The 223167-nt window shown below is 63.3% G+C and carries 220 protein-coding genes, 2 tRNA genes and 1 other RNA gene (2 of these 223 running past the window's edge); 92 read left to right on the forward strand and 131 right to left on the reverse strand.

What is annotated here, in order from left to right:
- Both gspI and A9D15_RS06130 read right to left on the reverse strand, forming a co-directional pair.
- A protein-coding gene (gspI, locus tag A9D15_RS06125) for a type II secretion system minor pseudopilin GspI (RefSeq protein WP_066763082.1) crosses the window boundary here: on the reverse strand, positions 1-97 show its 5' end (the start). It extends 281 nt beyond the left edge of the window; the window shows 97 of its 378 coding nt (coding positions 1-97); the start codon lies at positions 95-97; the stop codon falls past the left edge of the window.
- Between the two features lie 2 nt (positions 98-99).
- Positions 100-591, reverse strand: coding sequence for a GspH/FimT family pseudopilin (locus tag A9D15_RS06130; protein ID WP_066763084.1), 492 nt, complete (start codon positions 589-591; stop codon positions 100-102).
- 78 nt (positions 592-669) lie between these two features.
- Between A9D15_RS06130 and A9D15_RS06135 the strand changes: the two genes are divergently transcribed.
- Both A9D15_RS06135 and A9D15_RS06140 read left to right on the forward strand, forming a co-directional pair.
- On the forward strand, positions 670-1302 hold the full coding sequence (locus tag A9D15_RS06135; protein ID WP_066763086.1) for a prolyl hydroxylase family protein: 633 nt from the start codon (positions 670-672) through the stop codon (positions 1300-1302).
- The gene (locus A9D15_RS06140; RefSeq protein ID WP_066763091.1) at positions 1299-1847 is read left to right on the forward strand and encodes a GNAT family N-acetyltransferase; all 549 of its coding nucleotides are present in this window, start codon (positions 1299-1301) and stop codon (positions 1845-1847) included. The genes A9D15_RS06135 and A9D15_RS06140 overlap by 4 nt, the downstream gene beginning before the upstream one ends.
- A 4-nt stretch (positions 1848-1851) precedes the next feature.
- Here the strand turns inward: A9D15_RS06140 and A9D15_RS06145 are convergent, their stop codons facing one another.
- Genes A9D15_RS06145 through A9D15_RS06165 form a run of 5 tightly spaced genes read right to left on the reverse strand, consistent with a single transcriptional unit; the run spans position 1852 to position 4232 of the window.
- Positions 1852-2148 (reverse strand): putative quinol monooxygenase, encoded by a 297-nt coding sequence (locus tag A9D15_RS06145; protein ID WP_066763093.1) that lies wholly within the window; start codon positions 2146-2148, stop codon positions 1852-1854.
- Between the two features lie 2 nt (positions 2149-2150).
- Positions 2151-2453, reverse strand: coding sequence for a putative quinol monooxygenase (locus A9D15_RS06150; RefSeq protein WP_066763094.1), 303 nt, complete (start codon positions 2451-2453; stop codon positions 2151-2153).
- Positions 2454-2467: 14 nt separating this feature from the next.
- A complete protein-coding gene (locus tag A9D15_RS06155; RefSeq protein ID WP_066763095.1) occupies positions 2468-3016 on the reverse strand; it encodes a nuclear transport factor 2 family protein in 549 nt (182 codons plus the stop codon).
- Positions 3013-3627, reverse strand: coding sequence for a nuclear transport factor 2 family protein (locus tag A9D15_RS06160; protein WP_066763096.1), 615 nt, complete (start codon positions 3625-3627; stop codon positions 3013-3015). Before A9D15_RS06160 ends, A9D15_RS06155 begins: the two co-directional genes overlap by 4 nt.
- The gene (locus A9D15_RS06165; RefSeq protein ID WP_082924323.1) at positions 3624-4232 is read right to left on the reverse strand and encodes a nuclear transport factor 2 family protein; all 609 of its coding nucleotides are present in this window, start codon (positions 4230-4232) and stop codon (positions 3624-3626) included. The genes A9D15_RS06160 and A9D15_RS06165 overlap by 4 nt, the downstream gene beginning before the upstream one ends.
- Positions 4233-4464: 232 nt before the next feature.
- On the opposite strand from A9D15_RS06165, the gene A9D15_RS06170 reads away from it, so the two are divergent.
- From A9D15_RS06170 to A9D15_RS06180, 3 genes are all read left to right on the forward strand, one after another.
- Positions 4465-6969: a TonB-dependent receptor gene (locus tag A9D15_RS06170; RefSeq protein WP_066763525.1), complete on the forward strand. Its 2505-nt coding sequence runs from the start codon at positions 4465-4467 to the stop codon at positions 6967-6969.
- A gap of 159 nt (positions 6970-7128) precedes the next feature.
- Positions 7129-8511, forward strand: coding sequence for an aromatic ring-hydroxylating oxygenase subunit alpha (locus A9D15_RS06175; RefSeq protein ID WP_066763099.1), 1383 nt, complete (start codon positions 7129-7131; stop codon positions 8509-8511).
- 29 nt (positions 8512-8540) lie between these two features.
- Positions 8541-10679, forward strand: coding sequence for a PQQ-dependent dehydrogenase, methanol/ethanol family (locus tag A9D15_RS06180; RefSeq protein ID WP_066763100.1), 2139 nt, complete (start codon positions 8541-8543; stop codon positions 10677-10679).
- A 64-nt stretch (positions 10680-10743) separates the two neighbouring features.
- On the opposite strand, the gene A9D15_RS06185 is transcribed toward A9D15_RS06180, so the two are convergent.
- Positions 10744-11205: a nuclear transport factor 2 family protein gene (locus A9D15_RS06185; protein ID WP_066763105.1), complete on the reverse strand. Its 462-nt coding sequence runs from the start codon at positions 11203-11205 to the stop codon at positions 10744-10746.
- Between the two features lie 64 nt (positions 11206-11269).
- Positions 11270-12010: a TetR/AcrR family transcriptional regulator gene (locus A9D15_RS06190; protein WP_229660305.1), complete on the reverse strand. Its 741-nt coding sequence runs from the start codon at positions 12008-12010 to the stop codon at positions 11270-11272.
- A 283-nt stretch (positions 12011-12293) separates the two neighbouring features.
- Here A9D15_RS06190 and A9D15_RS06195 point away from each other — a divergent pair, with 283 nt between their 5' ends.
- The gene (locus A9D15_RS06195; RefSeq protein WP_229660306.1) at positions 12294-14561 is read left to right on the forward strand and encodes a TonB-dependent receptor; all 2268 of its coding nucleotides are present in this window, start codon (positions 12294-12296) and stop codon (positions 14559-14561) included.
- Positions 14562-14651: 90 nt separating this feature from the next.
- Here the strand turns inward: A9D15_RS06195 and A9D15_RS06200 are convergent, their stop codons facing one another.
- Positions 14652-16166 carry a 2OG-Fe(II) oxygenase family protein gene (locus A9D15_RS06200; RefSeq protein WP_066763107.1) on the reverse strand — a complete coding sequence of 505 codons (1515 nt, stop codon included), beginning with the start codon at positions 16164-16166 and terminating at the stop codon, positions 14652-14654.
- Between the two features lie 17 nt (positions 16167-16183).
- Here A9D15_RS06200 and A9D15_RS06205 point away from each other — a divergent pair, with 17 nt between their 5' ends.
- The 8 genes from A9D15_RS06205 to A9D15_RS06240 are packed head-to-tail and all read left to right on the forward strand — an operon-like array spanning position 16184 to position 23742.
- Positions 16184-16501, forward strand: coding sequence for a putative quinol monooxygenase (locus tag A9D15_RS06205; RefSeq protein WP_066763109.1), 318 nt, complete (start codon positions 16184-16186; stop codon positions 16499-16501).
- Complete coding sequence (locus A9D15_RS06210; RefSeq protein ID WP_066763111.1) at positions 16498-17289, forward strand: SDR family NAD(P)-dependent oxidoreductase; 792 nt, start codon at positions 16498-16500, stop codon at positions 17287-17289. Before A9D15_RS06205 ends, A9D15_RS06210 begins: the two co-directional genes overlap by 4 nt.
- A 31-nt stretch (positions 17290-17320) precedes the next feature.
- Complete coding sequence (locus A9D15_RS06215; RefSeq protein ID WP_066763112.1) at positions 17321-17779, forward strand: cupin domain-containing protein; 459 nt, start codon at positions 17321-17323, stop codon at positions 17777-17779.
- A complete protein-coding gene (locus tag A9D15_RS06220; RefSeq protein ID WP_066763114.1) occupies positions 17776-19077 on the forward strand; it encodes a M24 family metallopeptidase in 1302 nt (433 codons plus the stop codon). The genes A9D15_RS06215 and A9D15_RS06220 overlap by 4 nt, the downstream gene beginning before the upstream one ends.
- 17 nt (positions 19078-19094) lie before the next feature.
- Positions 19095-20099 carry a thiamine pyrophosphate-dependent dehydrogenase E1 component subunit alpha gene (locus A9D15_RS06225; RefSeq protein ID WP_066763116.1) on the forward strand — a complete coding sequence of 335 codons (1005 nt, stop codon included), beginning with the start codon at positions 19095-19097 and terminating at the stop codon, positions 20097-20099.
- 13 nt (positions 20100-20112) lie between these two features.
- The gene (locus A9D15_RS06230; protein ID WP_066763118.1) at positions 20113-21102 is read left to right on the forward strand and encodes an alpha-ketoacid dehydrogenase subunit beta; all 990 of its coding nucleotides are present in this window, start codon (positions 20113-20115) and stop codon (positions 21100-21102) included.
- Between the two features lie 16 nt (positions 21103-21118).
- Positions 21119-21361: a biotin/lipoyl-containing protein gene (locus A9D15_RS06235; protein WP_066763122.1), complete on the forward strand. Its 243-nt coding sequence runs from the start codon at positions 21119-21121 to the stop codon at positions 21359-21361.
- Positions 21362-21366: 5 nt separating this feature from the next.
- Complete coding sequence (locus A9D15_RS06240) at positions 21367-23742, forward strand: membrane-bound PQQ-dependent dehydrogenase, glucose/quinate/shikimate family (protein ID WP_066763125.1); 2376 nt, start codon at positions 21367-21369, stop codon at positions 23740-23742.
- 13 nt (positions 23743-23755) lie between these two features.
- Here A9D15_RS06240 and A9D15_RS06245 read toward each other — a convergent pair whose 3' ends face one another.
- Positions 23756-24289, reverse strand: a complete 534-nt coding sequence (locus A9D15_RS06245; protein ID WP_066763127.1) for a VOC family protein — start codon at positions 24287-24289, stop codon at positions 23756-23758.
- A gap of 180 nt (positions 24290-24469) precedes the next feature.
- Between A9D15_RS06245 and A9D15_RS06250 the strand changes: the two genes are divergently transcribed.
- Together A9D15_RS06250 and A9D15_RS06255 are read left to right on the forward strand one after the other, a co-directional pair.
- On the forward strand, positions 24470-25822 hold the full coding sequence (locus tag A9D15_RS06250; protein ID WP_066763129.1) for an aromatic ring-hydroxylating oxygenase subunit alpha: 1353 nt from the start codon (positions 24470-24472) through the stop codon (positions 25820-25822).
- Positions 25819-27165, forward strand: coding sequence for an aromatic ring-hydroxylating oxygenase subunit alpha (locus tag A9D15_RS06255; protein ID WP_066763131.1), 1347 nt, complete (start codon positions 25819-25821; stop codon positions 27163-27165). The genes A9D15_RS06250 and A9D15_RS06255 overlap by 4 nt, the downstream gene beginning before the upstream one ends.
- A gap of 155 nt (positions 27166-27320) precedes the next feature.
- Here A9D15_RS06255 and A9D15_RS06260 read toward each other — a convergent pair whose 3' ends face one another.
- From A9D15_RS06260 to A9D15_RS06270, 3 genes are all read right to left on the reverse strand, one after another.
- Entirely contained in the window at positions 27321-28073 is a 753-nt protein-coding gene (locus A9D15_RS06260; protein ID WP_066763134.1) for an SDR family oxidoreductase, read from the reverse strand.
- Positions 28074-28133: 60 nt separating this feature from the next.
- The gene (locus tag A9D15_RS06265; RefSeq protein WP_066763135.1) at positions 28134-29051 is read right to left on the reverse strand and encodes an SDR family oxidoreductase; all 918 of its coding nucleotides are present in this window, start codon (positions 29049-29051) and stop codon (positions 28134-28136) included.
- Between the two features lie 139 nt (positions 29052-29190).
- Positions 29191-29841 (reverse strand): TetR/AcrR family transcriptional regulator, encoded by a 651-nt coding sequence (locus A9D15_RS06270; RefSeq protein ID WP_066763136.1) that lies wholly within the window; start codon positions 29839-29841, stop codon positions 29191-29193.
- A gap of 251 nt (positions 29842-30092) precedes the next feature.
- On the opposite strand from A9D15_RS06270, the gene A9D15_RS06275 reads away from it, so the two are divergent.
- The 4 genes from A9D15_RS06275 to A9D15_RS06290 all read left to right on the forward strand — a co-directional run bounded on the left by A9D15_RS06275 (position 30093) and on the right by A9D15_RS06290 (position 35180).
- Positions 30093-31730, forward strand: coding sequence for a class I adenylate-forming enzyme family protein (locus A9D15_RS06275; RefSeq protein ID WP_066763138.1), 1638 nt, complete (start codon positions 30093-30095; stop codon positions 31728-31730).
- Between the two features lie 134 nt (positions 31731-31864).
- A complete protein-coding gene (locus A9D15_RS06280; protein WP_066763140.1) occupies positions 31865-32626 on the forward strand; it encodes an SDR family NAD(P)-dependent oxidoreductase in 762 nt (253 codons plus the stop codon).
- Positions 32626-33993 carry an aromatic ring-hydroxylating oxygenase subunit alpha gene (locus A9D15_RS06285; protein ID WP_229660307.1) on the forward strand — a complete coding sequence of 456 codons (1368 nt, stop codon included), beginning with the start codon at positions 32626-32628 and terminating at the stop codon, positions 33991-33993. Before A9D15_RS06280 ends, A9D15_RS06285 begins: the two co-directional genes overlap by 1 nt.
- A 26-nt stretch (positions 33994-34019) precedes the next feature.
- Positions 34020-35180: an acyl-CoA dehydrogenase family protein gene (locus A9D15_RS06290; RefSeq protein ID WP_066763143.1), complete on the forward strand. Its 1161-nt coding sequence runs from the start codon at positions 34020-34022 to the stop codon at positions 35178-35180.
- Positions 35181-35192: 12 nt separating this feature from the next.
- On the opposite strand, the gene A9D15_RS06295 is transcribed toward A9D15_RS06290, so the two are convergent.
- The 5 genes from A9D15_RS06295 to A9D15_RS06315 are packed head-to-tail and all read right to left on the reverse strand — an operon-like array spanning position 35193 to position 39198.
- Positions 35193-35690, reverse strand: coding sequence for a MaoC/PaaZ C-terminal domain-containing protein (locus tag A9D15_RS06295; protein ID WP_229660308.1), 498 nt, complete (start codon positions 35688-35690; stop codon positions 35193-35195).
- The gene (locus A9D15_RS06300; RefSeq protein WP_229660309.1) at positions 35687-36640 is read right to left on the reverse strand and encodes an acyl-CoA thioesterase; all 954 of its coding nucleotides are present in this window, start codon (positions 36638-36640) and stop codon (positions 35687-35689) included. The genes A9D15_RS06295 and A9D15_RS06300 overlap by 4 nt, the downstream gene beginning before the upstream one ends.
- A gap of 17 nt (positions 36641-36657) precedes the next feature.
- Positions 36658-37125: a VOC family protein gene (locus tag A9D15_RS06305; RefSeq protein WP_066763147.1), complete on the reverse strand. Its 468-nt coding sequence runs from the start codon at positions 37123-37125 to the stop codon at positions 36658-36660.
- Positions 37122-37925, reverse strand: coding sequence for an SDR family oxidoreductase (locus tag A9D15_RS06310; RefSeq protein WP_066763149.1), 804 nt, complete (start codon positions 37923-37925; stop codon positions 37122-37124). The genes A9D15_RS06305 and A9D15_RS06310 overlap by 4 nt, the downstream gene beginning before the upstream one ends.
- A gap of 46 nt (positions 37926-37971) precedes the next feature.
- Complete coding sequence (locus tag A9D15_RS06315) at positions 37972-39198, reverse strand: aromatic ring-hydroxylating oxygenase subunit alpha (protein WP_066763151.1); 1227 nt, start codon at positions 39196-39198, stop codon at positions 37972-37974.
- Positions 39199-39412: 214 nt separating this feature from the next.
- Here A9D15_RS06315 and A9D15_RS06320 point away from each other — a divergent pair, with 214 nt between their 5' ends.
- Positions 39413-40042, forward strand: a complete 630-nt coding sequence (locus tag A9D15_RS06320; RefSeq protein WP_066763156.1) for a TetR/AcrR family transcriptional regulator — start codon at positions 39413-39415, stop codon at positions 40040-40042.
- An 11-nt stretch (positions 40043-40053) separates the two neighbouring features.
- On the opposite strand, the gene A9D15_RS06325 is transcribed toward A9D15_RS06320, so the two are convergent.
- Positions 40054-40824 carry an enoyl-CoA hydratase/isomerase family protein gene (locus tag A9D15_RS06325; protein WP_066763158.1) on the reverse strand — a complete coding sequence of 257 codons (771 nt, stop codon included), beginning with the start codon at positions 40822-40824 and terminating at the stop codon, positions 40054-40056.
- 17 nt (positions 40825-40841) lie between these two features.
- Between A9D15_RS06325 and A9D15_RS06330 the strand changes: the two genes are divergently transcribed.
- Positions 40842-41315 carry a VOC family protein gene (locus A9D15_RS06330; RefSeq protein ID WP_082924294.1) on the forward strand — a complete coding sequence of 158 codons (474 nt, stop codon included), beginning with the start codon at positions 40842-40844 and terminating at the stop codon, positions 41313-41315.
- 28 nt (positions 41316-41343) lie between these two features.
- Here the strand turns inward: A9D15_RS06330 and A9D15_RS06335 are convergent, their stop codons facing one another.
- The 3 genes from A9D15_RS06335 to A9D15_RS06345 are packed head-to-tail and all read right to left on the reverse strand — an operon-like array spanning position 41344 to position 44074.
- On the reverse strand, positions 41344-42495 hold the full coding sequence (locus A9D15_RS06335) for a thiolase (RefSeq protein WP_066763160.1): 1152 nt from the start codon (positions 42493-42495) through the stop codon (positions 41344-41346).
- Entirely contained in the window at positions 42492-42860 is a 369-nt protein-coding gene (locus A9D15_RS06340) for a Zn-ribbon domain-containing OB-fold protein (RefSeq protein ID WP_066763162.1), read from the reverse strand. Before A9D15_RS06340 ends, A9D15_RS06335 begins: the two co-directional genes overlap by 4 nt.
- Complete coding sequence (locus A9D15_RS06345) at positions 42857-44074, reverse strand: CaiB/BaiF CoA transferase family protein (RefSeq protein WP_066763164.1); 1218 nt, start codon at positions 44072-44074, stop codon at positions 42857-42859. Before A9D15_RS06345 ends, A9D15_RS06340 begins: the two co-directional genes overlap by 4 nt.
- 161 nt (positions 44075-44235) lie before the next feature.
- Here A9D15_RS06345 and A9D15_RS06350 point away from each other — a divergent pair, with 161 nt between their 5' ends.
- A complete protein-coding gene (locus tag A9D15_RS06350; RefSeq protein WP_066763165.1) occupies positions 44236-45039 on the forward strand; it encodes a sugar phosphate isomerase/epimerase family protein in 804 nt (267 codons plus the stop codon).
- On the opposite strand, the gene A9D15_RS06355 is transcribed toward A9D15_RS06350, so the two are convergent.
- The 15 genes from A9D15_RS06355 to A9D15_RS06425 all read right to left on the reverse strand — a co-directional run bounded on the left by A9D15_RS06355 (position 45036) and on the right by A9D15_RS06425 (position 57720).
- Positions 45036-45668 carry a TetR/AcrR family transcriptional regulator gene (locus A9D15_RS06355; RefSeq protein ID WP_066763167.1) on the reverse strand — a complete coding sequence of 211 codons (633 nt, stop codon included), beginning with the start codon at positions 45666-45668 and terminating at the stop codon, positions 45036-45038. The two genes, A9D15_RS06350 and A9D15_RS06355, sit on opposite strands and share 4 nt — an antisense overlap.
- Positions 45669-45813: 145 nt before the next feature.
- Positions 45814-46758: a DUF808 domain-containing protein gene (locus A9D15_RS06360; protein ID WP_066763168.1), complete on the reverse strand. Its 945-nt coding sequence runs from the start codon at positions 46756-46758 to the stop codon at positions 45814-45816.
- Between the two features lie 180 nt (positions 46759-46938).
- The gene (gene rpmE / locus A9D15_RS06365) at positions 46939-47163 is read right to left on the reverse strand and encodes a 50S ribosomal protein L31 (RefSeq protein WP_047824031.1); all 225 of its coding nucleotides are present in this window, start codon (positions 47161-47163) and stop codon (positions 46939-46941) included.
- Between the two features lie 127 nt (positions 47164-47290).
- Complete coding sequence (gene fabZ, locus A9D15_RS06370) at positions 47291-47734, reverse strand: 3-hydroxyacyl-ACP dehydratase FabZ (RefSeq protein WP_066763169.1); 444 nt, start codon at positions 47732-47734, stop codon at positions 47291-47293.
- A gap of 11 nt (positions 47735-47745) precedes the next feature.
- The gene (locus A9D15_RS06375; protein WP_066763170.1) at positions 47746-48402 is read right to left on the reverse strand and encodes an OmpH family outer membrane protein; all 657 of its coding nucleotides are present in this window, start codon (positions 48400-48402) and stop codon (positions 47746-47748) included.
- The gene (bamA, locus tag A9D15_RS06380; RefSeq protein ID WP_082924296.1) at positions 48402-51059 is read right to left on the reverse strand and encodes an outer membrane protein assembly factor BamA; all 2658 of its coding nucleotides are present in this window, start codon (positions 51057-51059) and stop codon (positions 48402-48404) included. Before bamA ends, A9D15_RS06375 begins: the two co-directional genes overlap by 1 nt.
- A gap of 216 nt (positions 51060-51275) precedes the next feature.
- Positions 51276-52385, reverse strand: a complete 1110-nt coding sequence (gene rseP, locus A9D15_RS06385) for an RIP metalloprotease RseP (RefSeq protein ID WP_066763172.1) — start codon at positions 52383-52385, stop codon at positions 51276-51278.
- 1 nt (position 52386) lies between these two features.
- Positions 52387-53541 (reverse strand): 1-deoxy-D-xylulose-5-phosphate reductoisomerase, encoded by a 1155-nt coding sequence (locus tag A9D15_RS06390; protein ID WP_066763173.1) that lies wholly within the window; start codon positions 53539-53541, stop codon positions 52387-52389.
- On the reverse strand, positions 53538-54323 hold the full coding sequence (locus A9D15_RS06395) for a phosphatidate cytidylyltransferase (RefSeq protein ID WP_066763175.1): 786 nt from the start codon (positions 54321-54323) through the stop codon (positions 53538-53540). Before A9D15_RS06395 ends, A9D15_RS06390 begins: the two co-directional genes overlap by 4 nt.
- Positions 54310-54954, reverse strand: a complete 645-nt coding sequence (gene uppS, locus A9D15_RS06400) for a polyprenyl diphosphate synthase (protein ID WP_066763542.1) — start codon at positions 54952-54954, stop codon at positions 54310-54312. The genes A9D15_RS06395 and uppS overlap by 14 nt, the downstream gene beginning before the upstream one ends.
- Positions 54955-55034: 80 nt before the next feature.
- Positions 55035-55592, reverse strand: a complete 558-nt coding sequence (gene frr, locus A9D15_RS06405; RefSeq protein WP_066763176.1) for a ribosome recycling factor — start codon at positions 55590-55592, stop codon at positions 55035-55037.
- A gap of 24 nt (positions 55593-55616) precedes the next feature.
- Positions 55617-56348 (reverse strand): UMP kinase, encoded by a 732-nt coding sequence (gene pyrH, locus A9D15_RS06410; protein ID WP_066763177.1) that lies wholly within the window; start codon positions 56346-56348, stop codon positions 55617-55619.
- Positions 56349-56464: 116 nt separating this feature from the next.
- On the reverse strand, positions 56465-56725 hold the full coding sequence (locus A9D15_RS06415; RefSeq protein ID WP_066763178.1) for a hypothetical protein: 261 nt from the start codon (positions 56723-56725) through the stop codon (positions 56465-56467).
- A gap of 49 nt (positions 56726-56774) precedes the next feature.
- Positions 56775-57314 carry a carboxymuconolactone decarboxylase family protein gene (locus A9D15_RS06420; protein ID WP_066763179.1) on the reverse strand — a complete coding sequence of 180 codons (540 nt, stop codon included), beginning with the start codon at positions 57312-57314 and terminating at the stop codon, positions 56775-56777.
- A gap of 142 nt (positions 57315-57456) precedes the next feature.
- Positions 57457-57720, reverse strand: a complete 264-nt coding sequence (locus tag A9D15_RS06425; protein ID WP_066763180.1) for a hypothetical protein — start codon at positions 57718-57720, stop codon at positions 57457-57459.
- A gap of 330 nt (positions 57721-58050) precedes the next feature.
- Here A9D15_RS06425 and A9D15_RS06430 point away from each other — a divergent pair, with 330 nt between their 5' ends.
- Positions 58051-59223 (forward strand): GtrA family protein, encoded by a 1173-nt coding sequence (locus A9D15_RS06430; RefSeq protein ID WP_066763182.1) that lies wholly within the window; start codon positions 58051-58053, stop codon positions 59221-59223.
- A 313-nt stretch (positions 59224-59536) separates the two neighbouring features.
- Here the strand turns inward: A9D15_RS06430 and tsf are convergent, their stop codons facing one another.
- Positions 59537-60460, reverse strand: a complete 924-nt coding sequence (gene tsf / locus A9D15_RS06435; RefSeq protein ID WP_066763184.1) for a translation elongation factor Ts — start codon at positions 60458-60460, stop codon at positions 59537-59539.
- 130 nt (positions 60461-60590) lie between these two features.
- Positions 60591-61343, reverse strand: a complete 753-nt coding sequence (gene rpsB / locus A9D15_RS06440) for a 30S ribosomal protein S2 (protein ID WP_066763186.1) — start codon at positions 61341-61343, stop codon at positions 60591-60593.
- Between the two features lie 348 nt (positions 61344-61691).
- Between rpsB and A9D15_RS06445 the strand changes: the two genes are divergently transcribed.
- Positions 61692-61946, forward strand: coding sequence for a hypothetical protein (locus A9D15_RS06445; protein WP_066763187.1), 255 nt, complete (start codon positions 61692-61694; stop codon positions 61944-61946).
- Here the strand turns inward: A9D15_RS06445 and A9D15_RS06450 are convergent.
- Together A9D15_RS06450 and A9D15_RS06455 are read right to left on the reverse strand one after the other, a co-directional pair.
- Positions 61918-62724, reverse strand: a complete 807-nt coding sequence (locus A9D15_RS06450; protein ID WP_066763547.1) for a CDP-alcohol phosphatidyltransferase family protein — start codon at positions 62722-62724, stop codon at positions 61918-61920. The genes A9D15_RS06445 and A9D15_RS06450 overlap by 29 nt on opposite strands.
- Positions 62725-62744: 20 nt before the next feature.
- Positions 62745-63494 (reverse strand): phosphatidylserine decarboxylase, encoded by a 750-nt coding sequence (locus A9D15_RS06455; protein ID WP_066763188.1) that lies wholly within the window; start codon positions 63492-63494, stop codon positions 62745-62747.
- Between the two features lie 171 nt (positions 63495-63665).
- Between A9D15_RS06455 and A9D15_RS06460 the strand changes: the two genes are divergently transcribed.
- Positions 63666-65894 carry a TonB-dependent receptor gene (locus A9D15_RS06460; protein ID WP_066763190.1) on the forward strand — a complete coding sequence of 743 codons (2229 nt, stop codon included), beginning with the start codon at positions 63666-63668 and terminating at the stop codon, positions 65892-65894.
- A 37-nt stretch (positions 65895-65931) separates the two neighbouring features.
- Here A9D15_RS06460 and A9D15_RS06465 read toward each other — a convergent pair whose 3' ends face one another.
- Positions 65932-66561, reverse strand: coding sequence for a TetR/AcrR family transcriptional regulator (locus A9D15_RS06465; protein ID WP_066763192.1), 630 nt, complete (start codon positions 66559-66561; stop codon positions 65932-65934).
- A 107-nt stretch (positions 66562-66668) separates the two neighbouring features.
- Here A9D15_RS06465 and A9D15_RS06470 point away from each other — a divergent pair, with 107 nt between their 5' ends.
- From A9D15_RS06470 to A9D15_RS06480, 3 genes are read left to right on the forward strand one after another with little or no spacing between them, the layout of a single operon-like run.
- The gene (locus A9D15_RS06470) at positions 66669-67091 is read left to right on the forward strand and encodes a hypothetical protein (protein WP_066763193.1); all 423 of its coding nucleotides are present in this window, start codon (positions 66669-66671) and stop codon (positions 67089-67091) included.
- The gene (locus tag A9D15_RS06475; RefSeq protein WP_066763195.1) at positions 67084-67458 is read left to right on the forward strand and encodes a MaoC family dehydratase; all 375 of its coding nucleotides are present in this window, start codon (positions 67084-67086) and stop codon (positions 67456-67458) included. Before A9D15_RS06470 ends, A9D15_RS06475 begins: the two co-directional genes overlap by 8 nt.
- Complete coding sequence (locus A9D15_RS06480) at positions 67455-68939, forward strand: class I adenylate-forming enzyme family protein (protein ID WP_066763197.1); 1485 nt, start codon at positions 67455-67457, stop codon at positions 68937-68939. Before A9D15_RS06475 ends, A9D15_RS06480 begins: the two co-directional genes overlap by 4 nt.
- On the opposite strand, the gene A9D15_RS06485 is transcribed toward A9D15_RS06480, so the two are convergent.
- Positions 68940-69545 (reverse strand): nuclear transport factor 2 family protein, encoded by a 606-nt coding sequence (locus A9D15_RS06485; protein ID WP_066763200.1) that lies wholly within the window; start codon positions 69543-69545, stop codon positions 68940-68942.
- A 94-nt stretch (positions 69546-69639) separates the two neighbouring features.
- Here A9D15_RS06485 and A9D15_RS06490 point away from each other — a divergent pair, with 94 nt between their 5' ends.
- Positions 69640-71145 (forward strand): aldehyde dehydrogenase family protein, encoded by a 1506-nt coding sequence (locus tag A9D15_RS06490; RefSeq protein WP_229660310.1) that lies wholly within the window; start codon positions 69640-69642, stop codon positions 71143-71145.
- A gap of 13 nt (positions 71146-71158) precedes the next feature.
- Here the strand turns inward: A9D15_RS06490 and A9D15_RS06495 are convergent, their stop codons facing one another.
- A complete protein-coding gene (locus A9D15_RS06495; RefSeq protein WP_066763202.1) occupies positions 71159-71860 on the reverse strand; it encodes a TetR/AcrR family transcriptional regulator in 702 nt (233 codons plus the stop codon).
- Between the two features lie 121 nt (positions 71861-71981).
- Between A9D15_RS06495 and A9D15_RS06500 the strand changes: the two genes are divergently transcribed.
- A complete protein-coding gene (locus A9D15_RS06500) occupies positions 71982-74072 on the forward strand; it encodes a PQQ-dependent dehydrogenase, methanol/ethanol family (protein WP_066763204.1) in 2091 nt (696 codons plus the stop codon).
- Positions 74073-74463: 391 nt separating this feature from the next.
- Here the strand turns inward: A9D15_RS06500 and A9D15_RS16475 are convergent, their stop codons facing one another.
- The 3 genes from A9D15_RS16475 to A9D15_RS06515 are packed head-to-tail and all read right to left on the reverse strand — an operon-like array spanning position 74464 to position 75628.
- Positions 74464-75138 (reverse strand): hypothetical protein, encoded by a 675-nt coding sequence (locus A9D15_RS16475; protein ID WP_156521673.1) that lies wholly within the window; start codon positions 75136-75138, stop codon positions 74464-74466.
- Positions 75139-75170: 32 nt separating this feature from the next.
- Entirely contained in the window at positions 75171-75425 is a 255-nt protein-coding gene (locus tag A9D15_RS06510) for a helix-turn-helix domain-containing protein (protein ID WP_082924303.1), read from the reverse strand.
- Positions 75422-75628 (reverse strand): helix-turn-helix transcriptional regulator, encoded by a 207-nt coding sequence (locus A9D15_RS06515; protein ID WP_066763209.1) that lies wholly within the window; start codon positions 75626-75628, stop codon positions 75422-75424. The genes A9D15_RS06510 and A9D15_RS06515 overlap by 4 nt, the downstream gene beginning before the upstream one ends.
- A gap of 387 nt (positions 75629-76015) precedes the next feature.
- Here A9D15_RS06515 and A9D15_RS06520 point away from each other — a divergent pair, with 387 nt between their 5' ends.
- From A9D15_RS06520 to A9D15_RS06530, 3 genes are read left to right on the forward strand one after another with little or no spacing between them, the layout of a single operon-like run.
- The gene (locus A9D15_RS06520) at positions 76016-78517 is read left to right on the forward strand and encodes a tellurite resistance TerB family protein (protein ID WP_229660311.1); all 2502 of its coding nucleotides are present in this window, start codon (positions 76016-76018) and stop codon (positions 78515-78517) included.
- Positions 78518-78520: 3 nt separating this feature from the next.
- On the forward strand, positions 78521-79825 hold the full coding sequence (locus A9D15_RS06525) for an ATP-binding protein (RefSeq protein ID WP_066763211.1): 1305 nt from the start codon (positions 78521-78523) through the stop codon (positions 79823-79825).
- Entirely contained in the window at positions 79822-81996 is a 2175-nt protein-coding gene (locus A9D15_RS06530) for a DEAD/DEAH box helicase (protein WP_066763212.1), read from the forward strand. The genes A9D15_RS06525 and A9D15_RS06530 overlap by 4 nt, the downstream gene beginning before the upstream one ends.
- 28 nt (positions 81997-82024) lie before the next feature.
- Here A9D15_RS06530 and A9D15_RS06535 read toward each other — a convergent pair whose 3' ends face one another.
- Both A9D15_RS06535 and A9D15_RS06540 read right to left on the reverse strand, forming a co-directional pair.
- Positions 82025-82303, reverse strand: a complete 279-nt coding sequence (locus A9D15_RS06535; protein ID WP_229660312.1) for a conjugal transfer protein TraD — start codon at positions 82301-82303, stop codon at positions 82025-82027.
- Positions 82281-82586, reverse strand: coding sequence for a conjugal transfer protein TraD (locus A9D15_RS06540; protein ID WP_066763214.1), 306 nt, complete (start codon positions 82584-82586; stop codon positions 82281-82283). The genes A9D15_RS06535 and A9D15_RS06540 overlap by 23 nt, the downstream gene beginning before the upstream one ends.
- Positions 82587-82759: 173 nt before the next feature.
- Here A9D15_RS06540 and traA point away from each other — a divergent pair, with 173 nt between their 5' ends.
- Positions 82760-85645 carry a Ti-type conjugative transfer relaxase TraA gene (gene traA / locus A9D15_RS06545; RefSeq protein WP_066763216.1) on the forward strand — a complete coding sequence of 962 codons (2886 nt, stop codon included), beginning with the start codon at positions 82760-82762 and terminating at the stop codon, positions 85643-85645.
- A gap of 10 nt (positions 85646-85655) precedes the next feature.
- Positions 85656-86414 carry a DUF6118 family protein gene (locus tag A9D15_RS06550; protein WP_066763218.1) on the forward strand — a complete coding sequence of 253 codons (759 nt, stop codon included), beginning with the start codon at positions 85656-85658 and terminating at the stop codon, positions 86412-86414.
- 90 nt (positions 86415-86504) lie between these two features.
- Here the strand turns inward: A9D15_RS06550 and A9D15_RS06555 are convergent, their stop codons facing one another.
- The 4 genes from A9D15_RS06555 to A9D15_RS06570 form a co-directional block, all read right to left on the reverse strand.
- Complete coding sequence (locus A9D15_RS06555; protein WP_156521674.1) at positions 86505-86975, reverse strand: hypothetical protein; 471 nt, start codon at positions 86973-86975, stop codon at positions 86505-86507.
- Between the two features lie 62 nt (positions 86976-87037).
- Complete coding sequence (locus tag A9D15_RS06560; RefSeq protein ID WP_156521675.1) at positions 87038-87790, reverse strand: hypothetical protein; 753 nt, start codon at positions 87788-87790, stop codon at positions 87038-87040.
- Between the two features lie 79 nt (positions 87791-87869).
- Entirely contained in the window at positions 87870-89093 is a 1224-nt protein-coding gene (locus tag A9D15_RS06565; protein WP_066763225.1) for a tyrosine-type recombinase/integrase, read from the reverse strand.
- Positions 89094-89289: 196 nt separating this feature from the next.
- Positions 89290-89375 (reverse strand) — tRNA-Tyr (locus tag A9D15_RS06570).
- 157 nt (positions 89376-89532) lie between these two features.
- On the opposite strand from A9D15_RS06570, the gene rlmB reads away from it, so the two are divergent.
- On the forward strand, positions 89533-90339 hold the full coding sequence (rlmB, locus tag A9D15_RS06575; protein WP_066763226.1) for a 23S rRNA (guanosine(2251)-2'-O)-methyltransferase RlmB: 807 nt from the start codon (positions 89533-89535) through the stop codon (positions 90337-90339).
- 26 nt (positions 90340-90365) lie between these two features.
- Complete coding sequence (locus A9D15_RS06580; RefSeq protein WP_066763227.1) at positions 90366-91193, forward strand: hypothetical protein; 828 nt, start codon at positions 90366-90368, stop codon at positions 91191-91193.
- Between the two features lie 100 nt (positions 91194-91293).
- On the opposite strand, the gene A9D15_RS06585 is transcribed toward A9D15_RS06580, so the two are convergent.
- The 5 genes from A9D15_RS06585 to ffs form a co-directional block, all read right to left on the reverse strand.
- Entirely contained in the window at positions 91294-91566 is a 273-nt protein-coding gene (locus A9D15_RS06585; protein ID WP_066763228.1) for an HU family DNA-binding protein, read from the reverse strand.
- 282 nt (positions 91567-91848) lie between these two features.
- Positions 91849-94245 carry an endopeptidase La gene (gene lon / locus A9D15_RS06590; protein ID WP_373283479.1) on the reverse strand — a complete coding sequence of 799 codons (2397 nt, stop codon included), beginning with the start codon at positions 94243-94245 and terminating at the stop codon, positions 91849-91851.
- A 136-nt stretch (positions 94246-94381) separates the two neighbouring features.
- Positions 94382-94726 carry a YbaB/EbfC family nucleoid-associated protein gene (locus tag A9D15_RS06595; RefSeq protein WP_066763230.1) on the reverse strand — a complete coding sequence of 115 codons (345 nt, stop codon included), beginning with the start codon at positions 94724-94726 and terminating at the stop codon, positions 94382-94384.
- Between the two features lie 56 nt (positions 94727-94782).
- Positions 94783-96591, reverse strand: a complete 1809-nt coding sequence (locus tag A9D15_RS06600) for a DNA polymerase III subunit gamma/tau (protein ID WP_066763232.1) — start codon at positions 96589-96591, stop codon at positions 94783-94785.
- A 143-nt stretch (positions 96592-96734) separates the two neighbouring features.
- An RNA gene (gene ffs / locus A9D15_RS06605) (signal recognition particle sRNA small type) lies at positions 96735-96829 on the reverse strand.
- Between the two features lie 135 nt (positions 96830-96964).
- On the opposite strand from ffs, the gene A9D15_RS06610 reads away from it, so the two are divergent.
- Complete coding sequence (locus A9D15_RS06610; protein ID WP_156521676.1) at positions 96965-97498, forward strand: hypothetical protein; 534 nt, start codon at positions 96965-96967, stop codon at positions 97496-97498.
- A 15-nt stretch (positions 97499-97513) separates the two neighbouring features.
- On the opposite strand, the gene A9D15_RS06615 is transcribed toward A9D15_RS06610, so the two are convergent.
- From A9D15_RS06615 to A9D15_RS06625, 3 genes are all read right to left on the reverse strand, one after another.
- The gene (locus tag A9D15_RS06615; protein ID WP_066763236.1) at positions 97514-97792 is read right to left on the reverse strand and encodes an ETC complex I subunit; all 279 of its coding nucleotides are present in this window, start codon (positions 97790-97792) and stop codon (positions 97514-97516) included.
- Positions 97793-97902: 110 nt separating this feature from the next.
- On the reverse strand, positions 97903-100317 hold the full coding sequence (gene hrpB / locus A9D15_RS06620) for an ATP-dependent helicase HrpB (RefSeq protein ID WP_066763245.1): 2415 nt from the start codon (positions 100315-100317) through the stop codon (positions 97903-97905).
- A 13-nt stretch (positions 100318-100330) separates the two neighbouring features.
- Entirely contained in the window at positions 100331-101320 is a 990-nt protein-coding gene (locus A9D15_RS06625; protein ID WP_172807485.1) for a polyprenyl synthetase family protein, read from the reverse strand.
- Positions 101321-101481: 161 nt separating this feature from the next.
- On the opposite strand from A9D15_RS06625, the gene A9D15_RS06630 reads away from it, so the two are divergent.
- On the forward strand, positions 101482-101790 hold the full coding sequence (locus tag A9D15_RS06630) for a chorismate mutase (protein WP_066763248.1): 309 nt from the start codon (positions 101482-101484) through the stop codon (positions 101788-101790).
- Between the two features lie 30 nt (positions 101791-101820).
- Here A9D15_RS06630 and A9D15_RS06635 read toward each other — a convergent pair whose 3' ends face one another.
- From A9D15_RS06635 to A9D15_RS06655, 5 genes are all read right to left on the reverse strand, one after another.
- The gene (locus A9D15_RS06635; protein ID WP_172807477.1) at positions 101821-102258 is read right to left on the reverse strand and encodes a PilZ domain-containing protein; all 438 of its coding nucleotides are present in this window, start codon (positions 102256-102258) and stop codon (positions 101821-101823) included.
- A 100-nt stretch (positions 102259-102358) separates the two neighbouring features.
- A complete protein-coding gene (locus A9D15_RS06640; protein WP_066763251.1) occupies positions 102359-103690 on the reverse strand; it encodes a sensor histidine kinase in 1332 nt (443 codons plus the stop codon).
- A 160-nt stretch (positions 103691-103850) separates the two neighbouring features.
- Positions 103851-104528, reverse strand: a complete 678-nt coding sequence (locus A9D15_RS06645; RefSeq protein WP_066763252.1) for a response regulator transcription factor — start codon at positions 104526-104528, stop codon at positions 103851-103853.
- 136 nt (positions 104529-104664) lie between these two features.
- Positions 104665-104973 carry a PepSY domain-containing protein gene (locus tag A9D15_RS06650; protein WP_066763255.1) on the reverse strand — a complete coding sequence of 103 codons (309 nt, stop codon included), beginning with the start codon at positions 104971-104973 and terminating at the stop codon, positions 104665-104667.
- Positions 104974-105067: 94 nt separating this feature from the next.
- Positions 105068-105802, reverse strand: coding sequence for an SIMPL domain-containing protein (locus A9D15_RS06655; protein WP_082924304.1), 735 nt, complete (start codon positions 105800-105802; stop codon positions 105068-105070).
- Between the two features lie 171 nt (positions 105803-105973).
- On the opposite strand from A9D15_RS06655, the gene A9D15_RS06660 reads away from it, so the two are divergent.
- Together A9D15_RS06660 and A9D15_RS16480 are read left to right on the forward strand one after the other, a co-directional pair.
- Entirely contained in the window at positions 105974-107791 is a 1818-nt protein-coding gene (locus A9D15_RS06660) for an ABC-F family ATP-binding cassette domain-containing protein (RefSeq protein WP_066763258.1), read from the forward strand.
- A gap of 327 nt (positions 107792-108118) precedes the next feature.
- Positions 108119-109462 (forward strand): SGNH/GDSL hydrolase family protein, encoded by a 1344-nt coding sequence (locus A9D15_RS16480; RefSeq protein WP_156521677.1) that lies wholly within the window; start codon positions 108119-108121, stop codon positions 109460-109462.
- Positions 109463-109481: 19 nt separating this feature from the next.
- Here A9D15_RS16480 and A9D15_RS06670 read toward each other — a convergent pair whose 3' ends face one another.
- A complete protein-coding gene (locus A9D15_RS06670; RefSeq protein ID WP_066763262.1) occupies positions 109482-111293 on the reverse strand; it encodes a DUF885 domain-containing protein in 1812 nt (603 codons plus the stop codon).
- A gap of 145 nt (positions 111294-111438) precedes the next feature.
- Between A9D15_RS06670 and A9D15_RS06675 the strand changes: the two genes are divergently transcribed.
- From A9D15_RS06675 to A9D15_RS06695, 5 genes are all read left to right on the forward strand, one after another.
- Positions 111439-112071, forward strand: coding sequence for a TetR family transcriptional regulator C-terminal domain-containing protein (locus tag A9D15_RS06675; RefSeq protein ID WP_156521678.1), 633 nt, complete (start codon positions 111439-111441; stop codon positions 112069-112071).
- 266 nt (positions 112072-112337) lie between these two features.
- On the forward strand, positions 112338-114725 hold the full coding sequence (locus A9D15_RS06680) for a TonB-dependent receptor (protein ID WP_066763266.1): 2388 nt from the start codon (positions 112338-112340) through the stop codon (positions 114723-114725).
- Between the two features lie 88 nt (positions 114726-114813).
- Positions 114814-116319: an aldehyde dehydrogenase family protein gene (locus tag A9D15_RS06685; RefSeq protein WP_066763268.1), complete on the forward strand. Its 1506-nt coding sequence runs from the start codon at positions 114814-114816 to the stop codon at positions 116317-116319.
- Between the two features lie 3 nt (positions 116320-116322).
- Positions 116323-118470 carry a PQQ-dependent dehydrogenase, methanol/ethanol family gene (locus A9D15_RS06690; RefSeq protein ID WP_082924306.1) on the forward strand — a complete coding sequence of 716 codons (2148 nt, stop codon included), beginning with the start codon at positions 116323-116325 and terminating at the stop codon, positions 118468-118470.
- Entirely contained in the window at positions 118467-118997 is a 531-nt protein-coding gene (locus A9D15_RS06695; RefSeq protein WP_066763270.1) for a VOC family protein, read from the forward strand. Before A9D15_RS06690 ends, A9D15_RS06695 begins: the two co-directional genes overlap by 4 nt.
- 7 nt (positions 118998-119004) lie before the next feature.
- Here A9D15_RS06695 and A9D15_RS06700 read toward each other — a convergent pair whose 3' ends face one another.
- Positions 119005-119817, reverse strand: a complete 813-nt coding sequence (locus A9D15_RS06700) for an SDR family oxidoreductase (protein WP_066763272.1) — start codon at positions 119815-119817, stop codon at positions 119005-119007.
- Positions 119818-119898: 81 nt separating this feature from the next.
- Here A9D15_RS06700 and A9D15_RS06705 point away from each other — a divergent pair, with 81 nt between their 5' ends.
- A complete protein-coding gene (locus tag A9D15_RS06705; protein ID WP_066763557.1) occupies positions 119899-120801 on the forward strand; it encodes an acyl-CoA thioesterase in 903 nt (300 codons plus the stop codon).
- A gap of 17 nt (positions 120802-120818) precedes the next feature.
- On the opposite strand, the gene A9D15_RS06710 is transcribed toward A9D15_RS06705, so the two are convergent.
- A complete protein-coding gene (locus A9D15_RS06710) occupies positions 120819-121541 on the reverse strand; it encodes an SDR family oxidoreductase (protein WP_066763274.1) in 723 nt (240 codons plus the stop codon).
- 105 nt (positions 121542-121646) lie between these two features.
- On the opposite strand from A9D15_RS06710, the gene A9D15_RS06715 reads away from it, so the two are divergent.
- Positions 121647-122351 carry a TetR/AcrR family transcriptional regulator gene (locus tag A9D15_RS06715; protein WP_066763275.1) on the forward strand — a complete coding sequence of 235 codons (705 nt, stop codon included), beginning with the start codon at positions 121647-121649 and terminating at the stop codon, positions 122349-122351.
- Here the strand turns inward: A9D15_RS06715 and A9D15_RS06720 are convergent.
- Genes A9D15_RS06720 through A9D15_RS06730 form a run of 3 tightly spaced genes read right to left on the reverse strand, consistent with a single transcriptional unit; the run spans position 122342 to position 127867 of the window.
- The gene (locus tag A9D15_RS06720) at positions 122342-123706 is read right to left on the reverse strand and encodes a spinster family MFS transporter (protein WP_066763276.1); all 1365 of its coding nucleotides are present in this window, start codon (positions 123704-123706) and stop codon (positions 122342-122344) included. The genes A9D15_RS06715 and A9D15_RS06720 overlap by 10 nt on opposite strands.
- Entirely contained in the window at positions 123703-125379 is a 1677-nt protein-coding gene (locus tag A9D15_RS06725) for an AMP-binding protein (RefSeq protein ID WP_066763279.1), read from the reverse strand. The genes A9D15_RS06720 and A9D15_RS06725 overlap by 4 nt, the downstream gene beginning before the upstream one ends.
- 22 nt (positions 125380-125401) lie before the next feature.
- A complete protein-coding gene (locus A9D15_RS06730) occupies positions 125402-127867 on the reverse strand; it encodes a TonB-dependent receptor (RefSeq protein ID WP_229660313.1) in 2466 nt (821 codons plus the stop codon).
- Positions 127868-128122: 255 nt separating this feature from the next.
- Between A9D15_RS06730 and A9D15_RS06735 the strand changes: the two genes are divergently transcribed.
- Positions 128123-129379, forward strand: a complete 1257-nt coding sequence (locus tag A9D15_RS06735; RefSeq protein WP_066763283.1) for a cytochrome P450 — start codon at positions 128123-128125, stop codon at positions 129377-129379.
- Positions 129380-129384: 5 nt separating this feature from the next.
- Here the strand turns inward: A9D15_RS06735 and A9D15_RS06740 are convergent, their stop codons facing one another.
- From A9D15_RS06740 to A9D15_RS06750, 3 genes are all read right to left on the reverse strand, one after another.
- The gene (locus tag A9D15_RS06740; protein WP_082924307.1) at positions 129385-130164 is read right to left on the reverse strand and encodes a ThuA domain-containing protein; all 780 of its coding nucleotides are present in this window, start codon (positions 130162-130164) and stop codon (positions 129385-129387) included.
- Between the two features lie 77 nt (positions 130165-130241).
- Positions 130242-132044 carry a DUF885 domain-containing protein gene (locus A9D15_RS06745; protein ID WP_066763287.1) on the reverse strand — a complete coding sequence of 601 codons (1803 nt, stop codon included), beginning with the start codon at positions 132042-132044 and terminating at the stop codon, positions 130242-130244.
- A 92-nt stretch (positions 132045-132136) separates the two neighbouring features.
- Positions 132137-132640 (reverse strand): DUF6456 domain-containing protein, encoded by a 504-nt coding sequence (locus tag A9D15_RS06750; RefSeq protein WP_066763289.1) that lies wholly within the window; start codon positions 132638-132640, stop codon positions 132137-132139.
- Between the two features lie 105 nt (positions 132641-132745).
- Between A9D15_RS06750 and A9D15_RS06755 the strand changes: the two genes are divergently transcribed.
- The gene (locus A9D15_RS06755) at positions 132746-133318 is read left to right on the forward strand and encodes a helix-turn-helix domain-containing protein (protein WP_066763291.1); all 573 of its coding nucleotides are present in this window, start codon (positions 132746-132748) and stop codon (positions 133316-133318) included.
- On the opposite strand, the gene A9D15_RS16485 is transcribed toward A9D15_RS06755, so the two are convergent.
- The 5 genes from A9D15_RS16485 to A9D15_RS06775 form a co-directional block, all read right to left on the reverse strand.
- Positions 133315-133452 (reverse strand): hypothetical protein, encoded by a 138-nt coding sequence (locus A9D15_RS16485; RefSeq protein ID WP_156521679.1) that lies wholly within the window; start codon positions 133450-133452, stop codon positions 133315-133317. The genes A9D15_RS06755 and A9D15_RS16485 overlap by 4 nt on opposite strands.
- Before the next feature lie 92 nt (positions 133453-133544).
- The gene (gene secF, locus A9D15_RS06760) at positions 133545-134528 is read right to left on the reverse strand and encodes a protein translocase subunit SecF (RefSeq protein WP_066763293.1); all 984 of its coding nucleotides are present in this window, start codon (positions 134526-134528) and stop codon (positions 133545-133547) included.
- 10 nt (positions 134529-134538) lie between these two features.
- Positions 134539-136137, reverse strand: coding sequence for a protein translocase subunit SecD (secD, locus tag A9D15_RS06765; RefSeq protein ID WP_066763299.1), 1599 nt, complete (start codon positions 136135-136137; stop codon positions 134539-134541).
- A gap of 10 nt (positions 136138-136147) precedes the next feature.
- Positions 136148-136480 (reverse strand): preprotein translocase subunit YajC, encoded by a 333-nt coding sequence (gene yajC, locus A9D15_RS06770; RefSeq protein ID WP_066763300.1) that lies wholly within the window; start codon positions 136478-136480, stop codon positions 136148-136150.
- A 270-nt stretch (positions 136481-136750) separates the two neighbouring features.
- Positions 136751-136827 (reverse strand) — tRNA-Pro (locus A9D15_RS06775).
- 237 nt (positions 136828-137064) lie between these two features.
- Here A9D15_RS06775 and A9D15_RS06780 point away from each other — a divergent pair.
- Positions 137065-138582: a DUF4139 domain-containing protein gene (locus A9D15_RS06780; protein ID WP_373283481.1), complete on the forward strand. Its 1518-nt coding sequence runs from the start codon at positions 137065-137067 to the stop codon at positions 138580-138582.
- 11 nt (positions 138583-138593) lie between these two features.
- Positions 138594-140210 (forward strand): DUF4139 domain-containing protein, encoded by a 1617-nt coding sequence (locus A9D15_RS06785; protein ID WP_156521680.1) that lies wholly within the window; start codon positions 138594-138596, stop codon positions 140208-140210.
- Here A9D15_RS06785 and A9D15_RS06790 read toward each other — a convergent pair whose 3' ends face one another.
- A complete protein-coding gene (locus A9D15_RS06790; RefSeq protein WP_066763308.1) occupies positions 140211-140672 on the reverse strand; it encodes an Lrp/AsnC family transcriptional regulator in 462 nt (153 codons plus the stop codon). It abuts the gene before it with no gap.
- Positions 140673-140779: 107 nt separating this feature from the next.
- Between A9D15_RS06790 and phhA the strand changes: the two genes are divergently transcribed.
- The 4 genes from phhA to A9D15_RS06810 all read left to right on the forward strand — a co-directional run bounded on the left by phhA (position 140780) and on the right by A9D15_RS06810 (position 145002).
- Positions 140780-141649 (forward strand): phenylalanine 4-monooxygenase, encoded by an 870-nt coding sequence (phhA, locus tag A9D15_RS06795; protein WP_066763313.1) that lies wholly within the window; start codon positions 140780-140782, stop codon positions 141647-141649.
- On the forward strand, positions 141646-142755 hold the full coding sequence (gene hppD / locus A9D15_RS06800) for a 4-hydroxyphenylpyruvate dioxygenase (protein ID WP_066763315.1): 1110 nt from the start codon (positions 141646-141648) through the stop codon (positions 142753-142755). The genes phhA and hppD overlap by 4 nt, the downstream gene beginning before the upstream one ends.
- 150 nt (positions 142756-142905) lie before the next feature.
- Positions 142906-143781, forward strand: a complete 876-nt coding sequence (locus tag A9D15_RS06805; protein ID WP_308419911.1) for a mechanosensitive ion channel family protein — start codon at positions 142906-142908, stop codon at positions 143779-143781.
- A 63-nt stretch (positions 143782-143844) separates the two neighbouring features.
- Entirely contained in the window at positions 143845-145002 is a 1158-nt protein-coding gene (locus tag A9D15_RS06810) for an iron-containing alcohol dehydrogenase (RefSeq protein WP_066763317.1), read from the forward strand.
- Positions 145003-145011: 9 nt separating this feature from the next.
- On the opposite strand, the gene A9D15_RS16230 is transcribed toward A9D15_RS06810, so the two are convergent.
- The 9 genes from A9D15_RS16230 to A9D15_RS06850 form a co-directional block, all read right to left on the reverse strand.
- Positions 145012-145158, reverse strand: coding sequence for a DUF2474 domain-containing protein (locus A9D15_RS16230; protein ID WP_082924308.1), 147 nt, complete (start codon positions 145156-145158; stop codon positions 145012-145014).
- Positions 145145-146140, reverse strand: a complete 996-nt coding sequence (cydB, locus tag A9D15_RS06815; RefSeq protein WP_066763319.1) for a cytochrome d ubiquinol oxidase subunit II — start codon at positions 146138-146140, stop codon at positions 145145-145147. The genes A9D15_RS16230 and cydB overlap by 14 nt, the downstream gene beginning before the upstream one ends.
- Positions 146140-147636, reverse strand: a complete 1497-nt coding sequence (locus tag A9D15_RS06820; protein WP_066763321.1) for a cytochrome ubiquinol oxidase subunit I — start codon at positions 147634-147636, stop codon at positions 146140-146142. The genes cydB and A9D15_RS06820 overlap by 1 nt, the downstream gene beginning before the upstream one ends.
- A 98-nt stretch (positions 147637-147734) precedes the next feature.
- Positions 147735-148745, reverse strand: coding sequence for an ABC transporter ATP-binding protein (locus tag A9D15_RS06825; RefSeq protein ID WP_066763322.1), 1011 nt, complete (start codon positions 148743-148745; stop codon positions 147735-147737).
- 4 nt (positions 148746-148749) lie between these two features.
- The gene (locus A9D15_RS06830) at positions 148750-149583 is read right to left on the reverse strand and encodes a carbohydrate ABC transporter permease (RefSeq protein WP_082924309.1); all 834 of its coding nucleotides are present in this window, start codon (positions 149581-149583) and stop codon (positions 148750-148752) included.
- Positions 149580-150503, reverse strand: a complete 924-nt coding sequence (locus A9D15_RS06835; RefSeq protein ID WP_066763323.1) for a carbohydrate ABC transporter permease — start codon at positions 150501-150503, stop codon at positions 149580-149582. The genes A9D15_RS06830 and A9D15_RS06835 overlap by 4 nt, the downstream gene beginning before the upstream one ends.
- Complete coding sequence (locus A9D15_RS06840; protein ID WP_066763325.1) at positions 150500-151795, reverse strand: ABC transporter substrate-binding protein; 1296 nt, start codon at positions 151793-151795, stop codon at positions 150500-150502. Before A9D15_RS06840 ends, A9D15_RS06835 begins: the two co-directional genes overlap by 4 nt.
- 2 nt (positions 151796-151797) lie before the next feature.
- Positions 151798-153324 (reverse strand): glucosylglycerol-phosphate synthase, encoded by a 1527-nt coding sequence (gene ggpS, locus A9D15_RS06845; RefSeq protein WP_066763327.1) that lies wholly within the window; start codon positions 153322-153324, stop codon positions 151798-151800.
- A 22-nt stretch (positions 153325-153346) separates the two neighbouring features.
- Positions 153347-154117 (reverse strand): HAD-IIB family hydrolase, encoded by a 771-nt coding sequence (locus tag A9D15_RS06850; RefSeq protein ID WP_216634379.1) that lies wholly within the window; start codon positions 154115-154117, stop codon positions 153347-153349.
- A gap of 14 nt (positions 154118-154131) precedes the next feature.
- Here A9D15_RS06850 and A9D15_RS16490 point away from each other — a divergent pair, with 14 nt between their 5' ends.
- A complete protein-coding gene (locus tag A9D15_RS16490) occupies positions 154132-154482 on the forward strand; it encodes a hypothetical protein (RefSeq protein ID WP_156521681.1) in 351 nt (116 codons plus the stop codon).
- Positions 154483-154656: 174 nt separating this feature from the next.
- A complete protein-coding gene (locus tag A9D15_RS06855; protein WP_066763565.1) occupies positions 154657-156264 on the forward strand; it encodes an alpha-amylase family glycosyl hydrolase in 1608 nt (535 codons plus the stop codon).
- A 63-nt stretch (positions 156265-156327) separates the two neighbouring features.
- Here the strand turns inward: A9D15_RS06855 and A9D15_RS06860 are convergent, their stop codons facing one another.
- Both A9D15_RS06860 and A9D15_RS06865 read right to left on the reverse strand, forming a co-directional pair.
- Positions 156328-157182 (reverse strand): PRC-barrel domain-containing protein, encoded by an 855-nt coding sequence (locus A9D15_RS06860; protein ID WP_172807478.1) that lies wholly within the window; start codon positions 157180-157182, stop codon positions 156328-156330.
- Between the two features lie 126 nt (positions 157183-157308).
- Positions 157309-158571, reverse strand: coding sequence for a S8 family serine peptidase (locus A9D15_RS06865; protein WP_082924326.1), 1263 nt, complete (start codon positions 158569-158571; stop codon positions 157309-157311).
- 83 nt (positions 158572-158654) lie between these two features.
- Here A9D15_RS06865 and A9D15_RS06870 point away from each other — a divergent pair, with 83 nt between their 5' ends.
- Together A9D15_RS06870 and A9D15_RS06875 are read left to right on the forward strand one after the other, a co-directional pair.
- On the forward strand, positions 158655-159146 hold the full coding sequence (locus tag A9D15_RS06870; protein WP_066763339.1) for an RNA polymerase sigma factor: 492 nt from the start codon (positions 158655-158657) through the stop codon (positions 159144-159146).
- Positions 159143-159838, forward strand: a complete 696-nt coding sequence (locus tag A9D15_RS06875) for an anti-sigma factor family protein (protein WP_066763341.1) — start codon at positions 159143-159145, stop codon at positions 159836-159838. The genes A9D15_RS06870 and A9D15_RS06875 overlap by 4 nt, the downstream gene beginning before the upstream one ends.
- 22 nt (positions 159839-159860) lie before the next feature.
- Here the strand turns inward: A9D15_RS06875 and A9D15_RS06880 are convergent, their stop codons facing one another.
- Positions 159861-160103, reverse strand: coding sequence for a DUF2312 domain-containing protein (locus tag A9D15_RS06880; RefSeq protein WP_066763566.1), 243 nt, complete (start codon positions 160101-160103; stop codon positions 159861-159863).
- A 196-nt stretch (positions 160104-160299) separates the two neighbouring features.
- Entirely contained in the window at positions 160300-160611 is a 312-nt protein-coding gene (locus A9D15_RS06885; RefSeq protein ID WP_066763568.1) for a DUF1244 domain-containing protein, read from the reverse strand.
- Positions 160612-160736: 125 nt separating this feature from the next.
- Here A9D15_RS06885 and pyk point away from each other — a divergent pair, with 125 nt between their 5' ends.
- The 3 genes from pyk to A9D15_RS06900 all read left to right on the forward strand — a co-directional run bounded on the left by pyk (position 160737) and on the right by A9D15_RS06900 (position 164188).
- Positions 160737-162191 carry a pyruvate kinase gene (pyk, locus tag A9D15_RS06890; RefSeq protein ID WP_066763342.1) on the forward strand — a complete coding sequence of 485 codons (1455 nt, stop codon included), beginning with the start codon at positions 160737-160739 and terminating at the stop codon, positions 162189-162191.
- A gap of 72 nt (positions 162192-162263) precedes the next feature.
- Positions 162264-163265, forward strand: coding sequence for a threonine aldolase family protein (locus A9D15_RS06895; RefSeq protein ID WP_066763345.1), 1002 nt, complete (start codon positions 162264-162266; stop codon positions 163263-163265).
- Positions 163266-163273: 8 nt separating this feature from the next.
- Positions 163274-164188: a DMT family transporter gene (locus A9D15_RS06900; protein ID WP_244881973.1), complete on the forward strand. Its 915-nt coding sequence runs from the start codon at positions 163274-163276 to the stop codon at positions 164186-164188.
- On the opposite strand, the gene A9D15_RS06905 is transcribed toward A9D15_RS06900, so the two are convergent.
- Positions 164141-164947: a Rossmann-fold NAD(P)-binding domain-containing protein gene (locus A9D15_RS06905; RefSeq protein ID WP_066763346.1), complete on the reverse strand. Its 807-nt coding sequence runs from the start codon at positions 164945-164947 to the stop codon at positions 164141-164143. The genes A9D15_RS06900 and A9D15_RS06905 overlap by 48 nt on opposite strands.
- A 128-nt stretch (positions 164948-165075) precedes the next feature.
- Here A9D15_RS06905 and pepN point away from each other — a divergent pair, with 128 nt between their 5' ends.
- The 3 genes from pepN to A9D15_RS06920 are packed head-to-tail and all read left to right on the forward strand — an operon-like array spanning position 165076 to position 168924.
- Positions 165076-167727 carry an aminopeptidase N gene (gene pepN / locus A9D15_RS06910; protein ID WP_066763347.1) on the forward strand — a complete coding sequence of 884 codons (2652 nt, stop codon included), beginning with the start codon at positions 165076-165078 and terminating at the stop codon, positions 167725-167727.
- On the forward strand, positions 167720-168481 hold the full coding sequence (gene pgeF, locus A9D15_RS06915; RefSeq protein ID WP_066763352.1) for a peptidoglycan editing factor PgeF: 762 nt from the start codon (positions 167720-167722) through the stop codon (positions 168479-168481). Before pepN ends, pgeF begins: the two co-directional genes overlap by 8 nt.
- Positions 168478-168924, forward strand: coding sequence for a protein-tyrosine phosphatase family protein (locus A9D15_RS06920; RefSeq protein WP_066763353.1), 447 nt, complete (start codon positions 168478-168480; stop codon positions 168922-168924). Before pgeF ends, A9D15_RS06920 begins: the two co-directional genes overlap by 4 nt.
- Before the next feature lie 33 nt (positions 168925-168957).
- Here the strand turns inward: A9D15_RS06920 and A9D15_RS06925 are convergent, their stop codons facing one another.
- The 4 genes from A9D15_RS06925 to A9D15_RS06940 all read right to left on the reverse strand — a co-directional run bounded on the left by A9D15_RS06925 (position 168958) and on the right by A9D15_RS06940 (position 171829).
- Positions 168958-169848, reverse strand: coding sequence for a dienelactone hydrolase family protein (locus A9D15_RS06925; RefSeq protein ID WP_066763354.1), 891 nt, complete (start codon positions 169846-169848; stop codon positions 168958-168960).
- A gap of 84 nt (positions 169849-169932) precedes the next feature.
- Positions 169933-170334 (reverse strand): VOC family protein, encoded by a 402-nt coding sequence (locus tag A9D15_RS06930; RefSeq protein WP_066763355.1) that lies wholly within the window; start codon positions 170332-170334, stop codon positions 169933-169935.
- A gap of 45 nt (positions 170335-170379) precedes the next feature.
- Positions 170380-170715: a hypothetical protein gene (locus A9D15_RS06935; protein ID WP_066763356.1), complete on the reverse strand. Its 336-nt coding sequence runs from the start codon at positions 170713-170715 to the stop codon at positions 170380-170382.
- A 103-nt stretch (positions 170716-170818) separates the two neighbouring features.
- A complete protein-coding gene (locus A9D15_RS06940) occupies positions 170819-171829 on the reverse strand; it encodes an NAD(P)H-dependent flavin oxidoreductase (RefSeq protein WP_066763358.1) in 1011 nt (336 codons plus the stop codon).
- A gap of 233 nt (positions 171830-172062) precedes the next feature.
- On the opposite strand from A9D15_RS06940, the gene katG reads away from it, so the two are divergent.
- The 3 genes from katG to A9D15_RS06950 all read left to right on the forward strand — a co-directional run bounded on the left by katG (position 172063) and on the right by A9D15_RS06950 (position 176943).
- Positions 172063-174264 carry a catalase/peroxidase HPI gene (katG, locus tag A9D15_RS06945; RefSeq protein ID WP_066763359.1) on the forward strand — a complete coding sequence of 734 codons (2202 nt, stop codon included), beginning with the start codon at positions 172063-172065 and terminating at the stop codon, positions 174262-174264.
- A gap of 201 nt (positions 174265-174465) precedes the next feature.
- Positions 174466-174636 carry a hypothetical protein gene (locus A9D15_RS16495; RefSeq protein WP_156521682.1) on the forward strand — a complete coding sequence of 57 codons (171 nt, stop codon included), beginning with the start codon at positions 174466-174468 and terminating at the stop codon, positions 174634-174636.
- Positions 174637-174804: 168 nt separating this feature from the next.
- Positions 174805-176943 carry a TonB-dependent receptor gene (locus A9D15_RS06950; RefSeq protein WP_066763360.1) on the forward strand — a complete coding sequence of 713 codons (2139 nt, stop codon included), beginning with the start codon at positions 174805-174807 and terminating at the stop codon, positions 176941-176943.
- A 96-nt stretch (positions 176944-177039) separates the two neighbouring features.
- On the opposite strand, the gene A9D15_RS06955 is transcribed toward A9D15_RS06950, so the two are convergent.
- Complete coding sequence (locus A9D15_RS06955; protein ID WP_066763363.1) at positions 177040-178308, reverse strand: aspartate kinase; 1269 nt, start codon at positions 178306-178308, stop codon at positions 177040-177042.
- A 54-nt stretch (positions 178309-178362) separates the two neighbouring features.
- On the opposite strand from A9D15_RS06955, the gene ubiG reads away from it, so the two are divergent.
- The gene (ubiG, locus tag A9D15_RS06960; protein WP_066763365.1) at positions 178363-179112 is read left to right on the forward strand and encodes a bifunctional 2-polyprenyl-6-hydroxyphenol methylase/3-demethylubiquinol 3-O-methyltransferase UbiG; all 750 of its coding nucleotides are present in this window, start codon (positions 178363-178365) and stop codon (positions 179110-179112) included.
- A gap of 47 nt (positions 179113-179159) precedes the next feature.
- On the forward strand, positions 179160-179789 hold the full coding sequence (locus A9D15_RS06965) for a DUF4259 domain-containing protein (RefSeq protein ID WP_066763366.1): 630 nt from the start codon (positions 179160-179162) through the stop codon (positions 179787-179789).
- A gap of 176 nt (positions 179790-179965) precedes the next feature.
- On the opposite strand, the gene A9D15_RS06970 is transcribed toward A9D15_RS06965, so the two are convergent.
- From A9D15_RS06970 to A9D15_RS06980, 3 genes are all read right to left on the reverse strand, one after another.
- On the reverse strand, positions 179966-180649 hold the full coding sequence (locus tag A9D15_RS06970; RefSeq protein WP_066763572.1) for a DUF2059 domain-containing protein: 684 nt from the start codon (positions 180647-180649) through the stop codon (positions 179966-179968).
- 70 nt (positions 180650-180719) lie between these two features.
- On the reverse strand, positions 180720-181505 hold the full coding sequence (locus A9D15_RS06975) for a siderophore-interacting protein (protein WP_066763368.1): 786 nt from the start codon (positions 181503-181505) through the stop codon (positions 180720-180722).
- Between the two features lie 52 nt (positions 181506-181557).
- Positions 181558-181905, reverse strand: coding sequence for an ArsC family reductase (locus A9D15_RS06980; protein WP_066763369.1), 348 nt, complete (start codon positions 181903-181905; stop codon positions 181558-181560).
- Between the two features lie 104 nt (positions 181906-182009).
- Here A9D15_RS06980 and aroC point away from each other — a divergent pair, with 104 nt between their 5' ends.
- The 4 genes from aroC (at position 182010) to A9D15_RS07000 (ending at position 186288) form a co-directional block, all read left to right on the forward strand.
- Positions 182010-183080: a chorismate synthase gene (gene aroC, locus A9D15_RS06985; protein WP_066763371.1), complete on the forward strand. Its 1071-nt coding sequence runs from the start codon at positions 182010-182012 to the stop codon at positions 183078-183080.
- A gap of 200 nt (positions 183081-183280) precedes the next feature.
- Complete coding sequence (ahpC, locus tag A9D15_RS06990) at positions 183281-183847, forward strand: alkyl hydroperoxide reductase subunit C (RefSeq protein WP_066763372.1); 567 nt, start codon at positions 183281-183283, stop codon at positions 183845-183847.
- Positions 183848-183980: 133 nt separating this feature from the next.
- Positions 183981-185594, forward strand: coding sequence for an alkyl hydroperoxide reductase subunit F (gene ahpF / locus A9D15_RS06995; protein WP_066763373.1), 1614 nt, complete (start codon positions 183981-183983; stop codon positions 185592-185594).
- A 91-nt stretch (positions 185595-185685) separates the two neighbouring features.
- Positions 185686-186288 (forward strand): Pr6Pr family membrane protein, encoded by a 603-nt coding sequence (locus A9D15_RS07000; RefSeq protein ID WP_066763374.1) that lies wholly within the window; start codon positions 185686-185688, stop codon positions 186286-186288.
- Here A9D15_RS07000 and A9D15_RS07005 read toward each other — a convergent pair.
- Genes A9D15_RS07005 through A9D15_RS07015 form a run of 3 tightly spaced genes read right to left on the reverse strand, consistent with a single transcriptional unit; the run spans position 186285 to position 188696 of the window.
- The gene (locus A9D15_RS07005) at positions 186285-186869 is read right to left on the reverse strand and encodes a Smr/MutS family protein (RefSeq protein WP_066763376.1); all 585 of its coding nucleotides are present in this window, start codon (positions 186867-186869) and stop codon (positions 186285-186287) included. The genes A9D15_RS07000 and A9D15_RS07005 overlap by 4 nt on opposite strands.
- A complete protein-coding gene (gene mltA, locus A9D15_RS07010; protein ID WP_066763378.1) occupies positions 186866-188005 on the reverse strand; it encodes a murein transglycosylase A in 1140 nt (379 codons plus the stop codon). Before mltA ends, A9D15_RS07005 begins: the two co-directional genes overlap by 4 nt.
- 10 nt (positions 188006-188015) lie before the next feature.
- Positions 188016-188696: a Tim44/TimA family putative adaptor protein gene (locus tag A9D15_RS07015; protein ID WP_066763379.1), complete on the reverse strand. Its 681-nt coding sequence runs from the start codon at positions 188694-188696 to the stop codon at positions 188016-188018.
- A gap of 259 nt (positions 188697-188955) precedes the next feature.
- Between A9D15_RS07015 and secB the strand changes: the two genes are divergently transcribed.
- The 4 genes from secB (at position 188956) to A9D15_RS07035 (ending at position 193014) form a co-directional block, all read left to right on the forward strand.
- Positions 188956-189486 carry a protein-export chaperone SecB gene (gene secB / locus A9D15_RS07020; protein ID WP_066763574.1) on the forward strand — a complete coding sequence of 177 codons (531 nt, stop codon included), beginning with the start codon at positions 188956-188958 and terminating at the stop codon, positions 189484-189486.
- 31 nt (positions 189487-189517) lie between these two features.
- Positions 189518-191113, forward strand: a complete 1596-nt coding sequence (gene murJ, locus A9D15_RS07025; RefSeq protein WP_066763381.1) for a murein biosynthesis integral membrane protein MurJ — start codon at positions 189518-189520, stop codon at positions 191111-191113.
- Between the two features lie 12 nt (positions 191114-191125).
- Entirely contained in the window at positions 191126-192142 is a 1017-nt protein-coding gene (trpS, locus tag A9D15_RS07030) for a tryptophan--tRNA ligase (RefSeq protein WP_066763383.1), read from the forward strand.
- 188 nt (positions 192143-192330) lie between these two features.
- The gene (locus A9D15_RS07035) at positions 192331-193014 is read left to right on the forward strand and encodes a DUF4136 domain-containing protein (RefSeq protein WP_066763385.1); all 684 of its coding nucleotides are present in this window, start codon (positions 192331-192333) and stop codon (positions 193012-193014) included.
- Between the two features lie 83 nt (positions 193015-193097).
- On the opposite strand, the gene dut is transcribed toward A9D15_RS07035, so the two are convergent.
- The 9 genes from dut to rpsT form a co-directional block, all read right to left on the reverse strand.
- Entirely contained in the window at positions 193098-193583 is a 486-nt protein-coding gene (gene dut / locus A9D15_RS07040) for a dUTP diphosphatase (protein ID WP_066763387.1), read from the reverse strand.
- Positions 193570-194793: a bifunctional phosphopantothenoylcysteine decarboxylase/phosphopantothenate--cysteine ligase CoaBC gene (gene coaBC / locus A9D15_RS07045; RefSeq protein ID WP_373283482.1), complete on the reverse strand. Its 1224-nt coding sequence runs from the start codon at positions 194791-194793 to the stop codon at positions 193570-193572. The genes dut and coaBC overlap by 14 nt, the downstream gene beginning before the upstream one ends.
- On the reverse strand, positions 194793-195875 hold the full coding sequence (locus A9D15_RS07050) for a hypothetical protein (RefSeq protein ID WP_066763388.1): 1083 nt from the start codon (positions 195873-195875) through the stop codon (positions 194793-194795). Before A9D15_RS07050 ends, coaBC begins: the two co-directional genes overlap by 1 nt.
- Before the next feature lie 7 nt (positions 195876-195882).
- Complete coding sequence (gene ubiB / locus A9D15_RS07055) at positions 195883-197445, reverse strand: 2-polyprenylphenol 6-hydroxylase (RefSeq protein ID WP_066763389.1); 1563 nt, start codon at positions 197443-197445, stop codon at positions 195883-195885.
- A gap of 10 nt (positions 197446-197455) precedes the next feature.
- Positions 197456-198205, reverse strand: a complete 750-nt coding sequence (locus A9D15_RS07060) for a class I SAM-dependent methyltransferase (protein ID WP_066763391.1) — start codon at positions 198203-198205, stop codon at positions 197456-197458.
- A gap of 63 nt (positions 198206-198268) precedes the next feature.
- Positions 198269-199081: a bifunctional DNA-formamidopyrimidine glycosylase/DNA-(apurinic or apyrimidinic site) lyase gene (gene mutM / locus A9D15_RS07065; protein WP_066763393.1), complete on the reverse strand. Its 813-nt coding sequence runs from the start codon at positions 199079-199081 to the stop codon at positions 198269-198271.
- Positions 199082-199140: 59 nt separating this feature from the next.
- The gene (gene dnaA, locus A9D15_RS07070; RefSeq protein WP_066763578.1) at positions 199141-200526 is read right to left on the reverse strand and encodes a chromosomal replication initiator protein DnaA; all 1386 of its coding nucleotides are present in this window, start codon (positions 200524-200526) and stop codon (positions 199141-199143) included.
- A gap of 173 nt (positions 200527-200699) precedes the next feature.
- Positions 200700-200861, reverse strand: a complete 162-nt coding sequence (locus A9D15_RS16740) for a hypothetical protein (protein ID WP_172807480.1) — start codon at positions 200859-200861, stop codon at positions 200700-200702.
- 178 nt (positions 200862-201039) lie between these two features.
- Complete coding sequence (gene rpsT / locus A9D15_RS07075; RefSeq protein ID WP_066763394.1) at positions 201040-201303, reverse strand: 30S ribosomal protein S20; 264 nt, start codon at positions 201301-201303, stop codon at positions 201040-201042.
- Between the two features lie 295 nt (positions 201304-201598).
- On the opposite strand from rpsT, the gene A9D15_RS07080 reads away from it, so the two are divergent.
- The 5 genes from A9D15_RS07080 (at position 201599) to A9D15_RS07100 (ending at position 206607) form a co-directional block, all read left to right on the forward strand.
- Complete coding sequence (locus A9D15_RS07080) at positions 201599-202363, forward strand: HesA/MoeB/ThiF family protein (RefSeq protein ID WP_066763396.1); 765 nt, start codon at positions 201599-201601, stop codon at positions 202361-202363.
- A gap of 43 nt (positions 202364-202406) precedes the next feature.
- Positions 202407-203285 (forward strand): MBL fold metallo-hydrolase, encoded by an 879-nt coding sequence (locus A9D15_RS07085; protein ID WP_066763398.1) that lies wholly within the window; start codon positions 202407-202409, stop codon positions 203283-203285.
- 98 nt (positions 203286-203383) lie between these two features.
- Entirely contained in the window at positions 203384-204157 is a 774-nt protein-coding gene (locus A9D15_RS07090; protein WP_066763401.1) for a hypothetical protein, read from the forward strand.
- Positions 204158-204229: 72 nt separating this feature from the next.
- On the forward strand, positions 204230-205213 hold the full coding sequence (gene nadA, locus A9D15_RS07095) for a quinolinate synthase NadA (protein WP_066763403.1): 984 nt from the start codon (positions 204230-204232) through the stop codon (positions 205211-205213).
- Between the two features lie 56 nt (positions 205214-205269).
- Entirely contained in the window at positions 205270-206607 is a 1338-nt protein-coding gene (locus tag A9D15_RS07100; protein ID WP_066763405.1) for a DUF2254 domain-containing protein, read from the forward strand.
- On the opposite strand, the gene A9D15_RS07105 is transcribed toward A9D15_RS07100, so the two are convergent.
- The 3 genes from A9D15_RS07105 to lipB are packed head-to-tail and all read right to left on the reverse strand — an operon-like array spanning position 206604 to position 208523.
- Entirely contained in the window at positions 206604-207491 is an 888-nt protein-coding gene (locus tag A9D15_RS07105) for a DMT family transporter (protein ID WP_066763409.1), read from the reverse strand. The two genes, A9D15_RS07100 and A9D15_RS07105, sit on opposite strands and share 4 nt — an antisense overlap.
- A gap of 19 nt (positions 207492-207510) precedes the next feature.
- Positions 207511-207843, reverse strand: a complete 333-nt coding sequence (locus A9D15_RS07110; RefSeq protein WP_066763410.1) for a hypothetical protein — start codon at positions 207841-207843, stop codon at positions 207511-207513.
- The gene (lipB, locus tag A9D15_RS07115) at positions 207840-208523 is read right to left on the reverse strand and encodes a lipoyl(octanoyl) transferase LipB (protein ID WP_066763411.1); all 684 of its coding nucleotides are present in this window, start codon (positions 208521-208523) and stop codon (positions 207840-207842) included. Before lipB ends, A9D15_RS07110 begins: the two co-directional genes overlap by 4 nt.
- Before the next feature lie 42 nt (positions 208524-208565).
- On the opposite strand from lipB, the gene A9D15_RS07120 reads away from it, so the two are divergent.
- Positions 208566-209402: a hypothetical protein gene (locus A9D15_RS07120; RefSeq protein ID WP_066763412.1), complete on the forward strand. Its 837-nt coding sequence runs from the start codon at positions 208566-208568 to the stop codon at positions 209400-209402.
- Between the two features lie 17 nt (positions 209403-209419).
- Here A9D15_RS07120 and A9D15_RS07125 read toward each other — a convergent pair whose 3' ends face one another.
- The 6 genes from A9D15_RS07125 to galE all read right to left on the reverse strand — a co-directional run bounded on the left by A9D15_RS07125 (position 209420) and on the right by galE (position 213107).
- Positions 209420-210106 (reverse strand): class I SAM-dependent methyltransferase, encoded by a 687-nt coding sequence (locus A9D15_RS07125; RefSeq protein ID WP_066763414.1) that lies wholly within the window; start codon positions 210104-210106, stop codon positions 209420-209422.
- A 100-nt stretch (positions 210107-210206) separates the two neighbouring features.
- Entirely contained in the window at positions 210207-210551 is a 345-nt protein-coding gene (gene arsC / locus A9D15_RS07130) for an arsenate reductase (glutaredoxin) (RefSeq protein WP_066763416.1), read from the reverse strand.
- A complete protein-coding gene (locus A9D15_RS07135) occupies positions 210548-211108 on the reverse strand; it encodes a (2Fe-2S)-binding protein (protein ID WP_066763418.1) in 561 nt (186 codons plus the stop codon). The genes arsC and A9D15_RS07135 overlap by 4 nt, the downstream gene beginning before the upstream one ends.
- Before the next feature lie 40 nt (positions 211109-211148).
- A complete protein-coding gene (locus tag A9D15_RS07140; protein WP_066763419.1) occupies positions 211149-211757 on the reverse strand; it encodes an HAD family hydrolase in 609 nt (202 codons plus the stop codon).
- 107 nt (positions 211758-211864) lie between these two features.
- Positions 211865-211990: a type B 50S ribosomal protein L36 gene (gene ykgO, locus A9D15_RS07145; RefSeq protein ID WP_066763420.1), complete on the reverse strand. Its 126-nt coding sequence runs from the start codon at positions 211988-211990 to the stop codon at positions 211865-211867.
- Positions 211991-212102: 112 nt separating this feature from the next.
- Complete coding sequence (gene galE / locus A9D15_RS07150; RefSeq protein ID WP_066763422.1) at positions 212103-213107, reverse strand: UDP-glucose 4-epimerase GalE; 1005 nt, start codon at positions 213105-213107, stop codon at positions 212103-212105.
- Between the two features lie 163 nt (positions 213108-213270).
- Here galE and A9D15_RS07155 point away from each other — a divergent pair, with 163 nt between their 5' ends.
- A complete protein-coding gene (locus tag A9D15_RS07155) occupies positions 213271-214182 on the forward strand; it encodes a PilZ domain-containing protein (RefSeq protein ID WP_066763424.1) in 912 nt (303 codons plus the stop codon).
- 4 nt (positions 214183-214186) lie between these two features.
- On the opposite strand, the gene A9D15_RS07160 is transcribed toward A9D15_RS07155, so the two are convergent.
- A complete protein-coding gene (locus tag A9D15_RS07160; protein ID WP_066763426.1) occupies positions 214187-215407 on the reverse strand; it encodes a DUF418 domain-containing protein in 1221 nt (406 codons plus the stop codon).
- A gap of 144 nt (positions 215408-215551) precedes the next feature.
- Here A9D15_RS07160 and A9D15_RS07165 point away from each other — a divergent pair, with 144 nt between their 5' ends.
- The 5 genes from A9D15_RS07165 to A9D15_RS07180 all read left to right on the forward strand — a co-directional run bounded on the left by A9D15_RS07165 (position 215552) and on the right by A9D15_RS07180 (position 220077).
- The gene (locus A9D15_RS07165) at positions 215552-216160 is read left to right on the forward strand and encodes a hypothetical protein (RefSeq protein WP_066763427.1); all 609 of its coding nucleotides are present in this window, start codon (positions 215552-215554) and stop codon (positions 216158-216160) included.
- A 20-nt stretch (positions 216161-216180) separates the two neighbouring features.
- Positions 216181-217326, forward strand: a complete 1146-nt coding sequence (locus A9D15_RS07170; RefSeq protein ID WP_066763428.1) for a M14 family metallopeptidase — start codon at positions 216181-216183, stop codon at positions 217324-217326.
- A 70-nt stretch (positions 217327-217396) separates the two neighbouring features.
- Positions 217397-217534 (forward strand): hypothetical protein, encoded by a 138-nt coding sequence (locus tag A9D15_RS16500; protein ID WP_156521684.1) that lies wholly within the window; start codon positions 217397-217399, stop codon positions 217532-217534.
- Positions 217535-217606: 72 nt separating this feature from the next.
- On the forward strand, positions 217607-218734 hold the full coding sequence (gene dapE, locus A9D15_RS07175) for a succinyl-diaminopimelate desuccinylase (protein ID WP_066763431.1): 1128 nt from the start codon (positions 217607-217609) through the stop codon (positions 218732-218734).
- Positions 218735-218838: 104 nt separating this feature from the next.
- Positions 218839-220077, forward strand: coding sequence for a dicarboxylate/amino acid:cation symporter (locus A9D15_RS07180; RefSeq protein WP_066763433.1), 1239 nt, complete (start codon positions 218839-218841; stop codon positions 220075-220077).
- Positions 220078-220200: 123 nt separating this feature from the next.
- Here the strand turns inward: A9D15_RS07180 and A9D15_RS07185 are convergent, their stop codons facing one another.
- The 5 genes in view from A9D15_RS07185 to dapB are tightly spaced (at most 31 nt apart) and all read right to left on the reverse strand, a layout consistent with a single transcriptional unit that may run on beyond the window.
- A complete protein-coding gene (locus A9D15_RS07185; RefSeq protein ID WP_216634380.1) occupies positions 220201-220995 on the reverse strand; it encodes a crotonase/enoyl-CoA hydratase family protein in 795 nt (264 codons plus the stop codon).
- Positions 220996-221026: 31 nt separating this feature from the next.
- Positions 221027-221881, reverse strand: a complete 855-nt coding sequence (locus A9D15_RS07190) for an XdhC family protein (RefSeq protein ID WP_082924313.1) — start codon at positions 221879-221881, stop codon at positions 221027-221029.
- Entirely contained in the window at positions 221882-222535 is a 654-nt protein-coding gene (gene nth, locus A9D15_RS07195) for an endonuclease III (RefSeq protein ID WP_066763435.1), read from the reverse strand.
- A complete protein-coding gene (locus A9D15_RS07200) occupies positions 222532-222993 on the reverse strand; it encodes a hypothetical protein (protein WP_066763436.1) in 462 nt (153 codons plus the stop codon). Before A9D15_RS07200 ends, nth begins: the two co-directional genes overlap by 4 nt.
- On the reverse strand, positions 222990-223167 hold the end of the coding sequence (dapB, locus tag A9D15_RS07205) for a 4-hydroxy-tetrahydrodipicolinate reductase (RefSeq protein ID WP_066763437.1). Its footprint extends 554 nt past the window's final position; the window shows 178 of its 732 coding nt (coding positions 555-732); its start codon lies beyond the right edge, outside the window; its stop codon occupies positions 222990-222992. Before dapB ends, A9D15_RS07200 begins: the two co-directional genes overlap by 4 nt.

A 223167-nucleotide genomic window follows, 5' to 3' on the forward strand; every position in this document is an offset into this window, starting at 1 on the left:
CGCCTTCCATCCGCATCAGGGTCAGACCCGCAATCGCGAAGATCGCCAGCGCGACGAGCAGCTCGATCAGGGTGAAGCCGTTTGCGCGCCGTTTCATGCTCATGTTCCGGAAACGGCGACCTCGCCGTTTCGGCGCACGATTACGACCATCGCGTTGCCGTCATGTGACAGCGTGACGCGCAAGTCCTCGCTCGCAAGGCCGAGCGGGTCGAAGATCACGCGGCGATTGGCCGGCGCGTTGTCGCCCTGCCCCGCGATGGCGGCCCGCGTGTCCTTGTCCCAGTCGGTCGCGGTCAGCGACTTGCCGTCGAGCGGGGTCCAGCGCCCGTCGACGCGGCGTTCGAAATAATAGCCTGCCGGGCCGACGACGGCAGAAACCGATGCGGACGTCGAGATCGCCTCGTTACGCGCGGCAATGGTGCGGGCGGCGAACTTTTCCGCCTCGCGCCGCAAGTCGCCTGCGCCGCTGGGCATGGCGAGAACGGCGGCCCCTGCCATCAGCGCGATGACGAAAAGCACGACCATGAGCTCGACCAGCGAGAAACCGTTGGGTTTCGGGCGGCTTGCAGGAACGGTTTGGCGGCGCGTCATGACGGACCAAGCCTATGCGCCAGCCGCGATGCGCCTGCAAGCTTGGCGCGCGGGCGGCCATATTCTAGAGGCTGGGCCATGCAGGATTTCGGTCAACCGGTCACCGCCCACGTCAGCACCTGGCCCGGGATGCAACGCGTCCCATCTCCCAAAGTGGAGCTGTTCACCGTGCGCGACTTCGTGCCCGAGGACATGCGCGCCGAATTGATGGACCTGATCGATGCGAACCGCCGCCCCTCGACCATCGCGGACCCGAACGGCGACGACTATTTCCGGACCAGCGAGACATGCGACCTGCCGCCCGCAGCCGACGTCGTGCACCGCCTGCGCGACCTGTTCACGCAAGTTTCCGGCATCGACCTTGCCTATGCCGAACCCTCGCAGGGACAGCGCTACGCCGTGGGGCAGGAGTTCAAGAACCATACCGACTATTTCGAGCCGTCGGGTGCGGACTTTGAAAAGTACTGCGCGGTCGCCGGACAGCGTACCTGGACCTTCATGGTTTATCTTAACGAACCCGAAGCCGGCGGCGCGACGCGGTTCAAGGCAGTGAACAAGACGTTCCAGCCCGACGCCGGCCGACTGGTGTGCTGGAACAACATGCGACCCGACGGTCGCCCCAATCCAGCCACGCTCCATCACGGGATGAAGGTCCGCAAGGGAACCAAATACGTCATTACGCAGTGGTACCGTGAAAAGGAGTGGAAATGAGAAACCCGGGAAAACCGGTCCTTCACGGAGAGAGGATCACTTTAAGACCCGTCACAGCCGACGATGCGGACGTCATGTTCGCAGGGTTGGAGGACGAAGAATCGAATCGCCTGACCGGCACGCACGAGATTTTCACCGCCAAGCGCGTGGAAAAACATTGCGCGATGGTGGCCGCAGCCGAAGATCGCTGGGACTACGCCATCGAAATCAATGGAAAGATGGTCGGCGAAGTTGTCTTGAACGAGATCGACTGGGACAACCAGTCCGCCAGCATCCGCATCGTCATTTGGGAGCCTGCATCGCGCAATACAGGCCTTGGCACCGAAGCGATGCGCCTTTTGACGAAGTTCGGGATCGAGGAAGTCGGCCTGCACCGCATCGAGCTTGGCGTCTATGCCTTCAATCCGCGCGCGATCCGGTCCTACGAAAAGGTCGGCTACAAGCTGGAAGGCACCCGTCGCGATGCCCTTTACTGGGATGGCGAGTGGATCGATTCCTTTACGATGGCAGTGCTCGCCCCCGAGTGGGAGGCGAGCGCAGCCTGATCGGTTAGCCGAGCGAGCGGAAGAAGCTCAGCTGCATGTCTTCCGCCAGGCAGTCCAGAATCGGCGGAACCAGCCGGTCGTGGAAGTCGATGGCCATGTGCTTTTCGAAGGCGGCGTCGTCCTTGAACGTGGCGACGACATTGAATGTATCGGGGTCGTCGTCCGATTGCAGGAGCTCATAGACCTGCGCATCGGGCTCGTGCTGGAAGACGAGACCCTTCAGTTCGGCCTGAAGCGCGATCATCTCCTCGCGCTTTTCGGGCTTCGTCTTCAGGACGGCGATAAAGCTTTTTGCAGACATGCTCAGCCCTCCGGATGACGGCCCAGGTCGAACAGCAGTTCGCGTTCGTAACTGCCGTCCATGCATGCGATCATGCCGTCGATCAGGGGCTTGTTCTGCGGGTATTCCATGTGCGCCTTGTCCGCCGCTTCGTCGACGAAGCTTTCCAGCACCGCGAACATGCCCGGATCGCCCAGCCGGAAGAACTGGAAGTGCAGCGTGCCCGGTTCATCCGGTGCCTGCTTTTCCATCTTGCGGGCAAGGTCGATGAACTCGTCCTGCTTGTCGTCCCGCACCTTAAAGCGGGACAGGAAAGAATATGCCATTTACCAGGCTCTCCTCAGCCGTGTCTTCTGTTCTCGTGATAGGTCTGCCAGCTTTCCAGCTTTTCGGGAAAGTCGGCAGGTCCGGGCGTGTCATAAGCCATGTTGCGATCCTCGCGCAGAAGGATGTCGGGGTATTCGGACACCGGCACGTAATAGAGGAACTGGATCGTGCGTTCGGCAAACCTCCAGCCGTGGTCGGTCTTCCGGTACTTGTCGGCATAACGGATGGCGGTGACCATCATCATGCCCTTGCGTTTGAGTTCGGCATGGCCGGAAACGCGGCCCGTGGCCTCGGTCTCGCTGACGAAGTCGATCTGGACGTCGTGCATGAAGTGATGGCCGGGGCCCAGCACGTCGAAGCGGCCGTGATACTGGTCGATGATCGCATCGGGGCCCTGTGCGTGCATCACTCCGTCGGCGGACTGGATCACGCCGTCTTCGGTGAACAGGTCGCGCACCGCCTCGATGTTCCGGTCGTCGATGTCGAAACAGTAGTGCGCGATCAGCTGGCGAATTTCCGATTCCGCCTCCAACCGCGCGAGGCGTTTCTCGATATCGCTCATCCATGTGCTCCTTCAATATAGCGCGAGTTGGCATAGACCGGATCGCCCTTCCCCCATTCGCCGATGGGGCGAAGGGTCTGGTGCATGCCCTGTTCCAGGATCTGGTTCGACGGGTGGCTGGCGTTCCAGTCGCTGACGACCATGCGGCGCATGATGCGCCATTCGCCGTCGCGCTTCTCGAACCGGTCGAGATAACGGCCTGCCATCACGAACATTTCATGACCGGCATCAAGGCCGCTGCCCGCCAGTTGTCCGAAATAGCTGGAGCCGAGCATTTCCTCGGCCATCCCGTTACGAACCCGGCAGGCGGAATAGAGGTAGCTTTCGCTTGCCGCATGATCGCCGTCGATCTCGATATCGACGTTGAGCAAGCAATGCGTGCCCATCGTGAAATACTTGGTAATCTCGGAAATGATGAAAGGCACGAACTCGCTCGCCCGCCCCGAGTAGATGCCGTGGATGTCCTCTCCGTCCGGCCAATAGACGGTTTCCATCATGGCGAGGTCTGCACGGTCGAGCGCGCGGCAATATCGCGTCAGGACATCGCCGACATCACGCACCGCGACCAGTTCGGCCAAGCGGTCGCGTGGCGACAGGGTATTGGCAGTCATGGCCGGTTGCCCCAGACCGGATCTCCCGGCCCGCGCTCGCCCAGCGGGCGCAGCGTTGCGAACATGCCCTGGTCAAGGATTTCGTTGGACGGGCGGTTCTCGTTCCAGTCCATCACGACTTCACGGCGGAAGATGCGCCATTCGCCTTCCCGCCGCTCAAACTTGTCGAGATAGCGTCCGCCGAAAAAGAAGTGGTGGTGCGCAGGGTCCAACCCCTTGCCGGCAAAACGCTCCATGTAGCGCGAGCCGAAGATTTCCTCGGCCTTCTCCTCGCGCACCTTGTGATAGGCGAAAAGATAGGTCTCGGTCGCGGCTCGGTCGCCTTCCACCTCCATGTGCACGTTCATGATACCGTGCATCGTGACTTCGAACCATTCCTGGATCTCGCGCACGATGAATTCGGAAAACTCGACCGCATTGCCGTCGAACACCCCGTGCGAATCCGACCCGTCGGGCCAGTAGACGCTTTTCATCAATTCGACGTCTGCGCGGTCCAGCGCGCGGCAATAGCGGGTAAGCACCGAATAGATGTCCCTGCGGGCAAGCAGGTCCTCGATCTCGGCGTCGGATATTGCGGGCGCAGGTGCTGTGGCGCTTTCGGTCATCCTCTTCTCCATCACGGCGTCCCGTTCGTGCGGGATCATTACGAAGGACGATACCGGACCAAAATAAAAAAACAATCATGCATGTTCGTAACTGCGACGAGTTGCTCTTTGGCATCGCCTGAAAAAATTTCACAAGAAAAAAACATTCATGATTGATTGGAAGCTGGCAACGTGCTTCTATCCTCCCCGGCGTTACCCGCAAGATGGCGGGAACCAAGGAGAGGAGCAGGGGATGAAAGCGAGTAATCTCTATCGTACGACGTGCGCCATTGCATTGGCCGCAAGCGTCGCAATGCCGGCCTATGCGCAAGATGCGGACAATCTTGACGGGCCAGAAACAGTACCGGCTGGCCCTGTCGACGAAAGTCCTTCGTCAACTTCGAGCGGCCTTGGCGAAATCATCGTTACCGCAACCCGCCGCGCAACCGACTTGCAGACTACCCCGGTCGCGGTCTCGGCGGTCGATTCCAAGCTGATCCAGCAATCCAACCCGCGCGACGTGGGCGATCTGGCCGCTTTCGTCCCGAACTTCTCCGCAGCGACGATCGCTAACTTCAACGCGGCATCGTTCGCCATGCGCGGCGTCGGCCAGACGTCGATCATCATCTATTACGAACCGCCGGTTGCCGTCCTTGTCGACGACTTCGTGATGCCGTCGGTCCAGACCCAGCTTCTCGACACGTTCGACGTGGAACAGGTCGAAGTGCTGCGCGGACCGCAAGGCACCCTGTTCGGCAAGAACACCACCGGCGGCGCGGTCACCATCCGCACCAAGCGCCCGGAACTGGGGTATGTCGGCATCGACGGACAATTCGAAGTCGGCAGCTGGAACACGATCAACGCCAAGGGCGCGGCCAATGTGCCGATCGGCGACGTGGCGGCCCTGCGCCTTGTCGCGGGCTACGAATCGAACGACGGCTACTACAGGAACGGCGCCTGTTATGGCCCGGTGACCGGTTTCGTGGACAGCAAGTTTCAAGGCGTTTCCGGCTGCCTCGGCGGCGAGAAGCTTGGCGGGCAGAGCGTCATCTCGGCGCGTGCCAAGCTGCTCGTCGAGCCCAGCGACCAGTTCTCGGCGCTGGTGCAGTACGAATATTTCCGTGACGATTCGGACGTCGTCCCCTCGGTCAACGTCAATGACGAGTATACCGGTGATGTTCCGTTCCTCACCGATATCCTCGGCACGATCCGCCCGAACCCGAACAGCAGCGATCCGCTCGACAACGCGGCCTATACGGGCCGCAACGCAGGCGGCCTGAACCTCGGCAAGGGTCAGCGCATCTATGTCGACGGCATCTACGCGAACCTCGAATTCAGCCCCGATTTCGGCACGTTCACGTCCGTGTCGGGCTATCGCTTCCAGCGTTCGCGTATTCCCAACTCATACGCCGGCGCCACCGCGGTCGCGCCTGACGGCACGTACCTTTCGTTCTTCGACGCAAGCCGCGACGACGATCGCAAGACTTGGCAGCAGGAACTGCGCTTCGCCAGCGACCTTGGCGGTCCGTTCGACTTCGTGACCGGCGGTTTCTACCAGAAGGACAAGACCAGCTTCTGCGTCCCGCAGCTGCTCGGCTTCCTCGACCTGACCAGCGGTCCGCTGCCTTTCGGCAACTGGAACGACACGGTCTACACGCTCTGCAACGCGCAGAAGGCGGAATCGAAGGCGGTCTTCTTCGAAGGCACGCTGCAGGCGACCGATCGTCTCTCGATCACCCTCGGCGGTCGCTATACGTGGGAAGACAAGACCTGGTACGGCCGCCAGCAGGCTTTCTATGCTGCGCTGAACGGCGGTTTCGACCTGTCGATCGTCGACCAGATCCGCACCCCGCTCGACGCCAATGTCTTCGACTATCCGGCAAACGTCATTCGCGTGGACGGCAGCTGGAAGGAGCCGACCTGGCGCGGCAGCATCAGCTACGAGATCAACCCGGACGTCTACGTGTACGGTACGTATTCGCGCGGCTTCAAGGGCGGCGGCTTCAACGACCAGGCTGGTAACTTCAACGCCTTCGGCGACGATCTCGACGCCTTCGCCGAGGCCGCGGCACCGACCGATCCCGAAACCGCAGACAGCTTCGAAGCGGGCATCAAGTCCGAGTTCTTCGACAACCGCCTGCGCTTCAACCTCACCGGCTTCTACGTGAAGTACAAGGACCTGCAAAAGCAGCTCAACGTGCCGATCGTAGTCAACGGCCAGCCGAACCAGGTTACCCTGTTCGTCAACGCCGCAGCCGCCGAAGTGAAGGGTATCGAGCTTGAAACCTCGGCCAATCCGTTCGAAGGCTTTACCCTTCGCGGCGTGCTTGGCTACCAGGATGGCAAGTACAAGGAATACGACACGACAGGGGCCGGTTACGACCTCTCCACCGCCCCGCTCGACCGTGCGCCGAAGTGGCAGTGGACTGTCAACGGCACTTATGAAACCGCCGTGTCGTCGGACTTCAACCTCGCCCTCAACGGCTCGGTTGCCTATGTCAGCCGAAACCTGAACACGCAGGCGATCACCGACCCGCAGGGCAATACCTACCTCAATGCCCGGACGCTGGTGAACGGTTCGATCACGCTGAGCGAGGCGGACGACAAGTACTATGTCCGCCTGATCGGCCAGAACCTGACCGACAAGCGTTACAAGGTCGCGATCCAGAACGTGGGCGGCCTGTGGCAGAACGCCCAGTACGGCCCGCCGCGCTACTTCGGCGTGGAAGTCGGCTTCAGCTTCGGCGACCTCCTCTGAGGCGACAGGGCTGAAGGGGCGCCGCAGCCTGCAGCGGCTGCGGCGCCCCTTTAATGATCCAGGCGCTGCAACGATGCTTTCGCTTGCATCAGGACGCGTCGCCAGAAACACAGAACCGGGGTCACAGAACGGGGCAAAGGCATCTTGGAAAGGACAGCCATGACCGAATTGACACTCGACCAGTACCAGCGCGATTGCGTGATTGACCCTGCGCTGAAAGAGGGCGAGCACGGCGCGAAGGTCGACAACGTCGACAACGGCTGCGGCCCGATCTCTCCGGAACGCTATTATGCCGAGGAATGGGCTGAGCTGGAGCGGACGAGGCTCTGGAACCGGGTCTGGAACTGGGCCTGCCGCGAAGAAGACATTCCCGAGCCCGGCGACTATGTCACGTTCGAAATCGCCCGCGAAAGCTTTATTATTACGCGGGGCGACGACATGCGCATCCGCGCTTTCTACAACGTCTGTCCGCATCGCGGGAACCGCCTGGTCACCGACGAGGACGGCGCGCGCCCCGCGGGCTTTGCCTGCCGTTTCCACAACTGGCGCTTTGCCCTTTCGGGCGAAAATATCGAGATCAAGGACCGCGAAACTTTCCGCGAGGAAGCGTTGTGTCGCAACGCCGATTTGCGACAAGCGCGTTGCGAGACGTGGGAAGGTTTCGTCTTCATCAACATGGACAAGGGCGCACCTCCGCTGCGCGAACACCTCGGCCCGCTTGTCGAACATGCAAAACCCTATCGCCTTGCCGACATGCGGATCATGCGACGGGTGCAGGCAGTATGGGAATCGAACTGGAAGATCGGTGTCGACGGCTTCAACGAGGCCTATCATGTTCATTCGATCCATCCGCAGATCCTGCCAATCTTCAACGACTACCACGCACAGATCGACCTCTTCCCCAACGGAATGAGCCGGATGACGACGAAGTTCGCTTACCAGTCGCCCCGCACGCCATCGGGCGAGGATGCGCCTAGCCTCAACCCGGGGCTCAGGATGCTGATGGAGGAGGTCGGCCTCGATCCCGACAGTTTCAACGGCAGCATGGAGGAAGTGCGTCCGGCCATCCAGGCCGCGAAGCGCAAGCGCGCCGAGCGGCTGGGCATCGATTATTCCGGCTTCACCGACAACCAGCTGACCGATGACTGGAATTACGACATCTTTCCCAACATCCAGATGGGGATGCACCCCGAGGGGGTCTCGATGTTATATTTCCGGCCCCACAAGTCGGACCCACGCAAGTTCATCCTCGATGTGATCACCATGATGCACCCGCAGGAAAAGGGCGAGATCAAGCCGCCCGCCTACATGGGTCTTCCCGAAGGATGGGACGTATCGGGCAGACATCCGGCCGAAATCGAAAGGATCGACTGGAAAAAGGGCGGCCTTGGCGAACTTTTCGACCAAGACGCCTCCCTGTTCGCGGACGTACAACTCGGCATGGAAAGCGAAAGTTACGAAGGGGCGATCCTGTCCGAACAGGAACAGCGCATTGCCCACTTCCACGCCGAACTCGAACGCTACCTCGGAATGCGATCCTGAGAATAAAACCCACTGACGAGCGGACACCGATGAACCGACGTTTCCAATGCGCGATACTGGCCTCGGCCGGGCTTTTTCTTGTTTCCGCCTGTGGCGGCTCTGGGGGAGAGGATGCCTCATCCGCCAGTAGCGCGCCCCAGTGGCTGGCCCAGCTTTCCGACAACAGTGACGGCAAGGACTGGCCCGCGTTCGGCCGCACCTATGGCGAACAGCATTTCAGCCCGCTGAGCCAGATCAACGCGGACAATGTGGGCGAACTCGGGCTCGTCTGGGCGGTCGACCTGCCTGCGGGCAATCCCGCCACCGGCCCGATCGCCATCGATGGCACGGTCTATCTCGCCAGCGGCTATTCGGTGGTCCGCGCGATCGATGTCGAAACCGGCAAGGTCAAGTGGACCTACGATCCCGAAGCTCCGCAGGCGTCGGGCGTGAAGCTGCGTCAGGGCTGGGGCAGCCGCGGCATTGCCTATTGGAATCACAAGGTCATCACCGCGACGCAGGACGGGCGGCTGATCGCATTGGACGAAAATACCGGAGAACCCGTCTGGACCACGCAGACCTTCGGCAAGGACGAACTGCGTTTCATCTCCGGCCCGCCGCGCGTGTTCGACGGCAAGGTCATCATCGGCAGCGGCGGTTCGGATTCGGGCCCTGTGCGCGGCCTTGTGATGACATACGACGCAGATACCGGCGAGAAGCTGTGGGAATTCTACACCGTCCCGGGCAATCCCGCCGACGGGTTCGAGAACGAGGCCATGGAAATGGCCGCGAAGACATGGGCTGGCGAGTGGTGGAAGTACGGCGGCGGGGGCAGCGTGTGGAACGCGATGACCTATGATGCCGTGAACGACCAGATCCTGCTCGGCACCGGCAACGGCGCGCCATGGAACCACAAAATCCGCTCTGCCGGTGAAGGCGACAACCTGTTCCTGTGCTCGATCGTCGCGCTCGACGCGAAGACCGGCAAGTACAAGTGGCACTACCAGATCAACCCCGGCGAAAGCTGGGACTTCAACGCCTCGATGGACATGGAACTGGCCGACCTCGTCATCGACGGGGAGCCGCGCCAAGTGGTGATGACGGCCCCCAAAAACGGGTTCTACTACGTCATCGACCGCACCAACGGCAAACTGATCTCGGCAGAGCCATTCGTCGAAGTGACATGGGCCGAGGGCATCGATATCGAGACGGGCCGCCCGATCGAGGCGAAGGGCGTTCGCTACGAAGGCGGCACGACCACCTTCCGCCCTACCCCGCTTGGCGCGCATAGCTGGATGCCGATGGCCTACAGTCCGCAAACCGGCCTGACCTACATCCCCGCCATCGACCTTCAGGTCACGTTCGACGACACCGGCGTCACGGCAGAAAACTTCAAGTGGACGCCCAAAATGGGCCTGTCCCCGGGCGTCGGTTATGCGATCGGCGACGGCGGCAAGAAAGTGACCGGCTGGCTTATCGCGTGGGATCCGGTGAAGCAGGAACCGCGCTGGAAACTGCCGATGGACAAGCATCTTAATGGCGGCATCATGGCGACCGGCGGCAACCTGATCTTCCAGGGCCGTCCCGATGGCGGTTTCAGCGCCTATAACGCGGCGACCGGCGACAGGCTGTGGAACTTCGATGCCAAGGCGGGCGTCGTCGCGCCGCCGATTTCGTACAGCGTGAACGGCAGGCAATACGTCACCGTGATTGCCGGTATCGGCACCAGCGCCGGCCTGTTCGGTCCGATGTTCACCGAATACGGCATCGATTATCATACGCAGAAACGCCGCGTTCTGACTTTCGCACTCGGCGGCAAGATGACGCTGCCCGATAACGAGCCTTACAAGGCAGTCGCCTTCGACGATGCGGACTACAAGGAAAACGCAGCGCTCGCATCCAAGGGCGAAGGCACGTTCAACGCCCGCTGCGCGGTCTGCCACGGCACCGGCGCAATCGGCGGGGGCACGGCGCCCGATCTTCGCACTTCGGCAGCAGCAGCCGATGCCGAAACATTCAAGGCCGTCGTCCATGACGGGATCCTGGTGCCCAACGGAATGCCACAGTTCGAGGAACTGGACGACAAGAGCCTCAACGCACTGCGCCAGTACATCCGTTCGCGCGCAGCGGCCCTGCGCAGCGGGAAGAACGAAAACAACGTGGCTTCGACCATGAAGGCTACGGACTGAGCGTAGAAGCCTTTATCGGTAGAACGGCGCGCCCCTCTCCCTTTGGGCGCGCCGTTCGAAACCCTTATTCCGCGCGCATCGGCCAGGCCGTCATCAGGCGGATCGTCTTGAACTTCCACTTGCCGTCGACGCGGACATATTCGTCGTCATAGCGCCCTATCAGCAGCATCGGATTGTCATGCCCGCCGCGTGTCGCGATCGGTGATCCTTCCTCCTGCCGCGTGACGAAGTCGAGCAGCAGGCAGTGCCCCTTGGCGGTATCGGGGCCGGTCAGTTCGATCGAGTGATTGCCGATGAAATGCACCGTGTCGAGCGGGGCCTTGCAATTCGCCCATGTGGCCCGGAACAGTTCCAGCACCGCCTCGATCCCCGTGATCGCCCCGCCGAAAGCGACGGGGTAATGGCACACGATATCGTCGGCGAAATTGGCGCGCACGGCTGTCTCGTCGATCGTGTCGAAGGCGGTCGAATAATCGCAGCGCAACTGACGGATCTCTTCGCGCGCGATCAGGTCTTCAAGGGTCATCACTCTCTCCATTGTCGTGTTTTTGTGGGATTTCAGGCGCACGCTGTGCAGCATGCGGGGCCGGTCAGACCGACGCGATCCGGTTCAGTTTCTTCTGGATGCCGGCCAGCTTCGCAAGGTAGTCCTCGCGGTGTTCCTCGCGCAGCATGAGCATTGCGCTGCGCAGGAAACAGGCGTGCAGTTCCAGCTTGCATTCCTCACTGCTGGACTGCCCCAGCACCCAGCGGCGATAGACGAGGAATTCGTGCATCACGTGGTCGCGCGCAACGCGTTCGACGTCGAGTTCGTCGCGCACATGGCCGGCCTCGCGCTGAAGTTCGTACCAGCCCATGAAGCGGGAATAGGCAACGCTGGTCAGTTCGCGCACTTCCAGTTGCCGCTGCTCGGTCTCGAACACGAAACCGACGACGACGCGAGCGTAAAGCGTGTCGCGCTCCATCTCGCTGACCATCCAGTCGAGTTCTGAAAAGACCACCGGCAGCGTATAGGTCTGCCCGCGCCGCGCGATGTGTTCGCGCACTTCCTTCATGCGGTCGACGACGGTGGCGGAAATCACGCCGTCCTTGTCGCCGAACAATCGGTAGATCGTGCGCTGTGCGACCCCCGCCTCGTCAGACAACCTGCGGATGGTGAGCGCGGCGACTCCGCCCTCGCCCAGGATGCGGTGTGCGGTGTCGACGATGCGCGTACGGCGCTCCCGCATGGCCGGAGACGTGTAACGCCGGCGAGCGGGCTTCACTTTTTCGCCCTGAGTCTCCTGCACTGCAACATCGCCTGTCGGCACGATCGTCATTCCCCGTTTCACGACGTTTCTAATCCCATCGGGAGCAGTCAGGCAAATCGACATCACAACTCCCTTTCGCCATTGCGGCATAAACTAAACATACATGATTGTATTTTTTATCTTCACAAAAATGATCACATGCGTTCATTTATTGGACAGGCGAACAGCGCCGCACTGATTCGAGCCGCCAGCGACAGACATGGTGGCCGGAATGGGAGAGGGTTTGATGATCGGTAAGACACAGGCAAATTGCGCCCTGAAACTGTTGGCGACAGGGCTTCTGACCACGGCAAGCAGTCAGGTAATGGCCCAGACGGCCGCGACCCAGGACACTACGGACAACGAACAACCGCAGGTCCAGCAGGCGCCATCGCGCGATGCAGGGCTTGAGGAAATCATCGTCACCGCACGCCGCGTGACGGAATCACTGCAGGACACGCCAGTCGCGGTGACCGCGTTCACATCGGCGGCAATCGACGACAAGTTTGCGACCGACATTCGCGGCCTTGCAGGCGACGTGCCCAACGTCGTCATCACCAACGTGCCGGGCTTCAACGCGGCCTCGATCGGCATTCGCGGCCAGTCCACCGGCGACATCATTCTAACGTTCGAACCGGCGGTCGCCGTGGTCGTGGACGACTTCGTGCTCGCCCACGTGCAGACGCAGTTGTTCGATCTGTTCGACATCGACCGGATCGAAGTCCTGCGCGGTCCGCAGGGCACTCTGTTCGGCAAGAACACCGTCGGCGGTGTCGTGAACGTCATCACGAAAAAGCCCGAAGCCGGCTTTAGCGGCGAGGTTCGCCTTGGGTATTCGAGCTTCAACACCAAGGACGTGAAGCTCGCGCTCAACATCCCGCTGGCGGACAATCTCTATTTCCGTACGGCAGGTTCGTTCCAGGAAAGCGATGGGTACTACCGCCTGACCAAGAACAACGACGTCGACGGTATCCAGGGCGTGCCTGGCAACGGCCAGCGTTGGGGCGGATCGCGTTACTTCAGCAACCGCGCCAAGCTGCTCTGGGAACCGGGCCCAGCGAGCGAGCTCATGCTGACATACGAAATGCTGCGCGATCGCGGCGATTCGCCGCCGTCGGTGAACGAAACGCCCGAAGGCTTCCTGTTCGATGTGGTCGGCTTCCCCGGCATCCAGACGACAGGGGCCAGCCCTTTCGACACCGGCACCACGCTTTGCGAAGGGTCTGCCACCGATGCGACATGCCCCGGCACGCTCAGTGGCCACAGGGTCGATGTCGACGGCGTGTTCCTTCGCGGTGAGCATGGCATGGACGCAGGCACCGTTACCGTCGTCGGCGGCTGGCGGCGCGTGAAATCGCAGCTGCCTTCCGACTACACCGGCGAGAACGCCTACCTGTTCGTGTCCACCCGCGATGACGTGCGCGAACAGTACAGCGTGGAGGCGCGCTTCTCCTCCGACTTCTCGGACGTGTTCAAATTTACCGCCGGCGGCATGTACTGGGGCCAGACGCTGGACGCGAACGCGACCAGCTTCCTAGGCTTCCTCCGCTTCCTCGGCAGCCCCGGTTCGCTGACCGATCCGAACCTGTCCACCGCCGACTACAAGGTCGATTCCTACGCCGTCTTCGGCGAGGCGGAGTACCAGGTCGCCGACCCGCTCGCAGTGTTCTTCGGTGCCCGTTACACCAAGGAAGAAAAGACCTTCTCGGTCCGCCCGCAGGTGCCGCGCTCGGTCGTCGAAGGTGGGTTCTGGCCGGAATATGGCGACAGCGCCAAGTTCGACCGTCCGACCATTCGTGCCGGTTATCGGTGGGACATCGCGCCGGGCATCAACAACTACTTCACCTACAGCCAGGGCTACAAGTCGGGCGGCTACAACGAACAGGCGATGTCGGCGACATCTGCCCTGCCGTTTGCCGAGGAAACTGCAGACAGCTTCGAACTGGGCCTGAAAACCGAAACTGCCGACCGCCGCCTGCGCGTCAACGTTGCGGGCTTCTACGTGAAGTACAACGACCTGCAGCGCGACGCCGTCGTCCCCTTCATCGACCCGATCACCGGCCTTCCGGGGCAGGAGACGAAGACGACCAACGCCGGCAAGGCCGAGGTCTATGGCCTTGAGGTCGAGCTTTCGGCGAAACCGGTTGCAGGGCTTACGCTGGGCGCTGGCATGGGCTGGCAGAAGGCAAAGTACCTGGAGTTCTTCACCGACGTCGACGGCGACGGCATCAACGACGATGCGTCCTACCTTGGCCTGCGCAATGCGCCGGAACTGACGATGTCGGGCAATATCCGCTACGAATTCCCGCCGATGGACTGGGGCATCGTCGCGGTCACGGCCGACGTGAACTATCAGTCGGAATACGAATCCGTGACGCTCAACGCCGACTATACGCAAGGCGAGGCTCGCACGCTTGTCGGCAGCAGCCTGTCATGGACCGATCCGTCGGAGATGTACCGCATCGCGGTGTTCGGACGGAACCTGCTGGACGAACACTACCGCGTCAGCGCGAACTCGGTCGCGGGTCTGTTCAACTTCACCAACTATGCCCCGCCGCGTTCGTTCGGCATCGAGGGTTCGGCGAAGTTCTGATCGATGGCGCAGGGGCACTCTCCTTCCTCGCGCGCTACCGGTACTCTCCCGGAACGGTCCCGTCGGCCGTTCCGGGAGAGCTCGGCCGCGTCACGAAAGGCTGTGCGCCCGGCCCACGCCCTCTGGCACCAGATCGAAAGCAAAGCTGATCCGATCCTCCTCACCGCCGAAGGGCAGCGTCGCGTGCCACAGGTACGAGGGGAACAGGATCAAGCGTCCCGTTCGCGGGGTGAAAACCTGCAAGGGTTGGGCGTTTCCGCCCAGTTCTTCCGGCAGGACACCGATGCCGAATGCTCCCTCGCGCCCGTCATCGGGGTTGCCGGTGAAGTCGGGGTAGTAGACCCCCGACATCCAGTTCGGCGCGTGGATGTGCGCGCCCACCTCTCCGCCGGGGCGCAGGATCGTGCCCCAGAGCGTGAGAGACCAGTGTTCGGGCAGAGCGCGCAGGAAGGGGTGGTTACCACCCAAGCCGCGCAGCCTGCCTACTTCCGCCGCGAGCCGCTCTCTCGCCAGATCGCCCAGCGCGGCGAGCGCGGGGGTCTGCGCGGCGGCGAGATCGTCGCTCTGCCGGCCCTGCCGCGTGACGAGGCCTTCCGGCTCCTCGGTCAGCGAGGGATGATTGCGAAGCTCGGCGACCAGCGCGGCGTTGAAATCCGCAATCGTTGCGAAACCGGAAACGGCATCGATATCGTGAACGGTCACGAAATGCTCGATGCCCATGAGCTGGGCCTGCGCGCCATGTTCGCCCATCCGGCCCAGCGCAACCGTCGCCATGGCGAGCGGGGTGGTGACCGAAGGGGACGTCGCAAGCATCCGTTCGCACACGGCCAGCGCGTCACGCGGCCTGTCGGCGCGGATCAGGTTGCGGGCAAGGTTGATGCCCAGCGCATGGTTGGGGGCATCGGGATCGAAGCCGCTGCGCAGTGCGGCGGCGGCGGCGGCGAAGTCCCCCGCCTTTTCCTTGAGCAGGCCAAGCTGGTTGGCAGCACGCATATTCGAACCGGCGGCGAGCACTTCTTCCAGCACGCGCATCGCGCCTGCAGCATCGCCGGACTGCGCCAGCGCGTCGGCCATGTTGATCCGCGCCTCGGCCATTGCGGGCCGCGCGCAAATCGCACCGCGATAGGCCTCTACCGCCTCTTCGAAGCGCCCGGCACGGGCGAGCGCGATGCCGCGGTTGTTGCAGAAATCGGCATGGGCGGGATCGTCGACACCAGCCGGATCGAGACGCGCCAGCGCCTCATCATTCCGGCCAGCGGCCAGCAGGCACGAACCCATGTTGGCGATGGTCGCCCCGTGGCGAGGACGCAAGGCCAGCGCGGTCTCGAACGCGGCGAGAGCTTCATCGAACCGGCCCAGCCGCTTCAGCGCGACAGCCAGGTTCTGATGCCGCGAGGGATTGTCCGCATCGGCATCGCGCGCGACGGCAAAAAGGCGAACCGCCTCGTCCCCGCGCCCCGTCCGCTGCGCCACCAGCGCCGCGACAGTCAGCGCCTCGGGATCGTCCGGCGCTTCGCCCAGCAGACGCTCTACCAACGGCACCGCATCGCCCGGCCTGGGCCCTTGGGCGAGGCGTGCTGCCTCGGCCAGCAAGTTATCGTCCATTTCGAAAGGCCCCTCTCATGATCGCAGTCATCATGCATTTTCGCACGAAGCCGGACAAGACGGAGCGCTTCGTCGAACTGGCCACCCAGCTTCAGGCCGACGTCCGCGCAAACGAGCCGGACACGCTTCATTTCCAGATCCTGCGCTCGCCCGAAGACCCGAACGTCTTCGCCTTCTACGAAACGTTCCGCGATCGCGCGGCGCAGAAAGCCCACGCCCAAATGCCCTATCACGTCGCAATGTCCGACGAGGGCTGGTCCTGCATCGACGGCGACGTCGACATCCGCAGCTTCGACCTTCTGGGTGAACCACACGTAAAAGGAGTCCACGCATGATTTCATCGCTTGAAGGACGGGTCGCACTCGTCACCGGTTGCACTGGCGGTATCGGCCGTTCGATCTGTCAGGCCCTGGCCGAAGTGGGGGCCACCGTCGTCGGCGCGGATCTTCCCGCCGATGGCGGCGACTGGGCCGACGACATCGCCAAGTCGGACTACATCCAACTGAACGTCACGGACGAAGCTTCGTGGGAAGCGGCGATCAAGCATGTCGAAGAAAAGCACGGCCGTCTCGACACGCTGGTCCACGTGGCCGGCATCGTCGTGGTCGACAAGCTTGAGACGACATCGCTGGCCGACTGGCGCAAGCAGATGGCGGTCAACGTCGACGGGGTGTTCCTCGGTTCGAAGGCGGCGGTGCAGATCATGAACCGGACAGGGCAGGACTTGCCGCACGGCGCTTCGATGATCGTGATCTCGTCGGTCGCAGGCCTGATCGGATCGCCGCTCCACACCGGATACTGCGCATCGAAGGCTGCGGTGAACATGTTCGCCAAGGCCGCTGCGCTCGAATTTTCGGCGCTTGGCTACAAGGTCCGGTTCAACTCGATCCACCCCAGCGGCGTGAAGACCGGAATGGTCGATCACATCTTCCAGCGCTTCGTCGACTGCGGCTTTGCCGAAACGGTCGAACAGGTAGCCGAAGGCATGGCACCCGCACACCCCATCGGCCGGATGGCCGACCCCATCGACATCGCCAAGGCCGTCCGTTTCCTCGCGTCTGACGAGGCCGGTTACATGCACGGATCCTCGCTGGTCGTGGATGGCGGTTTTACGGCGCAATGACGCGACAAAACGACACCCGAGGAGAGCAGCAATGACCGAACACAATCCCGGCAAGCTTGGCGATCTGATCGTCAACATCAACGACTGCAAGGAAGTGGAACTGGGTACCGGCACCACGATCCGTCTCCTGCGCTACAGCGAGGAAACGGGAGACTGGGTGCTCTGGGTCAAGATGGAGCCCGGCGCGACGTTCGCCCCGCACTGGCATCTGGGCCACGGTCAGTATTTCGTCACCAAGGGCGAACTGATCTACGACGTCGGCTCCGCGCCCGAAGGTACCTATGGCTACGAACCAATCGGATCGCGCCACAGCGAAGCGCGCTGCGAACAGGTGACCGAATACCTCTTCATGGGCCACGGCGCGGTCGCCTTCCTCGATGACGATGGCGAGATCCGCTTCATCCTCAACCACGAATTCCTGCGCGATGTTGCGCGCGGCGAAGTCGTCTCGAACGTGGCGAACGAGGGCCTTGAGGAGGCAGCCGAATGACCGAGCCGAACAACCCTCGGGCGGAGCGGCTGCGGCGCATGATGGGTGAGGAGGGTTACGACGCAGTCGTGCTCTCCCACCCGCACGACGTGCGCTATGCGGTCGGCTACCACTCGATCCTCGAACGCTGGGGCCAGATGGAAGCAATGGCGGCCGCCATCGTCTATGCCGATCCGGCCAAGCCACTCACTCTCGTCATTCCCGAGGCGAACCTCGGCCTTGTCGCGGTGCTGAACCAGGACGGTCCGGCCTGCACCTTTGCTGAAATCCGCACGTTCGAGATGCTGAACTTCTGCGAGGTCAGCCGCTATCTCGACCCCGACCGCGATGCGGGACAACTGGGCGAAGACGCGATGGCAATGGCGGACCTAATCAAGGGATCGTGCCAGCCGGACATCGCCGCCGCCGTTGCCTCGGCGCTTGCCGACAACGGCATGGCCGGCAAACGCATCGGGTTCGACGAACACCGCATGTCGGCGCGCATTTCGAACCGCGTTCCGCACGAATATTCGGACGTTCTGGATTTCATGATGCGCGTGCGCGTGGTGAAGACGGCCGAAGAACTGGATCGCTATCGCAAGGTCGGCAAGCTGGCCGACCGGATCATCGAATTTGCCGGAGGCGTCCTTTACGAAGGCGCGGACTGGAACGACGTGCAGGCGAAGATCTGCGACTTCATGGTCCGCAACGAAGTCATCCCCGTCGACGAAGGTGCGATGCTGTTCGGCGGCGCGTACGAGCAGGACGAGTTCATCCCCGACCTGTTCCGCACGCGCGGTAACCGTTCGCTGCGCAAGGGCGACATCGTGATTCTGGAAACGCAGGGCATCCACGACGGCTTCTGGGTCGACATCAACCGCACCGCCGTGATCGGCCCGCCGAGCGAGGAATACCAGCACCAGCACGACGTGCTGCGCGATGCCTTCGTGAAGATGGTGGACCAGCTTCGCCCTGGCATGAGCACTGCCGACCTGCCCGCCATCGGGTACGAGCACCTGAAGGCCAATGGCGTCGCCACGCCGGAAAAGCTGTTGGTGGTCGCACATGGCATCGGGCTCATGCCGCTCGAAATTCCGCTGCCTTATCCGGCTGCCGGTCTTGCCGGTGTGAAGGAAGGCTTCGTACTTGAAGAAGGCATGCTGCTCTCGCTCGACAGCCTCTACTTCGGTGCGAAAGTCGGGCCCTGCCACATGGAAAACGTCTACGCGATCACCTCGGGCGCGCCCGAGCCGATGTACGACGCCCCGCTTGAACTGATCGTCGCGCCACTGGCCGCCGAGACAGAGCCCGCGGAATAAGAACAAGAGGACGAGAGATGACCACCACAGGCGAAAACGATCCGCGTCTCGAAAAATACCGGCGCATGCAGCGCATCCGCCAGTTCGAGGCAAAAGCGGAGAAGATCCATGCCGACGGGGAAATTCCCGGCGCGCTCCACACTTACGCGGGCATGGAAGCATCGGGCGTAGGCGCATGCATGGCCTTGCGTGACGACGATTACATGGTCGGCAACCATCGCAGCCACGGCCACCCTATCGCCAAGGGCGCAAAATTGCGCCCCTTGATGGCCGAACTGCTCGGCAAGAAGACCGGCGTGTGCAGCGGCAAGGGCGGTTCAATGCACTTGTCCGATTTCTCGATGGGCAGCCTTGGCGAAACCTCGATCGTCGGATCGGGAGGACCGGTTACGGCAGGCGCGGCGCTGGGCGCGAAGCTGCAGGGGCTGGACCGCGTGGCGCTCTGCTTCTTCGGTGACGGGGCCAGCAGCGAAGGCGCGATCCACGAAGGCATGAACCTTGCCGCCGTCTGGTCGCTGCCCGCGATCTTCGTGTGCGAGAACAACCGCTTCGGCATGTCAACGCCCACCAGCGACGCGGTAGCGGGCGAGAACGTCGCCGACCGTGCCCACGGCTATGGCATCCCCGGCGTGATCGTGGACGGTCAGGACGTCGACGCGGTCGAGGCCGCAGTACGCGAGGCAGTCGACCGCGCGCGGGCCGGAAAGGGTCCGACGCTGATCGAGACCAAGACCTACCGCTATGGCGACCACGCCGTGAACATGGGCCGCGAGCTTACCCCGCGCGGGCCGGAGCATGACGACTGGGTCAAGCGCGACCCGATCACGATCTATCGCCAGCGGCTGATCGAGGCGGGCGTCACCGAGGCCGATCTCGACGCCATCGACAAGACGATCGCCGACGAGGTCGCAGACGCACTCCAGTTCGCGCGCGACAGCGAATACCCCGTCTTCGAGGAAGCCTTCGACGACGTCTTCGTCGATCGCGTTCCCATCCCCGCCGAAGTCCAGGCCCACGCCTGAGGAGGACCAGACAATGGCAAGAATCACGTTTCTAGAAGCGATCATGCAGGCGCAGCAGGAAGAAATGCAGCGCGACGACAAGGTCTTCATCATGGGTGAGGACGTGCGCTGCAACGTCTTCGGCACCACCACCGGCTTCGTCGATGCCTTCGGCGCGGAACGCGTGCGCGACACGCCGATCTCCGAAAACGGCTTCATCGGCGCGGCAGGCGGCGCGGCGATGGTGGGGATGCGCCCCATCGTCGATGCGACGATCTCGTCTTTCCTGTTTCCGGCGATGGACCAGATCTGTTCGATTATCGCGAAATCACGTTATATCTACGGCGGTCAGGCGAAGCTGCCGCTCGTCATCCGGTCCTGCCTTTTCTACGGCAATTCGAACGCGGCGCAGCATTCGGACCGGCCCTATTCGATGTTCATGAATATGCCGGGCCTTAAGATCATCGCCCCCTCATGTGCCAGCGACATGAAGGGCCTGTTGAAGGCCGCCGTGCGCAGCGACGATCCCGTGCTCAGCTTCGAGGATTCGACCTGCTGGATGGCAAAGGACGAAGTGCCCGAGGGTGAACACATCATCCCGCTCGGCAAGGGCGACATCAAGCGCGAGGGCAGCGACGTCACTATCATCGGCGTGGCGGGCGGCGTGAACGTCGCGCTGAAGGCGGCCAAGGCGCTGGAGCAGGAAGGCATTTCCGCCGAAGTCATCGACCCGCGCACGCTGGTCCCGCTGGACCGCGAGCTGATCCTGCAATCGGTGCGCAAGACCGGCCGCGCGATCTGCGTCGACCCTGCCCACATGACCTGCAGCGCGGCCAGCGAAATCTCGGCCACGATCGTCGAGAACGCCTTCGATGCCCTGCGCGCACCGGTCCTGCGGGTCACCACTCCCGACACGCACCTGCCTTTCAGTCCGCATATCGAAAAGCCGCTCTACCCCTCGGTAGAACGCATCGTCGACGCGGCCCGCAAGGTCGTGGGCACCAAACAAACCCAACCCGCCTGAGCCGGAAAGGAACACCATGGCTGAATTCACGGTAGTCCTGCCCCAGTACGGAATGGGGATGCAGGATGGCGAAATCGTAAAGTGGCTCAAGGGCCCGGGGGACAGGGTCGCTGAAGGGGAAAACCTGGTCGAGGTCGAAGCGGCCAAGACCACGGTCGAAGTCCCTTCCCCCGTGTCCGGGACGGTGCTTCGCATCATCGCAGAAGAAGGCGAGACGGTGGACGTGCGCGCGCCGATCATGGTCATCGAGACCGAGTAGGACCAATGGCGAAAGCGGAAAGCGTGGGCGGGGCGCAGCGGCGCCCACCCCTGTGGTCGCGCCTTCTCGCGGCGGTGTTCCTCGGCCTTGTCGGTCTTGCCCTACTGGGCGGAGGGGCGTGGCTGATCTCGCTTGGCGGGTCGGCCTATTACGCCATTGCCGGCGCGGCCTGTCTCGCATCCGCTTTCCTCGTGTGGCGCGGCGACCATCGCGCCTTGCCGGTCTATGCCGCGCTGCTTGCAGGAACGCTCGTCTGGGCGGTCTGGGAAGTCGGGCTGACCTTCTGGCAACTCGTGCCGCGCCTGGCAGGGCCGGTGGTCATCGGGGTGGTCCTTGCCCTGCCCTTCGTCCAGCGCATGCTGGTGCGAAAGGGTCCGATAATGGCGCGCCTCCTGCCTGCCCTTGCGATAGGTGCGGCGGTTGCCGTCATGTCGGTCGCCTTCTTCCAGGTCCGCACTTACGACATGTCGCCGGGGGCCAGCCGCGTTGCCGCAGCCGTCTCCGACGATGGCCCCACCGACTGGACCGCATACGGCAGCAATGCGGCGGGCCTACGCCATTCGGGCGCTAACCAGATTACGCCCGCCAATGTCGCAAGCCTTGAACCTGCATGGTCGTTCGAGACCGGCGACACAAACGCCAAGCGCCCCGAGATCGGCCCCCCGATTTCATTCATGGCGACACCACTCATGGTGGACGACACCGTCTACTTCTGCTCGCCCACGGGGAAGGTCTTCGCGCTCGACGCCGATACGGGCAAGCCGGTCTGGACCCGCGATCCGCGCGCCGAAATCGGCAATGCGCAGATGCTGAATTGCCGCGGCGTGTCCTACCATGCCGATGCAAAAGAGGCGGGTCTTTGCTCCGCACGCATCCTTTCGATGACGGTCGATGGCCGTCTTCTTGCCAGCGATGCCAGGACTGGCAAGCCATGCCCCGATTTCGGCAAGAACGGCAGCATCGACCTGACTCAGGACCTTGGCTCGATCGACCCGCTGCGAAGCTATACCTCTTCGCCGCCCGCCATTATCGGCAATGTTGCAGTGCTCGGCTCTTACGTACGTGACAATTTCGACAAGGACGACCCGTCGGGCGTGGTTCGCGCGTTCGATGTTAAGAGCGGCAGGATGCTATGGGGTTGGGACAGCGGCAGGCCCGACGATGCGCCGCAGCCCGCAGCGGGAGAAGAATGGACCCGCGGTTCGCCCAACGCGTGGAGCGTGTTCAGCGCCGACCCTGACCTCGGCCTTGTCTACCTGCCCACCGGCAACGCCACGCCGGACCATGTCGGCACCCATCGCTCGCCCGATCTGGAACGCTATGCCAGTTCGATCGTCGCGCTCGACGTGGCGACCGGCAAAGTGCGCTGGAGCTTCCAGACCGTGCATCACGACATCTGGGACTACGACGTTCCGGCCCAACCGGTCCTGTTCGACCATCCATCGGCAAACGGCCCCGTCCCCGCTCTGGCCGCACCGACCAAGCAGGGCGAGATCTTCATCCTCGACCGCCGCACCGGCAAGCCGCTGGTGCCCGTCGAAGAACGAGCCGTCCCACAAGGCAAACTGCCGGGTGAACGCTATTCCCCGACGCAGCCGTTCAACAGGAACTTCGCATCCTTTGCGCCGCCAGAACTGACCGAGGCTTCGATGTGGGGCGCAACCCCGCTGGACCAGCTCTACTGTCGCATCCGGTTCCGCTCTCTCGATTACGAAGGGCTCTATACGCCCCCGTCGGAGCGCGGAACGATCCAGTATCCCGGAACCTTCGGCACGCTCAACTGGGGCAGTGTGAGCATTGACACCGCACGCGAATTGATGATCGTGAACTCGGCGGCGATTCCGCAGGAAGTCCTGCTTTTCCCGCGTGACAGCGATGCCGACACGCCAGAGGAAGCGACCAGTTCGCACGCCCCCGGCTACCTGCCGCAGATCGGTACGAATTACGGGGTAAGCCTGTGGCCGATGCTGTCCCCGCTGGGCATTCCGTGCACTGCCCCGCCATGGGGGCACTTGTCCGCCGTGGACCTGAAGACCGGCAAGCTGGCATGGAAACGCACCATCGGCACCAGCGAGGATGTCGCGCCGCTGGGCATCAAAATACCCGGCGCATTCAATCTTGGCGGATCGGTGACGACGGCGTCTGGCCTGACCTTTATCGGCGCGACCATCGACGATTACCTGCGCGCCTTCGATACCGAAACCGGCGAGGAGCTATGGAAGGGCCGCCTGCCCGCGGGGGGACAGGCGACGCCGATCACTTACCGTTCGAAAAAGACGGGGCGGCAGTACGTCGTGATCGCAGCCGGTGGTCACATGTACATGGGCACAACGCCCGGCGACCATGTCGTCGCCTTCGCGCTTCCGGAGGGCAACGACTGAGCGGGCGAACGGGTCAGAGCGCCTTGCGCTTCGTCTTGCCGTCCCAGTTGCGGACTTCGCCGCGGATCATTTCGAATGTCTCGAACATGGCGTCGTAAGGCTGGATGATCTCGACGATCGGGCTCAGCCCCGGCTTGGCTGTGTCGAGATAGGCAAAGCGCGAAAGCGGCAGCGTGCCTTCCAGCAGAACCGGAACGCCCCGCGCCCGCGCATCGGCCATCACCGCGTCGTAGTCTTCGACGAACGTGCCGAAATGGTGGATGCCGCTCTGCCCCGATTCGAGGAATTCGCGGTATGTGGAAGCGGCTGTTCCCGGCTGGATCAATTCGATCATCGTGTCGCCGCTGTAGGATACGCCTACGCCTGCGAAGACCGGGTGATCGTTTGGCACTTTCTCCTCGCGCACGGCCAGTTCCTCGAATGGCAGGGGAATCGGGAATTCGAAGAAAGGCCCCACGCCCATCTTCGTCGTCCAGTGCTCGATCGCGGCGCCCAAATCGGGCACGACATAGGCTACCTGGAACGTTGTGCCGTAGATTTTGCTCATCTTCGTCTCTCCCGTGCTGCGCCCTGTCGTGTGCATGACGCTTGTCACTTGCAAAACAATCATGACTGTTTTTTAATGACAGTCCAGCCCCCGCAGAGTCGGCCACCGAAAACAGGTCGCATGCGGGACCGGTCCCGGATCGGATTTCCGGAGAAGAATCCCATTGGAGAGGGATACCTGATGAAGCTCGATTTCGATGATTGGAACATCCACGTCGGCACGCCGCACCCGTTCAACGGCCGTGCGCCCAAGATCGACAACGGTACCGGTCGCCCCGACCCGCGCCGCTATTACGACCGCGAATTCATGCGCGAGGAGTGGGAGAAGGTCTTCTGCAAGTCTTGGCTGCTCGCCGGCCACATTTCCGATATTCCGGAGGCTGGCGACTTCTTCCGGTTCGACATCGGCCCGGAAAGCTTCATCATCGTTCGCGGCGAAGATGGTGGGGTAAAGGCGCACTACAACGTGTGCCCGCACCGCGGCAGCCAGCTGGTGACGACCGATTTCGGATCGGTGGACCAGTTCACCTGCCCCTTCCATTCCTGGAAATTCGACCTTGAAGGCAAGAACGTTGCCGTCACCGATGAAGAAACCTTCCGTCCCGAAGTGCTGTGCCACGGGCACGACCTGTCCTCTGTCCGCTGCGAAGTGGCATGCGGGCTGGTCTTCATCTCGATGGACGCCGATATCGAGCCGTTGAAGGAATGGCTCGCGCCGATCCTGCCACAGCTTGAACTCTACGACATGGACAAGATGTACGTCGTCCAGCATCGCCGTTCCGACTGGGGCGCGAACTGGAAGGGCGGCGTCGACGCCTTTGCAGAGATCTATCACCTGCACGCCGTGCATCCTCAGACCCAGTGCCTGATGGACGATCGCACCCAGATCGACCTGTGGCCCGGCGGCCTTTCGCGCCAGTTCGTGCCGTTTGCACAGCCTGCCGAACGCTATCACGATCAGGAAACGGTGAACCCCGGCATCCAGCTCATGCTGCGCGATGCAGGCATCGATCCCGAAACCTACCAAGGCACCGCCGCCGAAACGCGTGAGGCCGTGCAGAAGGCAAAGCGCAAGCGGTCCGACGAACTCGGGCTCGGCTATGAAAAGTTCAGCGACAGCCAGCTTTCGGATTCGGTTGTCTATTCGCTGTTCCCGAACGCTCAGATCGGCTGCCACCCCGAGGCGATCTTCCTGCACCGGTTCATCCCGCACGAAAGCGACCCGAACCAGTTCACCTACGACACCTGCATCCTTTACCGCCACGTCGACGCGCCCGGTTATCGCGCGCCTGCGTGGATGGGTTTGAGCGACGAAACCGACCTGTCGGGCAAGACGCGCCCGGAAATCGTGCACACTGGCCTTGGCGAACCGCCGGGCCTTGGCGAAGTGCTGGACCAGGATTCCGATCTCCTGCCCATCGTGCAGCAGGGTGCGAAGTCGCGCGGATTCCGCGGACCGTTGTGGAGCGAGCAGGAAGGACGCCTGCGCCACTTCCACGGCGAGCTCGACCGCCGCATGGAGAAGGGCTCGTGAACTACGATCCGCGCAGCTGGGCGGTCCACAAAGGGTCCGACCATCCCTTCGACCAGCCGGCCCCCGCCATCGACAACGGGGCCGAACGGCTAGACCCTTCCCGCTACACCTCGAAGGCTTTCTTTGAGGCGGAATGGGAGAAGGTCTTTACCAAGACCTGGCTGCTGGCCGCGCCTGCCAGCGATCTTCAGGAACCGGGCGACTGGGTGAAGGTCGACATCGGGCGTGAAAGCTTCATCGTCGTTCGCGGCGAGAATGGCGCGGTACATGCACACTACAACGTGTGCCCACATCGCGGCAGTCAGCTGGTCACGACCGACATGGGTAGCCAGGACAGCTTCACCTGTCCGTTTCATTCCTGGCGCTTCGGCATCGACGGCAAGAACGAGAAGATCACCGACGAGGAGACCTTCCGCCCCGAAGTGCTGTGCCACGGCACCGACCTCACCTCGGTCCGCGCCGAGGAAGCGGTGGGCCTCGTCTTCATCTCGATGAGCGACGACGTCCCGCCGCTCAAGGAATTCCTCGCCCCGATCCTCGACATGCTGGAGACTTATCGCATCGACCTGATGCACGTCGTGCAGCATCGCCGGTCGGACTGGGCGGCGAACTGGAAGGGCGGGATCGATGCTTTCTACGAAAGCTATCACCTCCACGCGATCCATCCGCAAACGATGGGCGTGATCGACGATCGCACGCACATCGATCTCTTTCCGAACGCCCTGTCGCGTCAGTTCGTGCCGATGGCGCAGCCCAATTCGCACTTCCCCGATCAGGAAGGCATCAATCCGGGCATCGCCATGCTGCTCGCCGATGCGGGCGTGGACCCGGATACGTTCGACGGAACCGCTATGGAAAGTCGTGCCGCCGTGGCCCAGGCCAAGCGGGAGCGGGCGGAAAGGATCGGTCTCGACTATTCGCACTTCTCGGACGCGCAGTTGACCGATGCGACGATCTTCGGAATTTTCCCGAACATCCAGATCGGCTGTCACCCCGAGGCGGTGTTCCTGCACCGCTTCAACCCGCACGAAAGCGACCCCGAGCAGTTCACCTACGAAACGACGATCATGTACCGCCACGTCGATGCGCCCGGATATGGCGCGCCGGGCTGGATGGGGCTTGGCGACGATGTCGACGTGACCGGCGCGACGCGGCCCGAAGTCGTGCACACCGGCCTTGGCGAACCGCCGGGCATGGGTGAAGTGCTGGATCAGGATTCCGACCTGCTGCCGATCGTACAGAAGGGCGCAAGGTCACGCGGGTTCAACGGCCCGCTGTGGTGCGAACAGGAAGCGCGTCTGCGCCACTTCCACACCGAACTGGATCGCTGGCTCGCCAAGTAGAGAGCCAGCCAAATAGCCACCTCCCTGGCCCTGCCTTCCCCGTCGGAAGGCAGGGCATTTTTTTGGCCTGGCCCTGCCTCCCCGTCGGAAGGCAGGGCATCTTTTTGGCCTAGCCCCGCCCCATCGGGAGGGAGGGCATTTTGGGAAGCTTGCGGTCAGAAAGGACGGATCGTCACGCCATTGTCGATGACGAGTTCGGCCCCGTTCACAAAGCGGGATTCGTCGCTGGCGAGATAGAGGACCAGAGCGGCGACATCCTTGGGGGCACCGGGCGTACCGGGCGGCAGAACCCCTTCCGCCACGGGCTGTGCATCGCGCCCTTCGGCGGTCTGAACCATCGGCGTCTCGATCGCGCCGGGGTGAACCGAATTGCAGCGGATCTTGTAACCCTTTTCCTGGCACATCACCGCGACCGACTTGGTCATGGAACGCACCGCACCCTTCGCCGCGGAATAGGCGAAGAAGATCGGATAGCCGAGCAGCGCGCCAGTCGAGCTCATGTTGATGATCGAGCCGCCATCGTTCTCGTTCATCAGGGGAATGGCGTACTTCATGCCGAGGAAAACCCCGTCGGTCATGATCGCGTTGACCCAGCGGAACTTTTCGAGGCTGGTATCCTCGACATCGGCATTCAGCACCACGCCTGCGTTGTTCACGAGGATGTCGAGACGACCGAACTTCGCCTTGATCTCGGCCATGACCGACTGCCACTGCTCTTCGCTCGATACGTCGAGCGCAAGAGCGATCGCACCGCCTCCGATGCGGTCGGCAACGGCTTGCGCGGTTTCCTGTTTTACATCGGTGACGACTACGATCGCCCCTTCGGCGGCGAGCGCCTCGCTGTCGGCAGCGCCGAGTCCCGAACCGCCACCCGTGACGAGCGCAACCTTGCCTTCTACGCGGCCCATAATCCTCTCCTCTTCATGATGATCCGCGCTGTCTCGCGGTTACTCGAAAGCGGGCAGGGCTCAGGCGGCCCCGTCCTCGCTGAAATAGTCGGGCATCCCGGCCGGCCAGACGACGCCCCACTGGGCCTGTCCGCCGTCTAGGATGATCAGATCGCCATTGATGAAGCGCGCCGCGGGCGATGCGAGATAGGCGATCATTTCCGCCACGTCCCACGCGTTGCCGCGTTCTTTCATCGGATTCGCCTTGTGGAAGCGGGCCAGTGCTTCTTCGGGATACATGCGGAATCCTTCGGTTTCGATCACGCCGGGGCCGATGCAGTTGACGCGGATGTTCCACTGCGCCCACTCGGTCGCCAGTGTCTTCGACAGGTAGATCACGCCCGCTCGCGCCGCACAGGTATGCGCGGCCTGCGGCATGCCGCGTTCGACGTTGGCGACGATATTGACGATGTTGCCGGGCTTGCCATCCTCGCGCCAGCGCCTGGCCGCTTCCTGCATCATCCACCAGGTCCCGTTGAGGTTGGTGTCGATGACGGCCAGCCAGCCCTTGCGCGAAAAGTCGATCGCGTCCTGGGGGAACTGCCCGCCCGCATTGTTGACCAGCGTGTCGAGCCCGCCGAAATGGTCGTGCACTTTGCCGATCATCGCCTCGACCGCCTCGGCATCGCGGATGTTGGTGCCGAGCGCGAGGATGTCGCTGCCGATTTCGTCCTTGACGAGCTTAACCGTGGTTTCCAGCTTCTCCTCGTTGCGGCCGCAGATGGCGACTTGCGCGCCCAGTTTTGCCGCGAGGTAGGCGGTCGCCTTCCCCATGCCGCTGCCGCCGCCGGAGATGAGCACGGTCTTTCCCGCAAGCATGTCATCACGGTAGATCGTCTGCTGCTGCTTGAGGTCTTCTTCGTCGAGGCCGCGCTTGGGCCTCTCGCTCGTGACGTCTTCGGGCCGGAAAATTTTCGGCTTGTACGATCCTGCGTTCAAGGCGTGTTCCTTGCTTGTTTTATCAGGTGCCTGAAGTCGTGGCATCCAACCTTCTCCGTCGGCAACGGTAACGCCGAACCACCAAAAAGACAAACAAGATTGTTTTATTATTGTGAGCCGCCGATGACGACATCAGCGCTCAGCCCATCGGCGGCATCAGTGCTCTGATCTGGTTTTCAAGATGGTTCAGCATGGGCGGCACCTGATCGGCCGACATGGCGCCGGTCTGAAGCTGGATCGCCATCCCTTCGAGTATCGTCTGCGACAGACGCATTGCAAGGTCGAACTTTTCCGGCGAACTGCGCCATTCGGGAAAGAGCGATTCGGCCTGCGTGTTGAACCGGTCGCGGAACTCTTCCTGCAGCGGCTCCATGATGCCGGCGAGATCCTTGTCCGTGCGCGCAGCGATTGCCAGTTCGTGAAAGGCGATGAAGCCCGGCTTCTGGACTTGCGTCCAGTAAGTCTCGACTAGGTTGTCGACGTCGTGTTCGGTCTCGCCCGCGGCGCGGCGGAAGGCGCGCAGACGCTTTTCGTGCAATTCGCGGATCGTCGCCTTGATCAACGCGGCACCGTTTTCGAAGTGGTGCATCATCGCCCCGCGCGATAGCCCCGCCTCTTCCGCGACGCGCGGCGTGGTGGTCCTGGCATAACCGTATTTGACGAGGCAGCGCACAGTCGCATCGATCAGGCGCTTGCGCGTCTGCGCGGCCTTGGCAGCCTGCAGCGTCCCGCCGCCTGCCTTGGCTGTCGACGTGCTGCTGTCGTTGGTGCGCGTGCGCGATGTGCTCATGCCGGTTCGATTCCAGTTTCTCGGTGCGGGTAGTCCCTCGAACTGATTTCACGAGAAGCTTTATGCCGCAATTGATCCTTAAGGGCAGCAGGGCGGAAAGCGCAAGCATCGGCCCGACGCCACGATCGCAGCGATCCGCCGCAAGAAACATTCATGCATGATTGTATTTTTCTTATTGGCTGATAAGCTTCGCGTCAAACAGCCACCGGTGCTGCGACGAACGGCACGGCGGGAAAGTTGGGAGAGACACGATGGGCGAAAACGGGCCTGTGCTTACCATGGGCGAGATGATCCAGACCTCGGCCGAACGATTCGGCGAACGGGACGCGATCATCTTTCCGGACCAGAGACTGACCTACACCGAACTCAACGAACAGGCTCGCGCATGGGCGCGTGCTTTGATTGCGCTTGGCGTAAAGCCGGGTGAGAATGTGGGCATCCTGCTGCCGACCTGCATCGACTTCATCACCGCGTTCTACGGGATCACCATGACCGGCGCGGTCGCAGTGCCGATCAACGCACGCTATCAGGCGAGCGAGCTTGGCTACGTCACGGCCAACGCCGATCTCGTCACGATCATCACCACCGGCAAAGTGGCCGAAAACCTCGACTTCGGAGAGCGTCTGGAGGCAGCCCTCCCCTCGCTCAAGTCGGCCAGCGATCCGCGCCATCTGTCGCTGGACGAAGCGCCGGTGCTGCGCAACGTGATATGCCTCGACGACGACTGCGCGCCTTACCTGCTGTCGGCAAAGGATGCGCTGGCGGGCGGCGATGTCGTGACCCCTAGCGAACTCGACAAGCGGATCGAGGATGTCGATCCGCAGGACACCTCGATGATCCTCTATACCTCGGGAACGACGGCGAACCCGAAGGGCGCGATGATCTCGCACCGCGCGCAAGTCGCCAACAGCCGCAACCTCGGCGTGCGGTACGAATGCGGCATCGAAGACAAGGTCTGGTCGCCGCTGCCGATCTTCCACATCGCGGGCATCCTGCCGATGACGATGATCCTCGACATCGGCGGCGCCTACATGACCATCCCGCGTTTCGATGCGGGCGTGGGCCTCGAAATGCTGGGCCGCGAAGGAGCGACGATCGCCTATCCCAGCTTCGTCACGATCATGCAGGACCTGATCACGCACCCGACGTTCAAGGACACGGACCTTTCGAAGCTTCGGGTCATGAACTCGAACTTCGCGGTGCAGCCCGAATGGATCAAGAACGCGGTGGCCGAAGCCATGCCCCACACCACGCAAGTCGGCACTTATGGCCTGACCGAGGCGGCGGGCACTGTTTCGACCAGCCGCCTGTCCGATAGCTACGAAGTGCGCACGGGCCGCTGCGGCACCCCGATCGAGGAATGGGACGTGCGTATCGTAAACCCGGAAACCGGCAACGATTGCGCCCCCGGTGAACACGGCGAGATCGTCCTCAACGGCCCCAACCGGCTGAAAGGGTACTATAACGATCCCGAAAAGACCGCCGAGGCGATCCGCGACGGCTGGTTCCACACCGGCGACATCGGATCGATCGATGCGGACGGCAACGTCATGTTCCATGGCCGCCTGAAAGACATGCTGAAGGTCGGCGGCGAGAATGTCGCCGCGGCAGAGATCGAGGCGATGCTGCAGACGCATCCGGCGGTGAAGCTGGCGCAAGTCGTCGGTCTGCCCGACGACCGCTATGTCGAAGTGCCCGCCGCCTTTGTCGAGCTGGCCGAGGGGCAGAGCGCGAGCGAGGCCGAACTGATCGAGCACTGCAAGGGCAAAATCAGCTCGTTCAAGATCCCGCGTCACATCCGGTTTGTCGAGGAATGGCCAATGTCGACCTCGAAGATACAGAAATTCCGCCTCCGCGATGAACTGGTGCAGGAGTTGCAGGCGGCGTGAGAAGACCTATATAAAAGTCAGTCATGACTGTTTTTATCTTGCGTCGGGAGCGCCGCCGCTTCTAAGGCAAACATTGAACGAGGGGCGAGATGCGGGGATACGCCGCACCGCCGGAGAAGCAAGGAACTGATAACATGGATCTTGGACTGCAGGGGAAGAAGGCCATTCTGGTCGGCGCGGCGCGCGGCATCGGTTACGCCGTTGCCGAAATTCTCGCCCGCGAAGGCTGCGACATCGCCCTTACCGCGCGCAGCGAGGACAGCGTCAAGGACGCGGTCGCGGAACTTGGCAAGTATGGCACCAAGGTTGTCGGCAAGCCTGCCAACGCGAAGAACGCCGACGAATACAAGGCATGGTTCGAATGGGCGATCGAGGAGCTCGAAGGCGTCGATATCATGATTCCCTTCACTTCCGCCGGCGGCGGGATGGGGTCCGAGAAGTATTGGCACAACGCTTTCGAGGTCGACCTCATGGGCGCCGTCCGCGCGGTCGAGGCCGTCGTCCCCACGATGACCGAACAGCAGCGCGGGTCGATCGTCCTCATCGGCACGACCTCTATCCTCGAGGCGATGGGCGGTCCGCAGGCCTATAACGCGCTAAAGGCCTCGATCGCCACTTACGGCAAGCAGCTTGCCCTGCATCACGGCAAGGACGGCATTCGCGTCAACGTCGTGTCCCCCGGCCCGATCGAATTCGAAGGCGGCAACTGGGACATGATCAAGGGCACAATGGAAAAGTTCTACAACGCCCAGGTCCGCCAGCAGCCGATGGGCCGCCTCGGCCGTCCCGAAGAGGTTGCCAAGGCGATCACGTTCCTCGCCAGCGATGCGGCGAGCTGGTGCAACGGCTCCCACCTCGTCGTCGACGGGGGCTACACGAACCGGACGCACTTCTGATGAAAAAGCACGTCATGGGATGGGATCCGGCGGCGATGGACGCGCTTCGCGTCGTCGATGTGCCGCGCGTCGATCCCGAGACGACGGGCAACGGCACGCCGGTCGAGAAAGCGCCGGACCCCGAGCTTGGCACCGACATCATTCCCGCCGCCCGTTACTACTCGCCCGAATTCATGGCGATGGAGTGGGAGAAAGTCTGGACCAAGACCTGGCTTCTGGGCGGGCGGTCGGACGACCTGAAAGAGGCCGGCGACTACATCTGCACCGAGATCGGCAAGGAATCCGTCCTGATCGTGCGGCAGGTGGACGGTTCGGTCCGCTGCTTCCCCAACGTATGCCTCCATCGCGGCAACCGCCTGCGCCCAGAAGGTCGCGGCAATGCCGAGAAGTTCCAGTGCATGTATCACCACTGGACGTACGGCCTCGACGGGAAGCTCGAACATATTCCCGACTTGTGCACTTTTCTGCAGGGCGGCCCTCCGGGAATGTCGGCCCAGCCGCTGCCGTGTGTCGAGTGGAACAGCTTCGTCTGGTTCTCGCTCAACCCCGACGTCGAGCCGTTCGACGACTTCATCGACCCGCTGAAGCAGCATCTTGAACCGTATCACCCCGAACGCATGGCGTGGAAACGCGACATCACGGTCGAGTGGGATTGCAACTGGAAGACGTCGGTCGACGCGTTCAACGAGACTTATCACGTGCAGGGCATCCACCCGCAGCTGAAGTGGTATCTCGACGACATCAACGTCCAGATCGACTGTTACGGCAAGCACAACCGCTACCTGATCCCGTTCGCCGCGATCAGCCCGCGCGTCCACATGCCGAGCCAGATCCCGCCCGCGATCTACGAGATCATGGTCAACGCCGGAATGGACCCCGCCGAATACGAAGGCCGCGTGTCCGACATCCGTGTCGACGTCCAGAAGTTCAAGCGCGAGCATGGCCCGGCACAGGGCAAGGACTATTCGGAGCTGAACGACGATCAGCTGACCGACGATTATCACTACATGATCTTCCCGAACGTGGCCGTGAACGTCCACAGCGACGATATCATGCTGTTCCGCCAGCGCCCGCACGCGACCGACCCGAACAAGATGTACTACGACATCTGGATGTTCGAGCTCGTCCCCGAAGGCGAGGAATGGCCCGAACGCGTGAAGCACAAGCGCTTCAAGCACGGCGACAAGTCGATCGGGCAGGTCCTCGACCAGGATGCCTTCAACCTGCCGACCGTGCAGACGGGAATGCAATCCGAATACTTCCCCGGCCTTTGGATCGGCGATCAGGAACAGCGCATCCGGCACTTCCACAAGGTGCTGGACGACTACATCTACGGCCCCGGACAGAAGACCGCGGACGACCTTTAAGACTTGCCCGACGCAGGACCCCAGACATGAATTTCTCGCTTACAGAAGACCAGCGGCAGCTGCAGGAAGCCGCACGCGATTTTGCCCAGGGCGAACTGCCTGCCATCGCCGCCGAACTGGAACGCGACAACAAGCCGCCCAGCCGCGAACTGGTGAAGCGTTTTGCCGAACTCGGCTTTCTCGGCATCAACGTGTCGAGCGATCTGGGTGGGCTTGGCCTCGGCAATATCGAGGCGCTGATCGTGCTGGAGGAATTCGGCAAGATTTCCTCTGCCATCGGCTTTCCGGTCTTCGAAAGCTCGGTCGGCCCCGTGCGCGCGATCGAACACTTCGCCTCCGACGAGCTGAAGCAGCGCGTCGTCCCGGCCGTCTGCGCGGGCGACATGGTCGTCGCGGTCTCGATGTCCGAACCCGATGCGGGTTCGGCGCTCACCGACCTCAAGACCAAGGGTGTCGTGAAGGGCGACAAGATCGTCATCAACGGTACCAAGCGCTGGTGTTCGGGCGGCGGCCATGCCGATGCCTATGTGGTCTATTGCCGCCTCTCCGACGATCCGGGTGCCAAGGGCATCGGCGCGGTGCTGGTCGAAAAGGACGCGCCGGGCCTGTCGTTCGGCCCGAACGAGCAGCTCATGGGCTTTCGCGGCGTGCCTTCGTCCGATCTCAACTTCGACGATTGCGAAGTGCCGGTCGGCAACGTCATCGTGCCCGCTGGCGGCTTCAAGAAACTGATGGAAGCCTTCGACCTCGAACGCTGCGGCAATGCGACGATGTCGCTGGCGCAGGCATCGGGCGCGCTGGAGGACGTTTGCGAATACGTCCAGGAACGCAAACAGTTCGGCAAGCCGATTGCCGAGTTTCAGGCCGTGCAGCTCAAGCTAGCCGAAATGCAGATGAAGTGCGAAGCCGCCCGCCTCCTCATCTGGCGCGCCGCTTCGCAGGCAGAAGACGGTCTGCCCTCGGTGCTCCACAGCTCGACCGGCAAGTGCTTTGCCAACACGATCTCGCGCGAGGTCACGGGAGATGCGATGCAGCTCATGGGCGCCTACGGCTATTCCAAGGAATTCCCGATGGAACGCCGCCTGCGCGATGCGTGGGGCTGGGGCATCGCCGGTGGTGCGATCGATATTCAGAAGGTCAACATCGCGTCTGCCATGCTGGGCCGCCGGTTCGACCAGCGGAAGTGATATCAGGCACCGCTAGCGCGCGGTGCCGACCATCCTTGCACGCCCTTCGCGGGTGTAGACGAGATTGATGCTGGTAAACGTAACGCACTCGGTCCCATCCTCCAGCATCACGGCATAGCGCGTCAGCGCCGTGCCGCGGTCGTCGCGGGTCTTCGAAGGTTCAAGGCTTATGATCTCGCTCGTCACGTGGATCGTGTCGCCTGCGCGGATCGCGCGTTTCAGGCGCAGTTCGTCCCAGCCCACGCCGCAGACGAAGTCGATGTCCCAGTTGATCTCGTGGTCCATCTGCCGCCACAGGGCGAGCACGTAGATGCCGCTGGCGACGACTTCGCCGAAAACCGAATCCTTTGCCGCGTCGGCATCGGCATGGAACCACTGCGGGTCGTACTTTCGGGCGAAATCGATCATCTCTTCCGCCGTCACGGTCCGGCTTTTCGATACGCGTTTTTCGCCGACGGCCAGGTCCTCGAACGTGCGATAGGGCTCGCGCGCTTCGTATGTGTCGATCACAGCTTTCCTTCTCGTTTTGAGTCCAGCATCCGGACCAGCCCCTGCTGGCTGACGCTGGCGACGCATGTCCCGTCGCGTCTGAAAATGTTGCCCCGCCCATACGACAAGGCATTGCCGGCGGCAGGCGACTCCAAGGTGTAAAGCAGCCAGTCGTCGACGCGGAACAGGTCATGAAACCACACCGCGTGGTCGAGGCTGGAGGTCTGAAGCCGGTCATTCGACCAGTCGATCCCCATGGGGCCGAGGCCGGTATGAATGATGTGCATGTCGGATGCATATGCGAGCCAGCGCTGGTGCACATAATGCGGCCCGTCGATGGTGCCCTTGAAGCGGAACCAGAACTGGCGGCAAGGAGCGAGCCTTCTGCTATTGCGGAAGGGGAACGGCTGAACCGGCCGCCAGTCGATCTGCTGCCTGCGAAGCCAGAACGGGCCGTGCCGTGCCGGCAGGTCCTTGGAAAGCCGCGCAAGGATATCGGCCAGCGGTTCAAGCGTTTCCGGATCGGGCACGTCGGGCATCGGGATCGAGTGGCCGGCGCTGTCCTCGTCCACCTTGAACGATGCCATCATCCGCATCAGCGGGGCATCGCCCTGCGTCATCCTCACCGCACGCGTGGCAAAGCTGCGCCCGTCGGTCTCGCGCGTCACCTCGATCTCGTTCACTGCGTCGGTCAGACCCGGCTTCATGTAATAGGCGTGAAAGCTGTGCGCGATCTTCTGATCGGGCACCGTGCGCCGCGCGGCATCGAGGCACTGTGAAAGGATCGCCCCACCGAACAGCCGCAGCAGGCCGCTGCGGACTGGAGCGACACTGAACCGGTCCGGCGCGGTCTCGACAAAGTCGAACAGACGCTCACGCTCGTCCAGCGGGTTATCGGGGTACGGGTTCTGATCGCTCACGACGTTCGCATAGGCCCCGCCCGCCCCGTCTGCCAAGCCGGGTCCATTCACCAAACCGGGACCCTCCATCAGGCAAACTGCTGTTTCTCGAACGCGAAGGCGCAGTCGGGATCGACGATCTGCAGAATCTCCACGACATTACCGTCGCAGTCGCGGCCATAAGTCGCGCGCGTCGCCGCGCTGCCGCCGGGCGGGCAGTTGAACTCCATGCCCAGCGCCTTCAGCCGCTCGTACTCCGCGAAGACATCGTCGCAATAGAGGCACAGGTGCGTGATGCCGCGATCGCACATGCGCGGGCGCACGTCCTGCGGATCGTTGCTGGCATATTCGAAGACCTCGATATGCAGGTTGCCCAACCGGATCATCGCGTATTTCGCCTGGCTGTCCTTCAGGCCCACCATCGTGTCGATACGCTCGTTCCCCGGGTCCCATCCGCCACCGCCCGCGCGCTCGAACCCGAACCAGCGTTCGTAATGATCGATGAAGCGTTCTAGGTCGGGGGTCGAGATCGCGAGATGGTGGACCCCGCGGATCATTCTGCCGGTTCCGCGGCGCGAGCGGCCTTCACCGCGGTCACGATCTCGCGGTTGGTGGGGTTGCGGCGCAGCGTCAGGCCGCCGTTCACCTGCAGGACCTGCCCGCTCATGAAACAGGCATCGCTCGCCAGCCAGGCCACGGCCTCCGCAATGTCCTCGCTCGTGCCCACGCGGCCCAGCGGGTATTCCCTGGCGAACGTGTCGACGATCGCCTCGTTCTTCGACGCCGCCTCGGTCATCGGCGTGACGGTGAAACCCGGCGCGACCGAATTCGCGCGGATACCGCGATGGCCGAATTCGTTGGCCACACAGCGGATGACGTGATCGGCCCCCGCCTTCGTGCCCATGTATGCAGCGTGATCTTCCAGCATGATCGACGCCGTGGCCGACGAAATCTGGATCAGCGAACCCCCGTCGTTCATCACGCGCAGCATCGCCTGGTAGAACAGGAACGCGCCCGTGAACTGGAGCGCGGCCATCTTTTCGACCTCTTCCTTGGTGTTCTTGAGGAATGGCTTCAATAGCCCCCACCCCGTCGCGTTCACCGCGATGTCGAGCCCCCCGAACCCTTCGACCGCCGAATTGGCAAGTCGGGCGAGGTCTTCCTCGCTGGTAAGGTCGCAATCGGCGACCGCAATCCCGCCGATTTCTTCGGCGAGCGCCTCCAGCGGCCCGGCATTGCGGCCAGCGACGACGACTTTCGCGCCGTCGCTCGCCAGCCTGCGCGCGATGACTTGCGCCATGTTGTCAGGGTTCGCCGCGCCCATGACGACGGCGACCTTTCCGTCCAGATTGGCCATGTAAGGCCTCCTCTCCAATTAATGTGCCGCCAGCCTTTTCGGCCGATCAGTCTTTCTGAACCCAGTCACTCAGCACCTGTTCGACCCGCGCGTGTTCAGGCACGCGGTTGAGGCCGATGCGGCGATCCAGTTCCTCGTGCCAGTGATAGATGCGGCGCTCCTGGTAATTGAGCGGCATGCCCTTGAAGCCGGGGCTTTCCAGCGATTCCTGAATCTGCGGCGCGTACTGCAGGTCCTCGTAAAGAATACGCTCCCAGTTGCTGAGGCGCGTGGGCCAGAGCGGGTGCGGATTCTCCGGATCGTGATCGGGCGCGAGCCAGCTTGAAACCACCCGCGACTTTCGCGGCCCGAGCGGCCAGAACTGCAGGATCGGAATACCCGTCGGTGCCGGCGGCATCACGAAGTTCGGGTAGATCTGGTAGCTGACGTTGTTCTTGGCCGGAAACTCGGTGATCGAGGGGATTTCCGGCATTCCCACCGTCCCCGGATCGACCCAGTCGGGACGGCGGTTCGGCGTCGCCATGCGGCTGTGCCCGTTGGGCCAGAGCGTGACGATCATCGCGCGGTGATCGAGGAAACGGTCCACCGTGTCGATGTGTATCGACTTCAGGTGGTAGACTTCAAGGAAGGCATCGAGCAGCACCTTGACGTTGCAGTCCACCTCGTACTCGCGGCTGTCGACGAGACGCAGCTTGTCGAGCTCGAACTGCTCCAGCTGCTTCGCCATCGGGCCGATGTGGTCCATCAGCGGCTCTGCATCGTCGTCCTTGTTCACGAAGATCATCGAACCGAGCATTTCGCAGCGCACCTGCACGAGACTGCGGCACGAGAAGTCGAGATCGACGAAGTCGCGCTTGTCGCGCACCGCCGTCAGCTTGCCGTCGAGCGTATAGCTCCACCCGTGATAACCGCACACGAAGCCGCGGTCCTTGCCGCTGTCCTCGGTGACCAGCGGCGCACCGCGGTGCTGGCAGGTGTTGTAGAACGCCTTATACTCATCCTGCAGCGTGCGCACGACGATGATCGGCACGCCCGAATTGCGCCACAGGAACCACGAGCCCTTTTCGGGAAGCTGGTCGACATGACCGGCATAGAGCCAGGCCTTGTCCCACATCATTTCCTTTTCGAGCCGCAGAAATTCGGCGTCGGTGTAACGGCTGCCGGGAATGTCCGGCAGATTCGGGAAACCTTCGGGCGGGCCCTTGCGGTCCCGTTCGTAATCCATACGCGCGAAGTCGTTTTCCGGTTTTTGGTTCGTAACCAGATCGAGCATCGATGTCTTCTCCCATGCATCGTGCGAGCGCCTTGGAGGCGGCGCTACGATAATCTATTAAAAACATACATGACTGTTTTTGATTCGTCACGCACGATGGTTGCGAAGGTACCTCTTCCAGGTGTAAAACGTCAACATTGGGTGCACCGGGTCCCAGATATACGGACAATTCTGCCAAACGCCGGTTTGGTGGAATCGTTTTTGGAGAGGTTCGTTGGACGCCAATAGCCTGGACAACATCTCTCATGCCGATCCGGCGCAGAGGAAAGATCGGGAGGACCGCTGGCAGCAGGTCGTTGCGGTTTCTGCCGCTCTCTTTGCCGAGAAGGGATACGAGGCGACTTCCCTGCGTGAAATTGCCGAGCGTGTCGGCATGCTCAAGGGCAGCCTCTATCACTACATCAACGGCAAGAGCGACCTACTGGTCCACGTCCTGCGCGAGGCACATTCACGCGGTGTGCTGGTTCTCACCGGTATAGCGGAACGCGAGGGTCGGGCCCTGGAACGGCTGGAAGACGTCATCACGGCCCATGCCAGGTACATCTTCACCGAACGCGTCTTTACCGCCGGTTTCATCGAGGCGCACCGCCATCTGACGCCCGATCGTGCGCGCGAGTTCGACCTTGCCGAGCGCAACTATCGCAAGGCGGTAGAACGGCTGATTGCGCGAGGTCAGGCCGAGGGCGAGTTGCGCCACGATATCGACCCGAAAGTCAGCGCGCTTTGTCTGCTGGGCTTTTTGAACTCGCTCCACGGCTGGGCAAAGCCTGCCAGCGGACTCACCACCCGGCGGCTTTGCGATCATGCGCTCGTCATGGGTCTCGGCGGGCTTCGGAAGGCCTGATGGTGCGCGGATCAGTCCTTCCCGAAGGAGGCTCCGCGCTTTTCGGCATAGGCGGTAACGCCCTCTCGGCTGTCGGCGCTGTCCAGCGTCGCCTTGCCCCATGCATTGCCCAGCGCCAGCGCCTGTTCGATCGAGACGCCGGTCGAGAGATCGTACAACTCGCGTCCGTTGCGGATCGCCTGCCAGCTGTTTTCCAGCATCCCGCCAGTCACCGCCAGCGTGCGCTCCATCAGCTCGTCCCCCGGCACGACTTCGGTCACGACGCCAAGGTCGTAAAGACGCCGCGCAGGGAACAATTCGCCGGTCATGATCATCGCCAGCGCAGTCGCGCGCGGAACCTGCTGCGCCAGCCGCTGAATGCCGCCGGCAAATGCGAACAGACCGCGCTTCACCTCGCTCACGCCCATCAGCGCATGTTCGGCGGCGAAGACCATGTCGCAGGCCATCATGATCTCGAACCCGCCCGCGACTGCCGTGCCATTGATCGCGGCGATCAGCGGCTTGTCGCGCTTGCGCTCGGTAATGCCGCCAAAGCCCCTGCCCGGGATCAACCCGTGACCCGCGCCGTGTTCGGCCGCTTCTTTCAGGTCCATGCCTGCACAGAACGCCCGGTCGCCCGTGCCGGTGATGACCATCGCGCCGATCGCGTCGTCGGCCTCCGCCTCGGTAACCGCCGCATCGAGCGCGGCAGATGTCGCGGCATCGAGCGAATTGCTTGCCTTCGGCCTGTCGATCCGCAGCACGCGGACCTTGCCGTGCGTTTCAGTGACGAGACCCGTCATGATCCTGTTCTCCTGGAGTGTGTTTCTTGAAAAGCTTTGCCAACCTGCATCACCATGGCCGTATCGTGACTGACATCGCGGCCTCCATCACGGCGCTCGAAAGCGATCTCGGCATGACTTTCGCGCCTGTGCGCAAGTTCGATCCGATCCGTGTCTGGCTTCCCGAAGACGGCTGGGGCGAGGCGCATATCGCGGTCACTTATTCGCGCGTCGGTCCGATCCACCTCGAACTGATCGAGATGCTGGCCCCCGGTCCTTACGAGGTGTTGAAGGCGGTCGCCACCGATCATGTCGGCGCGTGGGTGGCAAACGTGGGTGACGAGGTAGAGGCCCTGATGGCCGATGGCTGGGACCTCGTCATGGCAGGTGCCTCGCCCAAGCATCGCTATGGGCAGATGGCGTACCTTTCGAAGGACGGCGGGCCGGTGCTGGAACTGGTGGGGGAACCGATCCGCCCGATGATCGAGGAATGGATCGCCTCGACGGGCTGAAAGGCCCGCCACGATCACACCCGCAACCTCACAAAGTCGCCATGCTGCCGAGGACGACGGTGGCCTGACTGGACAGGGTGCCGCCGTTGCCGTGCGCGAGGGCAAGGTTCACATCTTCAAGCTGGTTCGCCGCCTCGCCGCGGATCTGGCGCGCGGCTTCGATGATCGCGAAGAGGCCGTACATGCCGGGATGGCAATAGGACAGGCCGCCGCCATTGGTGTTGACCGGCAGGCTTCCGCCCGGCGCGATCGCCCCCGATGCCACGAAAGGCCCACCCTCACCCTTGGCGCAGAAACCGAGGTCTTCGAGAAACAGGATCGTATTGATCGTGAAGGCGTCGTAAAGCTGCACGGTGTCGAAGTCCGCAGGCTTCACCCCGGCCATCTCCATCGCCCGCGCGCCCGATTCCCGCGCGCCCGTCATGGTGAGGTCTTCTGCCTGCGACACCGAATTCCACCAAGCCGCAGCAGCAGAGCCCAGCACCGGCACCGGCACCTTCGCACAGTCTTTTGCCCTGTCCATCCGCGTCATCACGATAGCGGCGGCGCCATCGGTCACAAGGCAGCAATCGGCTTTGGAAATCGGCGTGCTGATCATGCGGGCCGAAAGACAGTCCTCCATGGTCAGCGGGCCACGCGCAAAAGCCTCGGGATTGGTCTGCGCCCATGCCCGAGCCGCCAGTGCGACCGATGCCAATTCCTCGCGCGTCGTGCCGAAGACATGCATGTGGCGCGCCGCTGCCAGCGCATAGTGGCTCAGCGGGTAGAGCGGCTCGTAAGGCGCGTCCCACTGGTCGTTCGTGATCTTGATCTGCAGCTTCCCGCCGCTCGTCCGCTGGTTCGAACCGTAAGCGATCAGCGCGCAGTCGATGTACCCCGCCTCCAGCGCAAGCGCGGCGCTGGCGACGTGGCTCATGAAGGCCGACCCGCCGGTGCGATTGTTGTCCGTATAGCGCGGCCTGATCCCGAGATATTGGGCAAGGGACAGCCCCGCGAAGAAGTCTGTAGGCTGGCAGACATAAAGCGCATCGACATCGGCCAGCGTGAGCCCCGCATCGTCGAGCGCCATCAACCCGGCCTTCGCGGTCAGCTCCATCGAGGTATGGCCGGGAGCCTCGCCGACGCCATATGTCGCCAGGCCAGCAATCGCGGTTCCTCCGCGCGGGAATACGTCGCTCATGCTGCCTCCCCTGCGAGCCGGAACAGCAAGACCGGTTCCTCGCCGCTCCTGTCGACGAAGGCCTCAACCTCCTGCCCGATCCCGAGCGTATCGGGCGAGGCGTCCTCGACCCGGCTCATCAGCCGCGCACCTTCAGCGAGATCGACCAGAACGACATTGTAAGGTTCTTGCGGCGGCTTGCGCTGGATCCAGGTCAGCGAATAGATCGTGCCCCTGCCCGAACCCTCGAACCATTCGAGCCCGCCCTCGCCCGTGCCGGGGGTGGCCACGCGCGGCGGGAAGACGGCCTTGCCGTGGGCCGTGCGCTGCAACAGCAAGCGCCCCTCGGCCAGCGCCTCACGCCATTCCGCTTCGGGTCCCTTCACGCCGCGACACCTGCCTTTGCAACCGCGCCCTTGGCGACGAGATCCTCGATCTCGGCCTCACTGAAGCCTGCATCGCGCAGGATCGTCTCGCCGTCGCCGCCCAGTCCGGGGCCGGGATCGCCGATCGCGCCGGGAGTGTCGGAAAAGCTGGTCGGGATGCCCGGGAAACGGATCGTGCCCATATCGGTATGACGCTCGTCCCAGAAGCCGGTTTCTTCCAGATGCGGGTCGACCAGCAGATCCTCAAGGCTCGCGATCGCGGTCGCGGGGATATGCGCGCGGCGGAACAGTTCGACCCACTCCTCTGTCGTGCGCGTTTCCAGCACACGCGCAACCTGGGCCAGCACCTTGCCGATATTCTGCGTGCGCGTCCGCATCGAGGCGTAGATCGGGTCCTTCGACCATTCGGGATGGCCAAGCTCTGCAAAGAAGTTCTGCCAGTGCCGGTCGTTGTAGATCATGACCCCGATATAGCCGTTCGACGTGCGATAGGGACGCCGCGCCTCCGACGTGGCACGCGGATATTCGGGCGGACCCTGCGGCGGCACGAAGAGCGAGCCGCAAAGGTGTTCGACCATTGTGAAGGATACCAGCGTCTCGAACATCGGGACCTCGATCTCCTGCCCGCGCCCCGTCTTCTCGCGCGCATAGAGCGCGGCCATGACGGAATAGGCGCCGGTCAGTCCGGCAACCTTGTCCGCGATCACTGTCGCCGTATAGGTCGGCACGCCGTCCGACAGCTTGGCCTGAAGATCGACGATGCCGGATGCGGCCTGCACGATGTCGTCATACGCCGGGTAGTCGCGATAGGGGCCATTTCGCGAAAAGCCGTACATGTTGGCGTAAATGATACGATCGTTCGCCCCGCGCAGGGCCGCGTAATCGAGGCCAAGCCGCCCGATCGCGCTGGCCCGCATAGAATGGATGAAAACGTCCGTCTCACCCGCCAACCGCAGGAGCGTATTGCGCCCTTCAGGGTTCTTCAGGTCGAGCACGATCGAGCGCTTGCCGCGATTGACGTTCAGGAACATCGCACCGCGCGAATGGTCCGGCCCCGGCGGAATAAAGCGCGTTGTATCGCCTTGCGGGCTCTCCACCTTGATGACGTCGGCGCCAAGATCGGCGAAGATCTGGGTCGCGTAAGGCCCCATCAGCACGCTGGTCAGGTCCAGCACCTTCACGCCGGCCAATGGCCCCTTGCCGCGTCCGCTCACAAGTCTTCTCCACGCATCACGTTGTTCTCTTCCCCGCCCGTCTAGCGCAGAACCGTCCGCAAAAAAAGACATACATGACTGTCTTTTCGTGTTAGCCGAAAGGAAAGCTGCAAGCCCCCTTCGAAGGGGGCAAGAATGGCACTATCGAGAGGACCCGCCAAGTGAGCGACCGTTTCCCGCTTTCGCTGCACCACCTGACCGCGCTCGACGCAACGCCCGCGCAACTGGTCGAACTTGCCCAGGACAGCGGGTGCGCGCACGTCTGCCTGTTCACCTACGTGCCGGAGGCCGCTCGGGACGCGTTTGCGATGGTCATGCCGGACGACGTTCCGGCCCTGAAGGCGGTGATGGACAAGTGCGGGATAACTGCCTGCAACCTTGAGGTCTTCCCGCTCGACGGTACCGATGATGCAGCAGGCTTTGCCTCTGCGCTTCAAACCGGAGCCGCACTGGGCGCGACGCGGGCTACAGCGCATATTCACGAAGTTGCGGACGAAGCCGAAGCCATCGCACGATTTGCGGCGTTCTGCGACTTGGCCAAAGAACACGGCATCGTCGCCGGGCTAGAGTTCAATGCCTTCTCCGCCGTGAACGATATCGAGAGCGCGGCGCGCATCGTACACGGGGCCGGACGGGCGAACGGACAACTTGTATGCGATGCATTGCATCTGTTCCGCAACGGCGGGACGGTCGAGGCCGTTGCTGCGCAAGCCGACATCATCGGCTATGCCCAGTTCTGCGACGGGCCGATGGAGCGCGACCGATCCGAGTGGTGGCGTGAGGCAGTCGGCACCCGCGAACTGGCGGGCTGCGGGGAATTTCCGCTGAGCGAGCTTGCAGAAGTGCTTCGGGAGGGAACGGTCATCGAAGTCGAAATACCGCGAAAGGCCGAAATGAAAGCAGGCATACCCGCTGCCGACCGCGTCAGGGCAGCCGTCACGGCAGTAAGATCCGTGCTTCCTTAAGTAGCCTTTGGCCGCATATCGATGATCTTGGCCTCCAGCATCTTGAGCAGGTGCGGGACCATGCCCTTTTCCAACGCGCCGGTCGAAAGGCTGGTCGCCATCCCCTCCATAAGCGTCTGCGATAGCGCGATGGCCTTGGCAAAATCGTCGGGCGCGGAGTGCCATTCGGGATAGAGCGCGATCGCCTCGCTCATGAAGCGTTCGCGATATTCTGTCTGTAGCGGGCGCATGATCTCGGCAAGGACTTCGTCGGTGCGAGCCGCCATCGCCAGTTCCTGGAAGGCCAAGAAAGCCGGCTTCTGCACCTGCTTCCAATAGGCATAGACCATCGTCGCCGGTTCGTGGTCGCCGGCTTCCGACGACCTGCGGAACGCGCGCAAGCGACGCTCGTGCAGTTCCACGATCGTCGCGCGAATCAGCGTCGCGCTGTTTTCGAAATGATGCAGCATCGCGCCGCGCGACAGGCCCGCCTCGGATGCGACCAGCGGCGTCGTCGTGCGCGCATAGCCTACCTTGACGAGGCACTGGATCGTCGCCTCGATCAGCCGCCCACGTGTCTGCGCGCTCTTGATCGACTGGCGGGTCGGTGCTTGCTCTTCGCCTGCGGCTTTCTTTGTTCTTGTTGCCACTAGAGGCTCCCGAATTGTCGCCGGCCCCGCACTTGCAGGGCCGTTTTCTTTTCCGGCGCCTCTCCTACGCCAGTTAATCAGTCATGATTGTTTTTTTGCTCGCACTCGTCAATCCGTCGCGTGAATTTGCCCCCGATCGACACCGTCAGTGACCGTCGCCGCCGATCTTCACGACCTTGTGGAGCACGAAAACGATTATGACGCCAAGGACAAGGCCCAAAATAGCCGAAGACGCCGCATAGGCGATCCATCCCAGCACGTTGCCCAAAGCGCCAGTCGTCATCTCGACGTGATGTTCGATCCCGTCGACCACCTCGTAGAGCGTGTGGAAGCCCAGATCGTGCGTGCCGTGTAACACGATCCCGCCGCCAACCCAGAGCATCGCGATCGTGCCGACGAACGAAAGCGTCGTAAGCAGGCGAGGCATCGCGGCGAGCAGGAAATGGCCAAACTTCTGCGCGGCCTTTGAAGACTTCTTGGCCAGATGGAGGCCGATGTCGTCCATCTTCACAATGAGGCCCACGGCGCCGTAAACGACAACCGTGAACATCACGCCGATGATCGCGAGAACGATGGCCCGCTGCCACAAGGACACGTCCGCAATCTCGTTCAGGGTAATCGCCATGATCTCGGCAGAGAGGATGAGATCGGTGCGGATCGCGCCGGATGTCCGCTTTTTTTCAAACTCGGCCATGTTCTCGGGCTCGTCCTCAAGCGTCTCGCCATGCTTGGCGCCGCCGAGTTTCTCGACAACCTTTTCCGCGCCCTCGTAGCAGAGGAACAGTCCGCCCAGCATCAGGATCGGGGTGATCGCGACGGGCAGAAACTCGCTCAGCAACAGCGCTGCAGGAAGCAGGATCAGCAGCTTGTTGCGCAGCGACCCCTTGGTGATCTTCCAGATGATCGGAAGTTCGCGCGCAGGCGTGATGCCGGTGACGTAGCTTGGCGTCACCGCCGCATCGTCGATCACGACGCCTACCGCCTTTGAACCAGCCTTGGAGGCCGCGACGCTGACGTCGTCCATGCTGGAGGCTGCGGCGCGGGCAATAAGGGCAACGTCGTCGAGAAGCGCGACCAGACCTGAGGGCAACGGTAATCCTTTCGAACCAAGTTCTGCAGGGCAGACGGTTCGACCGGCCCCAAGTTCCCGTTGTTAACCGGTGCCCGTAAAAAGGCAAACGCCCTTGCCAAAACGAAAGGGGCGGCCCCGCAGGGCCGCCCCATCGTATCTTCTGCCCCGGCGGGGCACCTCTTCCCTCGCGGGAGGAGATTACTTCTTGAGCTTGAGGCCGCCGAAGCGCTGGTTGAAGCGGGCGACGCGACCGCCTTCGTTCACCACGCGGTTGCCGCCGGTCCATGCCGGGTGGCTCGTCGGGTCGATTTCGAGCGTCAGCGTGTCACCTTCGCTGCCCCAGGTGGAGCGCGTTTCGAACACGGTGCCGTCGGTCATCTGCACCTTGATCATGTGGTAGTCGGGGTGGGTATCGGCCTTCATCACTAATCTCCGTCGATGCGCCGGTTCCGACCGGCGGCACGGTGTGTCTTTCTGGAAAGCGGCGCGCTTAACCGCGAATCGATTCAAAAGCAAGCGAAGCGGCGAGTGGCGCCGCCTTCGCCTGTCCTTACTTCTCGATCATTGCGGTGAACTCGGCCTCACACGTGACGTTGCCGTCGATCGAGGCGGTGCCGGCGAACTTGCAGATGCGCGCGCGCTTGTGAACGAAGCTTACCTTGAGGTCGAGCAAGTGGCCGGGCGTGACCGGCGCACGAAACTTCGCGTTGTCGATCGCGAGGAAGTAGACCAGCTTGCCCGAACCTTCGAGGCCCAGAGCCTTGATCGCCAGCAGGCCGGCGGCCTGTGCCAGCGCCTCTACCTGAAGCACGCCCGGCATGATCGGACGGCCCGGGAAGTGGCCCTGAAAGAAATCCTCGTTGAACGAGACGGCCTTGACCGCGTGGATCTCCGATTCCGGGTCAAGCGATACGACCCGGTCGACCAGCAGCATCGGATACCGATGCGGCAGGAGTTCGAGAACCTTTTCGAGTTCGAAACCCGTCTCGCTCATCGATGTGCTCCTTAGCGGCCGCCGGGAGCGGCAGCGTTGCCCTGCTGCGCGGCAGCGGCCTGCTGTGCTTCGGCCTGACGCTGTGCAGCCGGCTTCCAGTCAGCGGGCGGGACCAGCTGTGCCTGCGGGAGCATGCGGTTAAGCTCGGTCAGGACGTCCTGGTTGAGGTTGTAGGCCTGATCAGCCGAAACGACGGCAGCCGGGTTCAGGACAAGCGTGATCTTGCGGCGCTTTTGCGCTGCGTCCATCGCGGCGGGCAGCTTGTCGCTGATCTGTTCGAGGACATAGGCGCGCGAGATGGCGACCGGCTGAAGCAGGCGGTTCAGTTCCGCTTCGCCCGACTGCTGGATGCGCTGGATCTGCTGGGCCTGCTGCTGCAGCGAAGCCTGATTCGGCGATGCGGCCTGGCTGTCGGTCTGGTACTTCTGGAGCAGCGGATCAAGCTGGGCCTGGATCTGGACGCGGCGCTGTTCGGCAGCGTCGATCTGGGCCTTGTAGGTCGTCGGACGCTGCTGTTCGGCAAGCTTGTAGGCGGCCGAGTTCACGACGATGGCATCGGGGTTGGCAACCGCGATGCCGGGGACCGTCTGCGCCGAGGCGGTGACCGGCAAGGCGACGGGCGCGGCAGCGGCAAGTGCTGCGGCGAGGATCTTGTGCGAGGTCTTCATCAGAATTGCGTTCCTACGTTGAAGCTGAATGTCTTCGGGTCGTCGCCTTCTTCCTTGAGGAGGACCCGCGAGAAGTCGAGGCGCAGCGGTCCGAAAGGCGAGTTCCAGCTGACACCGATACCGACAGAAACACGCGGCTTGGGCGTGTCGCCGAGGTACTCTTCTGTAAAAGGTGAGATGAACAGGGTATTATTGGTCTCACCATCAGGGGCGACCGGATCGTTGGTGTAAACCGGCGAGGAGAGCGGATCGCCGTTGGCGTCCACCGTCTGGATGTAAAGCGGGGACGAGATGGTGTTCACGTTCGGATCCTTGAGACCCCATACGGCGCCGATGTCGGCAAAGATCGAGGGACGCAGGCCCAGTTCGCGCGCGCCCGAGCCCAGCGGGATCTCAAGCTCTGCACGGCCCTTGTAGTACATCTTGCCGCCAAGCGCGTCGTCGACCCAGTTCTTGCGGTCTTCGTCGACGATCGTGAAATTGCCGTCATCGTCGGCCAGCAGGCGCTTGCGCACGACGCGCGGGCCGATGCCGCGGATATCGAAGCCGCGGAGGTCAGGCTCGCCCAGAAAGAAACGGTCGGTCAGGCGGACGTCGTCCGTCCCGTCGAGGTTCCGGTCTTTCAGCGCCTTTATGTAACCACCTTCGGCCGCGAGCGAGAACACGAAGTTGCCCAGCACCGAGAAGTACTTCGACCCGTTAAGGCGCAGGCGCGCATAGTTCACGTTGCCGCCGAGACCCGCATAGTCGGCGTTGGCGACGATGCGTTCGCCCTTGCTGGGACGGATGCGGTTGTTGAGCGTGTCGTAGATGAGGCTCGCACCGAGGATCGAGCTGGTGCGCTTGCCAAGGGCGTCGCAAAGGTAGCGGCCAGCAACCAGCGGATCGCACTCTGCTACGCCGTCGCCGTTCAGATCGCGGAAATAGCGCTGACCCAGCGTCACGTCTTCGAGGTTGAGCGTATAGCGCCCGATCAGCGTCATATATTCGCTGAGCGGCGTACCGGCCCGCAGCGAGAACCCGGTGGTCGAGTTCTCGTATGTGTTGTTACGGTCGGAATTGAAGTAGTTGAAGCTGTTGTAGTCGCGGCGATAGACGTCCGCACCGAACGAGATGTTCGAGTTGAACATGTAGGGTTCGGTAAAGCTGACCTGCGCCGATTTGGAATAGCGCGAATAGTTCAGCGACAGGCCGACCGTCTGGCCGCGTCCGCGGAAGTTGCGCTGCTGGATCGAGCCCTGGAGGATGAAGCTTTCGAGGCTGGAGAAACCGGCCGAGAGCTGAAGCTCGCCGGTCGGCTTTTCCTCGACGTTGGCGACCAGCTTGATGCGGTCCGGCTGGCTGCCCGGCTGCTGCTCGATCTCGAAGTTTTCCTGGAAATAGCCCAGCGAGTTGATGCGCGCGGTCGAACGACGGACCTGCAGCGAGTTGAAGGCATCGCCTTCGGTCAGACGGAATTCGCGCCGCACGACCTTGTCCTGCGTCAGCGTGTTGCCATTGACGTCGATCGATTCGACATAGACGCGCGGAGCGTTGCCGATGCGGAAGACGACGTCCATCGTCCGCTCGTCCTTGTTCCGGTTGTAGTCCGGCTCGACCTGGGCGAAGGCATAGCCGAACGCGCCGATCGTTTCCGACAGGCCCTCGATCGTGTCTTCGACGGTCTGCGCATTGTACCAGTCGCCCGCCTTCATCGGCAGGTTGCTGGTCAGGCGATCGGAATCGAAGTCGCGGATTTCGCTGTCGACCGTGACGTCGCCGAACTTGTAGCGCTCACCCTCTTCCACCACGTAAGTGATGATGAAGTCCTTCTTGTCGGGCGTAAGCTCGGCAACGGCGGACACGACGCGGAAATCGACGTAACCTTCGGTAAGGTAGAACTGGCGCAGCTTCTGCTGGTCGAAGGCCAGCTTGTCGGGGTCGTAGCTGGTGCCGCCCTTGATGAACGACAGGAAGCCGGTCTGCTTGGTCAGCATCTCGCCGCGCAGTTCACCGTCTGAGAACTCCTCGTTCCCGATGATGTTGATCTGGCGGACCTTCGACTTGGGGCCTTCCTTGATCTCGAAGACGATGTCGACGCGGTTCTGGTCCAGCGTGACGGCCTTCGGCTCGACCGTGGCGGCAAAGCGGCCCTGGCGCTTGTAAAGCTCGATGATGCGGTTGACGTCGGCGCGCACCTTGGAACGGGTATAGATCTGGCGCGGCGCGAGCTTGATCTCGGGCAGGATCTTGTCGTTCTTGAGGCGCTTGTTGCCCTCAAGGATGATGCGGTTGATGATCGGATTCTCGACCACCTGGATAACGACGTTGCCCGCTTCTTCGCGGATCTTCACGTCCGAGAACAGCTCGGTCGCGTAGAGGTCCTTCAGTGCCTCGTCAGCGGCAGCAGCGGTATAGACGTCGCCGGGGCGCATCTTGATGTAGGACAGGATCGTCTGCGGCTCGAGGCGCTGCGCACCTGCGACAGCGATCTGGCGAACGATCGTCTGGTCCGGAACGACGGGCGCAGCGGCTTCACCTTCGGGCTGGACGGCGACGGGCTGTGCTTCCTGTGCCAGCAGCGGGGTCGGCGCAAGGGCCGTTCCCGACAAAAGCACGGTGAACAAGCCGGCGCGGTATGCCGAGAAACGCGGCGATCCAACTGCCATTGCGGCCATCAAGAAACCTTCCGTCCAATATGGGTATGTCCGTCCCCGACGAACATCCCGGATACGTCCCCCGCCCAGCCGGTCACTAACCGTCCCGGCGCGTCGCAGCCCTGTGCCCGATGGAGGCGGCACTATCAAGCCGCAGCCGTGTCCTTTTCCGCGATTCACCGCCACGAGCACCAAAGGTTCGCGGCCCTTTCCCGACGAGCCGAGGGCCCTGCCGGGTCAGAATATGTCGAGTGAGGAAATATCGAGGATCGTCACGAACACCATGAGGCTCAGAACAAGAGCCAGCCCCGTGCGGAAAGCCAGTTCCTGGCCCCGCGGTGAAACCGGCCGGCGGCGGACGGCCTCGATCGCATAGAAAGCGAGGTGCCCACCGTCGAGGACGGGGATTGGCAGGAGGTTAATGAATGCCAAGTTAATTGAAATCATGGCGACGAAGCCGATGTAGGCATACCAGCCCTGGATCAGCTGTTCGCCCGAGTATTTCGCGATCTTCACCGGCCCGCCCAGTTCGTCGAGCGAGCGCCTGCCGGTGATGATCTGCCACAGGCCGACCGCCGACATCTTCATGATCGCGTAAGTCTGCGAAACGCCCTCGCCCACGGCCTCGACCGGGCCGACTTCGTCGATACGCATTTCGCGCGCACCGATGCCGAGGCGGCCCATGCGGAACTCGTTGCCGAAGCGATCGACCTCGACATGGGTGCCCAGCGTTATGTCGGCGCTCTTTTCCGCGCCGTCGTGGAGCCAGGTGACGCGAACCGTCTCACCCGGATAGGCCATAACGGACTGCTGGATGTCCTCGAAGCTGTCGATGCGGCTCCCGTCGAGCGTCAGGATGCGGTCGCCAAGGTCGATCCCGGCTGCGGCAGCAGGCGATTCTTCGAGAATCTCGCCAACGACCGGTTCGGCGACGACTTTGCCGAACGCCATCATGAACCCTGCGATGATGACGATCGCGACGATCAGGTTCGTGACCGGCCCCGCCGCGACGATCGCCGCGCGCGCGCCCAGCCCCTTGGACTGGAATGTCTGGTTCCGCTCTTCCTCGGGCAGTTCCAGCCACTCGTCGGTGGGCTGGCTGGCGGGGTTCATGTCGCCTGCAAACTGGACATAGCCGCCCAGCGGCAGGGCCGAGAGCTTCCAGCGCGTGCCGCGCTTGTCGGTAAATCCTGCGATTTCCTTGCCGAAGCCGACGGAAAACGCCTCGGCCTTCACGCCGAAGAAGCGGCCAACGAGATAGTGGCCCAGTTCGTGTACGACGACGAGCGGCGCCAGCACGACGATGAAGCCGATGATCGCGGTCAGAAGATTAGGACTGTCGAACATTTCAGACGCGTTCCAGCAATTCCCCGGCGCGGCGCCGTGCATCGGCATCGGCGGCGATGACTTCATCGAGTGTGTTCGGCGCTGGCGGAATGCCCAGGCCGAGGACCTGTTCGCACTGTGCCACAATCCGAGTGAACTTGATCTTACCGGCAAGAAAAGCAGCCACGGCCACTTCATTCGCGGCATTAAGGACCGCGGGCGCGGCCCCGCCCGCTTCTGCACATTCGCGTGCGACGCGCGTGGCGGGGAACATGTGCTCGTCCGGTGCGCGGAACGTCAGCGTGCCGATGGCAGCGAGGTCCAGCGGCGCGCAGGGCGTATCCATGCGCTGCGGCCATGCCAGCGCCGAGGCGATGGGCACGCGCATATCGGAAGGGCCAAGCTGTGCCAGCGTGGAGCCGTCGCGGTACTCGACCATCGAGTGCACGATCGACTGCGGATGGACGATGATGCGCAGACGCTCCAGCCCGACGGGGAACAGGTGGTAGGCCTCGATGAATTCGAGTCCCTTGTTCATCATCGTGGCAGAATCGACGCTGATCTTGGCGCCCATGTCCCAGTTAGGATGCGCCACGGCCTGTGCAGGCGTTGCCGCCTCGATCTGCTCACGCGTGGCATCGCGGAACGGACCGCCGCTGGCCGTCAGCGTAATCCAGCGCACGTTGGCCAGATCCTCGCCCTCAAGGCACTGGAAGATCGCATTGTGTTCGGAATCGACCGGCAGCAAGGTCGCGCCGTGTTTTGCGACGGCGGCTGTCATGACTTCGCCCGCGCTGACCAGCGCTTCCTTGTTGGCGAGCGCGATGGTCCCGCCCTGCTCGATCGCAGCCATCGTGGGGGCCAGCCCTGCGCAGCCGACGATCGCGGCAACTGTGATGTCGGCCCCGCGTGCAGCGGCTTCGTTCAGGGCATCGGGTCCGCCAGCCGCCTCGACCCCGCTTCCGGCAAGCGCCTCGCGCAAATCGGACAGGCAGCTTTCGTCACCGACGACCGCGACTTCGGCTTCGAACTCCCGTGCAAGCTTCGCCAGCTCCACCGCGCTGCAATTCGCTGTCAATGCGACGACGCGCCAGTTGCCACGGTTGCGGCGGACGAGATCCAGCGTGGAAGCGCCGACCGAACCTGTCGCGCCCAGAACCGTAATGCTGCGCGTCATGTGGCGACCTGTGCCAGCACGCCGATCAGGATCGCGACCGGAAGCATCCCGTCAACGCGGTCGAAGACGCCGCCGTGTCCGGGGATCAGGGTAGAGCTGTCCTTCACCTTGGCGCGGCGCTTCATCCAGCTTTCGAAGAAGTCGCCCGCCTGCGCCAGAACAGCCAGAACCGCCCCCGCCGCGATGGCCGAGGCGATCAGTTCAGGTCCGCCGAACATGACGAAGTAGGTCTCATGTGTCGCGCCGCTGCTGACCGTATCCCCCATGCCCGTCGCCCACATGTGCGAGCTAAACATAAAGAGCAGCAATGCCAGCGTGGCACCAACCACGCCGCCGCCCAGTCCCGCCCAGGTCTTGGACGGGCTGATGGCAGGGGCGATCTTCGGGCCACCGATGGTGCGCCCCGCAAAATAGGCGAAGGTGTCGACGAAGGCGGTGACAAGGATCGCAAAGACGACCAACATCGAGGGTATCGTGACCATCAGGTATGCGGCAACGCCCATGTAAGCCGCACCTGCCAGCATCCAGACCAGCGACTTCGCACCGGAGAACCCGAGTTCGGCCGACATGCGCCGCACGATGCGCTGCCATTCCCAGTAGGCTGCCCCCGCGACCAGAACGATCAGCGCGTCGAGCAGCAATCCGCCAACCCACAGGCAAATCGCGGCAACGGCGACCATGACAACTGCTGAAATCGCGCGTGCGCCCAGATCGGTATTGCGCGGACCTTCGGGGCGGACGTGGCCGAGCTCTACCGGCCCCGGCTGTTCAGCGTCCGCCATAGCGACGCTCCCGTCCTGCAAAGTGGTCGAGCGCCTCGCGAAAGTGCGCGGGGCTGAAATCGGGCCAGAGCACATCAGTAAAATAAAGCTCGGCATAGGCGGCCTGCCAAAGCAGGAAGTTCGACAGGCGCACTTCCCCGCTTGTGCGGATCAGCAGGTCGAGCGGCGGCATGTCCGCCGTGTCGAGATGGCGCGCGATGGCCTCTTCCGTAATTTCGCCCTCTTCCGCCGCAGCCCGCGCCGCGCGGACGATTTCGGCCTGCGCGCCATAGTTCAGCGCGATGGCCAGCGTAACCTTGTTGTTGCCTGCCGTACGCGCCAGCGCGCCGTCGATCAGTTTGACCGCCTCATCATCGAAAACCGAGTAGTCGCCCACGATCTTCAGTTTCACGCCGGCTTGCGCAATCTCATCCAGATCGTTGCGGATGAAGTGCTTCATCAGCGCGGTCAGATCCGCGATCTCGTCCGCCGGGCGGCCCCAGTTCTCGGTGCTGAAGGCATAGAGCGTCAGCGCCTCGACAGGGTTCTCGCGCAGCGAACGTACGAGGTTGCGAACCGCCTCGACGCCCTTCTTGTGGCCCATCGCGCGTGGCAGCAGACGCTTTTTCGCCCAGCGCCCATTGCCGTCCATGATGATCGCGACGTGGCGCGGACCGCCACGCGTCCCTGCGCCAGAACCTGACGCCGGCGCCTTCGAGGGCGCGGAACTGCTCACTGGGTGAGGATTTCCTTTTCCTTCGCCTCTGCGGCCTTGTCGGCCTCGGCGACGTACTTGTCGGTCAGCTTCTGGACCTCATCCTCGGAACGTTTGCGATCGTCCTCGGAGATTTCCTTCTTCTTCTCGTCTTCCTTCAGCGATTCCATGCCGTCGCGGCGCACGTTGCGGATCGCGATCTTGGCCTGTTCGGCATACTTGCCGGCCAGCTTGGCAAGGTCCTTGCGACGCTCTTCGGTAAGGTCCGGCATCGGCAGGCGCAGGGTCTGGCCGTCGATCATCGGGTTGAGGCCGAGGTTCGCGTGGGCAATGCCCTTTTCGACCGCAGTGACGTTCGACTTGTCCCACACCTGCACCGACAGCATCCGCGGTTCTGGCGCGGAGACGGTGGCCACCTGGTTCAGCGGCATCATCGCGCCGTAGACTTCGACCACGACGGGATCGAGCAGCGAGACGTTGGCGCGGCCCGTACGCAGGCCGGAAAGATCGCTTTTCAGCGATTCGACGGCGCCGTTCATGCGGCGTTCGATGTCGGCCTTGTCGTATTTGGCCATGATCGGTCCTCTCTAATTCAAGCTTCAGGCCCGGCGCAGTTCCGTCCGGACGATGGTCTGGGTACCTTCTCCTGCCAGCACGCGGGCAAGATTGCCCCGCTCGCGGATGGAGAAGACGACGATGGGGATGTCGTTGTCGCGGCACAAGGCCACGGCGCTTGCGTCCATGACTTTCAGGTTATCCGCAAGCACGGTGTCGTAATCGATATGGTCGAAGCGCGTGGCGGTCGGATCCTTCTTGGGATCGGCGTTGTAGACGCCGTCGACGCTGGTGCCCTTGAAAAGGGCGTCGCACTTCATTTCGGCGGCACGCAGTGCGGCGCCGGAATCGGTAGTGAAATAAGGTGCGCCCACGCCCGCTGCGAAGATCACGACGCGGCCCTTTTCAAGGTGCCGTTCGGCGCGGCGGCGGATCACCGGTTCGCAGACCTGGTCCATCTGGATCGCTGACTGGACGCGCGTTTCCACGCCCAGCTTTTCAAGCGCGGACTGCATGGCCAGCGCGTTCATTACGGTCGCCAGCATGCCCATGTAATCGGCCTGCGCGCGGTCCATCCCCTGCGCTGCGCCCGCCATACCGCGGAAGATGTTGCCACCACCGATGACAAGACAGATTTCGAGCCCCGTTTCCTTCGCCGCCTTCACTTCCTCGGCCAGCTTGGCGACGAAGTCGGTATCGATGCCGAACTGCTGATCGCCCATCAGCACCTCGCCCGAAAGTTTCAGGAGAATACGCTTGGTATCGGCAAGAAGCATGGCAGGGTCGGTTCTCGAATTGGTGAGGGGCCGCCATGCCTTAGTGTCGCGCGCCGCCAATGCCAAGCGCGCTTTGTCCGAAATTGCCCCATCGGCGCAGCACTGCGCCGCACACGCTACTGCGCGGCGCGGCGTCCCTTGACCCAGCGCCACAGCCCCCAGACAATCGCGATGTTGAGCAGCGGCGTCAGCACGAAGGGCATGACACCTTCCACGCCCATGCGGTCGGCCAGAATATTCCACGGCAGACCCAGCGGCAGAAGGAACACGGCCGACAGGGGATCCTGCTCCTGCCCGAACAGTCCGAACGTGCCGATGATCAACAGTGCAAGCGCCGCCAGATAGAGCGCGACATAGATACCCAAGAGCCACTTCATCGCAGCAAGTCCCCCGCCACCAAACATGATGGCGGGGGCATAGCAGATGTCAGGCCGCTTCGCTAAGGGGGCCGCCGATGCTGCAGGCCATGTCGACGCCAAGCACGTGGGCAACGCGGCCCATCGCCATCCATGCGGCGGTGGCATAAGTCAGCTCGACAATCTCGGCGTCGGAAAGGTGCTGCTTGATTTCGGTCCAGAAAGCCTCGTCACGGGCGAGGCCCTGCGGGTCCTGGCCCATGCGCTGCGAATAGCGCACTGCGATGCGCTCACGATCCGAAAGCGCCGAAAGGTCGCCGTTGAGCACGGCCTGATACATCGCCTCGTCGGGATGTTCGTCCTGCTCCAGAACGCCTGCATCGAGACCGATCGCCCGCAGGTCGCGTTCGGAGCGCCAGTTCTTGCACACGACGCAGCCGTTGATAACCGCGGTAGCAATGCGGCACGCCTCGAACATGCGCAGCGGCAGCGTGGAGAACCGGTAAGGCGCCATGGCAAAGCCGTCCGCCGCCTTGATGATCTCGGGCGAATACTGAGCCGCAAGGCTGGGAATCGGGGAATTCGGCTGGGGATCCAGGGCAACGCGCATGATGCTCTCTCCGGTAAGCGGGGGCCTCGTTGTCGTCTCTTGCGGACCGGCCCTCCCGTCGGGCGGCGCCTCGCCGCTCCGTTCTACGGGCAAGGCTACGCAGACCCCGCAAAGAGTCAATCATGTTTGTTTTTACCGGAAGCTAGTCCTCGCGGCTCTCGATCAGGTCGGCGGCCAGCCACAGAATGCCGACATTGATCGCCGGGACCAGCATGGCCGCGACCGATCCGGTCGTGGTCTTCGGATCGAAGAACATGGTCCACGGCAAGCCGATGTACTGCAGGAACTTGCCGGCAAGCGTTTCCTCGCCTGACCCAGTCGTGCCGATGTATCCCACCGTCGCAGCCAGATCGAGCCCGAGCGCGACGAGATAGACAGCGGTAAAAAGGCGAACCAGCCACTTCATGATCGTCCCCCCGAACGACCGCGACCCTGCGGCAAAGCATACCAGATCTGGCGAGCATCGGTAAGCGTAAGCCGAACAATTCGAACATCGGGCTGTCCGGCACGGCGAAAGGCTCTCTTTGGCAGAAAATGGATAACGGCCTCGACGCGGGACCCTGGGAATGTCAAATGACGCTCTTCAACACGCGTCGATCAGGGGATCGGCGTATCATCGGGGTGCGCACATACGTAGAGTGGCAGTTGGTAGCTTCGATCTTACGATCGCGCCGGACATGCCGAGTTCAGGGTTTGAGTGACTGATAACATTACAAAAAAGACGAATATTGTCCGATTGAACGGGCGCGAATTATACCAGTTCGTGCGCTATTACGCGGTCGCTGCTCTCAACACGGCTTTCGGGTACGGTATCTTCGCCGCGTTCATTGCACTGGGCGTCAACATCTTCGTCGCGCAGATTCTCGGCCGGATCATCGGCACGACTTTCAACTATTTCACGTATGGCAAGCTGGTTTTCCGGTCATACCACTTCAGCCTGCGCCGCTTCATCCTGGCCTATATCGGCAATTATCTCGTCGCGCTCGCCCTCCTGGCTGTCGCTGTGAAGGTAATCGCCAATCCCTACGTCGCCGGTTTCTCGGCAATGCTGACCGCTTCGCTAATCAACTTCGTGGTGCTTCGCCTGTGGGTGTCGCGCAAGAAGGACGGTGAGGACTACACCCCCTACCCGATCAACTGGGCGTTCCTGCCAGAATGGATGCTGCTGGTGAAGGATACCGTCCGTCACTTCATCTTCTGGGTGATCGAAGGCGCGATGTCGGTCGGCTGGGTTCGCTCGCTCTGGAAGATGCTGATCGGTCGCCGCATCGCCGATTCCATTCAGAAGGCAGACCGGCTTTTCATCCATATTCCCAAGAACGGCGGAACCTCGGTCGCCAAAATTCTCTACGGACGCAACCTGCCCCACTTTTCCAAGAGCTTCTACGACAGCATGCTCGGAGACGAGATCGAGGGCTGCGAAAGTTTTGCCGTCCTGCGCGACCCGGTGGACAGGTTTCTCTCGGCGTTCCGCTTCATGGCAAGCGGCGGGACCGACGTCATCCTGGTTTCGCGGTTCGAGCAGAAGCGGCTCAAATACCTGCACTCGCTTCCGCAGTTCGTCGACTTCCTGACCGAAGAGCCCGAGCGCATGGCGATCGCCCTGCCATTCATGCCGCAGACCTACTTCACGATGAAGGACGGCGAAGTCGCAGTGGACCGGCTTTTCGCGCAGGACCGTAATGGCCAGTTCCCGCAGGAGATGGTCGACTGGCTTGGGGTGGAGCAAGTACCCTACGTCAACAAGACGAAGGCCAAGGTGCCCCAGCTCGATCCGAAACTGCGCGAAAAGATTCGCGCGCTCTATGCCGACGACGTGAAGCTTTACGAAGCGGTACTGGCGCAAGGCCGCGCGATCGATTTCGAAAAGGACGACGTCCCGCGCGCGATCCTGAAACTCGCGGCCTGACGCCGCGCAAATCCGGATGAAGACGGGCCGGGGAACGCAGTGTTCTCCGGCCCTTTCCGTATGTCCGGCACTTTGGGTGGCACGAACCTTGCTGCGCCGCGTCACTCGCCGGCTTCGGGCGCGTCAATTATCTGGAGCGGCATGTATCGGTTCCGTTCGGAATAGAACGGCTTCACCTCGGTCGCGCGCCAGATCGGATGCGAAGAACTGAGCCGACTGCGCCCCGCCAAGTCGCAAGGCAAAGAAAAAGGGCCGGGAAACCCGCAGGTCTTCCGGCCCTTTTTAAATTCTCGCCTGCGGAAGGCGGAAAGAATCAGCCGCCGACGGCAGCTGCGACTTCTGCTGCGAAGTCGCTTTCTTCCTTCTCGATGCCTTCGCCGAGCTGGAAGCGGACATAGTCCTTCAGCACGATCTTCGCGCCTGCATCCTTACCAGCCTGATCGACGACCTGCTGGATCGGGGTCTTGTTGTCCATGACGAAGACCTGCGACAGCAGCGCGTTTTCCTTGGCGTACTTGGCGACGGCGCCTTCGACCATCTTTTCCTGCACGTTCTCGGGCTTACCGCTTTCGGCAGCCTTTTCGCGGGCGATCGAACGCTCGCGCTCAATCACTTCGGCGTCGAGGCCTTCAGCGGTCAGCGCCTGCGGGAAAGCGGCGGCGATGTGCATCGCAAGCTGCTTGCCCAGCGATTCCAGAACGTCGGCCGAAGCTTCCGATTCGAGAGCGACGAGAACGCCGATCTTACCGAGGTTCGGAGCAGCAGCGTTGTGCACGTAAGGAACGACGACGCCCTGATCGACCGTGACGGTCTTCATGCGGCGAACCTGCTGGTTCTCGCCGATGGTGGCGACGTTGTCGGTCAGCTTGTCCGAAACGGTGCCGCCGCCCGGATAGGCAGCAGCCTTGAGCGCTTCGACGTCGTCGCCGTCAACGCCCAGAGCAGCTTCGGTGGTCTTGCGCACGAAGTCCTGGAACTGGTCGTTCTTGGCAACGAAGTCCGTTTCCGAGTTCACTTCGACGGCAACGCCGCGGGTGCCTTCAACGGCGACGCCAACGAGGCCTTCTGCCGCGGTGCGGCTGGACTTCTTGGCAGCGGCAGCAAGGCCCTTGGCGCGCAGGAAGTCGACAGCGGCTTCCATGTCTCCGTCGGTCTCGGTCAGAGCCTTCTTGCAATCCATCATGCCCGCGCCGGTCTTCTCGCGCAGGGTCTTCACGTCAGCGGCGGTGTAAGCCATCGCGTCGTTCCTCTTTCATTTGAATGTGCAGCCGGGTGGCAGCAACTGCGACCCGGCGCACGAAACAGCAAAACATGACGGGGTCGTGACGCGTGAGGTGCGCCCGGCCCCGTCAGAAGGCATCAATGCCTCAGGCGGTTGCCTCTTCAGCAGCCGGCTCTTCCAAGGCGCCCATGTCGACACCCGAATCCGCAACACCCTTTTTGCCACCCTGGCGGGCCGCATCGGCGATGGCGTCGCAGTACAGACGTACCGCGCGGGCCGCGTCATCGTTGCCCGGAACCGGGAACGCGATGCCCGAGGGATCGACGTTGGTGTCGAGCACGGCGACAACCGGAATGCCAAGAGTGTTGGCTTCCTTGATGGCCAGCTCTTCCATGTTGGCGTCGATCACGAACATCACGTCCGGAATGCCGCCCATGTCACGGATGCCGCCAAGCGAAAGCTCGAGCTTGTCCCGCTTGCGGGTCATGTCGAGGATTTCCTTCTTGGTCAGGCCCGAAGTGTCACCCGACAGCTGTTCCTCGATCGTCTTCAGCTTCTTGATCGACTTCGAAACGGTCTGCCAGTTGGTGAGCATGCCGCCCAGCCAACGGTGATTCACGAAGTACTGACCGCACGAAAGAGCGGCTTCGCGGATCGGGTCCTGCGCCTGGCGCTTGGTGCCGACGAAGAGAACCTTGCCGCCTGCCTGCGTGGTAGCCGAAACGAAGTCGAGCGCACGCTGAAACAGCGGAACGGTCTGCGACAGGTCGATGATGTGCACGCCGTTGCGCGAGCCGAAGATGTACGGCTTCATGCGCGGGTTCCAGCGGTGGGTCTGGTGGCCGAAGTGTGCGCCGGCCTCGATCAATTGCTGCATCGTGACGCCAGTGGACGTCATAGTCATTTCCTTTCCGGTTGAGCCTCTGGAAGACGGATGACCGCGGCGGCGCTTGGGCCGACCGTGGCACCGGTATGTGTGCCTTCCATGTGGATTTCGCCTGAACGCCCGGGAATCGGAAAATTCCAATCCCCAAGAAACAGACGCGGGCGCCCTTAGCGCGGGCGACGGTAAAAGAAAACCCCTGATGGTCGGGGCGTCGGATCCGGCCTGAAAGCTGCTGGATCTTGACAGATAGGAACAAAAGGAGAACAAGGCGAATCGGAAAGACTAGCTATCCGAGTCGGTTTCCATTCGGCGCCTGCACCTTCTAGCGGAACAGGCATTGGAACAAAAGGGGGTCATACAATGTCGGACATCATTTCCGGTCTGGTCGCATTCTTCTTCGTCGCCGCTGCCATGGGTGGTTGCGTGCTCGTCGGTAGCCTGCTGTTCGACCTGCTCCCCGTTTTGCGTGACGGCGACGATCGCCTACGCCAGCCGCTGGTCTTTCCCGAAGTGAGCGAAAAGCCCGTCGTCCGCGCACCGGCGAACGTCTACCGCATTGCCCCCGCCGGCCGGGTAGCGCTTCCCGTTACGGCACCGCTGCGCGCTGCCGCCTGACCTTCGCGTAACGGAACACACCGACAGGCAACAGCAGCAAATAGATCGCAGAGACTACGACCAGCGTCCACCACGGTTCAAGGAACAGGAACGCACCCAGCAGGCCGACGAGGGCAATCAGTTCGAGCCGCACCGACCGGCTCGGCTTGATCGAGGTCCAGCTGAGCGTCGCCAGGTTCGAGATCATCAGGAACGCGGTCACGATCACCCACGGGAAGACCAACAGGGGATCGCGGAAGATGTCGAGCTCTGTCGCCTTCCAGAGATAGAGCGGCAGGAACGCAACGCCCGCACCGACAGGCGCGGGGATGCCCGTCAGGAAACCCGCCGACTTGTGCGGCTGTTCCTCCACATCGATCTGGGCGTTGAACCGCGCCAGACGCAACATACAGCATAGCGCGAGCGCCAGCGCAGCGAACCAGCCCAGGCGCGGCAGGTCCTGAAGCGACCAGGCAAACAGGATTAGCGCGGGCGCGACACCGAAGGAAAGCGAGTCGGCAAGACTGTCGAGCTCGGCCCCGAACCGGCTCTGCGCCTTCAGAAGACGGGCGATACGGCCATCGATACCGTCGAGCGTCCCTGCGACAAGAACGGCAAGAACCGCACGGTCCCAGTCGCCGGCCATTCCGAAGCGGATGCCGGTCAGCCCGATGCACAGCGCGGCTGCGGTAATGGCATTGGGCACGACTGCACGCATGGTAAGACCGCGCGAACGGCGGGCTGGCACGGCACGTTCGCCATGCGTGACGCGCGGACCGACATCGCCGGGTTCAGCCATCCGGTCGTCCTGTTCTTCCATCACAGGCGAACCCCTTCCAGCATCGGTATTGCGCCGACTTCGGCAAGCACGGTCTCACCCGCAACAGTCTTCTGACCCTTGAGCACTTTCGGTTCTGTCCCTGCTGGAAGATAGACGTCGACGCGGCTGCCGAAGCGGATCAGGCCGACCCGCTGTCCGGTGCCGACCATGTCGCCAGGCTTTACAAATGGAACGATGCGCCGTGCGATCAGGCCCGCGATCTGCGTAAAGGCAACCTGTACGCCATCCTGCCGTTCGACAAGGAAATGCTGGCGCTCATTGTCTTCACTCGCCTTGTCGAGATCGGCATTGAGGAACTTGCCGGGGATATAGACCACCCGGCGGACGGTGCCCGCAATGGGCGAGCGATTGATGTGAACGTCGAACACGCTCATGAAAATGGATACGCGCGTGACTGGTTCCGGCGACATGCCCCGGGACTCGCCGCCATCGTCCAGCTGCAATTCGGGCGGCGGGGGCACTTGCGTGATCAGAGTGACGAGCCCGTCGGCGGGCGCGACGATCGCATTTTCGGTTTGCGGCACGATGCGCTGCGGATCACGGAAGAAGGCGAGCACGCCCAGCGTCAGGAAGGCGAGCGGCCATGCCAGCGTCTCCCAGGCCATGATCGCGCAGCCGAAAGATGCCGCCGCAGTAATTAGGCCGAACTTGCGGCCCTCGGGGTGGATCGTCGGCCAGCTCCAGCCAGCCTCGCCGCGTCCGCGATTGTCGAGAATTTCTCCTGCCATCGCCGTTGTCTAGGCGGCTGGATTGCAAGCGGCAAGCCAAGTGACGCGATCTCCCATCACGAACCGCTTCCACAGCACGACCTTGCAGACACTCTCTCAAGATACGAGAATCCGTTTGCGTTTTTATTAAGTGATCCTTATTAGACTGGCAAAAGTGAGTGGGAGGATGCAATGAACCTGGAAAATTCGATGGGATCGGTACGCGCTGCGAAAGGGCTCTTGCTGGGCACGACGCTGCTCTGGACAATGCCGGCACTGGCTCAGGACACAGACCAACAGGCCGCCGGACCATTAGAGACGAATGCCATCGTCGTCACCGCGCAGCGTCGCGCCCAAAGGCTGGAGGAGGTCCCTCTCGCGATTACCGCACAGACCGGCGCGCAGTTGAGCGAAGCGGGCGTCGACGACATCCGCGATCTCGGCAATGTCGTGCCGGGCCTGACTTTCACCACGCAAGGCGCATTCGCCGCACCGACCATACGCGGCGTACAGTCCACCGTCGCCATCGCAGGCGCGGATTCGCCGGTCGCCATCTACGTCGACGGGGTCTATCAGCCCAACCAGCTCGCCAACGTGTTCGAGCTTGCCGACATCGAACGGCTCGAAGTGCTGAAAGGGCCGCAAGGCACGCTGTTCGGCCGCAACGCCACTGCCGGCGCCGTCGTCATCCACACGAAGAAGCCCAGTTTCACGACGACCGGATCGATCGAGGTGAGCGAAGGGCTGTACTTCGGCGGAAGTTCGAAGACCTCGACCGACACGACCGTGAAGGGTTTTGTGTCGACGCCGCTTATCCCCGACGTCGTCGCGGCGAGCCTTTCGGGCTTCTACGAATATATCGACGGATACCTGACCGACGACCGCACGGGAAATCGCACCGGACGTGTCGACAAGTGGAACCTGGGCCTCAAGTTCCTGATCCAGCCTGCCGACAATCTCGAATTCCTCGTCAGCGGATCGATGAGCGACAGGACCGACTTCGCCGCGATGGCGACCCAGCCGCTGGACGGTAATTCGAATTCTCAATTCTATCCCGACGCGGTTGTCCCGACAGAGCCCTGGCACGTCGCCACCGAACTCGAACGCGGCGGCAACCCGACCCGAACGAAGCACAAGGCGCTTTCACTGAAGGGTACACTCGACCTCGACGAGGTCGGCACGCTCACCTCGATCACCGCGTGGCAGGACATCAAGGCCCGCATCACGGTCGACATCGACGCGGCCTATTCGCCGCAGTGTACTGCCGTCTTCGCCTGCATCATCTACGACGAGGACTATCCCGAGGAGACCTTCCAACAGGAACTGTCCTTCGCCTCCGAACAGTTCGGGGCCTTCAGCTTCGTGGCCGGCGCGTTCTATTATCGCGACAGCCACTTCATGGGGAACGGCATCCAGCCGCTCCTGCGCGCCGACGGCAGCGTCGATCCAAGCGAGACTTATGCGGTCGAGTTCGATGCCACTATCAAGACGCGTGCGTGGGCCGCATTCGGCGAAGTGAACCTCGACGTCAGCGACAGACTGCACCTCATCGGCGGCCTTCGTTACAGCCGCGAAAAGCGGTTCGGCATCGGCGATGCGGTTCCCTACTTCCCGACGACCGGCGCAGTCATCTCGGATTCGTGGACGCCGCGGCTTTCGGTCCGGTACGACGTAGCGCCCGACTGGAACGTTTATGCGACTTATTCGAAGGGTTTCAAAAGCGCGGTGCTCGATACCACCGGCCAGTCGAACAACTTCGCCGCGCCCGAGACCATCACCAGCTACGAAGTCGGCGCAAAGGGCAATTTCGACGCCTTCTCCTTCTCGCTCGCCGCGTTCTATTACGACTACACAGACCTTCAGGTTCAGTTCTTCGACGGCAGCGCCACGATCCTTGCCAATGCCGCCGATGCGACGATCTATGGCCTCGACGGGGAATTCACGGTCCAGCTTAGCGACAGCTTCAGTCTGCGTGCGGTCGGTTCATGGCTGCCGGAGGCGAAGTACGACACGTTCGAAAACGGCGTCGCGTTTGCCCTGCCCAACACGCCGGGAGGCATGAGCCAGGTCGTGCTCGATGCCAGCGGCGAGCGCTTGTTGAAGGCGGCCAAGTTCGCCGGCTCGCTGGCGCTCAGCTACGAAGGAACGCTCGGCTCGGGCGAAATGGATGGCAACCTGACCGTCGCCCATTCCAGCGCCTATTCCTTCGACCTGCTGGGCCGCGTGAGGACCGGACCCTATACGACGGTGAACGCGCAGCTCGGCTATCGTCCCGGCGGCGGGCCGCTTCGCCTCGCCATCTATGGCAAGAACATCACGAACGAGGCTTATTTCACCAGCGCACTGCTGGGCAATCAGGCGGATGCGCCGGTCTATGCGCCGCCGCGCCAGCTGGGTGTCAGGCTGCAGTATGATTTCTGAGATCGTGGAGGCGCGCGCGCGGACCGCGCGCGCGCCCTCATTTCGTGGCGAGCCCGATCAGCAGCGTCTCCACGAAACTGCGCGCCTGTTGTTCGACATCGACCGGCCTGCCGGCAAACGAAGTACGCATGGCCACGTGTTCCAGCCCGCCGAAGAGCATGTCGCGCACCATCGGTGCATCGAGGTCGGCGCGAAGTTCGCCTGTCGCGATCCCGGCCTCGACCGCTTCGACCACCGTGTTCGCAAACCGGCGGTTGAGCTTGTGCAGCGGCGATCCGGCGTAGTCCTGCCAGCGCAGTTCCTGGTAGAACACGCGGTGAAGGCGCGGCGTGTCGTCCATGCCGCGCAAGTAGCTCGTGGCGATCAGAACAAGCCGCTGGCGCGCCGTCGTCGCACCGTCCAACTTTGCCATCAGGCTGGTGATGAACGGCTCTGCCCATTCGGTCAGGACCTGGTTGATCAGCGCCTGCTTGCTGTCGAAATAGCGATAGACCAAGGCCTCGGACACGTGAGCGCGGGCCGCGATGCGGGCCATCGACACGCCCGAAAGGCCCTTGGCTTCCAGCATCTCGCGCGCCGCCGCGATGATCTCGGTCGGGCGGTCGTTCTTTCGCCTGCGCCAGGCAGGGCCATCCTTGGCCGTATCGGACAACGGTTGCGTCGACATGCGTGGAAAGAGGGCTCCGAACGGGGACAGGTCAAAGCACCTTATTTCATTCGCGGCGCCAGATTGGCAAGTTCGCCAGCGAAACAATGCCGGAAGGGACGTGCTTGATGAGCGAATTTCCGATGGCGTTGGCATCGGGCACCTTCCGCCTCGATGCCGCGCTCGACGACAGGACGAGGCTCAGTTGCCGCTCCGAACCTCGTTCGGGCAGCGAGGCGCATCCGATCTTCGCCTTCGTCGCGGCCCTGCGCGGGGCCGGAACGTCGATCGAGACGCTGTGCTCGCTTTGCGGATGTTCGATCGCGGACGGGCCCGTCCTTGCTTCCTGTGACATCCAGTATCTCGCCCCCATGCCGGTAGAACAGACTTATCGCGTCGACGCGCGCATTGCAGAGCGTATCGAAAAGCCCAGCCGCCGTTTCGGGCAAGCCGTCCATGCCTTTGTCGAGTTTTCGATAGGACGCGGCGAGGACGAGTGCGCCAGAGTGCGTCTCCACATCATCATGCCAAGGAGTGCGGATCATGGGTGAAGACCCTTCGTGGAAACTCAATGATGTCTCCGCGTCGGAGATGGTGTTCTGGGCGGATCTGCTGGACGATCCGAACCCGATCCATTCGGATCCAGAGGCGGCTCGGCGGCTGGGGTTCGGCAACCGGACGGTGAATCCGGGGCCGGTGAACCTGGCCTATGTGTTGAACCTCGTCGCGCAGGAATTCGGCGGGACCACGCCATCGCGGATCACCGCTCGCTTTCTCGGCAACGTGATGGCAGGCGACGACGTCACAGCCACGCTTGTTGAGCACACAGATAGCGGTGGCTCGGCAGTCCTGTCACGCAACGGCGACGAAGTCGTGCTGCAGGCGGACTTCACCATGCCCGAGGACCCCGCATCATGATGGCGGGTGCGACGATCTTCGGGCTCATCGAAACCCGTGCTTCCGCCGACCCCGGTGCGATCGCGCTGGATGACGGGGCGGTAGAGCTTTCCTATGCCGATCTGGTCGATCGGGTCGGGCAGATCGCCGCCGGTCTGGCGGCGCTGGGCGTTGCGCGCGGTGACCGGGTGGCGATCCTGTCCGAGAACTCGATGCGCTACACGCTGCTGCAGCTGGCCTGCGCGCGCTTCGGGGCGATCGCCGCCTGTCAGAACTGGCGCCTGTCGGTGGAGGAGCTGAAGCACTGCGTCTCGCTGGTCGAGCCGAAGCTGCTGTTTTTTTCCGAACGCTATCGCGAAGTGGCCGGCCAGATCGAGCCCGAGTGCCCGGCGATGTCGATGGCCGATATCCCGCTGGCCGACCCGCTTCCCGCCACGGCACAGACCGACGACCCGTGGCTCATCATCTATACCAGCGGCACGACGGGCCTGCCCAAAGCCGCGGTCATATCGCAACGCGCCGAGATCGCGCGGATGTGCACGTTGCGGCTAGACCTCGGGCTGGAGAAGTCGGACGGCTTCATCGCCTGGGCCCCGATGTTCCACATGGGCGGGACCGAGCATACGATGGCAACGTTGATGGCAGGCGGGCGCGCTTTCATCATCGACGGTTACGACCCTCGGCGCATCGCGGACATCCTTGCGCAGCACGCCATCGGCTGGCTCCTGCTCGTGCCTTCGACGATCACGCCGCTGGTCGATGTGATCAGGGCGGGCGAGACCGCGCCGCGCTCGATCAAGGCCGTCGGCTGCATGGCCGACCTCTGCCCCGAGGTAGAAGTTGCTGCGGCCATCGAGACGTTTGGCGCGCCCTTCCTCAACAGCTTCGGCGCGACCGAGACCGGCCTCGGCCCGCTGTCGGGCAATCTGGTCCGGACCCGTTCGGACACGTCGGATCTCTCGAAAGATCTCAGCTCGCTTTACGAACTCCGCATAGCGGACGAGAGCGGCGCGCCTTGTGGTCATGGCATTGTCGGCGAAGCGCTTGTACGCGGGCCGTGTCTGTTTGACGGATACTGGAATGCGGACGCGGCCAATGCCGAGGCTTTCCGCGACGACTGGTTCCGCATGGGCGACCTGTTTTCGCAGCGGCCCGATGGGCGGTTCGAGTATGCGGGCCGGTCGAAGTACCTCATCAAGTCGGGAGGCGAGAACATCTATCCAGCCGAGATCGAGCGCGTCCTGCTGTCCGATCCCCGCGTCGAACAGGCCGTCGTCGTCAGGCAACCCGACGAGCGATGGGGCGAGGTGCCTGTCGCGATCCTCGTCGCATCGGGGATGACCGAGGACGAAGCCCACGCCATGCTCGAAGCGCGGCTTGCGCGCTACAAGCTGCCCCGCCGCTATATCTTCGTAAAGGAGCGGGACCTCGGCCTCAATGTCAGCGGCAAGGCCGACCGGACAGCCCTCGAGAACCGTCTCGAAGAACTGGCCGGCGCCTGATCAGGCGATAGGCAGGCTCGCGAAGTCGGGATGGTCGGTCCCCGTCGCGCCGATGGTGTTGAGCGCCGAGAGGTCGCCGGTGATCGCGGTGTCGGGCAGGTCGGTCCCGGCGACGAGGATGTGCTTGCGCCCGGCAATGGCCCAGCGCCCGTCACGCTTTTCCATCCGGTCGTTGTAAAACCCGAAGAAGCCGGTCAGCCGTGAATCCTCTGTGCTCGCCACACCGTCAGTAGCAAGCGACAGGTTGTATCCGGTGACCCGCGCGCTGTTGCCCTCTATCGCGGTGCGCAGCTGCGAAGTGAAGTGCCAGCGCCGCCCCATGCTGCGCTCGACCTCCATCAGGATCGGCTTGAAATCGGCCCCGCTGCCCTTGAAGAATCCGTAGTCGATTTCGGCATCGTCCCAGAACACGCGGTCGAGCGTCCCATCGTCGAGCCAGTCGAGCGCGAGCGAATAATCTGCAAGCACGCGGGCGATCGCCTGCTCGTCTTCCAGGGTGGCAATACGCGCTTCGAGCGCGGCCAGGCGGCCCTCTTCAGTCACATTCTTCTCCTGTTTTTCAGCATCGTACCCGAGCTTTTCCGGCCGCGCTACCAATTCGATCATGCGATACCATATTGATCGCTGCAACAAAATCATAATATATTATCGAATTGATTGACCCGCAAACCATGCGGGCTGCGAGCGGGAGCGCGATCAGATGAACATGGCCAGCGAGAAGTACCGGATAGACCCCAAGGCGACCGAGTGGGTCACACGCGGGCATGGCGTGTTCGTCGATGGCGAACTGTCGCACGGCAACGGTGAGGTACTGGCCGTGATCGACCCCGCAACCGGAGAGCAAATCGGCACGGTTGCTGCGGCATCAATCGCCGAAACCGATCGCGCTGTCGCAGCGGCGCGCAAGGCTTTCGACGATGGTCGCTGGCGACTGATGGACAGCGACCAGCGCAGCCAGGTCATGTGGCGGCTGGCTGAACTGATCGCTCGCGATGGCGAGGCGCTGGCCGCGACGGAGGTGCTGGACAACGGAATGCCGCTGCCCTTCGCGCAGTGGGAAGTGGACGCGATGGGCAAGTGGCTGCGCCATTTCGCGGGGATGACGCGCACAATCACCGGAAGCAACGCCAGCCAGGCCATGTCGTCTGAGGCTGCCGAGTTCCACGCCTATTCGCGCAAGGAACCGGTCGGTGTCGCGGCGCTGATCGTTCCGTGGAACGCGCCGGCGGGCAACCTCACGATCAAGCTGGCCCCTGCCCTTGCCGCGGGATGTTCGGTGGTCATCAAGCCTGCCGAGGATACCAGCGTCAGCGCGCTGCGGATCGCGGAGCTGGCGAAGGAAGCCGGCGTGCCGGACGGCGTCATCAACATCGTCACCGGACGCGGGCATGACATCGGCGCTCATCTTGTCTGGCATCCCGATGTCGACAAGATCAGCTTTACCGGATCGACCGACACCGGCCGCCGGATTGCGGCAAGCGCGGGCCATGATCTCAAGCGCATCACGCTGGAACTGGGCGGAAAATCACCGGTCATGGTCTTCGACGACTGCGACGTCGAAACCGCGATCCCGCAAGTGGCGATGGCGATTTTCGCAAACACCGGACAGGTTTGCTTCGCCGGATCGCGTCTCTTCGTGCAGTCCGGCGTCTATGACCGCATCATCGAGGGCGTAGCCGAGTTCGCGAAGGGTCTGACCGTGGGCTCGGGCTTCGAGGAGGGCGTCCTGCTCGGCCCGTTGATCTCGTCCAAACAGCTCGACCGCGTGACGGAATTCCTCGCATCGGGCAAGCAATGCGGGGCAAGCGTCGTCACAGGCGGTGAGGCGATTTCGGGTGGCGGTTACTTTGTCGAACCGACGGTCTTCGCCAATGTCGATGCCGACGCCCAGATCGCGCGCGAAGAAATCTTCGGGCCGGTCCTGGTCGCCAACCGCATCGATGACGAGTCCGAAATGCTGCGCCTTGCCAACGACACCCGCTATGGCCTCGGCGCGGGCATCTTTACGCGCGACGTCGGCAGGTTGCATCGGCTGGCGGCGCGGCTTCAGGCGGGGAACGTCTGGGCCAATTGCTATGGCAACGTCCACCCGACCCTGCCGTTCGGCGGATTCAAAGAATCAGGTATCGGGCGCGAGATGAGTAACGAAGGCCTCGACGCGTTTCTCGAGACCAAGTCGGTCTATGTCGACGTGACGGCTCGCTAGTCCGAACTTTCCGTCAGTCCGCCTCGGTCGCCGCGACGCGCTTCGCGGCGGCATCGGCCCGTTCGAGCGCCTCGGTCCGAGCAGGTTCGGCAAGGATGGGCGCGACCGCGAGGAAGAACGCGCTTTTCAACGCGTCGGCCACGCTCTCGTCCTTCAGCGAACGCTGCATCCAGTTTAGGAAGACCGAGTATTCGAGGTCGACCTGCCGCTCGCAGGCGATTGCCGGGTCGATACGCGGATCGAGCTGCCCTGCATCTTGCATCGCGCCAAGAAAATGTTCGACCCTGCCGATTGCGACCGATCGCATGGAAAGGCGCGCGCGGGCATCGATCGTCGGGCTGAAATAGAGCTGCATGATCGCGCGGGCATATTCGGGATCGCGGTGCAGTTCGGTGACGATCCAGTCGTACTCGGCCTCCACCGCGTCGAAGGTCGCGGGCCTGCCAACGCCATCGAGGTGGTCGGCGATCCCGTCCATGTGCTCGACAATGGACTGGTAGATCACGCCTTCCTTGCTTTCGAACCCACGGTATATCGTGCTGGGCGCGACTTCGGCCAGTTCGCTGAGTCGGTTGATCGTCATCGCCTCGACCCCGCCTTCGGCAAGGATCTGGTGCGCGAATTTCAGGATTCGCACACGCCGTTCCGCCATGCGGGGACTGTCGTATCGGGTGCGCGGACTGGTGCCCGTCTCTTCGGATGTGATCGCATTCATCGGCTCCGACCCTAGCATGAATGACGCGTTCCACCACCCAGATAACCCTTGCTTTTAAGCGCAGCCCACTTAAAACGATAACGAGATTGCGTTTTGACGCAGCACTGAGAGAGGTTGAGTGATGCTGAAGGCCTATTTGCGCCGTGCAGCCAGGGTCGTGCCCACGGGAATCTGCGCCGGTCTGGGTGCCCTTTTGCTGTCAGGATGTTCGACATCCGAAGCCGCGCCGGATGCCGATAACGGCTGGCCGACACATGGTGGAAACTACGCCGAGCAGCGTTACGGGACGAGCGATCAGATCTCTGCCGAAAATGTCGGCGGGTTGAAGCTGGCCTGGTATCACGACCTTTCGACGAGCCGAGGGCAGGAAGCGACGCCGCTGATCGTCGATGGCGTGCTTTATACCACGACGGCGTGGAGCATGGCCGTGGCCGTCGATGCCGCGACGGGGGAAGAACTGTGGAGCTACGACCCCGAAGTGCCGGGCGAGGTCGCCATCCGCGCCTGTTGCGACGTGGTAAACCGCGGCCCGGCCTTCGCTGCGGGCAAGCTGTTCATCTCCACCCTAGACGGCAGGCTCATCGCGCTCGACGCCAAGTCGGGTGAGCCGGTATGGACGACCATGACGGTCGATGCCGACAAGGACTACACCATCACCGGCGCTCCGCGTGCGGCGGCGGGGCTGGTCTATATCGGTAATGGTGGCGCCGAACTGGGCGTGCGCGGCTATGTCTCCGCATACGATCAGGAGACGGGCGAACTGGCATGGCGGTTCTACACCGTGCCGGGCGACCCCAACGTAAAGGACGGCGCGGCCTCTGACGAGATTATCGAGAAACTGGCCCGCAAGACGTGGTCGGGCGATGCCTATTACGAGTATGGCGGCGGCGGCACGGTGTGGGATTCGATCGTCTATGACGAGGATCTGGACCGCATCTACATCGGCACCGGCAACGGCAGCCCTTGGACCCACGCGACCCGGTCCGAAGGCAAAGGCGACAACCTGTTCTTGTCCTCGATCGTCGCGCTCGACGCCAAGACCGGCAAATATATCTGGCACTACCAGGAAGTGCCCGCCGAAAACTGGGACTTCACCGCAACCCAGCAGATCGTGCTCGACACGATCGAGTGGGAAGGAAAGCCGCGGCAGGTCATTCTCCACGCGCCGAAGAACGGGTTCTTCTACGTCATCGACCGGACGGACGGCACGCTTCTGAGCGCCGAGAAATTCGCCGATGCCAACTGGGCCGACCATATCGACATGAAAACCGGCAGGCCGGTCGAGGCCGAAGGCGCGCGCTATGAAGACGCCCCGTTCCTTGCGAGCATAGGGGGCAGCGGGGCGCACAACTGGCACCCGATGTCGTGGGACCCGGTGAACCACGTCATGTACATTCCGGCACAGCAGGTGCCGTTCCTTTACGTCAAGGATCGCAAGTTCAAGTACACGCCGGGCACGTGGAACCTGGGCGTCGACATGCTCTCCACCCCGTTACCCGAAACGCCGACCGACATCGCGGCGATGAAGGAAGCGCTTCAGGGATCTCTGCTGGCATGGGATCCAATCGCGCAGAAAGAAGTGTGGCGCGTGCCCCACGGCGCCCCATGGAACGGCGGCGCGCTGGCGACGGCAGGCGGGCTTGTGTTCCAGGGGCTCGCCGACGGCACCTTCCGCGCCTACAACAGCAAGGACGGGACAGAGCTCTGGAAGTTCGACGCGCAGTCGGCGATCCTTGGCGGGCCGGTCAGCTATACGCTCAACGGAAAGCAGTACATCGCCGTCATGGCAGGCAACGGCGGTGGCTTCCCGCTCACCCTGCCGCAGTTCGACGGGCCGAAGCCCGCGCTGAACGGTCGTATCCTCGCCTTCACGCTGGACGGCGCGGCCAAGCTTCCGGCCAAGCCGACCGAGCTTGCCCCGCTCAACCCAGACAGCGCGAAGTTCAGCGATCAACAGGTCGCAACGGGCAAGGCGAAGTTCGCCGCGAACTGCGCCTCGTGCCACGGCATGGGCACACTTTCGGCAGGCATCGTGCCCGATCTCAAGCGGTCGGCCGCGCTGTCCGATGCGGACCTGTGGCAGGAAATCGTGATCGGCGGTCTGCTGCAGCAACGCGGCATGGTCAGCTTCAAACAGCGGCTGTCCCCTGAAGAAGCCGAATCGATTCGCGCCTACGTCAGCCGCGAAGCGGCCAGGCGCAAAGCCCCCTGACGGCCCGATACCGACGCATCATCACGCCGCGCGACAGCAATCGTGCGGCATGATCCGTCGTATCTGCGCTATGTCTGAAGAGCGGCGGTGGTGGCAGGGCTTGAATCGAACCGGAAAAATAACGCTTTGATATCAATTCTGTTCTTGGAACGAACAGAGACCTTCCCCCACACTCTCCCCCACATTTTCGTTCATTTAACGAAGGTTCGGTTCAGCGTTTTGGCCGAAAAGCTGAATAAATGGGCGGTTCCCGAAGCGCCTGAATGCAGCATAATGGCACGCGCTGACACTGTCCAATTGCGAGTTGGCGGCCTGGTCGAAACGTTTCTTTCCCGAAGCCAAATTGGCGGGATCGGAATGCGATGTGAGCGATTGCCGCACAGCAGCATATTCAAACCACAATAATGCTATCCTCTTCGGTAAAGTCATGCTGTTCGCAGTGAGATTGGGGGCTTGCAACCTTGTTTTCAATCTCCCGCATGACCTCAATCACGTGCGGCTCGGCGCGGGCAAATATCTCCGGATCAATTGCGATACGCAGCCGTTCGGCTCGCTCCTCATCACGGGCGACTAGAAATAGCTCGTCGGTTCCAGCGGCTAGAGAAGCCAGGAGAGGCCAGTCAACACTGATATGGAAAGGGCCTCCAGATCGCTGGTAAGGGGAACTAAGATCAGCATTGCCGTATCGCCGTTCATTAGCATCCACACGGAATTCGAGAGATAGCTCATCATCTACATCGCGATTCCGGCCATCGATCTGCCATATGTGCCACATTACATTGGCATAGCCGTTATTGATCTCGAATTGCTGGCTCGAATCCATATACCACGCCGCAGTAATCCAAGGGTTTTGATAGCTGCCATCACCTGCATCCCATTTGACGTAGCCTTCGGGGCCTTCGCCATCACGTATCCGCATTGTGACCTCGACAAGCCCGAACGATCCTGCCTTTTGTGAAGAGCAAACAAAGCCAAGCTTTGAACGGACGTGCGCATTTTCATCCTGGCCGGAATGCGCGCACGAAGCGACAAGCAAGCCTGTCGCCACAACGATCCAGTGCTTCACGCCTACCTCCCCTAGAAGATGACCATGACTGGCTAGTTTGTAGCCGAAGTTTCCTCAACATTACTGAATTTCTGGCCGACCGCCTCTGGAACATAGTCTCGATTGCAATTCCTGTTGATCAATTGATGCAAGCTGGCAGTGGTGATGCGTGTTGCTTTGCCGATCTTCACCGTTTCGAGTTCACCGCTGGAGATCAACTCATAGAGCTTCGTGCGCCCAACGCCGATCATGCGGGCAGCGTCATTGACTCTAACGCAGATCGGCTCGACAGGTTGCTGAGCACTCATTCTGCCGGTTCCTCTTCACGATAGTGAGCGGGATCGGCGATCCAGCGATTAATAGCTGACTCGTGCCAGCCCGCCCCATGGACGCTGATCTTCACCTGTGACGGGAAAGTCCCCTCGGCGATCTTGCGATAGATGGTAGAGCGGGAAAGGCCGGTACGGTTGAGCACGGTCTTCAAACGGATGATGCGTTCAGTATTGGACATTGGGCTTTCTCATTCTGACACTGGCAGCCCCTCGGCGGAACATAATGAGAACTTTTTGATGGGACTCAAGGGCTAATTCCGAGCTAGATCGGCCCAAAGATCATGTCGGCAGCTACAGCGGGAACGCTACGGACATTGCGGGACCGATATGGAAGCAAGCCTTCTCAGAATCTGCCCGCAAAGATTTTTTCACGTCCATCGACCGCCAAGACTGTAGACGCGATACTTCGAGCAAGGATGCCAACTTTTGCGCTTGCTAAGCCCAATTCCGAGCACGAATCGTCACGCGGATTGGCCAACGAGATTTGCTAACAGAGGCCGCATCTCACCAATCGACACATTGCCTTTCAGTCTCAATACAATAGCGTATTCTTCGATGCGAAAGGGGTGCGGGCATTGAGATTCGTTCGTTGGGTAATCAAGTATTTCCTGTTCTTCTTTGCCTGTATGGTCGTGGTCGCGATTGCGATGACCAATGTGCCAGCCGGGATTCAAATGCTGTTCGCGTTTGTCACTCCTGGGCTTCTTGTATGGTGGCATGAAAAGCGCCGAGAGAAACGCCTCGCGGAGAAGAACGGCATTGAGGCCCCAAGTCGTGTAGCTCTGGCGGGCGAAAGCGAGCAGCTCAACCAACCCAAGCCCTACCAGCCAAGGCAAAACAATGCCGAGCTTATCCGGGCTGGGCAGCAAGCGAGAGCCGAACTTGAAGTAGCGGCGGAGCGAAGATCAGCGGAGAAACTGGCGCGGCAAAGCCAGTCGAACCAATTTCTAGATCAGCATTCGCAACCAAAAAAACCTAAGGAAAACCCATCAACTAGGTCGCAAGGCTGGGTGCCTAAGGGGCAATCGGTCACGATCGCAGGCCGCACAATCGATGGGATGGTGTACGTCGGCAAACCACCGCGCATTGGCTCATCCTATTATGGCGAGGTCTGTCGAGCCTACATTGATCCGTCGTTATCCGTTGCGCACGTCGGGACGGACAAGAATGGCGACAACATGTCATATTGGCCGGGCTATTCGAGCATCCCTGCCGTTTGCAGAGCCACCTATCTAGATTGGCTTGCGGGTGGGCGACAAGACCGGACAATCAACCCTGGCTACATGTTCCTGTTCTTCTATGGTTTGGAGCGGCGGTTTCTGGTCGATGAAGCGCCAGAAAGCGAAAAACGCGACATTCTTGTCGAGGTAGGGCGACTAAAGGAGTTGTTCAGTACAAATCACTCTGCGCAACGCTATCTTGGAGAATTTATCGATTTAGCGAGCATCATTGTAGACGACGCCGATTTCAAGAAGCCCATCTACAAAAATTGGGGCTGGGAACTGCCACTGTCCTTGAAGGTCGCATTAGGCGGAGCAATTGCTAACGACATGCCAATTGACGCAGATTGGCTTCTGAGCTGGTTCATGTGCCATAATGAAAAGCGCCTTCGCACACCGGCTACACGCTGTGAGAACGAGTTTATGTCATTGTTCAGACATAAATTTGCAATCCGCTTTCCTAGCGACCTGACGGTGTCGAAGCCAAGAAAGCACCTAGAATACAGTTACAGGGCCGCATCAGGTGAGTTTGGCGGAAACATTCCAATTTCCGCAAACGGGAAGCCTATCCTCGACATCTCCGGCTTACGCAAGCCAGTCGAGATAGCCCAAGAAATCGCAGATGAGGCGATGGATGAACTCGATAAGTTCAGCCGATATATTGGACGAAATCCAGATGGCCGTGGGACCATTGAAGCACAGGCGCTGCTACCTGCTGAGCTTTGGAGCCTGTTCCCGTCGAGCGAGTTGGAAGAACTCAAGGACTGGGCGCGCGAGCAAGTAGCGGCGGGCGGCCTGGTCCCGGCACTTGATGTGATTTCGCGCCTGGAAGGAGAAAAGCCGGAGAAGCTCGGCAAGCGGAACTTGACTGGCGCAGCGGATGCACTCGCCCGTATCGGATTCGGTATGGCTCCAGACCCAAGATTTTCGCTGCGTGGACCGAAGATCGACGAGCCCGTTGTGATCTTCGAACTCGGCGAGCCGATCGAACAGCTTGAAGACGTCTCCCCGGCCTATCGAACCGAATTGTTCGAACTAGCGCTGGCGACCTTCGTCGCACATGCCGACAGCAAAATTGTGGAAGCCGAACGCAGAGCACTCCGTGAAAAGATCGAAGCGGTTGGCGGCCTGACTGAGCTTGAGAGAAAGCGTCTCTACGCCAACCTCGAATGGTATCTCGATGTTCCGCCCGACATGTCATGGCTGCGGAGCAAGCTGAAAGACGCAGACGCTGAACATCACCTCGCCTTGCGCGCTGCGGTAGTCGCGATAGCCCACGCTGACAGCGTGATTCAGTCTGAAGAAGTGGCTTGCATCGAAAAGATCTACAAGGCTCTGGGGATCGATGCTGGCCTCGTTTACGCCGACCTCCATGCTGGCGACGTGCCAGACGGCCCTGTTCGCGTCAAAGCCGCCGAAGCTGAAGCACCAGGCGAACAAATACCGGACGAGCCGAAAGCCAAAGCCGCTTCGCTCGATGCAGCGCGTATTGCCGCTATTCGAAATGACACCGAGCGCGTCTCAAGCGTACTCGGCGAGATTTTTTCGACCGACGAAGACGTGAGCGACGAGGCCACCGCAGCAAATGCTCTTCCATCATCAATGGCTGGCCTCGCTCCCAAGCACGCGATGCTTGTGGAGCAGATAATCCAGCGCGAACACTGGACTGGCGAAGAGTTTGACGAGATCGCCGGTAAGCAAGGGCTCATGCCCTCTGGCGCGCTTGAGGTAGTCAATGAGTGGGCTTTCGATAAATTCGATGAACCATTGCTCGATGAATATGACGGATATGACGTATCACCGGACATAACCGCTACGTTGAGAGCCGAAATGGCGAAGGGGGATTAGTTCATGTCGAGACTGAAGCCGCGCGAACGCGACGCTATTGTTCAGGCGCTACGCGCGGGGGTTGTTCCCAAATTGGGACTTCGGCACATCCAGGTCGGACGAGCGCGTGAGATCGAAGAACTCGTCAAGGATATGGACCGGATCGCCGATGGCGGTTCAGCCATTCGTTTCATCATCGGCGAGTATGGCTCCGGCAAGACCTTCTTCATGAACCTGATCCGGCTTGTGGCGCTCGAAAAGGGACTGGTCGTCATGTTTGCAGACCTTGCCCCGGATCGACGCATCCACGCGACCGGCGGGCAAGCACGGGGCCTCTACGCAGAGATGGCGCGAAACCTTGCCACCCGTACCAAGCCGGATGGCGGTGCATTGCCAAGTGTTGTCGAGCGGTTTGTCAGCCAGGCCCAGCACGATGCCGAGGCTCAAGAACAATCGACAGATGACATCATTCGCCAGCGCCTTGCCCATTTCGAGGAGCTGACAGGAGGCTTCGACTTCGCGCAGGTGATCCGCCGGTATTGGGAGGGACATGAAACCGGCGATGAAGAACTGAAATCGGCAGCAATTCGATGGCTGCGCGGCGAATTTGCTACGAAAACCGATGCTCGCAAGGCTCTGGGTGTTCGCACAATCGTCAATGACGCCAGCGTCTACGATCACCTCAAACTGATGTCGGCATTTGTTTGTGAAGCGGGCTACAAGGGCCTGCTCGTTGGCCTTGACGAGATGGTCAACCTTTACAAGCTGACTTCATCGCAGGCCCGCAATGCCAACTATGAGCAAATCCTGCGCATCCTGAACGACGTTCTGCAAGGAAGCGCGGAGAACCTTGGGTTCCTCATGGGAGGAACGCCGGAATTCCTCATGAATACGCGGCGCGGCCTCTACAGCTATGAGGCTCTCCAGTCTCGCCTTGCAGAGAACACCTTTGCGCGTGACGGACTGGTCGATCTCTCCGGGCCGGTCATTCGACTGGCCAGCCTTACGCCTGAAGATTTGTTCGTGCTTCTGGCCAACATTCGCGCCGTTATGCAGGGCGATGAAGCAATCCTGCCAGACAACGCCTTGGAAGCGTTCATGGCGCACTGCTCGGACAGGATCGGGGAGGCCTATTTCAGAACCCCTCGAAACACAGTCACGGCATTCGTGAATCTTCTGGCGGTGCTCGAACAAAACCCCGGCGTCGAATGGTCGGACCTCATCGAAGAACTCGACGTGGTGGAGGATTCTGGTGATGACATGAGCGACGTGGATGAGAGCGTTGGCGCTGTTCCCGAGAGCGACGAGCTAGCCAGCTTCCGACTGTGAGCGCGGCGTTCGACAAGCTGGCTCGACCGATCCAGAAATGGATTCGTCAGCAAGGCTGGAAGGAATTGCGCGATATTCAGGCGCGCGCAACGCACGTGCTTATGGACGGCAATCGTGACCTGATTGTCGCCGCCAGCACCGCCGGAGGCAAGACTGAAGCCGCGTTTCTCCCGCTACTGTCCCAAGTGCTCGATGAACCCAGTGAGGACACCGGATTCGATGTTTTGTATGTCGCGCCGCTGAAGGCGCTCATCACCGATCAGGCGCGCCGACTTGTAGACATTTGTCGCGATACAGACTTGCCTATCACGCCGTGGCATGGCGACGTTTCGTCATCGGTGAAGGCTAAGGCTACCAAGCGACCGAGGGGCGTGCTGTTAATCACCCCGGAGTCCCTTGAAGCGCTATTCATTCGACGCGGATTGGAGATTCCGAGGCTGTTTGGATCAACGCGCGCAGTCATTCTCGATGAATTGCATTCGGTCCTCGACAGTGAGCGCGGCATCCAGATGCGTTCGCTTCTAACGCGCCTCGAAATTGCTCTAGGGAGACCTATTCGCCGGGTTGGTTTGTCGGCCACACTCGGAGATATGGAGTTGGCGAAGGCTTATCTTCGTCCTGACAGCCCAAGTGAAGTCGAACAGGTCATTGCCGAGGGCGGATCAGCCGAATTGCAGCTTCAGCTCCGTGGCTACGTTGCTGGTGACAAGGACGATGAAGGCCCTTCAGCGACGGATGCCATTGCGCAGCACCTATTCGAACACCTGAGAGGCAGCGACAATCTTGTCTTTGGCGGTGCGCGTCAGGCAGTTGAAATCTACTCAGATCGGTTGCGCGCGCTTTGCGAAAAGGAACACCTGCCGCAGGAGTTTTACCCTCACCACGCCAGCCTATCGCGCGAGCATCGAGACTTCGTCGAACGTCGCCTGAAAGATGGTACTGCGCCGACGACTGCCATCTGCACTTCCACGCTGGAACTGGGAATTGATATTGGCGATGTGACCTGTGTCGGCCAGATTGGCGCACCGTTCAGCGTCGCATCACTCAGGCAAAGGCTTGGCAGATCAGGGCGGCGACCGGGCAAGCCAGCCATCCTTCGACAATACGCAGTCGAGGCGAAGCTTACGTCGACGAGCAATTTCTCGGACCGTCTTCGCCTAGGCATGGTGCGGGCCATTGCGATGGTCGAATTGCTTTTGGAAGGCTGGTGCGAACCGCCGCAACGCGAGGCCCTGCACCTCTCGACCCTCGTTCACCAAATCCTCTCGGTGATCGCCGAGAGGGGCGGAATACGTGCGCAACAACTATACGGGATTCTCTGCCAAGTCGGACCATTCCGCCAGGTCGATACACAGTTGTTTCTGGATGTCCTGCGAGCGCTCGGGCAACCCGAGGTCGCGCTCATTGAGCAAGCCAGCGATGGCCTTCTATTGCTCGGTGCCAATGGCGAGAAGCTGGTTGAGCACTATAGCTTCTATGCCGTGTTCCAGACACCCGAGGAATACCGGCTGATTTCCGGCGGTAAGGAGCTTGGAACACTCCCCATCGACAACATGATTGCGCCCGGAATGCTTCTCATTTTTTCGGGCAGGCGCTGGCTGGTGCAGGAAGTTCTCGACCGGGATCGTGTCATCCTAGTTGCACCGGCGAAAGCCGGAGTGCCGCCCATCTTTGGGGGCGACCCTGGCAACATCCATGACCGGGTGATCCAGCGTATGTTCGATGTTCTGAAGGGAAATAAGCGCCCGATCTACCTTGATGCGACTGCGCTGGTGCTACTCGACGAGGCACGCAGCAATTACGGCCAACTACAATTTAACCCCGGAAGGATTGCGCAGCTAAGCGACAACGCTGCTGTCATAGCGACGAAGTCGGGTTCCGTTCGGACAACGACCCTAGCACTCGCCCTTCGCGCGAGCGGCTTTACCGTGCAGACACACGACGGGTTTCTCGAAGTGTTCGGAAAGGACGAAAGCCCGGATTTGATTGACGCACTTTCGGCCCTGGCAGATGGCAAAGAGGTGGACCTATTTGCGCATTCGCCGAACCTGTTGTTCGAGAAATTCCATCCTCACTTGACGGAGGAATTGCTGCAAAGAGATGCCTTGTCCGCTCACCTAGACGCTAGCGGAATGGCTGAGTTGACCCGCTCAATTTTAGGACGGGACTAGCATACCAATTGCCGTTCGGACTGCGCCCCTATCCATCATTCGATTGCTCAGCCTCGAACTCCCGCTTGCCCTTGCGCCGGAACAGCACCAGCGCCTGCGCTCCGTCTGGCCCGCGCAGCTTGGCAGCGACGGTGAGAAACGCGCCGTAGAGCGCGGCGCGGTCATCGTCGGTCAGCTCGACCAGATCGGCCTTGGCGACGAGGCCGCCCAGCTCGATCAGTTGCCGCGTCCGCTCGCGTCGTTTGACCTGCCATTCGCGCATGTCGGTTCGCGCCTTTGCCGCTTCAAGCCGATGCCGCGCCGCCATCGAGCGGGAGAGTGCCTTCCGGCTGCTGGCGAGGTCCGCTCGCAGTGTCGCGTGACTTGCCCTGAAAGAAGGCAGCGCCACGCTTGCGCCAGCCCTCCCCTGTTGCCTTGTCGGTATTGTCCGCAGCGTCGAGCAGCGCGCCTGCCAGCACATCGGCATCTAGCACGTCGGCTCCGGTTGCCGTGACCAGCGCACCGAGGTCGCGCACGCGGCGTTCCTTCAACTGCTTTGCCTTGTCGGCAAGGGCCTTGAGCTCCGAATCAAAATCGCGGGGTTTGCGCATTGGAAGTCTCCATCGTTGGTGTGATGGAGCCATGATAATCGTGCTTGTAATCCAATGCAGTAAGGTCGCCGGGACAGTGTGATACCGCCTAGTCCCGATCAGGATTTTATCATGAGAGGGCGCGCTTATACGTCGTGCCGACGTGGCGTTTGGAGTGTAACTGGATTGCCGACATGGCAATCTTTCACTTCAGCGCAAAGGTCATCGGAAGGTCGAGCGGACGCAGTGCCGTGGCGGCGGCGGCCTATCGTGCGGGCGAGCGGTTGCACGATGAGCGGATCGACCGCGATCACGATTTCACCAACAAGGCGGGCGTTCTTCATTCGGAAGTGATGCTGCCCAAGGGCACACCTGAGGCCTTCGCCGACCGCGCCACGCTGTGGAATGCGGTCGAAGCCGCCGAGAAGCGCAAGGATGCCCAGCTATCCCGCGAGGTCGAGTTCGCCCTTCCGCGCGAGTTGGCAAAGAAGGACAACATCAGGCTGGCGCGCGAGTTCGTCAAAGCCGAGTTCGTCGAGAAGGGCATGATCGCCGATCTCAATGTCCATCGGGACATCGGCGAAGACGGCAAAGCCATGCCCCATGCACATGTCATGCTGACCATGCGCGAAGTGAGCAAGGACGGCTTTGGTGCAAAGGTCCGCGACTGGAACAAGACCGCGCTGATCGAACAATGGCGGGAGCGCTGGGCCGATCACGTCAACCGCGCGCTGGCGGAACGCGACATCGATGCGCGGATCGACCACCGCAGCCTGGAAGCGCAGGGGATCGCTCTTGAACCGCAGGACAAGATCGGCCCCGCCGCTTCGCGCATTGGCGGGCGCGGGCTGGAAGCCGCCCGGATCGAAGAACACCGCGCCATCGCCCAGCGCAATGGCGAGCGGATCATTGCCAATCCCGCGCTGGCATTGGATGCGATCACGCACCAGCAAGCGACGTTCACCCGGCGTGACCTTGCTGCGTTTGTTCACCGGCACAGCGACTGCAAGGAGCAGTTCGATACGGCTTACAATGCCGTTCGCGCGTCGCCTGAGCTGATCGCGCTTGGCATGGATGGACGCGGGCAGGAACGCTTCAGTTCGCGGGCAATGATCGAGACCGAACAGCGCCTGCATCATGCTGCCGATGCAATGGCACAGTATACCGGCCACGCCGTCAATGATGTGCAGCGGAACGAGGCTTTCACCAGTGCTGCGAAGCGCGGCCTGGTCCTGTCAGGCGAGCAGAACACTGCCTTCGAGCATGTCACCAACAGCAAGGGTCTTGCCGTGGTCGTCGGCTATGCCGGAACCGGCAAAAGCGCCATGCTGGGCGTGGCGCGCGAGGCATGGGAAAGCGCAGGTCACAACGTGCGCGGCGCAGCCCTGTCCGGCATTGCTGCTGAGGGCCTGGAAAACGGCTCAGGCATCGCATCGCGCACCATCGCCAGCCTCGAGCATCAATGGGGCAAGGGACGCGAACAGCTCACTTCGCGCGACGTGCTCGTCATCGACGAAGCGGGCATGGTCGGCACGCGCCAGATGGAGCGCGTGCTGTCCCATGCCGCCAAGGTGGGTGCAAAGGTTATCCTGGTCGGCGACCAGCACCAGCTTCAGGCCATCGAGGCAGGCGCGGCCTTCCGGGCGATCCACGAACGCCACGGCGGCGTCGAGATTAGCGAGGTCCGCCGCCAGCTTTCCGCATGGCAGCAGGACGCGACCCGGCACCTCGCCACAGGCCGCACGGGCGAAGCGATCCGCAAGTATGAGGAGCGCGGCATGGTCCATGCCGCCGACACGCGCGAGGATGCACGGACGGCGCTGATCGAGCGCTGGGATCAGGAACGGCAGGGCAGCCCCGGCGACAGCCGGATCATCCTAACCCACACCAATGACGAGGTGCGCGAGCTGAACCAGATGGCGCGCGAAAAGATGCGCGTGGCTGGCGCACTGGGTGCCGATGCCACGATTAAGGCGGCAGGCGGCGAACGGCAGTTTGCATCGGGCGATCGGATAATCTTCCTGCGCAACGAGCGCGGGCTTGGAGTGAAGAACGGGACACTCGGCACGGTCGAAATGGCCAATCCCCAGAGCATGACCGTGCGCACCGATGATGGCCGCGAGGTTGCCTTCGACACCAAGTACTATGCCCATATCGATCATGGCTACGCGGCCACGATCCACAAGGCGCAGGGCATGACGGTGGATCGTGCACATGTCCTCGCCACGCCGGGGATGGACAGCCATTCTGCCTATGTCGCAATGTCGCGCCACCGCGAAGGGCTGGCTCTGCATTACGGGCGCGATGATTTTGCCGACCAGTCGAAATTGGTTCGCACGCTGAGCCGTGAGCGTGGGAAGGATATGGCTGGCGACTACAAGCCCGAGCTGGCGTTCGCCGAACTGCGCGGCATCACCTTCCGCCAGCGGATCGTGGAGATAGTTCGGCAGGTGCCGGAGAAGGCCAGATCTATCTTCGGAAACTTCCGTCCGCAGGCCCGCCAGCTTGAGCCGCTTCCGATGCCGTCGAATTCGCAAATCGAGCAGCGCCGTGCGGTCGAACGCTATGCCCGAGCGCTTGGCGATATCGGAACGATGCAGGCGCAGCGCTTGCCCGTGCTTCCGCATCAGAAGGACGCGCTGGAGAAGGCTGGAAAGGCTCTCGAAGCGATCCGGCCCCATGCCGCTGCCGATGTCGCCAGGGCGCTGGAGCGCCGTCCTGAGCTGATCGCCGAGACCGCTGGCGGGCACAGCCAGAAGGCCATGCGCGCCATGCAGCACGAGGCCGCCGTGCGCACCGATCCCGCACTGCGAACCGAGCGCTTTGTCAGCGATTGGCAGGGACTAAGCGCGACGCGCAAGCAGCTTGAGCAGCAAGGCGACCGAGCGGGTTCTGCTCGTGTGTCGGCAAAGCTGACCGAACTAGCGAAGGGACTTGAACGTGACCCGCAGGTCGAAGGCCTGCTGCGCGGAAAAACCCGCGAACTGGGTATCGATCCAAAGCCCGAACGCAGCATCGCCAATGAACTCACCGCAACCCTCGCCCGCGAGCGCACCCGCGCTTTCGACATGGGCATTTAGGAGATACGAAATGGAAGACGACCACATCGAAGAAGTGCAGCTGGACCTCGAAGTCGAGGAACCGCGAGCCCCGGCACCACAACCGGAGGCCGTGACAGAAACCGATCCGGCAACGGAAGCCTTCTCCCGTCTTGAAGGCGAGATGGCGATGGTGCGCCATACGGTCCAGAACATGGCCAGGGAGCGAGCCGAAATCGTGATCCCCGACTACACGACTACGCTCGGCCAGATGGCCAGTCAGTTGGATCAGATATCCGACAGGCTGGCAGCCATCGGCGGCAAGCCTGCCATCGAACTTACACCGGAAGACATAGCAGTTCAGATCAAGCGTGCCTCACTCGACATGCTGCGCGATGCCAGCGACCTGTTCCGGCACGGACGCAAAGACCTGGACCTTGCAACCGGTCGTCTCGCTGCAATTGTCGGGCGGGTCCGCACCGAGGACCAGCAGAAACGCCAGACCTGGCGCTTTGCAGGCTTAGGGCTGGCTGCCGGTATCCTGCTCTGGTCGATCCTGCCCGGCACCATCGCCCGCACTATGCCCGAATCTTGGCATTGGCCCGAACGGATGGCTCGCAAGGCGGTAGGTGAACCGACCATTTTGGAAGCGGGCATACGGTTGATCCGGTCGCAGAACCCCGAAGCTTGGGAAGAACTGGCGGCAGCGCAACGTATTCTGAGCGAGAACCGCGAAGCCTTGGCGCGCTGTAACGACAGGGCGAGGAAAGCTGAAAAGTCAGTTAACTGTGCAATCGACATTCAGCCCTGACGCTCTTACGTCGCCGTTCCCCATACAAAGCCTGACAACCAAGTTGATCCACATGCTAGGGCCGTAGAGGAAACCCCGTGCTGCGAACCGTCAATTGCGAGACTTCGTTGGCACAAAAGCGAACTCGGCGCTCAGTGACCCTTCGTACTCCCAACCTATCGGCACAGCAAACGACATACTCTTTCCCTCAAAGTGAAGGCCGTGCCCCTTGCGAGGCCCCTCGAACAGCCAACAAACCCCAACTTTCTCGCCGGTTTCCCCGAACGGTATTCTGCCGAACTCAAGCCAATCACACGGTACGGAAATGCCCCGCTGTTGATCAACCACTGCCACATCGGTGGCTCGCCCCTCTTCGAGAAAAACTAGACCTCGCGATTCAAGCAACTCGATGTAATCTTTAACCTCGCGCGGGCTTAGGAAGCCCGCGCGGGCAATTTTTTCATCGTGACAAAGGGTGGAATTTGGTACGTCGCCAAAAAATGCATCCCGTCCATTAGGATACTTTTCCGCGACCCTATCGAGACGCACAATGACTGAGATGCCTTCGACCAATACTGCCACTTGCTACCTCTTACCTCGATCAGTGCGCAGACCTTCGCGAGCAAACCATAACATGCGAGCTTTCACTTGAGACTTAGCCAGATATCGTGCCACTCGTACCTCGGTCGCTCTGAAAGCCAGTTTATCCATTCGCTCGGACCGCGAAGAAAGTTTTTCCGCCGTTCAAGAGGGAGGATCAACAGGGGTAGGCTGGCGATCAGGACTGCTGCAAACAAAAGGGCTTGCAAACACGGGCGAATGATCCTCCACGCACCTCGACGTATTTTTTCAAAGAGCGGCTGAATGGCGGAATTCAGATACATAGCATTCTGAATTTCTTCGAGAATTTCCTTCCTCTCGTTCGATGACCTTTTGAAGACTTCCATGAACGCCAATTGCTTTGCCATTGTCTTTTTGTCTGTCTCCGAAATCTCGTCGCCCTCAAAAAGAGGCATCGAAAGAAGCCCACTAACTTCCGCTTGCGAAAAGCTCGGCGTCCCGACACCAGGCTGAAAATTCGCTAATAGAAGCGCTCCTGCTGCAAAAACCTCAACCTCGCGCTTGCTCGGATTTGTGGCAATTTCGATGAGATAAGCGTGCAAGATGACATCTTTGTCATACGAGAGCTCAGAGACATCGAAGACTCCGGGACCGTGTTCCTCTAGGTGATCAGAGACCGAGAAAATCACCTTTCTTCGAAAATTGAAGTTTTTTCGGACGAGATCGATGTCTGTGTCAGGCATCATTGTAGAACCCTCCCCAAAAAATGCCGTACTCAACAGACCTCGGAATCCATTGTTATGGCTCGGGCGTCCTTCGTTGGGTGCTGCGAACATGGCATGTTAGATCAACGACCTTACTGAAATGAAAATTCCGAAATTTCATGGCATCAATTGCTCACGATATGCCCGAATATCATCCGTCGCCAACACCTTCCGGCTCACCTGAGCTGCCAGAAGCGTTTACACCAGCACAATACCTCCCCCAGGCCTCCATCAGTTTCACCCGCGCGCCTGGATTGTCCGGCGTGCCGAGATAGGTGGTGCGGCGATATGCAGCCTGGACCGCATCAGGCGTCTTGTGCGCCAGTGCCGCTTCGACAACCGCATTGGGGAAGCCTTCGTTCGCCGCCCAGTCGGTGAAGCTGGAGCGGAAACCGTGAACGTGGAAAGGCTCCTGCATGTCGCGCATGACCTTGAGCAGTGTCATGTTGGACATCGCCTTGCCGGTCATGCCGGGGAAAACCACTTCGGCTCCCTCCATCTGCATTGCTTCTGCCTTCGCAAGGACCGCCATCGCCGCTTCTGATAGCGGCACGATGTGCGCCCTGCTGCGTTTCATATGCTCGGCTGGGATTGTCCAGAGGCGCTGGTCCAGATCGAATTCGTCCCATCTCGCGAGTCGCACTTCCTGCGAGCGAACGCCGGTCAAAATGAGCAGGTCGAGCGCCAAACGCGAATAGGATGGCTTGCGACGCAGCGCGGTCAGGAATGGTGGAACGGCGACGTATGGCATTGCCTTGCGGTTTGCCGGTTTCTTGATCTGCCTAGGCAGCCCTCGCCCCGCCTTCAGACTGCTGTTGCCCGATGGAGCCTCCGTAGAGCGCCAGCCTTTGGCGTGGGAATAGTCGAGCACCGCGCAAATCCGGTTGCGGACCTGGCGCGCTGTTTCGGGGATTTCCTGCCAGATCGGCGTAAGGACAGAGATGATATCGGCAGCGGTGATCCCGCCAGTCGTCATGTCGCCCAGTTTCGGGAAGGCGTAGTTTTCCAGGCTGGCAAGCCATTGCCGACCATAGACATCGCTCTTCCAGCCAGCTTCGTTTTCTGAATGATATTGGGTCGCGGCTTCGCGGAAGGTGACCTTGGCAGCCTCCTCGTCCTTCCTCTCCGTTAGTACGTCGCGTTTCTCGACCTTCACCGCCTTGCGGAGTTCGGCGGCCTTCGCCCGCGCCTCGGCCAGTGTCACCAGCTTCGGACTACCCAGTCCTATATCCTGACGCTTGCCATCCCGCTGGATTCGCAGGAGCCAATATGCTCCCCCTCTTTTGTCGACTCTGAGGACCAGTCCGTCGCCATCCTGATAGGTGCCCGGATTCGCCAAAGCGGCCTTGACCGCAACCGCCGTGAGTTTGCCCATCGGTTACTCCCACATCTTTGCCGCCATTGTGGGAGAATCCAAGTGTGGGAGGAGGTCACTTTACTCCCACACCCCTCCCACACTACGCTTCGGCTGCAAGCAAACAGAAGCGGTCGAATGCGGACGATGTAGAGCATAATACCCTTGGTTTTCTGCGATTTCTAGGGCTTTTCGGGGATGTCTTGAGAAAGGACGGTGGTGGACAGGGCTGGATTCGAACCAACGTACGCTTGCGCGGGCAGATTTACAGTCTGCTGCCTTTAACCACTCGGCCACCTGTCCACACCGGTGCCGCAAATTGGGGTAAAAACCCCGCTTTGTTCGACAGAACCCGAAGGTCCCGTCCGGCCGAGAGGCGCCCATTTGGCGAAGCGGCGCTTGCCTGTCAATGGGGGTGATCGCTAGAGGCGCGCAAAGATTTAAAAAGGCGAACAATACGATGGCAAAGAAGGGCAAGGAACGCGCACTGCGCGGACGCGCGGGACGCATGCAGGGCGGACGCGGCAGCGGGCGCGCTACCAAGGGCGCCGTGCGGCTGTGGGGCAAGCACGCCGTAACGGCAGCGCTCAACAATCCCGACCGCGAGGTAAAGCGCATTTGGGCTGTTCGCGAGCTTCTGGAAGAGATGGTCGATGCTGGCGAGATCGAAATCCCTGAGGGCGTGCGGGTCGAATACGCCGATGCGCCCGACCTTGCGCGACTCGTATCGCGCGATGCGCCGCACCAGAACATCGTGATCGAATGCGATCCGCTGCCCGAACTCCTGCTTGCCGATCTCGGCGCCCCCCGCCCCGAAGCGCCGATCGTCGTGCTCGACCACGTGACCGATCCGCACAATGTCGGTGCGATCATGCGCTCTGCCGCGGCATTCGGCGCAGCCTGCATCGTGACGCAGGATCGCCATGCCCCGCCCGAATCGGGCGTCCTGGCAAAATCTGCGTCCGGCGCATTGGAAACCCTGCCCTGGATCCGTGTCGTGAACCTGTCGCGCGCGCTGGAGGAAATGGCAGAGGCCGGATACTGGCGCATCGGGCTTGATGGCGACGGCGAAGTCACTCTGGCAGAGGCGTTGCCCACCGGCCCCGTTGCTTTCGTGCTGGGCGCGGAAGGTGATGGGCTGCGATACCAGGTCGGCCAGCACTGCGACCAGATCGCCCGCCTTCCCATCGAAGCGGCGGTCGAAAGCCTCAACGTCTCGAACGCGGCGGCCATCGCCCTTTACGCCTGTGCAACCCGCAGCCAGTAAGGAGGCGGGATAGACAGGAGGGATACATGGGAAAACTGTTTACGCCGCGCACGCTTGCCGCGGCGGGCGTTGCGGCCTCGTCGCTGCTTCTTTCAGGCTGCCTTCTGACGCCGGGGGCCTTTACCTCGGAACTGACGCTGTCGAAGGGCGGGGCCTTCACGTTCACTTATGACGGCGAGATCGCCGCAATGGGGCTTTCCGACCTCGCCCGCATGGGTTCGAACAAGGAATTCGCGGCCGAGTGCTACGACGACGACTTCGAAGAAACCGAATGCACGGCTGCGGAAACCGCCGAGCAGAAGGCAGAGTGGGAGGCCGAGCAGGCCAAGGACAAGGCCGAGAAGGAACAGTTCGTCCAGATGATGGGCGGGCTCGACCCCGCCGATCCGGAAAGCGCGCAGAAGCTGGCGGATTCGCTGTCGAAGCAGGCCGGTTTCCGCAGCGTTTCGCACAAGGGCAACGGGGTCTATGACGTCGACTTCGCGGTCAGCGGGCAGATGACGCACGGCTTCGTCTTCCCGATGGTCGAGAAGATGCCCACGATGTCGCCTTTCGTTGTCGCGATCCCGCGCGGCGACGGCAGCATCCGGATCGAGGCACCGGGATTTGGCGGCAACGATTCGATGGTCGACCCGAGCCTGGCGATGATGATGGGCATGGCCTCGAAGCAGGCCGGCGGCGACGCGCCCAAGGCCGTCCTGCCCGACGGCACTTTCACCATCCGCACCGATGGCCGGATCCTTGCCAACAACACTGACGATGGCCCGGCAGAGGCCGGCGGCATGCAGGTGCTGCGCTGGGAAGTCACTTCTGGCAGCAAGATCGCACCTACGGCGCTCATCGCGCTCGACTGATTGCAGTCGGCATACCGGCAAAGAAAAAGCCGCGCGGGAGATGATCCCGCGCGGCTTTTTCTTTTTGCGACCCCGTTGTCAGGGGTTCGAAAGACGCGTCTTAGTTGACGGCGTCCTTCAGGCCCTTGCCGGCCTTAAACTTCGGCTGGGTGGAGGCCTTGATCGTCATCGGTTCGCCGGTGCGCGGGTTGCGACCGGTCGACGCCTTGCGCTTCGCGACCGAGAACGTGCCGAAGCCAACGAGGCGGACTTCGTCACCCTTTGCAAGGGCGGCGGTGATGGCATCGAACACACCTTCGACAGCCTTCGTCGCGTCGTTGCGCGAAAGGCCGCTGGTTTCCGCGACGGTCCCGATGAGTTCGTTCTTGTTCATTTGGTAAAGACCCCCTTTTGGTTCTTCGTTTTAAAATTCGTGGGAGGCGATTGCGGAGTGAATCTCCGCACGCCGATCGCGTTGAGCGAATGCGCGGGAATGGAGCGACTTTTTACATTCGTGTCAAAGCCAAATAGGCTCGGAAACGGGCAAATTCCGCCATTTTTTCGATGAAATGAGGTTAACGGCCCGTCATCCGACTGACATGCAGATCCATGGTGCACTGCAGCATGCTTTTTGTTGCACCTGCAACCGCATCGGCCGCAGGGTACAACAACAGAATCAATGTGCAGTCGGCGCGACCGGACCTCCGCCGTGGACAGGCGCAGGCTGGCTCGCGATGTCGTCCTCATCGCTCCACTCGATGGGGTGGAGCGGTTCGGAAAGAGCGCGAGCCAGAACCTCGTCGACGTGACTGACGGGTATTATCTCCAGACGCTCGACGATGTTGGCCGGAATTTCGACGAGATCCTTCTCGTTCTCTTCCGGAATCAGCACCGTCTTGATGCCGCCACGCAGCGCGGCGAGCAGCTTTTCCTTCAACCCGCCAATGGCGAGAATACGGCCGCGCAGCGTGACTTCGCCCGTCATCGCAGTGTCGGCGCGGACCGGAATGCCCGTCAGTGTCGAGACGATGGACGTCACCATGCCGATGCCCGCGCTGGGGCCGTCCTTCGGAACGGCTCCTTCGGGCAAGTGAATGTGAATGTCCTTGCGGTGGAAGATCGACGGCTTGATGCCGTAAGCAGGCGCACGCGCCTTCACGAAAGAGAACGCGGCCTGAATGCTCTCGTTCATGACCTCGCCCAGCTTGCCCGTCGTGCGGACCTGTCCCTTGCCCGGCACCGTCACGCTTTCGATCGTCAGCAGTTCGCCGCCCACTTCGGTCCAAGCCAGGCCCGTGACCGCGCCGACCTGGTTCTCGTCGTCGCTCATCCCGTGCTTGAACTTGCGCACGCCCGCAAAATCGCCAAGGTTCTCGGGCGTGATCGTGACGGTCTGCACTTCGCCTTCGAGGATTTTGCGCAAGGACTTGCGGGCCAGACGCGCAATCTCACGTTCCAGCGTGCGGACGCCGGCTTCGCGGGTATAGTAGCGAATGAGGTCGCGAAGCGCGGGTTCGGTCAGTTCAAACTCGCCCTTCTTCAGTCCGTGCAGTTCAACCTGCTTGTCGACGAGATGGCGCTGCGCGATCTCGACCTTTTCATCCTCGGTGTAACCTTCGAGTCGAATGATCTCCATACGGTCCAGCAACGGCTGCGGCAGGTTCAGCGAGTTCGCCGTGCAGACGAACATGATATCCGACAGATCGTAGTCGATCTCGAGGTAATGATCCTGGAACTTCGCGTTCTGTTCAGGGTCCAGCACTTCGAGCAGGGCCGAGGCCGGATCGCCGCGGAAGTCCTGACCGAGCTTGTCGATCTCGTCCAGAAGGAACAGCGGATTGTTCGTGCCCGCCTTCTTCAGGTTGGACACGATCTTGCCCGGCAGCGAACCGATGTAGGTGCGGCGGTGGCCACGGATCTCGGCCTCGTCACGCACGCCGCCCAGCGACTGGCGCACGAATTCGCGGCCCGTTGCCTTCGCGATCGACTGGCCGAGTGAAGTCTTGCCGACACCAGGAGGGCCGACGAGGCACAGGATCGGACCTTTCAGCTTCTTCGTGCGCGCCTGCACCGCCAGATATTCGACGATGCGGTCCTTGACCTTGTCGAGAGCATAGTGATCGGCGTCGAGCACTTCCTGCGCCGTGCCGATGTCCTTCTTCAGGCGGCTCTTCTTGCCCCAGGGCAGGCCGAGCAGCACATCGAGGTAGTTGCGGATGACGGTCGCTTCGGCCGACATCGGCTGCATCGACTTCAGCTTCTTCAGTTCTGCATCGGCCTTGGCGCGTGCTTCCTTCGAAAGCTTCGTGCCTTCGATCTTGGCAGCCAGTTCGGCGATTTCGTCGCCGCCTTCATCGCCGCCGCCCAGTTCCGACTGGATCGCCTTCAGCTGTTCGTTGAGGTAATATTCGCGCTGCGTCTTTTCCATCTGGCGCTTCACGCGCCCGCGGATGCGGCGTTCGACCTGCAGCACGCCCAGTTCGCCTTCCATGAAGGAAAGCGCCATTTCCAGCCGTTTCACCGGGTCCCGCTCGGTCAGCATCGCCTGCTTGTCGGAGACCTTCGCCGCGATGTTCGAGGCGACGGCATCGGCAAGGCGCGAGGCATCGTCGATCTCGCCAAGCTGTTCGCCCGCGTCCGCCGACAGCTTCTTGTTGAGCTTGGCGTAGTCGTTGAACTGTTCCAGCACCTGCCGCATCAGGGCCGAAACTTCGGTCCCGCTGGCGGTGATTTCATCCAGCAGCTCAACCTTGCCGGTCAGCAAGGCGGCATTGTCGTCCAGTTCGATGAGACGCGCACGCTGCTGCCCTTCGACCAGTACGCGCACGGTGCCGTCAGGAAGTTTCAGAAGTTGCAGGACACTGGCTACGACGCCGATGTCGTACATATCGTCCGCGCCCGGATCGTCACAGCCCGGATCGAGCTGCGAGACAAGCATTATGTCCTTGTCGCCGGCCATCGCCGCCTCGAGCGCGGCAACCGACTTGTCACGCCCCACGAAAAGCGGGACGACCATGCCCGGAAACACGACAATGTCGCGCAGGGGCAGCAGGGGAAATTCGTTCATCGACATAGAGTCCGTCCGAAAGATACGATCACATGCCATCCATCATAGGATGGTCTGCGCGAACCGGTTTCGCCCTTCTCGCGCCGTTTCCCCCGATATGGGGTTTTTCCGCCCGACGACAAGCAAACTGACACGTCTTCGATCAGAGGCCCAGCTTCGAAAGGTCGAAACCGGGGGGAAGTCCGGAATTCTGCTGAACCTTGGCCATTTCCTCGCCCGCCTTCTGGTCGGCCCGCTGGCGCGCATCGTTGAAAGCCGCGGTGATAAGGTCTTCCAGCATCTGTTTTTCAGACAGGACCATCAGGCTGTCGTCGATCGACACGCCGAGGATGCGGCCCTTGGCGGTGCAGCGAATCTTGACCATGCCGCCACCCGACTGGCCTTCGACCTCGATCGCGTCGAGAGTCGCCTGCGCATCGTTCATCTGTTTCTGGATCGTCTGGGCCGCCTGTTGTGCAGCCTGGATCATCTCTTCCATCGATTTCATCGGTCTTTGTCCTTTCCTAGCCGCCTTCGCCCCAACTCATGGGGCACCGGTCGACATCAGGCCCTACGCTGGTCCCGCTCATGCTCGAGCAGCTTGGCGTCGGGAAAATTTTCCATCGCGGCCTTCACCATCGGCGAATTACGGACAATTTCCGCTTCCGCCTCTGCCTCGGCCTTGCGGCGTTCGGTGATCGTGGGCGTGCCTTCCTGGTCAGGCGCGGCCCTGTCGACCTGCCAACGTTCGCCGGTTGCGCGGTAGAGCGCATCGCGAAGGTCGGCGGCCGGATCGTCGGTGAAACCGGGTGCCAGTTGGTAAGTCAGGCGCCCCGGCGCAAGATCCACGACGCGGATCCAGTCGGTCATGATCTGGCCGACCTGCAAGCGCCCCGCCGCCTCGACCTGCGCGATCAGGCGGTCCCAGTCGGGCGCAGGGCCGGACGGGACTTGCGCGACCGACGCGGCATCGCCCGAGGGCGCATCGCCGGCAGGGGCTGACGGCGCAGGCGGATTGGCGGCGAGTTCGTCCAGCTTGCGAAGCAGCGATCCGGGATCGGGCATGTCTGATGCGTGCAGCACGCGAAGCAGCGCCATCTGCGCGGCCACGATCGGTTCGGGCGCGCTACGCACTTCCTCGTGTCCCTTCAGCAACAATTGCCACATCCGGTGGACCTGCGCCGGACCCAACTTCTGCGCCCAGCCGGTCAGTTCCTCGCGCTCTTCGGCGCTCGGCCCGTCGGCTTGACCCTTGCCGAGTTGTGTCAGCGCAATACGATGAACGAGGTCCATTTGCCCGCGCATGACCGCGATGGGTTCCACGCCCAGCGAATACTGCCGGTCAAGAACGTCGAGCAACTCGGGGCCGTTACCCGTCAGGATTGCGGAAAGCAGGCGGCGCTGCACGCCCTTGTCGGCAAGGCCAAGCATGTCGCGGACCTGTTCGGCGGTGACGTGCGTGCCTTCGCCCTCACTCGCCATGTCGGCATGGGCAATGGCCTGGTCGAGGATGGAAAGGCCGTCGCGCACGGACCCTTCGGCGGCCGAGGCGACCATGGCCAGCGCCTCGTCCTCTGCCGTCACGCCTTCTGCGTCGCAGACCCTGGCGAAGTGTTCGCGCAGCATCGGCGCGGTGATGCGGCGAAGGTCGAACCGCTGACAGCGCGAGAGGACCGTGACCGGCAGCTTGTCCACCTCTGTCGTCGCGAAGAGGAACTTCACATGCGCGGGCGGCTCCTCAAGCGTCTTGAGCAGCGCGTTGAACGCGTTGCGCGACAGCATGTGGACTTCGTCGATGATGTAGATCTTGTAGCGGGCCGAGACCGCGGCATAGCGCACTGCCTCGATGATTTCGCGCACATCGTCGACGCCGGTGTGGCTTGCCGCGTCCATCTCGATCACGTCGATATGGCGGCCTTCGGCGATGGCGCGGCACGGTTCGCACACGCCGCAAGGATCGATCGTCGGGCCGCCCTGCCCGTCCGGGCCGATGCAGTTCAGCGCCTTGGCGATGAGGCGCGCGGTAGAGGTCTTGCCGACCCCGCGAACGCCGGTCATCAGGAAGGCATGGGCAAGCCGGTCGCGCTTGATCGCGTTGGCCAGCGTCTGGACCATCGCGTCCTGCCCGATCAGCTGATCGAAAGTCTGCGGACGATACTTGCGCGCCAGCACGCGATAGGGCTGCGCCGCAGGAGCGGGAGCCGCGACTGAGGGCGGTCTGACAGCCGCTGATTCGGGCGGTGCACCAGGCGTCACAGGGGCCGGATCGCCAAAAAGGTCGTTCTGACCAGCCGCCTCCAGCTCTGCCGCGCTGGGTTTCGGGTCTTCGCCTTCAGGCTCTTCGGAGCCGAAAATGTCGGGTGAATCGGACATTGGCAGTCAATCTAGGCACGCATGACGCCGGTGTCGAACCGTCAGGCGGGTTCAATCCGCCGAAAGTTGTGAAAGGTTTCGCCGCTGGCCGCAAACGCACAGCCCCGCAAAAGCGCGGGTCCGCAACAGAACGGTGATGTGATGAAAAAGGAGCCGGGCGACCCGCTGCCATCCGTTATGGCTGCTTCCTTCCGGACCTGACCAGGTTGGCGGACGCGAACGTCCACCCGACTCCCGGTGGGCGATATGGCGATCTTCCCACGCGAACGCAAGTCCAAGATCGGAACAGAAAGGCCGCGATATGGTTACCTTGATTGGGGCTGGTTTCGGTGCGTGGTAACACGTTGCCATGGACAGAAAGGTTAATTCGCCGATGCGTACCCGCCTCTTCACCGCACCGATCGCTGCCGCTGCAATTGCGGCGCTTGCTCTGCCCGCGCCCGTCATGGCGACCCCCGAATCGGAGCTTACCATGTCGATCGGCAGTTTCGAGGGTATCGATTTCGGCGACGACGCCGGCGAATTCGCCCGTGACGGAGAGTGCGACGACCTGCGTTTCGACGGCGAAGGCATGACACAAACGCCGCTTCTGGCCGAAGACCTCTATCACGACGCCAGCGACTGCCGCGCCGCGTTTAACGCCAACAAAATCACGCTCAGTCCGATGTTCATGCGCCTGTCGGGTGCGGCAGAGATCATCTGGGGCGACGATTCGGGCGATTTCTCGCGTGATGGCGAATGCGACGATATGCGCTTCGAGGGCCCGGGGATGACGTTCACACCACTGATCGCCGAAGATATAGGCCGCGATGCCAGCGATTGCCGCGCCGCCTTTCAGAAAGGCAAGATCACCTGGCGCGTAGGCCCGGTCGGCCGGCTCGACCAGGAACCGGCTTCTTTCAGCTAATCAGGTAATCCGCGCTTAGCGGAAGTTGTCGGCGTAGGCCTGGATCTTCAGCCGGCGCGGCGGCGTCGGAACGACGTGCGCCTCGATCCCGTACTTTTCCGCATAGGCGACAGCCGCGTCACAGTCGGGGAACTTGAGCTGTACCTGCTGCTGCGTGTCGCCCGAACCTGCCCAGCCCATCAACGGATCGGGCTTCTTCGCTTCTGCCGGAACGAAATCGAGCACCCATTCGCCCGTGCGCGCACGGCCGGACTGCATGGCATTCTTCGGACGCTGATAGATACGAGCGGGCATGACGTTCCTTTTTGGGTCGGCCTTCGTGGGTCGGCTGTCCGGCGACCGTTATGCGATTCGCCTGCGCGGCTCAAGCAGGGACATGAGCCAATTCAGCGGTTGCGCCCAAATCAGCGGTTGAAGGCATTCTTGGTTTTGAGGCTGGGCTTTTCCTCCCACGGCCGGTCGGGCCAGCGGTGCTTGGGATAGCGGCCCTTCATGTCCTTGGCGACATCGGCCCAGCTTCCGCGCCAGAAACCGGGCAAGTCGCGCGTCGCCTGTATCGGGCGGCCAGCAGGACTGGTGAGGTTGAGCAGCAGCGGCGTATTGCCGATCATCGGATGGCTATCCAGCCCGAACAGCGCCTGCACCCGCACTTCGACCGAAGGCGCATTCTCTCCGGCATAGTCGACGGCATGGCGCGTGCCTGCAGGGCTCTCGAATTCGCGCGGGGCCAGCGTGTCGAGCCTCTGACGCGTGTTCCAGCCGACCCGCGCCAGCAGCGCGTCGGTCAGCGGCCCCTTCGCCAGATCGAGATCGCGCCGCCCGTGCAGAAGCGGAAGCAACCATTCCTCCGCACTCTCGGCAAGCGTTTCGGGCGCAAGCTCTGCGATGCCGAGATGCGCGGCGCGGGCGATCAGCGTTTTCGGCAGAATAGCCTCGATCCGCTCGACCGCCTTTTCGAGCAGCACTCCCGCCACCGCGTCGGGATCGGGCTTCGGATCCGGCCCGCTCGCCAGCGTGATCGCGCCCAGTCGCCTTTGCAGCCGCGCCTCGACACGCCGTTCGGCAGCGTTCCAGTTCAGGACCGAGCGTCGTTCGATCCGGTCCGCGAAGGCGGCTTCGACTTCCGCCGTGGTCAGGGCCGCTGCCGCCGTGATGCGCGCGCCTTTCGCCTGACCTTGCGCATCGCCGATGGCGAGCCATTCCTCGCGCGCCAATGGCGACGCGGGATCGAGCGTGAAACCGCGCCCCGAAGCCGAAAGCCAGTTCTCGCCGCTGGCATCGCGGCGGCGCGCGACGTTTCCGGGGATCGCCTGGGCGAGGAACAGCGCAGGATTGCCGCCCGCCGCCTGGCCTGAAACCAGCTTCTCCGCGCGCTTCGCCCAGCCATCGGCAAGCCGCCGCGCCGCATCGGCCCGGCGCCCGCGTTCACCTTCGAGGCGCGAGAGGCGTTGCAACAAGTCCTCTCCCCGCCCGCCAAGGCCGCGTTCCTGCAGCAGCAGCGCCATGCGCGCGGCATCGCGGGCCTGCCCCGCCTCCGCCCCGAACAGGACCATCGCGGCATGGACCGGATCCATGGGCAGTTCCGAAAGCTTCCCGCCGAAATCGGTGATGTGGCCCGCATCGTCTAGGGCCCCCATCGCCATCAACCGTTCCCGAGCACCCGCCAGGGCCGGCGCGGGCGGAGGGTCCAGCCATGGCAGGCGTGTCGGATCGGCCTCGCCCCAACGGGCGAGCGAGAGTGTCAGCGGGGCGAGGTCGGCAGTCTCGATTTCAGGCGCGTCGAATTCGGGGCGCCCTGCGTGGGCCGCCTCTTCCCACAGGCGATAGGCAACGCCCGGCCCCTGCCGCGCGGCGCGGCCCGCTCGCTGGGCGGCGGCGGCGCGGCTGGCGCGGCGGGTGACGAGGTGGCTGGTGCCGGCGGCGATGTCGAACTCGGCGCTGCGCGAAAAGCCCGCATCGACGACGACCGACACGCCGTCCAGTGTCAGTGACGTTTCCGCGATTGCAGTGGCGAGCACGATGCGGCGGCGGCCATCGGGATTGCGCCGTATGGCCAGCCTCTGGGCAGCGGGTTCGACCTGTCCGTGAAGCGGCAGGATCGGCACATCGGGCAGGCGCTGTTCAAGCCGTTCGCGCACGCGCTCGATCTCGCCCACGCCGGGCAGGAAGGCGAGGATGTCGCCATCTTCCTCGCGCCATGCGGTCAGGACTGCGCTGGCCACTTCCTCGTCCACCCGTTTTTCCGCGCGCGCGCCGAGCCATTCGATCCGCAGCGGCCAGGCCTTTCCCTCGCTCTCGATTACCGGAGCATCGTCACCCAGAAGGCGCGAGAAACGCGCGCCGTCGATGGTCGCGCTCATGACGAGAATGCGCAGGTCTTCGCGCAGGACCGAACGGCTTTCGATGGCGAGCGCAAGGCCGAGATCGCTGTCGAGATGGCGTTCGTGCGCTTCGTCGAACAGAACTGCGCTCACGCCCGGAAGATCGGGATCGGCGACGATGCGGTTAACGAAGATGGCCTCCGTCATCACGACGATCCGCGTGTCCTTGCCGACGCGCGTGTCCATGCGGGTGGCATAGCCAATAGTCTCGCCCGCCTTTTCGCCCAGCGTTTCGGCCATGCGTTCGGCGGCGGCGCGGGCAGCGACGCGGCGGGGGCTGAGCAGGAGGACCTGCCCCTCGCACCAGTCCTCACCGATCAGCGCAGGCGCGACGGCAGTGGTCTTGCCCGCACCGGGCGGCGCGATCAGGACAGCGCCGGTGCCCTTGCCCAGCGCGGCGAGAAGGTCGGGAAGGACGGCTTCGACCGGAAGGGTCATGGACCCGGCCGGATCAGAAGCGGCGGGAAACCGCGAACTGCGCCGCTTCGATCATCGCGGCGCGAGCCTCGTTCGCCGGAAAGCCGGAGATCGAATCGATGGCGCGGTTGGCAAAGTGCTTCGCCCGTTCGCGCGTGTCTGCCACGGTGCCGTGCTTCGCGATCAGCGACGTGGCGTGGGCCAGATCCTCGTCCGAGGTGCGGCGCCCCTGCATCGCGTCCTGCCAGAACTGGCGTTCCTCGGCACTGCCGCGCGCATAGGCGAGGATGACAGGCAGCGTCATCTTGCCGTCGCGGAAGTCGTCGCCCTTGTCCTTGCCGCTTTCGGTAACTTCGGAATCATAGTCGATGGCATCGTCGACAAGCTGGAAGGCGATTCCGAGGTTGCGACCGTAATCGTCCAGTTTCTGTTCAATCGCCGGATCGCGCTCGGCGACGACCGCAGATATGCGGCAGGCGGCGGCGAACAGCGCGGCGGTCTTGGCGCCGATGATCGACAGGTACTGGTCCTCGCTCGTTTCGACGCGGCGCTGGGCCGTCAACTGATCGACCTCGCCCTCGGCGATAATCGCGCTGGCGCCCGACAGGATCTTCAGGACCTTAAGGCTGCCGTCCTCGACCATCAGCTCGAAAGAACGGCTGAACAGGAAGTCGCCGACCAGAACGGCCGCAGGATTGCCGAAAATGATGTTCGCGGCCTGCTTGCCGCGGCGCATGTCCGAACCGTCGACGACGTCGTCGTGCAGCAGCGTGGCCGTGTGGATGAACTCTACCGCAGCCGCGAGCTTGTGATGACGATTGCCTTCATATTCGAGCAGCGCCGCGCTGGCCAAGGTCAGCATCGGGCGCATCCGCTTGCCGCCGCCGGCGATCAGGTGTCCGGCAAGTGCCGGGATCAAAGGGATTTTCGACTGCATGCGATCGAGGATGATCTGGTTCACGCAGTTCATGCCGTCCGCCGTCAGGGCCAGGACAGGTGCCAGCGAAGGCTCGCTACGGGGCATCGTATGTACGGTCGCACTCACGGGCGTCCGTTTGGGCGCTGCAGCGCGGAATGGCAAGAGCTTTGGGCCAGATCCGTTGTGTGCCACAGCGTTTCGCCCGTTGTGCCTTGCACCGTTTTGTTTTGCCTCTGACCGCTACGCTTTGCTAGGGGCCTGCCCCCATGAGCGGATCGAACGAACAGCAAGGCGCGCCGGACAAGGTCCTGGCCGGTTTTCGCAAGAGCATCGACAATATCGATGCCGCGCTGGTCCACATCCTTGCCGAACGCTTCCGCATCACCAAGGCCGTGGGCGAATACAAGGCGCAGACCGAACTGCCGCCTGCCGATCCCGACCGCGAGAAGAACCAGATCGCCCGCCTGCGCAAGCTGGCAGAGGACGCCGATCTTGATCCGGAATTCTCGGAGAAGTTCCTGCGCTTCATCATCGATGAAGTCATCCGCCACCATGAAAAAGCACGCGGTCAGTAACTTCGGCAGGCTGGGCGAAAGCCGCCAAGATCAGCCGTTCAGGACGGCCTGAACGCTGTAGAAAATTACCACTACTAAGGCGAGAAACAGGCACAACGCGACGAGCGAGCGCGTGTCGTCGCGTTCGCTGCGCACTTCGCGAATCGGACGACGTTGCACTTCGACCGGACGGGTCTGCATCGACCGGGTCCGGCGCGCGGCATCGTCCACCACCGACACCGGGATCGGTGCGAAGAAGCGGCAACCGTATTCGTCGGCGTCATGCCACATGACTTCGGCTGACGTCGAACCGATCGTCGGCAGGTCCACCTGAACCGTATCGCCAACGCGCAACGCGCGCGGGCTGGAAAGCATCATTCCGGAAGTCGAGAGGTTGATGAGCGTAAGCGGGTAGTCCCCGACCGCATCATGCGTGACGAGGCGGACTGAAACGCGGTCAGCGCGACGTTGTTCGTCAAGCTTCGCCATTGCCATGCCCATCGGTTCAACCCCTGTATCTTAGCGGTTCGTCGCAGACATTTCTATCGTGGAAACAGTTAACGAGGTGTTGAGACCTCGCTTTCCCACCTCATTTGTCATTGATTAGAGCGCGCGGCAGGCGAAGTTCGACAAGAAGTCCGCCCAGATCCTCGCTTTCGCCCAGCGCGACGGTACCGCCGTATATCTCGACGACGTCGCGAACGATCGCAAGGCCGAGCCCCGTGCCTGGTTTTCCGGTATCGAGTCGCGCGCCGCGATCGAAGATGCGCTGGCGATCCGCCTCGGGGATGCCGCGGCCGTCATCCTCGATCCAGACGACGCAAGTGCGGGCATTGTCTGGTTCGGCGTCGACCGTCACGAAGACACTGCCGCCGCCGTACTTGGCCGCGTTTTCGATACAGTTGCCAAGGATCTCGTCGAGGTCCTGCCGTTCGATCGAGACGATCGTCTCCCCTTCCGCGCCGCCTGCTATATCGAAGCGGACGTGCTGGTAGAGGCGCGACACCGCACGCTCGACCGCTTCTGCCGCTTCGCGCACGTCGGCGCGGGCAAGACCCGTGGCGCGGCGGCCTACGGCCCGGGCGCGGGCAAGGTGGTGGTCGACCTGCCGCCGCATCGTTGCCGCCTCGCGCTGGACCAGTTCGTCGAGATCGGGCGCGTGCGCGGCGGCGGCATTATTGAGAACCGTGAGCGGCGTCTTCAATGCGTGCGCGAGATTGCCGGCATGGGCGCGGGCTTCCTCGGCCTGACGCTCCGAATGGGCGAGGAGCGCGTTCAGTTCTTCCACCATCGGCTGAACCTCCAGCGGCAAGGGTTCGGTCACGCGGCTTTCACCCGTCACGCGGATGCGCTGGATCGCGCGCCGCACACCGCGCAGCGGCGATAGGCCGAGCCACGTCTGGAGCCCTGCCATCATGATCAGGCCGCCCGCCAGCACGATGAAACTGTAGAACAGGATCGACCGGAATCGCGCGATCTGGGCGTTCAATTCCTCACGGCTGGCAGCGACGACGAACCACCATGTCGTATCGCTGCCGGGCAGCATGATCGGCCGCTGCATCACGCGCAGCGGTTCGCCGGTGAACTGGACGCTGTCGAAGACCATCGGTTCGAGGTGACCGCTGGGGCGCACTTCGAGCGTTCGGTCCCATAGCGAGCGCGAGGGGAAATCCTCGTGCCCCTCACCCGTGATCTGCCAATAAAGTCCCGAGTTCGGTTCGAGGAAACGCTGGTCGCCCAGCGGGCGCGAGAAGAAGACCTCGCCGTCCGGGCCGATTTCCGCCGAGGCGACCATCGCCGTAAGCATGTATTCGAGCTGTTCGTCGAAGTTGCGGGTGATGAGACCCGAGAGCGTTCGATCAAGCGCCACGCCGCCGATCAGGAGCAGGAACACGATCCAGCCGATCGCGATCAGCATCATGCGCCGTGACAGCGATCCGGTGTGCCCTGCATTCAGGATACGCTCCGGCCGTACCAGTCGCCGCGCGACCTTCAGGCGGTACTTGCCTACGGCAGAACCCGGGCCCGATTCCCCCGCTGCCGAAGACGGCGCACCAGCGCCGCCCTCGCCTGGCAGGCGATCAGCCGCGGGGCTGGTCGGCGGGATCGTCGAGGCTGTATCCGAGGCCACGTATCGTCGTAATCACGTCGGCACCCAACTTTTTGCGGATGCGGGTGACGAACACCTCGATGGTGTTCGAATCGCGATCGAAATCCTGGTCGTAGATGTGTTCGATCAATTCGGTCCGGCTGACCACCTTGCCCTTGTGGTGCATCAGGTAGCTCAGCAGCTTGTATTCCTGTGCCGTCAGCTTGACCGGCTCTCCCTTCAACGTGACGCGGCCCGAGCGCGTATCGAGCCGCACGTCGCCTGCGGTCAGCTCGCTACTGGCGTTGCCGGTCGCACGGCGGATCAGCGCGCGCAGGCGGGCGATCAGTTCCTCGGTCTGGAAAGGCTTTGCCAGATAGTCATCGGCCCCGGCATCGAGGCCCGCGACCTTGTCCGACCAGCTGTCACGCGCGGTCAGCACCAGCACCGGAAAATTACGCCCCTCGCGCCGCCACATGCCCAGTACGGTCAAACCGTCGATCTCGGGCAGGCCGAGGTCGAGCACCACGGCGTCATATTCTTCCGTCGAACCCATGAAGTGACCGTCCTCACCGTCGACGGACAGGTCGACGGCATAGCCGTTCTGCTCCAGCGTGGTCTTGAGCTGGTTGCCCAGGGTGGGCTCGTCTTCGACGATCAGGATACGCATGTGCTCTCCGCATCAACGGGCATAGTGCCCCGCTTGTTCATGTAGATGAACAGATGGGAGCAAGAAAAGGTCCGCGCAAGATGAACGGATTTGGATTCGAGCAGGCGAAAAGAAAGGGGCACGCCCAGGCGGCCCCTCACTTCATGACGTTGATGATGCGGCCCGTCCGTGCGTCCACGTCGACAAAAACGACGCGGCCGTCCTTGATGAACTTCAGGCGGTAGGTGTTAGCCACGAACTCGTCCATGCCGAGATAGTCCATGCCGCGCATCTGCGGCAGGACCCGGTTCTCGATCTGGCGAAGCGTCTGGACGTTGCCCGCACGCAGTTCGCGGCGCGCCTCACCCTGCCCGTCCCGGCGACCCTGCGCCGACGCCGGGACCACCATGGCAAGACATGAAAGCGAGGCCAGCGAGAGCCCGACAAGGCGTGTGAAACGGTTCATCGTGGGCACTGTGCCTATCCCCATGGCATTGAACAAGGCGTGAATGTGGTATTCGTGCTGCGGAAAGCAGGGAAGTGTTGCCGCTTGGCGACAGTCACTTCACCAGTTCGAACTTCATCGTCAGGCCCACGGTCGTCGCCACCTGTCCGGGCCGGGTCGGCGTCATCGGCGGGGGCGGCGGCGCGGACGCGGTCTGGATCGCCATCGCCCGCTCGTACATCGGCTGGGAGTAGCCCATCGATTCCTCGATCGCGAGCAGGCGGATGTCGCTGTAACCGGCCATACGCGCATATTCGCGGGCCTGCGCCATCGCGGTATCGAACGCGCCCTTGCGCGCCTCTGCCTTGCGCGATGTATCGTCGATAACGCCCCACGTAGGACCGTTGAGGTTGTTCGCGCCCGATGCAACGAGAGCGTCGAGCACCGGCCCCACCCGCTCCAGATCGCGCAGTTCGATGCTGACCGTATTTGTCGCATCGTAGCCAAGGAAGCGCGGCTGCTGCGAGGCGTTGTTGTACTGGTACTGCGGGTTCAGCGTGATGCCGCTGGTCTGGACCCGGCTGTCCGGCACGCCCAACGCCTTCAGCTTCTTCAGCACCGCGTCCATCTGGGCAGCATTCGCCTGCATCGCGGCAACCGCGGTCTGGGCGCGTGTCGTTACCCCTGCGCCAACCATCGCCTTGTCCGGATCGCCCACGACCTGCTGGCTCACCTGCAGTTCGACGACGGGGCCGGTCGCCTCGATATCGACTTCGGCGGCAAGTGCGGGGGTTGCTGCCATTGCCACAGCGGCAAGAGCGACGGATGGCATGGTGATAATATCGCGCATGGGGTTACTCCTCTAATCCCTTCCCATCTCAACCCGCCCCGAATGCCGCTTGTTCCCTGAACCATCGCTTGCGGCCTCGTTCACCCGCCGCGAACTTTCGATGCCGCGATTTCGCAAGGCGCCGGATGAAGGCTTTCATCCCGCTCGAAATCGCTTTAGTCGCCACGCAACATGGCACAACCTCCGATCCTTTCATGGGAAGGCCTAGGCCTGCAGCAGGGTGGCGGCTGGCTGTTCGGCGGCCCCGACAGCCCTACCGCGTCCGGTGGCCTCGACCTCCACATCGGTCCGCGCGACCGGCTGGCGCTCATCGGGCGCAACGGCGCAGGCAAAACGACACTCCTGAAGCTGATCGGCAACGAGATCGAGGCCGACCGCGGCAAACGTTCGATCCAGCCCGGCGTGAAGGTCGTCATGCTGGAACAGGAACCCGACGTCGCGAAATACGACACGCTGATGGACTACGCTCTGGCGGGCAAGGACGCGCCGGAGCAGTACGAGGTGGAAGCAATCGCCGGACAGCTCGGCATCGACATGACCCGCAACGCCAAAAGCGCCAGCGGCGGCGAACGTCGCCGCGCCGCGATTGCGCGGGCGCTGGCGATGGAGCCCGACCTGCTGCTGCTGGACGAGCCGACCAACCACCTCGACCTTGGTGCAATCGACTGGCTGGAATCGTGGCTCAACCGCTTCAACGGCGCATTCGTAGTCATCAGCCACGACCGTACTTTCCTCACCCGCCTGACCAATGCGACGCTCTGGCTCGATCGCGGAAACTTGCGCCGCCGGGAAATCGGCTTTGGCGGGTACGAGGCATGGGAAGAGCAGGTCTATGCCGAGGAAGCGCGGGCGGCGGAAAAGCTGGACGCAAGGTTGAAGCTGGAGAACCATTGGCTGCAACGCGGCGTCACCGCGCGGCGCAAACGCAACATGGGCCGGCTTGAAAAGCTCCACGAAATGCGCGCCCAGCGTGCCGCGATGTTGAGCCCGCAAGGCACGGCGAAGATGGCGGTCGTGGCCGACGACACCAAGACCAAGTCGGTCATCACGGCAGAGCATGTCACCAAGTCTTTTGGCGACCGCACGATCATCAAGGACTTCAACCTCCGCATCCAGCGGCAGGACCGCATCGGCATCGTCGGGGCCAATGGCGCGGGCAAGACCACGCTGCTGAAGATGCTGACGGGCGAGCTTGAGCCGGACAGCGGCACCGTCACGCTGGCCAAGACGCTGAACGGCGTGATGATCGACCAACAGCGCAGCCTGCTGAGCGATGAAAAGCGGATGCGCGACATCCTGGCAGAAGGCGGCGACTGGGTCGACGTGCGCGGGGTTCGCAAGCACGTTCAGGCTTACCTGAAAGACTTCCTGTTCGACCCTTCGCTGGTCGATGCGCGGGTCGGCACGCTGTCGGGCGGCGAACGCTCGCGGCTTCTGCTTGCCCGCGAATTCGCGCGCACCTCGAACCTCTTGGTGCTGGACGAGCCGACCAACGATCTCGACCTCGAAACGCTCGACATGCTGCAGGAAGTCATCGCCGACTATGACGGCACCGTCCTCATCGTCAGCCACGACCGCGACTTCCTCGACCGGACGGTGACGATCACGCTGGGCCTTGATGGCAGCGGCACGGTCGACGTCATCGCGGGCGGCTATGCCGATTGGGAAGCGAAGCGCAAGAAGCCGGCAGGCTCTGCGAAAGAAGCGAAGAAGGCAGCGGCCCCGACTCCCCCTCCCCCGCCGCAGAAAAAAACGAAGCTGTCGTACAAGGACCAGCGCGACTACGACCTGCTGCCCGGCAGGATCGAGGAACTGGAGGCCGCGATTATCGCCGACGAGGAAGCGCTGGCCGATCCCGATCTTTACGCCAGCGACCCTGCGAAGTTCGCGAAGCTGAGCAAAGCGCTGGAAGACAAGCGAACCGAAAAGGACGCCGCCGAAGAACGCTGGCTGGCGCTGGCCGAAGAGGTCGAGGCGCTGGACGGCTGACCTGCCGCCGACATTGCAGTGGGTGACAAAGGTGACACCCTGTCACCCACGGCAGAACGCCGGAAACCCGCAGAATTGCGCGCCTGACGGCCCATGCGGCCAGGGTGACAGGTTGTGCGCAGACATCACGATGGCAAAGAACGGCGCGCATGATGATGGGTGCAGCGCGTGTAGGAAAATGGTTTCGTGGGGCGCACAATATTCGATCTTCCAAAATACAGGACTGTATTTTGGGTGAGACCTTGAAGAAGCCCCCGAGTTGTCATTCATGTGGGCAAAACAAGAGTAAATCTTGCGGACAATTATTTCTGCTTTAATCCGCACCTCATGACTCTGAAATCGCTACAAATTGCAGGCTTTCTGATCCCAGCGGTAACATTGCTGTCTGGTTGCGGGGGAAGTGATGGGAACCCTAGTTCTTCGCCTGCCTCAGTCCCGGCACCAGCACCTACGCCATCGCCAACACCCACGCCAACGCCCACGCCGACAAGCGCGGGCTTTGCAAAGCTGCAGGCATCGCTGTCCGAAGGACGCGCACTGACCGTTGACGCAAGTGCCGGGGCCACCGTTACGACGCTAGCGGGCACTTCATCATTCACTTCTCCGGAAGTCATCGCTTTCGACGACCCGCGAATTCGCTGGCTTGGCGGAAAGTGGATCTCGGGGCCGAACTATCCGTACGATCGGGCGCGCGTTGGCCAATCGACCACGTATCGCGACCCTGCAGACCTGAATGGCGCCGGACTGCCACGTTACCGTGCAGGTGAGAACAACGGTGTCCAATTCGTTCTACCTGCCAACCAGAACGAGTTCGAGGCCGTGCTTCTCGACTCCGGCTCACCGCAGAACATCAATCTCATCGTCGATGGGTTCGCGACGAGTGCATCGGGCTACAGCGGTGAGCAGGTCTTCAACGGCAGCTTCAAGTACACCCGTTTCAGCTTGCCGCCGTCGGGACAGGCGCGGACCGTCACGGTGAATTTCGGCTTCCGTCCGTTTATGGGGCTGAGGCTCCCTTCCGGCGGGACAATCGATGCTGCGCCCACAGCAAACGCCAGCGTCGTTTTCATCGGCGACAGTATTACGGAAGGCGCGGTTTCGACCATGGCTGACATGGCATGGCCGATGCAGGCGGCCTATCGCCTCGGTATTCCCAATTCCATCGTATCCGGCGTTGGCGGTTCCGGTTATCTCAAGCGGTACCCGTCCGACACCGGCTACAACTTCCGCGACCGGATAGACGATGTGCTGACGGCTGTGGACGGCGGTCCGCCGGATGCGGTAATCATCGCAGGCGGCATCAACGACTGCTCAGTCGCCCCCGGCGGACCCTACTCCGCCGACGAGGTCGGTAGTGCCGCCCTGACCTATTTCCGGGAATTGCGTTCGGGTGCGCCCGATATGCCGATCTTCGTGCTTGGCCCGTTTACCGACTACAACCATCCCGATTACTCGCAGACGTTAACTACTTGCCGGGATGCAATTTTTCTGGCCGCAAGTCAGGTGTCCGAGACTCACACCATCGATGTGTCCGACTGGGTGACCAGCGCCAATCGGGATATCATCTTCGACGGAACCAATAATGGTCCCCACCCGATAAATGCCGGACATGCGATCTATGGCCAGCGCGCAGCAGAAGCGATGATCAGGATACTCAACGGCAGAATGTGATCGAGGGGCCGGCTTCCCCTCAAACCCCCAGCCGCGCCTTCTCCGCCGCGATCCACTGGTCGATGCGCTTGTCGAGCAGGGCCAGCGGCATGTCGCCGTCGAGCAGGAGGGTGTGGAAGCGCTTGATGTCGAAGCCTTCGCCCAGCGCCGCCCGCGCCCGTTCGCGGCCTGACAGCCAGGCGTTCTGGCCGATCTTGTAGCTGCACGCCTGCCCCGGCATCGTGATGTAGCGTTCGATCTCGTTGCGGGTCTGGTTGTCGGGATAGCCGACGGTCGATCCGAAATAGTCGATCGCCTTCTCGCGGCTCCACCGTTTGGAATGAAGCCCCGTATCGGTCACCAGCCGCGCCGCGCGGTAGAGCCATGACTGCAGCGCGCCTGCCCGTTCCAGCCCGTCGTACATGCCCAGTTCGTCGGCAAGGATCTCGCTGTAGAGTGCCCAGCCTTCGGAATAGGCCCCGATGTACTGGTTGCGCAGCAGGAGGTGCAGGTCGTCGTTTCCGGTCAGCAGGCCGGTCTGCAAATGGTGCCCCGGCAGCCCCTCGTGGAAGATGATCGCGGGCAGCGTGTAACGCGGCCAGTCGTTCATGTCGTAGAGGTTGAGGAAGAACGTGCCCGGACGCGTCCCGTCTGGCGAGGGCGACTGGTAATAGGCGGTCGACGCGCCGACCTCGATCGCCACCGGCACGCGCTGCACTTCCAGTGCCTGCGGCGGAAGCTGCGCGAAGGCGGGGCTGACCTGCTCCCAGCTCTTCTCGACCCGACCGGCGAGCCAATCGATGATTTCCTCGCGTCCCGCCGCGCTGTCCTCGAACAACTGGTCGGGCCGTTTGTTCAGCGCCATCAGCCGCTCACCCACCGTGCCGCCAGTCATGCCTGCGGCGGAAAGCTCGGTGTCGAGCTGGGCGAGCAGGTCGGCCACCTGCTCAAGCCCGATCTCGTGGATCTCGTCCGCGCCGAGGTTCGTCGTCGTGTAATGGGCCAGCGCATCGGCATAGAGCGCATCGCCATCGGGCACCCGCCATACCCCGTCGCCTGCGCGGGTGCGCGGCAGCAGGTTGTCGACCAGCGCCTTCTGACGCGAGAGCGCGGGATAGACCGCGCCTTCGAGGATTTGCGCCGCCCGCGCGGCCCAGTCGCCCGCGATGCCCTTGTCCGCCGCGCGCCTGGCCAGCGACTGCACCATCAGCGCATCGGCCGGCTTTGTCGCCAGCATCTCGCCCAGCGAGTTCGAGACGTGGGTCAGCGACCAGTCGGGCGCAGAAAACCCGCGCGCCGCCTCGCTGCGCTGAAGCTCGGTCTCGTTGTCGAGCGCGTAGGCAAAGCTGTCGAGGCGGGCGAGATAAGCCTCGGCATCATCGGCCGTCTCGACCGGATGCACGCTGTCGAGGAAGTCGGGCACCGACCCGTAAAGCCCGTCCTGCTGCGTCAGGACATAGGGGGTGCCGAGGTGCGACAAGCCATGTTTCCGGGCGTGCAATCTCGAATCGATGTCGAATGCGACGATGCCGGCATGGACTTGGATAAGGTCGGATAGGGAAGACGTATCGACCTTCGCCAGCTCGCTCTTCATCCGCTCGGCATGGCTCCACCCCGCGACGCGGCCCGCCATGCCCCCGCTCGCCAGTTGCGAGCGCGCCCAGCCATAGGCGCCCGTGTCGAGCCCCATGTAGGTAAGTACGGTCGGGTCCAGCCGGAAATCGCCCCATAGAACCTTGTCCATCACCGCGTCGAGCGACGCGGCAGCGCCGTCCTGCGCGCGAACGGATACGGGAACCGCGGACAGCACGGCACCTGCCGCTCCGTAACGGAGAAATTGCCTGCGCTTCATGGATGTTCTCGTGCCTTCCGGTTGCATCGGCAACCATTTGCAGAAAGGCACCTGTCGCTCAAGCGACCTTCTCTTTACGCCAGTTCCTTAAGGCACTTGCATCTCTTAGTCTGGCAGAGCGTCGACAAGAACGCGGAGAGGTATATTGAATGCAATCCATGAACTGGATGCCACGATTCCGGCCTTTATGGAGCGGTTTGGCGATCCGGGCGACGAAGATGCCGTCCTCCGCCGCGAGATAACCGAAGCCGGCATCGCGCTGATTTCACGATCAGGTGCCGAGGGGCTGACGTTTCGCCGCCTCGCATCGGCGCTGGATATAAGTACGTCAGTCATCACACGGCTTTTCGCCACGCGCGACGAATTGTGGATCGCGATCTACTATACCACGATCCTTCGCACGCAGGCCCGCATCCGCAAGGCCTATGCCGAGAGCAAGGGCAGCCCGCTGGCCCACCTGCTTGCCCAGATGCCGGTGACGCCCGAAGCGCGCGAGGACTGGCACGTCTATCTCGCCAACATGCAGGCGGCGACAGCGAACCCGTCTTTCAGCCGCGAGGAACGCGATCAGGTCCGCATTGCCTTGCGCGATCTGGCCGAACTGCTGGTGCGCGAACATTCCTTTACGCAGCAGGCCGCAAGAAAGGCCTCGCGCCAGTGTTTTACGTTCCTGATCGGCGTTTCTGTTCAAGCAATGTACGATCCCAGAAGCTGGTCACGCCACAAACAGACGCTGTTCATGCGCAGCCAGATGGAGATCAATGGCATCCCCGTCTAGTTACAACCTATAAAAAACAGGCGTTTTCCATCAAATATTGTAATTTATGTCTTTGTAAACCTATCCACATTCACGAGCCATCGTTTCTCGTTTCCGACTAATTACTTCCTCAATATTCGGATAATATCGAGGAACGGGATATTTTTGCAGACGCGAAAGAACTTCCGGTGAATCGGTTCTTGCAAGCTCTCCCGCCCCTTTACTAAGTCACGTGGTACAAAACTGGGCGAACCCAGGTCACGGTACGGTCCGAAAGGGAGAGGGACATGAAGACAATCTACAAGGCACTTGCGTCCACCGCAGCCATCGCCGCGGCCGGCATCGCCGCCCCGGCGCTGGCGCAGGATGCCGTTTCGGGCGAGGCGCAGGCATCGGAACAGGCCGGCCAGTACGATGCCATCATCGTCACCGCGCGTCGGCGCGAGGAAACGCTGCTCGACGTGCCGGTCGCCATTTCCGCCGTCGGGTCCGAACAGCTCGAACGCTATGCCGCGACCGATCTTCAGAAGATCGGCCAGCTGGTCCCGCAGGTCATCCTCGCCAAGACCGGCGGCGGCGGTGCGGGTGCATCGTTCACCATTCGTGGCCTCGGCTCCTCCGCGCTCGACGCGGGCATCGACCAGACCGTCTCGCTCAACATCGACGGCCTCCAGATCAGCCGCGGGCGCCTTGTCGCGCAGAGCTTCTTCGATGTCGAACAGGTCGAAGTCCTGAAGGGCCCGCAGGCGCTTTTCTTCGGTAAGAACAGTCCCGGCGGCGTGGTGTCCGTTCGCACCAAGGGTGCTAGTTCGAAGCTGGAAGGCTACGTCCGCGCAGGCTACGAATTCAAGGCGGACGAGCGCATCATCGAAGGCGCGATCTCGGGCCCGATCACCGATACGCTGGGCTTCCGCATCGCCGCGCGCGGCAGCAAGATGGACGGGTATATCCGCAACAATGCAGGCCCGATCACCCTGCCCAGCGACCCGACGCATCCCAGCATCGGCGCGGCGAACGGGCGCGATCCGGGCACCAGGGAAATCCTCGGCCGCATCACGCTGGAATGGAATCCGTCGAACGACTTCGACGCGACGCTAAAGGTCTTTGGCGACAAGCTGCGCGACCATGGCGAGACTTCGGGCACCGAACTGCTTTGCGACGGCGGATCGCGCACGCTGGACCTGTTGGGCGGTGTCTTCGTTGCCGACCCCTACAGCGACTGCGAGCTGAACGGCGAACGCACGCTTGGTGCCTTCAATCCGGAAATCGGCGCGGCCTATCCCGGCTCGAACGGCGGCGTGCCGGAAACGCGGTACGAATCGCTGCTCACCTCGCTCACCATGAACTACCGCGCAGGCGGTCTGAACTTCACCTCGGTCACGGGTTTCTGGACTTATACCAACGACGGGTTCGACAACTTCGCCTTCGATTCCACCCCGACGGTGGCCGGTGCGAACAAGGACCATTCCGAAGCGTTCACGCAGGAACTGCGCGTCAATTCGGATTTCTCGTCGATGCTGAATTTCGCAGCCGGCCTTTTCTTCGAGGACAGTTCGCGCAACACGCGGGGCAACGGCTTCATCGCCAACGTCGGCACCGATCCGCGCTATGATACCTACCACAACTGGCAACTGCTGACCGACAACAGCGGCAAGACCTATTCGGTCTTCGGGCAGCTGATCCTCGACCTTACCGACACCGTCGAACTGGCGGGCGGCGCGCGCTGGACTCGCGAGACGAAGCGCACATCGGTGGGCAACAGCTACGTGAACCAGAACTTCGCGCCCTTCGGCATCACTGCCGAGGAAGGCCTGTTCACCTCCGGCAAGTTCGCCGACGAACAGGTCTCGCCCGAAGCGACGATCAGCTGGCGCGCGACGCCGGAAACCACGCTCTATGCCGCGTACAAGACAGGCTACAAGTCGGGCGGATTCTCCAACCCCTCGATCCTGTCGGCAGGCCAGACGATAAACGACCTGGGCTTTGCGCCCGAAAAGGCGGACGGCGGCGAATTCGGCTTCAAGGGCGAATTGCTCGACCGGCGGCTGATGCTGAACGCAACCGTCTATCGCTATACGTTCAAGGGGCTCCAGCTCACCTCGTTCAACCCCTCGCCGCCATCGTTCACGATCCGCAATGCGGCATCGGCGCGCACGACGGGCGTGGAGATCGACGGCGCGTTCAACGTGACGCCGCAGTTCACGCTGCGCGGCGCGGCAGGCTACAACAAGGCAAAGTACCTCAGCTTCCCCGCAGCGCCCTGCTATGCCGGACAGACCGCCGACCAGGGCTGTAACGGCACGACGCAGGACCTTTCGGGCACTGCACTGGTGCGCGCGCCGAAGTGGAACCTGACCGGCGGCATCGCTTACGACGTCGACCTGTCGAATGACATCGGCCTCGGCCTGTCGGGCGATGCCAACTACACCAGCGGATACTGGCTGCTCGAAAACCAGAATCCTGTCGGCTGGCAAAACGGGTTTGCCCGCCTCAACGCCACGGCGCGTCTGTTCCAGCTCGACGATGCGTGGGAACTCGCGCTCATCGGGCGCAACCTGACCAACAAGTATTACGGCATCGCCGGGGCGGAAAAGCCCTTCGGTACGCCCGACGCCGTGTGGGTGAACATCGGCCGCCCGCGCGAAATCCTGCTTCAGGGCACGGTGCGCTTCTAGGCGCCCGCGCTCGTCCGTCCGCTTCCCGGTCACTCTCCTTTCCGGGAAGCGGACGGCAAACTTCTCCTACTGAACAATCGAGATCACCATGGCCCTTCACGACCCCAGCACCCCCGTCAGCGAGTTTATCGCGGGCAAGCACGGCATCTTTATCGACGGCGAGTGGCGTGACGGCGAAGGCGGCGAGACTTTCGACGTTCACGACCCCGCGACCGGCACGACGATCGCAAAGGTCGCGCGAGGTACGGCGGCTGACATAGACCGCGCGGTGGCGGCAGCGCGGCGGGCCTTCGAGGAACGGCGCTGGCACGGACTTCCCCCCGAAAAGCGCGCCGACGTGCTGTGGAACCTTGCCCGCATTTTCGAGCGCGAGGCCCGCACCCTGGCCGAGATCGACGTCGCCGACAACGGGATGCCGATCGCCTTTGCCGAATGGATGGTGGGATCGACCATCGCGCAGCTCAAATACTATGCCGGCATGATCACCAAGGTGACGGGCCGCAACGTCAGCCCCGCGCTTGCCAGCGATCAGCTCCGCATGCATGCCTATACCAGCGTCGAGCCGGTGGGCGTGGCGGGCATCATCATCCCGTGGAACGGCCCTATCGGCACGCTGATCATCAAGCTCGCCCCCGCGCTTGCCGCAGGGTGCAGCCTTGTCGTCAAGCCCGCCGAACTGACCCCGCTTTCCGCGCTTTACGCAGCCGACCTCATGAACGAGGCGGGCATTCCGCCGGGCGTCGTCAACATCGTGCCGGGCTTCGGCCACGATGCGGGACAGGCGCTGGTCGACCATCCCGATGTCGACAAAGTCAGCTTCACGGGGTCGACCGCGACGGGCAAGAAGATAGTCCAGTCGGCAGCAGGCAACCTGAAACGCGTGACGCTGGAACTGGGCGGGAAATCGCCGGTCGTCGTGTTCGACGATGCCGATCCCGAAATCGCCATTCCGGGCGCGGCGATGGGGATCTTCGCCAATACGGGGCAAGTCTGTTTCGCAGGCTCGCGCCTGTTCGTGCAGAAGAAATCCTATGACAAGGTGGTCGCAGGGATCAGCGACTTCGCCAAGGGACTGACGATAGGCAAGGGCATGGACCCTGCCACCCAGATCGGTCCGCTGATCAGCGCGGGTCAGCGTGACAAGGTGGCAGGTTATCTCGAAACCGGCGTCAGCGAAGGGGCGGAAATCGTCACCGGCGGCGCGGCGCATGGCAATCATGGATACTTCGTCCAGCCGACCGTCTTTGCCAATGTCGATGCCTCGATGCGGATCGTTCGCGAAGAGATCTTCGGCCCCGTCCTCGTTGCGACACCGGTGGAGGACATGGACGACATCGTCCGCATGGCGAACGACACGCGATACGGCCTTGGCGCAGGGATCTTCACGACCAGCGTCAACAAGGCGCATCTCGTGGCCGAACGGTTGCGTGCAGGCAACGTGTGGATCAACGGTTACGGCATGATGCATCCGGCCATGCCTTTCGGCGGATACGGCGAATCCGGCTGGGGCCGCGAGAACGGGACCGAGGGCATTTCCGCGTATCAGGAAACCAAGTCGGTCTTCGTCTATCTGAACGAGAACGACCGGACCTGATCCATGACCGCCAAGTCCCCCCGTCACAGGCCCCCGCGACGCAGGCCCCTGTTCTGGCCGGCCCTTGCCCTGTGTGCGGCGATTGCCGCCTGCTCCGCGTCCGATAGCGCATCCGTTGGAGGATACCCGTCGGACGACCGCATCGTCGGCGCCGACAGCGAGCCGCAGAACTGGCTGAGCCACGGCAGGACCTATTCGGAACAGCGGTTCTCGCCGCTGGACCAGATCGACGACGGCAATGTCGGCAATCTGAAGCTGGCCTGGTATCTCGATCTCGACACGTTTCGCGGACAGGAAGGCACGCCGCTCGTCGTCGACGGGGTGATGTACACCACCACCGCGTGGAGCAAGATCGTCGCCGTCGATGCCGCGACGGGCAATCAGTTGTGGCAGTTCGACCCCGAAGTACCCGGAAGCGCGGGCCGTGATGCGTGCTGCGACGTCGTCAACCGCGGCGCGGCCTATGCGGATGGGTTGTTGTTCTTCGGCACGATCGACGGCCGCCTGATCGCGGTCGATGCCAAGACGGGCGCGAAAGTCTGGTCGGTCCAGACCACCGATCCCGAAAAGGCGCAGGCCATTTCCGGTGCGCCGCGCGTTGCCAAGGGCAAGGTCTTTATCGGCAACGGCGGCGCCGATCAGGGCGTGCGCGGGTTCGTATCTGCCTACGACCAGAAGACCGGCAAGCTCGCATGGCGTTTCTATACCGTGCCCGGAAAGCCGGGCGTGAAGGACGGCGCAGCATCGGACGAAGTGCTCGAACGGCTCGCCCGCGATACGTGGTCAGGCGACAGATACTGGCAGATCGGCGGCGGCGGGACCGTGTGGGATTCCATCGTCTATGACGCCGAGATGGACCGGCTTTATGTCGGGGTCGGCAATGCCGGGCCGTGGAACCGCGGCATCCGGTCGAACGGCGAAGGCGACAACCTGTTCGTCGGTTCCGTCCTCGCGCTCGATCCCGATACGGGCGAGTACCTTTGGCATTACCAGGAAACGCCGGGCGAGCAGTGGGACTTCACCTCGACCCAGCAGATGGTGCTGGCCGATCTCACGATCGAGGGCCAGCCGCGCAAGGTCATCATGCATGCGCCCAAGAACGGGTTCTTCTACGTGATCGACCGCGCGACCGGAAGGCCGATCTCGGCCGAAAAGTTCGTGCCCGTAAACTGGGCCGAACGGGTCGATCTGAAGACCGGACGCCCCGTCATCAATCCCGCCGCCCGATACGACAAGGCAGGGCCCTTCCTTGCCACATCGGGCCCGTGGGGCGCGCACAACTGGCACCCGATGGCGTTCAGTCCGGCGACGGGGCTGGTCTATATTCCCGCGATGCAGATCCCGTCGGTCTATGAAGAGGACGGATCGTTCGAATATCGCCCCGGCCTGCTCAATCTCGGCATCGGTGCGGGGGGCAAGCTGCCGCAGGACGACGCGGCCATCGCGGCCATGCAGAAATCGATGGAAGGTCGCCTTATCGCGTGGGACCCGGTTGCCCAGCGCGAAGTCTGGCGGGCGGAACGGTCATCACCGTGGAACGGCGGCGTTCTGGCGACTGCGGGCAACCTGGTCTTCGAAGGGCTCGCCGACGGCACATTCCGCGCGCACGATGCGAAGACCGGCAAGGAGCTGTGGCGCTTTGACGCGCAGGCCGCGATCATGCCCGGGCCGGTCAGCTACTCGGTCGGCGGCGAACAATACATTGCGGTCATGGTCGGCAAGGGCGGCGCGTTCAATCTTGCTATGCCCGGCTTTGCCCGCCCCGACCCGCGTATCCCGGGGCGCATCATGGCCTTCAAGCTGAACGGCACGGCAAAGCTTCCTGCCAAGCCATCTGCAGATACGATGCCGTTCCAGCCTTCGGACGAGACATTCACTACGGCGCAGATCGAACGCGGCGCGGCATTGTTCGGATCGACATGTTCGGCCTGCCACGGGGCAGAGGCACAGTCGATCGGCGTGCTTCCTGACCTGCGCCGGTCGAACGTGCTCGCCAACAAGGAAGTGTGGCGGCAGATCTTGCTGGACGGGATCCTTGCCGGCAACGGCATGGCCAGCTTCTCCGAATACCTGAACGAAGCCGACGCCGAGGCAATCCGCGCATACGTCAACGACCGCGCGAAGGCGGCGAAAAGGAAGAGCAGCCAATGATCGGCACGAAGCTTGCCGGCGGCATGGTGCAGAACGGGCACCTCGTCGAAGACCTCGATGAGGCGATGCACCATTTCAGCACCACGCTGGGCGCAGGCCCGTTCTTCGTCCTGCCGCCCCGCCGTTTCGTGGAGCTTTTCCACGACGGCGAACCGGCCAGCGAATCCATGATCGCCGAAGTCGCGATGGGCCAACTGGGGCCGGTGCAGATCGAACTGATCGTGCCAGCAGCAGGCCCGTCGACCTATCGCCGGTTCCTCGACCACGGCGGGTACGGGCTGCACCACTTCGGCTATCTTACCGACGACTATGACGCGGTGCGCGCCGACGCGATCGCGCGCGGCCTGCGCCCCGCGACCGAGGGGCGCAGCCAGGCCACGCGCGTCTGCTATCTGGAAGATCCCGAACATCCCGATCAGCCGGTTCTAGAACTGATCGAGAATTGCCAGACCATCGCCGATACTTTCGCGATGGTGGCAGGGGCCCATGCCGGTTGGGACGGCACGGACCCCGTGCGCTACCTCTAGCGCGCGATCAAGCCACGCCGTCTGCGCCGAAATACTCGGCCTTCTTGCGGTAATACGACGCATCCAGCCGCAAGTCGGTCAAGCCGCTGTCGATGGTGATGACCTGTCCGGTGACGTTATGGCCATCGGGTCCGGCAAGCCACGCGAACGTGCCCGCCACTTCGTCCGCCGTGACGATCGTGCCGAGCGGATTGCGCGCCTTTGCCGATGCCTCCATCGCCGCCGCGTCGCCATAGGCCAGTTCGGTCATGCGGGTCGGCACGTTGCCCGGCGCGACGGCGTTGACGCGGATACCCTGCCCCGCAAGCTCCGACGCGGCCGAAAGCGTCAGTCCCACGACCCCGTGCTTGGCCGCGGTATAGGCATGGGGCCCCAATGCAACGCGCCCGGCCACGCTGGTGGTGTTGAGGATGCAGCCCCCGTTATTCATGACGCGCGCTGCGTGTTTCGTGCCAAGGAAAACGGACGTCAGCAGGATGGCGATCGTGCGGTCCCACGATTCCAGCGAGATGTCCGCGATCCCGCCCAGTGCGCCAAGCTGCCCCGCATTGTTGATCATGCAGTCGAGCGCGCCATGTTCCGCCACGCTTTTGTCGACGAGCGCGGCAATATCGCCCTCTTTCGTCACGTCGCAGGGCATGAAAACACATCCCAGTTCGGCGGCCAGCGCCGCGCCGCGATCGCGGTCGATGTCGCCCAGCACCAGCCGCGCGCCTTCGCGGGCAAAACGCCGCGCCGTCGCCGCGCCAAGCCCGCCGGCCGCACCGGTGATGACCGTCGCCTTGTCGGCCAGGGTTGCGCCTTGGCGGTAATCGTCCATTCCTCTCTCCATGCATTTGTCTTGCTGTCGCTTCGTGATTAAGGCAGTTGAACCAAATAAACAATGACGGAGAGCGCGCCGATGGCGGATAATCCCTTCCCCGATGACCCGATGGTCGAACGGCGACTGGCATTCGATTTCGAGGAATTAGAGGGCGACCGTTTCCGCACCCGCCCGATTCCCAGCGGGCTCTTGCGAACATATGGCGGGCTGGTCGTCGCACAGGCCTTGGCCGCGGCGCAGCGCACCGTTGATGGGGAGAAATACGCGCACAGCCTCCACGCCTATTTCCTGAAACCCGGCATTACCGGCGAACCGTTAGACATCGCGGTGGACCGCGTGACCGACGGGCGCAGCTTTGCCGTGCGGCGCATCGGCGTGTCGCAGCATGGGAGGCCGCTGCTCGACATGACGGCATCGTTCCACGTCGACGAGGCAGGGGCGATCTACGCCCCGCCTATGCCCGACGTTCCGCCGCCGGACGACCTCCTCCCGCTCACCGAAATTTTTGCCAAAAGCGGCGAGCTGCCCGAACGGCACCGCCCCTTCTGGCTGCGCCGCCAGCAGATCGACTGGCGCCCGGTCGCCCCCTTCCTTTTCGGCGCCCCTCCGCCAGAAGCGCAAAGGCCTGCGCGCAGTTTCTGGTTCCGGATGAAGGACAGGCTGGATGCATCGCGCGCCGAACATGCTTGCTGGCTGGCCTATGCGTCGGACTTTCACATCTTCCAGACGACCTTCATCCCGCTAGGCATCGCTTTTACCGACGACTATCTCCAGACCAGCAGCCTCGACCATGCGCTGTGGCTGCACGGGCGCGTCGATATGAACGAATGGATGCTCTATTCGCAGGACACGCTGGGCGCGTCGGGTGCTTTGGCGCTGGGGTCGGGTACGATCTTCCGCGCCGACGGATCGATCGTCGCCACCGTGGTGCAGCAGGGGTTGGTGCGGCAGCTGGACGAGGTGCGGACCGGCAAGATCTGATTGCCCAGCACTCCCGCTCAGGGCATGAAGAAACCGCCGTTGACGTCGATGATCGCGCCAGTGACGAAGCCCGCCTCTTCGGAAACGAGATAACGCGTCGCCGCCGCGATGTCGCCGGGCCGCCCCAGCCGCCCTACAGGGATCTGGCTGACGTAGTCGTCCAGCGCGAACTGGTCGCTCTGCTCTGTCTCGATCCGGCCCGGCGCGATGCAGTTTGCGGTGATACCGCTTTGCCCGCACTGTCCCGCGAGCACGCGGGTAAAGCCGAACAGACCCGCCTTGGACGCGGCATAGTGCGCGCCCGACAGCATCGAGCGCATCCGACCGCCCTGTGACGAGAAGTTCACGATCCGACCCCAGCCCGACCGTTTCATCGCGGGCAGTGCCGCGCGGCAGCAATGGAACACGCCGTCGAGATTGACCGACAGCACCCGCCGCCAGTCCGCGTCGGTCATCTCCTCGATCAGAACGGCCCGCCCGTTGGGCGCAGCGGGACTGATGCCGGCATTGTTGACGAGGATCTGGACCGGCCCGTATTCGCGCTCCACCTGTCCGAAAGCGTCGGCAACCGACGCGGGATCGGCGACGTCGCAGGCGATCTGGGGAATGTCGGCCCCGTCGCGCGGGCGAATGTCGAGCGAGATGACGGTGTGCCCTGCGCCCGCCAGGTTCTCGGCGACGGAACGGCCAATCCCGTCTGCCGCACCGGTTACGACGGCGATGCGTCCTGTGTGGTTCATGTCCGATCCTCTCGATTGTCTGCGCCGCCGCATAAGGCGTACGCCTTAAGCCTTGTCGTCTTTTTCGCTGTCATGTATCCCGCGGAAAGGGAATAACGGGGACCGATGGACAGCAACCCAACCAGAAAGCGCCGCCGGACAAGGGCGGCGGAGGCAACCCGCATCCGCATCATGGAAGCGGCGGAAATCCTGTTTGCAAACAGCGGTATCGACGGTGTCGCGCTGCGCGAGATCGCGGCGGCGGCCGGACAGGGCAACAACACCGCGGTCCAGTACCATTTCGGCAGCAAAGAACAGCTGGTCTACGACATTTTCGACTACCGGTCGCAGATGTTCGAGCCGATGCGTACCGACATGCTGGCCAAGGCCGAAGCGGCCGGACAGATCGCCAACCCGCGCACCCTGCTGCAGGTGCTTGTCCTGCCGCACCTGTCGATCTGCGACGACAACGGCGCGCATCCCTATTCCGCGTTTCTTGCCCAGTACCTGACCCGTTCGCGCGCCGAGGGCATTCCCCACCCTTACGATCGGCCCGAAGCGCCCGTTCCGGCGCTGCGTCGTGTCCGCGAACTGCTGGCAAAAAGCTGCGAGCACGTGCCGCCGCAACCGTTCCGGCTTCGCGTAGGGCTGGTCAAGCTCATGTTCCTCAACATGCTGATGCGCCGGGACAGCGGGTTCCCAACCGCCGAACAGGGCATTTCCCTGAACACGTTGGTCGACGACACCCTCGACATGATGACGGCGGCGCTGGTCGCCCCCTATCGCCACGATGGTCCGCCGCTGTTCACCATTTCCGAAGGTCAGCCCTGATCGCCGACCAGGCCCTGATCACTGATCAGGCGTGCATATTCCTTCTGCGCCAGCCACAGCAGCACAAAGCCGATCACCGCCGACACAGCGCAAGTTACGCCCAACGCGTGGCCGACCATGCTTTCGTCGGCGAAGATCCTGTCGGTGATGAGCGCGACGATCGTCGGCGCGGTGCCAAGCCCGACGACCGAGATGATGAACACGTATAACGCGCTCGCCATGCCGCGCATGCGGTTGGGCGTCACGATCTGCAGCGCAGCCGAGGCACCCGCCATCGGCAGAGAATAGGCAAAGCTGGCCAGGCCGCCCAGCGCCAGCGCGGCGCCATAGGACCCGGCCCACCAGAGCAGCGCCGACAGCACCGCGACAGCCGCAGCCGAGATCAGCGGCACGATCATCAGTGCGTCGAGCCTCCCACGCTTTTCCAGCCAGCGCGCCACCAACGGCCCGGTCAGAACCCCGGCCGACCCGCCGATAAGGACGAGCGCGCCGTACTGGACGCCTACCGTTGCGGCCTCTGCCCCGAACTGGCGCATCAATACGGCGGGCATCCATGCGGGGAAGGCATAGAGCGTGATGACGATCCCGCTCATCCCCCCGTAAAAGCAGAAGTAGAAGCGGCCATTGGCCTTGAAGCGGCGACCGACTTCGGCGAGCGGCATGGCGGTATTCTCGTCCTCGCCCGCCGTCAGCTTGCGTACCGGTTCGCGCACGAACAGCATCAGCGCCGCCGCGATCAGCAGGCCCGGCACCGCGACGGCAAGGAACACGAACTGCCAAGGCGCAAGAAAGGGAAAATTGCGCCCCTCGGCATATTCGAGCAGCAGCCCACCGAAAATCAGCGCCAGCCCGCCGCCAAGGTACGGCCCCATCATGAAGATCGACAGCGCGCGCGGCATCAGGTGCGCGGGGAACCGATCTGCGATGATCGACCATGCCGCAGGGGTCAGGCTGGCCTCTGCCGCGCCGACGCCGGTGCGCGCGGCGAACAGTTGCCAATAGGACCGCGACAACCCGCAAAGCGCGGTCGCCAGGCTCCACAAAGCGACGCCGCCGACAAGGATGTTGCGCCGGTTCGAGGTATCGGCCAGCCGCCCCATCAGCGGGCTGCACACGACATAGGCCAGCGTAAACGACAGCCCCTGCAACAGGCTGAGGCGGGTGTCGGACAGATCGAACGCAAGCTTCAATGGTTCGACCAGCAGGTTGAGCACCTGCCGGTCGATGAAGCTGACGGTATAGGCCAGCGTCAGGATCACGATCATGCCCCATGCGTCCCAGCCGACGGTGCCGGCAGAGGCAGGGCCGGCTGGTGCGTGTCCTGCGGGCGGCGTCTCGGTAATGACGGGGGTCATCGCGCGGCCTTCTGGCGGCGCGGTTCAATCTTGGAATGCGGCTCGAACTGGCGCAGCAATTTGAACTTCTGCACTTTCGTCGCGCTCATCGGCCATTCGTCGACGAAGCGGACGTAGCGCGGGATCTTGTAGCTTGCGATCGCACCGTCGCAGTGGCCGACGATGTCTTCTGCCGAAAGTTCGGCGCCGGGCATGCACTCGATATAGGCGCAGGCGACTTCCATCAGCCGGTCGTCGGGCACACCCACCACTTGCGCCATGCGGACGCCCGGATGTGTCATGAGAAAGCTTTCCAGTTCGACCGCGGCGACATTCTCGCCCCCGATCTTGAGCATGTCCTTGAGCCGCCCTTCATAGACCAGCCTGCCGCCCTCGACGATCTGGCCGAGGTCGCCGGTGTGCAGCCAGCCATCCTCGTCCACCGCCTCTTTCGTGGCGGCATCGTCATCGTAATATCCGGCGAAAACGGCATTGCCGCGCAGGCATATCTCGCCCGGCTGACCGGTGGGGAGCGTTTCGCCGTCGGGCCCTTCGATCCGCGCCTCCATCCCGTCGAAGAGCCGTCCGCTCGTCGTGAAAAGGTATTCGCGATCATCGTCGAGTTCGGAATAGCACGGTACGCCGGTCGCCTCGGTCAACCCGTAGGAATTGACCGGCACTGCACCGGGAAAGTCCTGCGCAAAGCGGCGCAGCAGATCGGGCGCGCCGACGACGTGATTGATGCGCAGACGCGACTGGTCGTACTCGGCAAAGCGCGGGTGGCCGACCAACGCGCCAATGATCGTCGGAAAACCGGCATAGTGGACCGTCGGCCTTTCGCGGATCAGCATGTCCATCGCAGTATCGGCGTCGAAATGGTCCATACCCATGAAGCACGCGCCCGTCGCGCGGCAGCCCGCCAGCGGCAGGATCGTCGACATGTGGAACAGGGGCAGCGGATCCCAGACGAGATCGTTTTCGGTAAGGGCGAAGCGTTTGCCCATGCTCGCACCCGTCAGGCACAGCGAACGGTGCGCGAGCATGCAGGCCTTGGGCCGGGATGTCGTGCCCGAGGAAAAGATCATGAGGCCGATGTCGTCGGGCAGAACCTGCCCCGCGCGGCGCATGACGTCGAGATCGCTCGCCTGTGCGGCAAGGTCGTTGAGAGCAGCCTCGTCCATCCAGTGGCCGGGCCGCTCCTCGCCGATCTCGATCACGCGCTCGAGGTCGGGAAGGTCGGCGTGTTCGATACGCCCGTCATTGCTCACCCTGTCTTCAAGGATGCCCGGGAAAGCTTCCTCCAGCATCGGGCGATAATCGCAAAAACTGGTTGCCTGCCCGCCCACGAACAGGAAGCGCACGCGCGCCTTGGGGATGACATAACGCAAATCGTCCGACCGGTAACGCGCGTTCAGCAGGACCGCCCGCGCCCCGATCATCTGGGTGGCGAGGTATAGAACAACGTATTCGAAGCAGTTGGGCATCAGCACGCCGACATGGTCGTCCTTGCCCACGCCCAGGCCGATCAGCGCCCGCCCGCGTTCGACGGCAAGCGCAAGAAGATCGTCCCAGCTTGCCTGCCTGCCCGAATAGATCAGCGCGCGCCGTTCGCCGAAGCGTTCGGCGGCGCAAACCAGGGTGCCTCCCACCGTGAGGTTATCGGGCGCGGCGGGAGGCATTGTTTCGTCGTTCACGATAGTTCCGTCAGTTCCGTCTTCAGGGGATCTGCAGCGTCAACTGCAAGGTGACCGTTCGCGGCATCGAAATAAAGCCCACCTGATCGGCCGGGACCGCCATGTTCGTGCCTGTGCCGGAACCGGTGCCGCTGCCGTCTGTCACGCCGGTGGCGACAAACTGGTTGGTAAGGTTCTTGCCGATGAGCGCGAGCTGCCAAGTATCGTCGATCGCCCCGAAACGGACACCGGCATCTAGCGAGACATATTCGTCCTGCCGCGAAAGCGGGGCACCAAAGGCCGAGGGCAGGTAGTCGGAGCTGTAGCGCGCGTTGACCGAGAGGCCGTACTTCATCGACTGGTTGAGATCGGCTTCGTACCGCGCGCCGAGCGAACCGGTCCAGTCCGGCGCATCCGAAGTGGGCTTTCCGTCAAGATCCTGGCCCGGAGTACCGATGCTGAGCAGGTTCGGGATACAGCCAGCATCGAAGCTCTGCCCGCCGTAGCAGGGCGCGAGCGCCGTACCGTAACGCGCGTGGTTGTAGTTCGCGCTGCCGCTCAATTCGAGCCCCGGCACCGCATAGGGCGCATAGGCGAACTCGACCTCGACGCCCTTCGTCTTCGCACTGCCCGCATTGATCGAGTTGTACGCGAGCGCCGCGGAATCGAGATACGTCACCTGCAGGTCGGTGAACTTGTAGATGTACCCCGTCACGTTGAAGCGAAGCTGGCGATCCAAGAGGTCGGTCTTCAAACCGACCTCGAAACCCTTGGCCTTTTCCGGTTCGAACAGGAAGAATTCGAGCGGCGTCGTCGGCGACTGGATCGAGGAGTTGGAGAACCCGCCCGACTTGTACGCGGTCTTGTACGCGCCATAGACGGTCACGGTCTCGCTCGGCGTCCAGGTCAGCGTTGCTTCGGGCGACCAGTTGTCGAAGGTCTGCTTCGCAGTCAGCGGATCGTCCACGGCATAGCGCGAGCCGGCCAGCAGCGGGTGCGCGTAAGGCTGGACGAAGATGCTGTCCTTGGTTTCGTGGATGTACCGCGCGCCGCCGGTGATCTCGAGCGTGTCGGGAATCAGTTCGACGATCGCCTGCCCGTATGCCGAAAGCGTCTCGCCCTCGGTCGAACTGTCCTTGGCATAGGCGACATAGCGGAAGCCGTCGGGCGCCTCGCTGTTTTCAAACCCTGCGAACAGGACGTTCTGTTCGAACCCGCGCTCCGACGTCTGGTAGTACCCGCCGAGCAGGAAGTTGAACGCCCCGTCGAAGTCGCTCAGCACGCGCAGTTCCTCGGAAAAGGCGTTGTAGTCCGAAACCTCCGTACCCCAGATGTTCAGCGCGGGCGAGGATGCCGACTGGTAGTCGATGTCGAGCGACCACGTGTTCCGGTTCCACTGGTAGTTCGTGACCGAGGTTATGGTCAGCGCGTCGAGATCATATTCCAGCGTGCCGGTCACGCCCCACGAGGAATACTTGTTGAAGTTGTCGCCATCGGGCCGGGCAAAGCGTGTTTCGGCGGCGATGTCGGCGGGCATGTTGTTGGAATAGAGCGCGAAGTCACGCTCGCACGGGGTGCCGGGCGACAGGTGGCTCTGGCCGCCGTCGCAGGCGAAGACCGCGTAGTTCCACGTGCCCGATGTGCGGTTGTAGCCGACATTGGCCTTCAGCGTCGCGGTCAACCGGTCGGTCGCTTCCCAGTCGATCGTCCCGCGCACAAGGTACTCACGCTCTTTCGGGCCGTTGTTCGAAGGGGCGGTCGCGATGTGATCGGTCGTCGCGTTGGTCACGCCAGCCGCAGGGCGATCGGTCGTGGTGTATGTGATCGAATCGGCGCGGTTGTCGAACAGGTGCCCGAAATCCTTGGCTACCCGTGCGGCAAGGCGGAAGCCCACGCGGTCGCTGACGGGGCCGGACACGACGACCTCTTCCTTCAGCTTGCCCGCGTTGAATTCGTACGACGTGCGCGATGAAGCCGTGAAATAATCGGTGGGATTGGCGGTCGTGATCGAGATGACGCCTGCGGTCGCGTTCTTGCCGAAGAACAGCGACTGCGGACCTTTCAGGATCTCGATCCCGCCAAGGTCGAAGAAACCTTCGTTAATGGTGCGCCCCTGGCCGTAATAGACGCCGTCGACGATGACCGCGATCGACTGTTCGGTGCCGATCGAGAGCGAGTTCGAACCGACCCCGCGCAGGGTAAGCTGGGCGCCCGAACCGGTCGCGTTGCGCCCGATGGCAAGCTGCGGCGTGGCCGCGGCGACGCGTTCGAGGCTGGTGAGGTCGCGGTCCGCGATTTCGGCAGCGGAGATCGCGGTGACGGAAACCGGCACATCCTGCGCCGATTCCACGCGCTTGCGCGCCGTGACGATGATTTCCGAAAGGCCGCCCTTGGCCGCCGTCGATGCTTCGCTGTCTTCCCCAGCCGCATCCTGCGCATGGGCAGTGTTCGCCGCACCACAGGCACATGCGATGGCCAGTACCGAAGTGAGTGTGCGCCGACCGCGCACGAGATCTGATCCTTGCAACATCCGTCCTCTCCCATTGCCGGTCCCGCTTGTCTGTCTGCGGGATTTCCGGGTCGCGTCTTTGCGCAGTTCGCAAAGGCATAGAGCGAATCTATTTTAAGGCAAGTGCTTTTATTTTTGAGGCGTAATTGGCGTAAAAACCAGCAATTTACGCAAGAATATAGAATTTTCGCTTGATAGAGTAAGGCGATTGCACCACCATCGGGGCATAAAGATGACCTCGGGAAGGAACCTAGAATGACCACGCACGAGGGCTCGGAACCTGCCGTCCCCAGCCTGCTCGACCCCGCAGTGCAGAGCGATCCGTTCGACGCCTACGCCATGATGCAGGCGCAGGAGGGCATCTACCGGATGCCCGAAACCGGCTTCTTCGTGGTGACCCGTTATGACGATCTTCGCCGCGTGCTGACCGACCCGGAGACTTTCTCGAACAACGTCGACCGCGCATCGTTGCAGGGTGAGGAGAACTCTGCCGTGCTGCACGATTATCTCGACGCGCACGGCTGGCCGCACATCCAGACGTTGCAGCGCACCGATGCGCCGGTTCACTCGCGTTATCGCAAGCTGGTCGACCGCGTGTTCACGATGAGCCGCGTGCGCGAGTTGACCGGCCACATCGAGGAAGTCGCCCACACCCTGATCGACGGCTTCGCCGCCCGCGGCGAGTGCGAGTTCATTGCCGATTTCGCGGTGCTTCTGCCCGGCATCATCCTGGCCGAGCAGATGGGCCTCGATTCAGGCGATGTCGGCACGTTCCGCCGCTGGGCCGATGCGATGCTGGCGCCTGCCTCCACGGTGATGACGGCGGACGAGCTGAAGGCCAACGCGGATATCGAACTTGAGGCGCAACACCACCTTGCGCGCCTGTTCGAGGAACGGCGCGCAAACCCGCGCGACGATCTCGTCTCCGCGCTCGTCCACGCGCACCGCGATACCGAGGAACCGCTGTCGATGGCGGAACTGCAATCGGTGATGAGCCAGTTGATCGGCGGCGGCTTCGAATCGACGACGACGTCGCTTGGCCACGCGATGCTGCAACTGGTCAATCATCCCGACCAGATGCAGGCCCTTCGCGAAGACCGTTCGCGCGTGAAGAATTTCGTCGAGGAAGTGATCCGCTTCGAAAGCCCGACGCAGGGCCTGCGCCGCCGCGCGACGCGCGATGTCGAACTGGCCGGAACGCTGATCCCGAAGGATTCGGTCGTCATCGTCCGCTATGGCGCGGCCAATCGCGACGCGGCGAAATTCGAATGCCCGCACCAGTTCGACATGGCGCGCAAGAACTCGGGCACCCACCTTGCTTTCGGGGCCGGCCCGCACTTCTGCGTCGGCGCACCGCTCGCCCGCGCGGAGATCGCGACCGGCGTGCTCGCCATGCTCGACAGGCTGGACGACATCAGGCTGGCGGCGCCGCTCGAAAAGCCGATCCACGAGCCCAACTTCCTGACGCTCCCGCTGCGCAAGCTGCCGCTGACTTTCACGGCGAAGGGCTAAGCGCTTCAGGCAGACAGCCGGCGCGTGGTCCAGGCCAGCGCGTTGGCGACCAGCATGCGGTAGTTGGCATCGCCGAACGTCGCGCCGCTGTCGCCGGGCTGGAGATAGACGACGCGGCTGTTGTCCGCCCGCTTCGCCCAGCCGAGCAGCGGGCTGCGCGCGGGTGGCGACCATGCTGCGCCCTCAATCCGGCGCACCGCGTTCTTCGCGGAGATGAACCGCGCATCCTCGATTTCGGTTTCGAGCGTCAGGAGCGGTTCGACCTCGCCGACATATTCCATGGCGTAAAGCTCGTCCGAGAGCGCGAAACGCGAGGGCACGCCCGCAGTGACGGGATGCTCGACAACGCCCGCCTCGTACTGCGCATCGGGCAGATAGCCGCTGTCCTGACGCGCCGTTCCGCCAAGCACGCCCTCACGATAAAGGAAGCGCCCGCCCAGCATCTGCGCATAGCCCTCCCACGATGGCCACGAGGCAATCGCGTGGTGAAGCGCCACGATACCGATCCCGCGCTGCGTCAGCCGCTCCCACCCCGCGACGAGCGCCGCATCAGGCTCCACCGGCACGGGCCGTTCCTCGCGCGGGGCGCGGAAATCGAGCCCCCACATGTCGTGCAGGACCACCGCGTCGTAATCCTCGACCAGCCCGTTCGCGATCAGGTCGGATGCGGCAGGCTGGTCCACGATGGTCGGTTCCGCCCCGCAAGCGCGCAGCATGTCCTCGAACGCGTTGCGATCGAAGGCATGCCCCTTCACTGCCGCGAAAACCCTGATCCTGTCTGCCACATGCCTCTCCCGTTCTTGGAGGCAGCTATAGCCTGCAAACAGGTTAAGGCAAGCGCCTTACAAATGGCGTGGCGGCGTCAGGTTCCGCTTTCGCGGGCGATGAAGGCGTCGACCCGCTTCTCCAGCAGGTTCAGCGGCATCACGCCTTCGAGAAGAATATCATGAAACCGGCCGAGCACGAATCTGTCGCCAAGCTCCCGCTCTGCCTTGGCGCGCAGGTCCATCCACTTGTTCTGACCGATCTTGTAGCTGCATGCCTGGCCCGGCAACACACAGTAACGCTGCGTCTCGCCCAGCGAACGATCGTAGGTCAGGCCGATCGTGTTCTGGAAATAGTCGGTCGCCTTCGCAAGGTCCCACTTCTTGTAGTGCAAGCCGGTATCGGTCACGAGCCGTGTCGCGCGGTAGAGCCACGACTGCAGGCGACCGATCTGCTGCAGGCCGGTATAGCCGCCCAGTTCGTTCGCCACCTGCTCTGCATAGAGTGCCCAGCCCTCGCCATAGGCGGAGATGAAGTAGCTCTTCAGCAGCAGCGGCAGGTCTTCGGCCTGCTGCATCAGGCTGCCGTGCAGGTGATGGCCCGGCACACCTTCGTGGTAGGTCAGCGCGGGCAGAAAGAACTTCGGCCAGTTCGCCGTGTTCTTGAGGTTGATCCAGTAGATGCCGGGCCGCGAACCGTCGAGCGAGGGGCGATGGTAGTAGCCTCCCGATGCGCCATCCTGGATCGCCTCAGGCACGGCGCGGATTTCCAGCGGCTGCGTCGGCACCGTGTTGAACGCCTGCGGCAGCTTTTTCATCAGGGCCTCGGTCTGCACGTTGAGGCTTTCCAGCAGATCGGCCTTGCCCGCAGGCGTGTTGGGATAGAGCTGGTCCGGCCGATTGGTGAGTTCGGCCAGCCGCGCGCCGACCGACCCTTTGGTCAGGCCGGCGCTTTTCAAAAGCGGGTCCAGCTCGGCGTGCAGTTCGGCAACCTGCCGCAGACCGACCTGATGGATTTCCTCGGGGATCATGTCCGTCGTCGTGAAGAGCTTCAGCGCGTCGGCATAGATCTCCTCACCGCGCGGCAGGCGCCATGCGCCGTCGCCTGCGGGAGTGTCGGCCTTCAGCGCGCGCATCGCCCCGGACTGGCGGGCAAGCGCGGGATAGACGCGGTCTTCCAGAATCTTCGCAGCACGCGTCGCCCAGTCGCCCTCGATGCCCTTTTCGGCAGTGCGGGTGGCAAGCGAGGACACCATGTCGCTGTCGGCCGGCTTGGCCGCCATCAGCGAATCGATCTGGTTCGCCGTGATCTCCAGCGACCAGACCGGCGGCAGATACCCACGCGCGCCTTGCGCCTTCTGATATTCGGTTTCCGCATCCAGTTCGCCCGCAAAGGCGTCGAGCCGGTCGAGATAGGCCTCGGCATCGTCGGTCGTTTCGACCGGATGCTGCGTGTCGAGCATGACCGGCACCGAGACATAGGCGCCGCTGCGGTGTTCGACGATGAAGGGCGTGCCCACGCTCGGCAAGTCGTATTTCGCGGCCAGAAGGCGCTTTTCCATCATGTCGATGGCAACAGCGCGCTGGGTCCGCTTGGCCTGGCTCAGGCTGCTTTCGGGAACGCGTTTCAGGCTTTCGAGCACGTTGGCCGCCTGCGCCATGCGTGCCTTCGTCCCGCCCGCGCCGTAGTTGTCGATCGCGTGGCGCGCCCAGGCAAAGCGGCCATCGTCCAACCCCGCGCTGGTCAGCGATTCGGGGCTCAATTGCTGGTCGCCCCAGTAAGCCGCGTCGAGCACGGTATCGAGCTGTGAGGCGGCATCGGCCTGCGCGAATGCAGCGCGGGGCGCGGCGGCGGCAATGGCGGCGACAGAGCCTGTGGCGATGAACTGGCGGCGATGCATGAGAGGCTGTCTTCCCCGTTACTTGGTTGCAGGGGAAACCATGTGCCAGCAAGGACGGGCGCGCTCAAGCAAAAGCGCGCCGCCTGTGCACCTCATGCCATCCGGTAGTAATCCGCCACCCTGTCGAGCGCGAGGCCGAGCACCAGCTTGCCGCTGCGCGCGGGCCATGACAGCGCCTTTTCCGCATCGGGCAAACTCTCGCCCGCACAAGCCACCCGCCACAGGATGTCGGACAGGCCCGGCCCTGCCTGGGCCGTCGCCTCGTCGAAGCGGCGCTTGGCGGCAAGCTGGCGTTCGGAGGGCGTAAGATCCGCATCGCGCTTGCCGCCGTCGACGCGCACCGGGTTCCAGCTCATCGTGATCGAGGGCGCCAGCTGTGCACGTTCCCAGTCGGCGCGTAGGCGTTCCCCCGCATTGTACTGGCGTTCGGACAAGTGCCCGCGCGCGTAGAGCCAGCTGAGCGGGCTTTCGCGCAAGTTGACGGTGACGCTGCGCCCGCGTTTCGGCGCGCCGCCCTTGTACTTGGCCGACGTACGGCGCGGGCCTTCGCTGGTCAGTTCGCGGGTGACGTAGTGGGCACTGTCGGGCTGGCTCATCCGGTGACTCTCCCTTCTGGACAAGATGCGCCGCCCTCTTGCGCCTCGGTTCATTCTGTAGGAAAATAACACCAGATAGGTTATTTGCTTTCGGAGCCTGCCCCGATGATCAACCGCATCCGCGCCATCCGCAAGGACAAGGGCATGACCCTCTCCGATCTCGCCCTCGCCTGTTCGCCGCCGACGACGCCGCAGACGATCGGGCGGCTGGAAACCGGCACCCGCACGCTGTCGATCGACTGGCTGAACCGAATTGCCGGCGCGCTCGGCGTAGATCCAGAAGCGCTGCTGACCAGCGAGGCGAAGGCGGCGCCGATGGTCGTGGCGAGGCTGGGCGCGGAAGGCCCCGAGGCGCTGACCCGCCCGCGCGAGGCGGTGCCGCCGCAGGTTCTTCTGGGCGATGCGCCGATGGGGGTGCTGGAAATCGATGTCGCGCAAGGCGAATACCGGCCCGGAGACCGGCTGTGGCTGCGCGAGCTGAAACCGGAGGAAACGGCGCAGGCAATCAACCGCGACGTGCTGGTCCCGCGTCCGGGCGGGCGGTTCGTGTTCGGCAGGCTGATCGACCGCGATGCGAACTTCGTGGCGATCCTGCCGCCCGGTGCCGGCCAACGCCAGGCCGTGGTCAAGGACCCGGCCTGGGTCGCGCTCGGCGTTATGCTGGTGCGTATGCTTTAGGCGTTTTCGGCTTCGACCATCTTGCGCAGCACCGCGACGCGCTGCCGGTTCGCGTCATGGTTGCGTTCGGGGTGGTCGCGCATTTCGGCCAGCAGGTTCTTCAGCTCTGCCTGATAGCGGTTGTCGTGTGCCATTCTCGGCCTCCTTTCCCATTGGAAGCCGAGACTAGCACACAATCCGCGAATGCCGGAAATCGTCCCGCCGCAAGGGCGGAGCGGACCGCCGGTCAGACTTCGCCGCGGGCGATCTTTTCCTGCTTGTCGGTCGCGCTTTCACGCGGGACGAAGCTGTCCGACGTGACCTTGAGCCAGATCAGGATCGGAGCCGCCATGTAGATCGACGAATACGTACCGACGAAAATGCCGAACGCGATCGCGGCAGCAAAACCGAAGGTCGTTGCCGGGCCGACGAACATCAGCGCGACCAGCACCATCAACGTCGTCAACGACGTCATGATCGTGCGCGGAAGCGTCTCGTTCACCGACAGGTCGAGAAGCTCTTCCATCGGCATCTTGCGATACTTCTTCAGGTTTTCGCGGACACGGTCGTAGACGACGATCGTGTCGTTCAGCGAATAGCCGATGATCGCAAGGATGGCGGCGACGATGTTGAGGTCGAACTCCATCTGCGTCAGCGCGAAAAGGCCGAGCGTCAGCGAAACGTCGTGGACCAGCGCGAACAGGGCACCCACGCCGAACTGCCATTCGAAGCGGACCCAGATGTAGATGGCAATCGCGACCATCGCGGCCAACAGCGCGAGCATGCCGGTTTCGAAAAGTTCGCTCGACACCTTGCCCGACACCGAATCGACGCCGTCGATACGCACGCCGGGGTGCTTCGCTTCCATTTCGCCGACGATGGCGTTGGTCATCCGGTCGGCGAGGTCCTTGACCTGCGCCGCGTCCTGCCCTTCAGGCAGGCGCATGCGGATCGATACCTCGTTCGGCTGGCCGAAACGCTGGATGATTGGCGCGCCATAGCCCAGCCCCGCGATATCGTCGCGAAGGTCGGCAACGGGTGCCTCGGTGCTTTCAACGAAAGTCGCGCGGATCATCTGGCCGCCGACGAAGTCGACGCCGAGGTTGAGTCCGTTGGTCAGCACCGCACCCCAGCTAGCCGCCATCAGGATCAGCGAGACGATGTAGAACGGCAGACGCCAGCGAAGGAACTTTATGTTCGTGTCGTCGGGGACGAGTTTCAGAAGTCTCATGCGTCCCTCCTCAGATGTTCAGGTCGCTGGGGCGGTGCTTGCGCAGGTAACCTGCCACCCACATGCGGGTCATCGTCACGGCGGTGAAGACCGAAGTCACGATACCGATGATGAGAACGATGGCGAAGCCGCGGATCGGGCCGGAGCCGAACAGGAACAGCAGCACGCCGGCGATCACGTTGGTCACGTTGGCGTCGATGATCGCGCGCTGTGCCTCGCGGTAACCCACTTCGACAGCCTGCACGACGCGGCGTCCGCGCCGTCGTTCCTCGCGGATGCGTTCGTTGATCAGCACGTTGGCGTCGACCGCGGTACCGATGGTAAGAACGAAACCGGCGATGCCCGGCAGGGTGAGCGTGGTCCCCAGCGCCGCCATGATGCCGAGGATGATCAGCACGTTGAGAAGGATCGCGGCATTCGCATAAAGGCCGAAGCGGCCATAGCTTGCGAACATGAAGGCGAGCACGGCCGCGCCGCCGATGATCAGCGCGAGCACGCCCTTGCGGATCGAGTCGGCACCAAGGTCAGGCCCGACGGTGCGTTCTTCCACGACCTGAAGGTCGATCGGCAAGGCGCCCGAACGCAGCGAGATGGCAAGCGCATTGGCGCTATCCACCGAAAACCCGCCCGAAATCTGGGCCGAGCCGCCGAGGATCGGTTCGTTGATGTTCGGCGCGGACAGCACTTCGCCGTCGAGGATGATGGCAAAGGGCTTGCCTACGTTGGCCGTCGTCAGCGCGGCGAACTTGCGGCCACCTTCCTGGTTGAAGGTGATGTTGACGACGGGCGTGCCGTTCTGGTCGTAGCCTTGCTGCGCGTTGGTGAGCTGATCGCCCTGAATCCCGCCAAGGCGGCGCACGGCGATCGCGCCCTGCTGGCTGGCGTCGGGGGCGAAGGGCAGGATCTGGCTGCCCGGAGGTACGATGCCCTGCGCGATGTCGGTCGGTAGCGCGGTCTGGTCGACGAGCTTGAATTCGAGCTTCGCGGTCTGGCCCAGAAGCGCCTTCAGCGCCTGCGGATCGTCGAGGCCTGGAACCTGTACGACGATGCGTTCGTCGCCCTGACGGATGATCGTGGGTTCGCGCGTGCCCAGTTCGTCGATGCGGCGGCGCACGACGTCAGTCGCGGTGTCCATCGCGTTTTCTACGGCCTGGTTCAGACCGACTTCGGTAGGCTCGAAAATGAAGCGCTGCCCGTCAACCACGCTGATGGTCCAGTCGCGCTGGCCGGTCAGGCCCACGCCCTCGGTCATCGGCAGCAACACTTCGCGGGCCGCGTCGACCTGGCTTTCATCCTCGACCATGAACGACAGGCGACCGTTCGCAGTGGAGATGTCGCCGATGGCAATGGCGGGATCGGCATCGCGCAGGGCGCGGCGCACTTCCTCTTCCATCGCCTCGATGCGGAGCGAACGAACCTGCGCGGTGTCGGCTTCCAGCAGGATGTGGCTGCCGCCGGCAAGGTCGAGGCCGAGGTTGATTTCGGGGTCGGGAAGCTGGGACGGCCAGCGTTCACCCGCCAGCATCGTCAGCGACGGCAGGGCCAGGAACACGCCGACGAGCGTGAGGCCCCACAGCCAGATGCGTTTCCAGCGCGGAAAATCAAGCATGCGTGTTATCTCAGTCGTTTGCCGGTGCCGAGCTGCCCGGCGGAATCACGTCGCCGATGGTCGAACGCACCGCCTTGACCTTGACGTTCTGGCCAAGGTCGATGTCGACGTAGTTGTCGTCCAGCTTGATGATCTTGCCGACGAGACCACCTGCGGTGACCACGCGATCGCCCTTCTGCAGGCCGGCGATCTTCGCCTGGTGTTCCTTGTGGCGGCGCATCTGCGGGCGGAACACGAGGAACCAGAAGATGACGCCCATCGCGAGAAGCGGCAGGATCTGCACCCATCCGGGAGGACCCCCGGCAGGGGCGGCGGCGGCAAGTACAAGCATGGAGCTGGACATGGAGGGCCTTCGTCTTGTTGTGACGGCTTCAATAGGATCGATCGGCCGCCAGACAAGAGCACGAGCTCAAGGGCAACCGGTCAAGCCCGCGCGCCTAGCAGCATTGCCATGGGGTGGCAATGGAGGGGCGCAGGCTGCACACGGGCACGCCGCAAGACAACGGGGCCCGCGGGGCTACGTATCTATCGATGTGTAGGAATAAGCTCGTCGCTTACGCTCGTTAGTTTTCGGCCAAGATCATCCCACCAAATGATCTTGCGTCACAAAAACTGGTCGGGACGAGAGGATTCGAACCTCCGACCCCCACACCCCCAGTGTGATGCGCTACCAGGCTGCGCTACGTCCCGACCGGAGCGCGCCCTATAGGCCCGCCTTTTTGGCGATGCAACCCGTTGTTGTGCCCTTCGATGCACAGGCGCGATGTTTGCCGTCTCTACGCCCCGGCGCGTCCGGAAAGCATCGCCGGAAACACCCGTATGCGCGGGTTTCAACGTCGCCCTGTTCAGCAAAGAGCCATCTGAAAGTTCACACTTTTGCAGCCGAACCGTGCGATACCGGCGTCGAATAGTGGGGAGACGAGTTCCGTGGCAAAGGGTTTCAACGTGCGTTCGGCGGTCTTCGCCCTCGCCGGATCGGCGCTGATCGTGGCACCGGCCGCAGGGCAGAGCGACCCGACGGGCAAGAGCGAGCAGGGCGACGTTGCTGTCACCATCTACAACAGCGGACAGGCGCTGGTTCAGGACGTGCGCCAGATTTCGATCCCCCAGGGCCGCACGCGGATCGAGTTTCCCGACGTATCGAGCCGCATCCGGGCAGAGACGCTGTCTTTCGATGCCGCAGGCACGACGATCGTCGAACAGAACTTCGACTATGACCTGTTGACCCCCGGAAAGCTGATGGAAAAGGCGGTGGGCGAGACGATCACTCTTGTACGCACGAACCCCGCCACCGGCGCGGAAACGCGCGAGCGGGCCAAGGTTCTCTCGGTCGCGGGCGGCGTAGTGGTCCAGATCGGCAACCGCATCGAGGTGCTGCGCGACGACGGCCTGCCGGTGCGCGCCGTCTTCGACAAAGTGCCCGACAACTTGCGCGCACGGCCCACGCTTTCGGTGACGGTCGATTCGACGCGCGGCGGCACGCGGCCCGTTTCGCTGCGCTACCTGACGCCGGGGCTCGGCTGGTCGGCCGACTACGTCGCGCTTTACGACGAGGTGAAGGGCACGGTCGATATGCAGGGTTGGGTCACGCTGACCAACCAGACCGGCACGACGTTCGAGGCGGCGAAGACCATGTTGGTCGCGGGCAACGTCCAGACGCAGAACAACAACCGCTATGGCCGCCCCTCCCCGCCGCCTCCGCCGCGCGGCAGCATCGATTCGATGGGCACCGAGAGCGCGGACCGCGAGCGGCTGGGCGATTTCTATCTCTATCCGCTCGATGAACGCACAACGATCGCCAACGCGCAGACGAAGCAGGTCAGCTTCCTCGACGTGACTGCCGTTCCCGCGTCCAAGGTCTATACCCGCACCATCGGCTGGTTGCAGAGCGACAACGAGCCGCAAAAAGCGGCGAGCGAGATCGCGTTCTCGTCCTCGCGCAATGGCGGGCTGGGCGATGCGCTTCCGGCTGGAACGGTGCGCTTCTACCAGCGCGATGCGCGCGGCACGCCACAGTTCATCGGCGAGAATTCGGTCGGCCACACCCCGATGGGCAGCCGCCTGTCGCTCAGCACCGGCGATGCCTTCGACGTCTCTGTCGAGGCGACAGTCATGGCCCGCACGAAGATCGCATCCGAGGAATACGAACGCTCCTCCCGCTACCGCGTGATCGAGGACGGCCGCGTGCGTCAGGTGCAGATCGACCGCGCGAAAGACTTCTACCGCACGACGATGCGCTATCGCGTCACCAATGCGCGACCCGTGCCGGTTAACGTAGAGGTCACGCAGGCCGGGCTCGACCGCGGGTACTGGAGCAACGACTTCCGCGTCGTGTCGGAAAACCTGAAGGGTGAGCAGGACGGGCTCGACCGCCGCAAGTGGACCGTACCGGTGCCCGCCAACGGCGACTATGAACTGACCGTCGTTTACGAAACCCGCTATTGAAGGGCGGCCCCGTGCGGCATGTCCCCCTGATCCTTGCGGCAAGCGCGCTGGCCCTGCCCGCGCAGGCCGAGGCGCGCACGGTGGTAGAGGCCTCGGCGCCCGAAAGCCTTGCCGTCACCGTCTATCGCGATCCGGACCGCGACCGGCCCATGCGGCTCAACTGGCTGAACGGTTTTGCGCTCATTTCCGAAACGCGCACCGTCACCCTGCCGCCGGGTGAAAGCCGGATCCGCTTCGACGGAGTGGCCGAAAGCATGGTCGCGGTCAGCGCCATCGTCACAGGCCTTCCGGGCGGGACGATCGAGAAGAACCGCAACGCCGACATCCTCTCTCCGGCTGCGCTGGTAAACGGCACGCTGGGCAACCGCGTCACGATCACGCGCACCAATCCCGCGACCGGCGCCGAAACCAGCGAGCGCGCCATCGTGCATACACGCGCCGATGGCGGCCTCGTGCTGCAGACAGACGCCGGATACGAAGCGGTGCGATGCGCCGGCATCCCCGAACGGCTGACTTTCGACGAAGTGCCCAATGGGCTGTCGCCCAACCCCGTCTATAGTGTCGATACGCGCAGCGAGAGCGGCGGGACTTATACCGTCACGCTGAACTACCTTGCCTCGGGCTTCGACTGGAGCGCGCATTACGTCGCGACATTCGCAAAGGCGGGACAGGAGCGGGAGCGCCGCTTGAAACTCACTGCCTGGCTGACGCTGGCGAACGGCAACGGGCAGAGCTTTCCCGATGCGGAGCTGATGGCCGTTGCGGGCAAGCTTGAGATCAGGAGCGATTACCGCGATTTGGGCACGCCGCCACGCGGAGAACCGCTGCGCCTCACCTGTTTCCCGATCGGCAGCACTTCGACCGGAACGAACTATCCGCCGCCCCCTCCGCCACCTCCGCCGCCTCCCTCACCGGTGACGATGAGCGATGCCATCGTCGTGACCGGCAGCCGCGTCATGGCACAGGAAATGGCTTTCGCGCCTGCCGCCGTGATGAAGGCGACCGAGGAAGCCTTGGGCGACCTCAAGCTCTACCGCGTGCCCATGCCTGTCACCGTGGCCGCAAACGCGCAGAAGCAGGTCGCTTTCCTGACGCTGGACGCGGTCGAGGGAAAGCTGATCCATCGCGCATCGTGCATGCCGCATATGCCGGGTAACGAGATGGTCGCCGATGTCGTGCTGCGGAGCACGAATGAGGACGAGTTTGGCCTTGGCCGCGCGCTTCCCGCAGGCGGCGTGACCGTGTTCGAGCCGAGCGCCTATGGCCCGCTGCTGATCGCGGAAGACAAGATGGAAGACCGCGCCGTGGGGCAGGAAGTGGAGATCGCCATTGCGCCGTCGTCGCAAGTGAAAGTCGCATGCGAGGCAGGACGCGGCTTCGTGCTTGGCGAGACCGACGTGCATGACGGCAAGTGGCACGAACTCGCCGCCAGCATCACGAACGACAGCACGGAGACGGTCGAGGCCGAGATCGCCATCGGCAACCCCGCGCAGTGGGAAGTACGCAAGCCCTCTCGCAAGACCGCGATGCAGAACGGGCTGCGAGTGATCCGCGTGACCGTGCAGGCGGGTGAGACGCGCGAGCTGCGCTGGCAGGTCCGTAATCCGGCGCAGGCGAAGGCGCGGTAGCTACTCCACCGGCAGCGCGGGCGAAGTCTTCACGTTTTCCAGCACGAGGATAGATTTTACGTCGCGCACGCCGGGGATGCGGACCAGCGTTTTCAGCGTGATTTCCGACATGTGTTCCATGTCCCGCGCGGTCACGTGCAGCAGGTAGTCCATCTCTCCGGTCACCGCATGACACGCGATGACATAGGGGTTGTCCTGTATCGCCCCTTCGAACCGGTCGATGATCTCGTCGCTGTGCGCCTGAAGGTTGATCATGATGTAGGCGTCGAGCGGGAAGCCCAGCTTGCGCGCGTCGAGCCGTGGGGAATAACCGGTGATGACCCCGTCATCCTCCAGCTTTTTCAGCCGTCTGCTGACCGGTGTGGCCGAGAGCGAGACCCGTTCGGCAATCTGCGCCACGGTCATGCGCGCATCTTCCTGAAGCGCGGCGATGATACGGCGATCGAATCGGTCGAGGGGCATGAAATCACTCATATTAAGGTTGTTTGCGCGATAAATCGGCGTGCTGGTCCGCTACCTTGCACGGATTAGCACACAAATCACCTGCTGTTGATGGTACTGTGCATTCGATGGAGAAGCCTGGAACAGCAAAAAGCGAGAGTGAACTGCGCGGCGATTATTCGCAGGCGGGGCGCGACTATACCGTCGCGCAGAACTGGGATGCCTATTCGCCTGAGGAGCACGACCGCTGGCGCCGCCTTTACGAGCGGCAGAGCAAGCTCGCCGAGCTTTACGCAGCACCCCAGTTCCTCGACGGGCTGAAACGGCTGGACTGTTCCTACGGCATCCCGCGCTTCGAATATGCGAACATGGTGCTGACCGAAGCGACCGGCTGGCAGCTTGTCGCCGTCCCCGGCTTCATCCCGGACGAGATATTTTTCGACCACCTCGCCGCGCGCCAGTTCCCAGTCACCCGCTGGATCCGCGAAGAGCACGAGCTGGATTACCTGGTCGAGCCGGACATTTTCCACGATTTCTTCGGCCACGTGCCGATGCTGCTCGACCCCAGCGTTGCCGACTTCCTCGAAGCTTATGGCAAGGCAGGCCGCCGCGCGATGGAAATGGGCGCGCTCGACATGCTGGCGCGCATCTACTGGTACACGATCGAATTCGGCCTGATCGACAGCAGGAAGGGGCTGAAAGCCTTTGGCGCGGGCATCGTGTCGAGCGCGGGTGAGACCGTTTATTCGGTCACCGATCCCGACGTCCTGCGCCTGCCGTTCGACCCGGAACGCATCATGAAAACCGCGTACCGGATCGACGATTTCCAGATCAACTACTTCGTCCTCGATTCGATGGAGCAGCTTTTGCAACGGCTCGTCGAACTGGACTTCGGACCCATCTACGAAACCTGGCGCGACAGCGACCCGATCCCGGCAGGAACCCTGCTGGACGGTGAGACGCCGTGGCGCGGAAAGCTTGCGGAGAAAGCATCATGACCGACCTGTTCGAAAATCCCATCGGCCTCGACGGGTTCGAATTCGTGGAATTCTCCGCACCGGAAAAGGGCGTCCTGGAGCCTGTGTTCGAGGCCATGGGCTTCACCCGCGTGGCGCGCCACCGTTCGAAGGATGTGGAGCTTTGGCGGCAGGGCGACATCAACCTCGTCACCAATTACGAACCGGGCAGCGCGGCATGGTTCTTCAGCCGCGAACACGGCCCCTCGGCCTGCGGCATGGGCTTTCGCGTCAAGGACGCCGCCAAGGCTTATGCCGAACTGCTGACACGCGGGGCAGAGCCGGTCGAGACCAACACCGGCCCGATGGAACTGCATATCCCCGCGATCCGCGGCATCGGCAACGCCATCATCTACCTGACCGACCGCTACGATGATGGTGACGGCAGCCTCTCGATCTACGACATCGATTTCGAATACCTGCCCGGCGTTGCCAGGCGCCCCGAAGGCGCAGGCCTCGACCGGATCGACCACCTGACGCACAACGTCTATGGCGGGCGCATGGCCTATTGGGCCGACTATTACGAGACGCTGTTCAACTTCCGCGAAATCCGTTTCTTCGACATCAAGGGCGAATATACCGGCCTTACCAGCAAGGCGCTGACCGCGCCCGATGGCAAGATCCGCATCCCGCTGAACGAAGAAGGCAAGTCCGGCGGCGGCCAGATCGAGGAATTCCTGCGCGCCTACAACGGCGAAGGCATCCAGCACATTGCCTTCATCTGCGACGATCTTCTGGGCACTTGGGACAAGCTGAAAGAAAGCGGCGTCCCCTTCATGACTGCGCCGCCCGAAACCTATTACGAGATGCTGGAAGAGCGTCTGCCCGGCCACGGCGAACCTGTTGGCGAGTTGAAGACGCGCGGCATCCTTCTCGACGGTACGACCGAAGGGGGCACGCCCCGCCTCCTGCTCCAGATATTTGCCGAGGCACAGATCGGGCCGGTCTTCTTCGAATTCATCCAGCGCCGCGGTGATGAAGGTTTCGGCGAAGGCAACTTCAAGGCGTTGTTCGAAAGCATGGAGCGTGACCAGGTACGCCGCGGCGCCCTTAAGGTTGATGAGAAGAAGGTCGACGAAAAGGCCTGATTTCCCGCTTGCCGGGGCGCCGCGCGTCCCCGGCTGGCACCGCCCGAAGCGGCATTTTCACCCTTACGTACGGTTTGACCGCCAAGGGGCGGAACCCCTAGGCGTGCGATCGATTTGGGGAAGACACCGAAAGCTGGAGAAGTCGTGCAAGTGCTGGATATCGTCGAGATTCTGAAGACCGAACTGCTGGGAATGGGCGAGGGCCTGATCGCCTTGCTTCCCAAAATGGCCATCGCCCTCGCCGTCATATTCGTCACCTGGCTCCTCGCCCGTTTCGCCACCAACATCGCCGACCGCCTGACCGGCAAGACATCGATGCGCGAGAGCCTGAAGGCCTTGGTCGAAACGATGGTCAAGCTGACGATCTGGCTCGCAGGCCTGCTCATCGCCCTGACCATCATTCTGCCTGGCATGTCGGCAGGCGGACTCATCGCTGGGCTGGGCGTCGGCACCGTCGCAATCGGTTTCGCCTTTCAGGACATTTTCGAAAACTTTCTTGCCGGCGTGCTCATCATGCTGCGCGACAAGATGCAGATCGGCGACGCGGTCGAGGTCGAAGGCATCCTGGGCAAGGTCGAACACATCACCTTGCGCGAAACGCATATCCGCCAGTTCACCGGCGAACTGACGGTCTGCCCCAATTCGATGCTGTTCAAGAACCCGGTCAAGATCCTGACCGAACAGCCGATCCGCCGTTGGGAAATCACGGTGGGCGTGTCCTACGACACCGATCTCGATCACGCGACCGAGGTGATCAAGAAGTCTCTGGAAGGTCTGGAAGACGTGCCCGACGATAAGCCGATCGACGTCTATGTCTCGAACTTCGGCGGCAGTTCTGTCGATTTCATGATCCGCTGGTGGTGCGGTGCGATGCCGCGCGACATGTTCGCCATCCGCGACGATATCTTCAAGCGCGTCAAGGCAGGGCTGGAAGCCGCGGATATCGAAATTCCGTTCCCCTACATCACACATACCTTCAAGGAACCGGTGCCCTTCTTGCCTGCGCCGGAAACGAAGCGGGACTGATCATTCGGCGCATTGTCGCGCTCCCGCCCGCCGGTCTATGATCGTGGGCGGGAGAAAACGAACATGCACGATATCAACCTGCCGCGCCGCGTCCGTATCGGCGGCGGAGCGCTCTGCGAGACCGGTTCGCTGATGCAGGCCGCCGGACTGTCGAAGGCACTGATCGTCACTGACGCGTTCCTTGCTGGCAGCGGACTGGTCGAAAAGCTGCAGGGTATCCTGCGCAAGTCGGGCTGCAGCAGCGCGGTCTTTGCCGATACCGTGCCCGATCCGACGGTCGCGGTGGTGGAAGCGGCGCTGGACGTCGTGCGGGCAGGCGATTTCGACTGCGTCATCGGGTTCGGCGGGGGCAGCCCGATCGATACCTCGAAGGCGATTGCCGCGCTGGCGCTCGATCCGCGGCCCATTCCCTCGCTCAAGGTGCCCGCTGTCACCGACACCCCCGGCCTTCCCGTGATCGCCATCCCGACGACAGCGGGCACGGGATCGGAAGCGACCCGCGTCACGATCATCACTGACGAGGCGACGGACGAAAAGATGCTCTGCGCAGGGCTGGCGTTCCTGCCGATGCTGGCGGTGATCGACTACGAGCTTACGCTGACCAAGCCGCGCCGCCTTACCGCCGATACCGGCATCGATTCCCTGACCCACGCGATAGAGGCCTATGTCTCGAAGAAGGCCAATGCCTTTTCCGATGCCATGGCGATCTCGGCAATGAAACTGATCGCGCCGAACCTGCGCACGGCCTGCGACGATCCGTCGAACCGCGCAGCGCGCGAGGCGATGATGCTGGGCGCGCACCATGGCGGTCTGGCATTCTCCAACGCCTCTGTCGCGCTGGTCCACGGGATGAGCCGCCCGATCGGCGCCTTCTTCCACGTGCCGCACGGGCTTTCGAACGCGATGCTGCTTCCCGTCGTCACACGCTATTCGGTGCCGGCCGCCACGGCCCGCTATGCCGACTGCGCCCGCGCCATGGGCGTTGCCTCCGACAGCGATGCCGACCAGCTGGCGACCGCGCGGCTGGTGGAGGAGCTGGAGCGGCTGAATGCCGATCTCGATGTGCCCGGCCCCGGCGCCTACGGCATCGCGAAGGAGCGTTGGGACGAATTGCTCCCCGTCATGAGCGAACAGGCCATCGCCTCGGGCTCGCCCGCGAACAATCCGATGCCGGCGGACGCGGACGCCATCGTGGAGCTATACCGGCAGGCTTGGTCCTGAGATTGGGAGCTAGGGCGCGATCCAGAGCCTGAGCACATAGGCCACCGCGCCCAGCGCTGCGACGCTTCCCGCCCAGATCAGCGCGAGCCAGCCCAGCCGCTGCCAAAGCGGTTTCGCGTCGCCCGCAGCGCCGGGGGTGCGATCAGTGGTACCCATCGGCCCCCACCTTCCCTCGAAACACCCAATAAGCCCAAGCGGTATAGCCGATGATCAGCGGCATCGTCAGCGCAACGCCCACCAGCATGAAGATCTGGCTGCGTTCTGGTGCGGCGGCATCCCAGATCGTCATGTCGGGCGGCACGACGTCGGGGTACATCGTCAGCCCCAGCCCCGCCATGCCGAGCAGGAACAGCAGCAGGCTGAGCAAAAACGGCGCGACTTCGCGGCGCTTTATCAGCGCGCGCCAGAGGAACAGGCCCGCGATGGCAGTCGCAATCGGGATCGGCCAGGTGAACAGGATTTCCGGCGTCGTCAGCCAGCGATCCGCATATTCGGGCCGCAGCGTCAGATTGTAGAGCGACACCGCCGCCATCAGTGCACCGGTTGCCAGCATCGCCTTGAACGCCAGTTTATAGGCATGGTCCTGCGCCGGTCCTTCCAGCTTCCAGATCAGCCAGGTCGACCCCAGCAGCGCATAACCCGCCGTCGTGCCAAGACCGGTCATAAGCGTATAGGGCGTCAGCCAGTCGAACCAAGATCCGGCATAGGCGCGGTTTGCGACTTCGATCCCCTGTAGCATCGCGCCAAGGATCATGCCCTGCGCCATCGATGCGACAAGCGAACCGCCGGTGAACGCCGCGTCCCAGAACGGGCGGTGCGCCGGATCGCGCCAGCGGAATTCAAACGCCACCCCGCGAAAGACGAGGCCGAGCAGCATGGCGATGACGAGCGGATAAGTCGCCGGCAGCAGCACGGCATAGGCCAGCGGAAACGCGGCGAACAGACCGCCGCCGCCCAGCACCAGCCACGTTTCGTTGCCGTCCCACACCGGCGCGATGGTGTTCATCGCCTGATCGCGCTCCGGCCCGACCTTGAATGTCGGGAACAGCACGCCGATGCCAAGGTCGAACCCGTCCATGACGACATAGGCGAAGACGGCGAAGGCGATGATGCCTGCCCAAAGGATCGTGAGGTCCATCAGCGTTCTCCCCCTTCAGGCGTGCGGGCATCCTTGGATCCTTCTGGCGGATCCTCGTCTGTCGGATCGCTGTCGGGCAGCAGCTCGGCATGGCCGGGGTTCTGCGTCGGCCCCGGCGTGATGCCGGCGGTGCGGATCGGGCCTTTCATGCCGCGCTTCACGCCCTTTTCAAGCGGCTGCGGCGCCTTCTTCATCAGGTGCAGCATGTACCACGCGCCCATGCCGAAGACCGCGAAATAGATGACCACGAAAGCCAGCAGGGAAGCGGCCACCGCAGGCGCGTCCAACGGGCTGGCGCTGTCCGCCGTGCGCAACAGACCGTAGACGGTGAACGGCTGGCGGCCCACTTCGGTCGTGAACCAGCCCGCGATAACCGCGACGAAGCCCGACGGCCCCATCAGAACCGCCGCGCGGTGCAACAAGGGCCAGTCGTAGAGTTTTCTCCGGAACCGCGCGAGCAGGCTCCACATGCCAAGGCCCAGCATTGCGAACCCGATGCCGACCATGATCCGAAACGCCCAGAAGACGACACCGACGGGGGGCTGGTCTTCCTTGGGAATCGTGTCGAGCCCTGCCAGCGGCGCGTTCGGATCGTGCTTCAGGATCAGCGAGGATGCCTTGGGAATCTCGATAGCGTACTTGACCTCGCCCGCCTCGCTGTCGGGAATGCCGAACAGGATCAGCGGCGCGCCGTCGGGATGGCTTTCGTAATGCCCTTCCATCGCCATGACCTTGGCGGGCTGATGCTCCAGCGTGTTGAGGCCATGCATGTCACCGGCAAAGATCTGCACCGGCGCGACGAGGGCGGCCATCCACATCGCCATCGAGAACATCAGCCTCGCGTGCGCGTTCGCGCGGTCCTTCAGCAAGTGCCATGCCCCCACGCCGCCCACGGCCAGCGCTGTCGTCAGGTAGGCCGCGATCACAGTGTGGACCAGGCGATAGGGGAAACTGGGATTGAAGACGATCGCCCACCAGGAATCGCCGGGAAGGAACTGGCCGTTCGCGCCGATTTCGTAGCCCGTCGGCGTCTGCATCCAGCTGTTCACCGACAGGATCCAAAATGCGGAAATGAACGTGCCCAGCGCCACCATGCAGGTCGCGGCGAAGTGGATCTTCTTGCCCACCTTTTCCATCCCGAACAGCATGACGCCAAGGAAACCTGCCTCGAGGAAGAAAGCGGTCAGCACTTCGTAGGCCATCAGCGGGCCGATAACCGGCCCCGCCTTGTCTGAGAACACCGCCCAGTTCGTGCCGAATTGATAAGACATGACGATGCCCGACACGACGCCCATGGCGAAGGCGACGGCGAAAATCTTCAGCCAGTATTTAAACAGGTCGAGGTAGAGCGATTTGCCCGTTTTCAGCCACAGGCCTTCCAGGACCATGAGATAGCTGGCGAGCCCGATCGAGAAGGCCGGGAAGATGAAGTGGAAGCTGACCGTAAACGCGAACTGGGCACGCGCCAGGAACAGGGCATCAAGGCTGTCGAACATGTCTTCTCCTTGAGGCGCGTCCTTACCGCCCTGTCAGTTGCATTTAAAGCGCACAGAATACCGTCGCAGTTGCGCGAAATGCATTTCAGCCAGCGCCGTCAGATACGCGCGCCCTTCGCGTCGAAGCGGTGGACCGCGGTTTCGTCGAACGCGACCGAAACCACCTGCCCGATATTCGGATCGTCGAGGGAACGGTCCCTCACCGCGATGATGTCGCCGGTGTTCAGCTTCACGTGCAGGATGCGCGTTTCGCCCAGTTCCTCGACTTCCTCGATCGTGCCGGAAAGCCCGCTTTCGGCCCCAGCCGCCCCGGCAACGCGCATGTCCTCGGGCCTGATGCCGACGCTTTCCGCGCCGCCCGCATCGCCGACCACCGAAGGCGACACGAAGTTCATCGTGGGCGAGCCAAGGAAGGCCGCGACATATTTCGTCGCAGGCTGGTGATAGAGCACGGACGGAGGGCCGACCTGTTCGATGCGCCCGCCGTTCAGGATCACCATCCGGTCGGCAAGGCTCATGGCCTCCACCTGGTCGTGCGTCACGTAGATCATCGTGGCGGCCAGTTTGCGGTGAAGCTCCTTGATCTCGATCCGGGTGCGCGTGCGCAGCGCGGCGTCCAGGTTGGAGAGCGGCTCGTCGAACAGGAACACTTGCGGTTCGCGCACGATGGCCCGCGCAATGGCGACCCGCTGGCGCTGGCCGCCCGACAATTGCCCCGGCTTGCGGTCCAGCAGTGCCTCGATCTCCAGCATCGTGGCGACGCGGGTGACGGCTTCTTCTATCGCGGCCTTGCCCGTCTTTTTCAGCTTGAGGCCGAAGGCGATGTTCTCGCGCACCGTCATGTGCGGGTAGAGCGCGTAGGACTGGAACACCATCGACACGCCGCGCTCCGACGGCGGGGCGTCGGTCACGTCGCTATCGCCGATGAAGACGCGGCCTTCGCTGGGTTGTTCCAGCCCCGCGATCATGCGCAGCAGCGTCGACTTGCCCGATCCCGAAGCGCCCACGAAGACGACGAATTCGCCGCTTTGTATGTCGAGGTCGACACCGCGGATCACTTGCGTAGAACCGAAACGCTTGGCTATGCCTTCAAGGCGGACGCAAGACATCCTCTTATCCCTTCACTGCGCCGGCGGTGAGCCCGGCGACGAGTTTCTTCTGGAAGAACAGCACCAGCACGATCAGCGGCACGGTGACGATGACGGACGCGGCCATGATGTTGCCCCACGGCAGTTCGTACTGACTGGCCCCGCTGATCAGCGCGATGGCGACCGGCACGGTTCGCTGTTCGTTGGTGAGCGTGAACGAAAGCGCGAAAAGAAACTCGTTCCACGCCGCGATGAAGGCGAGCAGGCCCGTCGTCACCAGTGCGGGTGCGAGCAGCGGCAGGAACACCTTGGTCACGATCGTCCAAGATGACGCTCCGTCCATGATCGCGGCTTCCTCGATCTCCACCGGCAGGTCGCGCACGAAGCTCGTCAGCACCCAGACCGTGAAGGGCAGCGTGAAGATCATGTAGCTGAACACGAGCGAGAGGAGGTTGTTGTAGAGGCCGAACAATCGCACGATCTCGAACAGGCCCGAAAGCACCGCCACTTGCGGAAACATCGAGACGCCGAGGATAGTGTAAAGCAGCAGGCGGCGTCCTTTGAACTTCGCCCGCCCGAAAGCGTAAGACGCAAACGTCGCCAGCCCCAGCGACAGGACGACGACGGAGAACGCGACGATCAGCGAGTTGAGGATGTTCTTCGCAAACGGCTGGTCCGTCATCACCGCTTCGTAGTTCGCGAACGTCGGGTTTGCGGGCCACAGCGATGCCTCGAAGATCGCGGACCCTTCGCGGAAGGACGAGACCACCGCGTAGTAGAAAGGGAACAGCAGGAACAGCGCGACCACGATCCAGAGCGCGATCAGCCCGCCGGTCTTCAAGGCAGCTTTGCCCTTCATGCAGCCTTCTCCCGCCCAAGCGGTTTGAGCGTCATGATGTAGATGACGGTGATGAGCGCGATGATGAGGAACAGCCCCGTCGACGCCGCTGAACCGTACCCGACGTCCTGAAACGAGACGAGCGCCTGCCGCGCGAAGACGGACAGGGTCATCGTCTCCTCGCTCGACCCTGTCATGACGTAGACGAGGTCGAACATCCGCATCGCATCCAGCAGCCGGAAAATCACCGCAACGACGAGCGCGGGCTTGATCAGCGGCAGGGTCACCTTGAAGAAGACCTTCACCGGATGGATGCCGTCGACCTTTGCGGCCTCGTAGATTTCCTTCGGCAGCGTCTGCAGCGCGGCCAGCACCAGCAGCGCGACGAAAGGCGTCGTCTTCCACACGTCGACCATTATGATCGACACCATCGCAAGGCTGGATCCGCCAAGCCACGCGACCGGCCCGTCGATGAAGCCGGCACCTTCCAGCATCGCGTTGACTACGCCGAACTGGTCATTGAGCATCCATTGCCAGATCTTGGCCGACACCACCGTCGGGATCGCCCACGGCACCAGCATCGCCGCGCGCATCAGGCCCCTTCCCGGAAGCGCGGCATTGACGATCAGCGCGACGATCACGCCCAAGACGAGTTCGAGGCTGACCGAAACAGCGGCAAAGACCAGCGTGTTCCACAGCGCGCGAAGCCACTGCGGGTCGGTGAATATGCCGTACCAGCGCCCGTCTGCATGGACGATGAAGTTGTCGAACCAGATGAAATCGTAAGTCGTCAGGTCGACCAGCGTCGCGTTGGTCATGGAAAACCAGATCGTGCGCGCCAGCGGCCATGCCGCGACGAGCGCGAGAACGATCAGCATCGGGGCGACGAAGATCCATGCCGACCGCGCCCGCGCCTTGTCGATGGCGGAACGCGCGGTCATTCGCCCACCTCCTTTTCGGCCCAACGGGCGCGGAAGGCGATGCGCGCGATTTCCTCCTCGAGGTTTTCCAGTGCGCGCCGGCCCGTCTCATCGCCTTGCAGCACGTCGTAGCTTGCCCGCCAGATCGCGTCGGAAACCTGGTTGTAGCGCGCACCTGCGGGACGGGCCGGACGGGCAACGGCGTTCTCGAAAGCAGGGTAGAGCGTGCCGAAGAACGGGTTCGCTTCCAGCACCTCGGCATCCTGATACAGTGAAATGATCGTCGGGTTATACGCGCCCAAAATAGCGCGGCGCTTCTGTTCCTTTGCGCTGGTGAGATAGCGCACGAGGTCTTTCGCCGCCTCGGGATGTTCCGAATAGCGCGACACGGCAAGCTGCCAGCCGCCCAGCGTCGCCGCGCTTTCACCGCCCGGCCCCGCGGGCAGGGCGACCACGCCGACCTTGCCGCGGATCGGGCTGCTGTCCGCCTGCGCCAGCGCCCATGCATAGGGCCAGTTGCGCATGAAGACGGCGTTGCCGGTCTGAAACACCCCGCGCGAGGTTTCTTCGTCGTAGTTCAGCACGCCGCGCGGCGAGATCGTGCCGACCCACTTCGCAGCGCGGTCCAGCGCAGCGGCGGCACGCGGGTTGTCGGCGGTATAAGTCCGGTCGGGCGCGAGGAACGATCCGCCGCCGTGGGACGACACCCATTCCAGCGCATTGCAAGTCAGGCTCTCGCTCGCCTTGGCCTGGAAGACATAGCCCCACATGCGGCGATTACCCGCCTCGCGCTCGGCCTTCTGTATCGCGGCGGCGATGCGGGTCAGGTCGTCCCACGTCTCCGGCGGGGCATAGCCGTATTTCGTCAGCAGGTCCTTGCGGTAATAGAGCACGCCCGCATCGGTGAACCACGGCACCGCGACGAACCTGCCGCCTACGCGATTGTTGGCGACAAGCGCGGGGAACATCGTGCGTTGCGCGATCTCTCCCATCTCCGACAGGTCGGCGAGATGCGTCTGCAGCATTCCGGCCCAGACGACGTCGATCTGCAGTACGTCGATATCAGACGACTGCGAGGAGAGGAGCTGGACATAGAGCTGAAAACGGTCGCCCGACGAATTGGGCGTGTTGACGATCTCTACCGTGTTGCCGGTTTCGCGCGCCCATTGCTGCGCAGCTTCGCGGCACAGTTCGAGCTCGATCCCCAGCGCGCCGCAGGCGATCGACACGTGCGCGCCGCCGCGCTGCGCCTGTGCGGGGCCCAGCGCGAAAAGCGCCACCATCGCGATGAAAAGGACGCGCAGGCGCGCCATCGTCAGACCGCGGCTTCTACCGTCTTGGGCTTGTCTTTCGTGCCGTCGAACCCGACCCGTTCGAACGAGGCGAACAGGCTGTCGATCCAGTGGACGATGTCATAGGTCTCCACGTCGGCGCGCATGCGTTTCATGCGGCCCTTTGCCTCGGTGTCGTCCATCGCCAGCGCCTCGTCCAGCGCGCGGTCAAGGTCGCGGTGCCCGTAGGGGTTGGTGTAGATCGCCTCTGGCAGTTCGACCGCGCAGCCGGCAAATTCGGACAGGATCAGCTTGCCCGCCTCACCGTTTTTGGCCGCGACGAATTCCTTGGCGACAAGGTTCAGGCCATCGCGTAGCGGGGTCGTCACGCACATGTCGGCGGCCTTGTAATAGCTCATCAGCCGGTCGAACGGGATGGCGTTGGAATAGAGCACGATGGGCGTCCAGCCGAGGTTTGAATAGAGCCCGTTTACCCGCCCGACGAGCTGCTCGATATCCCTCTGGGTCTCGTCATAGATCGCCATGCCGCTTGCCGCGCGGACGGAAACGCAGAGCATCTTGATCTTGCCGCGAAGGTCCGGCCGGCGATCGATCAGGCGTTCGAAGCCTTTCAAAGCCTCGATCGTGCCCTTGGTGTAATCGGTGCGCCCGACGGTAACGATCAGTTTGCGCCCGTCGAGACGGCCGAGGATGCGGTCCTCGAGGTCCGAGGTGTCCTGCTTGGCCAAAATGTCGTCGATAAGGTGAACGTCCGCACCCACGGGCGAGATGTCGATCGCAATCTCGCGGTCGCCCAGCTTCAGCGTGCGCGGCATCTGCGGTTCGGACAGCGCCTGCCCCGGCACGTTGAGATGCTGCGGCGTCGTCACGACTTCGCTGATTTCCGCCCCCGTCAGCCCGCGGGCGACGTCAGTGAAGTTCTTGGCATAGCGCGGGATGTGGAAGCCCACGAGATCGCAGTCGAGCAGCGAGCCCAAAATTTCCGCACGCCACGGCAACACGTTGAACACGTCCTGCGACGGGAACGGCGTGTGGTGGTAAAACGCAATCTTCACGTCGGGCCGGATCTGGCGCAGGTAATGCGGCACCAGCCACAGGTTGTAATCGTGGATCCAGACCAGCGCACCGTCGTCCGCCTGCTCGGCAGCGGCCTCGGCGAAAAGGCGGTTCACTTCGTGGAACGTGCGCCAGTCGACGTTGTCATAGCTGAACAGCCAGGGAAAGCTGTGCAGCACCGGCCAGAACGCTTCCTTCGATGTCACGTGATAGAAGCTCGACGACTGCTGCTTCGTCAGAGGCAGGCGGCGGACGTGGAAGCCGCCGTTTTCGTCGTCGATATGGATCACGCGTTCGAAATCGGGATCGCCTTCTTCGTGTTCCTTCCACGCGACCCATGCGCCGCGACCCGGTTCCAGCCGCTTGAAGAATGCCTTCAGCGTCGGGACGATGCCATTGGGGCTCTTGTTCGCGCGGAAGACGGTTTTCCCGTTTTCCTCAACCTCTTCATAGGGCTGGCGGTGATAGACGATGACGAGTGACGATTTCTGCATGACGATGTCCGCTCCGTGTCTCTTATCGTTCGGTCAGGTCGAAGTGGTGAATGGCCTCCAGCACCCCGGCGCAGCCGTGCCCTGTCGCACGGTAGATATGCGGCGCCCTGGGCAGCGCGGCGAGCAGGCGATCTTCCGAATTGCCGACCGCGACCGCGTTCAATCCGCAGTCCAGCATCGACAGGTCGTTCATGGTGTCGCCCGCGGCCAGCACCTTGCGTTCCGGCAAGGCCAGCGCATCGACCATGCGGCGTAGCGTCGGTCCCTTGGCAATGCCTTTGGGCAAAACGTCGAGATAGAGGTCCGCACTGGTGATGCAGTCGAAGCCCGCTTCCTCGATCTTGCGCACGGTCGATTGCAGCAGTTCTCCCGGTTTGTAGTAATAACTGACGCGGTGGCGAAACTCGGTCGGCTGAAGTTCTATGCCGGGTTCGTCCTTCAGCATCTCCATGACGCGTTCGTTGGCATTGTCCCACTTGGCCACGATCTCCGCCTCAAGCTCGTGCACCGGCGAGAAGTCGGCGGCCACGTCGTAAACAGATGTACCGACATCGCCGACGATGTAGCGCGGGGTCGGCATCCCCGGAGTTGCAATCAGTTCACGGATGAAGTCGCGGTCGCGGCCCGTCACGAAAACAAGCAGCACGTCGTCGCGCACCTCGATCGCTTCGTAAAGGATGCGGCGCTCCTCCTCGCTGCCGCCAAGGAACGTGCCGTCGAGGTCCGTGGCAAGAACAAGGCCATAGCCTTGCGCGTTCAATGCGGGGGAATTGCGGTCTGCAAGCGTCGTCAAGGTGATGCCTCCGGGTGATTTGGCCGAACGTCGAGGGTCGCGCCGATGCGTCGGGTTGCGGCGCGGCCATCAAGAACCGCAACGGGCACCCCGGAGTATCCATCCGAAGAATGAAGTCTGTTTTGCGAACTTTTCTGCAGTTTTTCTATCAACAGTCTTCCATTGCGTCGTTATACGGGATCGACGAAATAAAGCCGGAAACTGTGAAAACAGATATTTTGATTATTAGTTTGGTTTTGTTTCACAGGCGTTTTGCAATTGGCTTTACTGCCATTTTATTACAAACACCCTCTGCCCCAGTAGAATTATTTCTTATCCCGATTGCGCTTGAATATCAAGGTGCGCGCCCCAAAACTTCATGCTAGCCTTGTGTCCGGCCGGGAGAGAATGGCCGCACAAGGCGCAAACCTAACGGACGGGGCGGGCACAAGTTCCGCCCTTGCAATGTGAGTGCGAGAAGCCCTGCGATGACCTTCGAACCCGGCATGACACCGGCCCCCACGATCACACCCGAAGAAACCGGCATCGTGCCGCAGGGCATGACCCGCACGCCCGGTGCATCGGATTTTCCGTGGTGGCGCGGCGCGGTCATCTACCAGGTCTATCCGCGCAGCTATGCCGACGCGGACGGCGACGGCGTTGGCGATCTCTCTGGCCTCACGGAGCGGCTCGAACACATCGCGTCGCTCAACGTCGACGCGATGTGGCTTTCGCCGATCTATGCCTCGCCGATGAAGGATTTCGGCTACGACGTTTCGGATTACTGCGACGTCGATCCGCTGTTCGGCACGCTGGCCGATTTCGACGCGATGCTTGAAAAGGCACACGGCCTCGGCCTCAAGGTGCTGGTCGACCAGGTCTATTCGCACACCTCGGACGAGCATGAATGGTTCGCCGAAAGCCGGTCCGGCCGCGACAATCCCAAGGCCGACTGGTACGTCTGGGCCGATGCCAAGGCCGATGGCACGCCGCCCAACAACTGGCAGTCGATGTTCGGCGGCCCCGCTTGGAAGTGGGACCCGGTTCGCGCGCAATATTACATGCACAATTTCCTCGTCTGCCAGCCGCAGTTGAACCTCCACAACCCCGAGGTTCAAGACGCGCTGCTGGGCGTGGCGCAATTCTGGCTGGATCGCGGTGTCGACGGGTTCCGCATGGATGCGCTCAATTTCGCGATGCACGATCCGCAACTGAGGGACAATCCGCCCGCAGCCCTGTTCGACCGGTCGGTCGTGCGGCCCTTCGATTTCCAGCACCACACTTACAGCCAGTTCCACAAGGATACGCCGCGTTTTCTTGAAAAGCTGCGCAAGCTGACCGACCGGTACGACGGCATCTTCACGCTGGCCGAAGTATGCGCCGACGATGGCAATGTCGCGATCAAGCGCTTCATCAAGGGCACGACCCGGATGAACAGCGCCTATGGCTTCGACTTTCTCTATGCCCCGCAACTGACGCCGCAGCTGGTCCACGACGTCATGTCGCACTGGCCGGACGAACCGGGCATGGGCTGGCCAAGCTGGGCCTTCGAAAACCACGACGCGCCGCGTGCGGTATCCCGCTGGGTAGCGCCCGAACACAAGGACGCCTTCGCCAAGGTGAAGCTGGCCCTGCTGGTCGCGCTGCGCGGAACGGTCATCGCCTATCAGGGCGAAGAACTGGGGCTGGAACAGGACGACATTCCCTACGAACTGCTGAAAGACCCCGAGGCGATCAACAACTGGCCGCGTACCCTGTCACGCGACGGCGCCCGCACGCCGCTGCCTTGGGACGAGAGCGAGCATGGCGGCTTTACCACTGGCGATCCGTGGCTGCCGCTGGGCGAGGCGAATGCAAGGCGTGCGGTATCGCTGCAGGAAGGCGATCCGGGTTCGACGCTGAATATCGCGCGGGCCATGTTCGGGCTTCGCAAGCATTTCCCGGCGCTGCGGCTGGGCGGTATCGAGAACTGCCAGTTCGACAACGAGCTGCTGGTGCTGGACCGCGTGTACGAAGCCCAGCGCATCCGTTGCCTGTTCAACCTCGGCCCGAACGAGCGGCCTTTCTCCGACACCTCGGAAAACACCGTGCTGATCGCATCGGTTGGCGGTGCGACGCGCGACAAGCTGCCCGGCTTTTCCGCGCTTTTCTGGGAATGCGACTGGTAGATACGAAAACGGCCGGACCCGCGAAGGACCGGCCGCTCCCGATGGCGGTGACGGGAAACCGGTTCAGCCAGCCGTGGCCGAACCGCTTGCCATCAGGGTCCCTTCGGCCGTCGCCATGATCGATCCGACGGGAAGGGTCTGCTCGCCGTTCGCGGTATCGAGCACGAGTTGCTCGACGCGGCCCGTTTCGTCGGCGACGACGGTCTCTACGCGGCCCAGCGTTTCACCGGCAGACGTCAGGACATCCATGCCCGGTGCGACCGATACCGCACCGGTGGCCGAGGCCGCGGCGCTGCCGGCTGCGGCCAGCATCAGGTTGGCCGATGCCATGCCAGCGTTACCCAGCATCGCCGCACCTTCTGTTGCACCATTGGCGGTTGCCTGTGCCATTGCCGTCGCGCTGCCTGCTGCCGACTGGGCCTGACCGACTGCGGGGCCGACTTCACCGGTCGCACTGTCGACCACACCGCCGGCCGCATCGGTGCCGACAAGCTGTGCGCTGGCACTGCCCGAACCGTTGGCGCTTCCTGAGACGCCAGCTGCTGTGGTTACGGCACCGACAGGGCCGTCAACGGCCTGCGCGACGTTGAGCGAACCGCCTGCGCTGGCTTCGCGGTCCGCCGAAACAGAGCCAGAGGCCGTGTCAGCCGACTGGCTGCCCGAAGTGGCAGCATTGCTGTCGATGGAGGTGGACATCGTCGAGGTCACGGTGTCGGTCGCACCCGAAACCGTCGAGCCGATAGAACTGCGCGCACCGATAGAGCCGCCCACCGTGCCACCGATCGAGGAACCGGCGCCGCCAAGGCCGCCCAGCGCGCCGCCCACTGCGCCGCCAAGGCCACCGCCGCCCAGAACCTGGGCCTGTGCGGGAACGGCGGCAATCGAAAGGGCCGTTGCTGCGAAAAGGATGCTCTTCATGTCTTCGTCCTTCATTTGCTTCTGACGGGATTGTTTCCCGCTCGGAAAGAAGGACGGATGCCGGCGCCGGTTTAATTCAAGGAATTCGGATAATTTTTCTTATAGCACTGATTTTAAACGATAACTTTATCGCTTCACGCAGGACCCACAAACCAGACCGCGGCCGTAAGTATCATCCGCGCCCTTGACGCCAAGGTCTTTCGCCTCACCGTCGAGCGCCCTGCGCCAGTTGCCGCCACCCGACAACGCGGCGGCGATGCGCGCTGCGACCAGCGGGGTTGCGTAAGACGTACCGCGCAACTCCTTGCTCCGCCCCTTGCGGTCGCGTCCCTTCATGTCCGCACCGGGGGCCGCATAGTCGAGATGCAGCGCCCGCCCCGCCTCGATCAAGGCGCGGTCATGCCGGTCGACACCTGTGACCGCGACGACACCTGTATAGGATGCAGGATATGCCGGCGGAGAGGCCGGACCGTCATTGCCGACCGCCGCGACCACGATCGTCCCGCGTTTCTGCGCCGCCGCGACGGCGCGGCTGACCAGCGGGCTTTCGGGACCGACGAGGCTGATCGTCACGACCTTGCTGCCGCCTTCGACCAGCCAACCGAGACCTTTCGCGATCGCCAGCGCGTTCCCGCCCGCAGGGTCGGTGCCATAGACATCGGCAACGCGCAGGTTCGCAACCCCTGCGTGGTTGAGCAGCGAGCCGACCGCGCTGCCGTGATCGGACGGCGCGGGCGCACCCTTGGCAAAGCCGCGCTGCGCGACGAGCGAGACGCCCTTGCCCGGCGCGCCGTCGATCATGCCGACCGCCGTATCGATCCGCGCGGCCCCGCTTCCGGCGAAAGCCAGTTGCAAGGCTTCTGCGCTGCCCGAACGGAAGTGCAGCACATCCGCGCTGACGCTCGCCGAAGGCATGAGCGCGGCAAGCGTTTCTTCCGCTTCATCCAGGTCCATGCCCTCGGGCACCGAGAGGCGCAGGACCGACAGGCCCAGTCCCTCGACCTCGCTCTCCTCCATAACCGCAAAACCAGCCGCGCCCGCTGCTGCAACCCCGGAAGGCGCAGCATCCATGACCAGCAGTTCGCCGCGCCGCGCGGGATTGCCCAGCCGGTCGAGCGCGATCGTGTCGCGGTTGCGGCGCAAGAGGTCAGCGATGCGGTCGATTCGCGCACGGCGCAACCTGTCGGCCACTTGCGCCACGGTCTCGCCCAGCCCGTCGCCGATGTCGCCCGCGGTGCGCGTGACAGGTTCGATCACACCGCCCAGAACATCGCCGACGTCGCCAAGGCCCCGGTCCAGCGTGCCGCCCAGGCCGCCCAGCCCTTGCGCGCTGGCAGGCGCACCTATGGCAAGGACGAGGAGCGGGATAATCAGGAACGTTCGGCGCATCGGGATCCGCATGATAGTTTTTGGCTTAAGCACGGATTAAACGTGCGAGCCCGCTCGTTTAATCCGGTAGAAGGCAGAATACACTGAGCAACTCGTTCGAATCCGGGCTCCTGGCCCTATTGCCCCGGCTGCGGCGTTTCGCCGCAGGCCTTGCGGGCAATGGTTCGGACGGCGACGATCTCTGCCAGATGACCATCGAACGCGCTCTGGCCAACCGCGAAAAGTGGCGGGGCGGCACGCGGCTCGACAGCTGGGTTTACCGCATCATGCGAAACATTCGAATAGACGAGGCCCGCGCCGTGAACCGGCGCAGCCAGACTTTCGTGGCCGAGGAATCCGGCTCATCCGTCGGCAGCGACGGCGCGCAGGAAGCCAGTGTCGAATTGTCCGACGTGGACGCGGCCATGGCGAAATTGCCCGGCGAACAGCGCGAGGCCGTGCTGCTCGTGATGGTCGAAGGCTACAGCTACAAGGAAGCCGCCGAAATCGTGGGCTGCCCCGTCGGCACGCTCAATTCGCGGCTGGTGCGCGGGCGCGATGCGCTGATGGCGATGCTCGAGGAGAACACGGCATGACCCCGACGAAAGAGGAACTCGCTGCTTTCGCCGACGGCCAGATCGAAGGCGAACGCAAAAAGGAGATCGCAGTACAGGTCGCAAGCGATCCCGCGCTTGCCGCCGAAGTCGCGCGCCACCACGCGCTGCGCCAGAAGCTTGCCGCGCACTATGCGCCGATTCTCGAACAGGATCTGCCCGAAGCCATGCTCGCCCCGCTGAAGGCCGGAGAGCCGGGCGTTGTCCACATGGCAATGGCGCGGCAGGAACGCGCGATGAAAAAGAAGGCCCCGCGCTGGGGCTGGATCGCGGGGCCGCTGGCGGCGGCAGCGGCGCTGGCGCTGGTCTTCCTGCCCGGCGGCAAGGACTTGCCCGACGGCTATGTGCAAGGACAGCTCGCCTCCGCGCTCGACACGCAGCTAGTCTCGGAAGGCGCGGCGGACGGCACGCGGGTGCTGCTCAGTTTCGAGGATGAAGCGGGTCGCTATTGCCGCGCCTTCAGCTCAGGCGACACCGGCGGGATCGCCTGCCGCGATGCAACCGGCTGGAAGCTTGAGGCAGGCGGCGATGCAGGAGAGGCGCAGGCGACGCAATATCGCCAGGCCGGGTCCGACGCAGGACTGATGGCCCGCGCGCAGGACATGGCGAGCGGCCCTGCCCTCGACAGCGAAGGCGAGCGGGCCGCGCGCGAACGGGGCTGGCTGGCGCGGTAAGCGCTCAGCCGTCCCGATTCGATCAGATCATGCCAAGGGCAGCCATGTAGGTTTCCAGCACGGCTTCCTCGTGCTCGAAATCTTCCTTCTTCTGCTTGCGGATGCGCATGATCTTGCGCATCGCCTTGACGTCGAAGCCGCGCGCCTTGGCTTCTGCAAAGACGTCCTTGATGTCTTCGGCGATGCCCTTCTTTTCTTCTTCGAGCCGCTCTGCACGCTCGATCAGGAGGCGCAGTTCGTCTGCGGTGACATTGTTGACGCCCATGGCGCTATCGGCACCGCCGATCGTGGTGGTTTCTTCGGACATTTGGCAACCTTTGCGATTGTTCGGATGAAGCGCGGGATCACGCGAAGTGCGGACCCGCAGCGAGAATCACGCGAAGCAAGCTGATAGCGATGCGCTTGCCCGTGGTGAAGGGTGCAGCGGCAATTTCCACCGCCGTCCGCGCCCTCCTTGCCGATCAACCCGCGTTCTTCTTCAGACTTTCGTCCATGCGGGCCAGCTGTTCGGGGGTGGCGGGCGTCTGGTAGCGGTCCTTCCACTCGTCCATTGGCATCCCGTGGATCAGCGCGCGCGCATCGGCCTTGTCGCCTTCGTATCCGGCATCGCGGATCCAGTCGGCAAGGCAGTTCCGGCAAAAACCCGACAGGCCCATCAGGTCGATGTTCTGCGCATCGTGACGATGGCGCAGGTGCCGCACCAACCGGCGGAAGGCAGCGGCCGCAACCGCATCGGGCAGTGCGTCGAGAGCGTCGTTTTCGGTCGCGGGCAGGTCGGAATCGCAGGACAAGTCGTTTTCTCCGGTAATCTGGGCGTCATCGAGGTTGCCTAGGCGCGATGCAGCCAATAGGCCTCGCACTAAAGCTCCCTCATAAAAATAACAGGTACAAACCCCTCGTGAACAAGTTCGACCCGCGCGACCGCAAGGTCAAGATTCTCGCAACGCTTGGCCCTGCCAGCCGCGATCCCGAAATGATCGAACGCCTGGTGAAGGCAGGGGTCGACGCTTTCCGCGTCAACATGAGCCATGGGGAGCATGAAACCCACGCGGAAACGATCGCCTCCATCCGCAAGCTTGAAAAGAAGACCGGCCGCCCGATCTGCATCCTGTGCGACCTGCAAGGGCCGAAGCTGCGCGTGGGCAAGTTCGCCGAAGGCAAGGTCGTCATTCCGCACGGCCGCCACTTCACGCTGGACCGCAGGGACGAACCGGGTGACGAAACCCGCGTTCAGCTGCCGCATCCCGAACTGTTCGGCCTTCTGGAAAAGGGCCAGCGCCTGCTGATCGACGACGGCAAGATCCGCCTGCGCGTGATCCGCGCCGACGAGGACGAGATCCTGTGCAGCGCCGAAGTCGGCGGTGTCATCTCCGACCGCAAGGGCGTGAACGTGCCCGATGCCGAAATCCCGATTCCGGCAATGACCGAAAAGGACCGCCGCGACCTCGCCTTTGCCGTTCAGCACAAGGCAGACTGGATCGCGCTGTCTTTCGTGCAACGCCCCGAAGACGTGGCCGAAGCCCGCCGCCTGATGGGCGGTTACGGCGCGCTCATGGCCAAGATCGAAAAGCCCCTGGCCGTGCGCCACCTCGACGGAATTCTCGAACTGGCCGACGGCATCATGGTCGCGCGCGGCGACCTTGGCGTCGAACTGAACCCCGAAGAAGTCCCGCCGCTGCAGAAGCGCATCGTCCGGCTGGCCCGTGCCGCGGGCAAACCGGTGGTCGTCGCCACCCAGATGCTGGAATCGATGATCGAAAGCCCGGCCCCGACCCGCGCCGAGGTTTCCGACGTTGCCAACGCGGTCTACGACGGAGCGGACGCCGTCATGCTGTCGGCAGAGACGGCGGCGGGCCAGTGGCCGCAGGAAGCCGTCTCGATCATGGACCGGATCGCCGGACAGGTCGAGAAGGACCCCGGCTATGTCGAGCGTATCCGGCTGACCGGGGTGGAACCCGACGCGACGACTTCGGACGCGCTGGCGCAGGCCTGTTCGTCGATCGCCAACACGCTCAACATCTCTGCCATCACCGTTTTTACCGCATCGGGCAGCAGCGCCCGCCGCGTGGCGCGCGAACGGCCGAAAGTGCCGCTGCTGGTGCTGACCCCGTTGGAATCGACGGCACGGCGCCTCTCGCTGCTCTGGGGTGTGCACGCGGTGCAGACCAAGGACATCGGCAGCTTCGAGGAGATGATCGCCAAGGGCAAGCGCATGGCGCTGCGCAACGGGTTCGGCAAGGGCGGCGCGAAGATCATCGTGCTGGCCGGTGTTCCCTTCGGCACTCCGGGGGCAACCAACCTGCTGCACGTCGTGACGCTGTCGGGCCGCGAACTGGACAGGCACGGGGACTGAAGGCCGCCGCCCGCGCGGTTTCAGATGCAACCGGCTTGACGCGCCCTGCCCTTGTGAGCAAGGCGCGGTTCCATGCAGTTCCTTTCGGATAATGCCGCCCCCGTCCATCCCCGTCTGTGGGATGCGATGCGCGATGCCGACACCACCGACGCGCCTTATGACGGCGACGCGCTTTCGCGCTCGCTCGACAAGGCGTTTTCGGACCTCTTCGGGATGGACTGTGCCGTGGTCTGGACCAGCACCGGCACGGCGGCGAACTGCCTTGCGCTGGCAACGCTGGTCCCGCCCTATGGCGGCGTGGTCTGCCACGATGACGCTCATATCGAGCAGGACGAGGCGGGCGCGCCCGAGTTCTATACCCACGGCGCAAAGCTGATGCTGGCGCACGGCCCGCACGCAAAGCTGACGCCTGATAATGTCGCCGCCGTGATCGACCCGATCCGCGACGACGTGCACCGCGTCCAGCCGCATGCGATCGCGATCACGCAGGCGACCGAGCAGGGCTGCGTCTATACGCCCGACGAACTCGCCGCGCTGACGGCCTATGCCAAGGCAAAGGGGCTGAAGGTCCACATGGACGGCGCGCGTTTCGGCAATGCCGTCGCGCATCTCTGCTGTTCGCCCGCAGAGGCTGGCCCTGCCCACGGCATCGACACGCTCTCGTTCGGCATGATCAAGAACGGCGGGATGAGTGCGGAGGCGCTGGTCCTGTTCGATCCGGCCAGGGCGGCTGAGGCCAAGCGCCGGCACAAGCGCGCGGGGCAGTTGCAGTCGAAAGGCCGCTACCTTGCCGCGCAGCTTCTGGCGATGATCGAGGGCGACCTGTGGCTTTCCAACGCCCGAGCCGCGAACCATGCCGCAGCGGCCATTGCCAAGGCCGCGGGCGATCGCCTGCTCTACCCGTGTCAGGCGAACGAGGTTTTCGTGACCCTGTCTGCGGACGAGCGCGAAGGACTGCGCGCGCAAGGGTTCGGTTTCTACGACTGGGGCGCGGATGCCGCCCGCTTCGTGACCGCGTGGAACACCGATGCGGCAGATGCGGACAAGCTCGCCGCCGCGCTCGCAAGCTTGTGAGCGAACCTGTGACCGGGGGCGCCAGGCGCCAGCGGCTGTCGTTCGCCGATCCGCGCGTCTTCCTGCCCTTCTGCCTCGTTGCGCTGATCTGGGGTTCGACCTGGCTGGTCATCAAGGACCAGATCAGCTTCGTTCCGCCCAGCTGGACCATCGCCTATCGCTTCGTGATCGCGACGGCGGCGATGCTGGTGCTGCTGACCTTCCGGCGCGAGAAGCTGCGCATCACGAAAGCGGGTCTGCCGATCGTCGCGATCGTCGGTGTCACGCAGTTCGTGATGAACTTCCACTTCGTCTACCGCGCGGAGATGTCGCTGACATCGGGGATCGTGGCGCTGTTCTTCGCGCTCATCATGATCCCGAACTCGATCCTCGCGTGGTTTGTCCTGCGCGACAGGGTGTCGATGGGCTTCGTGGTCGGCTCTGCCGTCGCCATCGTCGGCGTCGGTCTGCTGCTCATGCACGAATACGACATGGCAGGCGCGCGCGAGGGCGTGATGCTGGGCGTCGTGCTGGCGATCCTTGCCACGGTATCGGCCTCGGTCGCCAATGTGACGCAAGCGACGGAGAGGGCCCATGCACAGCCTTTCCTGCCGCTGCTGACGTTTTCGATGATGCTGGGCACCGCGATCAACGTGGCGCTGGCGCTGGTGCTGGATGGAGCGCCGGTATGGGACCCGCGCCCGGAGTATGGCTTCGGCCTGCTCTATTTGGGCGTTGTCGGGTCGGTCATTACCTTCCCGCTCTACTTCACACTCATCCGAAACATGGGTGCGGGGCGCGCGGCCTATATCGGGGTGGCAACGCCGATCCTTGCCATGCTGCTCTCCACCCTGTTCGAAGGGTATGACTGGACCGCGCTGACGGTGGGCGGCTCGCTACTCGCGCTCGCGGGCCTCGTCCTCGCGCTGAAGGCACGCAGCTAACCCTTCGCGGTAGGTGGGGTAGCGCGGGGTCCAGCCCAGCACCCGCTTTGCCTTGCCGTTCGCGACGCGGCGATTTTCGGCATAGAATCCTCGCGCCATGGGCGACAGGTTCGCCTCCTCGATCGTCTGCATCGGCGGCACGGGTGCGTGGAGCATGCGGCAGGCGTGTTCGATCAGCTCGTTCTGGCTGCACGGATAATCGTCGGCAAGGTTGTAGGCCCCTGCCGGAGCATTAAGCCCGCAGGCGACACCTCTCGCGATATCTTCGACATGGATGCGGCTGAAGACCTGTCCCGGAATGTCGATCCGATGCGCCCTGCCCTCGCGCACGCGGTCGAGCGCGGAGTGGCCCGGACCGTAGATGCCGGGCAGACGAAAGACCCTTGCGCCCAGTGCCAGCCATGCGGCGTCCGCATCGCTGCGGGCCATGCGGCGGCCCGTGCCGACAGGGGTGCTTTCATCGACCCACGCCCCGCCCGCATCGCCATAGACGCCGGTGGAAGATAGGTATCCCGTCCACCCGCCGAACCCGCCCAGCGCCGCGCCATAGCGCGCCAGCACCGGATCGCTGCCGTCCTTCGCGGGCGGAACCGAGGACAGAACCGCGTCCGCGCCAGCCAGCGCGGCATGAACCCCGCCGTCGTCATCGAACGCGATATCGCCGTCGCTGCCGGTGGCGCGAACCTGCCAGCCTTGTGCGCGCAGCCTTGCCGCGATGACTTTCGCCGAATAACCCAGCCCGAAGATCAGCATCTGCATGGGAAAGGCACCTAACCGGCCCGAGCGCACCTGCCCAAGCCTTTTTGCGCGAAAAATTTTATCGCGAAGGCCCGTGACATACAGGATTGGGCCTTGCCTCTTGCGGTCGAAGGCGCATCTATCCCTCCATGGATATTGCACGCACGCCTTCGAACCCCGCCGGCAACCCCGAGATGGCGGACGCCGCCGTAGAGCCGGTCGATCCCGCCACCATCTTCCGCAAGAACTACACGCCGCCTTCGTGGCTGGTGCCCGAAATCCGGCTGGACTTCGACCTCGGCACTGAACTGACGAAGTGCGTCGCGACCCTTAAGGTCGAGCGTAATCCCGCAGGCGACGGCGACCAGACGCTGCACCTTTGCGGCGACAACCTTGCCGTCATGAGCCTAAAGGTTGACGGCGCGGATGCCGAAGGCTGGTCGATGAGCGGGTCGAACCTGCTGCTTCCGCTGACCGGCACTTCGCATGAAGTGACGATCGAGACGCACCTGCACCCGGCGACAAACAGCCAGCTGATGGGTCTCTATGCCTCCAGCGGCATGCTCTGCACCCAGTGCGAGGCCGAAGGCTTCCGCCGCATCACGTTCTTCCCCGATCGGCCCGACGTCCTGTCGAAGTACACGGTACGCATGGAAGGCGACAAGGAGACCTTCCCCGTCCTGTTGTCGAACGGCAACCTCGTCGAAACGGGCGAAGGCGAAGCGGGCCGCCACTGGGCGCTGTGGGACGATCCCTGGCCCAAGCCGAGCTATCTCTTCGCTCTGGTCGCGGGCCAGCTCGTCGCCAACCGCGACACGTTCACGACGATGAACGGCCGCAAGGTCGAATTGGCCGTCTGGGTCCGTGAAGGCGATCTGGAACGCACCGACCATGCGATGCGCAGCCTCATCAATTCGATGAAGTGGGACGAGGAAACCTTCGGCCGCGAATACGATCTCGACCAGTTCAACATCGTCGCCGTGTCTGATTTCAACATGGGCGCGATGGAGAACAAGGGCCTCAACATCTTCAACACCCGCTACGTTCTGGCCGACCCGGAAACGGCGACCGACGGGGACTATGACGGGGTCGAGGGCGTCGTCGGCCACGAATACTTCCACAACTGGTCGGGCAACCGCATCACCTGCCGCGACTGGTTCCAGCTCAGCCTCAAGGAAGGTTTCACCGTCCTGCGCGACCAGATGTTCAGCGCGGACATGGGATCGGAACCGGTCAAGCGGATCGAGGATGTACGCGTCCTGCGCGCCGCCCAGTTCCCCGAGGATTCGGGCCCGCTGGCCCATCCGATCCGTCCCGATTCCTATCAGGAAATCAGCAACTTCTACACCGCGACCGTCTATAACAAGGGCGCCGAAGTCATCCGCATGATGCACACGATGGCGGGCCCCGAAGCGTTCCGTAAGGGCACCGACCTCTACTTCGAGCGCCATGACGGCGAGGCCGCGACTTGCGAGGATTTCGTGAAGGCGATGGAAGACGGCGCAGGGCTGGACCTTGCGCAGTTCCGCCTGTGGTACGAACAGGCAGGCACGCCCAAGGTGACGATGCGGGCCGAGTTCGATCAGTCGGAAGGCGCGGTCACGCTGCACTTCACGCAGAAAGTCCCGGCAACGCCCGGCCAGCCGTCGAAGAAGGCGATGCCGATCCCCATCAAGGTCGCCCTGTTCGACCGCGACACCAAGGCACACGACGGCGAAAAGCTGCTGATCGTCGACAAGGACAAGGCCGAATTCACGTTCAAGGGCTTCACCCGCCCGCCAGTGATCAGCGCCAATCGCGGCTTCACCGCCCCGATCCAGCTCGATGCCGAACAGGGCGATGACGATCTCGTCTTCCTGGCCGCGAACGATGACGACGCCTTCGCCCGTTACGAGGCACTGCAACAGCTCGTCACCCGCGAACTGCTGGGCGCGATCGAAAACGGGCCCGACGAAAAGCGCCGCACAGCCATTGCCGATGCCATGGGCGCGGTGCTGGACGACACGCAGATCGACGACTTGATGCGCGGCGAACTGATGATGATGCCCGCCGTCACGTTCCTTCTGGAACTGGCCGCCCCTGCCGATCCTGTCGCGTTGCATGATGCGCGTGAACGGCTGAAGGGCTATATCGGATCGCGCCTGCGCGACCGTCTGATCGCGCTCCACGAACGAGCCTCGGCCATCGGATACAGCCTGAGCGCAGAGGCACGCGGTGCGCGCAAGGTGAAGACGCAGGCGCTGGTCCTGCTGTCCGCCGCCGACGCGAAGGAAGCCGCCGCGAGGGCCGAAGCGCAGTATCGCGCCGCCGACAACATGACCGACCGTCAGGGCGCGCTCATGGTGCTGGCGGGCATCGACTGTCCGGCCCGCGCCGAACTGCTGGAGGATTTCCGCAAACGCTTTGAGGGCAACGCGCTCGTCACCGACAAGTGGTTCGCGCTTCAGGCCGGCTCGCTCGATCCCATGGTGCTCGACACGGTCGAGGCGCTGTCGAACCACGCCGACTTCACGATCAAAAACCCGAACCGCGTTCGCAGCCTCTACATGACGATGGCGGTCAACCAGCCCGCCTTCCATGAAGAGAGCGGGCGCGGCTATCGCATGATCGCCGACCTTGTCCTGAAACTCGACCCGCTGAACGCACAAACCGCGGCCCGCTTCATCCCGGCGCTGGGCCGCTGGCGCAAGATTGAGCCGAAGCGGGCTGCGATGATGCGGGCGGAGCTTGAACGGATCGCGAAGGCCGAAGGGCTGTCGAAGGACACGCGCGAACAAGTGACCAAGAGCCTCGATGGTTGACCGTATAACCGCACACGCGCTTGCCGGGGTTCCGCACGGATTCCTCGGCCGGCGCGGCGGCGTTTCCACCGGGCAATACCTGGGCCTCAACGTCGGGACCGGGTCGGACGACCTGCCCCGCGCGATAGAGGCGAACCGCGCGCTTGCAGTCGACGGCGTGATGCCGGGGGCGGAGCTTGCCACCGTCTATCAGGTCCATTCCGCCGATGTCGTGCGGATCGAAACCCCCTTTCCGATGGAGGCGCGGCCCCATGCCGACGCGATGGTGACGGACAGGCTCGGCATCCTTCTGGGCATCGTGACCGCCGATTGCGCGCCGGTGCTGCTGGCGGACGAGGAAGCGGGCGTGATCGGAGCGGCCCATGCCGGATGGCGCGGGGCGTTCGCGGGCGTGTGCCGCAACACGGTGGAGGCGATGGAGGCTCTTGGCGCGGATCGCGGACGGATTGCCGCCGCGATCGGCCCGTGCATCGCGCAGGCAAGCTACGAAGTGGACGAAGGGTTCTATTTGCGCTTCCTGGCCGAAGACGAGGAATACGACCGGTTCTTCAAACCGCGCCGCAGCGGGCATCACCAGTTCGATCTGGCTGCGTTCGTGGCATCGGACCTTGCCGACGCGGGTGTGAAGACGGTCGAGATGACCGGCCACGATACTTACGCGGATGAAAGCCGGTTCTTCTCCTACCGCCGCTCGACGCTGGCCGGAGAGGAGGGATACGGCAGGCAGATCAGCCTGATCGGCCTGCCCGGATGAGCGATCCCGTCGGCATCCGCGCCTGGCAGAGGCTGGATGCACGGACCACGACTTCTGGGGCATTGTGTGCAGCGGACATTGCCGCGCTGGCCGACATGGGTGTGCGCCGGGTGGTCAATCTTGCCATGCCCGATCATCCAGAGATCCTGCCGGACGAGGCGGATCTGTGCGCGCGGCATGGCATCGGTTTAACTGCCATCCCGATCCCCTTCGATTGCCCGACCGAGGAGCATTACCAACGGTTCCGCGCAGCCATTTCGGGCGACGATCCGGTCCACGTGCACTGCGTGTTGAATTGGCGCGTATCGGCGCTGTTCTATCGCAGTAACGTGGAAAACGGCATGGCGCGGGATCGGGCGCTCGCTCTCCTGGTCCGGCAATGGGATCCGCGCACGTCGGACAATTCCGCCGCCCCGGCATGGGCCAGCTTCATCGGGTTATAGAGGGCGGCAGGGCGCAAGGCCCTGCCGACCGGATCAGAGCGCCTTCAGCATCGACAGATACACGTCATATGCGCGTTCTGCCTCCGCCTTGTCGTAGGCGGGCGAGTCCGGAACGGTCCAGCCGTGACCCGCGGCATAGACATCGACCACGCCTTCGGCCCCCGCCGCATCCAGCGCAGCCTTTAGCGCGCTTTTCGCCTCGTGCTGCTTGGCGTCGTCGTCTTCGGCAATACCGATAAGATAAGTCGCACTGTCGACGATCATCTTGTGCGGGCTGGTCGGCGCATCGGTGACGAGGCCGCCGCCGTGCATCGAGCCTGCGACTTTCACGCGGTCAGGCGATCCGTGCGCGGCCCAGATCGTCCACGACCCTGTCATGCAGTGTCCGCGTGTGCCGATGCCTTTCGACTTGTCGACCACGTCCTGCGCGTCGAGCCATGCGACGATGCTGGCAGTGTCGGCCATGACCGTGTCGGCGGAGAACTTCTCACGATAGGGGCCGACTTTCTTGAACCCGTCATTTTCCATGAAGTCGGCGAAATCCTCGAACATCGCGTGGCCTTCGTCGCGCCAGTAGGGGTCGGGCACGATCACGGCAAAACCCTCTGCCGCCAGACGCTCACCCATCGCTTTTGCGGCGGGGCGCACGCCCGCGATGTCGGGCCACATGATGACAGCGGGGTGGTTGCCGGCAGAAGGGTGGTAGAACCATGCGCTCATCGTGCCGCTGCCCGTCGGGACCTGCACTTCGTTGCCCAGCACGCCGCCGTTCGTGGCGGCCGCGACGGAATCGTCGGCATCGGTGCCATAAGTCGAACAGGCCGAAAGGACTGCTACCCCTCCGGCCGCGCCTACGCCCGCGGCAAAGGTCCGGCGGTTCACGCCGCGGCGGGCGAATTCTGCAAGTTGCTGTTGATCACACATTCAATATCGCTCCTGGCGTAACGTCCGCCCATCCGGGAGCGGAGATTAGGAGCGTGGCGACAGGGCGCAACCCCATGCGCCCGATCAGCCATCATGGAAGTTCAGTTCCAACAGGACATTGTCCGGATCGGTCAGGAACACCTGCTTCAACCCGATGCCCGATACGCCCGACTGGCGATAGGCAATACCCATTTCCTCGAGCCGCGCGATGAAGTCTGCGTGGCCTGCACAGTTAAGTGCAACATGATGCACAGCCCCCGTCGGCCCGCCGGGCTGACTGTCGCGGTTCGCGGAATCGCGGCGGTCTTTGGAAACGAGGTGCAGCACGGGCCGCCCTTCGCCATCGTGCATCCACTGGATCAGCGAGGGCTCCAGTGGTTCGGGCGGGTCACGACGCGTCAGGCCCACGACCTCGGCATAGAACCGGGCGGAGCGTTCCAGATCGTTCGAAACGATGTTGACGTGGTCGAGCGCTTTTACCTGCATGGGCACAGTGTGCCTGACGACGACGCTTCCCTCAACCGCGGGATCTCAACCAAAAGCCGCGGCAAGGCCGATCAGCGCGCAGGCACCGATGAGCAGCGAAAGCTTCAGCCACGAGGCCGGCTCGCCGTAGAAGAACACGCCCACCATGATCGAAGCGAGCGGTACCGTCGCGGCAAGGATCGGGAGCAGGATGTTGAGTTTCGCCCCGTTGGCCAGCAGCCAGGACAGCGCGAAGAACGAACTGATCAGCACCGCGATCGTCGCGATCGTCCAGCCGACATGCGTGAAGGCACGCGTCTTTACGAGGAACGAGACGCCGACGACCTGCGTCACGGTGGCGTAAAGAAAGACCAGGACCTGCGCGGCGGAAAGTGAGCCCAATCGTGTATCCTCTCGTCAGTACGGCACCATCTTCGGGTGCCTTTCTGGCAAGAGAACTACCCCGCCGCCGCCCACGCGGCGACGCGCACTTGTGTCAGGTGGCCTAGCGGCGCGAGAGCGCAGCCTCGCTCTCGGCCATCAGTTCGGCGATGATGTCGGCGACGGGCTCTTCCTTCTTCACCATGCCGACCGACTGGCCCGCCATCAGCGAGCCGTTTTCAATATCGCCATCGATCACCGCGCGGCGCAGTGCGCCTGCCCAGTAGTGCTCGATCTGCAGCTGCGCCTCGGCCATCTCGATGCCTTCGCTATCGAGCAGGCCAGCGACTTCGCGCTGCTTGGCGGTGAAAAGCTCGGTACCCTTGTTCTTCAGCGCGCGGACCGGGATCACCGGAAGGCGCGGGTCGACCTGCACGCTGGCAATCGCGTCGCGGGCACCGGCGCGGAAGAAGGCTTTCTTGAAATCGGGGTGCGCGATCGATTCGGTTGCACAAGCGAAACGGGTGCCAAGCTGCACGCCCGCCGCGCCCATTTCGAGATATCCGGCAATCGCCTCGCCCCGCCCGATACCGCCTGCGACGAAGACGACGTGATCTTCGGCCAGTTCGGGCAGAAATTCCTGTGCCAGAACGCTGGTGGCGACGGGGCCGATGTGGCCGCCCGCTTCCATCCCCTCGATCACCATGGCGTCTGCGCCAGAACGCAGCAGCTTTTTCGCAAGCGCCAGCGTGGGGGCAAAGCAGATGACCTTGGCACCGGCTTCCTTGATCTTTTCCACGCTGCCCTTGGGCGGAAGCCCGCCTGCCAGCACGACATGGCCCACGCCATGTTTCGCGCAGACATCGATCAGGTCCATGATCTGCGGGTGCATCGTGATGAGGTTCACGCCGAAGGGCTTGTCCGTAAGCTTCTTCGTCTCCGCAATTTCGTTGTCGAGAAGCTCGGGCGTCATCGCGCCGCAGGCAATCACGCCAAAGCCGCCCGCGTTGCTGATCGCGGAAACGAGGTTCCTTTCGGACACCCAGCTCATCGCGCCGCACAGGATCGCGTGCTTCGAACCGAGGAATTGGGCGCCGCGACGCATCAGGGCGTCGGTCTTCGAATAGGTCGTCATAGCCGGCGGATTAGTCCCACCTGCGCCCAGCGGCAAGAGGTACGGGGCGGATACCCCCGTGAAGCCGAGTCGCGCCATTGACGGCCATTATCGCGTTGGCGAGCACGCCAATGATCGCTTTTCCCAATGTTTCTGTGCAGGTTTGATCATTTCAGACGATTGACCGGAGCTGGTAACCTGAGCCCAGCATTAATTCGAGAGGGGACTTACCCCCACGACAGGAGGATGCCGAGATGGATGTTGCAACTGGATCGATGCCGGGCGGTGGGTGCCCGTTCAATCACAACGATGGAGGCGTGCGCGGCCTGCTGGGCCGGACGAACCGGGACTGGTGGCCCGATGCGCTTCAGCTGGAGATCCTGCACCAGGGCGGCGTCTCGCCCGATCCGATGGGCGAAGATTTCAACTATGCCGAGGCGTTCAACGCGCTCGATTACAATGCACTGAAGGCCGACCTCACCGCGCTGATGACCGATTCGAAGCCGTGGTGGCCGGCGGACTATGGTCATTACGGTCCGTTCTTCATCCGCATGGCATGGCACGCGGCAGGCACCTATCGCACAGCCGATGGCCGCGGCGGCGCGGGTTCCGGTCAACAGCGGTTCGCCCCGCTCAATTCCTGGCCCGACAACGCCAACCTCGACAAGGCACGCCGCCTGCTTTGGCCGATCAAGCAGAAGTACGGAAAGCACATCAGCTGGGCCGATCTTTTCGTCCTTACCGGCAATGTCGCGATCGAATCGATGGGCGGCCCCGTCTTCGGCTTCGGCGGCGGGCGCGCGGACGTCTATGAACCGGAAACCGACGTTTATTGGGGCACCGAGGAAGAGTGGGTGAACACGGGCGCGGAAACGCGCATCCAGCCCGACAAGGACTGGAGCCTCGAAAACCCGCTCGCCGCGATCCAGATGGGTCTCATCTACGTCAATCCCGAAGGTCCGGGTGGCAATCCGGATATCGAGGGTTCGGCCCGAGACATTCGCGAAACGTTCAAGCGGATGGCCATGAACGATGAAGAAACCGTCGCCCTGACGGCGGGTGGCCACACGTTCGGCAAGTGCCACGGCGCGGGCGATGCCTCGCTGATCGGCGCCGATCCCGAAGGCGCGGATATCGCCTTCCAGGGCCTTGGCTGGACCAGCGGATACAAGAGCGGCATCGGCGGGGACACGATCACCAGCGGCATCGAGGGGCCGTGGACTAACACGCCGTTCGAATGGTCGCAAAACTACTTCCGCCTGCTGTTCAAGTACGACTACGAGCTGACCAAGTCGCCCGCAGGCGCACACCAGTGGACGCCGAAGAACCCTGATCCGGAGGACATGGCCCCCGACGCACACGATCCGTCGAAGAAGGTTCCGACGATCATGACGACGGCGGACATGGCGATGAAGGTCGACCCGTCCTACCGCGCGATTTCCGAAAGATTCCGCGACAACCCGGACGAGTTCGCCGACGCCTTCGCCCGCGCGTGGTTCAAGCTGACCCACCGCGACATGGGCCCCAAGGTCCGTTACCTTGGCCCCGAAGTTCCGGAAGAGGACCTGATCTGGCAAGACCCGATCCCTGCCGGTTACACGCCGTCGGGCAGCGAAGTCGCGGACCTCAAGGCGAGGATCGCCGACAGCGGCCTTTCCATCGCGCAGCTGGTGAAGACCGCCTGGGCCTCGGCCTCGACCTATCGCAAGTCGGATCATCGCGGCGGCGCCAACGGTGCGCGCATCCGCCTTGCCCCGCAGAGCGACTGGGACGTCAACGAACCGGCCGAGCTGCAGAAGGTTCTCGAAGTCTATGACGCCATCAAGGGCGATTCGAAGGTCTCGATCGCTGATCTGATCGTCCTGGGCGGCTGCGTCGGGGTGGAGCAGGCGGCGAAGGCAGCCGGTCACGACGTGACGGTGCCCTTCACCGGCGGTCGCGGCGACGCGAGCGAGGAATGGACCGACGCCGAGAGCTTCGAACCGCTGGAACCGGCGGCCGATGCCTTCCGCAACTACCTCAAGACCAAGATGAGCGTGAAGACCGAGGAGCTGATGCTCGACCGGTCGCAACTGCTCGGCCTTTCGGCGCCCGAAATGACGGTGCTGATCGGCGGAATGCGCGTGATGGGCGCCAATCATGGCGGATCGAAGCTTGGCGTGCTGACGACCCGCGAAGGTCAGCTGACCAACGATTTCTTCGTCAACCTGCTCGACATGGACACGGCGTGGAAGGTCGTGGACGACAGCGGAGACGAAGAATTTGTGGGTAGTGACCGCGCAAGCGGAAAAGAGAGGTGGCGCGCAACGCGAACCGACCTTATATTCGGGTCGAATTCACAGTTGCGGGCTCTCGCCGAGGTTTACGCGGAAAACGGACACGAACAGAAGTTCGTCAAGGATTTCGTGGCAGCCTGGACGAAAGTCATGAATGCCGACCGCTACGACGTGGCTTAAGGCAGCAAAAGGAAGGCCAAAACTCCAGGGCGTTTGCGTTCCCCCCACAACGCGCAGACGTCCACCCCCCAACCAACGGAGACTAGGCCGCCCCCCGTGCTAACCCACGGGGGGTTCCTTTTGGGGGATTCACCACGATTGCGAACCGTACCTTAACCATCGCGGGCCCATGCTTCTCCTTTGCAGAAAGGGAGAGAGCCATTGGTTACTTTCTTCATCCTGGTCCTCGTGGCCGGGGCAGGCCTTCTATGGGTCCTGCCCGTCTCGAAGGACAGGACCAGGCGCCTGGCCGCGCAGGTCGGCGGCGGCGCGCTGTTCACCGTCGGCATTGCCGGTATTGTCATGAACCTTATGGGGCCAACGGCCGTCTGACTGCGGTCCACCGGCGGGCCGCCGGGGCCTCCTCGCCCAATCGGGCTGATTGATTGTCGGGTAGGTTCGTTTTCGGGTCGACTGGCGAACCGCACATTTCGTCGCACCACGATTCTGCACCGCCCAATCGCGCTTGACTGATGGCAAGCTTCGTCTAGTGGCGATGACATGTTATATCATTCACGCGCGATCGCAGTCGTTCTCGCTCTTGCCCCCCTGTCCCTTGCCGCCCCCGCCCTTGCGCAGGACGCTCCTAAGCTGGAGGCGGGCGACCCAACGGCGAGTGACGACTTCCACGACACCATCGTCGTGACCGCCAAGGGTATCGGCCGGATCGACTTTCTTGCCGGCACCTCGACCGTTTCTGGTGAGGATCTGCAACGCCAGATGGACGGACAGATCGGCGAAGTGCTCGAAGGCCTGCCGGGCGTCACCGCATCGGGCTTTGCACCGGGGGCCTCGCGCCCGATCCTGCGCGGCTTTTCGGGCGACCGCGTGCGCGTGCTGGTCGACGGTATCGGATCGATCGACGCATCGAACGCCTCTGCGGACCATGCCGTTTCGGTCGATCCCCTGACGGCCCAGCGGATCGAAGTGCTGCGCGGGCCCGCAACGCTGCTTTACGGCAGCTCCGCAATCGGCGGCGCGGTCAATGTCATCGACAAGCGTATCCCGCGCCGCGTGCCGGACGAGTCCATCCATATCGACGCGCTCGCGTCAGTGGACAGTGCGGCCAACGCGCGCGAGGCGGGTGCCTCGATCGACACGCCGCTCGGCAGCGGCTTCGTGCTTCACGCCGACGGGTCGTGGCGCAAGACCGACGATCTCCATGTCGCGGGCCGCCTGCTTTCTGACGATCTTCGCGCCGATGTCCTTGCCGAAGCGGCAGAGGACGAAGCCGATGATCCCGAACACGCCGCCGAACTGGGCGAGATGGCCGATGCCCACTCCGTCCTGCCCAATAGCAGCACCGAGACCAAGTCGGCCGGCGCAGGCCTTGCCTGGATCGGCGACCGCGCGGAAATCGGGGCCTCGGTCTCGATCTACGATACCTACTATGGCGTCCCCACACGCCCCGGCGTCGAACACGCGCATGGCGAGGAAGGCGGCGATGAGTCAGAAATGGAGGAAGAGGAAGGCCCGGTCGTCATCGACCTCCAGCAGAAGCGCGCCGACCTTCGCGCAGGACTTCGCTTCGACAGCGGGCCGTTTGCCGAAGTGAACACACGCTGGGGTTACAGCGATTACGAACATGTCGAGATGGAAGGCGACGAAGTCGGCACCCGCTTCCTCGTCGATGGGGTCGAAGGGCGTCTCGAACTCGTCCAGCGCGAAAGCGGCACCTGGAACGGAACCGTCGGTGCGCAATACTTCCGCCGCAACCTCGAAGCCATCGGCGCCGAGGCATTCGTCCCTGCCAATCGCACCGAACAATACGCGCTCTTCGCCTTGCAGGAAGTCGACACCGGTCCGGTCACGGTCGAATTCGCAGGCCGGTTCGAACATGGCACCGCCGATGCGCCGTCCGTCTCGCTATCGCGCAGTTTCGATGCCGTGTCCGGCGCGATCGGGGCGTGGCACGAAACCGACAGCGGCCTGCGCTTCGGCCTCAACGCCAGCCGCACCGCGCGCATTCCAACGGCGGAGGAGCTGTTCGCCGACGGCCCCCACGCCGCGACCCAGCAGTACGAGATCGGCGATCCCGATCTCGACCTTGAAACCGCGCTCGGCCTTGAAGGGTATCTGCGCGGGCGCGTCGCGGGCGTTCAGCTTTCACTGACCGGATATGCCAGCTGGTTCGACAACTACGTCTATCTCGCCGCCACTCCTGACGAAGAAGACGGCCTTCCCGTCTATGCGCAACAGCAGCAGGACGCGGAATACTATGGCTTTGAGGCGGAGGCGGACGTCCCGCTGGGCCGCGCAGGCGGCTTTGCTATCTCGACCGAATTGCAGGGTAGCTATACCCGCGCAACGCTTGCTGACGGGACACCCGTCCCGCGCATCCCCCCACTCACGCTGGGAGGTGCTCTCGTCGGCAAGTCAGAGAGGCTGGACGCCCGTATCGGGATCGAATGGAACGCGGCGCAAAAGCGCGTCGCCGACTACGAGACCGAGACCGGCAGCTTCGCCATGGTTGACGCCTCGCTGGCGTGGAAACCGATGCGGGGTTCGGAGAACTTCACCGTTATCGCAGCGGTCGAAAACCTGCTCGACGCCGAAGGCCGCCGCCACGCCAGCTTCACCAAGGACTTCGTGCCGCTGGCAGGCCGGAACTTCAAACTGAGCGCGCGCTTGAGCCTTTGATCGGGACGTACGCAAAAACCCCCTGCGTCCCTAGGGCCGCAAGGGGTTTGCTGCATTTCAGGTCGCAAGAGGCAGGGCGAAACGCCCCGCCCCCGATCAGGCCGCGTCGCGGTCGTCGTCGAGGCCGTAGGCGGTGTGCAGGATGCGCACGGCCAGTTCGGTTTCGTCCTCGTCGATCAGGACGGATACCTTGATCTCGCTGGTGCTGATCGCCTGGATGTTGATTCCGCGATCGGCCATCGCCTTGAACATGGTGGCCGCGATGCCGGCATGGCTTCGCATGCCGACGCCCACGATCGAGATCTTGGCGACCTTGGCGTCGGTGATGATGCGGTTGAAGCCGATCTCGTCCTTGTGTTCTTCCAGCAGCGCCTGCGTGCGCACGAGGTCTGCGCTGGGCACGGTGAAGGTCACGTCGGTCTCGCCCTTTTCGCGGCCGACGTTCTGGATGATCATGTCGACGTTGATGCTGGCGGCGGCGAGCGGGCCGAAGATCTGCGCCACGGCGCCCGGCTTGTCGGGCACGCGGGTCAGGATGACTTTCGCTTCGTTCTTGTCGGCGGCGATGCCGGTGATCAGCTGGCTTTCCATGTCTAGTCCTTCGAGCTCTTCGTCGCTCACGATAAGGGTTCCGGGCAGGTCGTCGGCAAGCGGTGCGTCGTCGTCCACGAATGAGGAGAGGACCTGCACGCGCACGCCTTCCTTCATGGCAAGGCTGACCGAACGGGTCTGCAGCACTTTCGATCCGACCGAGGCGAGTTCGAGCATTTCCTCGAACGTCACGGCCTTCAGCTTACGCGCCTTGGCGACGATGCGCGGGTCCGTGGTATAGACGCCGTCGACGTCGGTGTAGATATCGCAGCGATCGGCACCGATCGCCGCTGCGATCGCCACTGCGCTGGTATCGCTGCCACCCCGGCCCAGCGTCGCGACGCGGCCATCTTCGCCGATACCCTGAAAGCCCGGGATCACCGCGATCTCGCCCGCTTCCATCGAGGCGATGACGGCGTCCGCCTCGATCTCGCCGATGCGCGCCTTGGCGTGGGCATTGTCGGTGTGGATCGGAAGCTGCCAGCCCAGCCACGAACGCGCCTTGCAGCCCAGCGCCTGAAGCGTGAGCGCCAGAAGGCCCGACGTAATCTGCTCACCGGCAGCTACGACGACGTCGTACTCGGCCGGATCATAAAGCGGATTGGCTTCACGGCAGAAGTTCACGAGCCGGTCGGTCTCACCCGCCATGGCGGAAACGACCACCGCGACTTCGTGTCCGGCTGCCTGTTGGCGGCGCACGATGTTGGCGACGCGGCGTATCCGCTCCGTCCCCGCCATCGAGGTTCCGCCGAATTTCATAACGATGCGGGCCAAGGCCGCGTCCCCTTCGTTGTGGAATCGGTACGAGCGCGCTGTTAGGGATAGGGCATGACAAGCGCAACTGTATCAGGCGAAACCACTTCGCCCACCATTCGCCCCGAGGAAGCCGCACACTTCGGAAAGCTCGCGGCCGAGTGGTGGGACCCGAAGGGTTCGTCGGCCATGCTGCACAAGCTGAACCCGGTGCGGCTGAGCTTCATCCGCAGCGCGATCGACACGCACTGGGGCACCGATGTCACCATCCGCACGCCGCTGGCGGGCCGGACCGCGATCGACGTGGGGTGCGGTGCGGGCCTGTTGTGCGAACCGCTTGTGCGCATGGGCGCGGAAGTCACCGGCGTCGATGCGGCGGCGGAAAACATCGCGGCGGCGCGCCATCATGCGGCGGGGATGCGGCTCGACATCGACTATCACGCGGGCGAATTGTCGACGTTGCCTGAAGGGACCTTCGATCTCGTGACATCGATGGAAGTGATCGAACACGTCGCCGACAAGGCTGCTTTCGTGCGCGAACTCGTCGCACGTCTTGCGCCGGGCGGGTTGATGATCCTCTCCACCCCCAACCGCACGGCGGCGTCGAAACTGCTGCTGGTCGACGGGGCAGAGATGATCGGACAGGTCCCGCGCGGCACGCACGACTGGGACGATTTCATCGTGCCCGAGGAACTTGCCGAACTGCTCGACTCAGCAGGGATGGAGATGGGCACGCCGCGCGGGATCGCCTTTACCGCGATGAAGGGTCTGCACCTCTCCGACGATCTGAAGCTCAACTACATCGTCACGGCAACGCGCCGGTAACCATCAACCGCTACCCCCTTGCAGGTCATCGAACGGAGACAACGAAGATGGGTGCATGGGGCGCAGGCAGTTTCGAGAACGACACCGCTCTTGACTGGGCGGACGAGCTGGAATCGGCCAAGGATATCGAGAAAGTCTTCACCGGCCTGCCGCCGTTCGACGGGGCAACCGATCTCGATGCCGACGATGCCAGCCGCGTCATCGCCGCCGCCGAAGCGGTTGCCGCGATGATGGGACGGGTGGCGGACGACGTGCCCGAGGACCTGCTCGAAAAACTGCAGGGCAAGGAACCGTCAGGCGAACTGATCGAGATGGCACGCGGCTGCGTTTCGCGGGTGATGAGCAAGTCCGAACTGCTCGACCTCTGGGCCGAAGACGAAGAAGGGTCGGAAAAATTCGGCCGCGCGATCACCGGCCTGGTCGATCGGCTCAATCCCGACATGAGCTGGGATCGCCCGACAAAAGAGGAAGTCGAGAAGCAGGCCGGCCCGATCATGCCATGCGTTTTCTGCGACGAGGGCATGACCGAGGGCGACATGTTCTATCTCGGCTTTCGCGACTACACCGACCGCAACGGGCTGTTCGGCGAGCAGGGGCTCTATTGCCACCTCAGGTGCCTCAACGCGAAGCTGCACCCGCGGCACATGGTGCAGAACTGGAAGTTCGACCTCCGCTAGGACGGACCGGCATTCAGCCTTGGCCGACTGCAAATCGCGATCCTCCGCACTTCCGGTGCTCTCGACCCGAAAGGTCGCTGCGCTCCGGATCACGGAAGATCACAATTTGGACCTGCGGTCAGCTTCGCTTCCGCCAGACGATGATCTGAATGCCGGCTTGTCCCATGGCGCAAATATCAATCGCCCGTAGCGAGAGTCTCGATACGCTCGCGCTCTTCCTCGGTCAGGTCCTCGGGCTTGCGCGGGGGCGGCAGGTGTGCGGTCGCTTCCTTTGCCTTGCCGATCAGGCCGGGCATGGCCTCCATGATCTTTGGCATCGATTCCTGCATCTTGGCCATCATCTTCGGGTCCATGAAGATCATCATCGCATTTTCGGCATACTTGGTGCCGGTGGGCGTGGCGAAGAAGGCGGTCATCTCGTTAAGCTCGGCCGCGGTGAACTTGTCGGCATAAGCCTCGGCCAGACCTTCGCGCATCGCCGGTTCCATGGTCGTCATGACATCGACCATGCCATCCATCATGACCGAATTGGTCAGCTGCATCCGTTCGATGAAATGCGGGTCCAGCACCTCCATCATCTCACGCATGGTCGCCTCGCCAAGGTCGGCGACCTTGTCTTCGGGCAGGTCCATCTGCGCCACGAGCCTACGCATGGGGATGTCCATCATGGACTCCATCATCTGCCCGGTCATCTGCTCCATCGTCCCGCGCATCATCTTTTCGTAGGTGCCTTCGGGAAACAGGTAGTCGACAGTGGCTTGCGCGGCCTCCACACGCGAAGCGGGCGCATCCTGCGCGGCGGCGGGCGTGGCATTTGCAACAAGGGCAAGCGCCGACACGGCGCTGAAAACGGTCTTCATCAGGTAACTCTCCCGGATTGATCCCTGCATCCAACTTTAGGCAGCAAGTCCATCCGGGGAAAGGATAAAGTCAGCCCGCAAGCACCCCGTCGGCCTGCTTGGCCTGACGGTGTCCGTCGTCGTCCTCGCCATATTTCCAGTAACTGGAGACGTAGAGGTGATCGCGGTCCAGCCCGCATTCGTCGCGAAGATAGGCGCGCAAGGCCTGCATCGATCCGAACTCGGCAGCGGCCCAGCCATAGACCTCGCCCTCACCGCGTCCGGCCTTACGCAGGGCATTGGCGAGAAGATCGGACTGGGTGCCCGGCTGCGCGTTGACCAGCCAGACCAGTTCGACGCCGTCGGGATGGGCGATGTCCTGTCTGTCATCCTCTGACTGAATCTCGATCACGGCCACGCCCTTCGCATCGGCGGGCAAGCGCTCGAGGTTCACAGAGATCGCGGGAAGCGCGGTCATGTCGCCTGCGATCAGGTAACGGTCCATGCCTTCGGGCAATGTCTTTGCAGGCCCCGGCCCCCCGGCCATGATCGGCTGACCAGCCTCGGCCGCCAGCGCCCATTCGACTGCAGGTCCGGCATGACCACCCTCGCCGTGGACGACGAAATCGACATCGACCGAGGCCGCGTCCTGCCTGCGGATCGTGTAGGACCGGACCGGAGGCTTGCCGCCGCCTTCGTCGCCGAAGCGCATCTTGAAATAGCCGCCTTCGGCCTGCGGGCGCAGCGTCGCCATGCCTTCGCCGCCCAAGGTCACACGGATCATGTTCGGCGTGACGCGGGCCTTGGCAAGGACAGTAAAGGGCTGCGGGGCGGGACGGCGCGGCGGGCCGCCAGCGGGTTTTTTCGTATCGTTCATGAGCGACAGATGGTTTTCTTGCGAACAATTCGCAAGAACTGGGCCGGCGATTTTATTGTATCGAATTGTCCCACGTATCGGGATCGAACCCGACGAGCAGGCCGCCGTCATGCTCGACCACCGGGCGCTTGATCATCGAGGGATGTTCGATCATCAGCGCGATCGCCTTGTCCGCATCGATGTCCGCCTTGTCGGCATCTGAAAGCTTGCGGAACGTCGTGCCGCGTTTATTCAAAAGCACTTCCCAGCCTTCTTGCGCTACCCACTCGCGCAGACGATCTTCCGGCACGCCCTCTTTCTTGTAGTCGTGAAAGGCATTGTCGGTGCCCCGCGCCTCAAGCCACTTGCGCGCCTTCTTCACGGTGTCGCAAATGGGAATGCCGTAGAGGGTCACGCTCATGCCTTAAGGTCCAGTCCTGATCGAAGTGCGGATTGCCTTCCCCCTCTAGCAACTGGACATTTGCGCGCAATCCGCCAAAGAGGCGCGCGAAAGGCGCTTGAGACATGAGCTTCAATACGTTCGGCCGCGTGCTGCGGTTCACAACCTGGGGCGAAAGCCACGGACCCGCGCTGGGCGCCGTGCTTGACGGGTGCCCGCCGCAGATCGACCTGACAGAAGCCGACATTCAGCCCTTCCTCGACGCGCGCAAGCCCGGAACCAGCCGCTTCACCACGCAGCGCCGCGAACCGGACGAAGTGAAGATCCTGTCGGGCGTGTTCGAAGGCCGGACGACCGGCACGCCGATCAGCCTGATGATCGAGAATACCGATCAACGTTCGAAGGACTATTCCGACGTTGCCAAGGCCTATCGCCCCGGCCATGCCGACTATGCCTATGACGCCAAGTACGGTTTTCGCGACTATCGCGGCGGCGGACGTTCTTCGGCCCGCGAGACCGCGGCGCGCGTTGCCGCCGGTGCCGTGGCCCGCAAGATCATCTCCGGCGTGCAGATCCGCGGCTGGGTCAGCGCGATCGGCGGGGACGAGATCGACGAGGGCAACTTCGACGCGGACCAGATCGGCCAGAACCCCTTCTTCTGCCCCGATGCGGACGCCGCCAGGCGCTGGGAAGCGATGGTTGACGAGGCACGCAAGGCAGGTTCCTCGCTGGGCGCGGTCGTGACCTGCGAAGCGACAGGCGTTCCGGCAGGCTGGGGCGCGCCGATCTATGCCAAGCTGGATGCAGACCTTGCCGCCGCGATGATGGGCATCAACGCCACCAAGGGCGTCGAGATCGGCGACGGTTTCGGTGCGGCCGCGCTGCGCGGTGAACAGAACGCCGACGCGATGAGCCCCGGCGCAAGCGGCCCAGACTTCGCGTCGAACCATGCAGGCGGCATCGCGGGCGGCATCTCCACCGGACAGCCGGTGCGTGTGCGCGTCGCCTTCAAACCGACCAGTTCGATCCTCATCCCCGTGCCCACCATCACGCGTGACGGCGAGGAAAGCGAGATCATCACCAAGGGCCGCCATGATCCCTGCGTCGGTATTCGCGGCGTTCCGGTGGTCGAGGCGATGATGGCGCTGGTGCTGGCGGACCATTTCATGCTGCACCGCGCACAAACCGGCGGCTGACCGCCGCGCGGAGAATCGGGGCATATTCGACCCGTGAATCCGACTGTTCCCGCAAACACATTGATTCATCGCAAAAATCGATCAGTTCGGCCTGATTGATTTAATCGATCAAACTGTTCGGCTTTTGTCGTTTGGGATTTGCTGCGGCGCAACCTATCTGGGTTGCGTCAACGAATTCACGCGTACAGGAGTATAACGCAATGGGTATCATCGGCAGCCAGATCAAGCCGTTCAAGGCCACCGCATTCCAGGCCGGCAAGGACTTCTTCGACGTCACCGAAAAGGACATCGAAGGCAAGTGGGCGGTTTTCTTCTTCTATCCCGCCGACTTTACCTTCGTCTGCCCGACCGAGCTCGAAGACCTGGGTGAGCATTACGACATGCTCCAGAAGATGGGTGTCGAAGTGTTCGGCGTTTCGACCGACACGCACTTCAGCCACAAGGCCTGGCACGACACTTCGGACAAGATCAACAAGATAAAGTACGCCTTCCTTGGCGACCAGCTCCACACGCTGTCGAAGAACTTCGACGTCCTGCGTGAGGAAATGGGTCTTGCCGACCGTGCGACCTTCGTCGTCGATCCCGATGGCGTCATCCAGCTGATGGAACAGACCTGCGAAGGCGTCGGCCGCAATGCCAACGAACTGGTCCGCAAGATCCGCGCCGCACAGTACGTCCGCGAAAACCCCGGCCAGGTCTGCCCGGCCAAGTGGGAAGAAGGCAGCGACACGCTTGCCCCGTCGCTGGACCTCGTCGGCAAGATCTAAGCTGATCGCATCGAATTAGGGTCGGATCGCCCCACCCTCCCCCCCCTATCCGGGGCATCCGACCTGCATGCGGCCCGGGGCACCTTTTCCGGAGCTCCGGGCCGTTTTGCGTTCATAATCCAGGAGATTTATCATGCTCGACGCCAACCTGAAGCAGCAGCTGCAGCAGTATCTCGGCATGCTGCGCGAGCCGATCGAGCTCGTCGCCTCGCTTGGCGACGGGCCGAAGTCGGACGAAACCCGCGAACTGCTGACCATGATCGCCGACATGTCGGACAAGGTCACGGCCACGTTCGACGGCGACAACGCCCGCAAGCCCAGCTTCATCATCCGCCGCGCCGGTGACCACGACGTCGCCGTGACTTTCGCAGGCGTTCCGCTGGGCCATGAATTCACCTCGCTCGTCCTTGCCCTGTTGTGGGCAGGCGGACACCCGCCCAAGGTTGACGAGAAGCTGGTCGAACAGGCCAAGGCCCTGTCCGGCACGCACGACTTCGAGATGTATTTCTCGCTTTCCTGCCACAACTGCCCCGACGTCGTTCAGGCGCTGACCCTGCTCAGCCTGTTCAACAAGGGCGTGTCCGCGACCCTGATCGAGGGCGGCACGTTCAAGGACGAGGTTGAGGAACGCGGCGTCATGGCCGTCCCCGCCGTCTTCAAGGAAGGCGCGATGTGGGCCAGCGGTCGCATGGGGCTGGAAGATATCCTCGCCAAGGTCGACACCGGTGCCGCCGACCGCATCGCCGACGAGATGAAGGATATGGCGCCTTTCGAGGCGCTCGTCGTCGGTGGCGGCCCCGCTGGTTCGGCAGCGTCGATCTACATGGCGCGCAAGGGCTTTCGCACCGGCATCGCCGCCGACCGAATCGGCGGGCAGGTGCTCGACACAATGGGGATCGAGAACTTCATTGCCACCGTCTATACCGAAGGCCCGAAGCTTTCCGCGCAGATGGAAGCGCATATCGGCGAATACGACATCGACGTCGTGAAGCCGGTGCGTGCCAGCAAGCTGATCCCGGCGGCCAAGCCCGGCGGCTACCACACGGTCGAGTTCGAGAACGGCGGCACGCTGAAGGCACGCAGCCTCGTCCTGTCCACCGGCGCGCGCTGGCGTTCGCTGGGCGTGCCCGGAGAGGCCGAGTACCAGACCAAGGGCGTTGCCTATTGCCCGCACTGCGACGGCCCGCTGTTCAAGGGCAAGCGCGTCGCGGTGATCGGCGGCGGCAATTCCGGCGTCGAGGCGGCGATCGACCTTGCCAACATCGTCGGTCACGTCACCCTGATCGAATTCGACAGCCAGCTGCGCGCAGACCAGGTGCTGCAGGACAAGCTGCGCTCGTTCAAGAACGTCGACATCCACGTCTCGGCCCAGACGACCGAGATCACGGGTGACGGTTCAAAGGTCAACGGCCTCACCTACAAGAACCGCGAGAGCGGCGAGGAGCATCACGTCGAGCTTGAAGGCGTCTTCGTCCAGATCGGCCTTGTCCCGAACACCGAATGGCTGAAGGACAGCGGCATCGAACTGTCGAAGCACGGCGAGATCGTGATCGACGGCCGCGCGGCAACCAACATCCCCGGCATTTTCGCCGCGGGCGATGCGACGACGGTGCCCTACAAGCAGATCGTCATCGCCATGGGCGAAGGGTCCAAGGCGGCGCTTTCCGCGTTCGACTACCTGATCCGTACCGAACCGGCCGAAGAGATCGCGCTGGCCGCAGCGACGCACGAGGCGCAGGTCGCCTGACCGCTCTTCCGAAGCGACAATATGGGGCGGGATTGGCGCGGGCCGGTCCCGCCCTTTTCATTTGCGGCCCGCGCGTTAGACCATGCACCCCATGAACCGCATCACGCCCGCAGCCCGAATTTCGGCTGGTACCATTGCCGTTATCGGCATTGCCACATTCGCGTTGCAGATCGTGCTGAGTGCCGAAAACAACGGATCGCTGATCGGCGCTTTCACCGCACTGTCGCGGTACTTCACGATCCTGACCAATGGCGCCGTGGTGATCGTCATGGCGCGCATGGCGCTGGGCCGCGTGCCGGGGCACCGGTTGATGCTCGCGCTGGTCACGGCCATCGCGATGGTCGCCATGGTGTTCCACGCGGTCCTGGCAAACCTGCAAACCTTCAGCGGGCTTGGTGCCGTGACCAATCAGGGGTTTCATACCGTGATCCCCGCGATGACCGTCCTGTGGTGGATCGCGTTCGGGGGCACGCCGGGTATCGTGTGGCGCGATCTGGCCTGGGTTCTGCCGTGGCCCGTCGCCTATACCGCTTATGCCTTGGTGCGCGGGGCGGTGACGGGCGAATACCCTTATCCGTTTCTGGACGTGGCGCAGATCGGCTGGCCGATGCTGGGTGTGAATGTCCTTGCGCTTGCCGCGATATTCCTGGTCGTCGGCGCGGTGTTCGTCGGTATCGCCAAGGCGCGACGCTAAATCCGCTCCTGCCGCGACCTACGCAGGACGAGGTATAGCGCGCCTTCCCCGCCATGCCGCCGCTGCGCGTTGCGCACCGCCGCGATGTCTGAGCCGTGCGGGCCAGCCGCCAGCCAGTCGAGGATCTTGGCCCGGATCGCCCCGCGCCGCTCGCCCCTGTCTGCTGCCTCCACCGGACGCGGCCTGCCAGTGACCAACAGCACGACCCGCGCGCCCATGGCCTTGGCCTGCGCCAGCCCCATGTCGAGCCGCCGGTGCGCCTGGTCCAGCGTGTGGCCATGCAGGTCGAGCGTGAAATCGGGCTGAAGCATCCGTCCGGTCAGCTTCCGGTCCCAGTGTGAATCGAGCCCCGGAGCCGGCGCAGGTGCGGGCGGTGGCGGCGGCGGAGCCGGACGCGGCGCGGGCACGCGGCCCTTCACCTTTTTCGGTGGTGTGACGGTAACAGGAACGGGCTTGGCAGGCACGGGTGCGGGCCGTGTCATTCGTTCCTTGAAAGGCGTGACGGTCGCGGCGACCTTGGCCCAGAGCGCGGCTTCCTCGTCACTCAACCCTTCGGGCGTGCGGGGGTGCGGCGCTTTCATTGCGTCAGACGCGCCAGCGTTCCCTTCGGCAGGAAGACCAGCGCGCTGGCATCGCTGCTCATGCCGCCGGCGATCGTCTTCGCCTCGGCCCCGGCGCCCCAGAACGTGTCGAACCGGTTCGCGCCCTTGATCGCGCCGCCGGTGTCCTGCGCGATCCACAATCCGTCGGCCACGTCCTCGGCGGCATCGATGAAGACCGGAGCACCCAGCGGAATGAACTTCGGATCGGCGGCGACGCTGGCATGGCCGCGCACCGGCACGCCCAGCGCGCCAAGCGGTCCATCGCCAGTCAGTTCCTTGAAGAAGACCCACGACTTGTTGTCGTTCATGACCTCGTCGGCCTCGTCCGGATTGGCGTGGAGCCAGTCGACGATCCCCTGCATCGTCGCCTCGCCCGGCGCGAAGACGCCGCGTTCGCGCAAGGTGCGCCCGATGGCGACATATTCGCGCCCGTTCTGGCCAGCGTAACCGATGCGCAGCACGTCGCCGTCAGGCCCGATCAGCTGGCCCGAGCCCTGTATCTGCAGAAAAAAGAAATCGACCGGATCCTTGGCCCAGCCGATGACGGGCGCCTTGCCGTCTAAAGCGCCGGCGATGATCTCGGCCCGCTCGTAATAGGGCACGAACGCGCCATCCTCGTCCACGCGGCCCTGCGGACCGCGGCCTTCGCCGGTATATTCAGGATCACGGATCAGGTCGCTCGGCATTCCGTAGACCGCGACGTTATAGCCTTCGCGCTTTTCGCGAACGCCCGCGATCTGCGGTTCGAAATAGCCGGTCAGAAATGCCTCGCCTGTTCCGATCCGTGCCGTTTCGAAATAGACGGCAAAAAAGCCTGCCGGATCGCCGCCCCACTTGCGCGCGGCTTCGCAGGCAGGCGTCCAGTAAGCCTCGATCCCGCTGTTATCGTTACGGGCCAGCAGCTTCGGGCAGGATTCGACAAAGGACAGCCGCGCGGCTTCCGCGTCCTCACGCGTCAGCGGCAGGGTGGATATGGCAGGACCGGGCGTCAGACCCGCCTCGACCGCGTTCGTGGGTTCAGGTGGCGGCGGCGCTTCCTCAGGCGGAGGGGCGGCGCAGGCGGCAAGAGCGGCCACGCCGGAAAGGATCGCGATCCGGCGCGCCCACTTCACCATGATGACGGGATCAGCCTTCGTCGGTTTCGTCGAGCAGCCAGTCGGGTCGCATCGCGGTGACCTTGCGGCTGAAAGTCCAGACGTCGTGGCTTTCGATCGCATCGTCGAGCGAACCTGCGATCATGTTGCCATCCTTGTCTTTCGTCATTGCCGCAATGTCGGCAGCGAAACGGACGGTGATGCGCGCCATAGGCGAATCGAAATCGGCGCTGGTGATCTCGGCCTCGTTGATGCGGATCAGGCGGTTTTCGACCACTTCACCCGCTTCGTCGCGCGCGTCGATGGCAGCGGCAAAGCTGGCATAGACATCGTCGTCGCAAAGCTGGTTCAGGGTTTCCTTGTCGCCCTTCCAGAATGCCTCGAGAATCATGCCGTAGGCAGCCTTCGCACCCTCGATGAAGGCCATCGGGGTGAAGCGGCGGTCGGCAGCGGCGATTTCACGCACGGCGCGGTGCGCGCCGACGGGAACGCCGATCAGCACGCGGTCGAGCGCGGGCGCGCCTTCGGCGGTGCGGGCAGGAGCCTGTTCGCCGGTGCGTTCGGCCTGCGCGGGCTGACGCGGTTCGGCGGCGCGGGGCATGTGCCCCATCAGCGTTTCTTCCTCGTGTTCGGCGCGCCGGCCCAGCACCGAATAGAGGCGCAAGCCCAGAAAGGCGGCGATCATGGCGAGGATGACGATTTCAATAATCACTGGGACCCGTCCCGATTTCGTGCGTGTGACGCCATTATGGCGATAAAGTGTGAACCTGCCCCAAATAGGAAGGAAACACAATTCGACAACCGTCGAATGGCCCTCGGTATCCCGCCGGTCGTTACCCTTTTTGCACTGCGTGGCCGGTTGCGAGGCGCGCGCGCCGGTGCTACTCGCCGCCGTCATGCGCGGGCGGGATCAACATGCCCTCGACACCCGCGGCTCGCACCGTTTCCTGTTTCATAAAGCGAAAGACATCATGGCCGACGAAGGCAATATCATCACCGATCTTGGCGGCAACGCCGACGCGAACCAGCCCAACGGTGCGGACAACCAGCCCGCGATCGGCCTTATCTCGCAGTATATCAAAGATCTCTCGGTCGAGAATCCGAACGCGCCAAAGTCGTACCAGTTTCCGGGTCAGCCGAACGTCGACGTGCAGTTCAACATCAACTCGACCCCGGTCGAAGGCGAAGTCCACGAGGTCATCCTCAAGATCACCGTTACGGCCAAGGCCGAACAGGGCACGCTCTACATCGTCGATCTCGCCTATGGCGGGTTGATCGGCATGCGAAACGTCCCGGCCGAACAGGGCCACATGTTCCTTTACGCCGAAGCGCCCCGCATCATCTTCCCGTTCGCGCGCCGCATTGTCGCCGACGCGGTCCGCGATGCAGGCTTCCCGCCGATGCTGCTCGATCCCATCGATTTCCAGGGCATCTACTTCCAGCAGCTCCAGCAGCGCCAGGCACAGGGCGAAAACCCCGCCGCCCCCATGGGCGAGGCCTGAGCGTCAAACGACTGACGGCGCGGCTGGTCGCATGAGCCTCGTCAGAAACGTCGGCACCATTGGTGGCCTTACCGCGCTCAGCCGTGTTTTCGGCTTTGCGCGGGACATGCTGCTGGCCCGCGTCCTTGGCGCCGGACTGGCCGCCGACGCGTTCCAGCTGGCCTTCATCCTGCCCAACACTTTCCGCCGGCTGTTCGCAGAGGGCGCGTTTTCCGTAGCCTTCGTGCCGATGTATTCGCGCCGCCTGCACGACGGCGAAGCGGGGGAAGAAGGCGCAAACCACTTCGCGCAGGACGTGCTGGCGATCTTCGTCTGGGTCCTGCTCGGCTTTTCCGCGATCGCGATGATCGCGATGCCGGGTATCGTCTGGCTTCTGGCGGGCGAATACCGCGAAGTACCGGGCAAGTTCGAACTGTCGGTGATGCTGTCGCGCATCACGTTCCCCTATCTCGGCCTCGTCAGCCTTGTCGCCATGCTGTCGGGCCTGCTCAATGCCCGCTCGCGCTTTGCGCCGGGCGCCTTCGTACCGGTCCTGCTCAACATCGTGCTGATCAGCGGACTGGGCGCGGGATACTGGATCGGGCACCACGGCGGCAGCGATGCCGATATTGCGACGGCGCTGGCCATATCGGTCCCCGTCGCGGGCATGGCGCAGCTGGCCTACATGTGGTGGGCGACCCGGCGCGAAGGGGTGCGGCTACGCATCACGACGCCGAAGATCACGCCCGAAATCAAGCGGCTGGGCATGCTGATCCTTCCGGCCACTTTCGGCGCGGGCGTCTACCAGATCAGCCAGTTCGTCGACACGTTCTTCGCCACCACGCTGCCGCAGGGCTCGCTCACGCTGCTGAAGCTGGCCGACAGGCTGAACCAGATGCCGCTGGGCATCGTCGGCATCGCCCTTGGCACCGCGATCCTGCCGATGCTGGCCCGCCATATCCAGACGGGCGACAAGCGCGAGGCGCAGCGGCTTCAGGCGAACGCGGTCGAAGTCGGTACGCTGCTGACCCTGCCCGCTGCCGTGGCGCTTGCCATCTGCGCGCCGGCCTTCACCACGGCGTTCTTCGTCGGCGGAAAGATGACGCCGGAGGACGGGCTCGTCATGGGCAATATCGTCATCGCGCTGGTCATGGGCCTGCCGGCCTACGTGCTGGTCAAGGTGTTCCAGCCCGCCTTCTTCAGCCGCGAGGATACCCGCACGCCGGTCTATGTCGCCGCCACGGTGCTGGCGATCAACATCGCGATCAATTTCTACGTCGTGCCGCGTTACGGCATCGTCGGACTGGCAGGGGCGACGGCATTTACCGCAACGCTCAACATGATCGTGCTCTACGCATTGCTCCAGATGCGCGGGTGGTTCCACTTTACCGGCAAATTGGCGGGACGAATCGCGCGTCAGATCCTGGCCTCCGCAGCGATGGGCGGCGTGCTCTACTGGCTCGTCCCGTTGATGGCGGACCGTTATGGCGGCAACGTGATCGAAAGGATCTGGTCGCTGGGCGTGCTGGTCGGCGCGGGGCTGATCACGTTCTTCGTCGCAGCATGGGTCCTCGGCGCCCTCGACAAGGACCTTGTCGCGCAGCTACGGCGCAAGCGTCCGGCCCAGCCGGTAAACCTTTCGGAATAAGAAGAGAGAGAAATGCGCATCGTTTCGGGCATCCAGCCCACCGGCAACCTGCACCTCGGCAACTACCTCGGCGCGATCCGCAACTGGGTGCGGATGCAGGACCAAGTGGCCGATACGGGCGGCGAGTGTTTCTTCTTCCTTGCCGACCTTCACGCGATCTCGATGCCGCACACCCCGGCGGAGCTGACCGCGAATACCCGCGAGATGGCCGCCGCGTTGCTGGCCTGCGGGGTCGATACGACAAAGTCGGTCCTGTTCAACCAGGCGCAGGTCCCTGCCCATTCAGAACTGCAATGGCTGCTTAACGGCACGGCCCGCATGGGCTGGCTGAACCGCATGACCCAGTTCAAGGACAAGTCGGGCAAGAACCGCGAAGGGGCCAGCGTCGCGCTGTTCACTTATCCGGTGCTGCAGGCGGCCGACGTCCTGCTCTACCAGGCGACCCACGTTCCCGTGGGCGACGACCAGAAGCAGCACCTCGAGCTGGCCCGCGACATCGCGCAGAAGTTCAACAACGACTTCTGTGATGAAGACGCGCCCGTCTTCACCCTGCCCGAACCCTTCATCCCGCCAGAGGCCGCGCGCATCATGTCCTTGCGCGACGGCACCGCCAAGATGAGCAAGTCGGACCCGTCTGAGATGAGCCGCGTGAACCTGTCGGACGATGCCGACACGGTCATGAAGAAAATCAAGAAGGCCAAGACCGACCCCGAACCGCTGCCGTCCGAAGAAGCGGGTCTGGAAGGCCGAGCCGAGGCCAAGAACCTGGTTTCGATCTACGGCGCCCTGTCGGGCCAGTCAGTGGCCGAAGTGCTGCGCGACCATGGCGGCGAAGGGTTCGGCCAGTTCAAGCCCGCGCTGGGCGAACTGCTGGTCGACACGCTGCGCCCCATTTCCGAGCGTTTCAACGAGTTGAAGCAGGACACGCCCGAACTTGACCGCCAGCTTGCCACCGGCGCTGCCAAGGCGCGCGATGCGGCGGCGGGCACGCTGTCGAAGACTTACGACGCGCTCGGTCTGCTGCGCTGATACACCTTTTGACTGCGGCCACGCGATAAGCCCTTCAGAAGCATTGCGTTTAGCACAAATGTTAAGCGCAATATTCAAACCCGGTTCATGGCCAAAGGCCCATAAGGCGTGCATGATATGCGATGCACTGCCCGAATCGGGTGCGGTACGAAGCCGTTTTGCACGCGAGTTTTTTTGGAGGGATTGAGATGAAGTTCAACGCCAAGCGCGCGCTGAAGCTGGCCGCGGCACCGCTGCTGGTAGCCGGGCTTGCCGCGTGCGCGACCCCGTTCAATGCCGACGTTTCGCGTTTCCAGACGCAGCTTCCGGCACCTCAGGGCATGACCTTCGCGGTCGTGGCCGACGATCCGGCGCTCGCCGGCGGGCTCGAGTTCGCTCAGTATGCGGACTACGTCGAGGCCGAAATGTCGCAGCTCGGCTATACGCAGGCAGCTCCCGAAGCCGCCGACCTGCTGGTCCGTTTCGACTATGGCGTCGACAATGGCCGCGAAAAGGTGGTCACCACCGGTTTTGCGCGCCGCGACCCGTTCTATGACCCTTGGTATCGTGGCTACGGCTACTACCGCCCGTTCAGCTATCGCCGCTCGGCATGGGGCTACGGCTGGTACGATCCGTTCTTCGACAGCGGTCCGGACGTGCGTAGCTACACCATCTACACCAGCGGCATCGACATGAAGATCGAACGCCGCGCCGATGGCGAACGCCTGTTCGAAGGCAAGGCCGAAGCGGTCTCGCGCTCGAACCGTCTGCAGTACCTCGTGCCGAACCTGGTCGACGCGATGTTCACCGATTTCCCCGGCCACTCGGGCGAAACGTTGCGCATCTCGATCGCGCCGGAAGACCGCGAGAAGAAGGTGAAGGTCGTCGACTGACGCCTGGCATCAGGGCTGAAACAAAAAAGGCCGGGCGCACCCTTCGATGGGCGCGCCCGGTTTTTTGGTTTGTATCGATAAGGTCAGTCCTTGCGGATCGGCTCGACCTCTGCCTCGCCGAAGCCGGTCGACCCGAAGCCGCCCTCGCCGCGCACGGTCTTGTCCAGTTCGTGGACTTCGAGCCAGCTGGCCATGACCACCGGGCTCAGCACTGCCTGTGCAATACGATCGCCACGGCGGATCTTGTACGGCTCAAGCCCGTGGTTGATCAGGATGACCTTCAATTCTCCGCGATAGTCGGAATCGATCGTTCCGGGCGTATTGGGCACCGTAATCCCGTGTTTCAGCGCAAGGCCCGATCGCGGACGGATCTGGATTTCATATCCCTCGGGAATCGCCACCGCGAGGCCGGTCGCCACCGCCGCGCGGTCCCCGGGGTTCAGGATGCGCTCCTCGTTCGACACCACGTCCATGCCCGCCGCGCCTTCGGTGGCGTAGCTGGGCAGCGGCAAGTCGTCATTGCCGTCCAGTCGCTTGACCGGAACGGGAACACGTTCATGCGATTTCATCGGCAATCCTGTCTATCAATGCGGCTGCGACGCGGGCCTTGGGCATCGTCTCAAGGCTGGTCGTGCCGGCTTTCGTCACGATGTGAACGGTATTTGCATCGCCGCCCATGACGTCGCCCGACACGTCGTTGGCAACGATCCAGTCCGCGTCCTTGCGCTCGCGCTTTGCAGAGGCGTGGGCGACGACGTTCTCGGTCTCTGCGGCAAAGCCCACCAGCAGGCCGGGGCGCTGCGGCGATTTCGCCAGCGTGGCAAGGATGTCGGGATTTTCAGCCAGCGCCAGCGGTGGCACTTCGCCCGATCCGTCCTTCTTGATCTTCTGATCCGCCGCGTCGGCTGCGCGCCAGTCGGCAACAGCAGCGACCATGATGGCGACATCGGCAGGCAGCGCAGCCTCGACCGCGGCCAGCATCTCGCGCGCCGATTCGACGTCGACCCGGTCCACCCCCTGCGGCGTTTCCAGGTTCACCGGCCCCGCCACCAGCGTCACCCGTGCCCCTGCGGCGGCGGCGGCGGCGGCAATGGCAAACCCCTGCTTCCCGCTGGACCGGTTGGCGATGTAGCGGACCGGATCGATCGGCTCATGCGTCGGGCCCGCGGTGACGAGGACGTGCTTGCCGTAAAGGTCGCGGTGCATTTCGCCGGCGAAGTCGGGCTGGCCTGCAAGCGGATCGATGCTGCCGAAATTGCGGATCGCGGCCATGATCGCCTCGGGCTCCGGCAAGCGGCCCGGACCGTATTCGCCGCATGCCATCGCGCCTTCGTCGGGCTCCATCACCGTCACCCCGTCTTCGCGCAGGCGCGCGACGTTGCGGCGGGTTGCAGGATGCTCCCACATCTTCACGTTCATCGCGGGGACGGCCATGACCGGCTTGTCAGTGGCGAGCAGAAGCGTCGTTGCCATGTCGTCGGCCACGCCTTGCGCCATGCGCGCCAAAAGGTCCGCAGTCGCCGGGCAGACAACCACGAGATCGGCCTCACGGCTAAGCTGGATATGGCCCATCTCGGCCTCATTCTTCAGGTCCCAGAGCGTGGTGTGCACCGCGTTCTCGCTCAAGGCCGCGAGCGTCATGGCGGTCACGAACTTCGCGCCCCCCTCTGTCAGCACGCAAGTCACCTCGCCCCCGTCCTTGCGGATCAGGCGCACGAGTTCGCAGGCTTTGTAGGCCGCGATGCCGCCGCCGACGATGAGGAGTATTTTCTTGGCCATCAGGCCGATTCCATGGACGTTTCGCCCCGACCCCGCAAGGCCGAGACCAGATCGCCCAGCCCGCGCGGCACGAAGGCAAGCCCCGCCAGTGTCAGCGGCAAGCCCAGCGTCGCCCAGTACCAGTTCTCGGGCCGGGCGAAGAGCGCGATCATCGCCGCCAGCCCGATCAGCCAGAGGAATGCGTAGATGCCGGCCGCCTGCCCTCGCGCCAGAAACCCGAAAAGCGCCAGCACGACCACCGGCCCCGCCAGCCAGAGCGGCAGGAAATAGAGTGCGGTGGACTGGCGAATACCGGCCACGAACAGCGCCGGCCCTGCAAAGCCCGACCACCCTTGCGAGGCCGGATCGGCCGCCGTGGTCACTGCCATGACCGCATTGGCGTGAAGCGTCAGGGCCACCGCGAAAACCGCCAGCACCGCGACCACGCCCGCCAGTTCGCGCCAGCGCCGCATGACCAGCGCAAGCGCTGCCCATAGCAGCACGGCCGGCAGCGCCGTTTCGCGGATCAGCAGCGCCGCCAGCGCGCAAAGCAGCGAGAGCCAGATCCGGTCGGGCTTGCGAACGGCCAGCGCCAGCGTCAGCAGCACGCCTGCCCACAAGTCATGGAACATCACCCCCGGCCCCGCCGCGACGACCGCGACGGCCAGCACCATTGCCAATATCCCGATGCCCTCGCCCGAAGTGCGCGCCAGGGCCTTGGGCAGCATGACGGCGCAGCCGATGAAGAGCGCGAGAAGGATGATCTTCAACCCCTTTTCGCCCACCAGCGCAAAGGCCCAGGCCAGCGCGGGCTGACGCACGGTGAAGAAGGGCTTGAGCGGATAGTTGTTGGCACGGTGTTCGGCAACGACCGCTTCGTAATAGCCTTCACCCGACGCCACGCGCCCCGCGATCAGGCGGTATAGCGCATCGTCCCCGATGCCCCGATTATCGGCAGAGGCGGGAGGTGCGGAGCCTTGGGGCTGCGCCGGAATGGCAGAAAAGACCGCAAGCGCGAGAAGCACGACTGCCACCACGACAGCCGCCATGCGCTGCAGGCGGCGCAGCGGGCTGTCTTCCAGTAACGAAATGCCCCCCTGCAAAACCGCTCTATCCCAAAAGGCCGGCCAGCATCGCGCCATAGACGGCGCCCGCGCCGAGGAAGGCGGAAAGCAGGTAAGGCAGGATGGATTCGCTGCCCGGCTGCCGCTCCTTTCGTTCCCAGATCAGTTCGATGTCGGTCAGCGGCGGCGGTTCGGGTGCGCCGCCCTTGGGCGGGAAGCGGTCCTCGATCCGGCGGATCAGGTCTGGGATGCGCAGCAGCGTTTCGGTATCGGTGCGGATACGGTCGGCAATCGCCGCTTCGGGCCCCAGTTCGTCGCGGATCCATTCGCGCACGTATGGCGCAGCGGTGTCCCACAAGTTGATCGAGGGGTCGAGCTGCGTCGCGATGCCTTCGACCATGACCATCGTCTTTTGCAGCAACAGCAGGTGCGGCTGTGTCTGCATGTCGAAATCGCGCGTGATCGCGAACAGCCCGTCGAGCATCTGGCCGACCGAAAGCTCGCTCACCGGCTTGCCGCGCATCGGTTCGCCCACGGCGCGCAGGGCCGTCGCGAATTCGTCGACGTTGTGATAGCTCGGCACGTATTGCGCCTCGAAATGGATTTCGGCGACGCGGCGATAATTACCCGTCGTCAGGCCATAGAGGATTTCCGCCAGCCAGGCCCGCGCACGCCGGTCGATGCGGCCCATGATGCCGAAATCGATGGCGACGATCGTGCCGTCGGCGCGAACGAACAGGTTCCCCTGGTGCATGTCGGCATGGAAGAAACCCGCGCTGATCGCCTGCCGCAGGAAGGCGAGTACCAGCCGCTGCGCGATCGAAGGCAGATCGTGCCCCGCCTCTGCCAGCGCTTCGTGGTTCGAAATCTTGATGCCGTCGATCCACTCGATCGTCATCACGCGCCCGTTTGTCCGGTCCCAGTCGACCGAGGGAATGCAATAACCCGGCACGGCGTGCATCGCCTCTGCCAGTTCGGAGGCCGAGGCCGCCTCGCGCCGAAGGTCCAGTTCTCGCAGGGTCCAGCGCTTGAAGTTCGCAATAACGAGCCGCGGACGCAGGCGCTTCGCCTCTCCGCCCAGCCCTTCGAGGTGCGCGGCGGCCCACTCGTACGTCTCGATATCGCGAGCGAACTGTTCGCGGATGCCGGGGCGCAGGACCTTGACCGCGACCGTCCGGCCATCGGTCGTGACCGCCTTGTGCACCTGCGCGATCGAGGCCGCGCCGACGGGCACGGGGTCGATATGCTCGTAGAGGCTGTCGATGGGGCGCTCGAAGCTACGCTCGATAGCCTTTGCGATTTCGTCGAAATCTACAGGCGGCAGCGAATCCTGCAGCGACAAAAGGTTGCGCGCCGCATCCTCGCCCACGATGTCGGGGCGGGTCGCCAGGGTCTGGCCCAGCTTGATCGCGGCAGGGCCGATGGCGCGGAAGGCGCCGGCGAAGTCGGGCTCCTTGGGCTGCACCGTGCCGAACCGCGCCAGCTTGCAAAGGCGGCGGACCTGTTCGGGCGTGTTAGGGTTCTGCTCGATCGGGCGCAGCGCGCCGTGACGGGCCAGGATGCGCCCCCATTTCAGGAGCCGGAAGATATGCGTCGAATGGCGGGTCATGAAGAGTGCTTCAGACCTTCCAGCCGGAATGGATCGCGACGAGGCCGCCCATGATCGGCTCCACCTTCGTCTGCGTGAAACCGGCCTCGCGGATCATCTTCTCGAATTCCGGCATCGTCGGAAACCGGCGGATCGATTCGATCAGGTAGCGGTAGGAATCGGCATCGCCCGCGATGGCCTGCCCGATCCTCGGCACCAGCTTGTGCGAATAGGTGTCGTAGACTTCCTTGAAGCCCGGCCATTCGGTCGTCGAGAATTCAAGGCAGTAGAACCGGCCCCCGCGGCGCAGGACGCGGTATGCCTCGGCCAGGGCCTTGTCGATATGAGTCACGTTCCGGATGCCGAACGCGATCGTATAGGCATCGAACGACTTGTCCGCGAAAGTCAGCTCCTCCGCGTTCTGGCGAGACCAGACCAGCGTGTCGATCCCGCGCTTGACTGCGCGTTCAAGCCCGACGTCGAGCATTTCCTGGTTGATGTCCGACACGGTAATCTGCGCGCCGCGCGCTTCCATGCGGAAGGCGATGTCGCCGGTGCCGCCCGCCATGTCGAGGATCTGTTCACCGCTGCGCGGTTTCACCCGGCGCACGAAGCGGTCCTTCCAGAGCCGGTGCATCCCGCCCGACATCGCGTCGTTCATCACGTCGTACTTGCGCGCGACGGCGGAGAAGACCTCGCCTACGCGGGCGGTCTTTTCCCTGGCATCGATGTCCTCGTAACCGAAGGAGACGGTCGACGGCGAATTGACGGGTTCGTTCATGTCACAAGCCTCTAGGGCTGGATGGCCTCAGAGAAAAGCAACTTGTGGGCAGCGGGCCGGTTCCTAGCGTTGGCAGCGGCGGCAGAAGAAGGTGCTGCGCCCGCCCTGCACGATGCGTTCGACAGTGCCGCCGCAATGGCACGGCTCTCCCTCGCGGCCATAGACCCGCCACTGCGTTGCGAAATAGCCGAGCTCACCATCGGGCCTGGCATAATCGCGCATAGAGGAGCCTCCTGCGGCGATCGATTCGAGGAGGACCTCGCGGATCGCGGGGACGAGCAGCTTGAGCTTGCCATAAGAGACTTTGCCCGCGGCCTTGTCGGGGCGGATGCCCGCGCGGTGCAAGGCTTCACAGACGTAGATGTTGCCCAGCCCCGCGACGATGCGCTGGTCGAGCAGCAGGACTTTCACCGGCGAGACGCGCCCCGCAAAGGCATCGGCGAGATGCTTTGCCGTCAGGTCTTCGCCCAGCGGCTCAGGCCCCATCTCGGTAAAAGGGGCGAAGCGGTCGAGATCGTTCGTATCCCACAGGTCCACCGAGCCGAACCGGCGCGCGTCGTTAAGGGCAAGGACGTGCCCCGCCTTCGTTTCCAGCACGAGGTGATCGTGCTTGCCCAGTTCCTCGGGATCGATCCGCCAGCGCCCGCTCATGCCGAGGTGGAAGATCATCGTCTGCCCGCAATCCAGATCGACGAGGCCGTATTTCGCCCGCCGCCCCAGCCGTTCGACTTTCGCGCCCGTCATCATCTGGACGAGTTGGGGCGGGAACGGGCGGCGCAGGTCCGAACGATTGAGCTGAACGCGCGTCACGGTCTCACCCTCGAGATATTGGGCAAGACCGCGGACGGTGGTTTCGACTTCAGGTAATTCGGGCATCGCGGGTCCAGATAGGGATCAGTGGCGATGCCCGGAAGGGGTGAAGGCCCGGTAGAGCCTCAGCTTTCCAGCTGGCGCAGGAGGCTGCGCACGTCGCCGTCCATGTCGGCATCGCGGGTGCGCAGGTCCTCGATCAGGCGGACCGCGTGGATCACGGTCGAGTGATCGCGCCCGCCGAACTTGCGGCCGATCTCGGGGTACGAACGCGGCGTCAGCACCTTGGCGAGATACATCGCGACCTGACGCGGACGCACGACGGCGCGGGCGCGGCGCTTCGATGCCATTTCGCTGCGGTCGAGCCGGTAGAACTGGCAGACCGTACGCTGGATCTCGTCGATCGTGATGCGGCGACGGTTGGCCGACAAGATGTCGGTCAGCTGTTCTTCGGCCAGTTGAAGGGACACCGGTTGGCCGGTGAGCTGGGCATAGGCGATCAGCTTGTTGAGACCGCCGACCAGCTCGCGCACATTGCGGCTGATCGTGCGGGCCAGGAACTCGATCACGTCGTCGGGCACGTCGCTGCTGGTGAAGCGCGTCAGGCGGTGTTCAAGGATCTTGCGGCGCAGATCGATGTCGGCGGGCTGAATGTCCGCGACAAGACCCATCGACAGGCGCGAAAGCAGGCGCGGTTCGACGCCGTCCAGCGCCTGCGGCGCGCGGTCGGCGGCAAAGGCGAGGCGCTTGCCTTCCTGCAGCAGGGCATCGATCGTGTAGAGCAGTTCTTCCTGCGCGGAAGCCTTGCCGATGATGAACTGGATATCGTCGACCAGAAGCATGTCGAAGCCGCGCAGGCGCGCCTTGAACTCGATCATCTGGTTCTGGCGCAGAGCCTGCACGAACTCGACCATGAAACGCTCGGCCGAGCAGTAGAAGATCCGTGCGCCGGCCTTGGCGGCGGCGAACTGGTGGCCGATCGCATGCAGCAGGTGCGTCTTGCCCTGACCGGTCGCGGCCTTGAGGTAGAGCGGCGAGAACTGCGGAGCTTCGGTGGCGGCCATGCGCTGCGCGGCGTTGTAGGCCAGCACGTTGCCTTCACCGGTGACGAAAGTGGTGAACGTCAGCGAGGGATCGAGACCTGCCGAACCCATCTCGGTGATGGCCTCGACGGGGCTGGGCGGGGGAACGTGATCGTTGGCAGCGGCGGGGCCAACGCGCAGGTCGACCATCTTGCGGCGACCGGGGTGGACCGAGACACGGACATTGCGGACTTCGCTGCGCGCGATCTTCCATGCCAGCGAGAGACGATCGGCGAAACGATCGTTAACCCAGTTGGCGGAAAACTCGGTCGGCAGGAAAAGATCCAGCGTGCCGGTTTCCTGGCAGAACGAGCCCAGTTCGATCGGGCGAATCCACTGCGAATAGAGCTGGTGACCAAGGTCCTTTTTCAGACCCGTACAAATATCCGACCAATCGGCTGCAAGTGCCTCACGCTCTTCCTCGAACATCTCGCTCGCCTTGTCCTTTTCTGGCGTACGCCCCGCCAGCGAGCCGAAACCCCCCGTCCGTGTCATGCGTCCTGTGCCTCCGTCCATACCACTCATATAAGTCCCCCGACGCCAGACAAAAGTCGAGCGTCGTCCGCCGAACCCCCTTCGGCAGGAGACAAGTAATCGTGCTGTTAAATGATGCCGGTCACGACCAATGCCCGACGACTCATTTTGTAGGGCTGTGGATGGCGAACGAGCAAGGGTTGTGACGTAAAAAAATTGAAATAATGACGCTTGACTCGGCCAAGCCCGCAGAAACGCTTCAGTCCCAAATCAAGCGTCTGAAAAGCCACGATTTTCGCAAGACGTACATTACGAATCGCGGGATATCCGTGGGTTTACCGCAAATGCGGCACGATTATCCGTGATATGCTGCAGTGCAACAAAAAGGGCCGCCGGAAACCCGGACGGCCCTTTTCGTACCAGCGGTGGGCGGCATGCCTCGGCAAGCCACCCGAATCGCCCTTCGGATTAACCGAGCGCGGCGACGCGCTTGGTGAGTCGCGAAAGCTTACGCGACGCGGTGTTCTTGTGCATCACGCCGCGGGCAACGCCGCGAGCCAGTTCGGGCTGCGCATTGCTGAGGGCAGTCTTGGCCGCGTCCTTGTCGCCGCTTTCGATCGCAGTTTCGACCTGCTTCACGTAAGTGCGGATACGGCTCATGCGGTTGCCGTTGATTTCGGCGCGACGCTCGTTGCGGCGGATGCGCTTGCGGGCTTGCGGCGTATTGGCCATGCTCGATCCTTATGCTGCCGCGTCCAGTTGCGGCGAATTGCTGTTCAACCTGTTCGTGCTTCCCGTGCAGGCCCTGCGCCGACAAGCAGCGATCCAGAACCGATTCGGGTGCTAAAATCCCGTGCAGAAACGCGTGCCTTGGCAGCACAATCCCGCAAGAAAGCGCGGCGCATAGCGGCCATAGTGCGAATCGTCAAGCAATCAGCCGCCTGCAGGGGCCTGACGCCGACAAGGCGCCGCCGATACCGTGCGATCCCCCTTGCCCGTAGGCGCGCGCAAGGGCAAGGAACGCGCCATGCTGGAACATGACAGGCTGGAGCGTTTTGCGCGGCATATCGTCCTTCCCGAGATCGGCGGGGCGGGACAGGCGCGGCTTGCCGCATCGCACGTCGTCCTGATCGGCGCGGGCGGGGTCGGATCGCCGGCGCTGCAGTACATGGCCGCGGCGGGCGTCGGAAAACTGACCATCGTCGATTCGGACGAAGTCCACGTCAGCAACCTGCAGCGCCAGACGATCTTCACCCACGACGACATCGGTGCCTCGAAAGCGTCGCGCGCGGCATATTGGGCCCGCGCGTTCGATCCTGCCATCGACGTGACCGCGATGAACACGCGGATCGATGCCGGGAACGCCCGCGCCATCGTGGCAGGGGCCGATCTGGTCCTCGACGGCTGCGACAACTTCGCCACGCGCCTTGCCGTGTCCGATGCCTGCGTGGCCGAGGGCGTTCCGCTGACGAGCGTTGCGGTCGGGCGGTTCCAGGGGCAGGTCGCGAACTTCGCCGGGCACCGAGCGGGGCACGCCTGCTACCGCTGCTGGGTCGGCGATGCTTTCGATGCGGACGATTGCGACACTTGCGCCGAGCAGGGTGTTTTGGGGGCCTTTGTCGGCATGGCGGCTACGATGGGCGTGATGCAGGGCTTACGCGTTCTGCTCGATGGCGTGTCCACGCTGGGCGATCCGCAGTGGGGGCAGCTGGTGCTGATCGACGGCCTTAAGCCTTCGATGCGCACGATCAATGTCACCAAGGACCCTGCCTGCAAGGCCTGTTCTGGCTGAGCGCGGCTCGACACATCGGCCCCTGCACCCCATATCGCCTGACATGACTGAAAAGCCTGCAATCGAGATGCCCACGGGTCTGGTCGAGGAACTGGAGCCGCTGGTGCGCCGCGTGCTCGCGCCCAATCCTTCCCCCTTTACCTATACGGGCACGCAGACCTACCTTGTCGGAACCGACGCGGAGCTTGCCGTCATCGATCCCGGCCCCGACGATCCGGACCATATCGCAGCGCTCGTCGCCGCGATCGGCGGTGCGAAAGTCGTCGCGATCATGTGCACCCACACCCACCGCGACCATTCGCCCGCCGCCGATCCGTTGAAGGCGGTGACCGGAGCGCCGATAATCGGCTGCGCGCCGCTTGTCATCGAAAGCGACATTCCCCGCGCCGATGCGCCTTTCGACCAGTCCTACACGCCCGACCGCGTGCTGAGCGATGGCGAGAGCATCACCGGCGAGGGCTGGACGCTGACCGCCGTGGCGACCCCTGGCCACACCTCGAACCACCTTTGCTTCGAACTGGAAGAGACGAAGGCGCTGTTCACCGGCGATCACGTGATGGGGTGGTCCACCACCGTGGTCGTGCCGCCCGACGGTAACATGGCCGACTACATGGCCTCGATGGAAAAGATCTACGAGCGCGCGGACCGCGTCTATTACCCCGCGCACGGCGCCGCCGTCGAAAAACCGCAGCAGCTGGTACGCGGCATGATCGGCCACCGCCGCCAGCGTGAGCGCCAGATCCTGAAGCATCTTGCAGACGGTCCGGCCGTCATTCCCGACATGGTCGCGAAGATGTACGTCGGACTCGACCCGCGCCTTGTTCCGGCGGCAGGCCAGTCGGTGCTGGCCCACCTGCTCGACCTCGAAAACCGCGACGTGGTGAAGGATACCGGCGAAGGCTGGGGGCTCGTGCGGGCTTAATCTTCCCGCCTATACGGTCGATGGCAATTCGATACACGATTGCCTCCCCGCCCCGAACGGCTAATCTGCCGCGCCGGGGACATCAAAGGGGGTAGGCCGTGGCCACGACATTCGAAGAACCCGCGCGCGTCGACAGCGAACGCCGCTTTTTCCTGATCCTGTCGAGCATCATTTCGCTCGGCATTGTCGCGGGCTTCGTGATCCAGCTTGCGGCAGGTCGTTCCACCTTCAACGTCCCGCTGCCCTATCACCTGCACGGCGTGGTATTCTTCGCATGGGTGGCGCTGTTCATGGCGCAGAACGTGCTGATCACCCGCGGCAACGTGGCGCTCCACCGAACGCTGGGCATGATCAGCGTCTTCTGGGTGCCGTTGATGGTCGCGCTCGGCATCACGATCATGGTCGTCGTCCTGCGCCGCACCGGCGGGCCGTTCTTCTTTGCGCAGAACATCTTCCTGTTCTCCAACATCGGCGGGCTGACGCTGTTTGCGATCCTGACGTTCTCGGCGCTCAGGGTGCGCCGCCACACCGGCTGGCACCGGCGGTTGATGCTTTGCGGCTTTGCGCTGCTGTCGAACCCCGGCTTCGGGCGCATCATGCCGATGCCGCTGCTGATCCCTTATGCGTGGCACCTCATGATGCTTGTCGTCCTCGCCTTTCCGGTGGTGGGCATGATCTACGACAAGCGCAGGCGCGGGCACGTCCATCCGGCGTGGTTCTGGGGCGCGGGCGCGATCATCGTGATGCAGGTGATCGCAGACCTTGTCGCGGTCAGCCCGCTGGGCATTTCACTCACCCAACAGCTCATCGCCGGAACGCCGGGGGCCGAACGTCCGATGGAGGCCTTCCTGCCGCCCGGCTTCACCCTGTAATTTGCGATGTAATCGCTTGAACTCCAACCCGGCGCAGGCCATCTGCAAGTGCAGGAATGGAGAACCCTTGAAATGACCGCGCACGAAAACCTCACCGGCCTCGACCTTCGCGAAGAGATCGAGAAGCTTCGCAAGGAACGCAACGCGGTCATCCTCGCGCACTATTACCAAAAACCGGAACTACAGGACATTGCCGACTTTGTTGGCGATTCGCTGGAACTGTCGAAGAAGGCGGCGGCCACCGATGCCGACGTGATCGCGTTCTGCGGCGTGAAGTTCATGGCCGACACCGCCAAGATCCTAAGCCCCGAAAAGATCGTGGTCCTGCCCGATCTCGACGCAGGCTGCAGCCTTGAGGATTCCTGCCCGCCCGAAAAGTTCAAGGCTTTCCGCGAAGCGCATCCCGATCACATCGCGCTCACCTACATCAACTGCAGCACCGAGGTGAAAGCGCTCTCCGACGTGATCGTCACCTCCTCCAGTGCAGAGACGATCCTGGCCCAGATCCCGGAAGACCAGCCGATTATCTTCGGCCCCGACCGGCACCTTGGCGGATACCTCAACCGCAAGTTCAACCGCGACATGCTGCTGTGGCCGGGCGTTTGCATCGTGCACGAGGCGTTTTCCGAAACCGAGCTGCTGAAACTCAAGGAACAGCATCCCGAAGCGCCCATCGCCGCGCACCCGGAATGCCCGCCGCACATCATCGACCATGCCGATTACGTCGGGTCGACCAGCGGCATCCTGCAGTTTGCGAAAACGATGGAAGGCGACAAACTGATCGTCGCGACCGAGCCGCACATCATCCACCAGATGGAAAAGGCCATCCCCGAAAAGACTTTCATCGGCGCGCCGGGGGCGGACGGCAACTGCAACTGCAACATCTGCCCCTACATGGCCTTGAACACGATGGAAAAGCTCTACATCGCGCTGCGCGACCTCGAACCGCGCATCGAGATCGAGGAAGGCCTGCGCCTGAAGGCGAAGCAGAGCCTCGACAGGATGATCGAGATGGCATCGGGCACAATCGGCAAGGGCGACCTGGGTCGGGCGTGATGTGAGCGAGTGCAGTGCCCTAAGCACCAACCTCGCATTTGCGCGTTAGAGCGGCGATGACCGCGCGCCTTCTGACGATCTGGAACCGCATCAACGCCAGCTATTGGTTCTGGCCTGCGACGTTCTGCATTCTCGCTTTCTGTCTCTCGCTGTTCACCGTCTGGCTCGACCGGAACGGGGCTTCGGACTGGCTGTCCTCAAACAGTGCGCTGGCCCCTGCGCGGCCGGGCGGGGCGACGACGATGCTGCAGGTAATCGCAGGCTCGATGATCGGGGTCGCTGCGACGGTATTCTCGATCACCATCGCCGCCGTTGCCTATGCCAGCGGCACCTACGGCCCGCGCCTCCTTACCAATTTCATGGAGGATCGCGGCAATCAGCTGTCGCTCGCCACGTTCATCGGCACTTTCGTCTATGCAATCATGATCCTGCGCGTCGTGAGACACGAGGACGAGCAGGCCACGACGCTGAAAGGCGCGATCGCGAGCGACATTCCCGGCTTCGTCCCGCAAGTGTCGCTGCTGGTCGCGACGGGGCTGATGCTGGTCTCGGTCGCGGTGCTGGTCTTCTTTCTCAACCATATCCCCTCCAAGATCCGCATCAACAAGGTACTCGAAAACATCGGCCGCCGCCTGATCGCGCAGATCAAGAGCCGCTTTCCGAAAGAAGGCGGAGACGCGAACGAAGCGGATCTGCCCGATGGCAAGCAGGTTACCGCGAAGCGCAGCGGCTATATCGAGGTGATCGACTTCGACGGCCTCGACGATACCGCGGCCAAGTTCGAAGGACGGATCGTTCTGTTGCAGGAAGCAGGTGATTTCGTGCACCCGCTGGTCCCGCTGGCACGGTTTTCGGGCGGCGAATGCGACGATGCCTGCGCCGATGCGATCCGCGACTGTTTCGTCCTGACCGGCCTGCGCACGCCCCAGCAGGACTTGCGCTTCCTCATCGACGAGCTTGTCGAAATCGCGCTGCGCGCCTTGTCGCCCGGCATCAACGATCCCTTCACCGCGATAACCGCGCTGCACTGGCTGGGCGCGGCGACGGCCGAACTGGGGCGGCGCGAACTGCACGTGTCGCCCAATGACATGGACAAGCAGGACAAACGCCGCGTCTACCCGCTGCATGCCGATTTTGCCGATTATGTCGGCCACGGTTTCGGCGCCTCGCGCTCTGCCGTGTCGACGAGCCGCAAGGCGACGATCGCCATGTTCGACGCACTGCGCGACTGCGCGATCTCGGTCTATGGCGAGGGGCGCGTGGCGGTACTACTGGAAGAAGGCAACCGGTTGATGGACCAGTGCGCGACGAACCTCAAAGGCCCGGACCTGTCCGAAGTCCACGACCGGCACCGTGCCTTTCAGGCGGAACTGGCCGCGACCAACCCCGCCTAGGGCCGCGCCGGCCCAGCCCTTGGCCCCGCGATCCGCGCCAGCACCAACGCCGTCGCCATCAGCACCATGCCGACGACATCGCCTGGCGACAGTGTCTCGCCGAATGCGATCCAGCCGGTAAACGCCGCAATCGCGGGCTGGGTCAGCAGGGCAAGGCCGATGACCAGAGGCCGGAACCAGAACAGTGCCCAGATCAGCACCCCCTGCCCGACGATCTGGCTGAGCACCGACAGCACGATCAGCGGCGTCCAGTCGGTCGGCACGATCTGCTCGCCAAGGGCATAGGCGATGGCGAACAGCACCGGCACGCCAGCCGTGACCGACACCGACAGCAAGGTCCACGACCCCACCCGCCCGCGCAAGTGGCGCAGCATCAGGATGTAGGTCGCATAAAGCATCCCGGCGAGCAGGCTGAACAAGTCCCCGATCAGGTTCTCGCGCCCGATTTCCAGCGATCCGCCCATCAGCAGGGCCGATCCGACGACGGCTGCGGCAATCGCGCCCAGTTCCGCACGGTAAGGCACGCGTCGCGCGGCGAGCAGGCTCCACACGACTAGGATGACACTGCCCGAATTGCCGAACAGCGCCGCGTTGCCCAGCCGCGTCCGTTCGATCCCGATGTGCCAGGCCGCGATGTCGAGCGCGAAGAACACGCCGGCGGCAATGACGAACCAGACGCCGGTGCGTCCGAAGCTGCCCTTCCCCCGTTCCCGCCAACCGAGCAGCAGGATGACCGGCAATGCCAGCGTCAGCCGCCAGAACCCGGCCGCGACCGGTCCCGTATCGGCCAGCCGCACCAGCAGCGGACCCATGGCGAGCGCCGCATTGCCGAGCAAAAGCAGCCCCAGCCTCCACGGGCCGGCGTGCGGGGTCTCGTCTGTCATGTGGGCAGAACCCGTCCGATTACTCGGCTGCGGGTTCGTCTCCGGCGGCTTCGGCGGGTTCTTCCGCCGCTGCGGCTTCGGCATCGTCCGCGTCCGACGCGCTGGCCGAGCCGTTATCTTCGCCGTCCTCGCCTTCGGGTTCGGCCGACTCGCCCTGGCTCTGCAACTGATCGAGCGGAATCATCTCGTCGGTGATCGAACCTTCCAGCACTTCGCCCCCCGCCTCGCGGTTGTCGCCCTCTGGCGCGGCGCTGTCCGAACCGCAGCCGGCAAGGCTGACGGCGAGGCCGATGATCAAAAGGGTGTGCAAGGGTGCAGGCTTCATGTCGGTGTTGGTCCCGTTGGTGTTCATTGCGTGGGGCACGCCATTTCCAGCTTGTCGAAAAAGGCCTGCGCGTGGCGGCCAAGCGCCGCGTCCCACTGGTCCGCGGTGACATCGCGGCCGAGGCGGGCCATGCTCGTCACGCCATATTCGCTGATCCCGCACGGCACGATGCCGCCGAAATGCGACAGGTCCGGCGAGAGGTTGACCGAAAAGCCGTGCATCGTGACCCACTTGCGCACGCGCACGCCGATCGCGCCGATCTTCGCCTCGCCCCCGTCGATGTCGCGGGTCCAGATGCCGATGCGCCCTTCGGCGCGCCATGCCTCGACCCCGAAATCGGAGAGCGCGTCGATCACCCAGCCCTCTATCGCGTGGACATAACCGCGCACGTCGCGCGCCCGCTTGCCCAGGTTGACAAGGACATAGCCGATGCGCTGGCCCGGCCCGTGATAGGTAAACTCGCCGCCGCGCCCGGCTTCCACCACTTCGAAGCGCGGGTCGAGAAGGTCTTTCTCCTTCGCGCTGGTGCCTGCGGTGTAGACCGGCGGATGTTCGAGAAGCCAGACAAGCTCGTCCGCCTCGCCCGCATGGATCGCGGCATTGCGGTCCTGCATCGCGGCAAGCGCATCGCGATAGGGCACGAGGGTATCCTCGCGCCGCCATTCGACGCCCGCGATTTGCGGCAAGTGCGTGTGATCAACTGTCATCGCCACGTTGCGTGGCGGCAAACGCCGTGCCAATCAAGGGCCATGACGAAGATCCCAAGCGATGGCCCCGGTACGCCCGGCAGCGGCGCGCCGTTTCCACCCCGGTTCGATGCCTCTGCCGCGTGGAGCGCGGCGGTTAAGATGATCGGCGCCAACCGCGAAATGATGCTGGTTCTGGGCGGCCTGTTCTTCCTGATTCCGCAGATGCTGTTGGGCATGCTCTTGCCCGATGTGCCGCCGGGAATGGAGGACGAGGCCGCGACTCAGGCGGCGATGGACATTTTCGCGGTCTGGTGGCCGCTGGTGCTGGGCGTGGCGGTGATCCAGGCGGCAGGGATGCTGACGCTGATGGTGCTGCTTTGCGATTCCGGCAGGCCCGTCGTGCGCGATGCGATCCGTACCGGCATCAAGGCGCTTGGCCCCTATGTCGGCGCGACGCTGGTGCTGGTGGCTGGCATGGGCATCCTTGCCCTGCTGATCCTGCTTCCGGTCACGCTGGCCGCGGGCGAGGCAGCGGCCGCCGTCGCGATGATACCGATCCTTGCGGTGGCGCTGTGGGTCAACGTGCGCACGCTGACGCTGGCGCCGGTTGTGGCCGTCGGGCGCGAACGCAATCCGTTCGAGGCGCTGAAGAAGGCCTGGGGCCAGACGAACGGCAGCGGGCCGCGCATTCTGATGATGGTGATCCTGTTCCTTCTGGCCGCGCTCGTCATCTCGATCGTGACGACGGCAATACCGGGCACGATCCTGATCGCGACGCTGGGACAGGAAACGGGCCAGGGCATCGTCGGCGTGATCGAGGCTTTTGTCTCCACCTTCCTGATGCTGGCATGGTCGGCACTGATCGCGGCGAGTTATCGCCAGTTCGCGAAAGCGTGACGCAAAGCGCCTGAAACTCAGCCGACGGCTGCGACTTTCGCGGGCGCTTCTTCGGCCTGCGCGGCGGAGACGGGCTCTGCATCTTTCCAGCCCCAGAACAGGCGGCAAGGCAGCACGTTCAGCGCCTCGAACCCCGAAGAAATCCGTTTGAACCGGCGCGCCATGAAATCGCGCGCCTTGGCCGAAAACTGGTAGACGAGGAACGCCCCGCCTTCGCGCAGGATGTCGTAAGTGCCGTCGACGATCGCCGGACCCACGCCATCGGGCAGGGTCGAGAACGGCAGGCCCGAAAGCACGTAGTCCGCACCGTCATGGCCATTTTCGTGGACGATCTTTTCAACGTCGGCGGCAGAGCCGAGCACGGCAGTAAAGCGCGGATCGGCGATCGTACGCTTGAGGTAATCGATGTAGAGCGGATTGGTGTCGATGACGATCAGGGCGCCATCAGGGCGCAGCCTGTCGAGCACCGGCTGGCAGAACGTGCCCACGCCCGGTCCATACTCGACGAAAAGACGGCAGCGGTCCCAGTCTACGGGGCCGAGCATCTTTTCGATGGTAAATCGCGAGGACGGAATGATCGATCCGACCATGACCGGGTGTTCGACGAAACCGCGAAAGAACACCCCCCAGGGACCGAGCTTTGCCGCAAGGCCGCGTTTCGCCTTCGGCGCGGCAGTGCCCTGCGCCAGATCCGTACCCGTCATTTAGGCTCGCAACCTCTTGATAGTCCTTCTTGGACATTGGCGTCGCAAATTGACTGCTTCATTGCAAGAGGACCAAGGGACTTGTCCGGTAAGACCCGGCTCAGAGGATTTCGTGGACCTTTTCCTGCGGACGGCACAACCGCGCGCCCTTGCCGGTTTCGACCAGCGGTCGTTCGATCAGGATCGGTTCGGCCGCCATCGCGGCCAGAACGGTCGCATCGTCCGCCTCGGGAAGGCCACGCTCGATCGCGTCGGTGCCGCGCGTGCGCAGGCCCTGCTGCGGCGTGATGCCCGCGTCCTTGTAAAGCTGAGCCAGCTTGTCGGCCGTGGGCGGGTTCTTGAGGTATTCGACGACCTCGACCTCGACGCCCGGGGTTTCCTCAAGGATCGCCAGCGTCTTGCGCGACGTGCCGCACTTCGGGTTGTGCCAGATGGTGGCCTTCATTCTTCGTTCTCCTCAGGGGGCAGGGGCACCGCGATAGCGGGCACGTCCTGCGCGGCCTCGGCCGGGTCCATTCCCGGTACCGGCAATGCGTCCAGCCTCTCGCGGCTGCGGATGGCACGGCCTGCGCGTTCGATCGCGCGCAGGATGCGCGGACCGGCACCGCAGGCGCAGATGTTGGGAATGGCCCTGGCGATGTCGTCGCGCCCCGCGCGCGGGTTCTGCGCCAAGAGCGCGGCGCCTGCCATAACGAAACCGGGGGTGCAGAAACCGCACTGGATCGCGCCTTCGGCCACCATCGCCTGTTGCAGCGGGTGCGACCGGTCGCCCGACAGCGCCTCGATCGTGGTGACGTAGCGGCCTTCGACTTCGTCCAGCGTGACGAGGCACGAGCGAATCGCCTGCCCGTCGATGATGACGGTGCAGGCCCCGCAATCGCCGTTGCCGCAGCCGTACTTTGCGCCGGTCAGGTTCGCCGCATCGCGCAGCGCCCACAAAAGCGGGGTATCCCCGTCCATGAGGAAGTGCACCGGGCGATCGTTGACGGTGAGGCGGGTCATCGCGCCGCCCTGTTAGCGTGTGATTGGCCGGTGCGGAAGATCACACAGACAGCAATCCCCGTTGCACCAGGTCGGCCTCCAGCGCGTCGGCACCGTCGAAGTGGTGGACCTGCCAGCCCAGCTTCTTCGCGGCCTTCACGTTGGCGGGATTGTCGTCGATGAACAGCGTCGTCGCAGGCTTATTGCCGAACCGCTGCTCTGCCAGCCGGAAGATCGCTTCATCGGGCTTGGCCATCTTTTCCACGCCCGAGACCACGATGTCGCGGAAACGGTCGAACACGGGGCGGGTGGAGCAAAACTCCTCCCAGAAACCGGCGGCGAAATTGGTGATCGCAAAAAGCGGCACGCCCGCCTCGTCCAGTCGTTCGACCAGTTCGATCGAGCCGGGCACGGGGCCGGGAATGCTTTCTTCGAACCGGGTGGCATAGGCATCGATCAGGTGGGCGTGATCGGGATAGATCAGCTTGCGCTCGGCCACCATCTCACCAAGGTCGCGGCCTGCGTCGTGTTCGAAGTGCCACTTTTCGGTCACGACATTGGTGACGAACCATTCCAGTTCGGCCTCGTCGGCGATCAGCTTGCCGAACAGGAACCGCAAGTCCCAGCGATAGAGCACGCGGCCCACGTCGAAAACGACGGTATCGATCATGTGCAGATTCCGATTACTTCGATCCGACAAACGCGAAAAGCGCCGCTCCGGCGATCCGGGCGGCGCTTCAGCACAAGGTGATCCGCGCCGGTTCAGGCGCGAAGCGATCAGCCCTGGCGCGCTTTGAAGCGGCGGTTGGTCTTGTTGATGACGTAAGTCCGGCCACGACGGCGGATCACGCGGTTGTCGCGGTGGCGGTTCTTGAGCGACTTGAGGCTGTTGCGAATTTTCATCTGTCTAATCCGTCGGCTAAATGGGTTTTCGGGCCGCGGCCGCCAGATGGGGCGCATCCCTGTAAAATCAAGGCTGGCCCGTTACGGGTAGGCACAACCTGAGTCAAGCGATTCACCCTTCGGCAGCGCGAATCCCGGTCAGTTTCTTTTCCCACGCCAGCGCATGGCCGATGATCTCTGCCAGATCGGCATGTTTCGGCTGCCACGGCACCGTCGCCATGATGCGGCTGTTGTCGGAAACCAGGCTGGGCACATCGCCCGCGCGGCGCGGCTCCATCCGGCGGGGAACGGGCTGACCGACGACGGCATCGACCGCGTCGAGCACTTCGAGGACCGAGAAACCGCGGCCATAGCCGACGTTCATCGTCAGGCTGCGGTCGGGCTGGTCGATCAGCGCCTCGAGCGCAAGGACGTGCGCTTCGGCGAGATCCGAGACGTGGATGTAGTCGCGCATGCCCGTCCCGTCAGGCGTCGGATAATCGTCGCCGAACACCGCGACCCCGTGCCGCTTACCCAGCGCGGCTTCTACCGCGACCTTGATGAGATGCGTCGCCCCTTGTGTCGACTGGCCCGACCGCGCCCGCGGATCGGCGCCTGCGACATTGAAGTAGCGCAGGACGCAGTGGTTCATCGGGTGCGCGGCGCTGACGTCGGCAAGGATGCGCTCGGTCATCAGCTTGCTCATGCCATAGGGGTTCACGGGGACGAGTGGGTCGTCCTCGGTCAGCGGCTTGCATTCCGGCTCGCCATAGACGGTCGCGGTGGAAGAGAAGATGAAGTGCTTCACCCCCGCATGCACCGCCGCTTCCATCAGCGTCCGGCTCTTGGCGGTGTTGTTCTCGTAATACTTGAGCGGGTTCTCGACCGATTCGGGGACGATGATCGACCCGGCGAAGTGAAGTATGGCCTGAATGCCGCGGTCGGCGAAGATGCGGGCCAGCAAGCCGGTATCGGCGATGTCGCCCTGGTATAGCGTCACGCCTTCGGGGATCGCCCATTCGAAGCCGGTCGAAAGGTTGTCGATGACCGAGACATCCCAGCCGCGGTCAACCAGCGCGAGCACCGCGTGGCTGCCGATATATCCTGCCCCGCCCGTAACCAGCACCGGTATCGTCACGCAAACACTCCAGTCGAAAGTCGATGCGCGTTCGATAGCGCCAGTCCGTCCGCCGGCAAAGGGGTAGTGCCCGACTATATCGGGTAGTCGGCATTAGGCCTGCACGAACGGTTTATTTACCAAACAAATGTTAAGCGGCCCCGCATTACGCAGGGGTCGCACGATGGAAGAACGCCGCACGGACCGGCACGACATTTCCGCGCAAGGCAAGTTCAGGGCAGGCATGGGCCTTGCCCTGTCGGTCAACGTGTCCGACCTCAACGCAAATGGCTGCAAGCTGACGGGCATCCCGCACAACATCGCGACGGGCGACAGGATTTCACTGCGCATCGGCAGCATCGGCCCGATCGAGGCGCTTGTCCGTTGGGTCGAACGTTCGCAGGCCGCAGGGCTGGAATTCGAGACACCGCTGCACGATGCGATCCTGTCCCATGTCGTCGAACAGAACCGCCTCGCAACGCAGCGGCCGTTCAACGCGGAAATCTCGCAGTACGAATCGGATCTCTCGGCGCTGAAAAACCGGCGCGTCGCCGCGCGCGAGGATGCCGTGCCGGAGCCCGCGCCCTTCGAGGCAAGGATGGTCAGCGAACTCATGCCGCCCGAACGGCGTCAGGACATCCGCCGCGCACATAGCGAAGACGTGATGCTGTTCGACGATACGAACCATCCCGCCAGAGGCGCGATCCTCGACAAGTCGACGACGGGCTATCGCATCCGGTTCGAAGAGGGCGGCCTCGAAGTCGGTTCGAAACTCGGCATCCTGTTCGGCGACAACCGGCTGGAAGAAGGCGAGGTCGTCTGGAACTACGGCTCGATGTACGGCGTACGGCTCAAGGCCGATATCGACACGCTTGTCGCGGCGGAGAGCCCGGCGAGGGAAACCGCGCTGGCCCCTGCGGGCGAGGCCAGCCCGACTGTCAGCATGATCGCCAGGGACATGCCAAACCTGCCGAGCGAACAGCTCCAGAAGTTTCTCGACTTGTTCGAAGCGGCGAAGCAGAAGGACTTTTCCGTCGTCCACATCCGGATCGAGGAAGACGCGATCGAGATGGTAGTCTCCAGCCGCCGCTCCTGATCTGTCAGGCAGCTTCGGCGGGCCGCGCCGAGAGCGCCTTGCCCCGCCCGGCATAAGTCCCCAGCCGCCACAGCTTTTCCAGCGGACCCTGGGCGTGGTGGGCAAGGTAGTGACGCGCGAACAGCAGTTGCAGAGCATAGAACGCCAGCGCCAGCGGCACGAAACCCGAGGGCGAGACTTTCGTTGCCAGCCCGCCCCAGACACCGGTGAAGACGAGGATCCCGAACACCGACTGCGAGATATAGAGCGTGAGCGCCATGCGCCCCGCAGGCGCCAGCGCCGCCGCAAGCCGCGATCCGGGGCGTGAGGTCCACAGCAGCAGCGCCGCGCCGTATCCAATCGCCAGTGGCACCGTGCCGATGATCGCAGGCACGCTGTTCGGCCCGCCGCCGACGACCGCGAACCACAGGCAGAACGGCATACCGATCGCAAACCCGCCGAGCGCCGCATTACGCAGCGCCGCTATCGGCAGCGGCCTGCCGTTAAGCAGCAGCATCCGCGCAAAGGCCATGCCCAGCAGCATACAGCCCAGCACGCGCGGGAAACGCCACCCATCGAGCAGGTTCGCCAGCCGCAACACCGGCCCTGCTCCATGCCATGCAAGGTACGATCCGAAATCGGGGCGCGCGATCCATTCGGCAGGGCCCATGAAAGGCGTGCCGGTCTGTTCGCTCAGCCACCCGAAGGCCCCTGCCCAGAGCGTGCGGCCGGTCCATTCAGAAAGCTGCGCATCGAACAGCGGCACCAGCAGCAGCGGCGAGAACACCAGAAGGGCGCCCAGCACCAGCAGTGCCTTTTCCGACAGCTTGCGGAACAGCGGCAGGATGAAGCCCATAAGCGCATAGAGCGTCAGGATATCGCCCAGCCAAACGACGATCATGTGGATGAGGCCGATGAGCAGCAGCAGCGCCATCCGGCGATAGAACACCGCCAGCCCCTGCCCCCCGCGCCGGTCGATCCGGTCCAGCTGCAAGGCAAACCCTGCCCCGAACAGCATCGAGAACAGCGAATAGAACTTCGCCTCGATCAGGCCAAGTTCGATACCGTGCCAGCTTTCGACCACCCATGCAGGGGCCAGCGCCAGTTGCTGATCGTGGTTCATCAGCACCCAGGCCGAGAAGAACCCGATATTGGCGAGGAATATGCCCAGCAGCGCAAACCCGCGCAGTGCGTCGAGCGCGACGATACGCTCATTACCCGGTGTCGAACCCCCGACTTCGCTCATTGCCAGCCCCCCTTGGCCGATGAAGCGGCGAGGCTATGCCCGTGGGGACCGGCTGGCAATAGTACGCTTCCCCCTTGCGATTTGGCCTCGGAAACCCCAAGTTTTGGCGGTAATTGAGCGCCTTGCGCGCCGGGAGACCACTAGATGCTGAACAGGAAAGCGATCCTTGCCGCCGCCTGCCTCGCGCCGATCATGGCGCTGGGTGCCTGTGCGACGCCGACCGGTCCGGTCGAAGTCACGCGCTTCCATGCCGAGGACAAGATCGCCCTGCTGGGCCGCGGTTCGATCGCGGTCGAAGCCGGGCCGGGGATGGAAGCCGATTCGCTCGAACTGGGCAGCTACCGCGCCGCAGTGGGCCGCGAACTGACGAAGCTGGGTTACAAGGAAGTGGGCGCGGGCGAAGGCTCGCAAGTCGCCGAAGTGCGCGTGCGCCGCGCCGTCATGTCGCCGATGCGCGAAGGCGGGCCGGTCAGCGTGGGCGTCGGCGGTTCCACCGGCAGCTACGGTTCGGGCGTGGGCGTCGGGGTCGGTATCGACCTGTCGGGTAAGCCCAAGGACCAGGTCATGACCGAACTGGCCGTCGTCATCCGCCAGCGCCTGACTGGCGAACCGCTGTGGGAAGGCCGCGCGCAGTTCGCGGTGAAGGCCGGCGCGCCGCTTGCCGAAACGCAGCTCGCCGCCGGGCATCTGGCCGAAGCACTCTTCGTGGACTTTCCCGGAGAGTCCGGCGAAACCATCGAAGTGAAGCAGTAAGGGACTTGCAGGTTTAACGCGTGGCCGATCCGATCCGTATCGACGCCGCTTTCGACAGCGGCAACATCGAAGTCCTTGGCATTGACCATGCCGAGGCGACCCTTGCCATCCGCAAGGACCGCGATAGCGAGTTCTACCAGTGGTTCCACTTCCGCGCATCCGGCGTGCGTGGCCGCGAACTGGTGCTGAAGATCACGGGCCTCAACACGAGTGCCTATCCCGGCGGCTGGCCCGATTACGACGCGCGCGTGTCCGAGGACCGCATCGACTGGCGGCGCGCGGCGACCTCGTTCGACGCGCAGGAGAAGGAGGGCACGCTGACGATCCGGCACCGCCCGGTAGGCGACGTCGCGTGGTTCGCCTATTTCGCGCCCTATTCTATGGAGCGTCACCACGATCTCGTCACCCGCACCGCGCAGGCCGAAGGGGCCAGCCATTCGGTTCTGGGCCACAGTCTCGACGGACAGCCGATCGATTGCCTGACCTTTGGTTCCGGCGAGAAACAGGTCTGGCTCTATGCGCGCCAGCATCCGGGCGAATCCATGGCCGAATGGTGGATGGAAGGCGCGCTGGAAACCCTGGCCGACGGCAGCGACGCATTGACGCAGCGGCTGTGCAAGGCCGCGACGATTCATGTCGTGCCCAACTGCAACCCCGACGGGTCGCAGCGCGGGCACCTTCGCACCAATGCGGCGGGCGTGAACCTCAACCGCGAATGGCACGAACCCAGCAAGGAAGGCTCGCCCGAAGTGCTGGCGATCCGCCATGCGATGGACGCGACCGGCGTGGACTTTGCCATGGACGTCCATGGGGACGAGGCAATCCCGCACGTGTTCATGGCCGGATTCGAGGGCATTCCCGGCCTGAAGGACGATCAGCTGGACAGCTATCACCGCTATATTGCGCTACTGAAAGCAGAGACGCCCGATTTCCAGACGGACAAGGGCTATCCCACGGCAGCGCCCGGCAAAGGCAACCTGTCGATGTCCACCAACCAGGTCGCCCACCGCTTCGGCGCGACGGCGATGACGCTGGAAATGCCGTTCAAGGACCACGACGACGCGCCCGACGCCGTTCGAGCGTGGAGCCCGGAGCGTTCGAAGGCGCTGGGCCGCTCGTGCCTCGCCTCGATCGCCGACTGGCTGGAAGGCAAGGACGTCCGCTAGACGGCGACCAGCTTGAAAGTCGCCAGGGCGCGTTAAGTTTTTGGTAGGAAATCGGGTCCATATTGGATCCATGGCAAAAAGAATCGCCCGCGCTGTTACCTACCCGATCCACCACCGTGGTGTGGCGGCGGCGAACACCGTGCGTTTCGTGATCGTGGCCGGCTCTGCCGTCGCCGTGATCATGGCCGGCCCGTTCCTGCCCTTCTAAGCCCTTTCCGCAATCCGACTTAGGCTGCCTTGTGCAGTTCCCTTGGCGCGCAACCTGCGCTAACCGCCACGCATGTCCGATGCATCTCCGCTTGCGCTGGCCCAGCGCCTGATCGCCTGTCCCAGTGTCACGCCCGCCATGGGCAGCGTGTTCGACGAGATGGAGTCGATGCTGACGCCGCTGGGATTCGAAGTCCTGCGAACCGTCGATGGTGCAGCGCCGGACGGCCCGGTCGAAAACCTGCTTGCCACGCGCAAGGGGCCTCAAGGCTCGCGCCACTTCGCCTTTGCCGGACACCTCGACGTCGTCCCGCCGGGCGAAGGGTGGGCCAGCGACGCCTTCGAACCCGAAATCCGCGGCGACCTGCTCTACGGCCGCGGCGCAGTGGACATGAAAGGCTCGATCGCCTGCATGGTCGCCGCGCTGGCCGACATTCCAGCAGAGGCCGGTACGATCACCTTCATAATCACCGGCGACGAGGAAGGCCCCGCGCGCCACGGCACCCTCGCCCTGATGGACCACATGGCAGTGCGCGGCATCGTGCCCGATCTGTGCCTTGTCGGTGAACCGACCAGCGTCAACCGGCTGGGCGACATGATGAAGATCGGACGGCGCGGTTCGGTAAACATCTTCCTTGGCGTCGACGGGGTGCAAGGCCATGTCGCCTATCCGCATCTTGCCGACAATCCTGCCCCGAAACTGGTCGCGATGCTGGCCGAACTCGACGCACTCGTGCTCGACGAAGGGACCGACTGGTTCCAGCCGTCGAACCTGGAAATTACCGAGATCATGATCGGCAATCCCGCGCACAACGTGATCCCCGCCAAGGCCGAGGCCCGCATCTCGATCCGCTTCAACGACCTGCACTCGGGTGCGAGCCTGTCGGAAAAGGTCGTGAAGATCGCCGAAAGCCACGGCGGCTGGGCCCGTCCGGTCATCAGCGGCGAACCGTTCCTGACCGAGCCGGGCGAGTTCTCCGACATGCTGGCCGACGCAATCCGCGCCGAAACCGGCGTGGAGCCCGAACTGTCGACCAGCGGCGGCACCTCCGACGCGCGGTTCCTCAAGAACGTGTGTCCGGTGATCGAATTCGGCCTCAACAACGCAACGATGCACAAGCGCGACGAGGCCGTGGCCGTGGCCGATCTCGACGTACTGACCCGCATCTACGCCCGCGTGGCCAAAGCCGCGCTGGCCTGATTCATCCTCGCGGCTGAGGGCATAATCCCCGGCCACCCTTGCAGGCAGGGCATCGCGCGGGCACAACCGCCGCTTCGTCACGTCTGCGCGAAGGGTCGCCCCACATGCTCCGTTTCTGGTTTTCGATTCCCCTGTGGCAGCGCGTGATCGGCGCGCTCATCCTCGGCGTTGCGCTGGGGCTGTTCTGGGGACCGGAGGCCGAGGCGATCAAGTGGATCGGCGACTTCTTCATCGCCTCGATCAAGATGCTGGTCGTGCCGCTGATCTTCTTCAGCCTGGTGTCCGGCGTGACCTCCATCGGCAATCTCAAGAAACTCGGCTCGGTCGGCGGGCGGGCGCTGCTCTTCTTCCTCGTCACCAGCCAGCTTGCGGTGTGGCTGGGCCTCGTTCTCGGCACCGTGTTCGCGCCGGGCGTAGGACTGGACCAGAGCCGGATCGAGATGGGCGACATTCCCGAGCCCAAGACCGAGGGCTGGCGCGAGATGATCCTGTCGATCGTCCCGCAAAGCCCGGTGCAGGTCATGGCCGATGCCAATGTCCTGCCGCTGATCGTGTTCGCCCTGCTGATCGGGATCGGCATCCTGATGGCCAAGGAAGAAGGCCAGCCGCTGATCCGCGTTTTCGATGCAGGCTCTATCGTCATGCAGAAGATCACGATCGTCGTGATGGAACTGACCCCGTTCGGCGTATTCGCGCTGATGGCCTGGGTCGCCGGCACGTTCGGCGTCGATGCCCTGCTCGCGCTCGCCAAGCTGGTCGCGCTCAACTACGCGGGCTGCCTGATCCTGATCGGCGTGGTTTACGTCGGCATCCTGAAGTTCATGGCCAAAGTGCCGGTGGGCGATTTCTTCCGCGGCATGATCGACGCGCTGGCCGTCGCCTATTCGACCGCCTCTTCAAGCGCGACCCTGCCCGTCACCTTGCGCTGCCTGCAACGCAACATCGGTGTCAGCCCTTCCGTTTCCAGCTTCACGGCATCGCTGGGCGCGACGATCAACATGGACGGCACCGCCATGTACCTCGGCCTTGCCACCGTGTTCGGCGCGCAGATCTTCGGGGTCCAGCTCGACATGGTCGATTACCTGATGGTCGCGATCACCGCGACGCTGGGCTCGATCGGCGCGGCGGGTATTCCGGGCACGGGCCTCATCATGATGACGCTGGTCTTCGGCACCGTTGGCGTGCCGCTGGAAACGATCGCCTTCGTCGCGGGTGTGGACCGCCTGATGGACATGATGCGCACCGTAACCAACGTGACGAGCGATTCGACCGTGGCAACGGCGGTCGCGGCATCGCTGGATGAACTCGACCGCGAAGAACTGGTCAGCCACGACGATGTTTGAGGGCTCTTGTTTTAGCCCCTCAAACGCCGGGCGCGGGCCATCCGGCCCGCTTGGCTTCGCCGCAATAAGCGGCGGCGGCCGGTCGGCCTTGCGGCTGTCGCCTCGCGCGCCGGAGTAGTGCCTTTAGTCGAAGTTCGGCGCCCGCTTCTCCAGCACGGCCCGCACACCTTCCTCGTGCTCTTTCGTGTGGTGCATCAAGCCTTGGGTCGAGGCCGCCAGTTCCAGCGCGCCCTCGTAGCTCATCGTCTGGCCCTGCCGCAGCATCGTCTTCGTCGCGCGTAGCTGCGCCGATGGCTGCGCGGCTATTTCTGCGGCCAGCGCCCGCGCCTCGTCCATCAGCGCATCGGGTTCGACCACGCGGGAGACCAGCCCCCACTCCATCGCCTGTGCGGCATCGATGACGCGGCCGGTGTAGAACAGTTCGGCCGCGCGGCTCATGCCGATAACACGGGGCAGGATCCACGTTCCGCCATCGCCGGGGACCAGCCCGATCTTCAGGAACGTCACGCCGAACTTTGCCTTGGTGGATGCAATCCGGACGTCGGCAAGGCAGGCAAGGTCGCACCCCAGTCCGATGGCCGGTCCGTTCACCGCTGCCACCACCGGCACGTCCAGCCCGTAAAGCGCGCGCAGGGCGAGGTGGATATTGCTGCGATAGCCGTCACGGATGTCCGCCGGGTCGCCTGCGAAATTGCCCTCGCGCGCCAGCATGGCTTTCAGATCGCCGCCCGCCGAAAAGGCCCGTCCTTCGCCCGTCAGGATAACCGCCCGCACACCCTTGTCGCGAGTAATCTCCGTGCAGGCAGCGGCAATCGCTGCCCCGTCGCCATGCTCGCCCAGCGCGTTCATCGTGTCGGGGCGAGTCAGGGTCAGCGTGGCGACCGCGCCGTCCATTTCGAGCGTCACGATATCGGACACGGGTGCATTCTCCTGTGGCGCGAAGGGCCGGTCATTCGGGGCGCAGATGTTCGTACTCGGCAACGACGTCGGCCAGGATCGACAGTGCCAGCGTGCGCGCGTCGCGGGTATGCGGGATCAGGCCGACGGGGCTGCGCACGCGGGCTATCGCCGCTTCGTCGCGGCCAAGGTCTTCCAGCTGCGCCCGCCGCACGTCACGCGTGTTCCGCCCGCCGATCGCGCCCACATAGAACGCCGGCGTGTCGAGCGCCCAGTCGAGGATCGGGCCTTCCCATTCGTGATCGTGGAACAGCAGGACCACCGCGGTCCAAGCGTCGGCCTGCGCCTCGGGCCGCTGGCCCAGCGACAGGCCCTTGCCCGGCACCAGCTTTACCGCCGACACCCCGAAAGCCTCGGCCATGCGCTGCAACTCGCCCGCCTCAAGGCTCTCACCGAAGAGCGTTAGGTTCAATGGCGGAATATAGCGCCGCTCGGCCAGAAAGCCGCCGTCCACCGGCAGCGGAAGCGAGGCCGGTTCGCGCGCATCCAGCCTGTTCACCACATCGCGCAAGGCCCGCCGGTCGGGCGCAGGATCGATCAGGATGTCGAGGCCCGACCCGCAAGGCAGGCGGAAATCGATGACGGGCGAGCCTTCGCCGTAACGGATGGTGCGGCGCCTGCCTTCTGCCCGCGCCTGCAAAGCCTGTGTCGCCAGTTCGCGTTCGAGGCACCCGTCGGCAAGGCTGCCGACGCAGCGCCCGTCCTGAAGGATCGCGATCTGCGCGCCCAGCCTGCGCGAAAAGCTGCCGTCGAGCCCCACGACAGTGCACAGCGCCGCATCGCCGCGCGCCGCCGTGCGAAGCGCGGCCTGATCACCGTCCATGATGTGGGAACGCTCGCTATCCATTCACGCCTTCCGACCCGGCTTTTCCAGCACCTTCTTGCGATAGCTGCAATAGTCGACCACGCGGCAGCGCCAGCACTCCGGCGTGCGCGCCTTGCACACGTAGCGGCCATGCAGGATCAACCAGTGATGCGCGCCCATGCGGAACGGTGCGGGCACGCGCTTTTCCAGCTTGGCCTCGACCTGTTCGGGCGTCTTGCCCTTGGCAAGGCCGGTGCGGTTGCCAACGCGGAAGATATGCGTGTCGACCGCGAAGGTTTCCTGCCCGAACCAGCAGTTGAGCACGACATTCGCCGTCTTGCGCCCGACACCGGGCAGGCGGACCAGATCCTCTCGCGTACCCGGCACTTCGCCGCCATATTCGTCGACCAGCAACTGGCTGAGCGCGATGACGTTCTTGGCCTTGGAATTGAACAGACCGATCGTCTTGATGTGCTCTTTCAGACCGTCCTCGCCAAGGTCGAGCATCTCCTGCGGAGTTTTGACCTCGGCAAACAGCTTGCGCGTCGCCTTGTTGACGCCAACGTCCGTTGCCTGCGCAGACAGCGCCACCGCGACGACAAGCTGGTAGGCGTTGCCGTATTCCAGCTCGGTCTCGGGCTCGGGATTGTCCTCTGCCAGCAGGCGGAAGAATTCGAAGATCTCGTTCTTGGTCATGTAGCCTTGCGCTTGATACCAGCCGCCACGATCGCAATGAAAGGCAGGGCTGACAGCGCCCAGATCACGATCCACGCCATCATCGTGTCGGCATGGACATTGCGCAGCCAGCCCGGCGCGAACAGCGGCTGCCACAAGGCCAAGGCGACCAGCGCCATCAAGACCAGCACCACACCGCCGCCCACCGCTGGCATCTTGCGCGTCGCCACCAGCCAGTAGCAGAGCGGCAGCAAGGGAAGCGCAATGATGCTCACCCACATCGGCGAGGAGTAGGTGTTCGGCCCACCCGGCCCGATCATCGCGAACCCGATCAAAAACAGCAGCGAGGCAAAGGACAGTCCGGCCAGAACCGACAGCACCTGCACCGGCCCCTCGCCTTGCCGGTCGTAACGCCACCACATCAGGTCCAGCCCCAGCGGCAGGATCAGGACGATGGTAAGGATGGCGATAGTGGTCACAGACCCAGAACCTGCGGCATCGTGTATCGGCCCGCGTCCTTGTCCAGCAGCCAGCTTGCGCCCTTTACCGCGCCGCGTGCGAAAATCATGCGGTTTTCGGCCAGATGCGTCAGTGCGATGCGTTCTTCCGAACCGGCGAAATAGACGGTGTGCTCACCCGCCACGGTACCGCCG

Origin of the sequence: Croceicoccus pelagius, assembly GCF_001661915.1 — a bacterium.
GTDB classification, from domain to species: domain Bacteria; phylum Pseudomonadota; class Alphaproteobacteria; order Sphingomonadales; family Sphingomonadaceae; genus Croceicoccus; species Croceicoccus pelagius.

What these genes read in the sequence shown, in the direction of transcription:
- A9D15_RS06925 (WP_066763354.1), bottom strand. Translation starts at nt 169,848, where the DNA reads ATGTGTGATCAACAGCAACTTGCAGAATTCGCCCGCCGCGGCGTGAAC.
- A9D15_RS06975 (WP_066763368.1), bottom strand. Translation starts at nt 181,505, where the DNA reads ATGAACGATACGAAAAAACCCGCTGGCGGCCCGCCGCGCCGTCCCGCC.
- A9D15_RS07120 (WP_066763412.1), top strand. Translation starts at nt 208,566, where the DNA reads ATGACGAAGATCCCAAGCGATGGCCCCGGTACGCCCGGCAGCGGCGCG.
- A9D15_RS06175 (WP_066763099.1), top strand. Translation starts at nt 7,129, where the DNA reads ATGACCGAATTGACACTCGACCAGTACCAGCGCGATTGCGTGATTGAC.
- A9D15_RS06475 (WP_066763195.1), top strand. Translation starts at nt 67,084, where the DNA reads ATGGGTGAAGACCCTTCGTGGAAACTCAATGATGTCTCCGCGTCGGAG.
- A9D15_RS06155 (WP_066763095.1), bottom strand. Translation starts at nt 3,016, where the DNA reads ATGAGCGATATCGAGAAACGCCTCGCGCGGTTGGAGGCGGAATCGGAA.
- A9D15_RS06835 (WP_066763323.1), bottom strand. Translation starts at nt 150,503, where the DNA reads ATGACCGCGCGTTCCGCCATCGACAAGGCGCGGGCGCGGTCGGCATGG.
- A9D15_RS06390 (WP_066763173.1), bottom strand. Translation starts at nt 53,541, where the DNA reads ATGACGCGCAGCATTACGGTTCTGGGCGCGACAGGTTCGGTCGGCGCT.
- ubiB (WP_066763389.1), bottom strand. Translation starts at nt 197,445, where the DNA reads ATGACCCGCCATTCGACGCATATCTTCCGGCTCCTGAAATGGGGGCGC.
- A9D15_RS06610 (WP_156521676.1), top strand. Translation starts at nt 96,965, where the DNA reads ATGCGTACCCGCCTCTTCACCGCACCGATCGCTGCCGCTGCAATTGCG.
- A9D15_RS06185 (WP_066763105.1), bottom strand. Translation starts at nt 11,205, where the DNA reads ATGACCCTTGAAGACCTGATCGCGCGCGAAGAGATCCGTCAGTTGCGC.
- nth (WP_066763435.1), bottom strand. Translation starts at nt 222,535, where the DNA reads ATGACCAAGAACGAGATCTTCGAATTCTTCCGCCTGCTGGCAGAGGAC.
- A9D15_RS16480 (WP_156521677.1), top strand. Translation starts at nt 108,119, where the DNA reads ATGACTCTGAAATCGCTACAAATTGCAGGCTTTCTGATCCCAGCGGTA.
- A9D15_RS06855 (WP_066763565.1), top strand. Translation starts at nt 154,657, where the DNA reads ATGACCCGCACGCCCGGTGCATCGGATTTTCCGTGGTGGCGCGGCGCG.
- A9D15_RS07060 (WP_066763391.1), bottom strand. Translation starts at nt 198,205, where the DNA reads ATGAACGAACCCGTCAATTCGCCGTCGACCGTCTCCTTCGGTTACGAG.
- A9D15_RS06820 (WP_066763321.1), bottom strand. Translation starts at nt 147,636, where the DNA reads ATGTTCGACAGCCTTGATGCCCTGTTCCTGGCGCGTGCCCAGTTCGCG.
- trpS (WP_066763383.1), top strand. Translation starts at nt 191,126, where the DNA reads ATGCGCATCGTTTCGGGCATCCAGCCCACCGGCAACCTGCACCTCGGC.
- A9D15_RS06825 (WP_066763322.1), bottom strand. Translation starts at nt 148,745, where the DNA reads ATGTCTTGCGTCCGCCTTGAAGGCATAGCCAAGCGTTTCGGTTCTACG.
- nadA (WP_066763403.1), top strand. Translation starts at nt 204,230, where the DNA reads ATGACCGCGCACGAAAACCTCACCGGCCTCGACCTTCGCGAAGAGATC.
- A9D15_RS06970 (WP_066763572.1), bottom strand. Translation starts at nt 180,649, where the DNA reads ATGAAGACCGTTTTCAGCGCCGTGTCGGCGCTTGCCCTTGTTGCAAAT.
- A9D15_RS06640 (WP_066763251.1), bottom strand. Translation starts at nt 103,690, where the DNA reads ATGATGCTGATCGCGATCGGCTGGATCGTGTTCCTGCTCCTGATCGGC.
- A9D15_RS16485 (WP_156521679.1), bottom strand. Translation starts at nt 133,452, where the DNA reads ATGGCACACGACAACCGCTATCAGGCAGAGCTGAAGAACCTGCTGGCC.
- A9D15_RS06875 (WP_066763341.1), top strand. Translation starts at nt 159,143, where the DNA reads ATGACCCCGACGAAAGAGGAACTCGCTGCTTTCGCCGACGGCCAGATC.
- A9D15_RS06450 (WP_066763547.1), bottom strand. Translation starts at nt 62,724, where the DNA reads ATGGCTGAACCCGGCGATGTCGGTCCGCGCGTCACGCATGGCGAACGT.
- A9D15_RS06245 (WP_066763127.1), bottom strand. Translation starts at nt 24,289, where the DNA reads ATGAGCAAAATCTACGGCACAACGTTCCAGGTAGCCTATGTCGTGCCC.
- rpmE (WP_047824031.1), bottom strand. Translation starts at nt 47,163, where the DNA reads ATGAAGGCCGATACCCACCCCGACTACCACATGATCAAGGTGCAGATG.
- A9D15_RS06415 (WP_066763178.1), bottom strand. Translation starts at nt 56,725, where the DNA reads ATGAAGTGGCTCTTGGGTATCTATGTCGCGCTCTATCTGGCGGCGCTT.
- ggpS (WP_066763327.1), bottom strand. Translation starts at nt 153,324, where the DNA reads ATGCAGAAATCGTCACTCGTCATCGTCTATCACCGCCAGCCCTATGAA.
- A9D15_RS06375 (WP_066763170.1), bottom strand. Translation starts at nt 48,402, where the DNA reads ATGAAGACCTCGCACAAGATCCTCGCCGCAGCACTTGCCGCTGCCGCG.
- traA (WP_066763216.1), top strand. Translation starts at nt 82,760, where the DNA reads ATGGCAATCTTTCACTTCAGCGCAAAGGTCATCGGAAGGTCGAGCGGA.
- A9D15_RS06715 (WP_066763275.1), top strand. Translation starts at nt 121,647, where the DNA reads ATGGACAGCAACCCAACCAGAAAGCGCCGCCGGACAAGGGCGGCGGAG.
- A9D15_RS16230 (WP_082924308.1), bottom strand. Translation starts at nt 145,158, where the DNA reads ATGGGTACCACTGATCGCACCCCCGGCGCTGCGGGCGACGCGAAACCG.
- A9D15_RS06840 (WP_066763325.1), bottom strand. Translation starts at nt 151,795, where the DNA reads ATGGCGCGCCTGCGCGTCCTTTTCATCGCGATGGTGGCGCTTTTCGCG.
- rlmB (WP_066763226.1), top strand. Translation starts at nt 89,533, where the DNA reads ATGGCAAAGAAGGGCAAGGAACGCGCACTGCGCGGACGCGCGGGACGC.
- A9D15_RS06290 (WP_066763143.1), top strand. Translation starts at nt 34,020, where the DNA reads ATGAATTTCTCGCTTACAGAAGACCAGCGGCAGCTGCAGGAAGCCGCA.
- ahpF (WP_066763373.1), top strand. Translation starts at nt 183,981, where the DNA reads ATGCTCGACGCCAACCTGAAGCAGCAGCTGCAGCAGTATCTCGGCATG.
- A9D15_RS07125 (WP_066763414.1), bottom strand. Translation starts at nt 210,106, where the DNA reads ATGACGGGTACGGATCTGGCGCAGGGCACTGCCGCGCCGAAGGCGAAA.
- A9D15_RS06865 (WP_082924326.1), bottom strand. Translation starts at nt 158,571, where the DNA reads ATGCGCCGAACGTTCCTGATTATCCCGCTCCTCGTCCTTGCCATAGGT.
- A9D15_RS06170 (WP_066763525.1), top strand. Translation starts at nt 4,465, where the DNA reads ATGAAAGCGAGTAATCTCTATCGTACGACGTGCGCCATTGCATTGGCC.
- frr (WP_066763176.1), bottom strand. Translation starts at nt 55,592, where the DNA reads ATGGCCAAATACGACAAGGCCGACATCGAACGCCGCATGAACGGCGCC.
- A9D15_RS06130 (WP_066763084.1), bottom strand. Translation starts at nt 591, where the DNA reads ATGACGCGCCGCCAAACCGTTCCTGCAAGCCGCCCGAAACCCAACGGT.
- A9D15_RS07110 (WP_066763410.1), bottom strand. Translation starts at nt 207,843, where the DNA reads ATGAACACCAACGGGACCAACACCGACATGAAGCCTGCACCCTTGCAC.
- A9D15_RS07035 (WP_066763385.1), top strand. Translation starts at nt 192,331, where the DNA reads ATGAAGTTCAACGCCAAGCGCGCGCTGAAGCTGGCCGCGGCACCGCTG.
- A9D15_RS06660 (WP_066763258.1), top strand. Translation starts at nt 105,974, where the DNA reads ATGGCACAACCTCCGATCCTTTCATGGGAAGGCCTAGGCCTGCAGCAG.
- A9D15_RS07135 (WP_066763418.1), bottom strand. Translation starts at nt 211,108, where the DNA reads ATGACCCGCCTCACCGTCAACGATCGCCCGGTGCACTTCCTCATGGAC.
- A9D15_RS06645 (WP_066763252.1), bottom strand. Translation starts at nt 104,528, where the DNA reads ATGCGTATCCTGATCGTCGAAGACGAGCCCACCCTGGGCAACCAGCTC.
- A9D15_RS06230 (WP_066763118.1), top strand. Translation starts at nt 20,113, where the DNA reads ATGGCAAGAATCACGTTTCTAGAAGCGATCATGCAGGCGCAGCAGGAA.
- A9D15_RS06425 (WP_066763180.1), bottom strand. Translation starts at nt 57,720, where the DNA reads ATGAAGTGGCTGGTTCGCCTTTTTACCGCTGTCTATCTCGTCGCGCTC.
- ahpC (WP_066763372.1), top strand. Translation starts at nt 183,281, where the DNA reads ATGGGTATCATCGGCAGCCAGATCAAGCCGTTCAAGGCCACCGCATTC.
- A9D15_RS06235 (WP_066763122.1), top strand. Translation starts at nt 21,119, where the DNA reads ATGGCTGAATTCACGGTAGTCCTGCCCCAGTACGGAATGGGGATGCAG.
- A9D15_RS06220 (WP_066763114.1), top strand. Translation starts at nt 17,776, where the DNA reads ATGACCGAGCCGAACAACCCTCGGGCGGAGCGGCTGCGGCGCATGATG.
- A9D15_RS06655 (WP_082924304.1), bottom strand. Translation starts at nt 105,802, where the DNA reads ATGCGCGATATTATCACCATGCCATCCGTCGCTCTTGCCGCTGTGGCA.
- pyrH (WP_066763177.1), bottom strand. Translation starts at nt 56,348, where the DNA reads ATGCTTCTTGCCGATACCAAGCGTATTCTCCTGAAACTTTCGGGCGAG.
- A9D15_RS06535 (WP_229660312.1), bottom strand. Translation starts at nt 82,303, where the DNA reads ATGGCGGCGCGGCATCGGCTTGAAGCGGCAAAGGCGCGAACCGACATG.
- A9D15_RS07155 (WP_066763424.1), top strand. Translation starts at nt 213,271, where the DNA reads ATGGAAGAACGCCGCACGGACCGGCACGACATTTCCGCGCAAGGCAAG.
- A9D15_RS06275 (WP_066763138.1), top strand. Translation starts at nt 30,093, where the DNA reads ATGGGCGAAAACGGGCCTGTGCTTACCATGGGCGAGATGATCCAGACC.
- A9D15_RS06755 (WP_066763291.1), top strand. Translation starts at nt 132,746, where the DNA reads ATGATCAACCGCATCCGCGCCATCCGCAAGGACAAGGGCATGACCCTC.
- secD (WP_066763299.1), bottom strand. Translation starts at nt 136,137, where the DNA reads ATGCTTGATTTTCCGCGCTGGAAACGCATCTGGCTGTGGGGCCTCACG.
- A9D15_RS06905 (WP_066763346.1), bottom strand. Translation starts at nt 164,947, where the DNA reads ATGCAGATGCTGATCTTCGGGCTGGGTTATTCGGCGAAAGTCATCGCG.
- A9D15_RS06920 (WP_066763353.1), top strand. Translation starts at nt 168,478, where the DNA reads ATGAGCGATCCCGTCGGCATCCGCGCCTGGCAGAGGCTGGATGCACGG.
- A9D15_RS06950 (WP_066763360.1), top strand. Translation starts at nt 174,805, where the DNA reads ATGTTATATCATTCACGCGCGATCGCAGTCGTTCTCGCTCTTGCCCCC.
- A9D15_RS06615 (WP_066763236.1), bottom strand. Translation starts at nt 97,792, where the DNA reads ATGCCCGCTCGTATCTATCAGCGTCCGAAGAATGCCATGCAGTCCGGC.
- A9D15_RS07165 (WP_066763427.1), top strand. Translation starts at nt 215,552, where the DNA reads ATGCTGAACAGGAAAGCGATCCTTGCCGCCGCCTGCCTCGCGCCGATC.
- A9D15_RS06470 (WP_066763193.1), top strand. Translation starts at nt 66,669, where the DNA reads ATGAGCGAATTTCCGATGGCGTTGGCATCGGGCACCTTCCGCCTCGAT.
- katG (WP_066763359.1), top strand. Translation starts at nt 172,063, where the DNA reads ATGGATGTTGCAACTGGATCGATGCCGGGCGGTGGGTGCCCGTTCAAT.
- A9D15_RS07100 (WP_066763405.1), top strand. Translation starts at nt 205,270, where the DNA reads ATGACCGCGCGCCTTCTGACGATCTGGAACCGCATCAACGCCAGCTAT.
- A9D15_RS06720 (WP_066763276.1), bottom strand. Translation starts at nt 123,706, where the DNA reads ATGACCCCCGTCATTACCGAGACGCCGCCCGCAGGACACGCACCAGCC.
- A9D15_RS06305 (WP_066763147.1), bottom strand. Translation starts at nt 37,125, where the DNA reads ATGATCCGCGGGGTCCACCATCTCGCGATCTCGACCCCCGACCTAGAA.
- A9D15_RS06335 (WP_066763160.1), bottom strand. Translation starts at nt 42,495, where the DNA reads ATGAGCGACGTATTCCCGCGCGGAGGAACCGCGATTGCTGGCCTGGCG.
- A9D15_RS07085 (WP_066763398.1), top strand. Translation starts at nt 202,407, where the DNA reads ATGACTGAAAAGCCTGCAATCGAGATGCCCACGGGTCTGGTCGAGGAA.
- A9D15_RS06930 (WP_066763355.1), bottom strand. Translation starts at nt 170,334, where the DNA reads ATGCAGGTAAAAGCGCTCGACCACGTCAACATCGTTTCGAACGATCTG.
- dnaA (WP_066763578.1), bottom strand. Translation starts at nt 200,526, where the DNA reads ATGTTCGAGGAAGAGCGTGAGGCACTTGCAGCCGATTGGTCGGATATT.
- A9D15_RS06630 (WP_066763248.1), top strand. Translation starts at nt 101,482, where the DNA reads ATGAGCGGATCGAACGAACAGCAAGGCGCGCCGGACAAGGTCCTGGCC.
- secB (WP_066763574.1), top strand. Translation starts at nt 188,956, where the DNA reads ATGGCCGACGAAGGCAATATCATCACCGATCTTGGCGGCAACGCCGAC.
- A9D15_RS06635 (WP_172807477.1), bottom strand. Translation starts at nt 102,258, where the DNA reads ATGGCGAAGCTTGACGAACAACGTCGCGCTGACCGCGTTTCAGTCCGC.
- dapE (WP_066763431.1), top strand. Translation starts at nt 217,607, where the DNA reads ATGTCCGATGCATCTCCGCTTGCGCTGGCCCAGCGCCTGATCGCCTGT.
- A9D15_RS06690 (WP_082924306.1), top strand. Translation starts at nt 116,323, where the DNA reads ATGACCGCCAAGTCCCCCCGTCACAGGCCCCCGCGACGCAGGCCCCTG.
- A9D15_RS06565 (WP_066763225.1), bottom strand. Translation starts at nt 89,093, where the DNA reads ATGGGCAAACTCACGGCGGTTGCGGTCAAGGCCGCTTTGGCGAATCCG.
- A9D15_RS06965 (WP_066763366.1), top strand. Translation starts at nt 179,160, where the DNA reads ATGGGTGCATGGGGCGCAGGCAGTTTCGAGAACGACACCGCTCTTGAC.
- A9D15_RS06600 (WP_066763232.1), bottom strand. Translation starts at nt 96,591, where the DNA reads ATGTCCGATTCACCCGACATTTTCGGCTCCGAAGAGCCTGAAGGCGAA.
- A9D15_RS06150 (WP_066763094.1), bottom strand. Translation starts at nt 2,453, where the DNA reads ATGGCATATTCTTTCCTGTCCCGCTTTAAGGTGCGGGACGACAAGCAG.
- A9D15_RS06215 (WP_066763112.1), top strand. Translation starts at nt 17,321, where the DNA reads ATGACCGAACACAATCCCGGCAAGCTTGGCGATCTGATCGTCAACATC.
- A9D15_RS06285 (WP_229660307.1), top strand. Translation starts at nt 32,626, where the DNA reads ATGAAAAAGCACGTCATGGGATGGGATCCGGCGGCGATGGACGCGCTT.
- A9D15_RS06595 (WP_066763230.1), bottom strand. Translation starts at nt 94,726, where the DNA reads ATGAAATCGATGGAAGAGATGATCCAGGCTGCACAACAGGCGGCCCAG.
- A9D15_RS06880 (WP_066763566.1), bottom strand. Translation starts at nt 160,103, where the DNA reads ATGGGCGTCAACAATGTCACCGCAGACGAACTGCGCCTCCTGATCGAG.
- coaBC (WP_373283482.1), bottom strand. Translation starts at nt 194,793, where the DNA reads ATGGCCAAGAAAATACTCCTCATCGTCGGCGGCGGCATCGCGGCCTAC.
- A9D15_RS07140 (WP_066763419.1), bottom strand. Translation starts at nt 211,757, where the DNA reads ATGATCGATACCGTCGTTTTCGACGTGGGCCGCGTGCTCTATCGCTGG.
- mutM (WP_066763393.1), bottom strand. Translation starts at nt 199,081, where the DNA reads ATGCCCGAATTACCTGAAGTCGAAACCACCGTCCGCGGTCTTGCCCAA.
- fabZ (WP_066763169.1), bottom strand. Translation starts at nt 47,734, where the DNA reads ATGAGCGAGACGGGTTTCGAACTCGAAAAGGTTCTCGAACTCCTGCCG.
- A9D15_RS06670 (WP_066763262.1), bottom strand. Translation starts at nt 111,293, where the DNA reads ATGAAGCGCAGGCAATTTCTCCGTTACGGAGCGGCAGGTGCCGTGCTG.
- bamA (WP_082924296.1), bottom strand. Translation starts at nt 51,059, where the DNA reads ATGGCCGCAATGGCAGTTGGATCGCCGCGTTTCTCGGCATACCGCGCC.
- A9D15_RS06240 (WP_066763125.1), top strand. Translation starts at nt 21,367, where the DNA reads ATGGCGAAAGCGGAAAGCGTGGGCGGGGCGCAGCGGCGCCCACCCCTG.
- A9D15_RS06205 (WP_066763109.1), top strand. Translation starts at nt 16,184, where the DNA reads ATGATCGCAGTCATCATGCATTTTCGCACGAAGCCGGACAAGACGGAG.
- A9D15_RS06500 (WP_066763204.1), top strand. Translation starts at nt 71,982, where the DNA reads ATGCTGAAGGCCTATTTGCGCCGTGCAGCCAGGGTCGTGCCCACGGGA.
- A9D15_RS06710 (WP_066763274.1), bottom strand. Translation starts at nt 121,541, where the DNA reads ATGAACCACACAGGACGCATCGCCGTCGTAACCGGTGCGGCAGACGGG.
- A9D15_RS06860 (WP_172807478.1), bottom strand. Translation starts at nt 157,182, where the DNA reads ATGAAGAGCATCCTTTTCGCAGCAACGGCCCTTTCGATTGCCGCCGTT.
- A9D15_RS06685 (WP_066763268.1), top strand. Translation starts at nt 114,814, where the DNA reads ATGGCCCTTCACGACCCCAGCACCCCCGTCAGCGAGTTTATCGCGGGC.
- A9D15_RS16500 (WP_156521684.1), top strand. Translation starts at nt 217,397, where the DNA reads ATGGCAAAAAGAATCGCCCGCGCTGTTACCTACCCGATCCACCACCGT.
- dut (WP_066763387.1), bottom strand. Translation starts at nt 193,583, where the DNA reads ATGAAATCGCATGAACGTGTTCCCGTTCCGGTCAAGCGACTGGACGGC.
- A9D15_RS06180 (WP_066763100.1), top strand. Translation starts at nt 8,541, where the DNA reads ATGAACCGACGTTTCCAATGCGCGATACTGGCCTCGGCCGGGCTTTTT.
- A9D15_RS06550 (WP_066763218.1), top strand. Translation starts at nt 85,656, where the DNA reads ATGGAAGACGACCACATCGAAGAAGTGCAGCTGGACCTCGAAGTCGAG.
- murJ (WP_066763381.1), top strand. Translation starts at nt 189,518, where the DNA reads ATGAGCCTCGTCAGAAACGTCGGCACCATTGGTGGCCTTACCGCGCTC.
- A9D15_RS06225 (WP_066763116.1), top strand. Translation starts at nt 19,095, where the DNA reads ATGACCACCACAGGCGAAAACGATCCGCGTCTCGAAAAATACCGGCGC.
- A9D15_RS06980 (WP_066763369.1), bottom strand. Translation starts at nt 181,905, where the DNA reads ATGAGCGTGACCCTCTACGGCATTCCCATTTGCGACACCGTGAAGAAG.
- A9D15_RS06585 (WP_066763228.1), bottom strand. Translation starts at nt 91,566, where the DNA reads ATGAACAAGAACGAACTCATCGGGACCGTCGCGGAAACCAGCGGCCTT.
- hppD (WP_066763315.1), top strand. Translation starts at nt 141,646, where the DNA reads ATGACCGACCTGTTCGAAAATCCCATCGGCCTCGACGGGTTCGAATTC.
- A9D15_RS07190 (WP_082924313.1), bottom strand. Translation starts at nt 221,881, where the DNA reads ATGGATAGCGAGCGTTCCCACATCATGGACGGTGATCAGGCCGCGCTT.
- A9D15_RS06895 (WP_066763345.1), top strand. Translation starts at nt 162,264, where the DNA reads ATGCAGTTCCTTTCGGATAATGCCGCCCCCGTCCATCCCCGTCTGTGG.
- A9D15_RS06420 (WP_066763179.1), bottom strand. Translation starts at nt 57,314, where the DNA reads ATGCGCGTTGCCCTGGATCCCCAGCCGAATTCCCCGATTCCCAGCCTT.
- A9D15_RS06165 (WP_082924323.1), bottom strand. Translation starts at nt 4,232, where the DNA reads ATGACCGAAAGCGCCACAGCACCTGCGCCCGCAATATCCGACGCCGAG.
- A9D15_RS07000 (WP_066763374.1), top strand. Translation starts at nt 185,686, where the DNA reads ATGAACCGCATCACGCCCGCAGCCCGAATTTCGGCTGGTACCATTGCC.
- secF (WP_066763293.1), bottom strand. Translation starts at nt 134,528, where the DNA reads ATGAGACTTCTGAAACTCGTCCCCGACGACACGAACATAAAGTTCCTT.
- A9D15_RS06455 (WP_066763188.1), bottom strand. Translation starts at nt 63,494, where the DNA reads ATGGCAGGAGAAATTCTCGACAATCGCGGACGCGGCGAGGCTGGCTGG.
- aroC (WP_066763371.1), top strand. Translation starts at nt 182,010, where the DNA reads ATGAGCTTCAATACGTTCGGCCGCGTGCTGCGGTTCACAACCTGGGGC.
- hrpB (WP_066763245.1), bottom strand. Translation starts at nt 100,317, where the DNA reads ATGACCCTTCCGGTCGAAGCCGTCCTTCCCGACCTTCTCGCCGCGCTG.
- A9D15_RS06750 (WP_066763289.1), bottom strand. Translation starts at nt 132,640, where the DNA reads ATGAGCCAGCCCGACAGTGCCCACTACGTCACCCGCGAACTGACCAGC.
- ykgO (WP_066763420.1), bottom strand. Translation starts at nt 211,990, where the DNA reads ATGAAAATTCGCAACAGCCTCAAGTCGCTCAAGAACCGCCACCGCGAC.
- yajC (WP_066763300.1), bottom strand. Translation starts at nt 136,480, where the DNA reads ATGTCCAGCTCCATGCTTGTACTTGCCGCCGCCGCCCCTGCCGGGGGT.
- A9D15_RS06790 (WP_066763308.1), bottom strand. Translation starts at nt 140,672, where the DNA reads ATGCCCCTCGACCGATTCGATCGCCGTATCATCGCCGCGCTTCAGGAA.
- ubiG (WP_066763365.1), top strand. Translation starts at nt 178,363, where the DNA reads ATGACAAGCGCAACTGTATCAGGCGAAACCACTTCGCCCACCATTCGC.
- A9D15_RS06140 (WP_066763091.1), top strand. Translation starts at nt 1,299, where the DNA reads ATGAGAAACCCGGGAAAACCGGTCCTTCACGGAGAGAGGATCACTTTA.
- lipB (WP_066763411.1), bottom strand. Translation starts at nt 208,523, where the DNA reads ATGACAGTTGATCACACGCACTTGCCGCAAATCGCGGGCGTCGAATGG.
- A9D15_RS06680 (WP_066763266.1), top strand. Translation starts at nt 112,338, where the DNA reads ATGAAGACAATCTACAAGGCACTTGCGTCCACCGCAGCCATCGCCGCG.
- A9D15_RS06195 (WP_229660306.1), top strand. Translation starts at nt 12,294, where the DNA reads ATGGCCCAGACGGCCGCGACCCAGGACACTACGGACAACGAACAACCG.
- A9D15_RS06310 (WP_066763149.1), bottom strand. Translation starts at nt 37,925, where the DNA reads ATGGCCAATCTGGACGGAAAGGTCGCCGTCGTCATGGGCGCGGCGAAC.
- A9D15_RS06250 (WP_066763129.1), top strand. Translation starts at nt 24,470, where the DNA reads ATGAAGCTCGATTTCGATGATTGGAACATCCACGTCGGCACGCCGCAC.
- A9D15_RS06325 (WP_066763158.1), bottom strand. Translation starts at nt 40,824, where the DNA reads ATGACGGGTCTCGTCACTGAAACGCACGGCAAGGTCCGCGTGCTGCGG.
- rpsB (WP_066763186.1), bottom strand. Translation starts at nt 61,343, where the DNA reads ATGACGTCCACTGGCGTCACGATGCAGCAATTGATCGAGGCCGGCGCA.
- arsC (WP_066763416.1), bottom strand. Translation starts at nt 210,551, where the DNA reads ATGAAGGCCACCATCTGGCACAACCCGAAGTGCGGCACGTCGCGCAAG.
- A9D15_RS06735 (WP_066763283.1), top strand. Translation starts at nt 128,123, where the DNA reads ATGACCACGCACGAGGGCTCGGAACCTGCCGTCCCCAGCCTGCTCGAC.
- pgeF (WP_066763352.1), top strand. Translation starts at nt 167,720, where the DNA reads ATGGTTGACCGTATAACCGCACACGCGCTTGCCGGGGTTCCGCACGGA.
- A9D15_RS06280 (WP_066763140.1), top strand. Translation starts at nt 31,865, where the DNA reads ATGGATCTTGGACTGCAGGGGAAGAAGGCCATTCTGGTCGGCGCGGCG.
- A9D15_RS06480 (WP_066763197.1), top strand. Translation starts at nt 67,455, where the DNA reads ATGATGGCGGGTGCGACGATCTTCGGGCTCATCGAAACCCGTGCTTCC.
- A9D15_RS06485 (WP_066763200.1), bottom strand. Translation starts at nt 69,545, where the DNA reads ATGATCGAATTGGTAGCGCGGCCGGAAAAGCTCGGGTACGATGCTGAA.
- A9D15_RS06270 (WP_066763136.1), bottom strand. Translation starts at nt 29,841, where the DNA reads ATGAGCACATCGCGCACGCGCACCAACGACAGCAGCACGTCGACAGCC.
- A9D15_RS06495 (WP_066763202.1), bottom strand. Translation starts at nt 71,860, where the DNA reads ATGAATGCGATCACATCCGAAGAGACGGGCACCAGTCCGCGCACCCGA.
- A9D15_RS06145 (WP_066763093.1), bottom strand. Translation starts at nt 2,148, where the DNA reads ATGTCTGCAAAAAGCTTTATCGCCGTCCTGAAGACGAAGCCCGAAAAG.
- A9D15_RS06465 (WP_066763192.1), bottom strand. Translation starts at nt 66,561, where the DNA reads ATGTCGACGCAACCGTTGTCCGATACGGCCAAGGATGGCCCTGCCTGG.
- A9D15_RS06515 (WP_066763209.1), bottom strand. Translation starts at nt 75,628, where the DNA reads ATGTCCAATACTGAACGCATCATCCGTTTGAAGACCGTGCTCAACCGT.
- A9D15_RS06695 (WP_066763270.1), top strand. Translation starts at nt 118,467, where the DNA reads ATGATCGGCACGAAGCTTGCCGGCGGCATGGTGCAGAACGGGCACCTC.
- pepN (WP_066763347.1), top strand. Translation starts at nt 165,076, where the DNA reads ATGGATATTGCACGCACGCCTTCGAACCCCGCCGGCAACCCCGAGATG.
- A9D15_RS06650 (WP_066763255.1), bottom strand. Translation starts at nt 104,973, where the DNA reads ATGAACCGTTTCACACGCCTTGTCGGGCTCTCGCTGGCCTCGCTTTCA.
- A9D15_RS07080 (WP_066763396.1), top strand. Translation starts at nt 201,599, where the DNA reads ATGCTGGAACATGACAGGCTGGAGCGTTTTGCGCGGCATATCGTCCTT.
- A9D15_RS06315 (WP_066763151.1), bottom strand. Translation starts at nt 39,198, where the DNA reads ATGCTCGATCTGGTTACGAACCAAAAACCGGAAAACGACTTCGCGCGT.
- cydB (WP_066763319.1), bottom strand. Translation starts at nt 146,140, where the DNA reads ATGGACCTCACGATCCTTTGGGCAGGCATCATCGCCTTCGCCGTCTTC.
- A9D15_RS06160 (WP_066763096.1), bottom strand. Translation starts at nt 3,627, where the DNA reads ATGACTGCCAATACCCTGTCGCCACGCGACCGCTTGGCCGAACTGGTC.
- A9D15_RS06445 (WP_066763187.1), top strand. Translation starts at nt 61,692, where the DNA reads ATGTCGGACATCATTTCCGGTCTGGTCGCATTCTTCTTCGTCGCCGCT.
- A9D15_RS06460 (WP_066763190.1), top strand. Translation starts at nt 63,666, where the DNA reads ATGAACCTGGAAAATTCGATGGGATCGGTACGCGCTGCGAAAGGGCTC.
- A9D15_RS06580 (WP_066763227.1), top strand. Translation starts at nt 90,366, where the DNA reads ATGGGAAAACTGTTTACGCCGCGCACGCTTGCCGCGGCGGGCGTTGCG.
- rseP (WP_066763172.1), bottom strand. Translation starts at nt 52,385, where the DNA reads ATGTTCGACAGTCCTAATCTTCTGACCGCGATCATCGGCTTCATCGTC.
- A9D15_RS06705 (WP_066763557.1), top strand. Translation starts at nt 119,899, where the DNA reads ATGGCGGATAATCCCTTCCCCGATGACCCGATGGTCGAACGGCGACTG.
- tsf (WP_066763184.1), bottom strand. Translation starts at nt 60,460, where the DNA reads ATGGCTTACACCGCCGCTGACGTGAAGACCCTGCGCGAGAAGACCGGC.
- A9D15_RS06745 (WP_066763287.1), bottom strand. Translation starts at nt 132,044, where the DNA reads ATGCATCGCCGCCAGTTCATCGCCACAGGCTCTGTCGCCGCCATTGCC.
- rpsT (WP_066763394.1), bottom strand. Translation starts at nt 201,303, where the DNA reads ATGGCCAATACGCCGCAAGCCCGCAAGCGCATCCGCCGCAACGAGCGT.
- A9D15_RS06540 (WP_066763214.1), bottom strand. Translation starts at nt 82,586, where the DNA reads ATGCGCAAACCCCGCGATTTTGATTCGGAGCTCAAGGCCCTTGCCGAC.
- A9D15_RS07005 (WP_066763376.1), bottom strand. Translation starts at nt 186,869, where the DNA reads ATGAAAGCGCCGCACCCCCGCACGCCCGAAGGGTTGAGTGACGAGGAA.
- A9D15_RS06525 (WP_066763211.1), top strand. Translation starts at nt 78,521, where the DNA reads ATGTCGAGACTGAAGCCGCGCGAACGCGACGCTATTGTTCAGGCGCTA.
- A9D15_RS06625 (WP_172807485.1), bottom strand. Translation starts at nt 101,320, where the DNA reads ATGCCCCGTAGCGAGCCTTCGCTGGCACCTGTCCTGGCCCTGACGGCG.
- A9D15_RS07180 (WP_066763433.1), top strand. Translation starts at nt 218,839, where the DNA reads ATGCTCCGTTTCTGGTTTTCGATTCCCCTGTGGCAGCGCGTGATCGGC.
- A9D15_RS06830 (WP_082924309.1), bottom strand. Translation starts at nt 149,583, where the DNA reads ATGAAGGGCAAAGCTGCCTTGAAGACCGGCGGGCTGATCGCGCTCTGG.
- A9D15_RS06210 (WP_066763111.1), top strand. Translation starts at nt 16,498, where the DNA reads ATGATTTCATCGCTTGAAGGACGGGTCGCACTCGTCACCGGTTGCACT.
- A9D15_RS06810 (WP_066763317.1), top strand. Translation starts at nt 143,845, where the DNA reads ATGCACGATATCAACCTGCCGCGCCGCGTCCGTATCGGCGGCGGAGCG.
- A9D15_RS06510 (WP_082924303.1), bottom strand. Translation starts at nt 75,425, where the DNA reads ATGAGTGCTCAGCAACCTGTCGAGCCGATCTGCGTTAGAGTCAATGAC.
- A9D15_RS06940 (WP_066763358.1), bottom strand. Translation starts at nt 171,829, where the DNA reads ATGACGACCTATTCGAAGACCGACGCCCTGATGCGTCGCGGCGCCCAA.
- A9D15_RS06560 (WP_156521675.1), bottom strand. Translation starts at nt 87,790, where the DNA reads ATGTTCGCAGCACCCAACGAAGGACGCCCGAGCCATAACAATGGATTC.
- A9D15_RS06135 (WP_066763086.1), top strand. Translation starts at nt 670, where the DNA reads ATGCAGGATTTCGGTCAACCGGTCACCGCCCACGTCAGCACCTGGCCC.
- phhA (WP_066763313.1), top strand. Translation starts at nt 140,780, where the DNA reads ATGGAGAAGCCTGGAACAGCAAAAAGCGAGAGTGAACTGCGCGGCGAT.
- A9D15_RS06700 (WP_066763272.1), bottom strand. Translation starts at nt 119,817, where the DNA reads ATGGACGATTACCGCCAAGGCGCAACCCTGGCCGACAAGGCGACGGTC.
- A9D15_RS07105 (WP_066763409.1), bottom strand. Translation starts at nt 207,491, where the DNA reads ATGACAGACGAGACCCCGCACGCCGGCCCGTGGAGGCTGGGGCTGCTT.
- A9D15_RS06490 (WP_229660310.1), top strand. Translation starts at nt 69,640, where the DNA reads ATGAACATGGCCAGCGAGAAGTACCGGATAGACCCCAAGGCGACCGAG.
- A9D15_RS07160 (WP_066763426.1), bottom strand. Translation starts at nt 215,407, where the DNA reads ATGAGCGAAGTCGGGGGTTCGACACCGGGTAATGAGCGTATCGTCGCG.
- A9D15_RS06260 (WP_066763134.1), bottom strand. Translation starts at nt 28,073, where the DNA reads ATGGGCCGCGTAGAAGGCAAGGTTGCGCTCGTCACGGGTGGCGGTTCG.
- A9D15_RS06395 (WP_066763175.1), bottom strand. Translation starts at nt 54,323, where the DNA reads ATGGCGGACGCTGAACAGCCGGGGCCGGTAGAGCTCGGCCACGTCCGC.
- mltA (WP_066763378.1), bottom strand. Translation starts at nt 188,005, where the DNA reads ATGGTGAAGTGGGCGCGCCGGATCGCGATCCTTTCCGGCGTGGCCGCT.
- lon (WP_373283479.1), bottom strand. Translation starts at nt 94,245, where the DNA reads ATGTCGATGAACGAATTTCCCCTGCTGCCCCTGCGCGACATTGTCGTG.
- uppS (WP_066763542.1), bottom strand. Translation starts at nt 54,954, where the DNA reads ATGGACGGCAATGGGCGCTGGGCGAAAAAGCGTCTGCTGCCACGCGCG.
- A9D15_RS06200 (WP_066763107.1), bottom strand. Translation starts at nt 16,166, where the DNA reads ATGGACGATAACTTGCTGGCCGAGGCAGCACGCCTCGCCCAAGGGCCC.